Below are 226,665 nucleotides of genomic sequence, written 5' to 3'. Positions count from 1 at the left end.
GCGATGAAATCCGACGGTGACAGATCATCCCGGCCGCGCAGCCAGGCCTTGGCCTCGCGCGCGATATCGGCCTCGGCCGCGAACCAGACAAAACGGTCCGTGTCCCGCTCAGGGAAATCCGCCTGCATCAGCGCATCCAGCAGCAAACGCGATCGGGCGGCCGGCACTGCGCCGCGATAGAGCCAGCGCAAATCGACATCAGCGGCCGAGCGCAGCGGCAGACGGTCCGCCTCGCCCGTCACCTCGATCCGCACCACGGCGCGGGTCTCGGCCGGCAAGGTTTCCAGCATGCGGGCGATGGCGGGCAGTGCGGTCTCGTCCCCCGCCAGCAGCACCCAGCGGCTGGGCGGCAATTGGCCGCCGCCGGGGCCGGACATGCCGATGACGGCACCGGCCCTGCCGCTCCGCGCGAAATCCCCGCCTGGGGCTGGCCCGTGCGAGGGGTGCAGCAGCATGTCGATCTCCACCAGACCGGCGGCGGCATCGATATGGCGGATGGTATAGGCGCGGGCCTCCGGCGCCTCCCCGGGCCAGGTAACACGGCCGGTATCGTCGATCTTGGGCTGGGCCAGCGGTGCACTCCCGGGGAAATAAAGATGCACATGCAACCCGCCGGCGACGAAGGGTTGCAGATTGTCGCCGTTCAGCGTGAAGCGGCGCATATGCGGCGTGATGTCCGTGACCGCCACCACCGTCATTTCACGGTAGGCGCGGGTCAGGCGCGGGGGCGCCTCGCGCCACAGAAAACCCAGATCGCGGTTCTGCTGATTGTCGCGCAGATGTTCGGTCATCATCGCCTGCAGAGCGGCGATGGTGCCGTTGTCCGTGGCGCGGATGGAGAGGGAAACTTCTTCCAGCCGCTGCCGCAATTCGACGGCGGCATAGCCCAGGTCGATCCGCGCCCAGCCCTCCCCGCTATCGACCTCGGCATAGGACTGCGCGGTCGCGCAAAAGGCTGCCAGATAGGCCGCCGGGTCGGGCAGACGAACCGACCCGCTGGATCGGCAGGTCAATCTCTGGCTCATCGCGCGCTCCTCGGGTCACCCATGGCTCCCGCTTAACGCAATTCATAATCATTCGCAATTGATGATCGCGCAGCCGCGCATAGCCCAGCCACTCGCCGCCTTGCTTACTGGCAAGGTGGCGGCGTGCCGCCCGAACAGGTGGATTCCATGCCGCCCGGCAGCATGAAACGCCCATCCGTGGTGCGGCCGGGCACGCGCGGCGGCGGTGCCGGCTTGCGATAGGTCTTGTGCCAGGTTTTGTGGCTGGGCTTGTACGACGGGTGCCAGGTCTTGTGGGCAGGCGCGTGATAGCCCTTGCCATGGCCGGTACCCGGCGGATGCGGTGCGGCATGCCAGGTCTTTTTCGGCGCCACATAATGATGCGTGGTACTGTGATGCGGCGCGTAATGCTTGGTCGTCGTATGGCTGAAGGCACTGCCCGTCAGGCCGATGCTGATGGCACCGGCAACAGCCCAGATCCGGTAGAAAATCATCAGACTGACAGCCTCTCGATGCGCGCCCAGACGGGCCGCCCTTCGGTGACATCGCCGACAGAACCGGCGCTGCCGATGACGGCATCGCCCGGTGCCAGCCGCAAGTTCTGATCGTCCGCCACCAAACCTACCTCCTCGCCAGCATAGAGGAGGATCAGCCCCGCCTCAGCCTGTAGCCTGCGGCCACCGCGACCCGGCCAAATCCGCGCGACCCTGCGGTCCACCATTATGTTGAGGTCGCGCGTCGGCCCATCCAGCAGATCGCAGCCGATCGCGGCCTCGCCCGGAAACGCGATATCCTCTCCAGCCAGAAGCCGTCGAGGGGGCGCGTCATCAATCTTGAGTTCGATGCCCTGGCCGGCAATGACGGTGAGTAAACGATCGATGCCCGGAAAGCTGGAGAAAGGCCCGTTGCTGGCGATTTCGGCCAGGCTGAAGCGCCAATGCCACTCGGCCTCCGCACCGTCCGGAAAGCGCCCGCGCGCGATTTCCCAGGTAGTGCCGCCGCCATTGCGCCAGGGCATGGCCTGGAAATCAGCCCCGCGGATGACCTGCCAGCCGGTCAAGCCGCGATCTTCCGCAGCGTGGCCGCGAAGGCCGCCCGTGCCGCCTGTTCCTGCGGATGATAGCCCTCGCGCACCCGCCAGATGCCGCCGACCATGACATCGCGCACCGGCAGGCTCGCGCCGGTGAAGATGGCCGTATCCAGGATATCGTCCTCCTCGGCGTCCGGCTGGGACAGGCGGTTGCGATCCAGCACCGCCAGATCGGCACGGAAGCCTTCCGCGATGACGCCGACCGGCTGGCCGAGGGCGGCGGCCCCGCCCGTCAGCGCCGCGCGATACATGGCCCCGCCGATGGAGCCCGAAGCGTCTTCCGGCAGGGACATGCAGCGCCGCCCATGCGTCAGCCGCTGGCCATATTCCAGCAGTCGCAGCTCCTCCCAGGGGTTGAGCGTGACATTGCTGTCCGACCCGATGCCGTAGCGCCCGCCGACCGTCAGGAATTCCGGCAGCGGAAAGACGCCGTCGCCCAGATTGCCTTCGGTGATCGGGCAAAGCCCGGCCACCGCGCCGCTGGCCGCGATATCGGCCAGTTCATCATGCAGAACATGGGTGGCGTGGATGAGGCACCAGGAGGCGCCGACCGGCGCTTCCGCCATCAGCAGTTCCACCGGCCGCGCACCGGTGGCGGCGATGCAATCCTCCACCTCCCGCATCTGTTCGGCGACATGGATATGGATGGTGGTGTCCTCCGGCAGGGCGGAGGCGATATGGCGCAGCACATCGACCGAGACGGCGCGCAGCGAATGCGGCGCGATGCCGACGCGCAGATTGGCCGAATCGCGGCCATGCCAGCGCAGCGATTCGAGGATTTTCAGCAGCCGTTCTTCATCCGTCGCAAAGCGGCGCTGCGCCGTTTCCAAAGGCGCGCCGTCAAAACCGGCACGCATATACAAAACGGGCAGCATGGTCAGGCCGATGCCGGTATCGGCCGCCGCGCGCACCAGCCGCGCCGACATCTCGGCCGGATCGGCATAGGGAGTGCCGTCAGTGTCATTATGCAGGTAGTGGAATTCGCCGACCGTGGTGTAGCCGGACTTCAGCATCTCGATGAAGAGATAGTCCGCGATGGCCGAAAGGTCGTCCGGCCCGACGGTATGGGCGGCGCGATACATACGCTCCCGCCAGGTCCAGAAACTATCGGCCGGGTCGCGCCGCTTTTCGGCGAGGCCGGCCATGGCGCGCTGGAAGGCGTGGGAATGAACATTGGGCATGCCCGGCACCACTGGCCCCGCCAGACGCTCCATGCGGTCACCCTGCGGCTCGGCGTCCGGCGTGACGCGGCCGATGGTACCGTCTTCCAGAATGTCGATGCGGACATTCCGCGCCCAGCCGGAGGGCAGCAGAGCGGAGGGGGCAAGCAGGCAAGGCATGGTCGGGACTCTCCCTGGCGGGCATACGCCACCCCCTACCTAGAAGATTCGCAGGCGCCGCGCACGGGGGGACCGCCATCAAAACGCCCGCACGAGGCCCTGGTTAAGACGGTTTAATTTCTACCGCCCTCTGAGCGCCGGGATCAGGGCTCGCGGATGACCCAATGCTTGCGCACCGTCTCCAGCACTTCCCAGGCGCCGGTGAAGCCGGGCTCGACCACGAAAGCATCGCCAGGGCCGGCTTCGGTCACGGAGCCGTCGTCACCGGTCAGCACGCAGCGGCCGGAAATGATGTGGATATATTCCCATTCCGCGTAGGAAATGCGCCATTTGCCCGGCGTCGCTTCCCATTCGCCGGCATAGAGATGTTCGGCCGCATTCTCATACAGCGTGAAGCTGCGCTGCTGCGGCGCGCCGGAGATGACTTTTTCCGGTGCAATGGGTTCCCACGCCGCGTCGGTGATGGCGGGGAGTTTGGTAATCAGGCTCATAAATCTCAATCCAGGCTGTTGAAGCGGCCGGAGTGTGTTGGCGCTGCTTCTGCTTGGCAAGCATGGTCTATGGTTTTGTTGCCCCCGCGCCCATAGATCCAATGCGGGCGGTGGCGCTCGATGCAGTCCAGGGCCCTCTCCCGCAGACGGCGCAGAAACGGCAGGTCTTCCGCGAGCAGGATCAGGCCCAAGGGCAGCATCCAGAGGCCCAGCAACGGCAAGATACTGAAGATGCCGCCCAGGATCAGCAGCAGCCCCGCCGGAATGCGCGCCCAGCGCGCTTGCGGCGCCAGCAGCCAATGCGTGGCATCCCGGATACGCGCGGGTAGCCGGTTCAGCAGATGCGCCAGACGGTCCGCCCTATGCCCCGGCGGCGTCGCCGTTAGTTCCGCCACCTGCCTGCAATCCTGCGCCATCACCCTCGCTCCCTCTCTCCCAGGAAGATGGGCGCGCTTAAGGCTGAGCCAAGCCGACAGCGGCTTTCCGGCAGATTACAAAGCGGTTCGGGAAGCGAAGGTGTCATGCGCGGCTTGAAATGGCGGCCCTGTCCCCCGCTATAGTGTCGTGCTGAGGCCGAAAGCTGGGGACTGAGAGCATGGCGACGGGTTGGGCCCCGGATGGGGCAGTGCAGGATCAGATCGACGATACCGTGACGGATGCGGTGGCCCGCGCCCGCGCGCGGATGCCGAAAGGCGAGAGTTCTGCCTTCTGCGTCGAATGTGACGAGCCTATTCCCGAAGCGCGCCGTCAGGCCGTGCCGGGCGTGCGGCTTTGCGTGCCTTGCCAGTCCGACCTGGATCGTAAGCCTGTCCCCGGCGGCATGAACCGGCGCGCGAGCAAGGATAGTTTGCTGAAGTGAGGCGTCGTTCGGCCAAGGATGCTGTCGCCTATCCCCGCTCGAACCCGATCTTCAACCGGTAACCCAGCACGTCGGCGGCTTTGGCGAGCGTATCTAGTTGAACCTTGACGTTGGACGGATCAAGCAATCGGTCGACCTGTGAGCGACTGGTGTGCAGTCTGGAAGCCAAGGCGCTTTTGGTTACTTTGCTTTCCTTCATCAGCCGCTCGAATTCCCAGGCGATAACCCGCTTGGCTGCCACCCCCATAACGTCGTCCCGAATGCTTTCCTCCTCCAGAAAGTCGGTGAAGGAGGAGCCGATACCGGGCGCATGCAATTTTGTCGTCATGTCTGTTTCGTCTTTTTTATCGAAGCTTTCAGTGCATTCATTCGGCTCGTCGCGATATCCAACTCGGCCTTTGGCGTCGTTCACGATTTTTTCACGAAGGCATGGAGAAGGATCGCATTTCCATCCGCGACGCAGAAAAGAATGCGATATTCCCGATCGCCAGAGATCGTACTGCGGATCTCGTGCAAACCGCTTCCCATGGGGCGGCAGGTTGGCATTCCGATCGGCCAGCCCATTTCCATGGTCATCACATCCTGTCCGATAATCTTCTTATCGGCCTTGGAAAGAGCCCTGAGGCTATCTTTCACGGGCTCCGTCCCCCGTTCCGAGCGCCAAAACCTGACCTCGATGCGCTTAGGCAGCGGTCCAAGCACTTCACTTGAACCTTATACGGTACATACTGAAAGTCAACATGGGATCCACCCTTGCTCACGCCACGGGATTATATCAATTTATTTCGATATTGCACCATTTAGACGTGAATGCGCGGGCCGATCGTGTCCGGCCATAAGATCGATGAAGGCTTTTTGGTTCTTTTTTCCAAAAAAGAGCGCGCTTTCCTCTCCCGAAGACAGCGCGCTCTGATTGGCTCTTACACGGTTTGAAGACGCGCCCGCAAACGGGCGCGCCGCAAAGCATTACACGAAATAGGCGCGGTCGAGAAAGAGCTGCGAGGTCGCGGCAGAGCGCACGCCGGCGAGCTTCGTGCTGGTCGCCGTCAGGAAGTTGTAGAAATAGCCGAAGATCACCGGCGTTTCGTCCAGCAGCAGCGTCTCGATCTTGCCGGAAAGATCGCGCTGCATTTGCAGGTCAACCGCGCCCACAAACTGGCTGACCAGCCTGTCATAATCGGGGTTCTTGAAATGCGCGGCGTTCCAGGCGCCGTTGCTGAGCAGGGGGGCCGCAAGCAGCACGTTCGGCACACCGCGATGGGCGTAGTCGGTAATGCCCATCGGCACGTCCAGCCAGTCCGACTGGCCGAAGGTCGCGTTGCCGTAATAGGCGGTCTGGGTTTCGATCTTGAGGTTGATCTTGAGACCGATGGCCTTCGCCCAATCCTGAATCAGGACGGCATAGCCCGGAATTTCGATGAACTGCTCGGTGGTCAGCGTCACTTCCGTGCCGGGCTTGACGCCAGCCGCTTCCATCAACTGCTTTGCCTCGTTCAAATCCTGCTGACGCTGGGCGACGGAGGTATTGGTGGACGGGAAGACCGGCGCGAAGGGACTGTCATTGCCGATATCGCTTTTGCCGCGGAACAGGCCCTTCACCAGACCTGTGCGGTTCAGTGTCAGCGCCACGGCGCGGCGCACGCGCTTGTCCTTGAAGGGGTCCATGTCGCAGCGCATATGGACCTGGTTATGGGCGCTGGATTTGAGCGCGATGACGGAGACATTGGGGTTGTTCAGCAGCGCCTGGCCGCCTTGGACCGAGAATTGCGCGACGACATCAACGTCACCCGCCTGCATCGCCAGAATCTGGGCCTGCTGGTCGTCGTAGAATGTGAAGTCAACGCGATCCGGCAGGGCTTTCGGTCCCCAGTAATTGTCGCTGCGGACGAAGCCCGCGCCGACCTTGGGCGTATAGTGATCGAGCTTGAACGGACCCGTACCGTCAAACGTCTTCTCATAGCCGCCGGCGTAGCTCGCCGGCAGGATTATGGCATTGTAATTGTCGGACGACACGTAATAGGGAAAATTGCCGTTCGGCGCATCGAGGTGGAAAGCGACCGTATAATCGTCGACCTTATGCGTATTGCCCTTGGACAGCACGCCCTGGAAAACCGACAAAGCATTCGACGCGCCTTTGGGGTCGGCCAGACGATCCATGGTGGCGACAACGTCATCCGCCGTGAAGGTCTTGCCGCTATGGAAGGTCACGTTGCGGCGGAGCGTGAAGGTCCAGATCGTTGCATCCGCATTGGGCGTCCAGGCGGTGGCCAAAGCCGGGCGCAGCGTGAGGTCCGGCTCGTCCATTACCAGAAATTCGCCAGTCTGCTGCAGCAGCGTGGCACCCGCCGCATCAGCCGAGGTGATGGGGTCGATCGACCCGGCCGGCGTTGTCAGCGCCACGCGAATATCGCCGCCGGGCTTGGCATCGGCCGCGCGCGCGGCCGTCGCGCCCAGCATCGGCAGGCCGCCCAGAAGGGGCAGCATCCCCATGACACTCGCATGACGCAGGAACTGCCGGCGATCGATCCGCCGTGCGACATATTCGTCGATGATGTGATTCTCAATATCACTCGCCTGGCGACGGATGGCATCGGGGAACGGCGGTTTCGCCATAGATCGGGGTATCCTTGTCACAGGGGAAAGGCGTGGTCAGGTCGACAGAAGTGGTATTGTCAGGCAGCGCGGCCGTAAAAGCCGATCCGCTCTTCGTCGCTGAACATGACGTCCGGCTTTTCGTAATAGGAGAAGACGGCAATCATCCGATCGCGCGCGCCTTCCACCGGCGTCACGCGATGCGGCGTGTTCTTGCCACGAAACACATTCAGCGTGCCAGGAACCAATTGCTTCGACCGCAGCTCTGGGTCTTCGCCGTTCAACAGCCTGGCGACGCCCTCGTAATTCGGGTCCGTCTCTGTGCGGAGATTGGAGCGGTAGTGGAAATCGCCACCACCGGACGGCGCCTGTAACAGCAATGTCACCGTGAACTCCGAACGGTCGAAATGCCAGTTCAGAGCTTCACCATCGCGATAGGTCATGACATTCACGCGGGCCAGCGGGTCGCGCATTGTATGCAGAGCGGATTTGCCCATGGTCGCGGCCAGGAAGCGCAGCAGCGGCGGGTAGTTGTAAATTGCCATGACAATGCTGTGGGGGATCTGGTCGGCGCAGACGGTATGGCCGACGGTCTCGACCTCCCGCAACGCCGGATGATCGGCGGGGAGTTCAGGCACATTGGGCCTGAAATAGATATTATGCCGGCGGCGATGCTCGAAGGACTGCGTCCGGGCGATGGGCGCGATCTCTGCCGCGATGGTTTCCGCCACGCCCGGCAGCAATAGATTTTCTAGATCGAACATGCCTTCAGCCTCAAGCGCGGCCGTGGCGGTGGCGCAGAGCTCAGCCCATCCGGCGCTGCCCTCCCGATCCAGGGGATAGCGGTCGAGATCTAAATAATCGCGCATCATGCCCTCCATTCGTCGCGGTCATGGAGCCGCAAAAGGAACAAGGGTTCAACCGGGCAAATTATGCGCCTATGATTAGAAATTCTAAAGGTGACCGATGATGCAGCGCCTGCCGCCCCTGAATGCGATCAAGGCTTTTGAGGTCGCCGCCCGCGAAGGCAGCTTCGCGCTCGCCGCCGTCGAACTGGGCGTCTCTCCGGCCGCCGTCAGCCAGCAGATCCGCAATCTGGAAGCCTTCTTCGGCAAACAGCTTTTCGCCCGCACCGGCAATCGGGTGACGCTGACGGATGCGGGGCGCGCGATCTATCCGGAAACAACGCGCGCGCTGCGCGATCTGGCGGCCATGACGACGCGCCTGCTGGAAGGCGAGCAGCGTACGCGTCTTGTCGTCAGCGTGCCCTTCTCGCTCGCGGAGTTCTGGCTGGCACCGAAACTAGCCAGGCTGGTGCTCGACTTTCCGCATCTGGCAATGGATGTGCGGGTAGAGGACGATCCCGTCGACCTGCTGCGCCAGACCATCGACCTGCGCATCAGCTACGGCGACTACCACTACCCGGCGATGACGGCGATTCCGCTGATTCAAGACGAAGTTTTGCCGGTCTGCGCCCCTGCCTTCTGGCACCAGCATCGGCGGGACGCGTTCGGGATCGAGGATATTCAGGACAGCATGCTGATCCACACCAATTGGGGACCGAGCTTCGCCTCTCACCCGACCTGGGCGGATTGGTTCGCCAAAGCCGGCAGCGCGCGGCGGCCGGATGCGTCGCTCGGCCGCCGTGTCGGCCTGTCCAGCCTTGCCTTATCATCGGCCCGTCTGGGGCTTGGCGTGGCCCTGGGGCAAAGGGCGCTCGCCTGGGCGGATCTGGAGGACGGGCGGTTGATCGCCCTCTCCTCCACCACCCTCAGGCTCGGCCACCCTTATTGCGCCTTCACCACTGGCGCGGGACGGCCAAGGCCGGAAGTGCGCGCGCTGCTGGCTCTGCTCACCGCGCCGCCGTCCTGACATTTCGTGGAACGTCATAAAGTCAACGCGTCATCCCGGCCTTGAGCCGGGATCTTCTTGCTTTGGCAACAGCGAAGAAGACCCCCGTGACAAGCACGGGGGTGACGTTGTTTTAATGACAATCTGACTGTCGAGAGAGCGTCTCAGCCCAAAATACCCGGCAGGTTGAGGCCCTTCTCCTTCGCGCAGTCGATCGCGATGTCATAACCCGCGTCGGCATGGCGCATGACGCCCGTTGCCGGGTCATTCCACAGCACGCGCTCCAGCCGGCGGGCCGCGTCTTCCGTGCCGTCGGCGACGATGACCATGCCGGAATGCTGCGAAAAGCCCATGCCGACGCCGCCACCGTGATGCAGCGACACCCAGGTGGCGCCTGAGGCGGTGTTGAGCAGTGCGTTGAGCAAAGGCCAGTCGGAGACGGCATCGCTGCCGTCCTTCATGGCTTCCGTCTCGCGGTTCGGGCTCGCGACCGAGCCGGAATCGAGATGGTCACGCCCGATGACGACCGGCGCCTTCAGCTCGCCCTTCGCCACCATTTCGTTAAAGGCGAGGCCCAGGCGATGACGGTCGCCGAGGCCGACCCAGCAGATGCGCGCCGGCAGGCCCTGGAAGGCGATGCGCTCGCGCGCCATGTCCAGCCAGTTATGGAGATGCGCGTTGTCCGGCAGCAGCTCCTTCACCTTCTGGTCGGTCTTGTAGATATCTTCCGGGTCGCCGGACAGCGCGGCCCAGCGGAAGGGGCCGATGCCGCGGCAGAAGAGCGGGCGGATATAGGCCGGCACGAAACCGGGGAAGTCGAAAGCGTCGGCCACACCTTCATCCTTCGCGACCTGACGGATATTGTTGCCGTAGTCGAGAACGGGAATGCCCATCTTCCAGAAATCCAGCATGGCGCGCACGTGGACTGCCATGCTGGCGCGAGACGCGCGGATGACGGATTGCGGGTCACGCTCGCGCTTGTCTTCCCATTCCGCCACCGTCCAGCCGATGGGCAGATAGCCGTTGAGCGGATCATGCGCCGAGGTCTGGTCCGTCACCGCATCGGGCTTGACGCCGCGCTTGACGAGTTCCGCGAAAACTTCTGCCGCATTGCCGAGCAGGCCGACCGAGACCGGCTTGCCGTCAGCCTTGGCGCGGTCGAGAATTTCCAGCGCCTCGTCCAGGGTCTTGGCCTGCACATCCAGATAGCGGGTGCGCAGGCGCATATCGATGCGGCTCGCCTGGCATTCGACGGCGAGGCAGGAGAAGCCTGCCATGACGGCGGCCAGCGGTTGCGCGCCGCCCATGCCACCCAGGCCGCCAGTCAGAATCCAGCGGCCTTTGGCGTCACCGTTATAATGCTGGCGGGCGACTTCGACGAAAGTCTCATACGTGCCCTGAACGATGCCCTGAGTTCCGATATAGATCCAGGATCCGGCCGTCATCTGGCCGTACATCATCAGGCCCTTGCGGTCGAGCTCGTGGAAATGATCCCAGTTCGCCCAATGCGGCACGAGATTTGAATTGGCAATCAGAACGCGCGGCGCGTCCTTATGCGTCTGGAAGACGCCGACCGGCTTGCCGGACTGCACCAGCAGAGTCTGGTTCTCTTCCAGATCGCGCAGGGCGGCCACGATTCGGTCAAAACTCTCCCAGTCGCGCGCGGCGCGGCCGATGCCGCCATAGACGACCAGTTCCTCCGGGCGTTCGGCGACAGCCGCGTCCAGATTGTTCATCAGCATACGCAGCGGCGCTTCCGTCAGCCAGGACTTGGCGGAAAGTTCCGTGCCGTGCGGGGCGGCGATTTTGCGGGAATTGTCGAGGCGGGTCATGCGGCGATCTCCAGCGAAGGAAGCGTGTAACCGGCAGCGTTGATAACGGAACCCGAGCGGATCAGCGCGGTGGCTGCCTCCATATCGGGGGAGAAGTGGCGGTCTTCGTCCAGCATCGGCACGCTGCCGCGCAGCAGCTTGCGCACGGCCTCCAAAGGCGCGCTGGACATCATCGGCGCATGGAAGTCACAGCCCTGGGCGGCGGCCAGCAATTCGATGCCCAGCACATGGCCCAGATTGGCGGCCATGCCCATCAGGCGGCGCGCACCGTGGGCAGCCATGGAGACATGATCTTCCTGATTGGCCGAAGTCGGAATGCTGTCCACGCTGGCGGGATGCGCCATCTGCTTGTTCTCGGAGACCAGCGCGGCGGCGGTGACCTGCGGGATCATGAAGCCCGAATTGAGGCCGGGCTTGGGCGTCAGGAAGGCAGGCAGGCCGGACAAAGCCGGATCAATCAGCATGGCCAGACGCCGCTCGGCGATGGAGCCGATTTCGCACAGCGTCAGCGCGATCATATCGGCGGCGAAAGCCACCGGCTCGGCGTGGAAATTGCCACCCGACAGCACCTCGCCCTGTTCCGCGAAGACCAGCGGATTGTCGGAGACGCCATTGGCTTCGTTGCCCAAGGTCGTTGCCGCCTGGCGCAGCACCTCCAGCGCCGCGCCCATCACCTGCGGCTGGCAGCGCAGGCAATACGGATCCTGTACACGCTCATCACCTTCGACATGGGAGGCGCGGATGACGCTGCCGTCCATCAGGCCGCGCAAGGCGCTTGCTACGTCAATCTGGCCCTGATGGCGGCGCAGCACATGGATGCGCGGATCGAAAGGCGTGTCGGACCCCTTGGCGGCGTCGGTCGAGAGCGCGCCGGTCACCAGCGCGGATTGCAGCAGCAGCTCGGCCTCGAACAGCCCGGCCAGCGCGTAGGCCGTGGAAAACTGCGTGCCGTTGAGCAGCGCCAGACCTTCCTTGGGGCCGAGCGTAATCGGCGCCAGACCGGCTTTCGCCAAGGCCGCTACAGCCTCCATCCGCTCACCGCGATAGAAAATCTCGCCGACGCCGATCATGGTCGCCGTCATATGCGACAGCGGCGCGAGGTCGCCGGAGGCGCCGACCGAGCCCTGGCCCGGCACCACCGGCACCAGATCCTGCGCCAGCATGGCTTCCAGCAAAGCGGCCGTTTCCGGGCGGATGCCGGAGGCACCCTGCGCGAGGCTGGCAAGCTTCAGCGCCATCATCAGCCGCGCGACCGAGGCCGGCATCGGGTCGCCCACGCCGGCGGCATGGGACAGCACGATATTGCGCTGGAGCTTTTCGAGATCGGCATCGTCGATGCGGATGCTGGCCAGCTTACCGAAGCCGGTATTGATGCCGTAGATCGGCTCGCCCTTGGCGAGAATTTTCTGCACCGCCGCCGCACTGGCGGCAATTGGGCCGGCCGAGGCCGGGTCAAGCGACAGACCCAGCGTGCCGTTGCGATAGATGCGGCGCCAATCGGACAGCGGCACCGATCCAGGCTTTAAAACCAATGTCATTCGGTTACCCCTAGCGCAGCTGAAGAAGAATAAGTTGAGCCGACCGATACCCTCTTTTCGTCATGCGCGGGCTTGACCCGCGCATCCAGCGCGCAGCGTCGCGACGCCCGGACATAGACCCTCGGGTCAAGCCCGAGGGTGACGATCTGAACGGTAAAGCGCATCAACCTCTAAGAGCGATCATCGTATATGTCTATACATATAATTTTTTCCTTGAGGCACACCGCTCATCATCCCCTAGCCGGGCGCCCCTAGCCGGGCGCCCCTTCCCCGCGCTGGGCGAAACGGCTGGTGAAGCGATGGCGCGAGGCCGGATAGGTCAGCCGCACCTCCGTCACCAGTTCACCGCCCTGCCAGGTGCGCCGATCCAGCGTCAGGCAGGGAGCGCCGGTCGCGATATCCAGCCGCCGAGCCAGCGCCGGGTCGGCCCCCAACGCGCCGATGACATGCTCGGCCTCGGTCCAGGCGACATGCTGCAACAGCCAGGTACCGGGTGGCGCCTCGGCAAAGCTTTCGGCCGCCGCTTCCGGCACGGCGACCAGGGAAATGCGCCGCTCCTCCAGCGCCAGCGGTTCGCCACCCCGCTCATGCAGCGTGGTGATGGAGAGCATAGGCCCATCCGCCCCGGCCTCCACCGCCCGCGACAGGATCGTGAAGCGATAGGAGAGGCCCAGCCGATCCGATTCCTCGGCGATATCGGCGATTTCCATTACCGCGCGTTCGGCCGCAGGGGCCGCCACCACCGTGCCGGCCCGCCTGCGGCGCGTCACCAGCCCGGCGGCGGCCATGGCGGCTATCGCCTTGTTCACCGTCATGCGCGCGCAGCCATATTCGGCCATCAGCGCATGTTCGGCCGGGATCGGGTGGCCGGGCTTCCATTCGCCCGAGAGAATGCGCGTTTCGATATCGGCGCGGATGCGGTCGCTGAGGTTCAATCGAGCGCGCCCAGGCTTTCGGGCAGAACCTGCCCGCCGTCGATGACCAGCGTCTGGCCGGTGATATAGCCGGCCTCCTCGGTCGCGAAGAACAAGGCCGCATTGGCGATATCCTCGACCGAGCCCAGCCGTTTCAGCGGAATGGAGGCGGCCATCGACTGCATATAATCCTGGCCCATGGCGATCAGCCCTTCGGTCGCGATATTGCCCGGCAGCACGGCATTGATGGTGATGCCCTTGGCCGCCAGTTCGATGGCGGCGGTGCGGATGAAGCCCAATTGCCCCGCCTTGCTGGCGCCGTAATGGGACCAGCCGGGAAAGCCCGTGATGGGCCCGGTGATGGAGGATGTCACCACAATCCGCCCGCGCCCGGTTTTCGCCAAGGCCGGCATACAGGCTTTGACGGAGAGGAAAGTGCCGCGCAGGTTGATGCCCATGACCTCGTCGAAATCGGCCGCCGTCATGTCCTCCAGCTTGGCCGAGGGGAAGATGCCGGCATTGGCACAGAGGATATCGATGCCGCCGAAATGATCCTGCGCCGCCGCCGCGATGGCATGCGCCCCGGCCTCGGTCGCGATATCGGCGGCAATCGCCACCGCCCGGCCACCCGTGACGGCAATATCCTCGGCCACCAGGGTCGCCGCATGGCGATCCCGCGCCACCACGACGACGCGGCAGCCGGCTTCCGCAAAGCGCTTGGCGATGCCCCGGCCGATGCCCTTGCTGGCGCCGGTAACGACCGCGACCCGGTCGGCGAGTGATGTGAACATGCCTGCTTCCTATGGTGACGACAGAAACCGGTCCGCGAGCGCCAGCGCGCCCTCGGTATAGGCCGCGCCCATTTCCTGCGCGGTCGGCGTTTCCGCGTGGCTGGCGACCCAGGCCACCAGCAGCATCCGCCGCATCAACACAAGGGCCGGCAGGATGGCGATATCCTCGGCCGATAACGGCGCCACGCGCCGATACCCTTCCACCCAGCGCTCCGCGAGCTGCGGCACCACCGGCTCATGCTCGAAAAAGCTGACGGCGGCGGCGAAGTCATACATGAACCAGCCGAAGCCACAGTCATCGAAATCGATCACCCGCAGCCGGTCGCCTTCGACCAGAAGATTGGCGAGCCGCAGGTCACCATGAATAAGGCCGAAACGGTCCTCCCCCATGCCGTACTGGGCGAGCTTGAAGGAAATCGCGTATTGCGCCTGGGCCAGCAGGCGCAGCCCCGCCGCATCAAGCCCGAGCCCCGCCCGCCAGTCCCCCCAATAGCCGTCGCGGCCCAGAATGCTGTCCACCGTCCAGCTTTTGCGGTTGAAATCGGCCGGCTTTTGCCAGGTTCGCGCATGGGTATGCAGCCGCGCCGTGACCCTGCCCAGGTCCTGGAACCAGTCACCCAGATCCTCATGCGGTTCCGGCGACCGGCCGGGTACGAAGGCGAAGGCAGTGACCGCACGCTCGGTTCCGTCATGGTCCAGGCGATGCAGCAACTGGCCATCCACGCCCGCCACCGGCGCCGGCGTATCGACCACGCCATCGGCGCGCAGAGCCGCAATCCAGGCGAGTTCGCCCATGATTTCCTGCGGCCGGTGATAGGCCGGGCGATGCACGCGCAGCACCAGCCGCCGCGTCCCCTCCTCCGCCAGATAGGTCGCGTTTTCGGAAATATTGAGCAGAGACAGCGTCGCCGCAGGCGAGAAAGCCCATTCGTGTAGCTTTTGGCCGAGCGCGATATGCAAGCTCGCCAGGAATTGGTCATTATAGGTCATGGCGGCCCATCATCCGGGCAGCGGGATCATGACGTCAATGCGGGACCGGCGGAATATGGACGAGATTTCGGGTAGCGGAACCTTCTTTTCGGGCGGCCTCGGCTTCGCCTCCAAGGCCGAGGTGATGGAGAAAGCGGCCCGCTACTGGAACCCGGACAAAACGAAATTCTGGCAGGAGAGCGGCACCGATCTCGTCATCGGCAAGCGCCAGGGCTACGAACTATTCGACGTCTCCGGCAAGCGGCTGATCGACCTGCATTTGAACGGCGGCACCTATAATCTGGGCCATCGCAACACAGAACTGGTGACGGCGCTGCGGGACGCGCTGGATACGTTCGACATGGGCAACCATCATTTCCCGAGCCTGGCGCGCACCGCGCTGGCCGAAGCGCTAGCGGCGACCGCGCCCTTCCCCGGCTGCCGCACCATCTTCGGCTCGGGCGGTGGGGAGGCCATCGATATCGCGCTGAAATCCGCGCGCCATGCGACGGGACGCCGGAAGATCGTCTCCGTCATCAAGGCCTATCACGGCCATACGGGTCTGGCCGTCTGTACCGGCGACGGCCGCTTCTCGGAACGTTTCCTGTCGGACCGGCCGGATGAATTCGTGCAAGTGCCGTTCAACGATCTGGAGGCGATGGAGCAGGCCCTGGCGGCCGAGGACATCGCTTGCGTGATCATGGAAACCATTCCGGCGACCTATGGCTTTCCCATGCCGGCGACAGGCTATCTGCCCGGCGTGAAGGCTTTGTGCGAGCGCTACGGCGCGCTTTACATCGCGGACGAGGTGCAGACCGGGCTGATGCGCACCGGCACGCTTTGGGCCATCGAAGGCTATGGCGTGACGCCGGATATCATCGTCGCGGGCAAGGGCATCGGCGGCGGACTTTATCCGCTCGGCGTGGTCCTCGTCTCCCCGCGCGCCGGCCGCTGGCTGGAGGAGGACGGCTTCGCCCATATGTCAACGGGCGGCGGCGCGGAACTCGGCTGCGTGGTGGCGCTGAAGGCGCTGGAGATCACGCTCAGGCCGGAAAGCGTTGCCAACGGCGCGCGGGTGGCGACAAGGCTGCGCGCAGGGCTGGAGGAGATGCAGACCCGCCACAGCTTCCTCAACGAAATCCGCCAGAACGGTCTCGTCATCGGCCTCGGCTTTGATCACCCAACCGGAGCGCGCTTCGTCTCTCGCGCGCTGTATGAGCGCGGAGTCTGGGCGATCTTCTCGACGCTCGACCCGCGCATCCTGCAGTTCAAGCCGGGGCTGCTGATGGACGCGGCACTGACCGAGGAAACGCTCGGCATCGTTGACGCCGCATTGCAGGCGGTGAAGGCAGTGCCGGAACTGGTGCAGGTCGGTTAGCCGTGCTTTCTGTTTCGCTTACCGCGGTAGGTAGGTCCGCGCAACAAGTGCGCGGAAGACGGCTTATTGCGTCGCTGACTGGCGGTTTCGATCCCCGGTAGCATGGATGCCTGGCAGTGTCGCCCGCGGGCTTGTCCCGCGGGTCTACCCGATCGAATAGCACTCACACATTTTCATTGCAATTTCGTTCCTTAAATGTTAGTTATAATAACAATTGGGAGCGACACCGATGCAAACCCAGCGGAACGACGTCCCCTCCCATCTCACCCATCTCCGCGTGCCTTTCGTCTTCGTGCCGGACGGCGCGCCGATGCCGCAAGAGTGGCTGGCCGCCCATCCCGGCTGGGTGAAATTTCGCGCGACCTTCCGGCCGAAACCATGGTCGCGTCCCGCCGCATCTGCCAATCAGCCCGAGCAAGAAACTGTGCTTGTAACGGATGACGATCAGCGCCTACCCGCGCTGCAGACTGTGATGCGGCTGCACGCACCGCGTCTCCCGCGTGAGCCACCGAACTTGCCACCGCGCTTGGCACCATCGACCAATCCGCCCACGCCCTATCACAGCGCACGTCAACTAATTGCGCTTTATACGCATGATACGCGCGCACTTATTCGGTTATGGGCTGAGCTCAATCATGTGCCGATATCAAAACTGCGTAGACAAAAAATCAAAGATATTGGCTTTACTGAGCAAGCGAGTGAACGTCTCAAAACTGACAAGACAGGTTCTAACAGTGCGCTCATACCCACAGCCGATGACGGAACGCCCGGCAATAACAAAACGCAAAATCGTCAGATCGACGCAATCTGCAGTATGCTGCGCCTTACCAAAGATGAGCGCACCCAGCTTCACCTGGAAATCAGCGGCCAAAATTTGGGGTTCAAAGAAATTCTCCAAGAAGCGCGTGACATGTTTAATAAGTAGGGCAGCATGACGACTCACCCGCAGACAAATCTCACCACCGCCTTTCAGCCGCTCATCGGGCTTTGCGCCTGGAATGTGGCCAATGGCTGGGGCACGATGATCACGATGGAATTCGGCGACCCTTATCTAGCCGTCAGGGAACCGGTCACGCCATCGGAATCGGCTTCCGACAAGGTGAGACGGAATCTGTCGCGACGGCGGATCAGCGTTCTGGGGCAATGGCATTTCTGGATCGAACATGCCCATTGGACGCTGCGCACAAAGGACAAGACAGCAGGCAGCCAAACCTCCATGCAAAGCGAGATGAGGGATATCCTGTCCGACCTCGATGGCCAAAAACTTCTGGCTGTCGAGCCGATCTCTGCAGTAGGGCGATTTCGTCTTGCCTTCGACCTCGACGCTATCCTTGAAATCTGGCCCGCAACAGATATCGACGCGGATCAATGGTCGCTGCGTGAGAAAGGCGGCCCGTTTCTGATTGCAGCCATGGATGGCAGTCTAAGCTATATTGAAGCCCGCTAAGGCCAAGTTGCCGCTTGTACCACAATCAAGCAATCACAATGATGAGCAGTGAAGACGAGGATTACGAGAGCTTTATTGTTCTCGACGTCAAGGGCGACAAACTTGACCCGACCTCGCTTCTTGCTCTGATTCCCCTGACATGCAAACGACCCAGACGGAAAGGTGATCCGATGGGCCAATCCTTCGCTAAGACTGGATATTGCGGCTTTACTGTAGATGGCCGGGAGAGACTCAGGGACGGCACCGCGCATCTCCGACTTATTCTGGACGCGCTGGAGCCGAACATCGCCGCGATTCAAATAATTATGCAGGAACAATCCTTGGCATGGCAGGCGACCTTTTTTGAGGGCAATTACAAAGGCCATTCCTTTTCTGAGCTAAGCCCGGACCTGTTGCGGCGCGCAGCCAATATCGGGCTTCCTGTTGTGAAGAAGGAACCTGATACTGTGACCTTCGTCTGGGACTACGATCCGGCAAAACCCAGATCAGATTCCTAGCGATAGTCATCGATCAAGCCGCGATCGAAGCCCAGGTTACGCCAGAAAACCCTTGAGATCGGTCGGCCGCGTCCCATCTCCTATCGGTTGCGGAGCAAGGACACGCGGCTATGGCCAGGATCGCCCCTCGGCGGAAAAAGACCCATTCTGATCCGCCGGCCGCCGCCGGTCGGCCGATCTGGTCGGGCTCGCTGCGTCTGGCGCTTGTCACTGTCCAGGTGCAGCTTTTCTCGGCCATCAAGACCGGCGCGCGCCTGTCCTTCCATCAGATCGACCAGACATCCGGCAAGCGCATCCGCTATGAGAAGGTGGCGCCCGGCGTGGGCGTGGTGGATGCCAAGCGCATCGCCAAGGGCTACGAAATCTCCAAGGGCCATTACATTCTGCTGAGCGACGAGGAACTCGATTCCGTGAAGATCGAGGCCCGGCGCACCATCGACCTCGTGCAATTCGTCGATCATTGTGAGATTGACCCGATCTATTTCGACAAGCCCTATTACGTGCTGCCGGACGGCGATCTGGCCGCGGAAGGCTATACCGTTTTGCGTGACGCATTGCGCCGCAGCGGCAAAATGGGTCTCGGCCAATTCGTCATGCGCGGCCACGAATATATCGCGGCGCTGAAACCCTGCGGGGATGGGCTGATGCTGGAGACTTTGCGCTTCGCCGACGAGGTGCGTGCGGCGGCGCCATTGTTTGCCGATATCGGCGAGGACAAATCCGATCCGGAATTGCTGGATCTGGCGCAGGAACTCATCAAGCGCAAATCCGGCAAATTCAATATCGACACCTTCCATGACCACTATACCGAAAGCCTGCGCGACCTGATTGAAAGCAAGGCAAAGACCGGCAAGCCGATTGCGGTGGATGAGGCGGAGCCTGACAAGCAGTCCAGCAATGTCATCGACCTCGTCGGCGCCTTGAAGCGCAGCCTGGCCGAAAAGACGGCGGCGGCTGCCCCGGCCAATGACCCGGCGCCGAAAGCCCCCGCATCGAAAGCCAGGGCCAAGACGGCCGCCAAGCCGAAACCCGCGCGCCGCCGGGCCGGCTGATGGCCCGCGCCGCCGCCCCGGCGAAACCGAAAGCCTCGCTGGACGCCTATCATGCCAAGCGCCGCTTCGCGGAAACGCCCGAGCCGCAAGGCACCAAAACCAAGCGCCGCGCCAAACCGGGCCTCGGCCTCTTCGTCGTCCAGAAGCATGATGCGACGCGGCTGCATTACGATTTCCGGCTGGAGCTGGACGGCGTGCTGCTGAGTTGGGCTGTCACCCGTGGCCCCAGCCTCAACCCAGCCGACAAGCGGCTGGCCGTCCGCACGGAAGACCATCCGCTGGACTATGGCGATTTCGAAGGCATCATTCCCAAAGGCAATTACGGCGCCGGCACTGTCATGCTGTGGGACAAGGGCCAATGGGAGCCGATCGGCGATCCGCATGAGGAAATCGCCAAGGGCAAGATCGCCTTCAACCTCTATGGCGAGAAGATGCGCGGACGCTGGGCGCTGGTGCTGATGCGCAAGGCCAGTGAGAAGCGGGAGAATTGGCTGCTCATCAAGGAGCGTGACGCGGAGGCGACCGAAGACCGCGACCTGATCGGCGAAAAACCTGACAGCGTCGCCAGCGGCCGTGATCTGGACGGCATTGCCGCCGCCGGCGGCATCTGGCGCAGCGGCAAGACCGGCGGCCAGACACCCGCGAAAGCGCGTGCCGCCAAAGCCAGCAAGCGTCCTGGTTTCGAGGAACCGCAACTGGCCACCCTGGTGGATGACGTGCCGCAGGAGGGTGGCTGGGTCTTTGAAGTGAAGTTCGACGGCTACCGCACGGAGATTGCGGCAAGCGGCGCCGATGTCCGCGCCTATACGCGCTCCGGCCTGGATTGGACCGAGCGTTTTCCGGCCGTCATCGCGGCGGTGAAATCGCTCGACCTCGACGGCGTGCTGATGGACGGCGAGATCGTCGTCATGGCCCCCGACGGGCGCAGCAGCTTCGGCGCTTTGCAGAATGCCTTGCAGTCCGGCAAAGGCACGCTTGCCTATATGGCTTTCGATCTGTTGCAGGACGGCAAGACGGATTGGCGGGGCAAGCCGCTGACCGAGCGCAAGCAGCGGCTGAGAGACATCCTCGCGCCCGCCGCTCAGGACGGCATTCTGGTCTATAGCGATCATGTCGAAGGCCATGGCGACGACATGCTGGCCATGGCGCGGGACAAGAAGCTGGAAGGCATCATCGCCAAGCGTGCCGACCGCCCCTACCGGTCCGGCCGCACGGAATCCTGGCTGAAGATCAAGATCGGCCATGCGCAGGAATTCGTTGTTCTGGGCTACCGGCACTCCACGAAATCGCGCGCATTTTCTTCGCTTATTCTAGGCGTACGCGAGGGCAAAAGCCTGCGCTATGCGGGGCGCGTCGGTTCAGGCTTTTCCCAAGACGTATTGGCCGACCTCTCCGCGCGCTTCGCCAAAATCAAGGCAACAAAACCAACCGGGATCGACGTGCCGGATGAGATTCTGAAAGACACAAGCTGGGTCAAGCCGCTTCTTGTCGTCGATATCGCCTTCAACGGCTGGACGCGGGACAATCTTATCCGCCAGGGTCATTATGTCGGTTTGCGGGAAGACAAGCCAGCGGAGCAGGTTGTGCGCGAAGAGCCCAAAACCCCGAAGACGGCGACGACGGAAAGCCCCTTGGGCGTGCGCCTGACTCATCCGGATAAAGTGCTGTTTCCGGATTGCGGGGTCACGAAAGCCGATCTGGCAGACTATCTGGCACAGGTTGCGGACCACATGCTGCCTTTCGCGGCCGGCCGCCTCGTCAGCCTCGTGCGCCACCCGGACGGGATCGAGAAGGAAGGCTTCTTTCAGCGCCATCCCAGTCGCGGCATGGATGCGTCCTGGCAGCATAAGGCGGTCAAGACGACGCATGGGTCTGAGGAGTATCTTTATTTCACCGATCCCCGCGCGCTGGTCGCCGCCGCGCAGATCGGCGGCATCGAATTTCATATCTGGGGCAGCCGTCTCGACGATATCGAAAAGCCCGACCGCATTGTCTTCGATCTTGATCCTGACGAGGGACTGCCCTTTGCGCGCGTGAAGGATGCGGCCTTTTTCATGCGCGATGTGCTGGGCGCGCTGGGCCTGGACAGTCTCGCCATGCTCAGCGGCGGCAAGGGCATTCATGTCATCGTGCCGATCAAGCCCGAGCATGATTGGCCTGTCATCAAAGCCTTCGCCGGCGACCTGTCGAACCGGGTGGCGGCCGACAAGCCGGCGCTTTATGTCGCGACCATGGCCAAGGCCAAGCGGCACGATAAAATCTTCATCGACCATTTCAGGAACGAACGCGGATCAACCGCGATTGCCCCCTTCTCGCCCCGCGCCCGGGCCGGCGCACCTGTCGCCTGGCCAGTGGACTGGGACAAATTGGGGAAAGTCACATCCGCCAATGCCGTAACGCTGCGCAATGCCCTGGCGAAAATCGATGAAACTAAGGACTGGTGCCTGGCCGCGCAATCCGGCCAGCGCATCACCCGCGCGATGATCGACGCCGTCGGCGGCTGATCAGCTCGTCGGCAGATCGATATGCAATTCCGACGGCGGCACGCCCAGCAGGCGTTCGGCGCCCAACTGCTTCAGGTGACCATCCAACAGGCGTTCCCGCAGCACGTCGAAAAGCGGGTCTATGGCCACGGGCGCGATGACGGCCAGGCAGACATGATCAGGCTTGGCATGGGTCTCCAGCGCAACCGTGCCGCCCGCCGTCGCGGCCGCGTCCAGGATCGGCGGCAGGACGACCGCCAGATAAAGGCCGAGCGTGATGGCCTGATCGAGATTGATCATCATATGGGCCTCGCAGCGCGCGGTCTCCACATGATGATTGCGGCCGCCGGATACTTCCACGATCCCCGCCACCACTTCCCGGATCAGCGCATCGATGGAAACTTTTGTGAGTTCGCCCGAGCCATAGACGACACGATAGGCGGCGGCCATGGACTGAACATGCTCTTCCAGAAAGCGGATTTCGCCCCGCCGGTCCGGCGGCAGCATCCGCTTCTGCACATTCATCAAACTCACGATAATTTGCAGGTTGTTCTTCACGCGATGGTGAAGCTCTCGCACGAGCCCATCGCGTTCATCGGCGGTCGTCTGCCCCGGATGCCGCGAACTGCTCATATGCTTGAAAACTCCATCCAAAGTCGGACGCCTGATCCATAAGTATTAGCGTGTCATCGCTGAAAGTCAGGCTCATGTCCAACTTCGGCAAGACGGGATATCGGTATCAAAACCTGTTATGCCAGGGCCGATGCTGCGGTTGCGCATCACTTTCCAAAGCTTTGCTCTTTCTTGGCCTCTTGGCACTTGCCGCTTGATAGGGACACGCGAGAAGGATAGGGCTTTGATCGGTCCGCCCGCGCGAAGGCCTGCTGAGACCGAACCTGATTGCCGCCTCTTCTACGGATGAAGCCAATGCATAATACGAACCAGATTGCCGCCCATCTTCCCTATCTCCGCCGTTTCGCCCGTGCGCTCACCGGCAGCCAGGCGGCGGGCGATACCTATGCGGCGGCGGCGCTGGAAGCGGTTTCCGTCGAACCCGAAGCCCTGGCCAAGGGGCTCGATCTCAATGCCGCGCTGTACAAAGTCCTGCTGACCATCTGGGGGTCGGTTCCGGCCAATCGCCGCCATCACGCGCCGGTCCTCGCCGATGCAACGCCGGCCGAAGGCCATAGCGTGGAACAGCTGACGCCGCTGCCGCGCGTCTGTTTCCTGCTGCATACGATGGAAGGCTTCTCCTCCGACATCATCGCCAAGCTGGTGGACCGGCCGGTTGCCGAAGTCCGCCGCCTGATCGACGAAGCCGAGAAGGAAATCGCGGCCCAGCTGCATGCCGATGTGCTGATCATCGAGGATGAGGCTATCATTTCGATGGATCTGGAGGCGCTGGTCGAAGACCTCGGCCATCGCGTCGTCGGTGTCGCGCGCACCCGCACAGAAGCCATGACGATCGCGCGCCAGACCAAGCCTGGCCTGATCATGGCGGATATCCAGCTGGCCGACGGCAGTTCCGGCCTGGATGCGGTCAGCGACATCCTGGCCGGCACGGAAGTGCCCGTCGTCTTCATCACCGCCTATCCGCAGCGCCTGCTGACCGGCGACCGTCCGGAGCCGTCCTTCCTCATCACCAAGCCCTTCCAGCATGAGGTGGTGAAGGCCGTCATCAGCCAGGCACTGTTCTTCGACCAGCGCGCGCGCCTGGGCAGCAAGCCCGGCCCGGTTCTGGGCTCCGTTTCGGCCTGAACGAAAAAACCCGGACGCTTGAGCGTCCGGGTTTTTCCAAGCCGATCAATAGGCCGGCGCTTCGCGGCGCCGGCCTTCTTTACGTCAGCCCTTCAGGATGGTGCGGCCGGCATAGCGGGCGGAGGAGCCCAGCGCGCTTTCGATGCGGATGAGCTGGTTGTATTTCGCCACGCGGTCGGTACGCGCCAGAGACCCGGTCTTAATCTGGCCGGCATTGGTCGCAACCGCCAGATCGGCAATCGTGGAATCTTCCGTCTCACCCGAGCGATGGCTGATGATGCTGGTGAAGCCCGCGCGATGCGCGATCTCGACCGCTTCCAGCGTCTCGGTCAGGGTGCCGATCTGGTTCACCTTCACCAGGATGGAATTGCCGGTCTTCTCGGCGATGCCACGGCGGAGGCGGGACGGATTGGTGACGAACAGATCGTCGCCGACCAGCTGAACCTTGCCGCCAAGCTTTTCGGTCAGCAGCTTCCAGCCCGCCCAGTCATCCTCGGCCAGACCGTCTTCGATGGAGAAAATCGGGTATTTGGCGACGAGAGCGGCCAGGTAGTCGACCATGCCGGCGGAGTCGAACTTCTTGCCCTCGCCTTCCATGTTGTAGACGCCGTCCGCATAGAATTCGGTGGCAGCGGCATCGAGCGCGAAGACGACGTCTTCACCCGGACGGTACCCGGCCTTTTCGCAAGCCATGGTGACGAAATCGAGTGCCGCGTCGGCCGAGCCGATATTGGGCGCGAAACCGCCTTCGTCGCCGACATTGGTGTTGTGGCCGGCGTCGTGCAGCGCCTTCTTCAGCGTGTGGAAGATTTCCGCGCCGATCCGGACGGCGTCCGCGATGCTGGCGGCACCCACCGGCATGACCATGAATTCCTGGATGTCGATGGGGTTATCGGCATGCTGGCCGCCATTGATGATGTTCATCATCGGCACCGGCAGGGTGCGCGCATCGACGCCACCCAGGTAGCGGTACAGCGGCAGGTCGTAGTCGATGGCGGCGGCCTTGGCGACGGCGAGCGAGACCGCCAGCATGGCGTTGGCGCCCAGGCGGCTCTTGTTCGGCGTGCCGTCCAGATCGATCAGCAGGTTGTCGATCTTGACCTGCTCGCTGGCTTCCAGACCGCCCAGCGCTTCGAAGATCTCGCCTTCGACATTAGCGACCGCCTGGGTCACGCCCTTGCCGAGGAATTTGGACTTGTCGCCGTCGCGGAGTTCGACCGCTTCATGCGCGCCGGTGGAGGCGCCGGACGGCACGGCGGCGCGCCCCATGGCACCGGTTTCCAGGAAAACGTCGACTTCGACCGTCGGATTTCCGCGGCTGTCGAGGATTTGGCGCGCGACGATGTCGGCAATGGCGGACATGGTTTTCCCTTCCGGTTTTGACGTTCGGCCCGGCGTAGAACTGCCGTCCGGCAATGGCAAGGCCTTCGGAGCGTCACAAAGCCCTTAACACACAACTTTAGTGCAATTTTTTGCCGCTTACATGCGACGCGGCAGGTCAAGAGAAAGACCAGCCGCCACCGCGTGCAATCGGCGCATCCGTCTCAGCCGGTATAGCCCAATCTAGGGTGCGATTGAGATGCCTGATTCTTGCCCCTGCGACATCCCGGACGGGTTTTGCCTCAGCGCGCGTTACGAGCCCTTCCGCAATCACCGCATCGATCGCCGGCAAAATCGCCGCTGCCATCTCCTGCAAACCGCTCAAATTGCGCCGCAACACGCCGCGCGCGACCCGCCGCTCAGGGAAAAGCTGCGCGAGCAGCATCAGCCAATCCTCCGCCTCAACCTCATCCCAGGCATCCGTGCGGCCGATGCGCATCGCCATGCGGTGGTCGACATTGGGATAGGACGCGACGCTCACGACATCATAGAGCGGTGCCAGATCGAATCCGAAGCCATAATGACCACCAAATGTCATTCGACCGTAAGCAGCCTGGCCATGCTCGACCGCGAAATTTTTCAGATGCGCGTCGCTATTGCCGAGCAGCCAATTGGTATAGGCAGCTCGCAGCAAAACCGTCCGCGTGTCGACGGGTCCGCGCGTAAGCCCCGCGAAGCGACCGAAAAGACCGGCGAAGCCGCGCATCGCTGGCGGAACGCCGGCGGCCTCAGCCTCTTCCTCATATTTCAAATCCGGCGACAGGCCCAGAACCTGCGCTGCATCTTCCTGATGGCGGCGTGTCACCAGCCCGTTCTGCACAATACGGTCGTATCGCGCGACGGCCAGGACCGGCAATCCGCCTATCACATGCCGTTCGGCATGAACTGTCGGCAGGCCCAGCCGCCGTGCCACCGCAAGACAAAGCGCCTCATTGGCGACGATGCCGGGAAACGGCCCCTGCCTGGGCTCTACCTTCAAAATCCAGGTCGTCGGCGCACCGTTGCGCGGCAGAAGAAAGGCGCCTGTCGCGGGATCGCGCGCCAAAGCCAGTTTGCGCTGCACACCCGCCAGGCTGAAGCGCAGTCGCTCGGCAGGCACCCGTCCGGCAGCCGCCTCCGCCACTAAATCGGCCAGCCGATCCGTCGAAACCGGGTCGTAATCGGCCGGCAGCCGTCCAGGCCCCTTCACGGGTGGCGCGTCCCACGGCAGCACTGAAACGGCGCCAGGACATTCCCGGCCCAACCGCGCCAGCAGTCCGAACACATCGGCCAGATCCAGCCGAGCGGCCGAAGCTTCCTCGCGCCGCCTCTCACCTTCCGGCAGAAGGTTCTCGAAAAAGGCCCGTACCTTGGCGTCCCTATACGGTTCGCCGGTCAAGGGCAGCGCGGCTGACAGCGGCAAGGCCTGCCCCGATCTCAGATAATCGGCGTCATAGACGAATCCGACGCCGTAAGCGCCGCCGGCCTCGCGCAGCAAGGCACCGACGCGGCCGGCTGCGCCGTCGATCCAAACGGCCAGTTTTGGGCCGTCCGGCGGTCCGGCGTCGCTCATTCAGTTTTCCGGTCCAGGCCGAGCGCCTCGGGCAGATCCGCCATGGCACCGGCGGGTAATGCGAGAACGGTCACGCCCAGATCAGCCAGCAAGCGCAGCACGGTGCCGATGCCCACACCCTCGGCGCCATTTTCGAGGCCGACCAGCATCTGACGTGTCATGCCCAGGCGATCAGCCATTTCAGCCTGGGTTAGTGCGCGCAGCGCCCGTTCTGCCCGCAGGAGCGCGCCGAGTTCGACCGCCGATGTCAGCCGATGCGCCCGGCGCAGCACCGCAGGGTCTGGCGGAGGCAGCGGACGTCCCGGACCATCTCTGCGGGAGCGGGGTCTTGTCGTCATTTCGTGACAATATCACGTCTTATCAAGCTATGCCATATTTTGTCACGTATTGCGGACAAAATAGAGTCACTTAGTCCCGAATAAACGATCCCCGGCATCGCCCAGGCCCGGCCGGATATAGGCGTGTTCGTCCAGCTCGCGGTCGAGCGCGGCGGTGAAGATCGGCACATCCGGGTGCTGATCCAGCATCACCTGCACGCCCTCGGGTGCGGCGAGCAGAGAGACGAAGCGGATCTGGCTGGCGCCGGCCCGCTTGATGAGTTCCACCGCCACGGCGGCCGAATAGCCGGTCGCCAGCATCGGATCGACGGCGATGACCAGACGGTCCTCAATATCCTCGGGCAGTTTATTGAGATATTCCACCGGCCGCTTCGTCACCGGGTCGCGATAGAGGCCGATATGGCCGACGCGGGCGGAGGGCGCGAGATCGAGCAGACCGTCCAGCAGGCCATCGCCCGCCCGCAGCACGGAGACGAAGCACAGCTTCTTGCCGGCCAGCAGCGGCGCCATCATCGGCTCCAGCGGCGTCTCGATCGGCACCATTTGCAGCGGCAGGTCGCGCATCACCTCATAGCCCAGAAGCAGACTGGTCTCCTTCAGCAACTGGCGGAAGGCATTGGTGGATTTCTCGCGCCGGCGCATCAGCGTCAGCTTGTGCTGCACCAGGGGGTGATCGATGATCGTCAAATTCGGAAAAGCGGGCATCGCGCCGGGACTCACTTGTTTATCGGTCTGCAAACTGGCCTCCATGATGGCTGGCGGTGTCCCTGGCGGCAACGCCGGGCGTTATTGCCGGGGTGCGGCCTGATCCTGGTTCTGCGCGGGTGGCGCAGTCTGGCCCTGGGGCCGATGATTGAACAGATCGCGCAGAAATCCCGGCGCGATCATCGACAGCGCGTTGACATGCACCGCCGGGTCATTGATCGGCCCGACGATCTGGAATTTCGCCGCGAAGACGCCGCCCCCCTTCTCCGGGCTGAACAGCTTGCCGATGAGCGGTATATGGCCGAGCAGCGCATTGAAGAAATAGGCCGGCACGACCGTGCCTTGAATATCGAAATTATTGCCCGGCAGATTGACGGAGCCATCGGCCGTCAGGCCCAGGGAGGCGCTATAGGCCCGCGCCTCATGCAGATCGAGCCGCCGGCTGGCCAGCTGAAACGGCGCCACCATTTTGCTGAAGAACAGGCCCGGACCGTGCATGAGGTCAACGACGCCATAGAGCGTCATTGCTTGCAGAAGCTTGGCGACGGTCGGTGCGGCGCCCAGCGAGAACTTGTCCATTTCCGCCGTGCCGGTCAGCGGATGGCTGGGCTGGCTGTCGTCATAGGTGCCGGAAATGTCCAGCACGCCACCGGTCACGGCGTCATAGGCATTGGTGGCCCGCAGCAGGCCGCCGAAATCACCGCTCGTCAGCCGCACCTGACGGGTCTGGTTCGGCATCGGCACAATCGAGAGATGCGAGGCCGCGCCGGAGGGTGCGACGGTCAGCGACACATCGGCGCTGCGCACCACGACGCCATTATTGACCACCGTGCCGCGCACCGCGTCCAATTCGCGCGACTGACCGGCCGGCGTGGTGCCGAACAGGATGCGGTCCACCGCGACCGTCGCCCGCCAGGGCGGATGCGGCGCGAATTCCTGCGGTGAGGATATCTGCGACAGCGCGCTATTCGCCGGCTTCACGCTCGGCTCGGCCTTGCGGGCATGGCCGAAGACGGCCGAGAGATCCAACACGGGTCCGGCGATATCGACGACATAGGGGTCGGTCTTCGCCGCCGGCAGATCGAACCGTCCGTGCAGATCGGTGCGGCCGAGTTGCAGCTTATCGACCGTGACGCTGGCAAGCCGGCTGCCTGAAAAGCCGCTCTGCACCTGCAACGCCAGACCGGGGCCGGTCAGCGCAAGATTGTCGAGCGCGATGATGCGGCTGCCTTGCAACGCGACATGCGCGGTGGCCGTCGCCGTGCCGGCCCCGCCCGCCCAGGAAATCTGGCTGACGCTCAGCCGCTGCTCCGGCACCGTGACGGTGGCGTTGATATCGGTGCGCCCGCTGCGCTGGGCGGCCAGTTGCAGGCTCAAGGCTGCCTTACCCTTCAGGATTCCGCCTGTGGGAATCTGGGCCGCCGCCAACTGCGTCTCATCGGCCTGGGCATCGACCTTCAGACTGGCGATGACCTGGCTGGCCGGCCCGCCGTCAAAGTCCGTGGTCAGCGCCACCGTCGCCGGAATACCGGCCAGGGCCGCCTGACCGTTTAGGGACAGACCGGCCATGGTGGCGTCGATGGTGAGATTGCCGTCGGTCAGATTCCGGCCAAGCAACAGGTCGCCCAGGCCCAGATTCTGGATCACGTCATGCGTGCGCATGGTGATCTGATCGGTCGTCACATTATTGTCCAAGGGCAGGCTGAGCGTGAGGCTGCCCTGGAAAGTCCCACCGGTCACGGTCAGCGGCACCGGCAGACCCTTGAGCAGATGCAGGCGCGGCTGGCTGATGATGGACATGGCCGAGGCCACCGGCCCCGCCAGATTGAGGTTGATCGTGCCGATCTGGTCCGCCGCCGACAGGCCGGTGATGACCATGCTGCTATTGGTGACAGCCTGATCGCCCTGGGCCGCACTGGTGACGCCGATGCGAACGGCATCCATGCCCTGCAACGCGATTTCGCCATTGACCTTGGTCATCGGCGGCAGCGGCGGCAGCCATGTCACCGTCAGGCCGGTCGCCGGCAGCGCGCCGGAAACGCCGGTCAGCCCGATATCCGAGAAATCGGGCTTGCCCGTCAGCACGAACTGAAAATGCCCGTCATGAACCGACCCGTCCTTGACCTGGGCCTTGATCCAGTTGCGCGCCCCCTTCGCGAAAGCCGGCGGCCAATAGGACGGCAGATCGCCCGAGGCGACATGATCCAGCCCCAGGCCGATCGTCATCGTCAGGTTCTGATCGGTCCGCTTGCCCTGGCCGCTGAAGGCGATCGTCGGCGGCGGCTGGGCGCTGACCGCCGCCAGCGCGATTTTCGAGCTTGGATCGATGACGAGGCTAGTCTCGTCCCCCGTCAGCAGCAGGGAGAGCGCCGTGATCGGGATATCGCCGCCACCGAAGCGCAACTGGCCGCTGCCCGCCGTGACGGCGGTACGAAAGCTGGTGATGATCGCCTGGTCTGATGCGTCCACTTCGCTCTGGACCTGTACAGGCACGGACACAGCCGGCAAATCGGTCGGCATCTGAAGGGCCGCCATCATGCCGGCAGGGTCGTTCAATTCAGCGGCGGTCTGAACCGTCACCGCGCCCTGCGCCGTCTCGGCGAAATTCACCTGCAGACTGGGCCGTGCACCCGCCGTCTGCGGCGGCAAGGGTCCGGCGCGGGAGGCGAGAACCGCTGCCACCTGCCCGGTCAGCCCGCCGGCATCACCACGCGTCAGCGTCGCGTTGATAGCGGCGACCTGCAACGCGCGACCGGCGAGGCCGGCCTTGCCTTCCGCACCGGCCGCCGGTTGCAGGGTGACGCTGCCATGGGTCAGCGTCACCCGTCGCAATTCGGACAATTCGGCGGCCTTGACGGGCAGCATATGCCTGTCGCTTTGCGGCGGCTGGCGCAGCACGGCGATGATGTCGCGCAAGGTCTGCCGCAGATTGGGATCGCGCGCCGTTTCTTCCGTATTCTCGGCGATCTGCTGCGCCGGGGGCGCCCGCCGCAGCGAAATCTGCAATCCGTCCAGCGTTACCACACGCGGCGCGAAGACACCGTGCCAGGCCCAGCCCATCGACAGGTCAACGCCCAGATGATCGACGGCCAGGCTGCGGTCATTCGCCGTGTCGGCGATGCTGATATCGTCGCTGGTCACGCGCACCGGCTGATCCGGCCCATCCCGGAAGCCATTCCAGCTGACCGCCAGATGTCCGATCCCGGCATCGACCTGCGGCTCGGCGATCATCAGGATGCGCGTCAGGCGCGGCAGCGCCCAAGACAGATCGACCGGCCCCTGGGCCGCGCGCCAGGCGAGCCCCGCGCTGGCCAAGGCAACCACGAGGAATCCCCATTCGATGAGGATGATCCCGGCATCGAGCGGAATTTTCCACCACCAGCGGCGGGGGTGAAACCAGCGCCGCTGGTGCGGCTGGGGTGCCGGGTCTTGACCGTCGGCCGCGCTCATGCCCAGCCTCCGCCGCGATGACCCTTGATGTGCACTTCCACTGGCCGGTGCCGGCCGAGACGGCGGCCGCCGACCGTTTCGTCGACCGCATCCACGCTCTGCCCGGCACGGAGGCTGTGCCGCTGGCCATGCTGCGGGCGATCGGCGGCAATAGCGACTATCTGGCCGATCTCAGTTTGCGCGAACGCGAAACCTTGGCGACGGTCGCGACCGCAGGGCCGGAAGCCGCCATCGCCCATGCCTTTGACCGGCTGGGACAGATCCGCCCCAGCGCCACCACGGCCGCCATCGGCGCCGCGATGCGCGACGCCAAGCGTCAGGTGGCGCTGGCCGTGGCACTGGGCGATATCGGCGGTGCCTTGCCGCTGTCCCGCGTCACCGGCGCATTGTCGCGCCTGGCGGAGGAGACGCTGCAACTGGCCGTGCGCCACCTTCTGCGCCGCAATCATGCGCAGGGACGCATCAGCCTGCCGGACCCGGACGGCGACCCGGTCATCGGCTGCGGCCTGACCATTCTGGCTCTCGGCAAGCTGGGCGGCCGGGAGTTGAATTATTCGAGCGATATCGACCTCATCGTCTTCTACGATCCAGCAGCCATTGCTTCACCGAACGAGACTATAGGTGAGAGTTACACGCGCCTAGCCAGGGATCTGGTGAAGCTGATGGAAGCGCGCGATGTCGGCGGCTATGTCTTTCGCGTCGATCTGCGCCTGCGTCCCGATCCTTCGGCCATGCCGCTGGCGATTTCGGTGCCGACGGCGCTCGCCTATTACGAAACGATGGGCCGCAACTGGGAGCGCGCCGCCTTCATCAAGGCGCGGCCGGTGGCCGGCGATATCGCCCTGGGGCAGGCCTTCCTGGAGCATCTGCGGCCCTTCGTCTGGCGCCGCCACCTGGATTTCGCGGCCATTGCCGATATCCATGCCATGAAGCGGCTGATGGATGCGCATCGCGGCGGTCCTATTCCCGAAGGACCGGACAGCGTGCAGCGCCTGCTGTCCCATAATCTGAAAATCGGCCGTGGCGGCATTCGGGAAATCGAATTCCTGGCGCAGTCCCAGCAACTGGTTTGGGGCGGCCGGGAGCCGATGCTGCGCGTGGGCGCCACCCTGCCCGCTTTGCGGCTGTTGACGCGGCTGCGCCATGTCTCCAGCGACACGGCCGCCGTGCTGACCCGCGCCTATCGCTTTCTGCGCCAGGTCGAGCATCGCTTGCAGATGATCGCCGACCGCCAGACCCATAGCCTGCCCGGCACGATGGAAGGCATGGCGGCGCTGGCGACCTTCATGGGGGCCGCGTCGCCGCAATCCTTCGCCGACCGGCTGCTGGCGCATCTTCTGGAAGTGCAGGCGCTCTACGACAGCTTTTTTGAAATGGCCGAGGATGCGGAAAGCCTGGCCGTCGGGCATGACGGGTCCAAGGCCCCGGACCAGACCCTGGCGCGCCTGACCGAACTCGGCTTCGCCGATACGCCGCGCATTGTGGAAACGATCCGCCGCTGGCTGTCGGGCCGGCCCCGCGCGCTGCGCTCGGAACGCGCGCGCAGCCTGCTGGAACCCCTGCTGTCGCCCATCCTGCGGGCCATCGCCGCCCAGCCGCAGCCCGACCAGACCTTCGCGCGCTTCGATCATTTCGTCTCGGGCCTGCCGGCGGGCGTGCAGCTTTTCTCGCTCTTCAGCCGCAATCCGGCGCTGATCGACCGCATCGCCGTGCTGCTGGGCGCCGCCCCAGGCCTGGCCGATCATCTGGCCAATCACCCTGGTTCGCTGGAAGGCCTGCTGGGATCGGAGGAAGCGCGGTCGGACCCGTCGCGCGCCCTGCGCGCGCAATTGGTCGATGCTTCGACGCTGGAGGATCGCATCGCGGTCACACGGCATTTCGTGAGCGAGGAACATTTTCGCATCGGCGTCGCGACGCTGGAAGGCCGTATGGATGTGGATGCGGCCGGTATCGCCCGTACGGCGTTGGCGGACGCCGCACTCGGCACCATTCTGGACGCCGTGGTGGAACAGCAGATCGCCCGCTACGGCCAACTACGCGGTGGCGGCTGGGCCGTTTTGCTTCTGGGCAAGGGCGGCAGCCGGGAGATGATGCCAGGCTCCGACCTCGACCTCATGTTCATTTATGACCGGCAAGACGATGTGGAAGCCAGCGACGGGCCGAAAGCCCTGGCCCCCAGCCAATGGTTCGCGCGCCTGGTCACGGCCTTCACCGGCGCGCTGACGGCGCAGGGTGTCGAAGGCCCGATGTATAAGGTCGATATGCGCCTGCGTCCCTCCGGCAATCAGGGACCGGTCGCCGTCAGCCTCGCCGCTTTCCAGAAATATCATGCCGAACAGGCCTGGACCTGGGAACAGATGGCCCTGACCCGCGCCCGCGCCGCCACCGGCACGCCCGCCTTTCTGCCGGTCGTCGAAAAGGCTTTGCGAGAGGCGCTGCATCCCCGCCTGCCCGCCGAGGTTCTGCGTCATGACGCGCTCGACATGCGGCGCCGCATGCTGCGGGATTTGCCGCCCGCCGGCCCCTGGGACGTCAAGCTGATGCCCGGCGGCGCCATGGAGGTGGAATTCATCGCGCAGATCCTGCAGCTCATCCATGGGTCCGAGCATCCGGAGCTGCGCAATACGACGACGCGCATCGCGCTAGGCAATCTTCTCGCTGCCGGCTTTATTCCCCATGCCGAGGGGCAGGCGCTAATGACGGCCGACCATCTGTGGCGGACCATCCAGAGCATGCTGCGCCTGACGGTGGGCCTGACGCGGTCCCCCGATCTTCCCGAAGCCTCGGCCCGCATTCTGCTGGCCGCCACCCGCAATGCCACCATGGCCGACCTCCGCCACCGCATGGAGGAAACGGCGGCTCTGGTCCGCGCCGCCTTCATCCGCCATATCGGCGATCCGACCGAGACAGCCCCAAAATCCTGAGGGAAGACACCATGAACTTGAACGAAGGCGATAGCGCCCCCGATTTCACCATGCCGGCCACCGCCGGCCGCAAGGTCAGCCTGGCCGATTACGCCGGCAAGCCCTTTGTGCTGTATTTCTATCCCAAGGCGGATACGACCGGCTGCACCAAGGAAGCCTGCGCCTTCCAGGAAGCGCTGCCGCAGCTGGGCCATCTGGGCCTCGACGTCATCGGCGTGTCCCGCGATCCCATGAAGGCGCTGGAAAAGTTCGCCGAAAAATACAGCCTCACCTTCCCGCTCGCCTCCGACGCCGAAGGGGCCGTGACCGAGGCCTATGGCACCTGGGTCGAGAAATCGATGTATGGCCGCAAATATATGGGCATCGAGCGGTCCACGTTTCTGGTGGGGCCTGACGGCAAAATCGCCAAAATCTGGCGCAAGGTCTCGGTCACCGGCCACGCGGCGGATGTGCTGAAGGCCGCCCAGGCACTGGGCTGAAAACGACGTCCGGGAGGAAAGAAAAAATGATCATTGTGATGGGCGTCTTCGCGGTCGATTTCGTCTTCCAGACGCCGGACATTCCGGTCTGGACCAAGACGCAGATCGGCAGCGGCTTCAGCATCGGGCCGGGCGGCAAGGGCTCCAACCAGGCCATCGCGACCGCGCGCCTGGGTGCCCCGGTGGAATTCATCGCCAAGATCGGCACCGACCATTATGGCGCCATGGCGCGCGGCATCTATCAGACCGAGGGCGTCGGCACGCGCTTCTTGCAGCAAAGCGCTGACCTGCCGACCGGGTCGGCGGCCATCATCGTCCATGCCGAGACCCGCGAAAACGCCATCATCATCGTGCCAGGCGCGGCGGCGACGCTGACGACAGGCGAGATTGCGCAGGCCGCCGATGAGATCGGCAAGGCCGATGCCTTCATTACCCAGCTGGAAACGCCGCTGCCGCTGGTGACCCACGCGCTGACCATCGCGCGCCGCGCCGGGGTACGCACCATCCTCAACCCCGCGCCGGTGCCGGAAGGCCCGGTCTCCGACGAACTGTGGGACATCATCCGCCTGTCGGACATCCTGACGCCGAATGAAAAGGAAGCGTCCGAACTGACCGGCCTGCCCGTGACGAACGCGGCCGAGGCCGAGGCCGCCGCCGACGCGCTGATTGCGCGCGGGGCTGGCGCGGTGATTATCACGCTCGGCGAAAAGGGCGCTCTGCTGCGCCACAACGGTGAGACGGTGATGGTGCCGGCGGTGCGCGCGGGCGCGGTGGTCGATACGACCGGCGCTGGCGACAGTTTCAATGCCGGGATCGCGGTCGCTCTGTCCGAAGGCCTGGCGCTGCCCGAGGCGCTGCGCTTCGCCTGCGCCGTCGCGGGCTTGAAGGTGACGCGTGCCGGCGCGGGTGCGGGCATGCCGAAACGCGCCGAGGTGGATGCACTGCTGGCCCAGGGCTGACGGGCATTGGCTAAACCCACCGCCGTCACCCCCGCGCAGGCGGGGGTCTTCTAACTTGGCCTCTGTGAGAGGCGCAGAAGATGCCCGCTTTCGCGGGCGTGACGATGAAGGGTGTGCGCCAACCTAAACCGGTACCGCCTCAGAAAATCTCGCGAAAGACGAAGAACAGCACACCCGACAGCACAATCGCGACCGGGAGCGTCATAATCCAGGCCGAGGCCAGCTTCACCAGGGTGCTGCGCTGCAAGCCGGAGCCACTCGCGACCATGGTGCCGGCGACGCCGCTCGACAGGATATGCGTGGTGGAGACCGGCAGGCCCCAGACCTCGGCCATGGAAATCGTGGCGGCGGCGACGATTTCCGACGCCGCGCCCTGCGCATAGGTCAGATGGGTTTTGCCGATACGCTCCCCCACCGTCTGCACGATGCGCTTCCAGCCGACCATGGTGCCAAGACCGAGAGCGACGGCAACCGACACCTTAACCCAGGTCGGGATGAAGCGCGTGCCGCGTTCCAGCTCCGTCTTATAGGATTTCAGCGTCTTGGCCTCGTCGGCGGAGACCGAGCCGGGGTTCTTGGTCAGGGCCGTCACGGCCGCATCCGTCAGATACATGTCATTGCGGATATTGGCCGCTTCCGCCGCCGGCACATGCGAGAGGGCGCCGTAGCTGCGAACCTCATCCGAAATCTTATGGGTCAGCACGCTGAGCGCTGCGAAAGTTTCCGGGGCCGACAGCGTCTTTTGGTTGATCGCGTCATCCACCCGCTGGCGGGCTTCGGCGGCCTCGACCTTGGCGGCGTCCTTCGCGGCATGAGCATCGAAGACCGCGGCGGCATGGGTGCTGGCCGCAACGAAGGTCGGCGTATGGCTTTCCGGCACGGTGCGGTTGAGGGCGAAGGCTGTCGGCGCCACGCCGATCAGGATGAGCATGATCAGACCCATGCCCTTCTGGCCGTCATTGCCGCCATGGGCGAAGGAGACGCTGGTGCAGGTCAGGATCAGGATGCCGCGGATCCACCACGGCGGCGGGTTGCGGCCTTCCGGGGCCGTATAGAGCTTCTTGGAGCGGATCAGAACCTTCATCAGCAGGAGCAGCAGCGCCGCCAGCACGAAGCCGGCGACGGGGCTGAAGAGCAGGCCCTTCAGCACGCCGATGGCCGCGCCCCATTGCACGCCGGCCGTCGGGTGGCCGGCCGGGGCCATCAACTGATTGGCGATGCCGACGCCGATGACCGATCCGATCAGCGCATGCGACGAGGAATTGGGAATGCCGAACCACCATGTCAGCAGGTTCCAGCCGATCGCCGACAGCAGCAGCGCGAAGATCATCGCGAAGCCGGCGCCACTGCCGACATTGAGCACCAGATCGTTCGGCAGCAGAGCGACGATGGCATAGGCCACAGCACCGGTGGAGGTCAGCACACCCAGGAAATTGAAGAAACCCGACCAGACGACGGCAATCGTCGGCGGCAGGCTATGCGTGTAGATGACGGTCGCGACGGCATTGGCCGTATCATGGAAGCCGTTCACGAATTCAAAGCCGAGGGCGATGAGCAGCGCGATGCCCAGAAGCAGAAAAGCACCGATCGCCAGCGGCTGGGCGCCCGCGCTTTCCATATCCGCGACCAGCCCATAGACGGCGTAGCCGAGGCCGCAGACAAGCAGCAGGGCGAAAACCGGCACCGTCGCCCAATGGCCTTTGCCTTGGAGACTGGGACGGCCTGCATTCTGAGAAGAGGCTGTCATGTCCGACATGATACGATCCGCCACCGTTTTTATCGGCTTATCTGTCGTCGTCAGGCTGGTCGATGAAAGGTTTTGTTACACTGCCGTCGCTGGGCGGTGGATCGGCGCAAAAGACCGGGCGTCAGCGCGCCAGAAGCGCGCGCAATGCCTCAAGCTGGCCCAGCATCTCGGTCATCGCCTGGCGCAGCTTCACGACTTCCTCATCCTTCGCCGCCAGGGCGGACGGCAAGGCCGCAACGGAAGCCAAGGCATGGCCTGCCGGCTGGCTGGACCGGGGAATGAAGCGCAAGGGCAGGCTGGCGGCGACAGGCGCCACAGGCTCGCTCTCTTCAGCCGGCTGGCTGGACAGCAGCAGCGCCTCGCCGTCCGTTTCAGCCTCGCTATCCTGGTCATCGAGCAGCGGCGGCGGGATATCGTCCGCCAGACGGCCACCGCCTTCGCGCAGCAGGCGCTGCACGCCCTTGATGGTATAGCCCTGGGTATAAAGCAGATGCGCGATGCGACGCAGCAGCGCCACATCGTCCGGCCGGTAATAGCGGCGGCCACCGCCGCGCTTCAGCGGCTTCACCTGAGTGAATTTGGTTTCCCAGAAGCGCAGCACATGCTGTGGAATATGAAGATCGTCGGCCACTTCGCTGATTGTGCGAAAAGCCGTTGGCGCTTTTTTGGGTTTGGCGCGGGCGGCGTGATCGTCATCCTCGCGCGGGAGCGGAATGGCACTCACGAATCGGCACCATCATCCTCAACGACTTCGCCATTGACGGTGCCTTTCAGCACTTGGCTCGGCCGGAAGACGAGAACGCGGCGCGGCAGAATGGGAACTTCGACGCCGGTTTTGGGGTTGCGGCCGATGCGGCGACCTTTCTGGCGAACAGAAAAGGTTCCGAAGCCACTGATTTTAACGGATTCACCTGCCTCAAGTGCGGTGGATATCCGCTCCAGCACGGACTCCAGCAGGTCAGCCGATTCGTTACGCGACAGGCCAACCTGTGCGTAGATCGTCTCGGCCAGCTGTGCGCGCGTCACTGTGCTCATGCCGCAACGGTAGCATTGCCAGCCGCTCTGTCAACGAATCCTTCACCATCAAGGCTTTGGCGCGCGGATGTTTTATCCGTGGCGAAGAGATGGCGCGAAGGAGTTAAGCCTGAAGCTTAGATGCGGACGAGCGCCGATCCCCAAACCAGGCCGCCGCCAAGCGCTTCCATCAGCACCAGCTGACCACGCTTAATCCGGCCGTCGCCCATGGCTTCAGCCAGCGCCAGCGGGATGGAGGCGGCCGAGGTATTGGCATGACGGTCAACGGTGATGACCACCCGTTCCGGCGCCAGGCCGAGCTTGCGGCCCATGCCCTCGATAATTCGAATATTGGCCTGATGGGGTACCAGCCAATCGACCGCGCCACGGTCCAGATTGTTATGCGCCAAAGCTTCGTCCACGCTTTCCGACAGGCGCTGCACGGCATGGCGGAAGACCTCCCGCCCGTTCATGTGAAGCTTGCCCGGCAGCGGCTGGCCGGCACTGTCGGCGACACCGATGGCGCCATCGACATAGAGGATATCGCCGAGCGCCCCTTGGGCATGCAGATGGGTGGACAGGATGCCCTGCTCGCCTTCGCTGGCCTCGGCGCGCAGAAACACCGCGCCCGCGCCATCCCCGAACAGCACGCAGGTGCCACGGTCGGTATAGTCGAGGATGCGGGAGAAGACTTCCGCGCCGATGACCAGCGCGCCGCGCGCCCGGCCGGCGCGGATCATTTCATCGGCGATCGACAGCGCATAGACGAAGCCGGCGCAGGCGGCAGAAACGTCGAAGCCGAAGCCTTTCTGAATACCCAGCGCGGCCTGCACCCGCACAGCGACCGAGGGGAAAGCCTGGTCCGGCGTGCTGGTGCCGACGATGATGAGATCGACATCATCCGGGCTGGCCCCGGCGGCATCCAGCGCCTTGCGCGCGGCCGCAACGGCCATGGAGGTTGTGGTCTCGGCACCTTCCGCCCGGTAGCGCTGATGGATGCCGGTGCGGTCGCGGATCCAGGCGTCGGACGTATCGACGACGGCCGCCATCTCGTCATTGGTGACGACGCGGCCGGGCAGAAAGCCGCCGGCCCCTGCCAATACGGAACGGATAGGCGCTGTCACGTTTGTCTACTTCGCTTCGGCCAGAGGGGGCTCGCCGGTCAAAGCCAGGGCATCGGCATCCGGCTCGGCCAAGGCCGCCAGCTTTTCCTGCTCGGCGAGCTTGCGCAGCCCATCGGCAATGCCGGCGGTAAAACCGTGCTCGACCATGTTCATCGCGACATCGACGGCATGGGCGAAGCCCAGCGCATCTGTGCCGCCATGGGATTTCACGACGACGCCGTTGAGGCCGACCATGACGGCGCCATTGTAGCGCCGCGGGTCCAGCCATTCGCGCAGCCGGTCCAGGCCGGTGCGGGCGAACAGATAGGCGATCTTGGCGGAAAGGCTGCTGGTGAAGACCTGCCGCAGCAGGCCGCCCATGAGCTTGAGCGCGCCCTCGCCGGTCTTCAGCGCGACATTGCCGGTAAAGCCGTCGGTCACGATCACGTCCGTCGTGCCGGCGGCAATGTCATGGCCTTCAACGAAACCGTGGAAGCGTTCGCCGATATGGCTGCTGCGCAGCACGTCCGCCGCGCGGCGCAGGCGCTCGTCACCCTTCAGCTCCTCGGAGCCGACATTGAGCAGACCGATGCGGGGTTCGGGAATGCCGAGAACGGTGCGGGCGAACATCTCGCCCATGACCGCGAATTCGACGAGGTTGCGCGTATCGCAGACAACATTGGCGCCGAGATCGAGCATGACAACATCGCCCCGTGCCGATGGCACGGTGGCGGCCATGGCCGGGCGGTCGATACCCGGCAGGGTCTTGACGACGATCTTAGCGAGCGCCAGCAGCGCGCCGGTATTGCCGGCCGAGACGACGCCGCTTGCTTCCCCATTCGCCACCGCGTCGATCGCGAGGCGCATGGAACTGTCGCGCATGCGCAAAGCCACCGTGGGCTTCATATCCCCGGTGACTGATTCCGCCGCATGCCGGACAGTGCTTGCCGCCCGCGCACGCTTATACTTCGCGAGCAGCGGCGTCAGCCTGGCTTCGTCGCCGACCAGAAGAAACCGTCCGCCGGGATGGCGTTCGGCCGCAAGGTCAAGACCCGCGACCACCATCTCCGGCGCATCATCCCCGCCCATCGCATCAATCGCCAAGGCGAACTGCGCGGAGGCGAGCTTCGCCCCGACCGCTTCGGTTATGCCTTGAAAGGAAGACACGATGCGGCGCGGGCCCGGTTAGGCGCGGACCGTGCCTTTAAGCGCCTTGCCAGCGCCGACAACCTCACGGCCGTCATAATGACCGCAATGGCTGCAAACGTGGTGAGGGCGCTTCAGCTCGCCGCAATTGCCGCATTCGGCAAAGCTCGGGGCCGTCAGAGCCTGGTGGGCGCGACGCATCCCACGGCGGGACGGCGAGGTTTTTCTTTTGGGAACGGCCATCGCCGGAACCCCTTTCTCGTTAATAGACCATCGCCCGCTCGGACGAAGTCAAACTGACTTAGATTGGCGTGAGGCGGCGCAATTAGCAGAGACACCCCCCTGCGGCAAGCGCCGGCTGTGCATTACACGCACAACCCTTTCATGTCCTTGGCTCGCCGGCAGGCCCCGGGCCGCACGACTCGCGCCCCGCACCCGCCTTTTGAGCGTTAGTTGGGCGAGGTCAGTTTTTTCAGCGCCGCGAAGGCATTGCCCGAATCCTCGTCCAGCTCCTCGAAGACAATGCCGGGCTTGCGGGGGTAAGGCGAAAGCGACAGGGCGAATTCCTGCACCACTGCTTCCCCCAGATCCAGCGTGCCGTCGTCATACGCCACCTCGTCCGGTCCGTCTTCCAAAGCCAGTTCTTCGAGATTGTCCGGCATTTCCGGTTCTTCGGTGACGAATCGGATGGTGAAGGCGAAATCCGTCTCCTCGACGAAATCCTCCAGAGAGACGACGCAGGTGCGCGTGGCCCTGGCATGGATTTCACCGCTGGCCACGAATTCGTCGCGCGGCTTTCGGTTGAGGCGGATTGTCGCCTTCAGGGAGAGAAGATCGACGAGGCCGAGCCGCGCGGCGAGGGCCGCGCATTCCTCGGGCGTCGCCTCGATATTGCGGAGGGTCTCGTTCTGGCCGATCTGTGCGGCCAGGAGGGGCCTGGAAAATTCGGGCGTCATGGTCTGAAGGTCTTTATCCATCGGCTTCGCCCGCCAGCCTGTGGTCCCTAGTGACCCAGGCCCGGGAGTAACATCACGATAGTCCTTTCCGAGACGAGTTGACAGCAGATCAGGGGCATGACACCCACCCCGCTTGCGATGCGGGGTCTCTATGTCGTCTCCGTGGCGCTTCTGCCGCTGGCGTCCTGCCTGCCCCCGATGCCGAGCGGAGATGAGACGAAGGAATGAGCCGAGTGTCCGAAACTGCTTCGCCGCGTCGCCAGACGAGCTTTCGCCGCGCTGCCGCCATTGCCTGTCTGGTCATGGGCCTGCCGCTGGCGGGTTGCAGTTTCTTCCAGGCTCAGTCGACCACGCGCGGCGACCCGATCGACAATGACGCGCTGAAGCAGCTGACGCCCGGCACGACGACACAGGCCGATGCGACGGCGCTGCTTGGCTCGCCGACGACGCACGAGACCTTCAACGACAATGCCTGGGTCTATATCAGCCAGATCACCCGTCCGCGCGTCGGCCGCCTACCCGGCGTGCTGGAACAGCGCGTGGTGGTGCTGAACTTCGACCAGGGCGGCGTGCTGCGGAAGGTCAATGTCTATAACAAGGACGACAGCAAGAACGTCGGCATGGCGCCGGGCACGACGCCGACGCCGGGTGCCTCGGCCTCCATCCTGCAACAGCTTTTCGGCAATATCGGCCGTTTCAGCGGCGGCAGCGGCACAACCGGCGGGTCGAATGCCGGCGGCGGCGGCGTCAACGGTGGCGGCCCGAGCTTCTAAATAGCTCGCCTGTAACGAGTCTTTCTAGCCGTCATGCCCGCGAAAGCGGGCATGACGGTGTTTCAACCTCAAACCGCGCAGACCCTAAAAATGGCTCCAGCCGTGGCGGTCGATCGCCATCGGCTGGCCGCCTGCGTCGAGAACGCGCACGCGCTGGTCGCCCGTCACAAAACGCCCGATCCTGGTCAGCGGCACGCCAAGCGCCGCACAGGACTCGGCCAGCGCCGCACCGCGCCCAGGCGGCACGGCCAATAGCAGCTCGTAATCATCCCCGCCGCCCAGGCAGTCAGCGAACCACTCCGGCCCGGCCGCGCGCGCTGCCGGCGACAGCGGCACGGACGCCGCCTCGATCTCCGCGCCACATCCCGCCAGGCGGCAGATATGGCCAAGATCCTGAAGCAGCCCGTCCGAAACGTCGATGGCGGATGACACGACACCGGCCAGAGGCAGGCCGAGACGCGGGTTCGGCACGCAATAGCGCTGACGCAGATAGCCGGACGGGTCCACCAGCCTGCCGAGCGAGACAGCGAGGCCCAGCGCGCCGTCGCCGATCGTGCCCGTGACCCAGACCTCGTCACCAGCACGGGCACCACGACGGCGCACCGCCTGACCGGGCGCCACATGCCCGATGATGGTCAGCGACAGCGTCACCGGCCCCGGCGTGCTGGTGGTGTCACCCCCGAGCAGGGAGAGGCCGAATTCCGCCTGATCGCGGCCAAGCCCCGCCGCGAAACCGGCAAACCAGGAATCTGGCGTCTGGGAGGGTGCCGAGACCGTCAGCAGATAGCCCAGCGGCTCGGCCCCCATGGCGGCGAGGTCCGACAGGTTCACGCGCAGCAGCTTCTGCGCGACACCCTCCGCCGGATCGTCCGGCAGGTAATGCACGCCGGCGACCATCGTATCGGCCGCCATCACCAATTCGCGCCCGCGCGGCGGCGCCAGCACCGCCGCGTCATCTTCCAGATTGAGCGCGGCCGGCCCCGCAAGCGCACGGAAATGCCGGCCGATGAGGTCGAATTCGGGCGGCAGACCTTCCGCCGGCGGGGTCACAGGCGCGGTCCTTACGGCGTGGGTTGGTCCGCAGGCGCCGCAGCCGCGAATTCGCCCGGACGAGCCTCACGGCCCAGGGTATCCAGCAGGCCGTTCACAAGCTTGGGCTCGTCGCCATGGAAAAACCCGTGCGCGACGTCGAGATATTCATTGATGACGACCCGCACCGGCGGACCGTCCGTCATGGAGAGTTCGGCGGCTGCCGCACGCAGCAGGGCGCGCAGCACCGGGTCCAGACGTTCGAAGGGCCATTCCGCCGGCAGATGATCGGCAATGCGCTTGTCGATCTGGTCCTGCCCCTGCACGGCGGCACGCACGATGGCGTTGAACAGCGGCACATGCGCGTCCGTCACGCGGCCTTCCTCGAAACCATCGCTGCTTTCGGTCTTGCCAAGGCGATGGCGGGTGAACTGGTCGATGACGGTCTCGGCCGTTTCCTCGGCCTGCTCGCTCTGGAACAGCGCCTGCACGGCGGCGACGCGCGCGCCTGTGCGCGGGCGCCCCTGCTGCGCCGGACGCGGCCCCTGCGGTTTGCCGGCCATCAGATGCGGCCCAGATGATGGACGAGTGCCACCTGCTTCAGCATGGCAATGGCCGCTTCCGCGCCCTTGTTATGCTCGGCACCCGAACGGGCCTCGGCCTGTTCGATGGTGTCGACGGTCAGCAGCGCGGTACCCAGGCACAGCTTGTGATCGAGCGCGACGTTCAGGATGCCGTCCATGGCCGAGCGGCAGATGAAATCGTAATGGTCGGTTTCACCCTTCACGACGCAGCCGATGACGATGAAACCGTCGAACCGCTCGGCGGCGGCGGCCAGGCGCAGGGCCTGCGGCAGTTCATAGGCGCCGGCGATCTCGACCGTCTGATGCTCGGCTTCGATCTTGTCGAGCACGGCGCGCGCGCCCTCGGCCATGCCATCCACGACCTGCTTGTAATAGGGCGCGGTGATGATGAGGACGGAAGGCAGCGCGCCTTCCAGCTCGGGGATATCGCCCAGAACGGCGTCAGCGGTGCTCATGAGCGGGCGCCTTCGTCCGGCGTGGAAACATGCCCGTGTTCGTCGAAGGGCTGCTGGTCGACGATATTGAGGCCGAAGCCTTCCAGCGCAATCAGGCTGCGCGGGTGGTTAGTCAACAAAATCATATCCTTAACACCAAGGTCGATGAGGATCTGCGCGCCGATGCCGTATTGGCGGAGCACATGATCCTCGGCCCGCTCAGCGACGCTGAGACCGAGCTTGCGGGCGACGGCGCCCGGCTGATTGTCCCGCAGCAGAACGATGACGCCCCGCCCGGCTTCGGCAATGGCACGGCTGGACGCGGCCAGCGCGTGATGGCCCGGCCCCAGCAGATCCGTCACCGGGTCGATGCTGTGGACGCGTACCAGAGAGGCCCCCGGCGCGGTGAGGTCACCCTTCACCAGCGCCAGATGCTCGGTTCCGGTCAGGCGATCCTCGAAGACCTTCACCGCCCAGTCGCCGCCCTCCAGATCATTGCTCCAGGTCTCGTAGGAGCGATTGACCAGCTTTTCCGTGCGGCGGCGGTACTGGATGAGATCGGCGATGGTGCCGAGCTTGATATTATGGCGCTGCGCGAAAGCGACGAGTTCCGGCAGCCGCGCCATGGTACCGTCTTCGTTCATCACCTCACAGATGACGCCCGACGGATTGAGCCCGGCGAGGCGGGAAATATCGACCGCCGCTTCCGTATGGCCGGCGCGGACCAGGCTGCCGCCGTCGCGCGCCGATAGCGGAAAGATATGGCCCGGCGTCGCGATTTCCTCACGCGGGTTTTCGGAATTGATGGCGACCGCCACCGTGCGGGCGCGGTCGGCCGCCGAAATGCCGGTGGAAATGCCGTGCCGCGCCTCAATCGAGACCGTAAAGGCCGAGGCATGGCGCGACCGGTTATGGGCGCTCATCAATTGCAGGCCGAGCTGATGCACGCGGCGTTCGGTCATGGCGAGGCAGATCAGCCCGCGCGCATGGCGCGCCATGAAATTGATCGCCTCCGTCGTCGCGAACTGCGCCGGAATCACCAGATCGCCTTCGTTTTCACGGTCCTCGTCATCGACGAGAATGAAAATCCGCCCGGCGCGGGCTTCCTCGATGATCTCGGATGTCGGCGAGATATATTCGTGGAGGGACTGGGTCTTCATCATCGTCACAGGTCGCGCTCCGTTAGCCGCGCAACATAACGCGCCAGCATGTCGATCTCCAGATTGACAGCATCACCGACGGCGAGCGTTCCGAAGGTCGTCTCCTCGGCCGTGTGTGGGATGATGTTCACGCCGAACACATCACCGCGCACTTCGTTCACCGTCAAGGAGACACCGTTGACGGCAACGCTGCCCTTGGACGCGATGAAGCGCGACAGCGCGGCCGGCACCTGGAAACTCCAGCGGGTGGAACCGTTCTCGGTAGTGGCGGCGATCACCGCCCCCAGGCCATCGACATGGCCGGAGACGATATGGCCGCCCAGCTCGTCACCGAGTTTCAGCGCGCGTTCCAGGTTGATGCCCTGCCCCACCGCCCAGTCACCGAGCGTGGTTTTGGACAGGGTTTCGGCCGAGACCTCCACCGAAAAAGAAGCGCCGTCCATCTCGACCACCGTCAGGCAGCAGCCGGAACAGGCGATCGACGCGCCCAGGATGACGCCGGGCATGCCGGCCCATTCGGCCTTGTCCTGCGGCACGGCAATGCGCAGCCGCATATCCGCGCCGTCACCGATCGGCTGAATCTCGGCCACCGTGCCGACACCGGAAATGATACCTGTGAACATCTCTGCCTCTCAAACCCGCGCCGCCGTCGCCCGCGCCGCACTAACCCTTATCCGTTAGCCGGGTTCGGCGTCAGGCTCCAGCTTGTCCCCGAGCTGACCCAGAAACTGCTCGAAATCGCGGGCCTCGCGAAAGTCCCGATAAACGCTTGCGAAGCGGACATAGGCGACATCGTCCACTTCCTTCAACGTATCCATCACCAGCTCGCCGATCTGCTTGCTGGGCACGTCGCTCTCGCCGCTCGATTCGAGCTTGCGGACGATGCTGTTGACGATCCGCTCCACCCGCTCCTCCTGCACCGGCCGCTTGCGCAGCGCGATCCGGATGGAGCGGGAGAGCTTGTCGCGGTCGAATGGCACGCGGCGCTGGTCGGATTTGACCACCACCAGCTCGCGCAGCTGCACCCGTTCAATCGTCGTGAAGCGCTGGCTACAGGCGCCGCAGAAGCGACGCCGGCGGATCGCCGTCCCATCTTCGCTGGGACGACTGTCCTTCACCTGCGCATCGTCATGACCACAGAAGGGGCAGCGCATTCAGGCGCGCCCTTAGTTCGGATAGATCGGGAAGCGTGCGCAGAGGGCCTGAACCCGCTTGCCGACTTCCTGTTCGATCAGCGCATTGCCGCCTTCCTCGTTCGAACCGGCAAGGCCCGTCAGAACCTCGTCGATCATCTCGCCGACCTGGCGGAATTCCTCCACGCCGAAGCCGCGCGTGGTGGCCGCCGGAGTGCCGAGGCGGACGCCGGAGGTGATGGCCGGCTTCTCGGGGTCGAAGGGGATGGCGTTCTTGTTGGCCGTCATATGCGCGCGTTCCAGGCTGGCCTCGGCCAGCTTGCCGGTGACGCGCTTCGGCCGCAGATCGACCAGCAGCAGATGCGTGTCGGTGCCGCCGGTGACGATATCGAAACCGCGCTCCACCAGGGTCGCGGCCAGAACCTTCGCATTCTCGGCGACCTGCTTGGCATAGGTCTTGAACTCAGGGCGCAGCGCCTCGCCGAAGGCGACCGCCTTGGCGGCGATGACATGCATCAGCGGGCCACCCTGAAGGCCGGGGAACATCGCCGAATTGATCTTCTTGGCCAGATCGGCGTCGTTGGTCAGGATCATGCCGCCGCGCGGGCCGCGCAGCGTCTTATGCGTCGTCGTCGTCGCGATATGGGCATGCGGGAAGGGGCTGGGGTGCACGCCGGCCGCGACCAGACCGGCGAAATGCGCCATATCGACCATGAAGATGGCGCCCACTTCATCGGCCACCTTGCGGATACGCGCGAAATCGATGACGCGGGGATAGGCCGAGCCGCCAGCGATGATCAGCTTGGGCTTGTTGGCGCGCGCCTTCTCCTCCAGCTCCTCGTAATCCAGCAGGCCGTCTTCTTTACGGACGCCGTATTGCACGGCGTTGAACCACTTGCCCGACAGATTGGGTGCGGCACCGTGGCTGAGATGGCCGCCGGCAGCCAGGCTCATGCCCAGGAAGGTGTCGCCGGGCTGCAACAAAGCCAGCATGACGCCGCCATTGGCCTGCGCGCCGGAATGGGGCTGCACATTGGCGAATTCGCAGCCGAATAGCTGCTTGGCGCGGGAAATAGCCAGTTCTTCCGCGATATCAACGGCATAGCAGCCACCGTAGTAGCGGCGACCCGGATAGCCTTCGGCATATTTATTGGTCAGAACGCTGCCCTGAGCGTCCAGCACGGCGCGCGAGACGATATTCTCGCTCGCGATCAGCTCGATACCGTCCTGCTGCCGACCGAGTTCCTTTTTGATGGCGGCGGCGAGTTCCGGGTCGGTTTCCTCGACGGAGGCCGAGAAGAACCGGGCAAGGCTGGCGGCGGGCAACTGCTCGTTCATATGCAACGTTCCTGTTGGACGGGCCCGGCCGGGTGGAAAAGAACGGATCGGCCGGGCGCGCGTTGTAACACAAGCGCTATCGCCTGGTGAACCGCCGCCGTCCCAAAGCTGGGTTGCCTGTCATGATGAGTGCGGGAGTTCTATGGTGCGACCCGCCCCACCAGAGGTTCTTGCTCATGACCGACAGCCGCTTCCCTCAAACCCGTCTGCGCCGCAATCGCCACGATAGCTGGACGCGCCGGTTGGTTGCGGAAACCAAACTGTCCGTCGACGACCTGATCTGGCCGATTTTCCTGCGCGACGGCACGGGTGGCCCCACCGAGGTCAGCTCCATGCCCGGCGTGCAGCGCGTGACGCTGGACGGCTTGGCCGCCCATGTGGAACCCGCCGCCCGCCTCGGCATTCCCGCCATCGCGCTGTTTCCGGTGACGCCGGCCGAGCGCAAGGACGCCGAAGGCACCGAAGCCGGCAATCCGAACAACCTCATCTGTTCCGCCGCCCGCATCCTCAAGCGCGCATTCCCCGAAATCGGGCTGATCGGCGATGTGGCGCTCGACCCCTATACCGATCACGGCCATGACGGCGTCATCCGCGACGGCTATGTGGCGAACGACGAATCGGTCTCCGTGCTGGTGCGCCAGGCGCAGGTGCAGGCCGAGGCCGGGATCGACATCATCGCGCCGTCCGACATGATGGACGGGCGCATCGGCGCCATCCGCGAGACGCTGGATCAGGCCGGGCTGATCCATGCCCGCATCATGAGCTATGCCGCCAAATACGCGAGCGCCTTCTACGGCCCCTTCCGCGACGCGCTCGGCTCCTCCGGCACATTGAAGGGCGACAAGAAGACCTACCAGATGGACCCCGCCAATTCCGACGAGGCCTTGCGCGAAGTGGCGCTCGATATCGCCGAGGGCGCGGATATGATCATGGTCAAGCCGGGCATGCCCTATCTGGACATCATCCGCCGCGTGCATGAGCGGTTCGAGGTGCCAACCTTCGCCTATCAGGTCTCCGGCGAATACGCGATGATCATGGCGGCAGCCCGGAACGGCTGGCTGGATGAGGAACGGGCGATGATGGAAAGCCTGCTGGCCTTCAAGCGCGCCGGCTGCCGTGGCGTGCTGACCTATTTCGCCCCGGCGGCGGCCCGCCTACTGAGCGGGGCCTAGTAGTCCAAGAAATATATCAATCACAATATTATTCATAATTTTAGTTTCGATATTGTAATCTATTTCCTTGCGAGCAATCCCATGCCACAGTCCTCGGCATGTCCAAGAGCAGCCATCTCGCTGATGCACAAGGGCTTTTCGGTCCGCTTGCTGTAGAGGCGGACAAAAGTTCACCCGCTGCTTATGGCGCTGACGGGCATCGCGCGCGCATGCGCGACCGCCTGCTGCGTGCTGGCGCCGAAGCCCTCGCCGACTACGAATTGCTGGAAATGCTGCTGTTCCTGGCTCTGCCGCGCCGCGACACCAAACCGATCGCGCGTGCTCTGCTCACGCAGTTTCGCAGTTTCGCGGGTGCGATAGCGGCACCGCCACAGGAGCTGCGCGACATCGAAGGATTGGGGGAAGCCGGCATCGCGGCCCTCAAAACCGCTCAGGCTGCCGCCATCCGGCTGGTGCGGGCCGAAGTGATGGACCAGCCCATTCTGGCAACCTGGGATCGCATCATCGACTATCTGATGGCAATGCTGGCACGGGAACGCGTGGAACATTTCCGCGTGCTGTTCCTGGATACGAAAAACCGGTTGGTCGCGGATGAGCCGCAAAGCCGTGGCACGGTCAACCTCACCTCCGTCTATCCGCGCGAAGTCGTCCGCCGCGCGCTGGAGCTGAATGCCTCAGCCATTATTCTTGTCCACAACCATCCGAGCGGAAACCCGACGCCGTCGCGCCAGGATATCGAAATGACGCAGGCGGTACATAAGGCCGCCGCCGCACTGTCGATCGGATTGTACGACCATATCATCATCGGCAACGGGCAATGGGCAAGCTTGCGGAAACTTGAGCTTTTCTAACTTATCTCCCGCGCAGGCCAAGCCACCCACGAAAACGTGAGCCTGACGAAAGCGAAATTTTGACGATATTCGAGAGGAAGCCTCAAATAGGGCATGACTGCGGCAAAGCCATTCCGCGATAGAAAGAGCCAAGCTTCGAGCGTGACAGGTCGAGCTGCAAAGGCTAGGCGCCACCTGCAATGATATCTGCGCCTGAATTTGATGTGTCTTATTCAGGATTGGGATCCATTTTTCAGCGATGAGGCGGCTCGGCTTGACAGGGCAGACCCAGTTGCACAGTGCCGGTACCGGCCACCATGGTGCATTGGCCAGCCTGCATCGCGCGATGCTGTTGCTGGCAAGCCTGTTCACGCTGACGACGGTGCTGGTCGGCTACGGTCTGTTCGACAATCTGCAACTCCCCCGCAGCGACGGATCGTCGCATCCCGATCTTTTCGCCGCCACGGCGCTGGTTCTTCTCGGCGTCGGCGCGGCCCCCGGCCCCTCCGCCTCGCTCATCTGGCGGTGCATCGCGCTCTGCGCGGCAGGGCTCGCCGTCATGGCGACGCTCGGCCATTTCGCGGATCGTTTCTTTGCCTTCTCCCAGCTGGCCAGCGAGACCGCGACCCATGGCCGTACACCCGGGACCGATCCTGTGACCTCCGAGTTTGCGTCCCCGATCGGCATCGTTCTGCTGGCCGTCGGCGAAGGCCTGCTGCTGTGCCGCCTGCCGTCGGCCCGCACGACACTGGTCGCCGCGGCGCTGTGGAGCTGCCTGCCGCTCGTCGGCTTCGGTTTCGGCTTCGCAGGTTTCCGAACCGTCTCGAGCCTGCTGCTCAGTCTCGGCGGATTGTCCATCGCCGCCGCCGCCCTGGCCAGCACCGTGAACCGGAAATCTCCGGGGACCGGCAATGCGGCGCTGGCGGCACAAGCCGCGCGGCCCGAGGCCGGTTACGACCTGCTGACCGGCCTGCTGACCCGTGACCATTTCGACCGGCTTGTCGCCAGCCAGACGGCGGCCCCGTCGGCGGCCATGATGCTGATCGATATCGATCGCTTTCGCGCCGCCAACCATGTGCTCGGCAATAAGGCTGGCGACGATATCCTCATCGATATCGCCCGGCGGCTGACCAACCTGGCCGCCCCCCATCCGGTCGCGCGCACCGGCAGCGATGAATTCGCGATCTTCTGCCGCCCGATCGTCGAGGATGCGGCCCAGGCCCTGTCACAACGCATCGTCGCGGCCATGGCCCGCCCCTTCGCGCTGGCCGACGGACGGCATTTCTACCTCACCGCCAGCGTCGGCCTGGCCCATAGCGCCACCGAAGGCGTGGGTGACCTGCGCGATGCCGCCGACGAGGCCGTGTTCATCGCCAAGAACCAGGGCGGCAATCAGGCACTGTCATTTCTGCGCACCCAGCATGACGCGCGCATCGAGCGCATCGGGCTGGAGCAGGATCTTTATACCGCCTTCCGCAACGACGATGAGCTGTTCCTGGTCTATCAGCCGATCATCAGCCTGCGCGACCAGAGCGTCATCGCGATCGAGGCCTTGGCGCGCTGGCAGCATCCGACGGCCGGCCTGGTGCCGCCGGCCCGTTTCGTCGGCATCGCCGAAGCCGCCGGACTGTTTTCCGGTCTGGGCGCCAAGATCCGCGAACTGGCCGTGCAACAGGTCGCGGCCTGGCGGGACAGCGGCATTACCAACCTGCCCATCGTCAATCTCAATATCTCGCCCCTGGAACTGTCGCGTTCCGACGTGCCAGGCACGCTCAGCGCCCTGGTCGACCGCCACGGACTGCCGCGCAGCATCTTCTGCCTGGAGGTAACGGAAGGCACCTTCGCCGATGAAGATGCCTCGCGTTCGCTCCAGGCTGCGCGGGATGCCGGTTTCCTGGTGGCCATGGATGATTTCGGTGTCGGCTATTCCTCCCTCGCGCAATTGCCGAAACTGCCGCTGACCTCGCTTAAGCTGGATCGCGGCTTTCTCAACCTCGCCCGCGACAATGACGACGGCATCAGCCTCTTCGCGACCATCGTGCAATTGGCCCATGTGCTGAAGCTGCCTGTCGTCGCGGAAGGCGTCGAGACTTCGGCGGAACTGGCCGTCGCCGCCGATTGCGGCGTCGACTGCGTGCAGGGCTATTTCTTCTCCCGCCCGCTGTCGCCCGCCCAGATCGAACTGAGCCTGCGCCGTTCGGGCGAGGATGGCGGCCAGATCCGCCTTATCTCCCCGCCGCTTCTGCCCGACGAAGAGCGGTCGCAGACCATGGCGCGCAGTGACGGCCTCGCCGTGAGCTGCACCAGCTAAGGCAGCCGACGCCCAAGCTAATTGACGCTCTGCTATGCGCGCCACTAGGGTCTGACCGGAACCAAGCAATATCTGGGGAAAGTCCGATGTCCGCGCATGCCAAGGATCAGCACACGCTTTCGGTGACGGAACAGACCAGCCGCCGCCGCATCCTGGCCGCCGCCGGCCTGATCGGGGCGAGCGCCGCCGGATTGCCGCTTTTCGGGCGCGGCGCCTTTGCCGCCGGCAAACTCGTCGCCCTGGTCCATACCCAGGCCGCCGGCGACAACGGCCCGATCGACGATATGATCGCGCATCTGAAGGCGCTGGGAAAACAGGATCATTTCCCGATCCGCGCCATCTATGCCGCCGACCCTTCGACCTATCAATCCATCCTCTCGACGCTGGCGGGCGCAGGTGCCGCCGTGATCGTGACGACCTTCAATGAGATGGCAGACCCCATCAAGGCGGTCGCCCCCGGCTATCCCGGCACGACGTTCATTCAGCTCTATGCCGATCCCTTCAAGCCCGTCATCCCGAATGTGCGCACGGTCGAATACCAGGCGCATTACGGCATGTTCCTGGCCGGCATCTTCGGCGCCAGCATCAGCCAAAGCCACAAGCTGGGCTATATCGGCGGCATGAGCCTGCCGGGGCTGAATGCCGATCTGAACGCCATGAAGGCGGGCGCGGACTCGGTCTCCCATACCGTCACCGTGAAGGGGGCTTTCGCGGGCTCTTTCCAGGACCCCACCAAGGGACGGGAGATCGCGGGCCAGCTTTTCAGCAGCGGCGTCGATTTCATTCAGACCGATGGCGCGGCGACGGATGCCGGCGTCATCCGCGCGGCGGGCGAAGGCGGCAACCGCATCGTCAGCGCCGTTTTCCGCACGCAGTTCAAGCTGGGGCCGAAGACCGTCGCCTCTTCCGTGCTGGTCAATTTCGGCCAATCGCTGACCGATCAGGTCTCCGCCGCTGTGTCAGGCAAGTTCACGCCCGGCCATTACGTCAGCACATTGGCGGACGGCATCATCGACTTCGTGCCGTCGGACCTTTTCATGCAGAACGGCCCGCCGGCCTATGTTCATGCCGCCCAGGCCGCCTGGCCCAGCGTCAATGCCGCGAAGGCGGCGATCATCGCCGGGACGCTGAAAGTGCCCTTCAACACCCAGCTTTGAGCGTATGGCGTCAGCCCTCGCCTGCGACGGGCTGACCGTCCGCTTCGGCGCCTTCACGGCGCTCAGCGCGGTCAGCCTCAGCTTCCCACGCGCGCAGATTCACGCCGTCTGCGGCCAGAACGGCGCGGGCAAAACCACTTTCGCCCGCGCCTGCGCCGGGTTGCTGGCCCCCTCCGAAGGATCGATCCGCATCGGCGATGCGCTTTTGCGCGGCGGCCAGGTGAAGGACGCGCGCGCGGCGGGGGTGGAGCTTGTGCATCAAAGCTTCGCCCTGCCGCCCAGCTTCACCATTGCCGAAGCCATGGAATTCGGCCTGACAGGACAGCGCGGCGCAGTGTTTACCCGGCGGGGGTTGCAGGCGCGCTGGCAGCCGCATCTGGACGCGCTGGGCGTGGAGGCGAAACCCAGTACCCGCATCCGTGACCTGCCGGTCGAAACCCAGCAGGCCGTGGAAATCGCCCGCGCCTTGGCCGGCAATGCCCGCGTGCTGATCCTGGACGAGCCGACCGCCGTTCTGGCGCCATCGGCCGCCGCCGCGCTGTTTCAGCGCCTGACGCGGCTGCGGGACAGCGGCGTCACCATCCTGATCATCCTGCATAAGATCCGCGAGGTTCTGGCCGTCGCCGATACCGTCTCGGTCCTGCGCGGCGGCCGTCTCATCACCGGGCCGGATGCGGTCGCTGACCTGACTGCCGGCCGGATCGCGGCGGCGATCATCGGCCATAGTCCGGCTAAAGCCGGCGACGCGGCGACAGAGACGGCGGAAGATATCGGCGCACTGGTCGGCACGGACCTGCCGCATGGGCATCGCCATACGGTCAGCGCCCCGCATGCCATCGCGACGCTTGCGGGCATCACGACAAAACCGGCGGCGGATGGGCAAAGCCTGCAAGACATCAGCCTCACCATCGGTGCCGGAGAAATCCTCGGCATTGCCGGCGTGGAAGGCAACGGCCAGCGCCCGCTGGTCGAGGTGCTGGCCGGGCTCGTGCCGCTGACGGCCGGCAGCGTGACGCTGGACGGTACCGCTGTCACTGGCCTGCCGCTGGCCGCGCGCCGGAATCTTGGCCTGCGCATCATTCCCTTCGAGCGCAATACCGAAGGGTTGAGCCTGTCGAGCCCGCTGTGGGAGAATTTCGCGGCACGCGGATTGCTGGCAAAATCGGCGCTATCCTTGATCAATCCATCGGCATTGCGCCGTGCCGCCCATGCCGCCTTCCAGTCCTGGGATGTGCGCTTCACCAGCGTCGACAATCCGGCGCGGTCTCTGTCCGGCGGCAATGCGCAAAAGGTGATTCTCGCGCGGGAAATGGATGATGCCGCAAAGCTGATCATCCTGGCGCAGCCGACGCGCGGCCTGGACCTGGGGGCCACCGCCTTCGTCTGGCAGGCGATGCGCGACGCCCGTGACCGCGGCCTGGGGCTGATCTTGATTTCCTCGGACCTCGATGAGCTTTTCGATATCAGCGACCGGCTGGTCGTGCTGCAAGGCGGGCGCGTCGCCGGACAATTTGCCCCGCCCTATGACCTCGGCCGCGTCGGAGCTGCCATGGTGGGCGACCACTGATGCGCGCCCGCCTGCTCGCCGTCGGCTGGGCCATGGCCTTCATCGCCCTGGCCCTCATTCTTTGCGGCATCATCTTCCAGGCCTCCGGCTTTTCAGCGCCCGATATGTTCGCGTCCATCCTGGACGGCGCCTTTCTGTCGGACGGCGCATTACTGCATGACCTGCGCTGGGCCTGCCCGTTGTTTGTGTCAGCCACCGGCGTCATCGTCGCCTTCCGCTGCGGTTATTTCAATGTCGGCACGCAGGGGCAGTTCTATCTCGGCGGCATCGGTGCGGCCGTCGCAGTGGCGATGCTGCCCCATGCGCCCGCCGTGCTGGTGACCCTGGCCGCCATTCTGGCCGGCATGGCCTTCGGTGCGCTCTGGGCCTTCTGGCCGGGTTGGCTGCGCATCCGCTCCGGCACCGATGAGGTCATTACCACGCTGATGGGCAATTTCATCGCTGTGCTGCTGCTGGTCTGGCTGACCAGCGGCCCGCTGAAAGACCCCGCCGGCAGCGGCCAGGTGACATCCAGCCCGCCGATCCCGGCGGCCATCCGCATCAGCACCGATACCGGCGTTTCCGGTTGGATCATCGCACTAACGGTCTTGGTCGGTGTGGTGACATGGATATTGGTCAACCGCACCGCCTTCGGCGTGCTGGGCGGATTGGCCGGGCGCAATCCGGTGATGGTGACATGGCAAGGCGCACGCCTGTCGCGCCTCGGTCTCGGCGCCTTCCTGTTCAGCGGCGCGACGGCCGGCCTCGCAGGTGCGATGGAAGTCCTGGGACCGGACGGGCGGCTGGTCAGCGGCTTCTCTCCCGGCCATGGTTTCACGGCCGTGCTGATCGCCCTCGTCGCCAATCTGTCGGTCAGCGGCAGCGTCGTCGTTGCCTTGTTCTTCGGCGGTCTTGCCTCCGCCAGCCTGTATCTGCCGGTCATCGCCGGCCTGCCCTCGGCCGCCATCGATATGGTGAACGCCGCCATCGCGCTGTTCATCACCGCGCGCAGCTTGCCGGCCTGGCTGCGTCTGCCGAAGCGAAACCGCTCATGATAGACCTGATCGTCGCGGTGCTGCGCACCGGCACGCCCATGATCTATGTCGCCATGGCCGGCGTCCTGGCCCAGCGCGCCGGGGTGTGGAATCTGGGCCTGGAAGGGCTGATGATCACCGGTGCCTGCGCCAGTGTCGTGGTGACGGAACAGACGGGGTCGGTCGCGCTCGGCCTCGCCGGTGCCATTGCCTTTTCCGTCCTGCTGTCGGCGCTGCTGTGGCTGGTCATCGAAAAGCTGAAGGCCAATCCGATCATCGCCGGGCTGGGCCTGACGGGGCTCGGCCTGGGTGGCACGGATTTCGGCATTCAGGCCGTCTATGGCAGCGAAGGTGCGGTCACCGCGCCGGCCGGCATTCCGACGCTGGGCCCGGGTTTCGGTCCCTTCGGCGTGCTGGACCTGCTGGTTATCGCCATGCCCGTCATGGTTTTCGCCGTCTGGTTCCTCTGCCGCCGCACCCGTTTCGGCCTGCGCCTGACGGCGTCGGGCGAACATCCTTTCGCCGCCCGCAGCGTCGGCGCGGACCCGGCCCGCATGCGCCTGATCGCGCTGTTGCTCGGCGGCGTATTGGCGGGGCTGGGCGGGGCCGACCTGTCCCTCGGCGGGCTCGATATCTTCAGCACCGGCATGACGGCGGGGCGCGGCTTCATGGCCTTTTCCGCCGTCATCTTCGGTGCCGGCCATCCGGTCGGCGCGGCCTTCGCCGCCCTGTTCTTTGCCCTGGTCGAATTCCTCGGCATCAAGGCGCAGCTTGTCTTCGGCGAAAACGCCCCGCGCGATTTCGTGCTGATGCTGCCTTATATTGCGACCGTGCTGGGCATCTGGATCAGCGCGCGCCTGCGCGGCGGCGCGCTTCTCAGCGCGACCGAGATGCGCGATGGTTAGGCGGCTTTTGAGAGAGAAACACCGGCCATGACCCGACGCGTGATCTTCGACACCGATCCCGGCCAGGACGACGCCATTGCCATCCTGCTTGCCCTCGCCTCGCCCGAGGAGATCACGGTCGAAGCCATCGTCGCGGTCGGCGGCAATGTGCCGTTGAGCCTGACGTCCAAGAACGCACGGAAAATCTGCGAACTGGCCGGGCGCCCGGATGTGCCTGTCTATGCCGGCTGCGAAGGGCCGATGGCCGCCCGCCCGCTGGTGACGGCCGAGCATGTCCATGGCGCGACGGGCCTGAACGGGCCTGATTTGCCCGAACCCACCATGCCGCTGCAGGCGCAGCACGGCGTCGATTTCATCATCGACGCGCTGCGCTTGGAACCGCCGGGGGAGATCACGCTCTGCGTGCTGGGGCCGCTGACCAATATCGCCATGGCCATGATCAAGGCACCGGACATCAAGCCGCGCATCCGCGAGATTGTGCTGATGGGCGGCGCCTATTTCGAGGTCGGCAACATCACGCCGACTGCCGAGTTCAATATCTATGTCGATCCCGATGCCGCCGCCATCGTGCTGGGCAGCGGCGTGCCGGTGGTGATGCTGCCGCTGGACGTGACGCATCGCGTGCTGACGACGCCGGCGCGCCTGGCCGCCGTGCGCGCGGTGCCGACAAAAGCGGCTGCCGCCGCTGCCGCCATGCTCGACTTTTCCGAGAAATTCGACCTCGCCAAATACGGCTCGGACGGCGCGCCGCTGCATGACCCCTGCGTCACCGCCTATCTGATCAAGCCGGATTTGTTCAAAGGGCGGCACATCAATGTCGAGATCGAAACATCAAGCCCGCTCACCATCGGCATGACGGTCGCCGACTATTGGGGCGTCACCAAGCGGAAGCCTAACGCGCTCTATATGCGCGATGTCGACGCCCAGGGTTTCTATGACCTGCTGACGGAACGGCTGGCGCGGCTGCCGTAGAGCGTTTCAGAATTAGGTAGAGTCGTGTTTCACTATGTCGTGCCCGGCTTAGCCAGCCGCGCTTTATGCCGGGCACCCACCCGTTCGGGCGCCCGACTGGGTAGGCCCCCGGAACAAGTCCGGGGGCGACGACAAAGGGTATTTCTGCCCTAATCTTGAAACGCTCTGACGACCTCCCGCGCGGCAGCCGTCACCGCCCGCTGCGTGGACCCGGCATCTGCATGAAGGCCAGCCGGTCCTCTTCCAGCACCACTGCCGTCAGACGTCCGCCATAGACCGCGCCGGTATCGATGCCGATGCGATGCACCCGAACCTCGGGCAATTCCTTCGGCGTATGGCCGTGGACGACGACCGCCTCCAGCGGGCTCGGCCAGGACAGGAAGGGCTCGCGGATCCAGACCATGTCATGCGCATCCTGGGCCGCCAGCGGCACGCTGGGCCGCACCCCGGCATGGGCGAAGAAGTAGCCGCCGACGCGATGGAAAATCCGCTCCTCCTGCATCACCGCCATCTGCTCGGGCGGCACATAGGCCGCCCATTCCTCCGGCGGCGCCTTCAGCGGCACGCCCCAATCGGCGAGGCAGGTCTCCCCGCCATTGCGCCGCCAGAGGGCCGCGGCCTCCCCGCCCTGGGTCAGCGCGGCCAGACAGAGTTCCTCATGATTGCCGCGCAGATTGATGAAATCGCCGCCGATGGGTGACCCGCGCGCGACCCGCTCCAGCACCGTGGCGCTGTCCGGTCCGCGATCGATCAGGTCTCCCATATGGATCACGATCGCTTCCTCCACCGGCCGTGCCGCGACATCCTCGGCAATCTGCTCCAGCAGGCCGGCATGGGCCGCGACGCAGCCATGGACGTCACCGATGGCGTAGACGCGCTGCCCCGGCGGCAGCCGGCCGGGCGCCGAGTGGAAGGTGAGTGCCATATCAGACCCAGGCCAGCGAAAGGGTCAAAGACGAAACGCCGTCGATGGGAAAGCCGTGCATCAGCCGAACCTTACAAGGTTTATCGCCGGAAGGGCTCGACAGCCGCGCCCCGCACCGGCACAGGATGCGGAATGAACACGGTCAGCGTGCAAGCCCTCTGCAAGCGTTACGGCACAACGCTGGCCGTGGACAATATCAGCTTCGCGATCAAGCCCGGCCAGACGGTCGGCCTGCTGGGCGGCAATGGCGCCGGCAAGACCACGACCATTTCCATGCTGCTCGGTATTCTGGCGCCCTCGGCTGGATCCATCGAAATCCTGGGCCATGACATGGCGCGCGACCGCTTCGCGGCTCTCGCCCGGATGAATTTTTCCTCACCCTATATCGCCCTGCCCGGCCGCCTGTCAGTGCGCGAGAACCTGACCGTCTATGCACATCTGTATAACGTGCGCGACAGCCGGGGGCGCATCGCGGAACTGGCGACCGAGCTGGACCTGCACGACTTCATCGACCGGCCGGCAGCCAATCTCTCGGCCGGCCAGAAGACGCGCGTGGCGCTGGCCAAGTCCCTCATCAACCGGCCGGAAGTGCTGCTGCTCGACGAACCGACGGCGAGCCTGGACCCCGATACCGGCGACCTCGTGCGCAGTTGGCTGGAGCGCTACCGCGCCACGTCTGGCTGCTCCATGCTCATCGCCTCCCACAACATGGCCGAGGTCGAGCGGCTGTGCGACCACGTGCTGATGATGCGACAGGGCCGCATCGTCGATGAGGGCAGCCCGGACGCGCTGCTGTCCCGCTACGGCCGGGAATCGATGGAGGATGTGTTTCTCGACATCGCGCGGGGACGTGGCTTGGCCGCGCGGGAGGACGCATGATGCAGGCATCGCTGCGCCGGATCTGGGGGCTGGTCTATCGCCACCTGTGCCTCTATCGCCGGTCCTGGCCGCGGCTGGCGGAGCTCGCCTATTGGCCGGTTCTGCAAATGTGCATCTGGGGCTTCACCGCCAGCTTCATCTCGGGCCAGCAATTCACCCATGGCACGGCGGGCCATGGGCTGCTGCTCGTCGCCAGCACCATGCTGGGTGGCGTTCTGCTGTGGGAAGTGACCATCCGCAGCCAGATGGGTGTCGCGATCAGCTTTCTGGAGGAAATCTGGTCCCGCAATCTGGGCCATATCTTCATCAGCCCCCTGCGCCCGTGGGAATTGCTGGCCGGGCTGATTGTCGTCGCCTTTCTGCGCGTCATGGCGGGCGTTCTGCCGGCCATTCTGGTCGCCTATCTCCTTTATGCCTTCAATCTCTTCGCGCTCGGCCCGGTGCTGGTGCTGTTCTTCGCCAATCTGATGATCATGGGCTGGGCCTTCGCGCTTGCCGTGGTCTCGCTCATCCTGCGGCACGGTGCCGGGGCCGAGGCGCTGGCCTGGTCCTTGCTTTTCGGTCTGACGCCGCTGGCCGCCGTCTATTACCCGGTCTCTACCTTGCCCGTCTGGCTGCAACCGATCTCGGAAATCATCCCCGCGACCCATGTTTTTGAGGGGATGCGCGCCGTCCTACGCAACGGTCATGTCTCGTCCATCCACCTGCTGGCTGCCTTCGGTCTCAATGCCGTCTGGCTGCTTCTCGCCAGCCTTCTCTTTGCCAGCCAGTTCCGGGCCGCCCGCAGCCGCGGCGCCCTGATCACCATCGGCGAGTAAGCACCAGGAGTGTCTATGCTACCCCAATCCACCCGCTTCTGGCTGATCCGACACGCGCTGGTCGATTCCGAAGCCCGCAAGAGACTCTACGGCACCGAGGACGTGCCGATTTGTGAAAGCACCCTGCTGGCCCAGGCCGATGCCTATGCCGCCCTCGGCCGCCGCCTGCCGCAGCCGGCGCGCTGGCTGGTGACGCCGCTGAGCCGCACGCATCGGACGGCGCAGGCGATCTTTGCCGGCGGCTATCCGGCGCAGGACTGGACTGTGGACCCGGCTTTCATCGAGCAGTCCTTCGGCCAACTGCAGGGCATGCTCGGCACCGACCTGCCACAGCACCTGACCCTGCCGTCACACGACTTCTGGCCCATTTCCCATGCCGAGCGGCCGGACGGCGGCGAAAGCTTCGAAGAAGTGATCGGCCGCATCGGCGTCGGGCTGGAAGCGCTGACCCGCGCCCATAAGGGCGAGGATATCGTGATTGTCTGCCACGGTGGCGCCATTCGTGCGGCCATCGCCCATGCGCTGGGTCTGGGCGGGGAGACCGCGCTGCGCCTGTCCATCGGCAATATTTCGCTGACGCGACTCGAAAAGCGGGGGCAGGCTTGGCGCGTCATTTCTGCCAATGAAACGGTTGAGGGCGTGCCCGTCCTGTGACCGTCACGAATTTGCCTCATGCACCGGCGACAAGCGTGCATGCCGTGCCTGGCCTGAGACCAAAAAGAGGACCTGCGATCATGAAGCTTCGGACCACAGCCTTCGCGGCCTGCCTGATGGCCAGCATGCCCTTCCTGTCGGGCTGCGCCATTTCAGGCCAGGGACCGGCCGCCCAGCAGGACGTGGTCGACCGCTCCACCCTGGCGTTGCAGGAAATCCTGAACAGCACGCAATCGGCCAGCACGGTCGACACGCTGCGCAGCGCGCGGGCCGTGATGATCTGCCCGCAGACCTTCAAGGCCGGGTTCATCTTCGGCGGCTCGGGCGGCAATTGCGTGCTGATGGCCCGCGCCGCCGGCGGGTCATGGTCCGACCCCGCCTTCTACACCATCGGGTCGGGCAGTTTCGGCGCGCAGATCGGCATTCAGGATGCCGAAGTCCTGATCATGATCATGAACGACCGGGCGTTGGGCGCGGTGATGCGCAACCGGTTCAAGATGGGCGGTGACGCCTCGCTGGCTTTCGCGACCGTCGGCGCGGGCGTGGGCGGCGGCACGACGACGCATCTACGCGCCGATATCGTGACCTTCGCGCGCACGCGGGGTTTGTTCGCCGGCGTCTCGATCGAAGGATCAATCCTGTCGCCGGATACTTCGTCCAATCAGGCCTATTATGGCCAGCCCTATGCTCCGCCGCAGATCGTTGTGCAGATGATGGCGAACAACCCTGGCGCCAATCCGCTGCGCGCGACGCTGAGCCAATACGGCGGGTAAAGTCTGTCAGGCTTTGATTGAAAAACCAAAATCTAGCACCTGAGCCCGTCATCCGCGCAACGCGTGCGCGGATGACATCTTTAGGTAGTCCCTACTCCGCCGCGCCGCGCGCCAAAGCGCCGCGCCCGGGTGCCGTCAGAGCGCTGACGACGCAGACCCCGATGACATTCAGGATCAGCGCGAAAGTGCCGATATTGATGTCGCGCAGCACTTCCGGCCCATGCGGCCAAAGGGTCGCGACCGTTGTATTCGTCAGCGTGAAATAGATCACCGCCAGAACGCCGAGCGCGATGCCGGTGATCGCCCCTTCCTTCGTCACCGGATTGCGGGCCAGCAGGCTCATGATCATCGCCGGGAAAAGCTGCGTCACGAAGGCATAGCCCATCAGCAGCAGGGCCACGATGGTGGCGCTGCCGGCGATGGCGCAATAGGCGCCGACGAAAGCCACCACCGGCACCAGGATTTTCGCAAGGCGCACAACGCTTTCCTCCGACACGCGGCCGGGGCGGACCATGCCGACCAGATTGCGCGCCAACAGCGTCGCCGCCGTCAGCAGGATGAGCGAGCCCGGCACCAGCGCCGTCAGCACGCCGGTGCCGCCGATAACGCCGACGATCCAGGGCGGGAAGCTCGCGACCGAAATCTTGAGCAGCGCCATATTGGTGGCCGCCCCCTTCAGCCCCGGCACGACCAGAACGGCGGAAAAGCCCACGAAGAAGATGAACAGCAGCACCAGCTGGTAGATCGGCAGAACAATCGCATTCTTGCGGAAGACGTTCTCGTTCTTGGCCGTGAAACAGGCCGAGAAACTATGCGGCCACATGAAGAAGCCGAGTGCGGTCAGGATGACGGTGGAGAGGAACCAGGCGACGCTTTTGCCGGTCGGCGCGAAGGACAGGAAGCCGGGCTTGGCATGGTCCAGGGCCGCGAACATCGGCGTTATGCCGCCTTGGTAATGGAAGGGCAGATAGAGGCCGAGGGCGATGGCGACGATGATGATGAGCACATCCTTGACCGCCGAGGTCCAGGCCGAGCCGCGAATGCCCGAGACCACGACATAGAGGGAGACGACGACGGCGCCGATGATGACGGCCACGCTTTTCGGAATGGCGCCGTAGCTGGCCGTCTGCACGATCACCGCGAGGCCGGTGAATTGCAGCACCAGATAGGGGATCAGCGCCACGATGCCGACGACGGCGACCAGCACGCCCAGCGCCGGACTGTTATATTTGGCCGCGAAGAAATCCGGCTGCGAGATCAACCGCCTTTCGCGCGCGAAACGCCAGACCGGCGGCAGCACGAAATAGGCCAGGACATAGCCGATCGTGCCATAGGCCAGGATGTAATAGGCGGGCGCGCCCAGGCCATAGGCCCAGCCGGAGGCGCCGAGGAAGGTGAAGGTGGTATAGGTTTCACCGGCCAGCAGGATGAAGACGAAGACCGTGCCGAAGCCGCGGCTGCCGACGGTCCATTCCTCCAGCTTCATGGCATGGCCGCGCCGGGCGGCCAGCCCCAGGCCCAGCGCCAGCACGACGGAGAGAGCGATCAGGATCAGCGCGGCATTCATCGGCGCGGGTGCTCCGGATCGGTCGTCACGCGCGCGGGATCAAGCGCGTAGATGACCGCCATGGCGACCGAGACGAGCACGACCCAGATGACCATCCAACCCAGAAGGAAGGGCATGCCGAGGATGAAGGGGGTTGAACTGTTGTGAATGACCGGACCCAGTAACAGGCCCAGGATCGGCACAATGGCCAAGTATCCGATATGTTTCATCGGTACCCCCGCATGGTTGAGCAATTATCGGAAACTGTGAGGTCTGCCGCGCGCGGCGCAAGTCTTTTGTGCGGCGCGGCAGGCGGCAGGGCTAAAGCAGGTCGCGCAGCCGGTAATAGCTGGTGGCCAGTAGCAGCGCCGGCACCCGCAGCGCGCGGCCACCGGGGAAGCGCGCCTGGGGAATGCGGCTGAAGACATCGAACCGCCCCACCTGCCCGGCGGCGGCTTCCGCCAGCACGCGGCCGGCGAGCCCGGCCAGCGCCACGCCATGGCCCGAAAACCCTTGCGCCATCAGGATATTTGGCGCCAGCCGCCCGAAATGCGGGGCGCGATGACGGGTGATATCGACCAGCCCGCCCCAGGCGAATTCCGCCCGCGCGCCGACCAGTTGCGGAAAGACCGCCCTGGCCCGCGCCAGCATCGCCGCCCCCAGCCGAGGCGGCGGCACCGAGGAATAGGAGACGCGGCCGCCGAACAGCAGCCGGTTGTCGGCGGAGCGGCGGAAGTAATCGAGCACGAAATTGAGGTCGGCGACTGCTTCATTCTGCGGCAGCAGATCAGGCACATCGTCGCGCGGCTCGGTCGCCACGATATAGGTGCCGACCGGCATGACATAGCCCGCCACCTGCGGCCAGACGCGGCCGAGATAGGCGCCGCCGACGACCAGGACGGTCTTGGCCGACACCGTGCCGCGCGGCGTGCGCAGGCGCACGGTGCCGCCCTCCTCGATGGCCTTGACCGGCGTGCGCGTGAACAGGCGTGCCCCGGCCTGCTGCGCGGCCAGCCCCAGGCCCAGCGTATAATTCAGCGGATGCAGATGGGCGGCCATGGGCTCGGTCAGGATGGCGCGATAGCGGTCGCTGGCGATATGCGCCTGGATATCGGCGCCACGAACGAGCTTTGCCTCCGCCACGCCAAGCCTGGCCAGCGCCTCGGCCTCTTCCTCAAGCTCGGTGACATGCCGGGGCTTGATGGCCGCATAGAAATAGCCGGGCCGGTAATCGGCCGGGATGGCATGCGCGCGCACGCGCTGCTCCACCAACTTTGTGGCCTCCACCGACATATCCCAAAGCCGGCCGGCATCCTCTGTCCCCACCATGCGCGTCAGCTTGTGCTGGGCGATGGCATAGCCGGGCAGAACCTGCCCGCCATTGCGGCCCGAGGCGCCCCAGCCGATATCCTGCGCTTCCAGCAAAGCGGCGCCGATGCCGCGTTCGGCCAGCTCCAGCGCCGCCGAACAGCCGGTGATGCCGCCGCCGATAATGGCGACATCGACGGTGATATCGCCATCCAACGGGGATGTGCGGAGATCGACGGCGCGCGTCGCCTCGTAATAGCTGGGGGCCGGCGCTTCCCCCTTTTCCGCCGGCGCCAGACTCATACGTTCAGCAGAAGATGTTCACGTTCCCAGGAGCTGATGACCTGAAGATAGGTGTCGTATTCAAGCTTCTTCACCGCGACCAGAACCTCGATCATCTTGTCGCCAAGGATCTCGCGCAGCGGTTCGCAGGCTTCCATCATATCCAGCGCGTGGCTGAGTTCGCGCGGCAGCGCATAGGGCATGGAATAGGCCGAGCCTTCGAAAGGCGCGGTCGGCTCCAGTTCCTCGACCATGCCGAGATAGCCGCAGGCGAGCGTCGCGGCGAAAGCAAGATAGGGATTGGCATCCGCGCCCGGCACGCGGTTTTCGACGCGCATGGCGGAGGCCGAGCCGTAGGGCACGCGCAGGCCGCAGGTGCGGTTGTCGTATCCCCATTCCAGATTGATCGGCGCATTGGAAAAACGCGAGAGCCGGCGATAGGAATTCACGTTCGGCGCCAGAATGGGCATCACCGCCGGCGTGTATTTTTGCAGGCCCGCGAGATAGTTGCGGAACAGCTTGCTGGCCTTGCCGTCTTCACCCGCGAACAGATTCTGTTTCGTGACGGGATCGATAATGCTTTGATGCACATGCATCGCGCTGCCCGGCTCACGGCTCATCGGCTTGGCCATGAAGGTCGCGTAGATTTCATGCCGCAAGGCGACTTCGCGCACTGTGCGCTTGAACAGAAAGACCTGATCGGCCCGCGTCAGCGGTTCGCCGTGCAGGAAGTTAATCTCCACCTGCCCTGCGCCTTCCTCGTGAATCAAGGTATCCAGGTCAAGCTCCTGCGCTTCGCAGAAATCATACATTTCCTCGAAGAGCGGATCGAATTCGTTGACGGCATCGACGGAATAGGATTGCCGGCCCGTCTCCTGCCGGCCCGAGCGGCCGACGGGCGGCGCCAGCGGATAATCGGGGTCGGTATTGCGGCCGACGAGATAGAATTCCAGCTCGGGCGCCAGGATCGGCTCCCAGCCTTTGTCTTCATACAGTTTCAGGACGCGCTGAAGAACCTGGCGCGGCGCCATGGGCACCGGATCGCCGTTCTTGTAGTGGCAATCATGAATGATCTGCGCCGTCGGCTCGCGCGCCCAGGGCACAAGCCGCACCGTGCTGGCATCCGCACGCAGCGTGATGTCGATAATCGCCGGATCGGTGAGGCGGTCATCCTCGTCCGGCGGATATTCCCCCGTCACGGACTGAATGAAAATCGCTTCCGGCAGGCGCAGTGCGCCGCCATTGAGGAATTTCTGGGCCGGCGTGATCTTGCCGCGTGGAATGCCCGTGATATCGGGCACAAGACATTCCACTTCCGTGACATGATGTTCCGCAAACCATTCGCGCAGATCGGTCATGACTGTCTCCTATCTGAAAGCTCAATCGTCAGGCGCGCATTGAGGAAATAATTGGCGCGCCTACTGTCATTCTGGTCGGATCGAGCCGCCCCCTAGGGAGGGCCGGACACAGGACGGCAGAATAGACTGCGTTCAGCGAGAGACAGTGACTGGCTGTCGAGGCGAGACAAGGGAAAACTCCTGTTCCCCCCAAATCTCGCATAATCCCCCCCACCGCAGCAAGCGGGTCCTTGCGCAAAGCGTCACGGAGACAGGCTTTGCGAAGGCTTCCAGCGCCCGCAAGCCCGCCCTATCCTGCGCCGCATAGTGACAGGAGCACAGGCGATGACCGGCACGAACGACGACAGCCATATCCTCTCGGGCGATATCAAGGCGACCATCCTGGCCCAGGGCGCGGAGCTTGTCTCTCTGAAGGGCCCGGACGGGCATGAGTATATGTGGCAGGCAGGCCCCGCCTGGCCGCGCCATTCTCCGGTCCTGTTCCCCAATGTCGGCCGGCTGACGGACGACACCTATAGCCATGACGGGCAGAGCTACCGGCTAACGCAGCATGGTTTCGCCCGCGACCGCCGCTTCACCTGGGTGTCGCGCAGCGCCACCCATTGCACGCTGCGGCTGGTGGACGACGCCGAGAGCCGGGCCATCTATCCCTATGCCTTCCGCCTGGACCTGACCTATGAGCTGCGCGGCAGCGCGCTCACGCTGCGCTATACGCTGACCAATACCGGCGACGTCACCCTGCCGGCGGCCATTGGCGCGCATCCTGCCTTCGTCTGGCCGATCCTGCCGGGCGTCGCCAAGGAAGACCACGAGCTGCGCTTCTCTCGTGACGAAAAGGCCCCGATCCATGGTGTGAAGGGCGGGCTGCTGACGGACGCCGTCCACCCCTCCCCCGTCAACGACCGCGTTATTAAGCTCAATACCGACCTCTTCGCCGAGGACGCCCTGGTCTTCACCGATCTGGAAAGCCGCTCCGTCCGCTTCTCGGGCCGTGGCACGCCGGCGCTGGAAGTGTCCTGGGAAGGGTTCGAGCAGCTTGGCATCTGGACCAAGCCGGGCGGGTCGGGCGATTTCCTGTGCATCGAGCCCTGGCACGGCTATGCGAGCCCGGAAGGCTTTACCGGCGACCTGACGGAAAAGCCCGGCATGATGCTGCTGCCGCCCAGGACCGAGCGCGAGCTGCAATGGACGGTGCGCCTGATCGCCGACAAGACGGTGTGACTTTGCTGTCCTTGCAGTCGCCCGTGAGGGCGGCTGCGGTCAGTCTCCCCACATGTCATGCCCGCGCAAGCGGGCATCTTCTTCTGGTGCTTACGCCAGAGTCAGAAGATCCCCGCCTACGCGGGGATGACAATGCTCCAATCAAATACCTGAAAACTCTCAGTTGATTAATCAGAACTGCACGCCGCGCGTCAGCGCGCCGTCGACCACCAGATTGGTGCCGGTGATGAAGCTGGCCGCCGGACTGGCCAGAAACACCGCCGCGCGGGCGATTTCCTCCGGCCGGCCCATGCGGCCCGTGGGGTTCAGCGCCAAGGCCTCGCGGAACAAATCGGGCATCGTGTTTTCGATATTTTCCCAGACGCCACCTGGAAAATACGTATTGCCGGGAGAGACGCTATTGGCGCGGATAGTCTTGGGCGCCAGCTGAAACGCCAGACCTTGTGCGTAATGGATCAAGGCCGCCTTGAAGGCACCGTAAGGACCGGCCGCGAAATCAACCTCGCGGCCCGAGACGCTGGAAATCACCACGATCGATCCGGCGTCGGACTTCTCAAGCCAAGGCATGGCGGCATCGACGAGGCTGACCGTGCCCATGATATCGGTCTCGAACCCTGCCTTCCAGGCGGCGGCATCGCGGCTGACAGCGAGCGCGCTGACATTGGGCACCACGACATCGATACCGCCTAAGTGTTGGGCTGAGGCTTCGACCCAGGCCGTGACCGCCGCCGTATCCGAGACATCCAGCGCCTGGCCGAAATGCCCCTCGCCGAAGCTTGCCACCGCCTGCGCCACCTCGGCGGGATTGCGGGCACAAATGGAAACTTTGACGCCTTCCGCGACCAGAATCTCGGCGATGGCCCGGCCGATACCCTTGGTGCCACCCGTGATCAGTGCGGTTTTGCCTGCCAGACCCAGATCCATCGTTCAAACCCTCCGATTGCCGAAATAAGCTTCATGCCATGCAATCGGGCGGCCAGAGCAGCAGGCTTGCTGCTCAAGCCATCTCGGCCGCGGTCGGCGGCAGAGCCAAGGGTAGCGGGCGCTGACGGCGGCGGCTGCGGGCGCGCTCCTGCTCTACCAGCCGGTCCAGGCACGCGCGGACCTGCGCCGGGTCATAGCGGCGCTCCATCTGACGAATGGCGAAATGCACCCGCGCCATCTGTTGGTAATAGTCCATGAAGGCGAAGTTGAGCGCGCCACCGGTCGCGGCCCCGATCACAGGCACGATGCGGGTGAGGAATTTCTGGGTGAAGGAAATGCCCAGCAGCGTCGTCACCCGGCGCAGGAACCCGTCGATGGCCAGCCGGCTGAGCGCGGCGCGCGCCGCCCAATAGCCGGCCTGCCCGTCCGGCCCGTCCCGATGCTCGGTCAGCGCGAAAACTTCCAGGCAGGCGCGGCGGCCCTCGGGCGTCGTCGGGTCTTCGCCATAGCTGCGGGCGATGCCGGCGATGGAGCGCAGCATCAGGCCGGTGGTCAGCGGAATATCCACGATCATGCCGGGCGCGCCCATGAAGCCGGTCGCGGCTCCGCTGATGGTGCTGATCAGCTTGTGCCGGCGCCCGGCCGAGGTCGCGGCCAGTTCCTCGGCCAAAGCCACCGTGTCCATGCCACGGGTTGCCGCGTCATAGAGCCGGTCGAGGCTGAGTTCGACGATCTTGCGAGCGCTGAACGCGCTGTTATTGAGCAGGAAGCGCCCGGCCGCGTTCATCAGCCCTTCGGTCTGGTCGCCCACGAAACTGCCCAGGCGAAAGGCAAGCCCCTTTTCCGAGGCCAGAATGCGGGCGGCTTCGCGCATCCTGTCCAGATCCTCGGGCGCCAGACCGGCGCAGGCATTGCCCAGATCCTCGGTCTCGGCCTGGGCCATTCCTGGCGCATCGGACCAGACATCGCTCGCAATCGTCATGGCAGGCTCCTTCATTGCCCTTCATGTAGGACGAAAAACGGCAAAAGCGAGCCCTGCCGCACTCGCAATCCGCCAGGCGCGTGTCAGCGCAGATCGGCCCGCAATTCCCGCACGCCTCGGCCCAGGCGCTGACGCAGCAGGGTCCGCAAGGTCGCGCCATCGGCATAGCCGACCTCGGCCGCAATGGCTTCCACGTCCAATCCGCCGCCATGCAGCAGGGATTGCGCCTGTTCGACGCGCAGATCCTGGAAATAGGCCAGCGGCGGCTTGCCGAGAACAGAGGCGCAGCGCCGTTGCAGCGTGCGCGGCGTGGTGCCCAGCGCGGCGGCCGCGTCATCGAGGGAAAATCCGTCGCGCAGATGCGCCCGCGCCCATTGCTCGAATTTGAGAATGAGCGGGTCGGACTGCGCCAGATGGTTGGGGATGATATACGGCGCCTGGGCCGAGCGGATATCGGCCAGCAGATAGCGCGAAACGAGGCCGGCCAGTTCCGGGCTGGCCTGGCGGATCAGCCAGAGTGCCAGGTCGAGATGACCCATGGCCGACCCCGCCGTGACCCCCACGGCCGACGGCACAAGCATACGAGATTCATCGAGCTGGATGGCCGGATAGCGCTGCCGAAACAGCGGCGCCATCGACCAGGTTGTGGTCGCCTTCTGCCCGTCCAGCACCCCGGCCTCGGCGAGCAGGAAGGTGCCGATGCAGGAGGCCGCGATACTGGCCCCCTCTGCCAGCCAAGCCAGCAGCCGCGTTTGCGCTTCGCGCACATCCGCCCGGGCCAAAGCCGGGATGAGCGTCGCGGGCGTGACCGCCCGGAGCGCCGGAACGATGACCCAGTCCGGCCTTGTCCCCGGGGCAAGGGCTGCACCGGCACCGTCAACCCCTGCGCCGTGCGGACGCGCCGCCGCATGCCGACCACCGTAACGTCGAAACGTGGCGTGCCGCCCATGAAGCGGGCTGAGAGGGAATTGGCCGTGACGAAAGCATCCAGCGTGACCGCAAGCCCCGTATCGAACAGGCCTTCCAGCGCCAGGACTAGAATACGCATGGCGTAATCGCCTTCATTAATGTCGTTTACGACAATACCGCGCAGCCCAGCGCGGCGCTAGATCTGGCCGCGCCGGAACGCTGCCGCGGCGGCAGCGCCGGCCAAAGCAGGAGACCAGACATGAAAGTTTTCGCCATCGGCGTTCTGCCCCAGCCGCTGACAGATGCGCAGCGGGCCGAGATCATGCCGCAGGAAGTGCCGCATACGCTGAAACTCTATCTCGATGCCAAGATCGAGCAGTTCTGGTTCCGCCAGGACCAGCCCGGCCCGATTTTTCTGATGGATGTGGAGAGCATCGACCAGGCCAAAGCGACGGTCGGGCAGATGCCGATCGTGGCGGCGGGACTTGCCACCTATACCTTCATTCCGGTCGGGCCATTGGCGCCGCTCGGCATGCTGATCGCCGGCAAGTGAGGCATTGGGGCGCGCCCCGGCGCGCCTCAATCCGTTTCAGGACCATGAGGAGACTGGATATCGTGGACCATCCGCTGGATCGGCCGATCTGGAATGCCCTGACGGGCCGGCAGGCAGCTTTTGCGACCAAGGCCGGCGGCATTCTCCGCTATGGGCCGGCCTTCGCGCCCTTCGCGGCCAGCGCTGACGGCAGTGCGGACAGCCTGGCGCGCCTGATCGACCTGGTGCCGGACGGCGGGCATGTCACGCTTCAGCAAGCGCATGAGGTTGCCCCGCCGCCGGGCCTGAGCATCCTCCGCGCAATCCCGACCGTGCAGATGGTGGCGGACAGGATCAACGGCGGGCCGGCTGCGTTTCATTTCGATGTGCTGACACCGGAGGACGCGCCTGAGATGCTGGCCCTGGCGCAGCTGACCAAGCCCGGCCCCTTCGCCGAACGCACCCATGAACTGGGCCAGTTCCTGGGTGTGCGCCGCGGCGGCCGGCTGGTCGCCATGGCGGGCGAGCGCATGAAACCTGGGTCTTTCACGGAAATCAGCGGCGTTTGCACCCATCCCGATCATCGCGGCCAGGGCTATGCCGCCGGCCTGATGCGGGAAGTGGCGCTGGCGATTTTCGCGCGCGGCGAAACGCCCTTTCTGCATGCTTTTGCCACCAATACCGGTGCCATCGCGCTTTACGAAAAGCTGGGCTTCGTGACGCGCTGGCAGCCGGTGCTGATGGCCTTGGAGCGTTCGACGCCAGCGTCCCTCGGCGCCTAGCGCATTTCAGTTTTCTATTGAAACGACGTCATTCCCGCGAAAGCGGGCATGACGGCTGCGGAGGCGCTTCAATCCAAACCTGAAACGCTCTACCCGGCGCGGGCCAGAACCCAGCGGCTGATGACGTCGCAAGCAGAATTGAAATCCTCGATCCGCATATCCTCTCGCGGATTATGGCTGCCGAACTGGTTGCGCACGAACATCAGGCAGGCCGGGATGCCGGCCTGGGCAAAGGCCGCCGTGTCATGCCCACCCCCAGACAACATGCGGGTGAAGGGCACGCCCGCTTCTTCGGCGGCCCGGCCCAGTTCCGCCTGGATGGTCGCATCCATGGGGCTCGCCTGGCTGCCGGTCTCAACACCCAGTTCGAACCGTACGCCGCGCGTCTGTTCGATCTCGGCCACCAGACGCATCAGCGCGTCATGCAGCAGATCGACGCTTTCGCGGCTTTCGCTGCGCATATCGAGCTGGAAATAGGCCTCGCCGGGGATCAGCGTGAAGCCGGCCTCGGGCGCGGTCGCCAGCACGCAGAAGGTGCAGACCAGAACATGGCCCTGTTCTTCCAGCTTGGCCCATTCGGCATCGAGCCGGTAGGCGAGTTCGGCGGCGGCAATGCCCGCGTCCTTGCGCAGCCGGCGCGGGGTCGCGCCCGAATGATTGTATTCGCCGAAAATCCGGGCGTCGCGATAGCGGCGGGAACCGGGAATGCCCTTGACGATGCCGAGGGGAATCTCGGCCTCATCCAATTGCGGCCCCTGCTCGATATGCAGCTCGATGAAGCCGGCGACATTCTCCGGTGACAGCACGGCCTTCCCCGCGCGCACCGCATCCGGGTCAAACCCTTCCTCGGTCATATGATCGGCCAGCGTCCGCCCGTCATCCATCCGCGCCACGTCCAGCGCATCGGCCGGCAGGCGGCCGAGGGAGGCGCGGCTGCCAACATAGCTGACAGGGAACCAGCTGCCGGCCTCTTCCGAGCGAATGAGCATGACGGTGATGTCCCGCTTCGGCTGGAAACTGGCGCGCGCCAGCCCAGCGACGACCGAAAGACCGGCCAGAACGCCCGCCGCGCCATCGTAATTACCGCCCGTCCGCACGCTATCCAGATGGCTGCCGATGACGATCTGCGGCAGGTCGGGCTCCGATCCCTTCAGAACCAGATACATATTGCCGGCATGGTCGGTGCTGATGGCCAGACCCAAAGCCTCGGCCTCGGCGCGGACCAGGGCGTGCGCCGCCGTCTCCTTCGGGCCGTAGGCCTCGCGGGTAATGCCGACCCCGTCGAAGCTCATGTCATGCAGGGCCTGGAACAGCCGTGGCGCGATCTCGCGATCGGGCGGCAGGTTGGGACGAAACGGTGCGGATGCGGTGCTCATGGGAGAAACTTCTGCCTCGGGTCTTCCCCCGGCTCAAGGGCAGGGTCATCATGGCCGGGAACATTTGTGGAGCCCATGCGCATGTCATCCTCTGCCCGTCTCAACTCTCTGGCCGCCAGGGACGTCGCCAGCGTCTTCCATCCCTATACCGACCAGATCGCCCATGCCGAGAACGGCCCGGTGATCATCGCTCAGGGCAATGGCGTGCGCGTGCTGGACGATGCCGGCAAGTCCTATATCGACGTGGTGGCCGGCCTGTGGTGCGCGTCCCTCGGCTTCTCGAACGAGCGTCTGGTGGAAGCGGCGGCGAAGCAGATGCGGGCTTTGCCCTTCTACCACGCCTTCGCCTCCAAATCACATGAACCGATGATCGAGCTGTCGGAAATGCTGCTGGCGCGCGCGCCGGTGCCGATGAGCAAGGTGTTCTTCGCCAATTCCGGGTCCGAGGCGAATGACAGCGCCATCAAGATGATCTGGTACTACAACAACGCGCGCGGCCTGCATGAGAAGAAAAAGATCATCGGCCGTATCAAGGGCTATCACGGCATCACCCTGGCTTCGGCCTCGCTGACCGGCCTGCCCTATAACCACAAATCCTTCGACCTGCCGTTGCCCGGCTTCCTGCACACCATGACGCCGCATTTCTACCACGGCGCCCTGCCCGGCGAGAGCGAGGAAGAATTCGCCACCCGCTGCGCCGATGAGCTGGAAAAGCTGATCCTGGCCGAAGGACCGGAAACGGTTGCGGCCCTGTTTGCCGAACCCATCATGGGCGCGGGCGGCGTCATCATCCCGCCCGTCGGCTATTTCCCCAAGGTCAAGGCCGTGTTGGACAAGTACGACGTGCTGCTGGTGGCCGATGAGGTCATCTGCGGCTTCGGCCGCACCGGCCAATACTGGGGCAGCCAGACGATGGACGTGCAGCCCGATATTCTGACCTGCGCCAAGGCGCTTTCGGCCGCCTATCTGCCGATCAGCGCCGTGATGGTGAATGACCGCGTCTTCGGGCCGATTGCCGAGGAGACGCACAAGCTGGGCACCTTCGGCCATGGCTTCACCTATTCCGGCCATCCGGTGGCGGCCGCCGTCGCGGTGGAGACGCTGAAAATCTATGACGAGACGAATATCCTCGATCACATCGCGGAGGTCGGTCCCTATCTGCAATCCGAGCTGCGCCGCCGCTTTACCGACCATCCGCTGGTGGGCGAAGTGCGCGGCACCGGCCTGATCGCAGCACTTGAACTGGTGGAAAACAAGACGACCCATCAGAATTTCGACGCGGGCCGGAAAGTCGGCGCGCGCACGGCCAAGCATCTGGAAGGCTTCGGCATCATTGGCCGGCCGCTGCCGGGTGACGGCCTGGCCTTCAGCCCGCCTTTGATCATCACCAAGCCCGAACTCGACGAAGTGCTGGACGGCGTGGAAAAGGCGCTGGCCGCCATTACCGTCGACCTGCGGGCCGAGGGCTTCTCCGCCTCCGCCTGACCCTTTAGTCTGCTTCTCAAGCCCGGCGCCGTCTGGTGCCGGGCTTTTCTGCGTCTGTTAGCCAAAACATTTGAGGATAGACCTGTGGCGGAATACCGCTTGCTGGGCCGCACCGATTTGCGTGTGTCGGCCATTTGCCTGGGCACCATGACCTGGGGCCAACAGAATACCGAGTCCGAAGGCCATGCGCAGATGGATTATGCGCTGGATCGCGGCATCAATTTCTTCGACACCGCCGAACTCTACTCCATCCCGCCGAAGCGTGAGACGACGGGCTCCACCGAGCGCATTATCGGCACGTGGTTCGCATCGCGCGGCAACCGCGACAAGGTCATCCTGGCCTCCAAGGCGGCCGGACGCGGCAATACCAGCTGCCTGCGCCCGGGCGACGCCCCGGCGCGGCTGAATCGCGAGCATATCACGCTGGCCGTGGAAGCCTCGCTGAAGCGCCTGCAAACCGACTATATCGACCTCTATCAGCTGCATTGGCCGGATCGGCACATGCAGACCTTCGGTGCCGGCGGCAATACGTTCCAGAAACAGGACTGGTCGGACGAAGTGCCGGTCGAGGAAACGCTGGGCGTGTTGCAGGACATGGTGACGCAGGGCAAGATCCGCCATATCGGCCTGTCGAACGAGACCGCCTGGGGCACGATGAAATTCGTGACCGAAGCCGATGCCGGCAAGGGCCCGCGCGTCGCCTCCATCCAGAACGCCTATAACCTCGTCAACCGCACCTATGAGACCGGCCTTGCCGAAATCACCATGCGGGAACAGGTGAGCCTGCTGGCCTATTCGCCGCTCGGCCAGGGCTATCTGACGGGCAAGTATCAGAAGGGCGCGCGTCCAGCCGGCGCCCGCACGACGCTCTTCGAGCGCGGCCAGCGTTATGAGAAGCCGGGCGTGGAAGAGGCGATCGACGCCTATATGGCGCTCGCCGCCGAATTCGGCATGGATATCACGACGCTGGCGCTGGCCTTCGTGACGACGCGGCCTTTCGTGACGTCAAACATCATCGGCGCCACGACGATGGACCAGCTCAAGGTCGCGCTGGATTCCGAGGCTGTGACCATCACGCCGGAGCTGGAAGAGAAGATCAACGCTCTGTTCCAGATCTACGGCAGCCCGGCCCCCTGACGGGCCAGCGCTTTCCTCCCTGCGGCTTAGGTGCCGGGAGGAAAGCGCCCCTTTGGGCGAACTTGTAAGGCAAACGTCCAGAATGATAGTCCTGGACCATGGCTAACCGTCGGAGGATCACCATTTCCGTCCCGACCGCGCCAGAATTGGCGCGCAGTGAGAGCCAGGAAATGCCCGTGGTTCGCCGAAGGTAAGCTCAGATTGTCTGACATTAGTTCCTTTCCCATCGGCGGCGGCGCGATGGGTGCGATGATACGCTCTCACGACTGGGTCAGTTCACCTTTTGGCGAACCGCGCACATGGTCGCAATCGCTGCGGACGGCCGTTTCCCTGATGCTGGACAGCATCGGCCCGACCTGGCTGGCCTGGGGCCCTGACCTCACCCTTCTCTACAACGACAGCTACGCGCCCATGCTGGGTGGCAAACATCCGCAGGCTTTCGCAGCGCGGCTGACCGATGTCTGGGCGGAAATCTGGCCGGATGTCGGCCCTCTGGTGGACCAGGCCCTGGCCGGCAAGCCCATCATGACCCGTGATCTTCCGCTGCACGTCGATCGTGGCGCGGGAATCGAGCTGGCCTATTTTACCTTTTCCTACACCCCTTTGCGTGACGACCTGGGCATGGTGGCCGGCCTGTTCTGCTCGGTGCTGGAAACGACCGCCGGCGTGACAGCCGACCAGCGCCGCGACGTTGCTGCACATGCCCTGCAAAGCGCCAACCGGTCTCTGGAACGCGAGGTCGCCGGCCATGTGCGCGACCAAAGCCAGCTTTGGCATGTCAGCCAGGATCTGTTCTGTATCGCTGACCGAAAAGGCAAAGTTCTGAGCGTCAACCCGGCCTGGAGCAAGACACTGGGTTTCGGGGAAAGCGATCTTGTTGGACGCACGTTGGAGTGGCTTGAGCACCCCGACGATCGCGACCAGACGCGCAAGGCGCTACGACAGCTTCTGCGCGGCCGCGTCCCCCAGGCTTTCGAAAACCGCTATCGCAATTCTTCCGGCGATTATCGCATCTTTTCCTGGACGGGCATCCGAAGCGGCGAGCGTCTGTTCTGTTCCGCGCGAGACGTGACCGAGGAACGCGCACGCGAAGCGACGCTAAGTGACGCCCAGGATTTCGCGCGGCTTGCCTTGGCGGCTGTTGGCGGCGTCGGCGTCTGGACCTATGACGCAGCCAGTGACCAGTTTTCCTATGATGCCGCCATTGCCGAGGTCTATGGCCTGGATCCCGCGCGCGGGCCGGGCGGCATACCCCGGACGGAATTCCTGGCCAATGTTCATCCCGATGACCGCAAGGCGCTGGCGACGACGATGGCCGGAGGGCTCACGCGGGCGGGTGACCTCGAATTGGAATATCGGCTGTGCCATCCTGATGGTTCGGTGCGCTGGGTGCTGTCGCGCGGCCATACCTATCACGACGATCAGGGCCGGCCGATACGCCGCACCGGCGTGGGCGTGGAGACGACCAATCAACGCCAGATGGAAGAGGTTCTGCGCCAGTCGCAAAAATTGGAGGCGATTGGGCAACTGACCGGCGGCGTCGCGCATGACTTCAACAATCTGCTGACCGTCATCAAGACCTCGGTCGATCTGCTCAAGCGGCCCAATTTGCCCGAGGAGCGGCGCGGCCGTTACGTGGACGCCATTGCCGATACGGCGGATCGCGCCGCGCGCCTGACCAGCCAGTTGCTGGCCTTCGCACGCCGGCAGGCCCTCAAGCCCGAAGTGTTTTCTGCCAGCGACGGTGTGCAGGCGATATCGGACATGATGCGGACGCTGATCGGATCACGCGTCAGCTTCGTGACCGAACTGCCCGCGCATGGATGCTTCGTCAACGCGGACCCGACTCAGTTCGACACGGCCTTGGTGAACATCGCGGCAAACGCACGGGACGCGATGGACGGCGACGGCAAGATTACGCTGGCCGTGCAGGCGGTGGACGAAAAGCCCGCCATCCGCTCTCACGCGGCCGTCAGCGGCGCATTCGTCGCCATATCGCTGAGCGACACGGGCAGCGGCATAGAGGCCGACAAGCTCGAACGTATTTTCGAGCCTTTCTTCACGACGAAGGAGATTGGCAAAGGCACCGGGCTTGGCCTGTCGCAGGTCTTCGGCTTCGCCAAGCAATCCGGGGGCGAAGTGACCGTGACCAGCGAAGTGGGCGTCGGCACGACCTTCACGCTGTATCTGCCCAGGGTTGCGGCACCGACAGGAAAAACAAAGTCACTGACGCAATCGGATGGTCTTCCCAGCGATCACAATACCTGCGTGCTGCTGGTTGAAGACAACGCCGATGTCGGCGGCTTCGCGACACAGGCCCTGGTCGAAATCGGCTATCTGCCTATTCTTGCCGTCAATGCCGAAGAAGCCTTGATGGAGCTGTCAAAAAACTCCAAACGCTTTCACGTCGTCTTTTCCGATGTCGTGATGCCGGGCATGAGCGGCATCGAACTGGCGCAGGAAATTCGGCGCCTTTACCCCGATCTGCCGGTGGTTCTGACATCCGGCTATAGCCATGTCCTGGCGCAGCACGGCAGTCATGGATTTCCGCTGATCCACAAACCCTATTCAATCGATCATCTGTCCCGAACCCTGGCCGAAGCCGTCGGCGACTAGCGTCTGTCAGCTTTTGATTGAAACAGCGTCATACCCGCGAAAGCGGGTATCTTCTGCGGCGGACCTCAATGCGTCATCCCAGCCTTGCCGGCTGCGCCCTGAGCCGGGATATTCTTGCTGAGATGCCCCGAGGGAAGATCCCCGTGACAAGCACGGGGATGACGTTGCTTCCGTGAAAATCCTGCAAATTTAGCCGACGCCGAGCAGCTCGACGTCGAAGAGCAGCGTCGCATTCGGCGGGATGACGCCGCCGGCGCCGCGCGCGCCATAGCCGTGCTGCGGGGCCAGACGCAGGGTGCGACGACCGCCGACGCGCATGCTGGCCACACCCAGATCCCAGCCGGAAATGACCTGCTGCACGCCCAGCGTGAACTCGAAGGGCTGGCCACGGTCGCGCGAACTGTCGAACTTCTTGCCCTGGACGCCGTCATTATCCAGCCAGCCGGTGTAATGGACCGTGACCTTTTTGCCCTGCACCGGCTGCGCGCCCTCACCCACCACTTCATCGCGGTAGCTCAGGCCCGGATGCATGGTCATGAATTCGTCTGCCATCGTCGATACTCCGTTTTTGCGGTCGCGGCGGTGCCGGGCCGCTGGGTTAGATCCATCCCCCAGCCCTGCCAGACAATCGCGGGCGGCGGAAGATACGCCCGCGCGTGCGACAGGCGCAAAAAACGATCAGCCGCCCTCGTTCGCGACGATCTGGTTCTTGCCCGCGCGTTTCGCGACATAAAGCAGGCTGTCGGCCGCGCTCAATGCGGCCGCGACGGTGGACGGCGCCTTTGTGAAGGTCGTGACGCCCATGGAAAAGCTCACGCGGAAACTGTCATTCTTGACAGCGCGGTCCAGCACTTCCTTGATCCGCTCGGCGGCCGTGCGGGCCTCATTCAGACTTGCACCCAGAAGAACGACCAGGAATTCGTCGCCACCCAGGCGCCCGCTCGATTCCTCCCGCCTTGTGCGGCCGGAGAGAGATTGACCGATCAAGCGCAGCAGCTTGTCGCCGGCCTCGTGGCCGTAGCTGTCATTCACGCTTTTGAAGTGATCGACGTCGAAATAGACGATGCCGAAGGGCACGCCATGCCGTTCCAGCAGGGCGATGGCCTTTTCGATCTCCATCTCGATTCCGGCGCGATTGGCAATGCCGGTCAGGGGGTCGGTCAGCGCCATGGTGCGCACTTCGCTCATGCGCCGCCGCAATTCCAAAATCTCGACCGCGGTACTGGCAAGCGAGGCCAGTTTGAGAACGGCATCCTCGGAATGCACGCGCGGCCGCGTGTCGATGCCGCAGATGGCCCCCAGCGTCGACCCGTCCGGCGCGATCAAGGGCGCACCGACATAGTAGCGCACCCCGGGATCATTCACGACGAAGGGGTTTTCCGCGAAGCGGGTGTCCTGGGTCGCATCCGGAATCATCATCGGCATAGTCTGCTCAATTGTTCGTGAACAGAAAGTTTGTTCGTTCGGCAGCCTGTCCAGCTCCATGCCGGACAGGCCGACATGGTGGGTGAACCGGTCATCCACCAGCGTGACGGCCGCCATAGGCACGTCAAACGTCATGCGAACAAGATTGCACAGCGCATCTAGCCCATGATCGCGGCCGATTTCGGCCGGTTCATAGGTCTTCAACGTGGCAAGACGGCGCTCATCATGCGGGCGCATAGGGATGCTATCTCCGACCCAAGGCTAGAACTGCAACTTAACGAACTCAGCCGATAAGTCAGGCCTGCGACTTGCAGTCAAGCCTCGCGGCGGCAGGCCGGCATAACCGCCGGCAGACCGCCGTCAGATCGGCGCTGCCTATTCGGCCGCTTGGGCCTGTTCGGCGAAAAACCGGTTCTCCGGCCGTTTCAGCCCCAGATGGTCCCGCAGGGTGGTGCCTTCGTAGTCGCGGCGGAAAATGCCCCGGCGCTGCAATTCCGGCACCACCGTATCGACGAAATCGTTCAGCCCCTCGGGCACCGAATGGAACATGATATTGAAGCCGTCGCTGGCCTCCTGCTCCAGCCAGGCCTGCATCTGATCGGCGATTTCAACCGGTGTGCCGACCATCTGCAAGCCGCCGAAACCGCCGACGAATTGCGCCAGTTGCCGCACGGTCAGATTGTCGCGCCGCGCCATCTCCACCAGCGTCGCCCGCCCGCTCTGGCTCGCATTGGTTTCGGGAATCTCGGGCAAGGGCGCATCGAGATCGAATTTGGAGGCATCGACGCCGAGGCGCATGGACAGATTGGGCAGGCTGCTTTCCGGATGGACCAGGCTGTCGAGCAGCGCCAGCTTGGCGCGGGCTTCCTCCGTCGTGCGGCCGGCGACGACCAGCACGCCGGGCAGGATCTTCAGCCCGTCCGGGTCACGGCCGATGGCCTTCATGCGGCCTTTCACGTCCGCGTAGAAGCGCTTGCCGTCCTCGATGGTACGGGCGGAGCCGAAAATGACCTCGGCCGTCTCCGCCGCCAATTGCCGCCCGGCTTCCGAGGCCCCGGCCTGCACGATCACCGGCCAGCCCTGCACGGGACGTGCGATATTCAGCGGGCCGCGCACCGACAGATGCTCGCCCTTATGGCCCAGCACATGCATCTTGTCGGTATCGAAGAAGATGCCGCTCTCCTTGTCCCTGATCCAGGCGTCATCCGCCCAGCTGTCCCAAAGTCCGGTGACGACATCATAGAATTCCCGCGCACGGTCATAACGCGCGTCATGCTCCATCATGTCGTCGCGCCCGAAATTGAGCGCGGCATCGGGGTTGGAGGTGGTGACGATATTCCAGCCCGCGCGGCCATTGCTGATATGGTCGATGGAGGCGAAGCGCCGTGCGATATGGAAAGGCTCGTCAAAGGTGGTCGACGCCGTGGCGATCAGCCCGATCCGCTCCGTCACCATGGCCAGCGCCGAGAGCAAGGTCAGCGGTTCGAAGGATGTGACCGTTCCGCTACGTTTCAGCGCATCGATCGACATATTCAGCACGGCCAGATGGTCGGCCATGAAGAAGGCGTCGAAGCGTCCGCGCTCCAGCGTCTGGATGAACTCGACCAGATGCTTGAGGTTGAAATTGGCGTCCGCATAGGCGCTGGGATAGCGCCACCAGCCCGTGTGAATGCCGACCGGGCGCATGAAGGCGCCCAGGTGAAGCTGTTTCGTCATAATGGATCTCTCCGTAATTACGGAAAGTGTCGCGCCTGTTCCACCTCCCGCGCAAGCGGCCGGGACGGTATGATAGCTATCTAACTATCTCACGTCAGTGCTTGCGCCGCCGCGCCAACCTGCTACCCGGCGGCGGAGGCCGCCGCGAGACAGGCGAAGATGACGAGGTCCGAGACCTTCGCATCCATCGGCACCACCTGCACGGCATGGGCGAGGCCCGTGAGAACCGGGCCGATGACCCGCGCCTCCCCCAGACGCGCCACCATCTGAGTCGCAATCTGGGCAGCGTCCAGCCCCGGCATGACCAGGACATTGGCATTGTCGGTCAGGCGCGTGAAAGGATAGCCGGCCCGCAGCCGCGCATCGAGGGCGACTTCCGGCGTCATTTCCCCGTCGAACTCGAAGTCAGCGCCTTCCGCTTCCAGAATGCGCACGGCATCCGCCACCCGGCTGCCCGCCCCTGCCTGCGGCTGGCCGAAGGTGGAGGAGGCGCAGAAGGCAACACGCGGGCTTTGCCCCAGCGCCCGCATGCGATGCGCCGAAGCCCGCGCGATCATCGCCAGTTCCGCCGAGGAGGGTTTCATATTGATCAGCGTATCGGCCACCAGCAGCGTCTGGTGGGACGAGACGACCATGGAGAGGCCGAAGGGAATGCGGCCGGGTTTGGGGTCTATGGCCAACCGAATTGCTTCCAGAGCCTGAGCCGGCGCGCGGGTGAGGCCCGTCACCATGCCGTCGGCGTCGCCCATGGCGACGGCGCAAGCGGCGAAGACGTTGCGATCCTGATTGACGAGGCGCTGCACGTCGCGCAGCAGATAGCCGCGCCGCTGCAAGCGTCCATACAGAAATTCCGAATAGCGCTCGTTCTTCTTGTGATCGTCGAGCGCCGCCAGTCGCGCGTTGCGGATTTCGATACCGCCGTGCAGCGGCAGTTCCAGCCGCGCGAAGGCCGCGCGCACGCGATCCTCATTGCCGATCAGGATCGGCGTGCCGAAGCCTTCCTTGTGATATTGCGCGGCGGCGCGGACCATCGTTTCATTCTCGCCTTCGGCGAAGACGATGCGACGGGGCTGGTCGCGCACGCCTTCGGTGATGAGGTCGAGGATATTCACGGCCGTATCGAGACGGGCCGCCAGGGCGCGACGATAGAGCTTCACCTCCGGCAGTTTTCGCCGCGCGACGCCGCTTTCGACCGCCGCTTCCGCGACGGCCAGCGGAATGCGCGTGATCAGGCGCGGATCGAAGGCATTGGGAATGATGTAGTCGGGGCCGAAGCGAAGCTGGCGGGCGGCGGCGCGGTGCACCTCATCCGGCACATCCTCCCGCGCGAGTTCGGCCAGAGCCTGGGCGGCGGCGGCCTTCATCGCCTCATTGATGGTGCGCGCCCGAACATCCAGCGCGCCCCGGAAGATATAGGGAAATCCCAGAACATTATTGACCTGATTGGGATAATCCGAACGGCCCGTGGCGATGATGGCGTCCGGCGAGGCGGCGCGGGCTTCCTCGGGCGTGATCTCGGGGTCGGGATTGGCGAGTGCAAGGATGATCGGGCGCGGCGCCATGCCGCGCACCATGTCCTGCGTCAGCGCGCCTTTGGCGGACAAGCCAAGAAAGACATCAGCGCCTTTGACCGCCTCTTGCAGCGTGCGCAAGCCGGTCTCCACCGCATGGGCGGATTTCCATTGATTGAGGTCGGTGCGGCCACGATGGATGACGCCCTTGGTGTCGCAGGCCAGGATATTCTCCCGCCGCATGCCAAGCGTCAGAAGCAGGTCGATACAGGCGATGCCGGCGGCCCCTGCCCCGTTCACGACCAGCTTCACATCCGCCAGATCACGCTTCGTGAGGTAACAGGCGTTGATGAGCGCAGCGGCGGCCACGATGGCGGTGCCATGCTGATCGTCATGGAAAACGGGAATATCCATCAACTCGCGCAGGCGCGTTTCGATGACAAAGCATTCCGGCGCCTTGATATCTTCCAGGTTGATGCCGCCGAAGGACGGACCCAGAAGCCGCACGCAATTGATGAATTCCTCGACATCCTCGGTGAAGACTTCAAGGTCGATGCCGTCGACATCGGCAAAGCGCTTGAACAGCGCGACCTTGCCTTCCATCACCGGCTTGGAGGCCAGCGCGCCGATATTGCCCAGCCCCAGGACAGCGGTGCCGTTGGAGATGACGGCCACCATATTGCCGCGCGTGGTATAGCTATAGGCAAGTTCTGGGTCTTTTTCGATTTCCAGGCAGGGCGCGGCGACACCGGGCGAATAGGCGAGGCTGAGGTCGCGCGCCGTCGTCAGTGATTTGGAAATCCGGGTTTCCAGCTTGCCCGGCCGGCCGCTGGCATGGAGTTCGAGCGCCGCTTCCGCCAGAGAACTGAGGCGTGTGGCCGTCTTGTCCTGATCAGACATGGCATTCCCTATCCCGTTTCTTGGCAGCGCTTTTCGCGCCTTGACAGGAAGCCTAGCCCGCGCCCGTTCCACAAAGCCAGGGTTTTGGCGGCGGGGCTGGAACGCGGACGGGGCAGAGCCGTTAAGGCGACGGGGGACGCGCCATCACCGTTCCGTTGCGGAAAAAGGCGAGATGCTGCATCGGGCAGTCAATTCCCGCCTCATTGCCCAGGATGCGGCCGAGCGCGCCGTCGACCCTGGCCCGCAGCACGGTCGCCCCGATCCGCAAGGTGAGAAGATATTGCCCGCCGATGGTGATGAAGCGGCGTTCGATCCGCGCCGGCAGCGTGCCCGGCGTCCCGGGCAGCGCGACCCGAATGCGTTCCGGACGGATGCCGAGCCGGATATCCGCGCCCGCATCGGGCATGCTGATGGGCTCGGGCAGAATATCGAATTGCATTCCGGTCCCGACCACGCGACCGCTGATGAAGTTCATGCCGGGATTGCCCAGAAACCAGCCGCCGAATTCGCTGTCCGGCTTTTCGTACAGCGCGCGCGGCGGCGCGCATTGCGAAATGACACCCGCCTGCATCAGCGCGATCTGATCCGCGAGCGTCATCGCTTCCGTCTGGTCATGCGTCACATAGATGATCGTCTGCCGCAATTGCTGCCGGAACTGCTTGAAGGCGCGGATCAGTTCCAGCTTCGCATGAACTTCCACATTGGTCGTCGGTTCGTCGAACAGGATGACGTCGCAACGCCGCGCTATGGAGCGGCCGACCGCGACGCGCTGGCGCGTGCCGATATCGAGCTCCGCCATCCGGCCGCGCCGGAGCTTGCGCAGTTGCAGAACGTCCAGCACTTCTTCAACCCGGCGCTGCCTGTCGGCGGCCGATAGTCCGCGATCCCGCCCCAGCGGCAGGGCGATATTCTCCTCCACCGTCAGCGTGCGGTACATGACGGGATATTGAAACACCATCGCGACATTGCGCTGCCGTGGGGTCAGCGCCGTCACATCCCGCCCGCCGAACAGAATGCGCCCGCGCGACGGCGTTTCCAGCCCGGCGATCATGCGCATGAGCGTCGTCTTGCCGCAGCCGGAGGGACCAAGCAGGCAGGTGACGCTGCCTTCCGGAAAGGTTTCGCTGATATTATTGACGGCGGTCATGCCGCCGAAGCTGCGCGTCAGCCCGTCCAGGGTAATGTCAACCATGCTGGGCTTCCCCGATGCGGTGGCCGCTTTGCCGGTCGAAAATGGCGATACCCGCCTGATCGACCAGGAAAGGATAAGCGCTGCCAACATCCAGGTTTGCCACGCGGTCCGATTCCGGCACGCTGACGACAGCGACACCCTCGTATTCGGCATAGACCACGCATTCCGCGCCGAGGTTTTCCATCAGCGTCACGCGGCCCGGCAGGGCGCGCACGTCCTGCGGCGCATAGACAATATGCTCCGGCCGGATCGCCGCCGTCACGTCCCCATCGGGCGCGCCGGTTGCAAAACCGCCAAGCGGCGTCTGGCAGACCCCACGTGTCACCTCGCCCTGGATCAGATTGCAGCGCGGAAAACCGATCAGCGCAGCCGAACGCAGCATGGCGGGCTGATGATAGAGACGCTCCACCGGTCCCGCCTCGACCACGCCGCCTTGATCCATCACCACAAGCTGCTCCGCCATGGTCAGCGCTTCCAGGGAATCCGAGGTCGCATAGAGGAAGGTCGCGCCGAGCGTCGCGCGCATGTCCTTCAGATCCTCCATCAGACTCTCACGCAGCTTGAAATCGAGCCCGACCAGCGGGTCATCCAGAATGAAAATGCGCGCGTCCTTCAACGTGCCACGAGCAATCGCCGCGCGCTGCTTCTCACCGCCTGAAAGCTGGCTGGGCTTCTTTTGCAGCAAGGGCTTGATGCGCAGAATCTCGGCCGCCTGCCCGACCCGGCGGTCAATCTCCGCCGCCGCCACGCCCTGCTGCCGCAAGGGATAGGCAATATTGGCGTAGACGCTCATATGCGGAAAGAGCGCGAAGGATTGCGGCACATAACCGATGCGGCGGTCGGCGGCGCTATCCGCCGCGATATCCCGTCCGTCGATCAGGATACGGCCACGATCGGGCTGCTCCAGACCCACGAGCAGGCGGAACAAAACGGATTTGCCCGCAGCCGGCGGCCCGCAGAAAACGGTCAGGCTTTGATCCGCAATCTCCAAAGTCAGATCGCGGATGGCAGGACGGGCGCGATAGCTTTTCGCGACGGCCTCGAACAGAATAGCGCTCATTCACCTTGACCGAGTTGGGCGAGCGTGGGCACGAGCAGGATGCCGATGACGACGACAGCGGCGACAATGGCCAGCAGCAGAAGCGTCATCAGCAGCGCCCGCAATGGCCCCGCGCCGCGCGGCAAATTGCCGACCGCGATATTCAGCAGCGTCACGCCGATGACGAGCAGAAGGCCGAAATGATAGACCGGGAAAAACCAGGTCTGGAGCACCATCAGGAAGCCCAGACCCAGCAGGCATAGCAATGCCGCTTCGATCCTCGGCACAATCGGACGCCGCGCCATCACACCTCTCCGCGCACGGTGCCGAAGGTCATGCCCACCAGCAGATAGCGCTGAAAGACATAGACGATGACGATGGGCGGCAGAATATAGAGCGTGGTGACGCAGGACACGAAGGTCCAGTCGACGCCGCCGCCGGAATAAAGCCCGGTCGACAGCGCCGTCGGCACATTCGTCGTATGCGGGCCGCCGATGATGTAATCGAACAGAAATTCGTTCCAGACGAAGATGAAGTTGAAGATCAGCGCCGCGATGACGCCCGGCAGAACCTGCGGGAAGATCAGTTTGGCGATGATGCTGAGCCAGCTGGCGCCGTTCACCCGGCCCGTCTCGTCGAAACGCGGCGAGACGCCATCGATGAAGCCCTTCAATATCCAGACGGAAAAAGGGATGGAGAACATGGCGTAGAACAGGATCAGCGCCCAGTAACTGTCCTTCCAGCCGAAGCCGACATACATGAGATAGACGGGCAGGATGGCGGCCGAACCCGGCAGCATGCGGATGGACAGCAGCAGGAACATGAGGAAATTCGTGCCCGGCGGCTTGAAGCGCGAGAAGGAGAAGGCCGCGAGGAAGGCAACGGCCACCGCAATCAGCACGGAGGTTACGGACAGGACGATGCTGTTGATGAAGCTATGGACCATGCCGGGGTCGGACAGCACGCGCACGTAATTCGCGAGCGTCGGGCGAAAAATCCAGACCGGCGGCACGGCCAGAATCTGATTGGCCGTCTTGAAGCTGGACAGAATGATCCAGGCGACGGGCGCAAAAAAGACAAGCGCGATCAGCCAAAGCAGCAGGTGATACAGATGCCTCCGCCAGGTGGTCATGCGCCTTCCTCCGCGAGACTGGCCTGTTTCCGGTCCCGCGAATGCAGCACGAAAATGAAGGTGGCCGTGAAGGCAATTGAAATCAGCAGCAGGATCACTGCCAGAGCGGAAGACCAGCCCATGGTGAAATCCTCGAAGGCGCGGCGATAGAGCGTGATGGCGATCACTTCCGTGGTGGAGCCGGGACCGCCGAAGGTCATGTCGTAGATCAGGTCCATGGTTTTGAAGGCGTCGATCGTGCGCAGCAGAATGCCCAGCATGAGGATGAATTTGCCGTGGTAGAGAATGACCAGACGCAGCCGCTGCCACCAGGACAGCTGGTCAATCTCGGCTGCCTCCAACTCGGCCTTCGGCACGCTGGCGAGTGCGGCCAGCGTCATCAGCACCATGAAGGGCGTCCACATCCAGATATCGACCAGCAGCACGGCCCCGAAGGCGAGATGCGCGTCCCCCAGGAAATTAAGACTGGGCAGGCCAAGGCCACGAAAGATGCTGCCCAGAATGCCGAAGGTCGGGTCATAGATCAGCCGCCAGAAGGTGCCGGAGGCCACAGGCGTCAGCACCATGGGCGTGAACAGCAATGTCAGCGCCACGCGCCGTCCCGGCAGCTTCTGGCTGCCCCAGAACAGCAGTCCCAGCAGCAGGCCCAGAACAGTCTCGATGCCGACGGCCAGGATGACGAACAGAAAGGTTCGGCTCAGGCCCAGCCAGACCGCAGAATCATTTAGGATCGAGTCAAAATTATAGAAGCCGGCGAAAATCGGCGGGCGGCCGCTGGTCAGGGAAAATCGATAGAAACTCAACCCCAGCAGCCAGAGCGTGGGGATCGTATTCCAGATGATGAAAAAGATGAGAACCGGCACGAGCAGCAGGAAGGGCATCACCTCCCGCCGCCCCAGAAACTCCGTAAAACTCTGCCGCCGCCGTGGCGGCGACGATGCCTTGGACGCTAAGCGCATGCCGGTTCCCGCCTAATCAGAGCCGCATGCCGGTGCAGGCGCCGCTCGGCTGCTTCGTCGCGACCCCTTCATCGAACAGGATTTTCTGCTGACGGCAGGCGGCATAATCCAGCGCGTGCTGCGGGTCTTTGATTTGCCCCGTGGCGTAGGCCGTCATCGCCTCCTGCTGCGTGGACAGCATTTCGGCATAGGCCGGGTCATGCCAGAAGTCGCTGCTGTAGTTCAGCATGTATTTATAGGTGCGATACCAGGGGTGCATCGCATCGAAATCCGGCCGCGACAGCGTTGCCTTGTCACAAGGGTTGCCGCCGTGCTGCGCATAGCTCAGCGAGGTTTCCGGCTGGTACCACCATTCCATGAAGTCGATCGCGACCTGCATATGGTCAGGGTCGTTGAAGGCGTTGATCACCCAAGGCTGGCCGCCAATGATGTAGTTGCGGACAAGCTTGCCGCTTTTATCGGGGAAGCCCGGCGGCGGCACGACCATGACCTTGTCTTTCAGGGCGTCCGGGATCATGGCGGGGCCGACGGCGCACCACTGCATCGCCGAAAACACCTTCCCTTGCGCGAAAGCGTCGATCAATTCGCCGATACCGTAATTGATGGCGCTCGGCGGCTGGTATTTCAAAAGATCGACCCAGGACTTCAGGGCCTTCGCGTTGCTGCTGCTATTGAAAATGCCCTCGATCTGTCCGGTCGAAGGATCCCAGACATCGCCGCCGGTGCTGCGCATGACCGACATCGAGGGACAACTGATAAAGTCATATTCACGCGAATACTGACCGCCGAACCCGTTATAGCCTTTTTCCGGCCGGTTGAAGAAGGCGATGAGCTTGACGAAATCATCGAAGGAGAGCTGCTCGAAATCTTCCCAGGTCATGGGCAGCTTGCGGCCGTATTTCTGTTGGAAGGCCGCCGCCTCACCCGGCGCTTCCAAAAGATCCTTGCGGATATAGAGGCCCATCGTGTCGCCTTCCTGCGGAAAGCCCCAGCGCTTCTTAGTGCCATCGGGATAGATCTGATAGGCGGCCTCCACGACCGGCGCATACCATTCGACATCGAGCGCCGGATTCTTCTTGATCACCGGATCAAGCGGCAGAATCCATTTCGGCTGCGCCAGCGCGCCCAGCCATTGGCTGTCGGAAATGATGATATTGTATTCCTGGCTGCGCGTGGCGAGCGAGGTGGCCGCCTTCTGAAAAAGCTGGCTGAACGGCGCTTCGGCATAGGAAAAGGTCACGTCATAGCCGTATTTGTCCTTCGCCATTTTGGCGAAGTCCGGCGCCAGATCGACGCCCAGGCGGCTCGGCACCCAGCCGGCGATGCCGAGGATCGACATATGGATCGATTTACCGCGCAGCGGATTGTCCTGCGCGCGGGCGATATGGGGCATGGACAGCGCCGCCGTCGCGCCAAGCGCACTCGCCCCCTTCAACAGACCACGTCGATTGAGCGTGATGATCTCTTTGCGCACCGGTCTTCCCTTTTTGTTTTTCGGCGATCAGGTCGCCGTTTTTCTGCAAAGCCGTTTTATTTATTCTATGCGTTTTTTACTTATTTATTCGCACGCGACAGTCACGATTATCAAACGGCAGCCATTTCAGACACAGTTTCCGTTTCGCTACCAGCGTCGCGGAACGCTAACAAACATTCAAAACAGATGTCAAATAATTCTGGCAATCGTCTGGCGGACCCAATCTCGGCCAGCCAGACCCCTGCAAAATCCCAGGCAGCAGCCGGTCAGGTTTTTATTTGTGGCGCAGCAAGCGAGGGCATGCCCGGATGAATTTTGAGGATATTGGCATATTGCTGGATCAGCCCTTGCAGCAGATCGGGCATCCGCTGCCGCAGGCTGTCGATCAGCGCGCGGCGAAGGTCTCGCGTCGCCTGCATATAGGCTTGCCCGTCCGGAGACTGCAAAAACGCGATGGTCGCCCGGATATGCGCGTCGCTCAAATGCTCATAGTAAAAGGAACTGGTTTCGCTCTCGATCGACGTGACGAAGCGTTTGGAAAAATCCTGCGTCACCGCGTTCATCTGCTTGATCTGTGTCGCGGTCAGTTCAGGGTGCCTGTCTTTGAAACGTTGCATCAGGATGCTGGCATCGCGTGCATTGCGCATCGTGACCTCATCAAAATCACGATGCGTCAGGCGCAGCAAAGTCTGGATATCGTCGGATTTCTGATCCGCCCAGCCGGGCTTCGGCATGGCGCATAGAAGACCCAGCAGCGAAACGGCGATCAAACCCAGTCTGCGCATCAGCCAGCCCCCGTCTTTGCCGGGGGAGTTTCGCCGCAATCCGTGACAATGCCAGTGACGAAATGTGTCTGACTTTGAACAGTCTTACGCCTCTGACACCTTCACCCTGCTGCGTCAGCCGGCCTCCTCGAAATTCTTGATCGCCGCATCGGCCTCACCCTTCAGCCAATAGCCGCTGGCCTTCAGCCAGGCTTTGGGCAGGCCGCGTTCTTCCAGCAGATAAGTCCGGATGGCCCGCGCGACGCCGGCCTCGGCCGCGACCCAGACGAAAGTCTGCGGCGGCAGGTCGAGCCGCTTCACGGCCTCCAATAGCGGCGTGGCATCGGCCGCCGCCTCATGCGGCCGATAGACCCAGCGCGCGTCGAGCGTTGCGGCGGTCTCGAACGGCTGCTCCTCCGCCGTATCCGTGACCGCCACGATGCTGGTGACGGGCATGCCCGGCGTCAGCTCCTCAATCCGGCGGCCGATGGCGGGCAGCGCCGTCTCGTCACCGACCAGCACCCAGCCACGAATATCGCCACCGATGGCGGCAGAGCCGCGCGGACCGGCGACCGTCAGGCTATCGCCGACCTTTGCCGCCCGCGCCCAATCGGAGGCCGGGCCACCGTCATGATCGACGAAATCCAGTACCAGGGAGCGTCCGGACTGGCTGTAATGGCGCGGTGTATAGTCACGCCGCGCGGGCTCACCCTCTGCCTGCGGTAGGAAGACCTTGATGTGATCGTCCGGCGCGCCGCTGAAGAAATCTGCAAGGCTTTCGCCCGTCAGCGTCACGCGGATCATCTGCGGCGTTATCCGGGTGATGGCGGACACGGTCAGGTCACGGCGCTTAATCTCATGCCGCATCCGCTCGATGACGGGTTGGGGGGCGTGGCTGTCTTCGGTCAATACACGACATCCTTCTGTTACAGTCGCACGGAACCGGCAGCTGCTAGGGATGCAGTCGCACGGCCCCGGATGGCTTTCGCCACCTAGTCCGTGCGTTGATTGACGTTAACGCTTACGATGGCGGGGATAGAACCCGCCCTGATGTGGCGCCCATCTAAGCGTCATGCGCCGCCGGGATCAACGCCCGAGCCGCATGGCACCCATCCGACCTCGGTCAAAGACCGAGGTCGGTCAGGCCCGGATGATCGTCCGGCCGGCGGCCGAGCGGCCAATGGAACAGGCGGGCTTTCTCGGCAATCGGCAGGTCGTTGATGCTGGCAATGCGCAGCTGCATCAGTCCGCGCGCGTCGAATTCCCAATTCTCATTGCCGTAGGAGCGGAACCAGTTGCCGCTGTCGTCATGCCATTCATAGGCGAAGCGCACGGCGATGCGATTGCCGCTATAGGCCCAGACTTCCTTGATGAGCCGATAGTCCAGTTCTTTGTTCCATTTGCGGGTCAGGAAGGTTTCGATCTCGGCGCGGCCGGTGATGAACTCACCCCGATTGCGCCAGCGGCAGTCCGGCGTATAGGCCAATGCCACCCGCGCCGGGTCTCGGCTGTTCCAGGCATCCTCGGCTCCGCGCGCCTTGCGGGCGGCATCCTCCAAGGTCAGATACGGCGGCAGCGGCGGGCGTTCGGCGTCCATGATCTTGTCCTGTTCTCTGCATGTTATCTGAAGCGGCAAATAGCCGAGGCCACAAGTCCCAGACCGCACATGGCAGATTACACCCGCCCCCACAGGGCGTAAGCCAAATTAATCACAATGACCCGAAAGGATGTACTTCGAATTAATCATGCCGCCGATCAGATCGCCTCGAAAAAACGATTAACAAGAAAAGACGGAACGAAATCAGCCATTTATCACGACAAAGGCGCAATCACGGACAAGCAACGATCGAAAATGACTGCTTGAACATTAGGACGACGCCACCTAGCCTTTGCCGAACGCGCTTTCGTGATTCATGTAATTGATGCATCAATACTGAACGGTCTCCCCTGATTTCGATCTTTCTCAAAGATCATAATGATATTTTGAACCTTCTTCAGCATTGCGACATGACCGTAAAACGAACGAACCATTTCCTTTACCTGGATGGAATGCGCGGCGTGGCGGCAATTTTTGTCGCGGTCTTGCATGGATATCTTCTTCTGGATCCGACGCGGGCCATATTACCCAATGCGCATCTGGCGGTTGACTTCTTCTTTTGCCTCAGCGGATTTGTCATCGCCCATGCTTATGCAGACAAGCTTGATGCCGGAATGCCGGTGGCAAATTATCTTGGTAGACGAATCATTCGCCTGGCTCCTCTGCTCATTGCGGGTCTCGTGCTCGGCGCTCTTGTCTATATCGCCGGCAGCGTCGCTAAAGGCGGCCATCAACTGTCGATAGCGCTGATCATTTCCGTTCTATCGATCGAAATGGTTCCGGCCGGCCTGTTATTCGGCCTTCAGGCCTATCCGACCGACAATTCGGTTTGGTCCCTGTTTTTTGAGCTGGCGGCGAATATCGCTTTTGCGTTCGGAACGGTCAGGCGGCGTGTTATAAATGCCGGTACACTGGCTGTATTCGGACTGATTCTTGCCCTGACCGCATGGCATTTCCGGTCGATCGATGACCTCGGCTACCAATCCCCTTCTGCCTTTCTCGGCGGCTTCGCCCGTGTCGCCTTCCCCTTTCTGACAGGTGTCATGATCTGGCACTGGCGTCTTTACAAAGACCGCCATGCGATCTGGTCCTGGGCTGCTTTCCTGGCGCTGCCACTGCTGCTCGTCACGCCTTTCGGCAACTGGCAAACCGATCTTGTCGCCATCGTTCTGGTGATCCCGCTTATCGTCATTACCGGAACCGCCGCAGCCGGGCCGCGCATCGCGCCTGCGCTGAAACTGCTGGGGGAACTATCCTATCCCTTTTATCTCATCCATCAGCCGGTGATGAGAATATTCAAGAACCTGCATGCAGCCCGCTCGCTGATCCAACACCATCCAGGCTCCGCCGTGGCCATGGCGCTGGCCGTCTCGGCGATAGGCGCCATGATCCTGTCACGCCTTTACGATGGCCCCGTCCGTCGCTGGTTAACTGCGCTCATGCAGGATGAGCCCGTTGCAGGCAGTAGGCTGCTCACCATCACGTCGCCGGCAGAAGCTGCTGCGGCGGCGGAATAGAAAAGGCATCCGGCTGACGGCCATAGTCGCGCGGCGATACACCCATGATGCGCTTAAAAGCGGTGCTGAAGGCGCTTTCCGATGAATAGCCAAGTGACAGCGCAATAACGGACACCGAATCCTCGTTTTGCGCCAGCCGCTCCGCCGCCAGCAGCATCCGCCAGCGGGTCAGGTAATCCATCGGTGCGCTGCCCACCGTCTCCTTGAATTTCTGGGCGAAGCTGGACCGTGACATGCCGGCCTGCGCTGCCAGCGTGGCCAAGGTCCAGCGCTGGGCGGGCGCTTCGTGCATCGCGCTCATGGCGGCGCCGATCTGCGGGTCCGTCAGCGCGAAAAGCCAGCCGATACTGGTGGATCGGCTATCCTGCATATGCTGCCGCAAGGCCTGCACCAGAATCATATGCGCCAGATGTTCGATGATGAGGAAACCGCCGGGCTGCGGGTCTCGCAATTCCCGCATCATCCGCTCCACCGCCCAGCGCAGATCGCTCTGCCGGCCGCCGCGAATATGTACGATGGGCGGCAGAACGCGCAGCAACAGATGGCCGTGCTTGTCGGCCAGCGTAAAGCGGCTGGACACCAGGGACACAGGGGCCACGGCCTGCCCCGGCACAGGCTCGCCCTCGAAATGCGCGATACCGCCTTTGCCCGCGCGATGGCCCTGGCGCTTGAGCATCGCGACCGCATTGACGGGCGCGCGCGCCAGATCGGTGCAGAGGCGAAAATCCCGCCCGCTCGGCAGCAGAAAAGCGTCCCCCTCCTCCAGATAGACCGAGCCTCCGCCTGCGACCGCCAGAAAGCAGGCGCCGGTGACGACGGCGCCGCATTTGATGGTGCCGGCCTGATCCGGAAAGCCGAGCGACCAGGCGCCCGACGCCGTGGTGCCGGCCGAGAAGTAATTCTGCGGCCGCAGCAGGGACAGGACATCGGATAGCGGGTCCATTCGGTCTCCATCTGGACGATCGCGAAGATAATGCGGACGTCACAGCATAGATCGTATGCAGCGCCCAGGTCTATCCAGGCTGACGCAAACGATCAGGGAGCAAGATCATGCGCTATTTCGTCACGGGTGCCAGCGGCTTCGTGGGGTCCGCCGTCACGCAGGAACTGATCGGCGCCGGCCATCAAGTGCTGGGCATGGCACGCAGCGACGCGGGCGCGGCCAAGGTGGCCGCCATGGGCGCCGAAGTCTTTCGCGGCAGTCTGGACGATGCCGAGGGCATGGCGCAGGCCGCTGCCGGCACGGACGGCGTCGCCCACCTGGCCTTCAATCACGACTTTTCCAAATTTCTGGAGAATTGCGTGACCGACGGCCGCGTCGTCACCGCCATGGGCGCGGCGCTGGCCGGCAGCGGCAAGCCGCTGATCGTCACTTCCGGCATCGGCCTGTTTTCAGGCCTGCCGCTGATCACCGAGGCAACGGTGATCGGCGATGCGCCGCACCGCCATCCGCGTGCGGTGTCGGAAGAAGCGGTTACAACCTTCGCCCAGCAGGGTGTGCGGGCCATGGTGGTGCGCCTGGCGCCCTCGACCCATGACAAGGGTGACCACGGCTTCGTGCCGATGATCATCGGCATGGCGCGGGAAAAGGGTGTTTCCGCCTATATCGGCGCGGGCGACAATCTTTGGCCGGGCGTACATCGGCTGGACGCGGCGCGGCTGTATCGCCTGGCGCTGGAGAAAGGCACGGCCGGCGCGCGCTATCATGCGACGGATGAGCGCGGCGTTCCCTTCCGGGAGATCGCAACGTTGATCGGACGCAAGCTTGGCCTGCCGGTGGAAAGCCTGAGCGGCGAAGCCGTCGCCGCGCATTTCACCTGGTTCGCCCCCTTCGCGCAGATGGATATTCCGACCAGCAGCGCATGGACGCGCGAGACGCTAGGCTGGCAGCCGCGTGAGATCGGGTTGCTGGAGGATTTGGACAGGCATTATTTTGATTGAGTTGGACTCGCCTCCAGCCGTCATGCCCGCGAAAGCGGGCATCTTCTCCGCTTCGTGTCGGCACCTTGGCCAGGAAGATCCCCGCCTACGCGGGGATGACTAATCATAGCCTCATCGCCGCACCAGCCAGCCGCGCCTCATGCATCATATGCAGCGTGATCTTGCGCAGTTCCAGCCCGCTGAATTCGATATCAATTAGCAACACATCCGTCGTCACGGTCATCGATCGGCGACAGCCGAAGACGCGGCGAGACCGGCAGATTCGAGCCCTAAAGCATTGGTCATCCGAGACCTGCCAGGAAATCTGCGGAATTGGAGACCGAGCCAAAAACCCCGCCCTGCATCTTGATCATCTTGACGGCATGGTCATGATTGCCGCGATCCGTGGCCGCACAGCAATCTTCCAGCAGCAGGCATTCGAAGCCGCGATCATTGGCATCCCGCATCGTGGTATGGACGCAGACATCGGTGGTGATGCCGGTCAGAATCAGATTACGCACGCCGCGCACGCGCAGCAACAGTTCCAGATCGGTTGCGTAGAAACTGCCCTTGCCGGGCTTGTCGATGATCGGCTCGCCAGCGATGGGCGCGAGTTCGGGGATGATCTCCCAACCCGGTTCGCCGCGGATCAGGATACGGCCGCACGGCCCCGGGTCACCGATGCCGGCGCCGATCTGGCGGGACCGCCAGCGCTTATTGGCCGGCAGGTCCGACAGGTCCGACCGATGGCCTTCCCGCGTATGGATGATGTGATAGCCGCCTGCCCGCATGGCCGCCAGCACGGCCGCGATCGGCGCAATCGGCCGCTGCGTTTCGGCGATGTCATAGCCCATGCTGTCGACATAGCCGCCCTTGCCGCAGAAATCCGTCTGCATGTCGATGATGATGAGCGCGGTATCCGCCGGCGACATCGCACCATCATAGGGCCAGTTATACGGGTCAGCTTTGATCACGTTGAAACTCCTCCGGACACACCATTCTCCTCTGTAAAATAGAACCGAGAAACTTTCATTCACTTCGTCATGGAACCGCCGGGACAACAGCACGCGGGTCAGCCGCCCTCACGCCCGGCCTCTGGGTCGCTGCCCATGGTTGACCCAGTTCCGCTGCCCCGGGATTGCAACTGTCCAGCGGGCGCCCAAATCTGGCATTCTGCGACAACGCAACAAGACCAGGTGCCAAGCCATGCCCTCTGCCCTGATTTCCGGCGCCAGCGTCACCGGCCCAACCCTCGCCTTTTGGCTTGCCCGCGCCGGCTGGTCGGTGACGCTGGTTGAGAAGGCGCCGGGCATGCGCGCCGGCGGCCAGGCCATTGATATTCGCGGTCCGGCGCTGACCGTGATCGAGCGCATGGGCCTGCTGCCGGCTGTGATGGCACTGCGCACGCATCACAAGGGCATGACGGTGCTGGACAGGCAGGGCCAGGAAATCTCCCGCACCACGGAACGCACGGCCAGCGCCGGGCGGCTCGATTCCGGCGATGTCGAAATCTTTCGCGATGACCTGTCCCGGCTTCTGGTGGAAGCGAGCCAGGACAAGGTCGAATACCTCTATGGCGACAGTATCGAGGAGCTGGAGGATGACGATACCGCCGTCCTCGCCAGTTTTCGCCGCGCGGCCGACCGGCGCTTCGATATCGTTGTGGGGGCCGATGGCCTGCGGTCGAACGTGCGCTGGCTCGCCTTCGACAGCGACGGCCGCTGGCTGGCGCCGCTCGGCGTCGGCTTCGCCATCTACACGGTTCCCAATATCCTGGGCCTGACGGATTGGCAGCTGTCCTTCCGGGACGAGACTTCGGGCTATGTCATCTACCCGTCGCAGACGAATGAGGATCTGCGCGTCAATCTCGGCTTCGCCCTGATGCCGGACGAATTCCCGCGCGGCGACCCGGAAGCGCAGCGCGATATCATCCTGCGCCGCACCGCCCATCTGGGCGGCCCGATTCCGGCCCTGCTGGAGCATCTGCCGGAAGCGTCCGACCTCTGGTTCGGTCCGCTCGCCCAGGTCAAGATGCCGTCCTGGTCGAATGGGCGCGTGGCCCTGGTGGGGGATGCCGGCTATTGCCCCTCGCCCTTCACCGGCCAGGGTACCAGCCTTGCCATTATCGGCGCCTTTGTGTTGGCCAAGGAACTGGCGCGCACGCCCACCGACGCAGAGGCCGCCTTCCAGCGCTATGAGGCGCGGATGCGCCCCTTCGTGACGCTCAACCAGGATCTGCTGTCTTTGTCCCGCCAGGGGCCGGCGCCGGATGACGTCTTCGACCGCGCCAAGAACGGCATCGATCTCAGCGACTACTGGTCCGCACCGTAGCGCCTGCAATGCGCCATCCGCAACGGCGTCCCTGGTCATCATGCTTGACCGTAAAAGCCAAGCTGCGGATAAGGGCGCTAGCGGAAGAGCCCATCCCGAAAGGGGTGGCACCGAAGGAGCAACCGCCCCGGAAACTCTCAGGTAAATAGGACCGCTGCTGGTTTCGACTCTGAAAAGTGGGCTTCAGCCCACGCCGATGGTGTAAGCTTTCATTCCAGTGACTGGATGAAGCGATGCTCTCAGGCCAATGACAGAGGGGGCTCAGGCCGCAGTCGCGGCACGGAGCCTCTATGTCTGCACATCTCCCCCCGACCGCACGCCCATCGCGTGTCGCCGTCATCGGCGCCGGCGTCACCGGCATTACCACGGCCTATGCCCTTCTCGGCCAAGGCCATGCCGTGACCGTCTTCGACCGTCAGCCCTATGCCGCGATGGAGACGTCCTTCGCCAATGGCGGCCAGCTTTCGGCCTCCAATGCGGAGGTCTGGAACAGCTGGGCGACGGTCCTCAAGGGCATCAAATGGATGTTCACGCCGGGCGCGCCCTTGCTGCTCAACCCAGCCCCGTCCTGGCACAAACTTTCCTGGATGGCCGAATTCGTCGCCAATATTCCGCGCTATGAGGAGAATACGGTCGCGACCGTACGGCTGGCCATCGCAGCGCGCCGCCATCTCATCGCCATGGCGGAAGCCGAGGGCATCGACTTCAACTGCGAACAGCGCGGCATTCTCCATTTCTATGGATCGAAAGGCGAGTTCGAGGCAGCGGGCCGCGTCTCCGCCCTGCTGGCCCGGGGCGGGCTGGAACGCCGGGCGGTGACGCCGTCCGAAATCCGCGCCATCGAGCCGAGCCTGCACGGCGAAATCTATGGCGGCTGGTACACGCCATCGGACTTTACCGGCGATATCCACAAATTCACCTTCGGCCTGGCCGCCGCCTGCGCGCGCAAGGGCGCCAGCCTGCGTTTCGGCCGCGACGTGACGGCCGTGCGCGCCACCAGTGCCGGCATCGACGTGCAGTCCCGCGACGCGGAATCCGCAACGGAGTCTGCCCTGGATCATGACCTGTTCGACAAGATCGTCATCTGCGGCGGCGTGCGCTCGCGCGCCCTGGCAGCCCAATTGGGCGACCGCGTCAATATCTATCCGGTCAAAGGCTATTCCATCACCGTCGACCTGACCGATCCGGCGGATCAGGCGCGCGCCCCCTGGGTCAGCCTGCTGGACGACCGCGCCAAGATCGTCACCAGCCGCCTCGGGCATACGCGCTTCCGTGTCGCCGGGACGGCGGAGTTCAATGGCGAGAACAAGGATATCCGCGCGGCGCGCATTGACCCGCTGATTTTATGGTGCCGCACGCATTTCCCGGGCATGAGCACGCGCCAGGCGGTTCCCTGGGCAGGGCTGCGCCCGATGCGTCCGAACATGATGCCGCTGGTGGGGCCTGGGCGTGATCCGCGCGTTTTCTACAATACCGGCCACGGCCATCTCGGCTGGACCCTTTCGGCCGCGACGGCGCAGAGCGTGGCGGCGCTGATCGGCTGACCGTCCGCAGCCGTGCGGCCCCGCATGCCTTCTATCCCCTAGAATCGTTGACACAGATCAATTTAGTAGTACCGTAATTTCAGAAATTTCTGAAATTACGGCCCTCTATGACTGACCGTGCACATCTCTCCCCAATGTCATCCGCCCGCCCCTGGCGCTTGGCCACGCACGGAATAGAGATGCCTTGCAACCCAAGTTCGGTCATAAAACGAACGGGTCAGGAAACGATCTGCCTAGCCAATTCCGTTACGGAGCGTGAGTGATGTCGACGAGTGCATTGTCCGTATTCTTGTCGCGGCTGGACTTCGCATGGATCACCACCATGCATATCCTGTATCCGCCGCTGACCATCGGCCTGGCCGTTCTGCTATTCTTCGCCGAATGGCGCTGGGTCGCCACCAATGACGAGCATTGGTACCGGGTGGTGCGCTTCTTCGGCCGCCTCTTCATCGTGAATTTCGCGGCCGGCGTCGCGACCGGCATCACCATGGAAATGGCGTTCGGCATTCTCTACGGCCCCTTCTCCCAGGCCTCCGGCCCCTTCTTCGGCCAGGTTCTGGGCTACGAGACCATCACCGCCTTCATGTATGAGGCGGGCTTTATCGGCCTGATGGTTTTCGGCTGGGGCAAGATCAGCCGTGGCATGCATCTGTTTGCCACCGCCAATGTCGCGATTTCGTCCTGCCTCTCGGCCATGTGGATTCTGGACGCTAATTCCTGGATGCAGACGCCGACCGGCGTCGAGTTCAAGAACGGCATCTTCCAGGTGACGGACTGGTTCGCGGCCCTGTTGAACCCGGATGTCTGGCTCGGCTTCCCGCATATGCTGTTCGCGGCGATCGAACTGGCGCTGTGCTTCGTCATCGCAGTCGCGGCCTGGTTCGTGCTGACGCGCAAGCATGTCGACCTCTTCCAGCGGCCACTGAAATGGGCCGTGCTTGCCCTCGTCATCATCGCGCCCTTGCAGGTCTATCTGGGCGACGGGCTTGGCCTGGTGGTCGCCGATGACCAGCCGGCGGCGCTGGCCGCCATGGAAGGCCATTACAATACCTACAATCCGGACGGCTCGGTCGATACCAGCTGGCAGGTCGTGGGCTGGCCGAATGCGGCGGGTGACGGCATGGCCTGGTCGATCAGCATTCCGCATGTGCTGAGCCTGCTGGAGACCCATACCTGGAACGGCAAGGTGGAAGGGCTGAACAGCTTCCCGAAGGCCGACCAGCCCCCGGTCGTGATCCCCTTCTATGCCTTCCGCATCATGGCCGCCGCCGGCGGTGCCATCATGCTCTTCGCCTTCTGGGGCGCCTTCCTCATCCTGCGCGGCCGCTTCGCGGTGAACCGCATCTTTCAGAATCGCCTTTTCCTGTGGGCCGCGATCCTGGTCGGCTTCCTGCCCTATATCAGCATCTGGTGCGGCTGGTGGGTACGCGAAATCGGCCGTCAGCCCTGGGTTGTCTATGGCATGATGCGGACGGAACAGGGCGTCAGCCATATGGACCTGACCTCCGCCGTCCTTTGGCTGCTCGGCTATATCTATTTCGAACTGATCGTCTGGGGCAGCACCTGGTTCTTCTTCGCCAAGGTGATGCGCATGGGTCCGGATATGACCAGCCCCGTCACCCATGGCGGTGACCAGCATCTGGGTGAGTTGGAGCCGCGCCACGGCCGAAACGAAGCCCCCTCCTATGTCCGTCCGATCTGAGGCGACCGCTGACATGATCCACATTCACACGCATCATACGGGAGCCTGAACCATGGACGGGCTGAACCATATCCAATCCCTCGTCACCTTCGCCTGGTGGCTGGCACTCGACTTCAGCGTGCTGCTGTACATCCTGCTCGACGGCGCCGATCTCGGCGCCGGCGTCTTCTCCCTTTTCGTGCGCAGCCATCATGAGCGTGGCGCCATCATGTCGGCCATGGCCGGCACCTGGGACGCAAACGAAACCTGGCTGATTGTCGCGGGCGGCGTGCTCTTTGGCACCTTCCCCTTCGTCTACGGCTCGGCCTTCAGCTATCTGATGGTGCCGCTGGCCCTCGCCCTCTGGGGCATGATCACCCGCGCGCTGGCTTTGGAATTCCGCCATCTGGCGGATGAGCCCTGGAAGCGCTTTTCGGATATCTGCTTCGGCTTCTCCAGCCTAGCCGTCGCCTTCTTCGGCGGCATGGCGGTGGGCGCGGTGATGCAGGGCTTTCCGCTGACGAATACGCCGGGCGTGATCCCGACCTATGTCGGCGGTTCCTTCCGCTTCATCTCTGGCTTCAGCATCTGGACGGGCGTTGCCGCCGTCATCGCCGTGACGCTCGCCGGGACGCTGTTCATCCGCGCCCGTTTCGAACATGGCGAGCCGATCCGCGAACAGGCCGCGCACTGGACCAAAACCATCTTCTGGCTGGCGCTGGTCGCCGTCGCCATCACGGTCGTGGCCTCCGCCGCCATCTTCCCCTGGGCGTCCTCGAAATGGTTCGGCCGTAACTTCTGGATCTGGGGCATCGTGCTGCTGGTCGTGATCTTCACGGCCTATAAGATGCGGGTGGCCAGCCATCATGACCGCGATGTCGCGGCCATCCTGTGGTTCAACGCGGCGGTCGCCATCATGGCGGGTGCCATGATGTGGACCATCTATCCCTGGCTCGTACCCGGCACCTGGACCATCTATAGCGGCGCCAGCCCGGCGGTTTCGCTCTTTACCTTCACCCTCGCCATGGGCGGCTTCTTCCCGGTGATGCTGATGTACAACGCCTATCAGATCTGGGTCTTCCGGGCCCGCGTCTCGGCGCTGGCAGCTTATCACTGAGAACAGGACGCCTTCAGGCATCTGACGGCTTGATAAGATCATGACGACCCACAAGCCTCCCATGCCGCGCGCGGTCACTCGCACGCTGAATGGCTGGCTCAAGCGCCGGGCGAAAATCGCCCGGCGCCCCCTCAATACCGCTATCACCCTCGGCGCGCTCAGCGGCCTGCTTCTCATTCCGGAAGCCTGGCTGCTGGCCAAAGCCGTCACCGGGGTTATTTTCGCCCATCGCGGCCTGACCAGCGTCCTTCCGCTGCTTTGGCCGCTGGTGGGACTGTTCTTCCTGCGCGCACTGATGAGCCATGGCGGCACGATCAGCGCGGTTGCCGCCAGCGCCCGCGTGAAGCGCGACCTGCGGCAAACGCTGCACGCCAAAATCGCCCGCCTCGGCGCTGGCTTCATCGGCAGCGAGCGCAGCGGCGACCTCGCCAGCCTGCTGGTGGAAGGCGTCGATACGCTCGACAAATACTACGTTACCTATCTGCCGCAGATGATGATCGCGGCCTTCCTGCCCATCGCCCTGCTGGTCGCCGTTTTCCCGGCCGATTGGGTTTCCGGCATTATCCTGCTGGTCGGCGCGCCGCTGATCCCCATCTTCATGATCGTCATCGGCCGCGGCACCGAACGCCTGAACCAGACGCAGTGGCGCAAATTGGCGCTGATGAGCGCGCAGTTCTTCGATGTCGTCGAAGGGCTGACGACGCTGAAACTGTTCGGCGCCAGCCGCTACGAGGCCGAGATCATCGGCCGCATTTCCGACGAGTATCGCCAGAGCACCATGAGCGTGCTGCGCGTCGCCTTCCTGTCATCGCTGGTGCTGGAATTCTTCACGACCCTCGGCGTCGCCATGGTCGCCGTCTTCATCGGCTTCCGCCTCTATTACGGCCAGATGCATTTCCTGCCCGGCTTCTTCGTGCTGCTGCTGGCGCCGGAATTCTTCCGCCCGCTGCGCGCCATGGGCACGCAATATCATGCGCGCATGGATGCGATTGCGGCTTCCGAACGGATCGTGGCGCTGCTGGAAACGCCGGAGCCGGAAACGGCGCCCGGCACGGCAGCGGCACCTGCGATCTTCCGCACCATCCGCTTCGAGGATGTGCATTTCGCCTATCGCGCCGAGCAGCCGGCGCTTGCCGGTATCGACCTGACGCTGACGCGCGGTGAACGCGTGGCTCTGGTGGGGCCGAGCGGCTCGGGCAAGTCCACCCTCGCCCGGCTTCTTCTTGGACTGGCGCAGCCTGACGCCGGCCGCATTGCGCTGGACGGCACCGACTTGCGCGACATCGCCCCAGAAAACTGGTTCGCCCGTATGTCCTGGATGCCGCAGCGACCGACGCTGTTTGCCGGCACCATTGCCGACAATATCCGCCTGGGCGTGCCGGACGCGACCGAGGATGCGATCCTCCGCGCCTCGCGTGCCGCCGCCGCGCATGACTTCATCACCCGCCTGCCGGACGGCTATGACACCGTCATCGGCGAGCGCGGCCAGGGCCTGTCGGGCGGCGAAATCCGCCGCATCGCTTTGGCCCGCGCCCTGCTCAAGCCCGCCGATCTGCTGATCCTCGACGAGGCCGAGGCGAGCCTTGACCAGACGACCGCTGGCCTTATTCGCGATGCCATTGCGGCGCTGCCGCGTGAGACGACCGTGCTGCTGATTGCCCATCGGCTGGAGACGGCGGAAGCCGCCGACCGTGTTCTGGTAATGCGCGACGGCCGCATCGTCGAATCCGGCACGGCCGCGTTCCTCAAGGAACAGCAGAGCGATTATGCCGCGATGAGCGCGCTGTATCATGAGGGCGCGCTATGAAAGACCTGCGCCGTCTTCTGGGACTGCTGAGCACCAACTGGCATTGGCAGGCCTTGGGCATCCTGCTCGGCATTATCGTCGTGCTCACCAATGTCGGGCTGCTGGCGCTGTCCGGCTGGTTCATCGCGGCCATGGGTCTGGCCGGGCTCGGCCTGCTGCACCTGGAATATTTCCTGCCGGCCGCCGCCATCCGGGCGCTGGCCATCATCCGGACTGTCGGCCGCTATCTGGAACGGCTGACGACGCATGAGGCGACCTTCCGCCTGCTGTCAGACCTGCGTGTCTGGTTCTACCAGCATCTGGAACCCCTGGCCCCGGCGCGGTTGCAGATGCATCGCTCGGGCGATCTGCTCAGCCGTATTCGCGCCGATATCGACAGTCTGGACAATTTCTATCTGCGCGTGCTGGCACCGAGCATCGTGGCGCCCGTCTGCGCCCTGCTGATGGTTGTGTTCCTGGCCTATTTCAGCATGGGTGCGGCACTGGCCGATCTGCTCGGCCTGCTGATCGTGGGCCTGGCTCTGCCCGTCCTCGCCTTCCGCCTCGCGCGCCGCCCCGGCCAGGCGGCCGTCGCGCAGCGCGGTGCGCTACGCGCCGATATCGCCGACACCATCCGTGGCTTTGAGGAGTTGCGGGTCTTCGGCGCGCTGGACCGGCAGACTGCGCAGCATGAAGCGGGTTACGAGGCTTTGATCGGTCACGAGCGCCAGCAGGCGCGGGTGGAAGCGGCATCCGGCGGGCTCGGCCTGTTCGTCGTGCAAGCCACGATGCTGATGGCGCTGATCTGCGCCATTCCGCTGGCCACCGCCAAGCTGCTGTCCGGCCCGGATATCGCCATGGTCACGCTGTTCGTGCTGGCCAGTTTCGACGCCGTCAGCGGGTTGCCCAATGCCTATCGTGCGCTGGGCGAAACCTTGGCCGCCGCGCGACGTATTTTCGAAATCGTCGATACCGCGCCGGCCGTGCAGGAACCGGTGCGGGAAGCGCCACCGCCGGTCCGTTTCGACATCGCCTTCCGCGATGTCGGGCTGCGTTATGCGCCGCATGCGCCCTGGGCCCTGGATGGCGTCACCCTGGCGGTGCCGGCCGGCACCTCCGTCGGCATCGTCGGCCCGACCGGGTCCGGCAAGACCAGTCTTGCCAATCTGCTCCTCCGTTTCTGGGACTGGGAAAAGGGTGACGTGCAGATCGGCGGTATGCCGATCCGCCAGCTGAGCGGCGAAACGGTGCGCGGCTTTTGCGCCGTCATTGCGCAGCAGACGCATCTGTTCAACACCAGCATTCGTGAGAATCTGCACCTCGCCAAGCCGGATGCGACTGACGCCGAGATGCAGGCGGCCCTGCGCCAGGCCGGCATCTGGGACGAAGTGCAGGCCATGCCGGATGGGCTGGAGACGATGGTGGGCGAAGTCGGCACGCAGCTGTCCGGCGGCCAGGCGCGCCGCATCGCCATTGCCCGCGCCTTCCTGAAGGACGCCCCGATTCTTGTTCTCGATGAGCCGACGGAGGGCCTGGACGCCCTATCCGAACGGATCGTGCTTGATGCGCTGGCGGCGCTGATGCGCGGCCGCACGACGTTGTTGATTACGCACCGGTCTCAGGCCCTGCGCAATGTCGATCGCGTCCTGCGCATGGAGAACGGGCGGGTCTACGAAGGCTGACGGGCCGCGCCTCACTGACGTCGCAGAAACCCGAGCAGCGGCAGAAGCGGCAGGCCGAGGATGGAAAACCAATCCCCTTCGATGGCCTGGAACAGGCGGATGGCCGGTCCTTCCACCCGATAGGCACCGACGCTGTCCAGCAGCCGATCCCCTTCCGCCGCCAGCACGGATGCAAGCTCGGCTTCCGTGAAAGCATGAAGCGTCAGGCGCGGAGTTTCCACATGGCGCCACAGCACGACGCCGTCACGCCAACAGACAACAGCGGTCGGCAGTTCGTGCATCCGCCCGCGCAGATGACGGAGTTGATCGGCGGCGGCGGCCATATCCGCCGGCTTGTCGAACCAGACGCCGCCGCAATCCAACATCTGATCGGCGCCGATCACCACGCGGCCCGGAAAGCGCGCGCCGATGGCGGCGGCCTTGGCCTCAGCCAGTTTCAAAGCGGTCGCTGGCGCATCCAGCCCGCCCGCGCGGCAGATTTCCTTGATCGCAGCCTCATCAACGTCGGCGGAGTGCGCATCGAACGCGACACCAGCGGAGTCCAGCATCTGCCGGCGGGTTGCCGACTTGCTGGCCAGGATCGGAGGATGACCCATAGGACGCGTCTCAGCCTCTCATGATGAACCGGGCGGCGCGGCGCAGCCCTTGGCCGTATCGCCGCCGAACAGCCCGTCCAGCAGCAGGCCCACCTTATCCAGGACGGAAGCCTGAAGCGTGCCCTTGGCCGTGCGCCAGGGTCCATCCACGATAACCGGCACCGCAACCGAAGACCCCACGATGCGGGCCATGGGATGGAGCTTCAGCGCCATCGTCTCGGCCCCCATATTCACCTGCCCGTCCCCCGCCATCTGTAAATAGGTGCTGTCGAGCGCGATGGTTTTGAAATTGGCGATGCCCTTGGTGAAGCTGCCGTCCAGCGCGAAGCAGCGGATGGCCGTCTGCCCTTGGGCCGGCACGGTGATGTGCAGCGCATCCAGCGAGGCCTGAGCCAGAAGCTTGAGCGTCGCATTGCTGATGCTGCTGGCGCCCATGCGGGCGGAGAGCGACCCGGTCAAAGTGCCGGCCATGGCATGCAGGCTTTTGCCTTGCGCGGTCACCACCGTATTGAGTGCGAGATTGCCCGCCGCCGGCCCGGGCAGCCCCAGGCGCCCGGTCAGGAAAGCCAGCGGCAATGCCGGCGCGCTCAAGCGAAACTGCACCGCCGGTATGGCCGGGGTCGCATCGGCATTCAAAGTGACGGTGGCGAGCGCGGGTGACGCGCCCAGGCGCAGCGGATCGAGCGTCAGGCGGCCATCCTTCACGCGCAGGCCGAGGCTGAGATGATCCCAAGCCTGATGCAGGAAGGTCAGCCGGTCGACCTCGGCCCGCAGATCGATATCGGGGCCGCGCAGCAGCGGCCAAGGCAAGGCTGTGTCCGAAATCAGCGGGCCATTCGACGCGGCCGCCGCTGGCGCTGGCTTGGCCGCGCTATCCGATGTCAGGCCGAAAGCCTTGATCAGCGCGTCCACATCCAGTTGTTGCGCCTGCAACTGTGCCTGCGCGCGCACGGGCAGGCCGATACCGATCGTGGCACTGCCCGCCAGCGTGCCGGAACTGGTGGCGAGCGTCGCTTTGGTCAGGCCGATCTGCGTCAGCGCCGCCGGCAAGGCGATATTGCCGCTGAAGGTGATATTCGTGAGGTCCGGCACAGCCGGCGAGACGAGCGCGCGCAGCTTGGCCAAAGCGGGCATATGCAGGACGGTCGCGGCATCCAGCCCGGCGAAGCGCAGGCTTGTGAGCGCCAGTGTGCCGTCCAGTTTCAGATCGGCGCGGTTTTGCGCGAAAGCCTGGGCGGTCAGATGCAGCGCAAGGCGGTTGGCGGCATTCGGGTCGGCCGGCATGCCGAGATTGGCGGCGAGCGTGAAGGGTTCCGTCTGATATTGTCCGGCGGCCTTTACCTGCGCCGTGCCGCCGGCATGATCGACCGCCAGACTGACCGCGCCGAATTGCAGGCCGGGAATGACGCTGGTGAAATCGGCACTGCCGAAACGGACGCTGCTCTGGCCGATAATGGGCAGGTCGCCGCGCACCGGCCCATTGGTCACATGGGTGGAAAAAACGAGACCATGCAGCGCGGGCAGGCCCAGCGCCGGCAGCAAAGCGTTCAAGGCTTCCAGTTTCGGGGCCTGTCCCTGCACGGTCGCATCGAAGCTGCCGTCCAGGCTGGCCGTGCCGGCCGCCTTGGCCGTGGCGCCGAAAGCCGCGAAATCGAGCCGTGTTTTCCAGGGCGCGGAAACGCCGCCCGTGGGCGTGCCATGAACGGCGACCGTGAAGGGCGCGAAATCGGAATAGACCAGGGTGGAGGCGATGCTGACCGGGCCGCCGTCCTGACTGTGACTGTAGTCCAGCGCCTTCACGCCGACGACCGTCGTTTTAGCCGGCAGCCGGAAGGTGATCATGCCATTGACGATATGAACCGCGCGAATGCGCAGACTGAAACCGCCAGAGGATTTGACCGGAGGTGTGGCGGCCGCAGGCATATTGGACGCACCGGCCGGCTGTGCGGCCTTAAACAGCCAGTTCGGCTGATGATCCACTTCCTCGAACAGGATATTCGGCCCGGTCAGGCTGAGGTTCAGAATCTCCAGCCGGTGCCACAGCAAGGCAGGCAGAGATAGCTGCGCGCGGAACTGGTTGACCCGCACCATATAGGAGCGGGATCCGCCGGGCAGGTTGGCAAGCTGGACCTTCTCGGCCGTGATGACCGGCCAGAGAGACAGGCTGACGCTGAGCGGCCCATCCAGCGTCAGGGCGCGGCCGGTGGCCTTGAGCACAACCGCCTGGATCTCGGGCTTATAGTCGTTCGGATCGATCCGGCTGAGGAAAAAGGCCCCTGCCCCAATCGATCCCACAACCAAAACAGTAACGACGCCAATGAAGGCTCGACGGACAGACAAAACCCCAACCTTCTTTCGGCGCGATACGCTGCAATCTCTTTGGCCTGCCTTGGCCATAAGACGCAAGCGTTGCCGCTAGCTCATGATGCGATCTGCGAACCCGCCCTTATTCTCACGAAAGCGTGTGGTCCTGAATAAAACGGCAGGATCCCGAATCTGCTGCGGCTAGGCCCGTGCGGTGCGGGCTCTGGACCGGAGCCTGCCCATGTCAGCCACCACACTTGTCGCGAAGCCCAGCTACGATCTCGATGCGATCGAGTTTCAGCTTCAGACGTCGTGGGGAACCTCGCCCTTCTTCAAGGCCTGGCCGATTGGCACCACCGTCACCTATGCCATCGCGTCCAATGTGCCGGTGCAAAGCGACAGTGGCTGGGAGGCGATGACGGATGCGGAAGTCGCAGCCGCGCAGAAGGCTTTCGCGATCTGGGACGAGTTGATCGGCAATATCCAGCTTGTCGCCGTCACCGACCCATCCCAGGCGGATATCACCTTTTCCTATAGCGGTGACATGCCCGCATCCGAGTCCGGCGTGACAGGCGGAACGCTTGGACCGCAGGTCGATTCCCTCGGCAGCTATCCGGATTTTCCGATCACCCAAGCGACCGTGCTGATCAATGCGAATAGCAACACGAATGCCAGCAACGCGCTGACGCTCAGCAGTTTCGGCTTCACCACCTTTCTGCACGAAATCGGCCATGCGCTGGGCCTGTCCCATCCCGGCAATTACGACGCCACGGACAAGACGAAGCCGACTTATGCGGCGGACGCCGTTTATGCGCAGGACTCCCTGCAATATTCGATTATGTCCTATTTCGGGCCCGACTTCGCCGATGGATGGCATCTGGATACCAATGGCGGCCTGAACCCCTCGACGCCGATGCTGGATGACATCGCGACGATCCAGTCCAAATACGGCGTCAATTGGAATACGCGCGACACCGACACCACCTACGGCTTTCATTCCAATGCCGGCTGGGACTTCTTCAACTTCGATGACGACAAGCAACCTGTCTTCACCATCTGGGACGGTGGCGGCAATGATACGATCGACGCCTCGGGCTATGCCGGCAAGCAGACCATCGACCTCATGCCCGGCTCCTATTCCAGCCTGCTCGGCTATACAGACAATGTCGCCATCACCTATCAGGTCGCCAATATCGCGGACCCGACCGACACCAATCTGATCGAGAATGCCGATGGCGGCGACGGTGACGACACCATCACCGGCAATAGCGCGAATAATTTCCTGAACGGCAATGGCGGCAATGACACGCTGTATGGCGGCGCCGGACTCGACACGCTGAATGGCGGGTCCGGCGATGACGTGCTCGACGGCGGCGGCAGCGGCGAAGAGACGATCACGACGCCCAACGGCACCGTCTTCGGCACCGATACCCTGACGGGTGGCACCGGCAGCGACACCTTCGTCTATGCCAGCGGTTATCGCCTGACGACGATCACGGATTTCAACGTCAATACAGACTCGCTCGACCTCACCAAAACCGGTGTGCATGACTGGCAGACTCTGCTCAGCAAGGCGACGCAGGTCGGCAATGACACGGTCATCGAATTCGCCAAAGGCAGCCACGGCGTCAATGACGATCTGACCTTGCAGGGCGTCTCGCTCTCCGATTTCCAGAACATGGACCCTGGCGCCGTCAGCTTCTCGCCCGATACTACGCCGGTCTTTGGCGGCTTCGATATTCTGCCGAACCCAAGCAGCGATTTCACCACCGAATACGCCTATGTCGCAGCGCTGAATGGCGGCGGTTTCGCGGCGTTGCGCCTGTCCGTCGCAGAGGTCGGGTCGCAGGCGCTTTACGTCTTCCGCTACGATGCGCATGGCGTGCTGATCGACAGCATACAGGTCAATAACGAGCCCTGGGACGGCGGTTCCATGAGCATGATGCGGCTCGGCAGCGGCAATATCCTGGTCGTCTGGGATACGTCGACGCATGGCGCCGGCGGTGGCGCGGGCATTCGCGGTCGCATCCTGGACGCGAACGGCAACCCGATCGGCGATGATTTTCTGGTCAATACCGGGCACAGCTCGGGCAGCGGCCAGATCAACTGGCATGTATCGCTGTCATCCTCCTCCAGCGGCGGCGCGGTGCTGACCTGGGCGGCGAATACATCCGAAGCGGTGCCAGAAAGCCAGAAACTGCATGCCTTCCGCAACGGCGTCGATGCCAGCGGCAATGTTGCCGGCAATGACGAGGATCTGGGCGTCTTTGCAAGCTACGCCTTCAACAATGTCTTCGCGATTCCAGGTGTGCTTTCCTACTACATGACGTCGACCGGCAGCGGAAATCCCTACCCTGTCTGGCATGCCATGTATCAGCTCGGCGGGTCGGGCGTTCCGGTCCAGATCGACAATAACGACTTCATCCCCGATGAGAACGGCGCCGCATCCCCGCCCTTCAACGCTATCCAGCTCACCGACGGCCGCATCCTGTTTCAATATTCCAGCGGCTATACCTCGGGCTATTCGGAACGGGTCAATGCCGAGAAGATCGTCATCCTCGATCCTGCGACCGGCGGCTTCACCAAACCCGGCACGGGGGGCGACGATTTCCTGAAAGGTGGCAGCGGCAATGACCAGCTTTACGGGCTGGCCGGCAATGACACCTTGCAGGGCAATGGCGGCGGCGACCTGCTGGACGGCGGCGCAGGCACGGATACGGCCGATTATGCCCTGTCGCTGAAACCCGTCACCATCGACCTGGGTGTCACCGGCCCGCAGGCCGGTGATGGCGACGGCACTGGTGACACCCTCGTCTCCATCGAGAACCTGACCGGCAGCAACTATAACGACATCCTGCGCGGCGATGCGGGCGCCAATGTCATCAATGGCAGCTACGGCAATGACACGATCGAAGGCAATGGCGGCGCCGATACCCTGCTGGGCGGCGCCGGCAACGATCTCATCACCCTGCTTGCCAATACGACAGATGGCAGCATTCCCACGGCCCATGGCGGCGCCGGCAATGACACCCTGTACGTCGATGGCACGGGCGGCGTCATCTACGGCGATTCCGGCGATGACAGGCTTATCATCAGAGGGTCCGGCGATAGCGCCTATGGCGGTGACGGCAACGACACGCTGACGGTAACCGGCGGCGGCGACAATCTGCTGGACGGCGGCGACGGCGACGACGCGCTGACCGGCGGCTCCGGCAATGACACGCTTTATGGCGGCGCGGGCGATGATTTCTATGGCGCCTCGGGCGGCAATGACATCATCGATGACACATCCGGCACCGGCGACACGCTGATTTATCTTGGCGCCATCGACGCCTTCACAATCCGCTACAACCCCGCGACGGGCGGCTTCACGATCACCGATACCCGACCGGGCGCACCGGAAGGTAATACGACGGAGACCGGCATCGACCGCTTTGCCTTCGGCGGCGGCACGGTCATGAGTGCGGATCAACTCCGCGCCTATGTCGCCGCGCAGGGCGTCTCCGGCCAGGTTGAGGACGGCTATATCGCGGGCGCGACGGTCTTCGCCGATACCAATTTCGACGGCATCCCGGATGACGGCGAAGCCTCGGGCGTCAGCGACGCCACCGGCCATTTCACGGTGGGCGACGCCGGGGCCAATCTGTTCTCGACCGGCGGCACGGATACCCTGACGCGGCTGGCGCAGACCCTGCCGCTCGGCACGCCGGCCGGCGCGCGGATGATCACGCCGCTGACGACGCTGCTGTTTGGGATGAGCGGCGCGTCCTCCGCACCGCGCGTGCTGTCGGCCTTCGGCATCGGCGGCAGTTACGATCTTCTCAACAGCGACCCTATAGCAGGCGTGAAGGCCGGCAATGCCGATGCCGCCGCCGCCTTCGTGGCCGGCGTGAAAGTCATGAATACCTTGGCCGCCGGCACGGCCTTTCTGGGTGCGGTTTTCAGCACCGATGCCACAAGTTCGTTCTGGACCATGCTGAACCAGGGCCTGGCTCTGGTCTTCAACGACATGACGACCGTCAACCTCGCTGACCCGGCGGTGATCCATGCGGCGCTGACCTATGCCATCTATCTGCCGGTCGACGCGGACGCCGTGGACAAGGCCTCCGCCGCCATCGCGGCCTTGAATGCGGCAGCGGATGCCCGTGCGACCCTCACGGGCGATGCCCTGCTGATCGCGGAAAGTGCAGTTGCCCGCACGGCGCAGGCCGGCCTCACCCCGGCCTTGTTCGCAGCTGGCCCGGACGCGACCAAGCTTGCTACTTTGCTCACCCAATTCACCGGCACGGCGCTGGATCAGGCGATTGCCGCCAATGCGGCGCAGCTCGGCGATGTCGACAGCGCCCCCTGCTTCGCCGCCGGCACACGCATCATGACGTCCCGCGGCGAAATCGCGGTGGAGCACCTGCTGGCGGGCGACAAGGTTCTGACGATCGAAGGATGGTGGCAGCCCATCCGCTGGATCGGTCGCCGGCGCGTGGATTGCCGGCGGCATCCGCGTCCGGAGATCGTGCTGCCGGTGCGTGTGGCGGCGGAGGCCTTCGGCGCTGCCATGCCGGCGCGCGATCTGATTCTGTCGCCGGATCACGCGATCTATGCCGAGGGCGTGCTGATTCCCATCAAGCATCTTATCAACGGCACGACGATTGCCCAGGTCGCGACCGAGCGGGTGACCTATTATCATATCGAGCTGGACCAGCATGACGTGATTCTGGCCGAAGGCATGCCCGCCGAAACCTTTCTGGATACAGGCAATCGGCGGTCCTTCGCCAATGGCGGCACGGTCGTGCAACTGCACCCCGATTTCAGCCGCCCCGTCACGGATAGTCATCTGGTGCGCGACGCACTGGCCTATGCGCCGCTGGTGGTGGCCGGCGCGGACATAGAGCGCGTCAGGGCGAATCTTCTGCACGGCGCGGAGCGGCACGGCACGGACGAAGCGGCAACGCATTCGCGTGAGTCCAAGCCCCTATCATCCATTAGTATGATTATAGCTATGGCCCTGGCCCGGCGGCGCCATGCTAAGGTCGTTTCGGGAGAGAACGGGGCCAGCCGTGCCGAAACGACATCCGGAGTTCGAGCGTCTCGTACTGCCTCATCTCGACGCGGCCTATAATGTCGCCCGCTGGCTGGCCGGAGACCCCACGGCCGCCGATGACATCGTGCAGGAGGCCATGCTGAGGGCGCTCCGCTACCATCAGGGCTTGCGCGGCGATGCCAAGCCCTGGCTGCTGCGCATCGTCCGGAATGTCTTCTACGCGCGGTTGGACGCGCGCCGTCGCGCCGGGGAAGTGCCGCTGGACGGCATCGGCCTCGACCGGCTGCCAGGCGCGACCGGCACCCCTGAAACCGATCTGGACCAAAGCCAGCGCAGCCAGGCGCTTGACCGGGCCATTGCCGGCTTGCCCGAGGAATTGCGTGAATGCCTGGTTCTGCGAGAGCTTGAGGAGATGACCTATAAAGAGATCGCGGAGATCGTGGAGGTGCCGATCGGGACCGTGATGTCGCGGCTGTTCCGGGCGCGGCAGTTGATGACGGGAGCCGCTCTATGACCCGCGAATCCTGCGAAGGCATGGACCTGCTGATCCAGGCGGAACTGGACGGCGAACTGGGCGCGGCCGAGGCTGCCGCCCTTACCGTCCATCTGGCGGGTTGCGAAACCTGTCAGGCCCTGCGGCAATCGCTCGGCAGTCTGTCGGCGCGCCTGCGGGCGGACGCCCCGCGCTATGCCGCCCCGCCTCATCTGCGCCGCGCGGTGCTGGCCGACGTGGCGTCGCAGCCATCCTGGCGCGGGCGCGTGGCGACACGCTGGTCGAAACGGGACGCCGGCTGGTTCGGCGCGGGCGCGGCGCTCGCCGCCGGCTTGTCGCTGCTGGCCTGGCTGCCGCTGCACAGCCCTGATCAAAGCAACACGGATGCCTTCGTCTCTGCCCATATCCGCGCGCTACAGCCCGGACATCTGTTCGACGTCGCCTCGACAGACCGGCATACCGTCAAGCCGTGGTTTGACGGCAGGCTGGATTTCGCCCCGCCGGTCAGAGATCTGGCAGCCCAGGGCTATCCGCTGACGGGTGGCCGGCTGGACTATATCGCCGGGCGGGCGGTGGCGGCGCTCGTCTATCGGCGCGACAAGCACCTGATCGACCTTTTCGTCTGGCCCGGCAGCGGAGCCGCGTCATTCCACGTGGTTCAAGGCTACAATATATTCGCCTGGTCGCAGGGCGGCATGAATTTCCGGGCCGTCTCGGACCTGGAGGCCGGTCAGATGGACCGGTTCAAGCATCTGCTGACCGGCAAAACCTGATTTTCCGTCTGCCTAGGATGGCTTGCATTCCGAATCTTGTGTTCCAGACTTAAATTTTCCCGGAACAATGCTGCCCCACTTAAGGCCGCGCGGTTTGACGCATTTCCGTCATCCGCGCCGCCTGCCTGCGGTGGTAATCCAAAAATTCGGCAGACAGGCTAAGAAATTAAGAACGTCATTGCATCGAAAATACAATTTGGATCTTTTTCGGAACGTTATTAACACGCCATTCTGTATAAGTCTTATTAGAAAAGTACATAGTGTGATCAAATAGCGACACGCGCTGTTGTTGATTTATCAGCAGACAAAAATGCCACACATAGCTGTTGCAGCCGGGCCACTATCGTCATAGTTCAATGGCATCTCAGGTCAGCGATCATCCCCGGATGATTTCGATGACCATTCAACAATAGATTCCATTGGAACCAAACAATGCGACAGACTCTATTGGGCTGCACTGCCCTTCTCGCCGGCATCGTCGGATTTGCCAGCGTCAATGCCGCGATGGCGCAGTCCGACACCAGCCTCGCTCCCGGCCAGGTCAAAGTCCGCCTGAACGGCCGCGTGAACTGGTATGCGGGCGTCGAGTCCTCTTCGCTCGACAATACCGGCGGCACCAAGACCTCGACCGACAGCTTCTACGGCTATATGCGCCTTTATCCGGGCTTTGACGGCGTCGCCGCCAACGGCCTGCGTTACGGTGCGGCTGCCGAGATCCGTGAAAACAGCGGCTCGGGCGCCAGCAGCGAAACCCTGTATGTGCATCAGGCTTACGGCTATCTCGGCCTGCCGCAGCTCGGCCAGATCAGCTTCGGTGCCCAGAACGGCCCGAACGTCCTGTTCCAGACCGGCACGTTCGAAGGCTTCAACGATGGCGGCTGGAATGGCGATATCGAAGCCATGGTGCCGGAATCCGCGATCCCGGAATACGGCTGGGCCGATGGTAATTCCAACTACTCTGAGTCGACCGACAAGATCGTCTACCTCTCCCCGACGCTCGGTGGCTTCCAGTTTGCGGTCGGCTTCACGCCGAACAAGAACTCTCTGAACTACGCACCGGCTGTCACCTCCTCCCCCACCGCGATCAGCGGCGGCCAGCCCCGCAACCTGATCGATGTCGGCGGCCAGTACACCAACAACTTCGGTCCGGTCGGCATCCAGGCCGGCGTCGACTACAGCTATGCCGGTCAGGTCGCCTATACCGGTCCCGCCGAAACCAACAGCGTGAACAGCTACCACGATCTGAGCATCGTCCAGGGCGGCATCACGGCGACGTATGGCGGCTTCACCGTTGGCGGCAACTCGGAATACGGTAACTTCAACGTGGCCGACAGCTACGACATCGACCTGGCCCCCACGGGTGGCACCAAGGCCGTTGGCTGGCTGGTTGGCGCTCAGTATGCGACCGGCCCGATCGTGGTCGGCGCGAGCTTCTTCCGCCTCAACCAGACCGGTGACCTGCCGGGCGGTGTGGATGCCGGTTCCGGCGCGAGCATCACCGCAGACGGCCTCAGCAGCGGCCAGCAGCAGAACACCGGCGTCGCCGTCGGCGGCACCTATACGCTGGTCCCGGGCGTGAACCTGTTCGCCGACTATCTGTATGGCACGCGTGAACAGGGTGGCTACGACTTCTCGACCGGCAATGCCGGCACCGAGCACAACACGGCGCAGGCCCAGCTCTTCGGCTTCGGCACGCAGATTCAGTGGTAATTGGCTGACGCCAACACCACCGGTCAGATTGACTGACTAAGACGGGCCGCCAGGTGCAAACCTGGCGGCCCTTCTGCTTTTGTGCCTGTTATGTGAAGCAGGTTTTGCCTGCTCAGTGCTGGCGGCCTATCCTGCCCCGTACAGAACGGGGCAAGTCACATGGCCAAGGCAGTTGAGGGACAAATCCGGATCGGCATCGGCGGCTGGACCTTTGAGCCCTGGCGCGGCACCTTCTACCCTGAGAAATGGCCGCAGAAGCGCGAGCTGGAATATGCCGCAGGGCAACTGACCGCCATCGAGGTCAACGGCACCTATTACGGCTCGCAGAAGCCCGAAAGCTTCCGCAAATGGCATGACGAGACGCCGGAGGAGTTTGTCTTCTCCCTGAAAGCCTCGCGCTATTGCACCAACCGGCGGGTGCTGGCCGAAGCGGGCGAATCCATCGACCGTTTCCTCAATAGCGGCATCACGGAATTGCGGGACAAGCTGGGGCCGATCAACTGGCAGTTCATGGCGACGAAGGCCTTCGACCCAGTCGATTTCGAGGGCTTTCTGAAACTGCTGCCTAAGAGCGTGGACGGGCGCGCGCTGCGCCATGTGGTGGAAGTCCGGCACGAGAGTTTCCGCCATCCGGACTTCATCGCCATGCTGCGCGCCTATGGCGTGGCCGCCGTGGTGGCGGGCGATTCCGAATTCCCGCAGATTGCCGATGTGACGGCGGATTTCGTCTATGCGCGCATCATGGGCACCGAGGACGCGCACCCGCTCGGTTATGCCGACAAGGCTCTCGATCAATGGGCAAAACGGGCAAAGCAATGGGCCAGGGGCGAAATGCCGTCAGGCCTGCAAAGTGCCGCACCACTGAAAGCCGACGGCAAGCCGCGCGATGTCTATCTGTATGTCATCAGCGGCCATAAGGTGCGCAACCCGGCTGCGGCGAAAGCGCTGATCGAACGGGTTTAACAGCTCGTATCAAGCGGCCTGAAAGGCCACCTGCATCTGGCGCGCATCCCGCTTGGGCGGTGCGCCGAACATGCGGGCATATTCCCGGCTGAATTGGGACGGGCTTTCATAGCCCACCTGAAAGGCCGCCGCCTCGACATTGACGGCTTGCGCAATCATCAGGCGCCGCGCTTCCAGAAGTCGCAGCTGTTTCTGATATTGCAGGGGCGTCATCGACGTCAGCGCCTTGAACTGGCGATGAAAGGCCGACGGGCTCAATTGCGCGACGGCCGCGAGTTCCTCCATCCGCACGGGCTCGGCAAAGCGCTTGGCCAGGCTATGCATCGCCTTGATGACGCGCTGTGACGGACCCTGGGCCAGGCATATCCGCATGACCTCGCCGGCATGGGGACCGGTCAACAGCCAGTAGCAGATTTCGCGCATGATCAGCGGATAAAGCGTCAGCATGGCGTCCGGCTTATCCAGCAGGCGCACCAGACGCAGCGCGCAATCGGCCAGCGGCCCCAGGAAATTGGTAACGAAGACGCCCCGTCCGCTTTCGCCGGCCGACTGTGGGGGTGCCTCCATCGCTTCCGCGACGCTGCGCATGATGGCGGTGTCCAGCTCAAAGGCCAGAACCAGGCAAGGCTTGTCGGGGCTGGCTTCCGTCACCCGGCCGACGGACGGCGCCTCCACCCCCACCACCAGCGCTTCACCCGCGCGATAGACCAGGCGGTTGTCGCCGAACGTCGCCCATTTGGCACCCTGCGCCACGATGCAGATGGCCGGACGCGAAATCATATGCATCGGTGGCTTGGGATGGTCGGAGCGCAGAATGCCGATCTGCCCGCCCGCATGCGCGATCACGCTCTGGCCGGGATGACGGTCCGTATAGCGCAGCATGGCCTCGGCCAAATCGTCCAGCATGACAAGCCTTGGCCCTCATCCGATCCCTGCCTCTCTAGGGTCGAAAGCAGGATTAGGCAAGAATGAACGCAGTTCCGGCATTCACCGTAGCCGCATCCTGTCGCCATAGTCTCGTCAGGCCAAACAGCGAGAGGCACAAATGTCCCTGACCCATTCAGAAGAAATCACGATCAAAACCGCGATCGTCACCGGCGGCAGTCGCGGCATCGGCCGGGATACCGTGCTCAATCTGGCGCGGCGCGGCGTCCGCATCATTTTCACCTATCATACGAATCAGGCAGAGGCAGCGACGGTGGCGGCACTCGCCGCGACGACCGGTGCGCAGGCCCATGCCTTGCCGCTCGATATCGGCCAAACCGGCGGCTTCGACGCCTTTGCCGAGGCCGTGCGTAAAACCCTGGCCGGTTTCGGCACCGAGCGCTTCGACTATCTCGTCAATAATGCCGGCATTTCCTCCAATGTCAGCTTTATGGAGACGACGGAGGCCGAGCTGGACGCGCTCTATACCGCCCATTTCAAGGCGCCGTTCCTGCTGACGCAAAAGCTGCTGCCGCTGATGAGGGATGGCGGCCGCATCGTGAACATCTCCTCCGGTCTTGCCCGGTTCGCCGGGCGCAACCGGGCGGCATACGGGTCAATGAAGGCCGCCGTCGAGACGCTGACGCGCTATATGGCGCTGGAACTTGGGCCGCGCCGCATCACCGCCAATGTCGTGGCGCCCGGCGCCATCGCAACCGATTTCTCGGGCGGCATCGTCCGCGACAATCCCGAGGTCAATAAAATGGTCGCCGATCACACCGCGCTTGGGCGTGCCGGTCTGCCCGAGGATGTGGGGCCGGTGATCGCTAGTTTGCTTTCGGCGGATTTCGGCTGGGTCAATGCCCAGCGCATCGAAGTCGCGGGCGGCATGGTGATCTGACGTCTATCCCGGCTGAATGTGGCGGGCGCGGCCGGCCCCCAGACCCGCCGCCAGCATGGCCGCGCCCAGGCCGAGAAAGAGAACCGTGACGCCCGTCCAGCTATGCATCGAGGCATGGAGCAAGCCCGCCAGCAGCGGGCCGATGGAGGCCAGAATATAGCCGACCCCTTGCGCCATGCTGGACAGATGCCGCGTGACATGCGCGTCCGGCGACCGCAGCACGATCACCATCAGCGCCAGCGGGAACAGGCCGCCCTGGGCAACGCCGAGCAGGACCACCCATACCCAGACCGAGCCGAGCGGCGCGTAGAGGCAGCACAGCAGGCTGCCCACGCACAGCAGGCTGAGCACCGCGATGGCCGGGCGCTGATCGCGGCCCAGGCCGGCAAGCGGCGGCACGACGAGTGCCGCCACGGCCTGCCCGATGATGGACAGCGACAAGGCCAGACCGGCATCGACCGGGGACAGGCCGCGATCCCGCAGGATAGGCGACAGCCAGCCGAAGACGATATAGGCGAGCGCCGATTGCAGGCCCATGAACAGCGTCACCTGCCAGGCCAGCCGGTTGGTCCATAGGCCCAGGCGGCCCATCGGCCGCATCGCTCCGGCCTCGGCCGGCACGGCCAGTTGCGGCAGCCAGGCCAGGGCAGCGATCACCGCCGGCACGGCCCAAATCGCCAAAGCGAAAGCCCAGGAGCCCAGATGCTTTTCCAGCGGCACCGTCAGTCCGGCGGCGAGCGCCGCGCCCACCGACATGGTCATGGCATACAGCCCGGTAATGAAGGCGACCTTGTGGGGGAAATCGCGCTTGATCAGGCTGGGCAGCAGCACGTTGATGACGCCGATACCGCCGCAGGCCAGAATCTGGCCTGCGAAAAGCCCGGTTGACCCGCCAAAGCCCCGCAGCGCTGTGCCCAGCGCCAGCGCGACCAAGGCCGTGAGGATCGCGCGCTCCGTCCGAAGATGCCGGCTCAGCCGGGGGGCCGCCGGGCTGAACAGGCCGAAACAGAGCGAGGGCATCATGGTCAATAGGCTGGCGCCCGTGGCTGAAAGCCCTGCCCCATGCGCGGCATCCGGCAGAACCGGCCCCATGCTGGTCACCGGCGTGCGCAGATTGAAGGCAATCAGGATCAAGGCTGCCCCAAGCAAGAGGATGCTTCCCGGAACGGCAGCGCTGTGTTGGCCCAGCTTAGGTTCATGATTCATAAAGCTGGGGTAACATCCCTCGCCTGATCTGGGCAGGGGGCGATGCGATGGGCCAGCATGACGTTTCGGATCCGGTTTACAGCCGGCATGGATTTCAGGTCATCGCGCGATCGGACCTGCCACAGGATACCATCGCCCTCGCCCGCTTTCTCATCGGCAAGATCGTGGTGCGCGACTTGGGCGAAGGAAGGGTCAGCGGGCGGATCGTCGAAACCGAGGCGTATATTGTGGGGGACGCGGCGGGGCATGCCTATCGCGGCATGACGCCGCGCAACCAATCTCTGTTTCTCGAGCGCGGCCACGCCTATGTCTATCTCGCCTATGGCCTGTCCTGGATGCTGAATGTCTCGGGTGACGCGCCGGGTATCGGCGCCGGCGTGCTGATCCGCGCGCTGGAGCCACTGGACGGTGTTTCGCTCATGGCGCGCAATCGCGGCACGCCGCGCCTGCGTGATCTGGCGCGCGGACCGGGGCGGCTGGCCCAGGCGCTCGCGATCGACCGCCGGCTGGACGGGGGTCGATCTCTGCCAGGATGGGCCGCTCTGGCTCGCGTCCGATGGCGCTGAAACCGGCGAAATCGGGGAGAGCGTGCGGATCGGCATTACCAAGGACGCCCATCGGCTGCTGCGGTTTTATCTGCGCGGCAGCGTCTTTGTGAGTGGGCCGAAGACGCTGAACCTGTAGCGGCTGGGGGCTCGTCACAATCATGCCGGCTTTTCTGGTCCAGAACTCGATTGTGATATATATGACCATCTAGATAGTCAGGAGGGACGCATGGACGCCATCAATCTGGCTGACGCCAAAGCGCATCTCAGCGAATTGGTCGACCGCGTTGAAGCCGGAGATTCGATTGAAATTACGCGGCGCGGCAAGCCGGTCGCACGGCTGATTGCTGCGGCAAAACCGCGCCGCAAGGTCGATGCCGCCAGGTTGCAGTCCTTCACTGCGACAATGCCGCCGCAATCCCAGACAGCCGAGGCTCTGGTGCGGTCGATGCGGGATGATGATCGTTACTGATGCTTTATCTCGACACGTCGCTGATCATGGCTGCCCTTTCCAACGAGGTGATGACGCCGCAGGTGCAAGCCTGGCTTGGGCAGCAAGACCCCGAACAGCTGCTGATCAGCGATTGGACGATCACCGAAATGTCCTCTGCCTTCGCGATCAAGCTGCGGACCGGGCAGATCACTCTGGCCCAGCGCGCCGCTAGCCTCGCCTTGTTCCACAGTCTTGTCGTCGAAAGCTTTACTGTTTTGCCGGTGGCCGGCGGCCATTTCCGAACGGCGGCACGGTTTGTCGATCAGCACCTGCTTGGACTGCGCGCGGGCGACGCCCTGCATCTTGCGACGGCGTCTGAGCATGGCGCCACAGTGGTAACGTTGGACCAGAGACAGGCCGAAGCCGGCCTCGCGCTCGGCGTGCCGACACGGCTGCTGCGTGCTTAGCTGAAGTCATATCCTTGAAGACGACAACTCGTGCGGCTATATTACTGGATATAGACTGGAGTTGAATATGAGTGAGGCGCAGAAGCGAGCCATCCATAGTTACCGGGCAAGGCTGGGCGAACGGGGATTGGCACGATTCGAGGTCTTAGGACGTGAAGCGGACCGTGACCTTATCCGGTCACTGGCGCGCAGGCTGGCCGAAGATTCCGCCGATGCCTCACACCTGCGCAGCCTGGTCGCGCAAAGCATCGGTGAAGAGCCGCCGCAGAAAGGCGGTATCCTACGGGCGCTGATGGCCTCACCTCTCATTGGCTCCGAACTCGACCTCTCCCGTCCCCGTGACGGCGGGCGCAAGACCGACCTGTGACGCGCTATCTGCTCGATACCAATATCATCAGCAATTTCACTAGACCTTCTCCATCGGCCGCGCTGATCGCATGGATGGTGGAGCAGACGGACGATGATCTGTTTATTGCGTCCCTGACCATCGCCGAAATCCGACGCGGCGTGCTTGAAAAGCCGCATGGCAAGCGGCGTGATCAACTCGAAGCTTGGTTTAATGGCACGCATGGTCCGCAGGCGCTATTCGCCGGTCGCATTCTTGTCTTTGACGAAAGAGCGGGCTTGATTTGGGCACGACTGATGGCCGATGGAAAAGCCGCCGGCCGGCCGCGCAGCGGGTTCGATATGATGATTGCCGCCATTGCCGAGGTTCATGATTGCGTCGTGGTGACGGACAATGAAAAAGATTTCGATGGTATTGAAATCCTCAATCCCTTGCGGGCGTGACGCAGCATGACCCATGTCTTCACCTGGATGCCCTCCCCCATCGGCCAGTTGAAGCTGGTCGGCAGCGATCATGGGTTGGCGGCCGTGCTGTGGGAAGCGGACGGCCGCAGCTTTCGCCATCTGGCCCATATCCAGGAAGACGGGTCGCATCCGATACTTGTGGAAACCGCGATGCAACTCGCCGATTACTTTGCAGGATCGCGCAAAATCTTCACCGTGCCGCTCGATTTCGAGGGCACGGCGTTTCAGCGCGACGTCTGGCAGGCGCTGCTCACAATTCCCTATGGTGAGATCCGCAGCTACGGGCAGGTCGCCCGGCAGATCGGCCGGCCGAAAGCCGTGCGCGCCGTGGGCGCTGCCGCCGGCATGAACCCGATCGCCGTCATCGCGCCCTGCCATCGTGTCCTGGGCAGCAATGGCACGCTGACGGGCTTTGCCGGCGGTCTTGCCGCCAAGACCATCCTTCTCGGTATCGAGACAGCCGAGACGCAACTCAGCTTGGCACTATAGGCGATGATAGAGCAATTTTCTCTGTCGCTTGATGCGTCACTGCCGGTGGCCGGCCTCAGCTTTCGCGCCGATGCCATCAGCCCGGCAGAGGAAGCGCGGTTGATGGCAGAAATCGACCGGATCGACCTGCCGCAATTCGTCTTTCAGCAATGGACCGCGAAGCGCCGCACGAAGTCCTTCGGCTATCTCTATGATTTTCGTAATGCAGACTTCGGCCCGACCGAACCTATTCCGGATTTTCTGATGTCAGCTCGCGCCATCGCTGCCGATTTCGCCGGTGTGGCTGCGTTACTCCATCACCTTTCGCGGTCTGGCGGCGCCGAATACGAAAGGCTAAAGTCTGTCAGGTTTTGATTGAAACACCGTCATACCCGCGACAGCGGGTATCTTCTGGGTCAAGCACCGGGAGAAGGACAAGATGCCCGCTTTCGCGGGCATGACGGTTGAAGGTGATTCCAACTAAGGCTGACACACTCTAGAGCTTATTCCCACTCGATCGTGCCGGGCGGCTTGCTCGTGATGTCATAGGTCACGCGGTTGATGCCGCGTACCTCGTTGACGATACGACTGGCGACGCGGGTCAGGAAGGACACCTCGAAGGGGTAGACATCCGCCGTCATGCCGTCGGTGCTGGTCACGGCCCGCAGCGCGCAGGCGAGATCATAGGTGCGGCCGTCGCCCATCACGCCGACGCTGCGCACCGGCAGCAGCACGGCGAAAGCCTGCCAGATGGCGTCATACAGATTATTGTTGCGCAGTTCTTCCAGAAAGATTGTATCGGCCCGGCGCAGCAGCGCCAGCTTCTCCTTCGAGATCGCGCCCGGAATGCGGATGGCAAGCCCCGGCCCCGGGAAGGGGTGACGGCCGACCATGCTATGCGGCAGGCCAAGTTCCAGACCCAGCAAGCGCACTTCGTCCTTGAACAGCTCGCGCAGCGGCTCCACCAGCTTCATGCGCATCCGGTCCGGCAGGCCGCCGACATTATGATGCGACTTGATGGTGACGGACGGGCCGCCCGTGAAGCTGACGCTTTCGATGACGTCCGGATACAGCGTGCCCTGGGCCAGGAAGTCCGCGCCGCCGAGCTTGGCGGCCTCTTCCTCGAAGACGTCGATGAACAGCTTGCCGATCGTCTTTCTTTTCTTCTCCGGATCGTCGACACCTTCCAGCGCGCCCAGGAACATATCCGAGGCATCGCGATGGATGAGCTTGATATTGAAGCGGCCACGGAAAAGCTCCACGACCTGATCAGCCTCGTTCTCACGCAGCAGACCGTGATCGACGAAGATGCAGGTAAGCTGGTCACCGATCGCCTCATGGATCAGCGCGGCGGCGACGGCGCTGTCGACGCCGCCCGAAAGGCCGCAGATCACCCGGCCGGAACCGACCTGCTTGCGGATGGTGTCAATCTGCGTCTGGCGGAAGCTCGCCATGGTCCAGTCGCCCGTGCAGCCGGCGACGCCATGGGTGAAGTTGCGGATGATGGCGGCGCCATGCGGCGTATGGGCGACTTCCAGATGGAACTGCACGCCGTAGAAGCGGCGCTCGTCATCGGCGATGGCCGCGAAAGGGGAACCGTCGCTGGTGCCGACAGGGCGGAAGCCGGGCGGGATTTTCGTCACCCGGTCGCCATGGCTCATCCAGACCTGCTCGCGCGCGCCGATGGTCCAGGCGTCGTCGATCCCGTCGAACAGCGCGCAGCTATCCGTCACCTCGACATAGGCGCGGCCGAATTCGCGATGGTCATGGCCTTCCACCAGCCCGCCCAGTTGCGCGCACATGGCCTGCTGGCCGTAGCAGATGCCGAGCACCGGCACGCCCATTTCGAACACGATTTCCGGCACGCGGGGCGAGACCTCTTCGGTCACGCTGGCGGGGCCACCCGACAGGATGATGCCGCGCGGCGCGTAATCGGCGATTTTCTGCGGATCGGTGTTGAAGGGCCAGATTTCGGAATAGACGCCGCTTTCGCGCACGCGGCGGGCGATCAGCTGCGTGAACTGACTACCGAAATCGAGGATGAGGATACGGTCTGCGGTGATCTGTGCCATGTCGCGATATGAACCTGCCCGCGGCCCGAGGCAAGCGATTCGCGTGCAAACCTCCCCAGCAAGAACCTTCTTTTTCTGGAGAAAAAGAAGCAAAAAGACTTTCGAAATGATAAAAGTTTTTTGGTTCTTTTTTATAAAAAAGAACAGCTTAGCCTAGCCAAGCAGCCGCCCGATGGGGTTCCAGACGAAAGCCGTCTGCGGCTGCATCTCTCCACCCACGCGGACGGAGCCTTCTACCGTGCGCACCCCGCCCATTCGCTCATAGAACCAGCGGCTGGGATTCTGGCTCAGCACCCAGACAAAGACACTGGCGCAGCCTTCCGCCGCCAGATCGGCCGCCGCCGCCCGCATCAAGGCACGGCCGGCGCCCTGCTCGCGGAAATCATCCAGCACATACAGCGTCTCGACCTCGCCATCGGCGATGACGGTATGCGGATGCCGGCTGGCCGTGACGAAACCGATGACCGCGTGCCGGGTCGGATCATCGACATCGGGCACCGCGACATGGACGATGCGGCCGCTGCGGATCAGGCGGGAATAATAGAGTTCCTGCTGACCCTGGTTGAGATGGGTCAGCGTATGGTCCGGCAGCAGGCCGGGATAGGCGCTGCGCCAGGCCGCGACATGAACCGCCGCAATTCCGGCCGCATCCGTGACACGGGCGGGCCGGACCATGGTCATGCGCGTTCGAGCACGGCCGCGAAGAATCCGTCTGTGCCGTGGCTGGCCGGGGTCAGATGCACCATACCGTCGCGGGCCAGTTTCGCGGCCTCGGGCCGGGTCGGCGCCACCTGGGTGAAATCGGCATTCGCGGCCAGGAAGCGCTGCACCTGCTCCTCATTCTCGGCCGGCAGGATGGAGCAGGTGGCATAGACCAGCCGCCCGCCCTTGCGCAGGAAGCGCGAGGCTTCCTGTAGGATGACAGCCTGCTTGGCGACGAGTTCGGACAGATCCTGTTCCGTCAGCCGAGCCCGCGCATCGGGGTTGCGGCGCCAGGTGCCGGTCCCGGTGCACGGCGCATCGACCAGCACGCGGTCATAGGTTTCGCGTCGGCGCTTGGCCCATTTGCCGTCTCCATCGGTCAGCAGATGCTGCTCGACATTATGCACGCCCGCCCGGCGCAGGCGGCGCACGGCGCCGTCCAGGCGCGGCGCGGAGGTATCGGCGGCCAGGATATGGCCCTTGTTCTCCATCATCATGGCCATGGCGAGCGTCTTACCGCCGGCACCCGCGCAATAGTCCAACACGCGCATGCCCGGCTGCGGCTCGGCCATCAGCGCCACGATCTGGCTGCCTTCGTCCTGGATTTCGATCAGGCCGCTTTGGAAAGCCTCGCCGGTCACGACCGGACGCCGGCCTTCGACCCGCAGGCCCCAGGGGCTGAAACGGCCGGATTTGGCGGTGATGCCTTCCGCCGCCAGCGCGTCGATTGCCTGCTGGCGATTGCCCTTCAGCATATTCACGCGCAGGTCCAACGGCGCCGGCGCCAGCATGGCGGCGATTTCCCGGTCGGTCTCCGCGCCGAAACGCGCTTCCAGCAGCGGATAAATCCAGTCCGGCACTTCCAGCCTGACGGCCGGCGGCATGGCCGGATGCTCGATCGTATGATCCTTGAGGCGGCGCAGAATCTCCGCCTCATCGGCTTCCAGCGGCTGCGGCCCGTAGCGCCCGCCGGAGAACATGGCACAGACATCGCCATAGATCTGGCCGCCCAGAATGGCGGCGGCGGCCACCAGCATGCGCCCGCTGGGCTGACCCTGGGCGCGCTCGATCCACCAGGTCAGGCGGCGATGCTGGCGCAGAACGGACCACGCCTGTTCCGCGACAGCGCGACGATCACCGCCGCCGATATAGCGGCGGCTACGGAAGAAATCATTCGCCACCGCGTCAGCGGGTTTGCGAGGCGCGGCCGCTATCGCTTCCAAAAGCGCGATGGCGGCCTCAAAACGGGCATTGGGGGTCAAATCAGGCCGCCTATGAGAGAGAAGGACGTCGCGCCGAAGCTTAGTCGCGACGGTAGTTGGGCGCTTCGCGCGTGATCGTCACGTCATGGACATGGCTTTCACGCAGACCGGCATTGGTGACGCGGCGGAAACGGGCGCTGCGCTGCAATTCGGCGATATCCGGGCTGCCGGCATAGCCCATGCCGGCCCGCAGACCGCCCACCAGCTGATGCACCACAGCCGAGATCGGACCCTTATAGGCGACCTGGCCTTCGATGCCTTCCGGCACCAGCTTCAGCTGGTCCTTGATGTCCTGCTGGAAGTAGCGGTCGGCCGAGCCGCGCGCCATGGCGCCGATCGACCCCATGCCGCGATAGGCCTTGTAGCTGCGGCCCTGATACAGAAAGACCTCGCCCGGCGCTTCATCCGTGCCGGCCAGAAGGCTGCCGATCATGACCGCGCTGGCGCCGGCGGCAATGGCCTTCACCACATCGCCAGAGGTGCGGATGCCGCCGTCGGCAATCGCCGGCACGCCCAGCGCACGGCAGGCGGCTGCGGTTTCCAGCACGGCGCTGAATTGCGGTACGCCGACGCCGGCAACCACGCGAGTGGTGCAGATGCTGCCCGGCCCGATGCCGACCTTCACCGCATCCGCGCCGCTGTCGATCAGCGCTTCCGCGCCGTCCGGCGTCGCGACATTGCCAGCCACGACCTCGACCGAATTCGACAGGCTCTTGATGGTCTCGACCGAACCCAGCACGCCGCGCGAATGGCCGTGCGCGGTATCGACGACGATGACATCGACGCCGGCCGCGATCAGGGCGCGGGCGCGGGCCTCACCGTCGGCACCGACGCCGGTGGCGGCGGCCACGCGCAGGCGGCCGAGGCCGTCCTTATTCGCCAGCGGATAGGCTTCTGCCTTGTCCATGTCCTTGACGGTGATGAGACCGACGCAGCGATACTGCGCGTCCACCACCAGCAGCTTTTCGATGCGGTGCTTGTGCAGCAGACCGCGCGCCTCATCCGGCTTGGCGCCTTCGATCACCGTCACCAGACGGTCATGCGTCATCAGTTCGGAGACGCGCTGGTTCGGGTCGGTGGCGAAACGCACGTCGCGGTTGGTCAGGATGCCGACCAGCTTGCCGGTGCCCTGCTCCACCACCGGAATGCCGCTGATGCGGTTGGCGGCCATCAGCGTGCGGGCCTCGGCCAACGTGGCACCGGGATGGATGGTGACGGGATCGACGACCATGCCGGATTCGAAACGCTTGACGCGACGGACCTGGGCAGCCTGTTCCTCGATCGAGAGGTTTTTGTGGATGACGCCGATGCCGCCCAGCTGGGCCATGGCGATGGCCATGGCCGATTCTGTCACGGTGTCCATGGCGGCGGCGGCCACGGGAATATTCAGCGTGATATTGCGGGTGAAGCGCGTCGCGGTGCTGACGGTGCTGGGCAGAACCTGGGAATAGTTCGGGACGAGCAGCACGTCGTCGAAGGCTAGCGCCTCTTCGACCGGCGGCCGGCTGACGACCTGGCGGCGGATATCCAGCGCCTGTTCCATCGAATTGTCGGGGGTCAAATCATTGGATGCCATGGCCTGTGTCCCTGCGAAACCTTGGCGAGGCCACATACTCCGCCCTGTGATGCGGTGCAAGAAAAGGCGGCGCGACCCTGACTTGCTTGGTTCTTTTGTCAAGCAATTGACGCCGAGACTGTGAGCCCGGACCGGGCCGCCCCATATCGATGGGGATATGCGCCCTGTCAGGCAGGCGCGGATCGCCGCCTGAGCCGGAAGATGCGCCCGTCGATGACCAGCAGACCAAAAGCGATCAGCGCCATGCCGGCGAATTGCGCCGCGCCCAGGGTCTCACCCAGCAAAAGCCCATTCAACAGCACGCCGCTGACCGGCACCAGCAGGGTGACCAGCGAGCTGTTCACCGCGCCGCCCGCCGCCAGAATGCGAAAGAACAGGATATAGCCGAAAGTCGTGCAGAGCAGGGCAAGACCGAGCAGCGATGCCCAGGTGGTGGCGCCGGGCATAGGCAGCTGCCAGGGCCGGTCGACGATCAGGGCAATGGGCAGCATCAGCATGCTGCTGGCGGCCGTCTGGCCGAAAGCGCCCATCGCGGGGGCCAAGCCCATGCGGCGGAAGCGACGGCCGAAGACACCGGCCAGACCATAGGAGAAGGCCGCGCCCAGGCAGGCGATCATGGCCGGCATCGAGGGGCGGATAGGGCCGACCAGGCCGCCGCCGATGAGCGCGAAGACACCGGCGAAGCCGAGCAGGATGCCGCCCAGCTTTTGCGGCGTGATGCGCTCATCCGCCGTCAGCAGATGGGCCAGGATGATGGAGAAAATCGGCGTCGTGGCGTTGAGAATGGAAGCGAGCCCGCCACCGATTCGCGTCTCGCCCCAGAAGAGCAGCGTAAAGGGAATGAGATTGTTCAGCACGCCCATGCCGAAAAAGGCCAGCCACACCGCCCGCTCACGCGGAAAGCGGATACCGGACAGGGCCAGATAGGCGGCGAGTGCCAGGGCCGCCAGAGACACGCGCCCGAAGACGAAGGTCAGCGGCGGCAAGTCCCGCAGGCCGAGCTTGATGAACAGAAAAGACCCGCCCCAGATGACGGAGAGCAGAACCAGCAAGGCCCAGTCCCTGGCTGTCATGCCCGGTGCTTGTCGCATCACCCCTCCCCTCGCGTCAGACCATCGGCAGCATGACCCAGGCCGCGCGACGACGCTCGCCATATCCGGACATCATCGCTATGCGCCCGCCGCCTCACCGCGCATCATGCTGGGCGGACTGCCATGGAAGCGCCCCCAGGCGCGACGCAATTGCCGCGCGGAGGCAAAGCCGCTGTGCTCCGCGACCGCCTCCATATCGAGCCGCGAGCCGGTTAGCAGCTCGCGCGCCAGGGCAATCCGCATCCGGCTGACATAATCCGTCACGCTCATGCCGGCATGGTCATTGAACAGCCGGGACAGATTGCGCGGGCTGGCTGCCGCGATCTGCGCCAGACGCTCGACCGACCAATCCGCCGCAGGATTGGCGGCGACGGCATCCTGCGCCCTGTGGATGACGGGATGGATATGATTGCGCCCCTCCAGCCATGGCGAAAGCTGTGGGTCAGCCCCGCCACGGCGCAGATAGACGACCAGATAGCGGGCCACGGCCAGCGCCACCGCAGGACCGGCCATCTGCGCCACGACATGCAGCATCAGATCGATACCGGCGGTGATGCCCGCACTGGTCAGCCGGTCGCCGTCCTCGACATAAAGCCGGTTCTCCCGCACGCGGGCGGCCGGCGCGAGGCGGATAAGATCCGTCGTGCAAGCATGATGCGTGGTGCAGTCATACCCATCCAGAAGTCCGGCGCGGGCGGCAATAAGCGCCCCCGAACAGATGGACGCGAGCCGGATGCCCGGTCTGATAACGCGCTGCAACCAGTCGATGATGGCAGCTTCCTGCGGGCCGTCGCTGTCGCGATCAGGTAAGGTCGCGCCAAGCGGCTGATCCGCGCTGCCGGGGATGACGACCAGGGCGTCATCCGGAACGCGTTCCGGCAGCGCCTTGATACCGGACAGGCCGAGACCGATGGAACTGCCGGTCTCAGCCGAGGGCCCGACATAGGTGATGATGAAGCGCAGCCGGTCCTGCTCCAGATTGGCTTTGCGCAGAACCTCGATGGGGCCAGCGATATCCAGCAGCAGCACGCGCGGCGGCACGACCACGATGATGGCGACCTCGGCCGGATGCCGCGCTTGTGCCGTCATGCGGCGATGGCCTGTTCGGCGTCTGCCAGAGCCTCCGCGACCGTCGCGATACGCGCGAAGCGGCCGGCCAGAACCAGTTCCGTGCGCGCCCGAATCTCGGCCGCGCTCCACACCCGACCGGCAGCATCCGTCATGGCAAAGGTCAGCGTCGCTTCACCGACATAGTCCACGTCATAGCCGAGGTCGGAGGCATGGCGCGTCGTGGTCTCGCAGCATTGTTCGGTGCGGATGCCGGAGACGATGACCCGGCGGATGCCATGCGTGGTCAGCCAGACATCGAGGCCCGAGCCGACAAGGGCGCTGTGACGGCGCTTCCGGAAGACGGCCGCCGGCGTGATGGCCAGCGGGGCCAGCGGCGTGACCAGACCGGACGCCTCGGAGAAGATACCGCTCTCCTCGACATGAAATACCTGGATGACCGGAATACCGGCAGCCTTGGCGCCGTCGATCAAGGCCTGTTGCCGTTCGATGAAGGCTGACGCGGTCGCCTCGTCCCAATAGTCGCGGTGGCGGAAGGATTCCTGCACATCGATGACGAGAAGAGCGGTATCGGACATTGAAGCCTCCCTGAACCTTGGATCTGCCTATCATTTATTCTTAAGGCCAAAGGCGAAATACCGGATCCGGACGAAGAGCGGACAAATCACGCCATTGCATCACCGCCCCTGGTCGGTGGAGGATCAGGCATGATGATCGATGCGCGGGCCTTAACCGCATGGCCGGCTGCTCTGGCGATATCCGTTGCATCCGACTATCTCATGCCCGGCAGGACGATAAGGAAACCCGAGATGGCGAAAACTTCTCACTCGGGTGCGGCTGGCCCGGGCAGCGCTCATGCCCGCTTCGTCTCCGGCTCGATCATGCGGCATGTCTCAGTGATGGCGCTGACCGGCACCATCGGCATCGTCGCCGTCTTCGCGGTCGATCTGCTCAATTTCTTCTATCTGTCGCGCCTGGGTGACAAGGCCGTGGCCGCCGCCGTGGGCTTTGCCGGCGCCATCGGCTTCTTTCAGATTTCCATCGGCATCGGGCTGACGATCGGCATCGGCGCCGCCGTCTCCACCGCCATCGGCCGGGCGGACGGCATTGAAGGCAGTGCCGCGCCGCGCATCGCCGCCACCAGCCTGATCGCCATGGCCGTCATCACCCTCGCCCTCGGCCTGGTCACGGCGGTCTTCCGCAACCCGCTGCTCGACCTGCTGCATGCGACCGGGGAAACGAAGTCCCTCGCCGCGCTGTATCTGCTCATTACCTGCCCTGCCCTGCCCTTCATGATCATCGGCATGGGCGGCGGCGCGCTGCTGCGCTCGGCCGGTGCCGCAAGGCGCGCGATGAACGTCACGCTCTACGGCGCGGTGGCCGTGGCGGCGATGGACCCCGTCTTCATCTTCGTGCTGCATCTGGGGTTGGAAGGCGCGGCCATCAGCACCGTTCTGTCTCGCGCCTTCATGACTTTACTCGGCCTGTATTATATCCGCCGGCAGGGCCTGCTCGGCCGCCCCGATACGGCCCTGGCACGGGCCGATCTGACGCAGGTCGGGCGCGTGGCCGGCCCGGCCATTCTCACCAATCTGGCGACGCCGGTGGGCTCGGCCTATGTCACCCATACCATGGCGCATTTCGGCGTGGCCGCTGTGGCCGGACAGGCGGCGATCGACCGCATGATGCCGGTCGCCTTCGGCGTCATCTTCGCGCTGACCGGCGCGGTGGGGCCGATCATGGCGCAGAATCTCGGCGCCGGCCGGACTGACCGGGTGCGGGAGACGCTGCGCAGCAGCCTCATCTTCATGGCCATCGCGGTGGTCATTGCCTGGGCCGTACTGGCGGCCGCGCAGAACGGGCTGGCCATCGCCTTCTCCTCCAAGGGCGTGGCAGCCGATCTGCTGCATCTTTATTGCAGTTGGCTGGCGGGCAGCGCCATTTTCCTGGGCGCGCTGTTCGTCGGCAATGCCGCCTTCAACAATCTGGGCCGGCCCGGCTATGCGACGGTGCTGAACTGGGGCCGGGCGACGCTCGGCACCATTCCCTTCGTCCATGTCGGCGCACAATACGGGCCGCTGGGCGTGGCGGTGGGCCAGGCCGGCGGCTATGTATTGTTCGGCATCGCCGCCGTCATCCTCGCCTTCCGCGTCATCAACAGGCTGGACCGCGAGCATCCCGTCAAATTGCCCGAGCCGATCATCGCCGTGCCCGGCGGACGCAATGCGGTCAGCAATTTTGAGACGGATGGGACATAATAGCCGACCCGCCATCGATGCCTGGCAATGACCAGGCAAACATAAAGCCCGCACGGCGTCAGGCGCAGGCGCAGGCAAATGTGATTGAAGTATCTCGCCGTCGCGGTCCGGCTCATTCTGTAGCGGCGCCGACACGACGACAGTTTCGACTGGCTCAGACGCGATAAGGCGTAGCGCCACTGTCTCTTTCACGCTGCACGGGTTTGCGCTAGTGAGTACCGTATTCCAGCTCTGGTCAAGTGAGGGAGCAAGCGGCGCCTTATGATGTCTGACCATCGTCCCCCGGCGTCGCGCCCCCATGTGGAAGTGGCGATTATCGCCTGCGCCCGCTGGGAGACGCAGTATATCGCCGAATGGCTCTCCTATCACCGCCGCATCGGCTTCGACCGCGTCTATCTCTATGTCAATGACGATGACGCGGCGGCCATCGTGACGGCAGCCTTGCCGTTCCTGGAAGGCCCTGATCCCTTCCTGGTGCTGCTGTATTTCGGCCTTCAAGGCCAGCAGTTTCAAATGACCCGGCATTTCCTGCATCATCATATGGCAGAAACAGACTGGTTCATGTTTCTGGACATCGACGAATTTCTGCGCCTGCCCGACGGCAATATCAAAACCTATCTCGCTGGCATCCCTGAAGAATGGGACAGCATCTCCTTCAATTGGCAGCATTTCGGCAATAGCGGTTTCGCGCACCGGCCAGCGGGCAGCGTTTTGCTCAATTATGTCCGCCGGGAAAGCGAAATCGTCAGCGCAACCAAAACGCTGACGCGGTCGCGCCGCGTGACGCCCGAAGCCATCACGTCCTTGTGGTATATCTGGCACGACTGGGGCCATGTCCTGGGCGACAACCTACAGGCCTTTAACGTGCTTGGCGACCACCGCACCCTGTTCCACGACAATGCCAGCTACTATGAACGCGAGACGACGCAAACCGGCATTCGGCAATCCGGCGCCTATATCCATCATTACTCGATCAAGTCCGAAGGCGATTTCCGCCGGCGCGTGGAACGCGGCCTGGTCGGCGATTATGGTGGGCAGGTCATATGGGGCGCGATCGAGCGTGACGGCGGCGCACCGGGACATTTGCGCCGGCTGAATGCCGTTTATGACTCAAGCCTGCGGGACTTCTGGCTGAAGCATCTTCTACAGCACTATACTCAAATCGTGGTGCCCGCGCCGCCCGGACCCAATCTTCTTGTTGGGCAGAAGGCAACACAGAGTTCCACCTCCGCCTGGTCTCGTTCCGAATCCGCCGAGGAAGACGCGGCCGGCGCGGTGAACGGCAAACTGACCGGCTCCTTCCAGTTCCATACCGAGCTGGAGCATGCGCCCTGGTGGAAAGTAGACCTGACAACTGCCGCCCCCGTCGCCCAGGTCAGGCTTTTCAACCGCATCGACGACGCCGCCTGCGGCGGCCGCTTCCGGAATTTCGCGATCGACATCAACGATACCGCCGGTGCCTGGCACGAAATCTATCGCGACACCGCAGACCGTATCCTGGGCGGGGTCGATGGCCGGCCGATGATCCTGAACCTGCAACCGCCCATACTCTGCGCGGGCCTGCGCGTGCGGCTGCTGGGATCAGACTATCTCCATCTCGACCAGGTCGAAGCCTATGCGCCGATTGCGGCCGCCTAGAGCGCGAAGGGCGACCGGTCCAGCAGGTCCCGCAGCCGCATAATGTCGGCATTCATCGGCCGGTCATCCGCATAGGTCGGCACCATGGCGCGGATGGCACGGCGCAGTGCTGCCGTCGCCGGTGCCAGAGCAACGCCCGGCTGGCAGTCATAGGCCTGCGCCGCCGCCAGCAACTCGATCGCCAGCACATCACGCAGATTGTCGAGAATGGCGAGAAGCTTCAGCGCCGCCGGGGTGGAATGCGGCAGCATATCCTCCTGCAAGGCCGAGGTGATGCCGCCGTCAAGGCTTGCCGGCAGCGACAGGCGCCGGTTTTCCGCGACCAGGGCGACCGCCGTATATTGCGCGATCATATAGCCGGAAAAAACGCCGCCATCGGCCGCCAGAAAGGCCGGCAGGCCGCTCACCAGCGGGTTGACCAGCCGGTCCGTCCGCCGCTCGGACACGGCGGCGAGTGCCGCCGCCGCCGGGGCCAGGGCGTCCAGCGCCAAAGCCAGGCCCGTCGCGACGGCATGGGCTTCTGACCGCACCACCGGTGCTTCCGGCGTGCCGCCGACCGCCGGATTGTCCGTCACGCTTTCCAATTCCCGGATGACGACGGCTTCGGCCGCCACGAAGGCATCACGCGCCGCGCCATGCACATGCGGCACGGCGCGCAGGCTGAGCGGATCCTGCGTACGGCGGCCGAGGCTGGCCGCCAGCATCGGGCTATTCGCCAGCCAATGACGCATGGCCTGCCCGACATGCTGCAAGCCGTAGGACTTGCGCAGCGCCAGCGTCACCTCATCGAAAGTACCGGCCTGGACGCCGAGGTTTTCATAGGTCAGCGCGGCGGCGGCATCCGACCAGTCCAGCAAGCGCTGCATGCGGTCCAACGCGACGGCGGCCAGGCCCGTGGCACAGGGCGTGCCATTGACAAGGCTGAGCCCTTCCTTCGCTTCCAGCACCAGGGGCTTGCGGCCGATGCGCGCCATGGCCTCGGCACCGCTGATGCGGTCAGCCCCGATACGCGCGTCCCCCGCGCCGATCAGCACCAGGCCGATGGCCGCCGCATGGGTGAGATAGCCGACGGAGCCGCGCGACGGGATGACCGGCAGGATATCGGCATTGAGCAAGGCGATCAGCGCTTCCACCACGTCCAGCCGCACGCCGGATGCGCCATGCGCGAAATTCGCGATCTGGGCGGCCATGACGGCGCGCGTCTCGACCCGGCCCAAGGGGTCACCCAGACCGGCCGCATGGCTGAACAGGATATTGCGCGACAGGGCCTGTTGCTGCGGCCGGTCGATCAGCACATCGCAGAGGGCGCCGACGCCGGTATTGATGCCGTAGCCGCGAATACCCTGCTCGGACAAAGCCTCCACAATCCGCCTTGCATGGCGGATACGGGTGGCAGCGCTGTCGGACAGAACCAGCCGGACACCATGGGCGACAGCCGCGATATCGGCCGGTGTCAAAGGCCCGTCCAGCCGCACATCGCGGCGATGACGACCCCAAGTCTTATCTTCAGCGAGAATGACCAGCCTCCGCAGCTCAGGCGCAGGCGTCACAATCCGCCTCAACGTCTGATCGCATTCTCAAGAAGCCGGACCAGAGTTGCAAGCCGCAAACAGGCTTTTCCTTAGCTCGGCTGTCCCGCCTTATGCGCCAGAAGCGCCATCAGCCGCCGGTCCCGCCAGGCCTGGCGCTTGCCCTGCCGGTCCATCGGCAGCCGGTCGCGCTGCGCGTCATGCAGACGGCCGATGAGGTCCGGCGACCAGGACGGCGTTTTGCTGGCCGCCATCATCTCCCGGAACGGGCCGCCGTAACGGGCGCAGTAATCGGCAAGCCCGGCCGGAGCGTTGAGGTCTATCGTCTCGAAAGGCCCCATGAAAGACCAGCGCAGGCCCAGCCCTTCCCGCACCGTCGCGTCGATATCGGCCGGATCGGCATAACCTTCCTCGACCAGATACATCGCCTCGGTCAGCAGCGCCGCCTGCAACCGGTTGAGCAGGAAGCCGTCTATTTCCTTTTTCACGGTGGCCGGCACCATGCCGGCATCTTCCATCAGCACCCGCGTGCGCTGCACGACCGCCGGATCGGTCCAGGGTGCTGGTCCCAGTTCCACAATCGGGATCAGATAGGGCGGATTGACAGGGTGGGCGACAAGGCAACGCCCAGCGCCCGGCAGTCCTTCGCTGAACAGGCTGGCGCGGATGGTGCTGGTGGAACTGGCCAGAACCGTGTGCGCCGCCGCCACCGCATCCATGCGCGCGAAAAGCTCGCGCTTGCGCCCGACATCTTCAGGACCGTTTTCCTGCGCATGGACGGCGCCGTCCAGCGCCTGCTCCAGCGTCGCCGCGCCATGCAGCCGGCCGAGGATGGCACTTTCGCTCTCACCGCGCAGCAAGCCGGCCTCTGCCAGTTCCGGCAGGCGGGCGGCGATGAAATCCCGCGATGCCGGCACGGCCGACGCTTGCGGATCCCATAGCCAGACATCATGCCCACCGCGCGCAAAGACGATGGACCAGGCGCGGCCGATCAGCCCCGCGCCGATGATTGCGATTTTCGCCATAGCCAGCCTCCCGCTTCGCCGTTTGCCGGCGTTTATTCAGTCTTGCGCGATCTCCGCATGATCGCGATAGCGTTTCCAGTTGCGCACATAGGCTTGCGTGCCGTCGCGCATCCGCGCCGCCTGTTCAGGCGTCACCTCGCCCGTCACCTTGCCGGGAATGCCCTTCACGACGGCGTTGTCGGGAATGACCTTGCCCTCGCCGATAAAGGCCATGGCACCGATCAGGCAATTGCGGCCGATGCTGGCCCCGTTGAGGATGACGGCGCCAATGCCGATCAGCGAATTCTCGCCGATCGTGCAGCCATGCAGCATGGCCTGATGGCCGACCGTGACATGCGCGCCGATCTCCAGCGGAAAGCCCGGGTCGGTATGCAGCACGGCATTGTCCTGCACATTGCTGCCCTGGCCCAGGGTGATGCGCTCGTTATCGCCGCGCAGCACAGCGCCCCACCAGATGGAGGCGTCGCGATGCAGCGTCACGCGGCCGATGACGGTCGCATTCGGCGCAATCCAGTGCTGATCGTCTTCCGTCTCGACCTGGATGCCGTTCAGAACAACACGCATGATGCATCAACTCCGCAATTGCACCCCCTTCGCCTACAGGCTTTCGACATTGCCGCAGACGGAAATGGATTGGCCGGAAATGTTCCAGCCGGCCTGCGTGCAGAGAAAGATGACCGCCGATGCAACATCATCCGGCGTCACCATATGGCGCAGCGAAATGCGCTTGAGATATTCCGCCTCCATCGCCTCGTAGGAGACACCGGTCTGTTCGGCGCGGGCGCGAATGACACCTTCCATGCGCGGGCCTTTGACGATGCCGGGCAAAATGGCGTTGACGCGAATGCCGTCCGGTCCCAATTCCTTCGCCAGGCTCTGCGTAAAACCGACGATGGCCCATTTCGACGCTGAATAGGGCGTCCGATAGGCATAGCCGAAACGCCCGGCGGACGAGGACATATTGACGATGGCGCCCTCGCCCGCCGCGCGCAGATAAGGCACGGCGTAATGCGCGCAATAGAACTGGCCGTTGAGATTGATATCGATCGTGCTGCGCCAGGCGCTTGTCGCGATTTCATCCACCGTGCCGGTGGGGCCTGCGATGCCGGCATTGTTGACCAGCACATCCAAACCGCCGAGCGCCTCGGCCGCATCTTCCACCATGCGCTTGACCTGCGCCTCGTTCGATACATCGGCGATGGAGGTGGTGACGCCCAGCGTTGCCGCGCATTCCGCCAGCGCGCTCTCGTTGACGTCGCAGACATGCACTTTAGCGCCGTCGGCCACGAAAGCGTCGGCAATGGCGCGGCCGATGCCGCTGGCCCCCGCCGTGACCAGAACCTTCAGACCCGGCTTGACCTGCCGCTGTTGCATGATCGCTTCCCTCTCCGCCGCCGCGCCGTTGATCGGCGCTTGGCCTTTACCTTAGCGCAGGGAAGCGACAACGCCAGCTACCCCCGGAAGCCGGTCGCTATCACATAAAGCTCACTCGATTCCTTGCGGCTGGCCGGCGGCTTGGCATGTTTGACGCTTTCGAAGCGCTTCTTCATCGGGTCCAGCAGATGCTTGTCGGCGCCGCCCTGGAAGAGTTTGGCGACGAAAGTGCCGCCCACGGGCAGCAGTTCAAAAGCGAGTTCCAGCGCCATCTCGGCCAATGCCACGATGCGGATATGGTCGGTCGAGGCATGACCCGAGGTATTGGGCGCCATATCGGACAGAAACAGGTCGGGCTTGCCGCCCAGCAATTCGATGATCTTGGCATGGACCTCGGGGTCTGTCGCATCCGCCTGAATCAGATGCGCGCCGGGGATGGGCGGAATGTCCAGCAGGTCGATGCCGACGACATGGGACGCCCCACGGGCCAGCGCCACCTGCGTCCAGCCACCGGGGGCCGCACCCAGGTCCAGCACCCGCATGCCCTTCTTGATGATCTTGAAGCGGTCATCCAGCTCGATGAGCTTGAAGGCCGCGCGCGACCGCCAGCCCTGCTTCTGCGCCGCCGTCACATAGGGGTCGTTCAACTGCCGTTGCAGCCAGCGCTGAGACGCCACGCTGCGCCCCGCCGTCCGCTTCAGCGTGACCGTCAGGCCACGGCCCGCGCCCTTGCCGGGATCCGTGCTCGGACCCTTGCGCCCAGTAGGGGCCATAATTCTTTCTGCCTTTGTCAGCCGGCGGGCGAAGCGGCGATGGAAGTCTGCAAAACCCCGCCGCCGCAGCCGCGACGGCTGTCCTTGCGGCGCCCCCCGCGGATCTGCCGCAGAAGGATGCCTTCGCGCAAGCCACGATCGGCGACGCCAACCTCGGGCGTCGGCCAGACGGAACGGATGGCGGCGAAGATGGCGCAGCCCGGCAGAACCAGATCGGCCCGGTCTTCGCCGATGCAGGGATGGTTGGCGAGGCCGTTGCGCCCCATGGCGCGCAGGCTTTCCACTGCCTGATCGGCTTCCTCACCGGGCAGGATGATGCCGTCCACCAGCGGCCGGCGATAACGCGGCAATTTCAACGCGACACTGGCAACCGTGGTGATGGTGCCGCTGGTGCCGAGCAGGCGCACGCCGCCGTCGCGGTTGATCTCCCGCCCGATGCGATGGATGTCCTCGAACTCCCACAGCTTCTCCTCCACGGTCTCAACCATGGTGTTGAAACCGTCCTCGGTGAAGCAGGTATGCTCGGTGCAGGCGCGCAGCGTCATCACCCCGAAGGGCAGCGAGACATAGCTGATCAGCGTTGGCGCCCCGGCGTCGAGCCGCACCCAGGCGATTTCGGTGGAGCCGCCGCCGATGTCGAAGACCAGCGCGCGGCTGCCGGCATTGCGCAGCAGGGGCGAGCAGCTTTCCAACGTCAGCTCGGCTTCCTCGCGGCCCGAAATGATGCGGATATCCAAACCGGTCTGCTGGCGCACGCGGGCCAGAAAGTCCTGCCCATTCGTGGCGCGGCGGCAGGCTTCCGTCGCGACGGCGGTCAATCCGCTCAGCCGGTAGCGCGACAACCGGCCGGCGCAGGAGCGCAGCGCGTCCATCGCGCGGTCCATGGCGCATTCGGCCAATTGGCCGGTTTCGGCCAGACCTTCGCCCAGGCCCACGGACCGGCTGAAGCTTTCGATGACACGGAAGCCGTTGCTGCTCGGCACGCCCAGCATCAGACGGCAGTTATTGGTGCCCAAATCGAGGGCGCCAAAAATGGGTGCCCCGGACCGCCTTTCGGTGATCGGTGCATCGCCAGGCGCGCAGGGCGTGGAGATGCTGATGTCCATGAGCTAATAGTCGTCGCCTGACCAGAGGTTCTACAAGTGTCAAATGTTTAAGATAGGCTTGCAAGGGGGCAGCTATGCCTCACCATCCCCATCCGCCCGTATAAATGGGCGCAGGCCGCGCATTCTGTTCATCACCGCGACGCGGATCGGCGATGCGGTGATCAGCACCGGTATTCTGAAGCATCTGCTGCGCCAGAACCCGCGCGCCCTTTTCACCGTCGCCTGTGGACCTGTGGCCGCCGGGGTTTTTCAGGCCATGCCGCAGTTGGAGCGGCTGATCCTGATGCCCAAGCAGAAGATGGACGGGCATTGGTTCAAGCTCTGGGGGCAGACGCTCGGCACCCGCTGGGATCAGGTGATCGACCTGCGCGGCTCTGGCACCGCCTTTTTTCTTCTCGCCCGCCAGCGCCGCATTCTGAAGGGCGGCCGGCGCCCCGGCCTGCGGCTGGCGCAATTGGCGCAGAGCATGGACCTTTCGCCGCCGCCGCTGCCCATCGCCTGGTATAGCGAGGCTGATCGCGCCCGTGCCCGTGCTCTGCTGCCGGACGGCACGCCCTATATTGGCCTCGGCCCCACCGCCAATTGGTCCGGCAAGGTCTGGCCGCCGGCACAATTCGTCACCCTTTTCCACCGCCTGCGGGCAGAAGGGCTGACCGACGCACGGCCGGTGATCTTCGCCGGCCCCGGTCCCACGGAAGCGGCCCTGGCCAAGCCCGTTTTGGACGCGCTGCCGGATGCGATCGACCTGACGGGGCGGCTGACTTTGCCGGAAGCCGCCGCCTGCCTGGCGCGCACGGCGCTGTTTGTCGGCAATGATTCGGGGCTCATGCATCTGGCGGCGGCAGCCGGTGCGCCGACATTGGGGCTGTTCGGCCCCTCCCCGGTCGATGAATATGCGCCCTCCGGCCGCCGCACGGCGGCTGTGGTCGCACCCGGCCCGGCCGGAAAAGCACCGATGGACGCATTGACGGTCGAGGCGGCTTTGGCCGCCGCGATGGCTTTACTCAAGGATGAAGGGCGGATCGCCGCATGAAACCAATCTATGATCTCATCATCCGTGGCGGCACCGTCGTTCTGCCCTGGGGGCTGGAACAGGCGGATATCGGCGTCGCCTTGGGCCGTATCGTAACGCTCGCCCCCGGCGCGGATGCCGAAGCGGGCGAGGTGTTCGACGCCACCGGCCTGCATGTTCTGCCCGGCCTGATCGACGCCCATACCCATCTGCGCGACGATCCGGCGGTCGAGAATATCGCGTCCGGCACGCGCGCCGCCATCCTGGGCGGCCTGACGGCAGTCTTCGACATGCCGAACGGCAATCCTTCCATCACCACCAAAGAACGGCTGGCGGTCAAAAAGGAATACGCCGCCACCCGCAGCTGGTGCGATCTCGGCCTCTATGTCGGGGCGGCGCGCGACAATATTCCAAGCCTCGCCGAGCTGGAGCTGGAAGACGGCGTCTGCGCCATCAAGGTCTTCGCCGGGTCCAGCACGGGTGACCTGCTGATCGAATCCGACGAGCTGCTGGAGCAGGTGATGCGGAGCGGCCGGCGGCGGATTGCCTATCATTCGGAGGACGAATACCGCCTGCGCGAGCGCAAGCATCTGTTCCATGAGGGCATGCCTTACGTGAACCACATGGAATGGCGCGACGTGGAAGCGGCCTTTCTCGGCACCCGCCGGCTGATGGCGCTGGCCCGCAAGACCGGCCGCCCCGCTCATATCCTGCATGTCTCGACCGCCGAGGAACTGGATTACCTGGCCGATTACCGCGATATCGCGACGGTCGAGGTGCTGCTGAACCATCTCACGCAATGGGCGCCGGATGCCTACGAGAAGCTCGGCGCCTATGCGGTGATGAATCCGCCGATCCGCGACAAGCGGCATTGGGAAGCCGCCTGGGCCGCGGTGCGCGACGGCATGGTCGATGTCGTGGGGTCTGACCATGCGCCGCATTCCAAGGCCAATAAGGAAAAGCCCTGGCCGTCGACGGCCGCCGGCCTGACCGGCATTCAGACCATCGTGCCGCTGATGCTGGATCACGTCTCGGCCGGCCGCCTGTCGCTCATGCGGCTGGCGGACGTGATGTGCGCCGGCCCGGCGCGCGTTTACGGCGTCGTCGGCAAGGGCCGCATCGCGCGCGGCTATGACGCCGACTTCACCATCGTCGACATGAAGAAATCCCGCACCATCGAGCAGGACTGGATCGCCAGCCCCTGCGGCTGGTCGCCCTTCGTCGGCACCACGGTACAGGGCTGGCCGGTCGCCACCATCATCCGTGGCCGCACCGTCATGCGCGACGACGAAGTGCTGGGCGAGCCGGAAGGGCAGCTTGTGAGCTTCGCCGGCTGAGCAGGCGCCGGGCGCTTTCGACCTCAGGCCCGGTGACGCAAAGGGGGGCGCAGCCCAGCGCCTCCCTGACCCATACCGCATCCGGTCGCGCGTCATTGCCCCAGGCAGCATGCAGGCTGGTCACCGCGCCGTCGAAAGCGGCGCGGTCGTCGGTATCGAGATAGCTCTCGGCTGGCAGCCTTTCGGCCAGAATAACGGCATGACGCGGCAGTTCGACATGGAAATAGGTGACGGCCGGTCGCCGCTCCTGCCGGACGGTATCGCCGTTCAGCAAATGCTTGACGGGAATCAGCACGCCGCCATGAAACAGGGCATGGTCGGGCGACAGATAAAGGTCGCGTGCCGGCAGCCCTTGTCCAAAGGCATGGGCCTCGACGCGCACCGGCCAAACCGTCTCCGGCCGAGGGTGACGGGCGCAATCCACCCGGCGCTGGCCGATCCAGATCACGGGCATGGCGTCCCCATCGGCCGTCAGCACAGAATCGCCGGTCGCCAAGTCCTCCACCGCCCGCTCCCCGTCTGGCGTCATGATGCGCGTGCCGGCCACGAAACAGGCGACCGTCACGTCCGTGCCACCATTGCCGTCCGAAGCCAGCACGAAATCGCTCAAGCCGTCCGCCGTCTGCAGGGTCAGGCTGGTTGACTGGCTGCCGTCGCTGACCGTCAGCACGCCGTCCTGATAGGAAACGCTGCCGGCATCGCCAAAGCTGAGGCCCAGAATATCAAGCGTATCGCCGGGCGCGAAGCCGGTGATGGCATTGGCCGGCGTGGCGGCGATGTCGAATTGCAAGGTCGACTGCGCGCCTGCGGCGAAGGCAATGGTGCCGGTGCCTGCCGCGTCCGTGCCGCCCAGGTTGAGGATGGCGCCATCCAGCGTAATGCCGCCGGTAAAACTGTTGCCCGCCTGCAATTGCAGATAGCCGGCGCCTTCGATCAAAAGGCCGCCCGCGCCGGTGATCTGTTCCGCCTCGGTATTATAGGCGGTGCCGTTCAGCACGGCGGCATTATTGGCGAAGGCATCGACAACCAACTGATTATCGGCATTCAGCATCGAGCCTGACAGGTCGATGGTCGAAGTCAGGCGCGCGGCCGCGATGGAGACCGCAGCTTCACCAGACAGGCTGTCGGTATTGGGGAACCACGGGTCGCCCTCGTCGAAGCGGAACTGGATGGCCTGGCCAGCAGCATTGACCCCGAACCAGATCGTGCCGGTGCCAAGCCCACCCGGTTGCAGCGGCGGTGTCTGCGCCTGATAGGTACGGCTGTCGGCCACCGGCTCGGTGAAGTCGGAAAGATTGGTGAAATGCGCGACCGTGCTGGAATCGATGACCGGCACGGCGTAGACCGCGACAACATCCGGGCTCAGCCCGGTGCCGGCCCAATCATCCTCAGGCACGGCCACCGGATCGCCGATGACGATGGCGGTATGGCCGGTATCGGAGGTCGATTGCAGCGCCGGATCGGTCGCTGCATCAGGGGCCGAAGGGTCGGTATAGATGCCGAGGGAATAGGCGATGATGTCGCCGGCCTGAAGATCGGCGAAATTGCTGACGCCCGTGAAACCATCCGTGCCGTCCGCGACATTGCCAAAGAAATAGGACAGCACATCGGCACGCGCCCAGGGTTCGGCGGCCTCATTGATATCGACAGAGACGCTGCCATAGGCGGTGACGGTGCCGATATTGAAACGCGGATCTTCGCGCTCGGCCGCGACCACCGCCTGATGGATCGGCGCCACGCTGTCGAGCGCGTAATTCACCCAGGAGGAGCAGTCCGTGAAGACGTAGGGTTCGGCTGCCGTCAGGCTGACATCCGGCTGATCCGTCGCGCCATGGGGCACAGTTTCATAGGTATAGGCGGTGGTGCCGTCATTCTTGATCAGGCTCTGCACGGCCTCGGCGAAGGCTGCAAGCGATTGGCTCATGATGGTATTTCCCTGGGCGATTCTTGCGTCGCTCGTTTACCATACGAAACTTATTAGCAGAGAGGCGAGGCCTCTCTGCTAATAGCGGGCGGGTTTCATCACCCCACCGACCAAATAGCCGCGTCCACCGCCTCGCCCAGTATCTCCACGATGCGGTCTATCTCCGCGCCGGTTGCGATATAGGGCGGGGCGAGCAGAACATGGTCGCCCCGGCGGCCGTCGATGGTGCCGCCCATCGGGTAGCAGGCCATGCCGCGCGCGAAGGCTTCCGCCTTGATGCGCTCATGCAGCCGCAGCCCCGGATCGAAGGGCGTTTTCGTGTCACGATCCGCCACCAGTTCGATCGCCTGGAACAGGCCGCGCCCGCGCACATCGCCGATATGGGCATGATTGCCGAAGCGCGCCCGCAGCCGGTCATCCAGCCTGATCCCCATGGCGCGCACATTGGCCAGCAGATCATCATCCGCGATCACCTGCTGCACGGCGAGCGCCGCCGCGCAGGCCGTGGCATGGGCCAGATAGGTATGGCCATGGGCGAAGGCACCGCTACCCGCTTCCAATGCTGCGATGATGCGGCCCGAGATCAGAATGCCGCCGATGGGCTGGTAACCGCCACCCAGGCCCTTGGCGATCATCTGGATATCGGGCGCAACGCCTTCCTGCTCCCAGGCATGCAGCGTGCCGGTGCGGCCCATGCCGCACATCACCTCATCCAGCAGCAGTAGCGCACCATGACGGTCGCAGACCGCGCGCATCGCCTGGAAATAGCCGGCCGGTGCGGTGGCCGCGCCCAGCGTCGCGCCGACCACGGGTTCCGCGATGAAGGCCGCCACCCTGTCTGGCCCCACACGCTGAAACTCGGCCTCCAGCTCGGCCGCCAGACGCGCCACGTAATCGGCCTCGCTCTGCGCCGGTTCCTGGCCGCGATAGGCGAAAGCCGGGGAAACGTGGCTGAAGGCGTCGCTCAGCAGCGGCTGATACAAAGCCCGCCGCGCCATATTGCCGCCGGCCGACAAGGCCCCCAGCGTATTGCCGTGATAGCTCTGCCGGCGGGCGATGAAGCGGTGGCGCTGCGTCTGGCCGATTTCGACGAAATACTGCCGCGCCAGCTTGATCGCGGCCTCATTCGCTTCCGACCCGCCCGACACGAAATAGGCGTGGGTCAGGCCACCGGGCGCTGCGCCTACCAGCCTGTCCGCCAGCGCCTCGGCGGGCGCTGTCGTGAAGAAGCCGTTATAGGCGAAGGGCAAGGTCTCCACCTGCGCGCGGAGCGCCGCAATGACGCGCGGATGGCCGTGGCCCAGGCAGGAGACAGCGGCACCGCCGCTGGCATCGATAATCTCCCGCCCATCGGCCAGACGTACGATCAGCCCCTCGGCCGAGACCGCCTGCGGCGGGATATCGCGCAGGCCGCGATGCAGAAGATGGCTCATGGTTTAGACGACTGCCTTGATCGCGCTTTGCAGTTTCGGGGATTCGGGCGCGGTCTTGCTGGAAAACCATTCGGCCAGGCTGCCGTCCCGCTTCGTCAGGTATTTGTAGAAATTCCAGCGCGGCTTGCCGAGGAAACCGGCCTGGCCGCCCAGCCAGCGGAACAGCGGATGGGCGTCCGCCCCCTTCACATGCGCCTTTTCCATCATCGCGAAGGTGACGCCGTAATTGGCCTCGCAGAAAGCACCGATGGCTGTTGCGTCGCCCGGTTCCTGATTGCCGAAATCATTGCTCGGCACGCCGATAATCACTAATCCGCCGTCCTGGCCGCCCCATGCCGTCTGGAGCGCCTGAAGCCCGGCATATTGCGGCGTGAAGCCGCATTGGGAAGCGGTATTGACGATCAGCAGCGGCCGGCCGCGCAGTGCGCCCAGCGGAAAATCCTCGCCCCGCAGCGTCTTGAGGCTAAAATCATAGACGCTTTCGGCCATTCCGCCCGTCCTTACCGCTAGAGGTTTGCTCTCGCTCCGCGCCGCCGCTATGGTCCGGCCCCGTTTGCGGCCGGTGAGGAAAACCCTCGCGGGGCGCGGATTCAAGAGGTTTGCCGGAGGCGTAGCGTGGTCGATATTTTCGACGAAGTCGATGAGGATATCCGGGCGGAGCGGGTTGCGCGCTTCGCGCGCCGCTATGCGATCCTGCTCATCGGCGTCGTCGTGCTTGTGATTCTGGGTGTCGCTGGCTGGCAGGTCTGGTCCTGGCACCAGGGCCAACTGAACGCCCGCGCCGGTTCAGCCTATCTGGCCGTGATGGAACAGGCTGGTCAGCGTGGCTCTGCCGCCGACCGCGACCATCTGGCCCAGTCCTTCGGCGCGGTCGCGGATTCCTCTCCGCAAGGCTATGCGACCCTCGCCAAGCTCAACCAGGCGAGCCTACTGGCCGATTCGGGCCATCTGAAAGAGGCCGAGCCGATCTGGGACGGGCTGATCAATGACGGCAACCTCAATCCGGTGCTGCGCCAGGTCGCGACTCTCGGCTGGGCCTCGCATGAGATCGACACGGCCGAACCCTCGCTAATCCAAGCGCGGCTGGAAGGCCTCGCCGCCGATAGCAGCCCGTGGCGGCCGCTGGCCCTGCAATATCTGGCGCTGCTCAGCATCCGCACCGGCCACAAGGATCAGGCCATCAAGACGCTTCAGCAGGTCGCCGGCGATATTTCGACGCCTGCCGATATGCGCAATATGGCCAATGCCCTGGCGCAGGCGCTCGGCGCGCCGCCGCCCGCGCAGTGATAGCGGCGCTTTGACGGACAAACTGACATATCTGGGCGAAGGCGCCATGCTTTCGCCACGCTGCCCCTCTTGTAGTCAGCCTCGAAAAGATTGGCGTTCCTGAATGAGCCGCATGATTGCCCGACCCGACCGCCCCCTGTCTGCCACCGAGGCGGATCGCAAACTGCTGACACGCCGGCAGGCGCTTGGCCGGGCAGCCGCCTTCGGCCTGCCGCTGGCGCTGACCGCCTGCGGCTTCATCGGCGGCGACGAGACCCCGCCGCTGCCCGGCACGCGCATCAATGTCATGAGCTCGGCCTCTGCCCTGGTCGTCGACCCGACGCTGACCCAGCCCGTCACACTGCCGATGCCGGTTGCCGGCCTGCAATGGGCGCAGCAGGGCGGTAATCCGGCACATGATCCGGGCGTCAGCACCATCAGCGCCAAGATCAGTCAGCTGTGGTCCGCCGATATCGGCGAAGGCACCGCCTATCGCCATCGCATTCCCAATCCGCCCGTCGTCGCCAATGGCCTGGTCTTCAGCATGAGCGCCGACGGCCAGGTCAGCGCCTTCGACCTCAAGACCGGCGACAATCTGTGGCGCACCTATGTTCGGCCCAAGGGCTCGCGCAGCTTCGATGTCGGCGGCGGCGTCAGCTATGACAACGGCGCCGTCTATGCCGCGACCGGTTTCGGGGAGATCATCTGCTTCGACCCCAAAACCGGTGCCATCCGTTGGCGCAAGCCGCTCGGCTCGCCCGCGCGCACCGCGCCCACCATCGCCGGCGGTCGCATCTATGTCAGCCTGATCGACGCCTCGATCGTCGGCATCGACGTCAAGGACGGCAGCATCGTCTGGTCGCGCCAGGCCCGCAATGTGCAGACCGGCGTGCTGGGCCTGCCGGCGCCGGCCGTCAGCGGAAGCACCGTCGTGGCCGGCTTCAGCTCGGGCGATCTGCTGACGCTGAACAGCGACAGCGGCGAAGTTCTGTGGTCGGACAATCTGGGCGCCACGGGCAGCGGCCTGTCGCAGCTTTCCGCCATCGTCGGCATGCCGGTGATCGACCAGGGCCGCGTCTTCGCCGGCAGCCTGGGCGGCATCGTTCTGTCGATCGACCTGCCCACCGGCCGCCGCCTGTGGGAGCGTGACTTCGCGACCGACCAGACCATGTTCGTCGCCGGCAACTGGGTCTTTACGCTCTCGACCGACCAGCAGCTGGCGGCTTTGTCCACCACCACCGGTCAGGTGAAATGGGTGCATCAGATGCCGCCCTTCAAGAACATGAAGAAACTGCGCAACCCGATCTATTGGTGGGGCCCCGTCGTCGCCGGCGGCAACCTGTTCCTGGCCAGCAATGACAAGCGCCTTGCCGTGATCGATGCCGCGACCGGCAATCTGTCCGAGATGATCGACCTGCCCTCGCCTGCCGCCGCAGCCCCCATCGTGGCCGACGGCCGCGTGCTGGTGACGCTGAAGAGCGGCGACCTGATCGCCTTCGGCTAAAAGCGGCAGGGAGCCAAGGTTATCGACGTGCAAAGGACCGCCGGATGATCGTTTCGCGCGGCATTCACCTTGGGTGGCTGCTGCGCCGCAATGCTTTGGCGCTGGCCACGCTCGTCGCCTATGACGTCGCCATAACCTTTGCCTATGTCTGGCTGCATTGGCATTGGCTGGCGATTCCGATGCTGCCGCTGCCCTTGCTGGGCAGCGCCATCGCGCTGATCCTCACCATCCGCAACAATGCCGCCTATGCCCGCTGGTGGGAGGCGCGCACGCTGTGGGGCGCAATCCTCAACAATTCCCGCAATTTCGCCCGTGGGGTTCTGACGCAGATCGACGATGCGGCGCTGGGCCGTCGCCTGATCCGATGCCAGATCGCCTATGCCCTGGCGCTGCGCTGCCATCTGCTGCGGCAGTCGAGCGCAGAGGTGCTGGCGCAATATCTGCCGCCCGACCTGGCCGAGACCTGCGGCCGCGCCGCCAATGTGCCGATGGCGATCCAGATCGCCATGGGACGCGATCTGGCCGCTGCCCGCAGCGACGGAAAATTGGATACGGTGACCGTCGCCAATCTGGACCGCACGCTGGCTGCCGTGGTCGATGCCCAGGGCGGTTTGGAGCGGATCAAGAACACGCCCTTGCCGCGCCAATACAGCGCCTTGCCGCTGGTCTTCAGCGGCGCCTATTGCGTGGTGCTGCCGCTGGGACTGGTGAAGGCGCTGGCTCTGGCGACGCCGCTGGGCTCGGCCCTGATCGGCTTCATGTTCCTGATCCTGAACGAGGTCGGCGACGATCTGGAAGACCCGTTCAGCAACGACATGCATGACGTGCCGATGAAGGCCATAACCCGGACGCTGGAAATCGACCTTCTGCAGTCGATCGGCGTGACGGACGTGCCGCCGCCGATCACGCCGCAGAACGGCATTCTTCCCTGACCAGCCAGACTATATCGACAGTTTTCGTTGCGGACTCACCCCTAAACGTCATGCCCGCGAAAGCGGGCATCTTCTACGCCCTATTCCTGTGCCAGAGGGAGATGATTCCCGCTTTCGCGGGAATGACGTCGTTTCCGTGAAAACTGAACGATCCTAGCCGCGCTCGGCGGCACCGCGTTCCACAGCCGCCTTCAGCGCCGCGATATTTGCGGCGTAATGCGCGGGGCCGCCCTTGAAGGCGGAGGAGCCGGCGACGAAGACATTGGCGCCGGCCTTTGCCGCCAGCTCCGCCGTTTCGACCGTGACACCGCCATCGACCCCGATATCGATCGGGCGGTCACCGATCAGCGCGCGAATGCGGCGGATCTTTTCCAGCGTCAGCGGCAGGAAGGCCTGCCCGCCGAAGCCGGGGTTCACGGTCATGACCAGAACCTGATCGGCCGCGTCCAGGCTGTAGCGGATCGCCTCTTCCGAGGTGGACGGGTTGATGGCGATGCCGGCCTTAAGGCCGAGGCCGCGAATGGCCTGCAGCGTGCGGTTGAGATGCGGGCAGGTTTCGACATGCACGGAAATACGCTTGGACCCAGCCTTGGCATAGGTTTCCAGATAACGGTCCGGCGCTTCGATCATCAGATGCGTGTCGATCGGGCTTTTGCTGACCTTCCGCACCGCTTCGATGACGCCCGGCCCGAAGCTGATATTGGGCACGAACATGCCGTCCATCACGTCCAGATGCAGCCAATCGGCGCCGCCGGCGTCTATCGCCTGCGTCTCTTCGGCGAAATGCCCGAAATCGGCGGAAAGGATGGAGGGATTGATGATGAGAGGACGTGTCATGCCGCCAGCATATCGCCTTCGCGGCGGGCATGACAGGGGGGCTGGCCGCTTGTCCGCCTTTCGTCGCATTCTGCCTGCTCAAACGACGATAGGCTGACCGATGACTGCTCCCCTGTTCAACCGCGTGCTGCTGACCAATGACGACGGGATCGACGCGCCCGGCCTTGCCGTTTTGGCTCAGGTGGCGGCGCAGATCGCGCGGGAGGTCTGGGTGGTGGCCCCGGCCCATGACCAGAGCGGCACGTCGCATTCCATCAGCCTGCATGATCCGCTGCGGATTGCGCCGGCGGGCGAGCGGCGTTTCGCCGTTCCCGGCACCCCGGCGGATTGCGTCGCCATCGGCGTTAAGCACCTGATGGCCGGCCTCCCGCCGGACCTTATCCTGTCGGGCATCAATCGCGGCGCCAATATCGGCGTGGAGACGATGTTTTCCGGCACGGTCGGCGCGGCGATGACGGGAATGCTGCTGGGCATTCCCTCCATCGCGCTGAGCCAGGCCTTTGCGAACCGGAACGCCGTGCCGTGGGACACGTCGCGCAGCCTCGCGGCCGGCATCATCCGGCAGGTGGCCGGCCTTGATTGGGCCAAGGGCGCCTGCCTGAACATCAATTTTCCGGCCGTCGCGGTGGATCAGGCGCGGCCGCTGATGGTGACGCGCCAGGGGCGCGGTCGTCTGGACGGCGTCGAGGTGCTGACCCGGCAAGACCCACGCCAGGGCGACTACCACTGGCTGCAGCTGACCCGCACGGCCGAACCCGACGATACCGGAACAGAAACCGCAGCGCTGGCCGCCGGCCATGTCAGCGTGACGCCGCTACAGTTCGAGCGCACGCAGGACGCGATTTTTGCCGATCTGCGGCAAAAGATCGGCGCCCCTGTCGCCTGACCTCGGCGGATTTGGGAGCAAACTCCGTGGGATAGGGCCGCTGAGGCCAAACGCCTCAGGCACGGGAATTGCTTCACGAAAGGCTTGCACGCCGCAGCGGCCACAGGCAGCCTGCGGCGACTTTCTGTGTCGAATGGGTTTCAATATGCAGTCCAAGTCACGCCGGCCCGAGAGATTGTCCCTTGTCCACTGAAGCGAGCGTCAAACTCGCCATCCGCAATGTCACCCATAATTTCGGGACGTTCCGGGCACTGAGCGACGTGTCGCTCGACATCCGCGACGGCGAGTTCGTCTGCATCCTGGGTGCCTCGGGCTGCGGAAAAAGTACGCTGTTCAACGCCGTCTCAGGCCTGCTGAATGTCTCCGCCGGCCAGATCCTGCTCGACGGCCAATCGATCGCCGGCAAGCCCGGCCAGGTCGGCTATATGCTGCAAAAAGACCTGCTGCTGCCCTGGCGGACCGTTCTGGGCAATATCACGCTGGGCGCTTCCCTCACGCGCGGGGCCAGCAAGGCCGACCGCGAAAAGGCCGCCGAACTCGCCCGCCATTACGGCCTGGGCGATTTCCTGCGCCACTATCCGCGCGCGCTTTCGGGCGGCATGCGCCAGCGCGTGGCGCTGATGCGCACCATCGCGGCCGGACGCGAGCTGATGCTGCTGGACGAGCCCTTCGGCGCGCTGGACAGCCAGACCCGCATCGGCATGCAGCAATGGCTGCTGGATATCTGGCGCGAAATGAAGCGCACGGTGATGTTCGTGACCCATGACGTGGACGAGGCGATTTTCCTCGCCGACCGTGTCGTCGTCATGCTGCCCAAGCCCGGCCGCATCGGCTGGATAGTGGACATCCCCATTCCACGCCCACGCAGGATGGACTGCCTGACCTCTCCGGACTTCGTGGAAATCAAGCGCCAGGTCATGGAAATGCTTTACAGTCAGGCCACGCTGCATGGCGTGCCCGGCGGCCTGAAGGTGCCGGCATGAGCGAGACAACCTCCCCCTATCGCGAATACGCCCGCCATATCGGCCTGTGGATCATCGCAATCGCGCTTATCTTCGTCGCCTGGGAGCTGGTGCTCGTCGTTACCGGCCTGCCGGCCTATGTCATCCCCTCGCCGGCCAAGGCGATCGGCGTCATCTTCGACAATATTCCGCTCATGCAGCAGCTGACCTGGCAGACGCTGGGCGAGACATTCTGGGGCTATGTGGTGGGTGCGATCCTGGGCGTGGTCCTGGCCGTCATCATGTCGCAGGTGCCGATCATCCACCGGCTGCTATATCCGGCGCTCGTTACCTCCCAGGCCGTGCCGATCGTCGCCATTGCCGCGCCGCTCGTCATCATCTTCGGCTTCGGCCTGACGCCGAAACTGATCATCGTCGCCTGGATCGTCTTCTTTCCGGTCGTGGTGAACGTGCTGGACGGGCTCGGCAGCGTCGATCAGGACCAGGTCAATCTTGCCCGCCTGCTGGGCGGCACGCGGCTGCGCACCTTCATGATCGTGCGCCTGCCCGCCTGTATCGGACCGCTGTTCTCGGGTCTCAAGATCGGCGCCTGCTATGCCGTGACGGGCGCGGTCATCGGCGAATGGACCGCCTCCTCCCATATCGGCCTCGGCACCTACCTGCTGACGGCCAATGCGCAGATGAATACCGCCGGCGTCTATGGCGCCATGCTGCTGCTGACGGCCATCGGCATCGGGTCATTCCTGCTGGTCGTCATCGTCGAGCATTTCGCCACGCCCTGGCGCACCCGCATGACCGCCCCCGGCTATTTCGGCGGCAACGTCCCCACCTCAACATCCACACAGAAGGTCTGAGATGAAACCTCTCCGTTTCCTCACGCGGCTGCTCGCCTCCACCACGGCGGCCGGCGCGCTCATGCTGGGTCTGTCTGCTACGGCACATCAGGCCCAGGCCGCGGACCTGACGAAAGTGACCCTGGTCTATGACTGGGTGACGCCTGATTTCGAGCTGATCCCGACGGCCGTTGCCCAGGCCGAGGGCTTTTACAAGGATGCGGGTCTCGACGTTTCCACCGTCTTCCCGCCGAACAATTCCACGACCGTACGCATGCTGGGCTCAGGCACCGGCGATATCGGCTTCGACCCGGTGACCGACGTCGCCTTCGCCGCCGCTCAGGGCATTCCGCTGATCTCCATCGCCGTCTATTCGCAGTCCAACAATTGCGGCCTGTTCGGCCGCCCGGGCGAACCGGTTGATCTGTCTACGCTGAAGGGCAAGAAGATCGGCGTCTATACCGACAGCTGGACCAAGGCGATGATGCCCTACATCCTGAAGAAGGCGGGCATCGGCGAAAACGACGTGCAGCAGATCATCGCGACGGATGACGATATCCCGATGCTGCTGACGAAGAAGATCGACTACGCCACCAATTGCGCCAATTACGCACTGGCCGATGTGGTGCCCACCATCAAGCAGGAGCCGACCATGCTGCTCGGCCCGGCAGGCGGCATGCCGGATGTGCCGGTCTGGGACTTCACCGTCATGAAGGCCTGGGGCGAAGCGCACCCCGCCACCGTGAAAGCCTGGCTGGCGGCGACCCAGAAGGGCATGGAATGGGCCAGCGCGCATCCGGACGAAGCGGTGGCCGATTTGCTGAAGCTGTATCCGGCGTCCGGCGACAAGGCCTATAACGCGGTCGGCTGGAAGGCGACGATCCCTCTGCTGAAGGGCCCGAACGGCTATTTCGTGCAGACGGACGCGCAATGGGACGGCATCGCCCATGCGCTGGCGGACACCAAGCAGATCGACAAGGTTCTGCCGCCCAGCACCTACTACACCAACGACTATCTGAAATAAGCGACTGACCAGACCATGACGCCAAGCCGGATTATTATCGATTGCGACCCCGGCGTGGACGATGCCGTGGCTATTCTTCTCGCCTTCGCCGCCCCCGAGGCGGTGAAGGTCGAGGCCATCACGACCGTCATCGGCAATGTCATGCTGGACAAGACGACGGCGAATGCGCTGCGCGTGCGTGACCTCGCGGGGCGCGCCGATATCCCCGTCTATGCCGGCTGCCCGCGCCCGATCATGGCGCCGATCGAGCGCAAAAACTCAGTGCATGGCGGCGACGGGCTGGGCGATATCGACCTGCCGGCGCCTGTCACCGCCACCGAGAGCGAACATGCGGTGGACGCCATCATCCGCATCGTGCGCGACAATCCCGGCCAGATCACGCTCTGCCCGGTGGGGCCGATGACCAATATCGCCCTCGCGCTGATCAAGGCGCCCGACATCATTCCGCTGATCCCCGAGATCGTCTTCATGGGTGGCGCTGCCTTCTGCCCCGGCAATTCATCCCCCGCCGCCGAATTCAATTTCATGATCGACCCCCACGCCGCCCAGATCATGCTGACGGCCGGAATCCCTCTCACCATGTTCGGGCTGGACGTGACGGCGCAGGCGCTCATCACCAGGCCCTGGATGGATGCGGTGGAAGCCGCATCCGGCGCGGTCGGGCAGGCCGCCGTCGCCATGCTGCGCGCCTATGGCCATGGCGACCCTTGCCTGCACGACCCCTGCGTCATCGCGCATCTGATCGACCCGACGCTATTTGAGGGTGTCGATGCCTGGGTCGAGGTGGAGACCACAGCCCCCCTCGCCCGTGGGCAAAGCGTTGCGGCTGTCGCGCCGCGCCACCGGCCCGGGCATGAGCCCAATTGCCGCGTCATCACCGGCCTGGATGCACCGCGCCTGTTCACGCTGCTCGCGGAAAGGCTGATCAGCCTGGGATGATCAAGCCCGGCACGACGGACTTGCGATTGCCGCCGTGCCGCGCCAATCTTCATCCATGGATGGAATAATCACCCTTTCCAGCGTCCGCGAAGACCGCTTCTGGGCGGTTGTCGCCTCGGTCGGGCGTAATCGCCGCATCGCGGAGATATTTTCCAGCAAAGAAGCCGCATTGGCTGACCGCGCCTGGCGGGAATCGCAGCTCCGCGCTTATGCCGCCTTTCTGCGCTCCAGCCGCCAGCCGCCGCCCAATTATACGGTGGAGGCGATGAAGCGCGCGGACATCCCGAAATCCTGGCGTCCGTTACCAGCCTTGGGCTTCCTGCGCGGCCAGTTCATCTGACCGCGCAGGCTTGTCCCTTCAGATCAGCGGATCGTAATCGTCATCCATGTCCGTGACCCCGCCATTGGCGGGCGTCGGGCCGGATTCCGGGTTGCCCTCGCGCGCCGCGCGGCGCTGATGCGCCGGACGCGGCGGACGCTTGCGCTTCTTGCGGCCGCCGGACGGTGCAGCCTCTGACCCGGGCGCGGCCGTCGTCTGCTGAGGCGGGGCGGCAGGCGTCGCCGTTTTCGGCATGGGGCCGCCGAGATAGGGATCGTAATCCTCGTCCTCGACCACCGGGGGGCGGATGACGGCGCGCAGGATCGGCCGGGGTGCCGGCGCTGACGGCGGTGCCGGTTCAGCCTTCGCCTCAGGAGTCGGCTGAACCGCAACGGGTTCCGGCGCGGCCGGCTCAGGTGCGGCCGGCTCAGGCGCGGCCTGCTGAGGCGCGGCATCGGCAGCAGCCACAGGCATCGCCTCGGGCGCCTCTGCCGTCTCCGGCTCAGCCTTGAGATCGAAGGCCGCCTGGGTTTCAGCCTCGGCCTTCGGCTTGCGGCGACTGGTTTTGGGCTTGGCTTTTGCCGGTGCTTCGTCAAGCGGTGCTGCGTCAGGCGTTGCTTCCGCCGCCACTTCAGGCTCGGCTTCCGGTTCTGCGGCAACGGCTTCGACGGCAGCCGGCTCTGGCGCGGCGTCCGCGACTTTCTTGCTCCGACGCGGCTTGGCCGTCTTCACCGGCGGCTCTGCCGCCGCCTCAGGCTCATCGGCCAGAGCCAGCTCGGGTGCGGCCGGCTCAGGTGCGGCCGGCTCAGGTGTGACGGGCTCGACCACCGCGGACTTGGTCGCCTTGGCCTTCGCGGCTCGGCGCGGGCGCGGCGCCGGGACAGGCTCAGCGGGCTCGGGCTCGTCTGCCTCTATCGGCTCCGCAGCGTCCTCATCCATGTCGGCCATTTCATCCTCCTCGGCCAGATCCTCGATGACATCGTCATCGACCTGCACCGCCGCAGGCAGGGTGGCTGACGCGACAAAACGCGGCACGGCGACATTCGCGCCACGCCCTTCGACCAGCGCCTTCAGCAATGCGGTGAGTGTCGCGGCCAAATGCGCCGCTGCCACCGGAGACAGCCGGTGGTTGGACAGATAGGCGGCCAGGATTTTCTGAGCCGCCGCAGTCGCCGGAGGCGTGTGGGTCAGAGACGGAATCTCGGGAAAAGAAGGCAAGTGTCCTGGCTCCGCAAACAGAAGAAATCCTAACCGATCTTTTGGTCTAGTCGCGCGGCCAGGACTAGCCCTTTCCGTTCAAATCCGGCCAAAGTTTAATGCTACGCCGCCAGGCCAGACGGTAAGGCGCGAGACTATGACGCGGAACTCGCCCGACGCGACGCGAAATACCAGCGCCGGACTGACGCCGGTTTTATTCCTTTTTCAGAAATTCCTCGAGCCGGGCGGACTCGGCGTCGAGCGCCCGCGTGAAATCGCGGCTGCGCGGCGGCGGCTCGATCCATCCCTGTTCCATCTGCATCTGGCCATCGATCATGCGCACATTGACCCAGCCCAGCATGCGGTCGCGCCACAGAACGGGCAGCGCATAATAGCCGAACTGCCGCTTGGGTGGCGGCGTATAGGCTTCGAACCGATAGACCCAGCCCCAGAGATGCGCGAAACGGCGGCGGTCCCAGACCAGCGGGTCGAAGGGCGCCAGGAAGCGCACGCCCCGCGACGGCGACGGCACGTCCATCGCCATGCCCGCCGGCCAAAGATAGGTTTCGCGATCCAGACTTGTGCGTTCAACCTCACCAGCGGCCAGCAGCCGATCCAGCGTCTGGCCGACATCGTCCAGCCCCGGCGCGCCTCGCCGCAACAAAGCCAGCAGGCCGCCCAAAGCGGGGCGGGAGATGGGCGCGAAAATTCCGAGCAAAAGCAGCAATAACCGCCGGCGCCGTTCCTCGGCGGGCAAAGGCTCATGCGGCTTATGGGCGGTGCCATAGACGCGAATGCCATCCTGCCGCCGCACGACCCGCAACAGCCCGTGGTAATGGAGCTGATGCAGAACCTGCGTCGTCTCCTTGGAGAAGCCGCCCCAGGCATTCACCGCGCGGTCCCGGCCGAAGACGGTCTCCAGATCGCGCGGATGGGTTTCGCGCCGTTCCGTGACCAGGGCCAGCACCTCGGCCGCCAGGCCGCGCGGCCGGTAGTCGGCCGCCGGGTCTTCGGCATCGGGGCGAGGATGCAGAAGCTGCATCGTCTCTCGCGGCATGAAGCCATAGGCGTAGAAAAAATCCTCTTCCAGGCCGAGCCGGGTAAAGCGCCGCTCCAGATCGCCGGGGCGATAACCCGTCACGCGCTGGCGCAAAATCAGATCCTGCGCCCGCGCCGGCGCGCGGATGGGGTCGGCCTGGACGAAGCCCATGGCCTCCACCGCACCTCCCAGCGTGGTGAGCGGCCGGAAGGTCCGGCCGATGGCGATGGCGCGCAGCTTTTCCAGCGTATCGGTCATCGGTCAGCGCAGCCACAGACCGGCCTCGCGCCGCTATCCTCCGATGCCGTCATGCTGCCGCCCCTTCCGTCATCCGCGCATGCCGGCGCCGCATGGTCAGGCGGCGTCGACCTCGATCGCCGATAAATCCACAGACTGGAGAGAAAACCAAACCGCATCCTGGCTGCGCGCACTGGCCCGCAGGATGGGCTTGATGGCCGAGAGCAGATCGTCGATCGAGCGGAAGGGCGTCATCGTTTCCTCCCCATCCTCGGTCCGCATGACGAGGCCCATGCCGGGCTTGGACAGGCGGGCACCGACCGTCGAGCGCCGTTCCGGCATCGGCGTCGGTTCCGCCGCCGTCCGCTCGGGCCAGGCTGGCGGGCTGACCAAAGGCCGTGGGGCGGAGGGGACGATGACGAGCGCCGGGGCGAACGACTTGTCCGCGACCGGCTCCATCGCCGCCGGGACCGGGGCCGCCGAATCCACCGATGCCGGTTGCGCTTCCAGACTGAGCACAGGCTGGGCCGGAGCGGCCTCTGGCAATCCCGCCGCATCCTCCGTCACGCCAAAGCTGACAGTCTCGCCGCTTTCCGCCGGCGCACGCCGCAGCTTGGCGAGCAGGCTGTAGATATTGGCCGCCGTGCAGCCGAATTCCGTCGCGATTTCGCGCACGGCCCGACGTTCGACGTCGACCATGTGCAGAATCCGCGCGTGGTCCTCTTTCTTGATTCGCGCCATGCGAGCGTCCTTATGCGTTCCAGGGTCAAACAAGAACATAATGGGAACATGCGCAAGCGCGGACGCGCGGTCAAGCCCCGCGCGGTCCCGAAATCGTGATCTTTTTCAATCCACGCCGCAGGATCGCCGCCGAGTTGTGTCAATGCGGTGGCATTCCGTTACCCATCGTTTCAAACGGCCAACGGCTGCTTGACCAATCAGCCCACCGGCACGACCTAGAGGGCAAGTCAGATCGTCAGTTCTGACGGCAACCGAGACTACGGAGGATGATCATGAAACATTATCTGCGCATGGCGCTGATGCTGCTGGGCGTCGCGGGCGTTTCCGCCGGCACTATCGCGGCCGCGCATGCCGATTACTATTACAACCACAAGCATTACCATCACCGGGAGCTGGTGAAGGATCACGGGCATCCGCACGGCTATTACCGCTATTATTGATCAAACGATCGTTGAAAAGGCACCTTCGGGTGCCTTTTCAATTTCATCTTGATGTTAGGCAGCATTTCCCAAAACGAAATCGCTGCCATTCACCCCAAGGACCGTGCAGATAGACTCCACGACCAGACTATGATCGTCGCGCTGCGGCAGCCCTGAAACGGTGATGCAGCCGACCACGCCGGTGCCCTCGACCGTCACCGGAAAGGCGCCCCCATGGGCGGCGTAATCGGTGAGGGACAGGCCATATCGCTCTTCCAGCGAGGTATTCTTCACCTTCAGTTCCAGACCGACGGCGTAGCTGCTTTTGTGAAAGCGGCGGACGGTATTGATCTTGCGCCTGGCCCATTCGACATTGTCCGGTACCGCACCCGGCAAGGCCGCGAAGAACAGCTCGCGATGAAAAAGACGGATATCGATGACGATGGGCGCGGCCCGCGCGATCGCCCAGGCGCGCAACTGGCCGCCGATCGTCCAGGCGTCCTCTTCGTCAAACCGCGCGAAGACCAGCTGTTGTTCCTGTAGCGCTATACGCGACAGATCATCGTCCATGGTCATGACCGGCGTCCTTCAGATAACGGCGGGAAACCGCAAGCTGTTAGCCTCGCTTGCGGACTGGCTAAACTCTGCCAGCTCGATAGCGGCTGCCAAGCTCAATATATGGGGACAGGATCGGCTGGCTGGGGCGGGAGGATTCGAACCTCCGCATGGCGGAATCAAAATCCGCTGCCTTACCGCTTGGCTACGCCCCAAAACCTGAACCGCCGGACTGGCCGGCGCGGATGCTCATAGGGCGCGAAGGGGCGGCTCGTAAAGCCCTCCCCCCCAAACCCACCAACCGTCATGACGCATAGCGGATGCGGCGGCGGCGGCGTCATGCGGGCTCGGGAAAAGCCCGAAGCAGGTGGCGCCCGATCCGCTCATGCGAGCCAATTGCACGCCGGGCGCGGCCCGCAGCACCGCCAGCACGGCGCCGATGGCCGGCTGCACGGCAATCGCCGGGTCTTCCAGGTCATTGCCGTTGGCGGCCAAAGCATGGGCGAAATCGACGGGTGACGCGAAGCGCCCTGCCGGCACGGCGTCGGCCGGAGAAAAACCGGCCCCTGCCGCCGCCCGCGCGCGAAAAATCGCCGGCGTCGGGCAAGCCAGGCCCGGATTGGCCAACACCACGCCCAGCGGCGGCAGCGGCGGCACGGGGGATAGGATTTCCCCGATTCCCGCCATGCGCACGGCCTGACGGTTCAGGCAGACCGGGACATCCGCGCCGAGTTTCAGCGCCATGGCCTGCAAGACCGGTTCGGGCAGCGTAACCCGCCAGAAGGCAGACAGCAGCCGCAGCGCGGCAGCGGCGTCTGACGACCCGCCACCGATGCCCGAGGCAATCGGCAGGTTCTTTTCCAGGACCAAAGCGCCCCGCGCTGGGATTCCGGCCGTCTCCGCCAGCAGGCGCGCCGCACGCAGCACGAGGTTATCGGGCTCCGCCGCCAAGGGGCCGCCGAAAGGACCGGTAACGGTCAGCGACAGGTCATCCGCTGGGCTGACCGATAGCCGGTCACCGACACCCGCGAAGACCACCAGACTGTCGAGCAGATGATAGCCGTCCGGGCGCCGCCCGGTGACGCGCAGCGTCAGGTTCACCTTCGCCGGGGCGAAACCCAGGTCGGCGGACAAAGCGGACATGATGTACGCCGACTCAGTTGCTGGACGCGGCCGGCTGGGCCGCACCCGGCTGAGCCGCACCCGGCTGGGCCGCATCAGGCTGGGCCGCATCAGGCTGGGCCGCCGGCAGGCTTGCCGCCTTGATCTGCAGCTTGGCCAGAAGCTCCGTCGTCAGATCCGGCGCGGGATCCAGCTGCAAGGCCCGGCGCCACTGGAAGACCGCCTGCAAATGCTCGCCGGCCGCGGCATAGGCATCGCCCAGATGCGCGTTGACCGTCGAATCCTCGGGCATCAGCTTGACCGCCTGGGTCAAGGTCCGCACCGCCGCCTGGACCTGCCCTTGTTGCAGCAGCACATAGCCCAGGCTGTCGATGATGGCGCCGTCATTCGGCACCAGTTGCAGCGCCTGCTCGATCATGGCACGCGCCTTGGGCATATTCTCTTTCTTCACGGCCCAGCTATAGCCGAGATAGTTGAGGACATAGGGCTGGCCGGGGGAAATCTTCAGCGCCTGCTGCAAATCGGCCTGGGCACGCGGCCAGTCCTTGGCCTGATCGTAGCACTGGGCGCGGTCGTAATAGACCACCCAGGCGGCCGGGCTGTTCGGCGGCATCAGCGGCAGCGCCTTGGTGTAGAGCGCCGCCGCATCAGGGTATTTTGCGGCCTGGCGCAGCAGATCGGCCTGCGCCAATAGCGGCTCGGGACTTGCGGGATAGGCCTGTCCCAATTGCTGCAACAGGCTATGCGCCTGATCGGTCCGACCGAGGCGCGCCAGCAGCACGGCTTCGCGCAGCGCCGCCAGGGGATAAAGCGGGTCGGTCTTGGCAATCGCCTGCAAAGGCACCATCGCGACGGAGGCGTTGTCGCCCTTGTCCACCACCTCGGACAGCAGCAGGCGCGCCGAGGTCAGATCGGGGCGCAGCTGCAAACCCAATTGCAGCATCGTCATCACCGTCTGCTGGGCGGCGGGGCGATTGCGGGATTGCGGATCGTTGGCGATCTCATCCTCCAGCGCCGCGGCCAGATTGACATAGACCTCGGCCAGGCCCTGCACGGCATTGGCCACGGGCGGCGTCATCATCTGCTTTTTCAGCGCCGGCAGCGTCATCGCCATGGCGAGGTCCGGCGACATCGCGTCCAGCACCTGATCGGCGCTGGTGACATCCCCGGTGCGCGCGTCCCAGCTTGCCAGAAGCTCGGACAGGCGCAGATTGGTGACGTTCATACCACCTTGCACGATGCCGTAATTCTGGGCGGCGACGGCGACCATCTTGCCCTGGTCGGCGATTAGCGCGGTATGCAGCGCGAAGATGGTGCGCGCCTGGCTGATGCCCTGGCCCTGCAAGGCCGCCAGCGCCGCACGGGTATTGCCGCTGCCCTGCTGCGCCCATGCAACCAGCAATGGCTTCAGCACGCTGGTCAAAGGATCGGGCGTCGGCAGGCCCTGGTAGCGGTGCAGCGCGTCCTGCCAGCGGCCGGCCCGCGCGTCGGACCCAGCCAGCAGCAGCTGCGCCAGCGAATCCTTGGGCAGCGTCGCGGCAATGGTGCTGGCCGTGCCGGTATGGCCGGCCAGAAGCTCCAGCAGGAAGGTTTCGCCCGACAGGGCCGGGGACGCGGCGGGATCGGCGCTCAGCGCCTGCTGCATGGCATTGGCCGCGCGGGGAAAATCATAACGGCTGGCGGCATATTGCCCGACCAGGAAATTGCCATAGGCCCCAGCCTGGCCTGGCCCCATCTGGTCGGGGCCTGTCTGTGCCATCCCCGGCGGGGTTGTTGCCGCGCAGGCGGATAGAGCGGTCAAAGCAAGCAGCACGGAGCGGCCAAGCATCGGAGCATTTCTCATGGTCGCGGATGCTATCAGCCATGGCGCGGCTGCGCCATCCGGTGTGGCGGCATGCCCTGCCCCGGCTTGCTTGACAGTCGCGACAGCCTCAGGCGTCTTCGCATAGGTTAAATTAACATAAGGACCGCCGCACCGATGACCGATGGCGATCGCGGCGCCGCCTCGGCCGAAAGGGAGGCGCTCGCCCTTCTGGCCTTGCAGGTCGAGTGGGGCGCGGATGAAGGGCTGAGCGACGCGGGCATAGACCGTTTCGCGCTCTCGGCCCGCCCGGCCGCGCCTGCTTTGCCCTCGGCACCGCCGAAGGCACGCCCGCTGCCGGCCGAGCCTATGGCGCCCCGGACCGGCGCAAATCCGGCCCCCGCTGCTATCCCTGCGTCACGCGGCCTGCCGCGCCCGGCTGCCGCCCAGGCAGCAGCGCTCGCCGCCGCCGCGCAAACCCGCGATGCGCTGCGCGCGGCCATTGCCGGTTTCGACGGCTGCGCGCTGAAGGACACGGCGACCAATCTGGTCTTCGCGGACGGCAACCCCGAGGCCCGCATCATGCTGGTGGGCGAAGCGCCGGGCGCGGAGGAAGATCGCGCCGGCCTGCCATTCGTCGGCGCCTCCGGGCAATTGCTCGACCGCATGCTGGGCTCCATCGGCCTCGACCGCGGCCAGGTGCTGATCACGAATATCCTGCCCTGGCGGCCGCCCGGCAACCGCACGCCGACCGAGGGTGAGATCGCAACCTGCCTGCCCTTCGTGCTGCGTCACATCGCGCTGGTGGCGCCCGATTACCTGCTGCTGCTGGGAGCGACGGCGGTGCGCGCCATTACCGGCCATACCCAGGGTATCCGCCGCATTCGCGGGCGCTGGCAGAGCCTGACCGTTCCGGGAATGGATCGACCCATCCCAACATTGCCGACCTACCATCCTGCTTACTTACTTCGGACAGGTTTAGCCAAAAGAGAAGCCTGGTCTGACTTGCTGCAACTGCAAGAAAAACTGTCCCTTACAAAAAAGTCATAGAGCCAAAAGCGACGGCAACTAAGGCCTTTTCCGCCTGATCTAGTATGAATACAGACAGGTATCTTGTCAGCGAGGTTGCACTTCGCAGCGAAGGTGTTGTAGCCAGCTTCCCATGCGAGGGATCGGCAATTCGTTCTCCCGTCTTTTCAGCCCCAAAGCACTGCTTGCCGGGGCCGCGCTTCTTGCTGGAACGGCCGCACCCGGCCTGCATGCAGATGCTCAGGAAAAGGCCGGCTCTGAGACAAAGCTTAGCGACCAGACTGCCTACGCGGTGCCCCGTGCGGACCCGCAGGGCGGCAATGGTTTTGCGTTTCCACAACCCCTGAACCCCAGCGATGCGGTTCTAGTGCGGCAGATCTTTGCCCTCCAGGCGCAAGGCAAAATTGCCGACGCCCAGAAGGCGACGGCGCAGCTATCCAACCGCATTCTGCTCGGGCCGATTTTGGCTGACCGCTATATCGGTCCCTATGACAAGCCCAGCGTGCCGGAACTTCAGGACTGGCTGGCGCAATATGGCGACCAGCCCCAGGCCCCTGCCGTCGCCCATGTTCTGCAGCTGCGTTTGAAGACCGCCAAAAGCGGCAAAATGCCGCCGCTGACGACCCTGCCCTATCTGGCAGCGCCCAGCCCGTCCGAAGGGGCCGATCTCGATATCGGCCCGGCCGATACCGGTATCACGCGCCAGCCAGGGCTGGACGCGCGCGTGCTGGGCCTGGCGCAAGCGGGCCGTTTCGACGCGGCCGTGGCTGCTATCGCCGCCGCCAAGATCGACCAGCTTTATGGCGCCACCTTACGCGCCGAAGTCGCTCATATCGCCTTCGCCAATGGCAAAAACAGATTCGCGGCCAATCTCGCAAAAACCGCCATCGACGAAGCCCATGGGAAGCTTGGCCTGCCGTCCTTCGTCGCCGGTCTGGCTGCCTGGCGTGACGGCGGTGCCGGCGCGCTTGATTTCTTCACGGATGCGGCGGTGGCACCGCAGGCTGCGCCCAATCTTGTTGCCTGCGCTTCCTTCTGGGCGGCGCGCGCAGCGCTGAAGGCGCGGCAGAATATGGTTTATCTGAGCTGGATGCGGCGCGCCGCCGATAGCGGCGCCGGCTTCTACGCGACGCTCGCCCGGCGGATGCTGGGCCAGGATACGCCGGACGGGCTGGGCCAGCAGTTACTGGGCCTGGCCGATCTGGAAGCCGTTGCCGCCAAACCGGCCGGCGCGCGCGCCTTCGCCCTGTTGCAGGTCGGGCAAAGCACATTGGCGGAAGAGGAATTCCGCCATCTTTATCCAACCGTCGCCCATGACCCCGGCCTCAGCCGCGCCATCATGCTGATTTCCTGGAAAGCCGGTATGGCGACGCTGGCCAGCCAGATCGCGGCCCTGGATCCGACGCGCCCGCCGGGCAGCACCGTCGTCATTCCGCCATTGTCGTTGTTTCCTCAGCACGGCCTGCATATCGACCCGTCGCTGCTTTATGCACTGGTGCGCGTCGAATCCAATTTCGATCCGAGCGCCGTCTCCGGCGCCGGCGCGCGCGGGCTTTTGCAACTAATGCCGGCCACGGCGGCATTCATGAACAAATGGGGCGCAACCCAAATTCAACGCCGCTCCAATGGTCTTGCCGATCCCGCTTACAATCTCGAAATGGGTCAGAGGTATATCAACTATCTGGCATCGCAATCCCATATCGACGGCGACCTGATCCGCATTCTTGCGAGTTACAATGCAGGCCCTTCTGAAACTTCAACATGGAGCAACGCGCAGGCGGCCGAGCACGACCCGCTGCTCTATATCGAAATGATTCCGAATACGGAAACCCGGCAGTTTGTTTTCAGTGTGTTACGTTATTCCTGGGCTTATGCGGCGCAGTTGAATTTGCCCGTTCCCAGTCTGGATGCGCTGGCAGATGGCGATTTTCCGCACCTCACCAGCAATGGCGCGGCCGGCACCGCTATCGCCAGTTCCACAACAATCCATTAGAATCAGGGCATGGATCTTTCCCGCCCCTTTGTTCCGGTCAATATCGCGATCCTCACGATCTCCGACACGCGGAGCCTGGCGGAAGACCGTTCCGGTGACGCATTGGCTCATTGCATCGAAACGGCCGAGCATAAGCTCGTCGACCGTAAAATTGTTCGCGATGATGCGGATGCGATCGAAGCGCAGCTGCGCACATGGATTGCCGACGCGACCGTCGATGTTGTGATATCCACGGGCGGCACCGGCATCACCGGCCGCGACGTGACGCCGGAAGCCTTCATGCGCGTGCTGGACAAGGAAATCGTCGGTTTCGGCGAATTGTTCCGCATGCTCAGTTATGCCAAAATCGGCGCATCGACCATGCAGTCCCGCGCCATCGGCGGGGTTGCCGGCGGCACCTATCTTTTCGCCCTTCCTGGCAGCACTGGCGCCGTGAAAGACGGCTGGGACGGCATTTTGTCCACCCAGCTCGATATCCGCCAGCGCCCCTGCAATCTGGTGGAGCTGATGCCGCGTTTGAAAGAGCATCTGCCATCTTAGGCGCCATCCAAATTGGATGGGACGCTCCCCGAGCCCGTCATGGCCGGGCTTGACACGGCCATCCACCCGTCGTGGCGCCGCCACGGCTGGATCCCCGGGTCAAGCCCGGGGATGACGCAGCTTTGGGGCACCCCAAAGCTGATAGACAACAAAGACGATACCGGAGCCCGCTGCTGACATGGCGGAATGGGAAGAGCCGGGCATCGTGCTGGACGCGCGCGCCTATGGCGACGCCGATCTGATCGTCTCCACCTTCACCGCCGGGCAGGGTCTGCATAAGGGCCTGGTGCGCGGCGGCGCGTCCCGCCGGCAAGTGGCCTTGTGGCAAAGCGGCAATCTGGCGGCGCTGCGCTGGGTCGGCCGCCTGCCCGAGCAGCTGGGCCATCTGACCGGCGAAATGGTGCAGGCCATTGCACCGGGAGCGATGGACGACGCACTGTCCCTCGCCTTGCTGCGCGCGGCCTGTGCGACCGCCGCCGGCGCATTGCCCGAGCGCGAACCCCAGCCGGCCAGCTTTTCCGCGCTCCTCAATCTGCTGCCGCGCATTGCCGCCCAACTCGCCTCCCCCGCCGATCTGGTGCGATTCGAGCTCAGCCTGCTGACCGATCTGGGCTATGGGCTCGATCTGTCCTCCTGCGCCGTCACCGGTGCGACGCAGAATCTGGCCTTCGTCTCGCCCCGCACCGGCCGCGCCGTGACGACGGAAGCCGCCGGCGCCTGGGCGGGCAAGCTGCTGCCCTTGCCCGCATTCCTGCGTCCCGGCGCGAATATCGGCGGCGAGGACGCGGCCGAATGGCGCGATGCTTTGCGCCTGACCGGCCATTTTCTGGAGCGGGACGCCTTCGGCCATCATCATCAGCCGCTTCCCGAAGCCCGCCGTCACCTTTATCAGATGGTCGAGACGCTGGCGGCACGCGCGGACTGAACACAGCCCGCAGGCTGACAGCCCGACTGTGTTCCTGTATCGTTCGCGCCCGTGGGCAATTCTGGCCCCGCCGCCCGGAGACTTCCATGCCTGACGACTTCGCTGGCCATATCGAGAATACGCCGCTCGCCGACGCGCTGAGCGACCGCTACCTCGCCTATGCGCTGTCGACCATCATGTCCCGCAGCCTGCCGGATGTGCGTGACGGCCTGAAACCCGTCCATCGCCGGCTGATCTATGCCATGCACCAGCTCAAGCTGGACCCGACCTCGGGCTTCAAGAAATGCGCCCGCGTCGTCGGCGATGTCATGGGTAAATTCCACCCGCATGGCGATGCTTCGATCTATGAAGCCATGGTGCGCCTGGCGCAGGATTTCTCGGTCCGCTATCCGCTGATCGAAGGCCAGGGCAATTTCGGCAATATCGACGGCGATAACGCCGCCGCCATGCGATACACCGAAGCACGGCTGACGGAAGTGGCCCAGGCGCTGCTGGAAGGCATCGACCAGGATGCGGTCGATTTCCGCGCCACCTATGACGGTGAGGAGCAGGAACCCCTCGTCCTGCCCGGCAATTTCCCTAACCTGCTGGCCAATGGCGCGGCCGGCATCGCGGTCGGCATGGCGACCTCCATCCCGCCGCATAACGCGGCCGAGGTCTGCGCCGCCGCCATTCTTCTGGTACAGAGACCCGATGCCTCGACCGCCGACCTGCTAACCTTCATGCCGGGGCCGGATTTCCCCACGGGCGGCGAAATCGTCGAGGAAAAGGCGGCGCTGCTTCAGGCTTACGAGACCGGTCGCGGCGGCTTCCGCATTCGCGCCCGCTGGGCCGTGGAACAGGGCAAGCACGGCACCTGGACCATCGTCATCACCGAAATTCCCTATCAGGTGCAAAAGTCCCGGCTGATCGAGCAGATCGCGCAGCTGATGGAAGACAAGAAGCTGCCGCTGCTGGCCGATATCCGGGATGAAAGTGCCGAGACCGTGCGCATCGTGCTGGAGCCGAAAGTCCGCACGGTGGAACCCGCCATGCTGATGGAAAGCCTGTTCCGCACCTCGGCGCTGGAAAGCCGCTTTCCGCTGAACATGAACGTGCTGGACGGGACCCGCACGCCGCGCGTCATGTCGCTGCGCGACGTGTTGCGCGCCTGGCTGGACCACCGCCATGAAGTGCTGGTGCGCCGGTCGCAGCATCGCCTGGCGGCGATCGAGCGGCGCCTGGAAATCCTGGACGGCTATCTGGCGGTCTATCTCAATCTCGATGAGGTCATCCGCATTATCCGCGAGGAGGATGAGCCCAAGCCGAGTCTGATGAAGACCTTTGAGCTCACCGATCTTCAGGCGGAATCCATCCTCAATATGCGGCTGCGGTCACTGCGCCGGCTGGAGGAGATGGAAATCCGCAAGGAGCACAAGAACCTCACCAAAGAGGGCAAGGACCTGCGCACGCTGCTGGGCGACGAAAAGCTGCGCTGGAACCGCATCGTCTCCGAACTCGAAAAAATCCGCTCGACCTATGCGGGCGGTCCGCTCGGCGCGCGCCGTAGCCTGATCGGCACGGCGCCTGCCACCATCACCATCGATGACGCGGCCCTGGTGGAGCGCGAACAGATCACCGTCATCCTGTCGCAAAAGGGCTGGATCAGGGCCATGAAGGGCGCGGTCGCGCCGGATGCCGAGCTGCGCTTCAAGGAAGGCGACGAACTGCGGCTGATGCTGCCCTGCGATACGACCGACAAGCTATGCCTGCTGGCCACCAACGGCCGTGCCTATACGCTGCGTGCGAATGAAATTCCGCGCGGGCGGGGCGACGGCCAGCCCATCCGCCTGCTCGCCGAATTCGGCAATGAGGATGAGGTCGTGACCCTCTTCGCCCATAGCGCGGGGGCGAAATACCTGCTGGTCTCGACGCCAGGCCGGGGCTTCATCGTGGGCTCCGACGATCTTCTGTCGGAACGCAAGGCCGGCAAGCAGGTGCTGACCGTGAAGCCGGGCGAGGAACTGATGCTGGCCACACCGGTGAATGGCGGCGATCATCTCGCTATCGTCGGCGAAAACCGCAAGATGCTCGTCTTCCCGCTGGACCAGGTGCCGGAAATGACCAAGGGCCTGGGCGTGCAGCTACAGAAATACAAGGACGGCGGCGTTGCCGATGTCCGTATCTTCAAGCTGGCGGAGGGCCTGTCCTGGAAGTCGGGCGAGCGGACGCGGACGGAAACCAATCTGAAAGATTGGCTGGGCGGTCGCGCGCAGACCGGCCGCCAGCCGCCGGTCGGCTTCCCCAAAAACGGCCGCTTCGGCGCGTGAGCCTGAAGAGCCGTCATCCCCGCGCAAGCGGGGATCTTCTGGCTAAGCAACCACGGCTGGCAGGAGATGCCCGCTTTCGCGGGCATGACGTGGTGGGGCGATGACCGCCGCCCTGATGATCCAGGGCACGGGGTCGAGCGTGGGCAAGTCGATGCTCGTCGCCGGCTTCTGCCGCCTGCTGACGCGTCAGGGTCTGCGCGTGCGGCCCTTCAAACCACAGAACATGTCGAATAACGCCGCTGTCACGGCCGATGGCGGCGAAATCGGCCGTGCCCAGGCATTGCAGGCGCTGGCCTGCCGGGTGCCGCCATCGGTGCATATGAACCCGATCCTGCTCAAGCCGCAGAGCGAGGTCGGCTCGCAGATCATCGTGCAGGGCCGCGTCTGGGGCCAGGCCCGGGCGCGGGACTATCAGGCGCTGAAGCCGCAGCTTCTGCCATTCGTTTTGGACAGCTTCGCCAAACTGCGTGGCGAGGCCGATATCGTTCTGGTCGAAGGCGCCGGCAGCGCGTCCGAGGTCAATCTCCGCGCGCATGACATCGCCAATATGGGCTTCGCACGCGCGGCCAATGTGCCGGTCATCCTGGCAGGCGATATCGACCGTGGCGGCGTCATCGGCAGTCTTGTCGGCACGCACAGCGTTTTGGACAGCGAGGATCGCGCGCTCGTCCGGGGTTTCATCGTCAACCGTATGCGCGGCGACCCCAGCCTGTTCGATGACGGCATGCGCTTCATCGCGGAACGCACCGGTTGGCCCGCACTGGGCCTCGTGCCTTTTTTCAAGTCGGCGCATCGCCTGCCGGCGGAGGACGCCGCCGATCTTGGCAGCCGCGCCGCCCTCACGCCGCGTGGCGGCAAGCTGCGCATCGCCGTGCCGGTTCTGCCCGGCATCGCCAATTTCGACGATCTGGACCCGCTGGCCGCCGAACCCGAGGTCGATCTGCTGATGCTGCGCGACGGTGCGCCGCTGCCGGCCGATACCACGCTCGTCATCCTGCCCGGCTCCAAGACCACCATCAGCGATCTGGCCGCACTCCGCGCCTGCGGCTGGGACAGCGATATCATCGCCCATTACCGGCGCGGCGGCCATGTAATGGGTCTCTGCGGCGGCTATCAGATGCTGGGCCGGACCATCGCGGACCCGGACGGTATCGAAGGCCCGCCCGCGACCGTGCAGGGTCTCGGCCTGCTCGACGTCGAAACCGTGCTGGCAGGGCCGAAACAGCTGCGCGCCGTCAGCGGCGTCACGGCACGGGACAACATGCCGCTATCGGGCTACGAGATGCATATGGGGGTGACAACCGGCCCGGCTTTGGCGCGGCCTGTGGTGACCTTCGCCGATGGCCGCCGGGACGGTGCCACCTCAGATGACGAACGTTTGATCGGTACCTATGTGCATGGATTCTTTGCCGATGACCGTCAGCGCTCGGCATGGCTGACCCGTTTTGGCGCGGCACCGTCGGACCTCGACCATAGGTCGTCGGTTGAGGCGGTTTTGGATGCACTTGCAGACCATCTCGCTCTGCATTGCGACATTCCGAAGTTACAGGGCCTCGCTACATCCGGTGTCCGCCAGCCTTCGTAACATGATGGAAGGCTCAATCTAGCCTGCCCGGATTAGCGAAGGATTTCCCGGCCAATGGCCATACTTGCCCTCGACGCGCGCAGCCGGCTTGCGTCCCTCACCCGGACTGGCAATAGTCGCCCCCGGCAATACGCGCATTACGTGCGGCCTGTGCGGGAGTGGCACTTTCCGTTGTCCCAGACTAGCGACATAGCCGATCGCGGCGATGATGCCCTGACGGCACTTCTGCTCCGCTGCGCCACCGGCGACCGGACGGCCTTCCGCGCGCTTTATGACGCGCAATCTTCGCGCCTGCATGGCTTGGCCATGCGCATCACGCGCGACCCTGCGCTAGCGGCGGACGCCACCCATGACGCTTTCGTCCAGGTCTGGAACCAGGCCGTACGCTTCGACCCCGCGCGCGGCGCGGCCGGCGCTTGGCTGACAAGCATCGTCCGCTACCGCGCGCTCGACATCACCCGCCGCCGCGTGCGCGAAACGCCGGGCTACGAGCCACCGGAGCTGGAGGATGAAACCCCCAATGCCCTGGCGCAGCTTGTCACCAGCGACGAGGGTGCGGCCTTGCGCCGCTGCCTGGAAGAGCTGGAACCCGACCGGCGGTCCCTTCTCGTGCAGGCTTTCACGGATGGCCTGACGCATAACGATATTTCGGAAAAGACCGGCACACCGCTCGGCACGATCAAGTCCTGGATCAGGCGATCGCTGGCGAGCCTAAAGCGGTGCCTTGAGGCATGAGCGCGTTTCAGGACGACGACCGTAACCTGCTCGCCGCCGAATATGTGCTGGGCGTGCTGGATGGCGCCGAACGCGAGGCGGTTCAGCGCCGCGCCGACGAAGACAGCGTGCTGAGCGATGCCATCACGGAATGGGAAAATCGGCTGAGCCCGCTATCCGTGCTGGTGCCGGTGGCAGCCCCGCCGACCAATCTGTGGCCGCGCATCGCCGCCAGCTGCGGCATCTCGGCCATGGCCGCCGCCCCGGCGGAGGCACCGCGCGCGACCGTGCAAAGCCGCGCCAGCCTGCTGCGCCGGCTCAATTTCTGGCGGTCGACGACGGCGCTCGGCTTCGGCCTCGCCGCCGCTCTGGTCATTGTCGTCGTCATCCGCAATCCGGCGGTGCAGACACCTGCACCGGGCGTTCCGCTGGCCGCCGCCGTGCTGGCGCCGCCCAATGGTGGCGCGCCGACCTGGCTGGCCTCGATCGGGCCGGACAATGCGGTGCAGTTCAAGCCGTTGCAGCATATCGCTGTCGCATCCGGCAAGGATCTGGAACTTTGGGGCCTGCCGGACGGCGAGAAAGTGCCGAGGCCGCTTGGCCTGATTACGGCCGACGGCCGCAGCATCACCCTGCCCGCCACCGTCCGCGCGCCGATGGAGATCATGGTCAGCCTGGAGCAGAAGGGCGGATCGCCGACCAACCTGCCGCAGGGACCGGTTCTGTGGCTTGGCCATATGGCCGCACCGAGCCAGGGTTAGAAAACGTCGTCATCCCCGTGCTTGTCACGGGGATCTTCTTCGTAGTCGCCCAACTAAGAAGATCCCGGCTCAAGGCCGGGATGACGCATTGAACACATCAGGTTCTAGGGTCTGTCTGAGTTAAATCGAATCATCTCCAAATGCCGTCATGCCGCGGGCGGCGCGCCGCCTGGCGATGACAACGATTGGGGCTGCTTCCATCAAACCCTGACAGACTCTGACAAAATCTAACCATCCAAAGAAAAAGGCTGGCTCAGATTTCTGAGCCAGCCCCTCCAAGGGAAATCAGGATTTTCGTAGGCCGGCTTTAACGCCGCCGGCCGAGGCGCAGTCTTGAACCCGCTTACGCGCCGATATTGCGCAGCGGCTTGCCGGCCATCAGGTTGGATTCGATGCGCTCCAGCGTCACGCCCTTGGTCTCCGGCACGAAGAAGATCGTGAAGAAGATGAAGAGCAGGTTCAGCGCGGCATAGATCCCGAAGGTGATGCCCGAGCCGAAACCGTTGAGCATGGACAGGAAGGTGATGCCGACGATGAAGTTGGCGACCCAGTTGGTCAGCGTCGAGGCGGCGATGCCGAAATCGCGGCCCTTGGTCGGCTGAACTTCCGAGCACAGCACCCAGATCAGCGGACCCGCCGACATGGCGAAGCCGGTGATGAAGATCAGCAGCATGACGACGGCGAAGATCTGCGCCGGCAGCGTGGTCGTGCCTATATGCAGCATATAGCCCAGCACGCCCATGCCGATGAACATGACGACGAAGCCGGTCAGAAGCACCGGGCGACGGCCCCAGCGATCGACGAAACCGATGGCGATGAAGGTGGCCAGCACATTGACCAGACCGACAATCGCCGTGCCCCACAGCGCCATGTGGCCCTGGAAGCCGGCCGCCTGGAAGATGCGCGGCGCGTAATACATGACGACGTTCATGCCGGTGAACTGCTGAACCACCTGTAGCACGACGCCCAGGAAGACCGAGCGGCGGAAGTTGGAGTTCTCTCGGAACAGGGACCAGCCGGCCTGCGGGCGGCGGAGCTGCTCTTCGATTTCGTTATATTCGGCGTCGACGCGCTGCTTGTTGCCACGCAGCTGCGTCAGCACTTCGCGCGCCTCGCGGGTCTTGCCGCGCATCAGCAGCCAGCGCGGGCTGTTCGGCAGACGGATGACGCCGATCAGGAAGAGCGCGCCGGGAACCGCGACAATGCCCAGCATCCAGCGCCAGGCGCCGGAATAGCTGAACAGCGTATCCGAGATGAAGGCGGCCAGAATGCCGATGGTGATCATCAGCTGATAGGTCGAGATCATGGAGCCGCGCTTTTCCGGCGGGGCGATCTCGGAGATGTACAGCGGCGCCGTAAAGGTCGCGATGCCGATGGCGAGGCCGAGCACGACGCGGGCGATGATCAGGCTTTCGACCGACCAGGCGGCGGCGCAGAACAGCGAGCCGATAACGAAAAGGATCGCGCCCAGGATGAGCGAAATCTTGCGGCCGAGGCGGAAGGACAGCACGCCAGCGGCGAGCGCGCCGACGGCGGCGCCGAACATCATGCTGCTGACGATCCATTCCTTGGCATCATCACCGGCGCCGAAAGCCTTGCCGATGAAATCAAGCGCGCCGGAAATAACGCCGATATCGAGACCGAACATCAGCCCGGCCAAAGCGGCCATGCCGGCGGTGAAAAAACTATGATCCCCGGTGGCGATTTTCGTCGCCATCCCGGGGGATGCGGTTGCACTCATGATACGAATTCCCATCCCTTAAAGACGTGATTCTAGGCTCTAGTCCTCGAAAAGAAGGCTCCCAACCGACGCATGGACAATATACCTATGCAGTTAAGTGGGGTTGCGACGACAAATAGCCCCTAAAGCATTGCTGCAATTTAACTTTTGCCGCAGCGCACAAATTTGCTGCGTTGCGGCATAGACTAAATAATGATCTTTGCTGCATTGCAGCATGACTTTAAATCGCTGCTTTTCTTGCACAAATGTTATTGTGCGCAGCATAAATTGGTCAATTATTGGCGTTTGGCGCCGCGTGACTTGCTTCACGATCCAATTGCACCCGCATATGCGGCAGGGCCCCCGGATAATCAGACTGCAAAAAGGCGATCAGCTGTTCCCGCACCACACAGCGCAAGTCCCAGCATTGCGGAGCGTTGCGCGCGCTGACAAGCGCGCGCAATTCAATAACATGTTCCTTCGCGTCACTGACCTGAAGATTGACGACCCGGCCGTCGCACAGCGCGCTGCCAGCCGCGATTTCCGCTAATTTGTCGCGCACCGCCTGAACAGGCACCGAGTAATCCACATAGAGATAGACCGAGCCGATGAGCGCGGCTGATTCCCGCGTCCAGTTCTGAAACGGCTTTTCCAGAAAATAGGCGATCGGCAGAACCATGCGCCGCCAGTCCCACAGGCGCACGACGACATAGGTGCTGGTGATTTCCTCGATCCAGCCCCACTCCCCTTCGACGATCACCGCGTCTTCCAGGCGAATGGGCTGGGTAATGGCAATCTGCACGCCGGCGATGAGATTCGTCAGCAGCGGCCGCGCGGCCAGACCGACCACAAGGCTCGCCGCGCCGGCAGAGGCGAAAAGGCTGATCCCGTATTGCCGCACCTGATCGAAGGTCATCAGCGCGATGCCGACGGTAACGAGACCGATCAGGATGTCGCAGGCGCGTTTCAGGATGCGTATCTGCGTCAGATGCTTGCGCGCGAGCAGATTGTCGTCGGTATCGGTCTTGAAGCGGCCGAGATACAGCGACGCGAAGATTTCCAGCGCCCGGATGGAGGTCCAGCCCACCAGCAGCACGAAGCCGATGAGCAGGAAATGCGCGATGGTCAGCGTCGTCGCGGCGGAAAAGCTGAGGGAGGGCAGCGCCGCGCCGGTCAGGAACAGGACATAGGCGACCTGGCTTGGCCCGGTCGTATGTTCCACGAAGACTTCGAAAAAGGTGCGGACCTTGCGCGGCGCCCGGAAGCGCTTGAACAGTTTCAGCGTCACCCGGTGCAGCAGCAGGCCGAGCAGGCCCGCCAGCACAAGGATGATGGTGCTCCAGACATAGCCCGGTATCCAGGCGGGACCGATTGCGATGCTCTGATCGAAGACCTGCCGCAGAGTTTCCTCATGCGGGGCCAAGCTGGTCGCGCCGGATGTATTCGCCATCAAAGCTCCTCTGTCATGGCCTGAACCTGGCCATTGCCTGACCTCCCGACGGCAGAGATGGCAGGCTATGCGGAGCTGCTAATCCCTGTTGCGGCGGATTTCGGCCGCGCTCACGGCCACTTGATGCCAGGTCTGCTGCGCCAGGCGCTTGCGGGTCAGCCCGGCCTTTGGGTCGATCGGCGGATGCAGCACGATGGTCGCCCGCAGGCCGCGATGCCGCGCGATACGATTGAAATGGCTCGCCAGATCCATGTCGCCGAACCAGGCAAACAGAGACCGGTCCGCCCGCCGCACGGGCAGGAAGTCGAGCCGGTCATAGACGATGCTGAAAGGCTGCAACCGGTGGGGGATGTCGGATTCCGCGACCGCCAGGAAGGCCGAGCGGAAAGGCATGACGCGGGCGCCGTCCGACGTCGTGCCTTCCGGGAACAGCACCAGGCTGTCGCCGACCTGAAGCCGATTGCGAATATCGGCATTCTCCCGCGCCGCGCCCGCCATCTTGCGGCTGACATAGATGGTGCGGCCGAGGCGCGAGACGATGGAGATGACCGGCCATTTGCCGACCTCGCCCTTGGCGATGAAGCAGGCCGGCAGGCAGGCGCCCAGCACCGGAATATCGAGCCAGGAGGAATGATTGCCGATGAAGACGACCGGCAGGTCGCGCACCATCGGCGCACCGGTGACGCGCACCGTCATCCCCAGGCACCAGCAGCAGCCGCGCCAGTAGATCAGCGGCACCCAGACCTTGGGCCGTCCCGGCAGGAAGATCAGCACTGCCTGGGGCAGGCCGCAGATGATCGTCCAAAGCAGCACCGCCAGCACGCGCAGGAAGACGCGCGCGGCACCCGCCAGCCGTGGCAGATCAGGCCAGGCGCCGTCCAGCTCTACCCGGCGGCGCGTCGGCTCCTGCGGTTCGCCCATGACCCCGGCCGCGTCAGAGCCGCGCCTCGATGCGGTCCCAGATCGTCTCTTCGATCTTGATGCCGTCGAAGCGGGCGATTTCCTGTAGGCCGGTGGGCGAGGTCACGTTGATTTCGGTCAGATAGTCGCCAATGACGTCGATGCCGACGAAGATCAGGCCGTTGTCCTTGAGGTAAGGCCCGATCCGCGCGCAGATATCCTGCTCGCGCGCCGTCAGCGCCGATTTTTCGGGCCGGCCGCCGACATGCATATTGGATCGCGCGTCGCCCGCCGCCGGCACGCGATTGACGGCACCCGCCGCCACCCCGTCGACCAGGATGATGCGCTTGTCCCCCTGCCGCACCGCCGGCTCGTAGCGCTGGATCATCAGCGGCTCGGTCGTGCGGACGAAATGGCTGTCGAGGATGGAGCCGAAATTCTCGTCGTCCTCACGCACGCGGAAGACGCCGATACCGCCATTGCCGAACAGCGGCTTGATGATGATATCCTTGAATTCAGCGCGAAATTCCGCGATCGCCTGCCGGTCCCAGGTGATCAGCGTCGGCGGCATCAGATCGGGGAAATGCGTCACCAGCAGCTTTTCCGGCGCATTGCGCACGGCAGCCGGGTCATTCACCACCAGGGTCTTGGGGTGGATATGCTCCAGCATATGGGTGGCGGTGATATAGGCCATGTCGAAGGGCGGATCCTGACGCATCAGGATCACGTCCATGGTCGACAGATCGAGCTCTTCCGTCGGCCCGAAATTGTAGAAATTGCCGGCTTCGCGGCGCACCGCCACGCGATGCGCGCGGGCGGAAATGCGCGTGCCGCGCTGTGCCATGTGCCGCACTTCGTAATGCCATAGCTGATGGCCGCGACGCTCGGCTTCCAGCATCAGCGCGAAGGTGGAATCGGCATTGATATTGACGGTCTGCATCGGGTCCATCTGGACCGCGACCTTCAGCGCTTTCGACATAGGCACTCACCCCAGCATAGGAGCGCGCAGCATAGATTGCGGCTGGCCGCCCGCCTAGGGTGCGCGGCTTCACGGGCAATTCGCTTCCTTTGCCCCGGAAAACGGTCCACACTCACCGCCATAAAAAGACGTCGCTCGCTTTGCTGTCGATACCCGTCCGGCCCTGTGCGGCTGGTTTTGGAAGGACACGAGACATGAGCTGGCTTGGGGGAAACTGGTACGGCGTGGTCGCTTTTTTCGGCGTGCCCGCTGGCCTCGGCATCATCTGCTGGGTCGCCGTCCATCATATGCTCGGCTCGCGCGCCCGGCATGAACGCGCGCGCCAGCATGAGCGGCGCCTGCCGCAGACGCGCACGGCAAGACGCCCGTTCTAACCCATCACCCCTTGCCCCCTGCCGCGCGAAAGGCGATGCGCGCGGCCATCATGCGCGGGATCAGCCGCGCGCCAGCGACCATGATCCTATTGAGACGCCCGGCCACGACGACCGGCTGCCCCTTCAGCATGGCGGCAACGCCCATGCGCGCCACCGTCTCGGCCGACAGCGCCGTGCGCTTGGTCATGGCATCGGGCTCGAAACCCGCGACGGCGCCGAAACCGGTTTCCATGAAACCGGGGCAAAGCACGGTCACGCCCACTTTGGGCGCCAGTTCCACATGCATCGCCTCACCCAGAGACAGCACGAAGGCTTTCGACGCGGCATAGGCGCCGAGTAGTGGAACCGCCTGGAAGGCGGCGATGCTGGCGACGAGCATGATGTGGCCCGTCTCCACGGCGCTCATCCGCGCGCCGTAAACCTCCGTGAGTTCGGCGAGCGACAGAATATTGAGTTGCAGCATCGCCGTCAGCCGCGCGCCATCATGGTCAACGAAGCGTTCATTGAGACCGAAGCCGGCATTGGCGATCAGCATCGTGGGATGCAGTCCCTGCCCGTCCAGCCTGGCCACCAGCGCGGCCACGCTGCCCGGCAGGGAAAGATCAGCGACTTCCACCGCAACCGCGATGCCGTGCTGCGCGCGCAGTGTCGCGGCCAGCGCCTGCATCGGCGCTTCCGACCGGGCCGTCAGGATCAGGTCATAGCCCCGCCCAGCCAGATCTTCGGCCAGGGCGATGCCAAGCCCACTCGATGCGCCGGTGACCAGCGCCAGTTTCTGAGGATTCACGGCAAGCCCTCTCATTTATCGCTGGGTCAGAAAGGCGGCGTGACGGGCCGGTAGCGGCGCACGACGTCACCGCCGATATCGACGCCATCGGGGTCCAGCGTCAAAGCCGGCGCCCCTGCCTTCAAGTCGAGCCCGTCCAGCCGCGTCCAGCTCACGCTCGGCACGGTCGTCAGCTGGAAATAATAGGTTCGCGTCGAGAGATTGATCACCGAACGGTATTCGGTGTTGTAGGTGCCGAAATCCTTATAGGGCGCGCCGATGGGTACCGAGACATTGGCCATGATGGAAAACATGGCCGCCGTCGCGTCCCGCTCCGTCTTCGGTTCCGGCAGGAATTGCGAAAAGAAGGACGCGCGCTGGAAGCGGTCCACCGGATTCACGTTGCCCGGCAAAGGCGTGTTGCGGCTGGGATGGATGAAGGCCGGGTCGCTCTGCATCTGCTTCAGCAGCACAAGCTGCTGCGCATAAGGCGGGTCATTCGTCATAACCCGGTCCTCGGGGCTGTGATGGATGACCGCCTGTCCGCCGATATATTCGATGATCGCGGAATCGCCCGTGGCATCCTCGATCGCCAGATGCACGCTGGCCTTATGCCCCTCCGCTTCGATCATGACGGGCTGCACCGGGGCCAGCAGCGCCAACGCCTCCGCCACCGTCGCTGCGCAATCCAACGCATATTGCAGCCACAACCCAGCCTGAAGTCCCGGGCGGGTCACATCCCGCGCACCGAAATCCGTTTCGGTGAGATAAAGAAGATGTCCGGCGAGGCCTCGGGCGTTCACGCCATCCACCGCGCCAAGGTCATAGGCGGCGGCGATCAGGCTGCCGTAGCGGGCGCGCCAGCGCAGCGGGTTCTGCGGCACCACGACATGCGGGCCGAGCTTGCCGCCATCCCGTGCTAGGCCCGCAGGCAGGGCATAAAGCTTGGGCTCGGTGGATTCCGGCCAATCCATGGTGCGGCCAACGAGCACCTGCCGTCCGGGATTGTTCCACAGCACACGGGTGCAGGCTTCCGCCTGCATCGCGCCTAGAGGCAAGGCCGAGCCCAGCGCGACACTTCCCCCAAGTTGCAGCAATCGGCGGCGGTTGATCATCGCACAATCCTCCCGCCGCGATGCTAGCAGGGTTACCGCAACGTGGCGCCGGTCGCTTTGGTGACAGCGGCAATCACTTTCGCCGACGCTTCCTCGATCTCGGCATCCGTCAGGCTGCGGTCCTTCGGCTGAAAGACGACTTCCACACCGAGGGACTTGCGGCCCGGTTCCATCTTCTCGCCCTCATAGACGTCGAAGAGCGAAACGCCGGCAATAAGCTCGCGCACCGACCCGCGCGCTGCTTTCAGCACCGATTCCGCCGCGACGTCGCTGGCGGCCACGAAGGCAAAATCGCGCCGCACCGGCTGGAAGGCCGAAAGCTCGGGCGCTGCCTTCTTGCGGCGCTTCGGCTCAGGGATGGCGTCGAGGAAAATCTCGAAGGCAACCGCGTGCTGCGGCAGATCGAGCGCGCGGATCAGAGTGGGATGCAGCGCGCCGAAGCGGGCCAGCACCACTTTCGGCCCCTGGCGCACGACGCCCGAACGGCCGGGATGGTAATAGCCGGGCGCATCGGTGGTCACGCTCAGCGCTTCCAGCGGCAGGCCCAGCGCGGTCAATGCCGCCCAGACATCGGCCTTGGCATCAAGCGCCGTGACGCCCCGCGCCGGTTCCAGCCAGTTGCGCGGCGTCTCCCCCAGACGCATGCCGGCAGCGACCACCTGCTGGCCGCCACGCACGCCGTCATGGAAGGCCGGCCCGACTTCGAAGAGGCCATGATCGCCAAAGCCCCGCGCGGCATTGCGCTGAGCCGCGAGTGCGAGGGTGATCAGGGGCGTCGCGCGCAGCTGATCGAGGTCGGAGGCGATCGGGTTGACGAGGCGCAGGCTTTCCGGCGCGTCACCGAAAAGTTCTGCGACCTTGTGATCGGCGAAGCTGAAGGTGACGGCCTCGCTCAGCCCACGACTTGCGAGCAGACGCTTGACGGTCAGCGCGCGGCCCTGACGCGGCGTTAAGGTCGCGCCCGGCACCGCGCTCAGCGGCGGCAGGGACACGGGCTCCACCCGGTCGATGCCCCAGATGCGCAGCACTTCCTCCAGCAGGTCGACCTCGGGCTCAATGACCGCGACACCGGCCGAGACACGCTCCAGCACGTCCGGCGTCAGAACGCGTGCGGGTTCCAGCGCGCCCTTCCCGGCGATGTCGTTGCGCCAGGACGGCACATGAACGGTGATGCTGTCCTCGTCGCTGGAGGCCAGACCGAAGCCGAGGCGGCGCAGAATGCCCTCAGCCTCGTCGCGGGCGATATCGGCGCCGGCGAAGTTTTGCAGGCGGTCGAAACGCAGCTTTGCCGTGCGGCGCCAATCAGGCTCGGCCCCGGCCGAGACGGTCTCGGAAGCTTCGCCGCCGCACAGCGCGATGACCATCTGGGTTGCGGCCTCAAGCGCCGCAGGCATCAGCGCGGCGTCGATCCCGCGCTCGAAGCGCGCGCGGGCGTCGGATGCCACCTGATGGCGACGACCCGACAGGGCAATGGCGACCGGATCGAACCAGGCGCATTCGATGAAGACATCCGTCGTCGTTTCGGTGCAGCCCGTCTCCTCGCCACCGACGATGCCGGCCAGCGAGACGACGCTTTCGGCATCGGCGATCACGCAGTCATCGGGCGTGACGGTGACCTCCTTGCCGTTCAGCGCCAGGAAGCTTTCGCCATGACCGCTGCGGATGGTGAGTGTGTCGCCGCGCAGCTTTGCCACGTCAAAGACATGCAGCGGGCGGCCAAGGTCGATGGTGAAGAAATTGGTGATATCGACCAGGACGCTGATCGGCCGCAGGCCGATGGCGCGCAGCCTATCCTGTAGCCAGGCCGGGCTCGGCCCGTTCTTCACACCGCGCACGGTGCGGCCCAGCACCCAGCGGCAGGCCTCGGTGCCTTCGATCTTCCAGTTGACGGCACTGGAACCCTTGGACGGCACCGCTTCCGGTTCCCAGGTCTTCAGCACGCCGATGCCGGCAGCCGCCAAGTCACGGGCCACGCCGCGCACGGACAGCGCATCGCCCCGGTTCGGCGTGACGGCGATTTCGATCACCGGCTCGTCCAGCCCCTTATAGTCCACGAAACGCGCGCCGACGGGGGCATCTTCCGGCAATTCGATGATGCCGTCATGATCTTCGCCCAGGCCCAGTTCGCGGGCCGAGCACAGCATGCCGTTGGAGGCGACGCCGCGAATTTCGCCGGCCTTCAGCACCATGCCGTTGGCCGGGATTGTGGCGCCCACGGGTGCGAAGACAACCTTCAGCCCGGTGCGCGCATTGGGCGCGCCGCAGACGACGGACACCGGCCCCTCGCCCGCATCCACGGTGCAGGCGCGCAGCCGATCCGCATTCGGGTGCTGCACCGCCTCGATGATGTAGCCGATGCGGAAGGGAGCTAGTGCGGCACCCGGGTTTTCGATGCCTTCAAGCTCCAACCCGATGCCGGTCAGCTTGTCGGTAATGGTTTCCAGCGAGGCATCGGTATCCAGATGCTCGCGCAGCCAGGAGAGAGTGAATTTCATAACTTAGCGCTCCCCGGCCTGATGTTCGGAATATGTGTCATGCGCGGGCGGGGCCGCCCACGGCTTGACCCGCGCATCTACCCGGTGGGGTGCCCAAACGCCGTCCTGGCGCCCGTGCGGGTAGATCCCCGGCATCAAGCCCGGGATGACGATATGATTGGAGAGGGTGCTGATCATGAGCTTACACGCCCTCGTGCAGGGTGGCCGGCTGAAAAGGTGAAGCGCCGTAATGCTTCAGCCAGCGGATATCGCTTTCGTAGAACAGGCGCAGATCGGAAATGCCGTGTTTCAGCATCGTCACGCGCTCGATGCCCATGCCGAAGGCAAAGCCCTGCCATTCGCGCGGGTCGATGCCGCAATTGGCCAGCACCTTCGGATGCACCATGCCGCTGCCCAGGATCTCCAGCCAGTCGCCGCCACCGCCGATTTCACCGGTACGGCGGTTCCAGCCGATATCGACTTCCATCGACGGCTCGGTGAAGGGGAAGTAGCTGGACCGGAAGCGGATCGGCAGATGGGCGATGCCGAAGAAGCTGCGCAGGAAATCGGTCAGGCAGCCTTTGAGATGGGCCAGCGTGATGCCACGATCCAGCACGATGCCCTCGCATTGATGAAACATCGGGCTATGCGTCGCGTCATGGTCGGCGCGATAGGTGCGGCCCGGCACGATGAGGCGCAGCGGCGGCGGCTCGGACAGCATGGAAATGATCTGCACCGAACTGGTATGCGTGCGCATGACCAGCGGGTAGCCCTCATGGTCGCCCGGCAGGTAGAAGGTATCCATGTCGCTGCGCGCGGAATGATGCGCCGGGATGTTCAGCGCACCGAAATTGTACCAGTCGGCCTCGACTTCCGGCCCTTCCGCGACCGTGAAGCCCATACTGCCGAAGATGGCCGTCATCTCTTCCATGGTACGGCTGATGGGATGGATGCTGCCCCGCACCTCAGGCGCCGGCGGCAGGGTCACGTCCATGCGTTCAGCCGCCAGACGCGCTTCCAGGGCCGCCGCGTCGATGACGCTCTGCCGGGCGGAGAGCACGCCTTCCAGACCGTCACGCAAAGCGTTAACGGCCGCACCGCGCGCCTTCCGCTCCTCCGGCGCCACCTGGCCGAGCGACCGCAGCAGGCCGGTGATCCGCCCCTGCTTGCCCATAAAGGCGACACGCACCGCATCGAGCGCGCGGGGGTCTGCGGCCTGGGCAATGGCTGCCTCGGCTTCCGCCTGCAGGGCGAGGAGATCGTCGGACATCTGAAAGGCTCCGGAAAAAAGAAAAGGGCTGCCGTTTGCTGCGGCAGCCCTCTCAATCAAGTCACCTGTTCACGGGCGCCCTCAGGCGCCGCGCAATCAAGCTGCCGCGGCGGGCGCGGCGTCGAGGACGGCCTTAACCTGCGACACGATGGCCGCAAAGCTTTCAGCGTCGTCGAAAGCGATGGCCGAGAGAACCTTGCGGTCCAGCTCGATATTCGCCTGCTTCAGGCCGAAGATGAACTGGCTGTAGGTCATGCCCTGTTCACGGACGGCGGCGTTGATACGCTGGATCCAAAGCGCGCGGAATTCGCGCTTCTTGTTCCGGCGATCGCGGTAAGCGTACTGAAGAGACTTCTCCAGGCGCTCGAGCGCGATGCGGTAGTTGGTGGAGGAACGGCCAACGAAGCCCTTGGACTGGTCCAGAACCTTCTTGTGCCGGGCGTGGGTGGTTACGCCGCGTTTAACACGTGCCATTGATCAGATCCTCTCTCTCACGCCAGCCCGTAGGGGGCCCACTGCTTCACCGTCTTGCCGTCCATTTCGGTCAGCGTCTGGGAGCCGCGGTTGGTACGCTTCATTTTCTGAGAGCGGTTGATCAGGCCATGGCGCTTGTTGCCGGGGCCAGCCAAAACCTTGCCGGTCGCGGTGATCTTGAACCGCTTCTTGACCGACGACTTGGTCTTCATCTTGGGCATTTTGGTCTCCTTCAGATTGCCCTGGCCGAGGGATCCGCGATCTGCGGGCTCGATCAGGCGTCGCGGCCGGGCATGCCCATTCCAGGCCCGGACCACAGACGAACGAGGGGCGGCGTATAGCGAACCCCTGGCCTCCTCGCAAGCGCGGGGATTGTGGCGGCAGGATTGCGCCGTGGGTGGCGGCTAGGTCGCGTCACCAGACAAAATCGCCGCGATGTCTCGACGTCCATGGATAACGCGCATAACCCAAGCGTCTGAGCCCTGGACCATATAGATAATGAGATAGTCGCCGGACACGAGGCTTCGACGCCCTTGACCGAATGCCTGATCTCTAACCCGGCCGATGCCGGGAAAGCGCGCCAGGGCCAGAAAACTGCGGGCTAAGGCGTCCAGCGCATCGTCAGCCACCTGCGGACTGCCGCTTTCGGTTAGGACGTGAATCCAGATATCATCCAAATCCCGATCAGCATCAGCGGATCGGAAACAGGCCATCAGCCCTGTCGCGCGGCCTTCTCGGCAAGCCGCTCACGCCCACGACGCTTCACGGAGTCGACCAACTCGCGCATAGACTCTTCCTTGACAGGCCTTGCATCGCCCGCCGCCATCGATGCCTCTATACGGTCGAGATCGACACGGAAGGCCGCAAGCTCACGCTCGCGACGTTCCCACAGCGTCAGCGCCTCCCGCACCACATCCTCTGGGCGCTGAAAGCGCCCAACAGCCACGGCATCGGCGACAAGGCGCTCTTGATCGAGGGTCAAAATAACGTCCATGCCTTATCCTATCACGAAGTCATCGGTCCTTGAACGGCCATTGCGCCGGAATTTATACCGTCGCCCGCGCCAAGACCTCTTCCACCATATCAGGATGCCGCGCGATCACGCGCAGATAGGCGATCGCAAAATCCGGCGGCATGACACGCGCCTGCTCCCAATCGCGCAGGGTGCCCACGGGCATCTTGAACCGCGCTGCGAATTCCGGCTGAGACAGGCCCAGCTTCGTCCGCGTCACCCGGATCATTCGGGCGCGGTACGCTTGCTCCAAGGCTTCGGCCGTCACGTCGAAATCTTCCGAATCACCCGGATCGGCCGGTATCACGATACGATCTTTGTTCTGCACCGTTGCTTCTCCGCACGGAAATTACGCACAGAGCCATATACGGGATCGCCGTATGCGATTGCATAAGGGTTTTCGATAGCCGGAGCGCTCCTATTGGATCGGAATCGCCCAATTTACCGTCATGCCCGGCCTTGTGCCGGGCATCCAGGCCTTTGGGCGCCCCTACGCATGGATTCCCGGCACAAGGCCGGGAATGACGATATTTTCTTGCAACTCCAGCCTTTGGGCTGAAAGGCTTTCCTATAAGAACCTGATCCATATCAGCTTGCGGCGAACCCAAACCCCTCATCCGCCCAGCCCGTCATGCCGCCCAGCATCAGCTTCACCGGCCGGCCGAGCCGCGCCAGCCGCCGACCGGCCCGGTCGGCGCCATTGCAATGCGGCCCGGCGCAATAGACCACAAACAACGTGCCTTCGGGCCATTCCGCCATCCGCGCCTCTGTCATCTGTCCATGCGGCAGGTTGGCCGCCCCCGGCAGATGCGCCTTGGCGAAAGCGGCCGGCCCCCGCACGTCCAGCAGGACGAAGCCGGGCGCGCCGCCGCTCATGGCCGCGTTCACGTCGGCGCAATCGGTTTCCAGCGACAGCCGCCGGGCGAAATGGGCTTCAGCCTCGGCCGAGGCAGCAAAGGCGATATCGGTCACAGCATTCATGATGAGGGCTCCTTTCTCTCTCCCGCACAGATTGCCGCTGGCGGATAAAGGCCGTGAGTGGCAGAATTGCCTATGACCATCGATATCATGCCAAGCCCGCTTGCCGTCGTGCTGGCCTATGACGGGCTTTGCACCTTCGAATTCGGCTGCGCGGTGGAGGTCTTCGGCCTGCCCCGGCCGGAATATGGCGATGCCTGGTATCGCTTTGCGGTGGCGGGGATCGAACCCGGCCCATTGCGCGCCACCGGCGGCCTATCCGTCACGGTCGATGGCGGGCTCGATCTGCTGACCCAGGCTGGCACCATCATCATTCCCGGCTGGCGCGGCGTGGACGAGCCGGTGCCGCCGGCCCTGTGCGACGCTTTGGTCGCCGCCCATGCGCGCGGCGCGCGATTGCTGTCGCTCTGTTCCGGTGCCTTCGTCCTTGCGGCCACCGGCCTGCTGGACGGCAGTCGGGCGACCACCCATTGGCGCTATGCCGCAGCCTTGCAGACCCGACATCCGTCGATCCGCTTCCTGCCCGACGTGCTTTATGTCGATGAGGGAAATCTGCTCACGGCCGCCGGCAGCGCCGCCGGGCTGGATCTTTGCCTACATCTGGTGCGACGGGACTGGGGACCGGCCAAAGCCAATCAGGTGGCCAAGCGCCTGGTGCTTCCCGCCCATCGCCAGGGTGGCCAGGCGCAATATGTCGAGACGCCGCTGGCGCCCGAACGCCACAGCGGCACCCGCATCGCGCCCTTGCTCGATCTTGTGCAAAACCGGCTGGATGAGGACTGGCCGGCGTCGCGCATGGCATCCGAGGCCGCGCTCAGCCTGCGGTCCCTGCATCGGCATTTCATCGAGACAACGGGCCAAAGCCCCGGCGCCTGGCTGCTGGCGGCGCGGCTGACCCGCGCGCGCGACCTGCTGGAGACGACGCGCCTGCCGGTGGAGGCGGTCGCCGTCGCCAGCGGCATCGGGTCGGCGGCGGTGCTGCGGCATCATTTCAACCGCAGCCTGGGCACAAGCCCTTCCGCCTACCGCACGCGCTTTGCGGCGGCAGCCGATTGAGCCGCTGATCGCGGCAATCAGAACACCTGCTTCGTCGGCCGGATGACGATCTCATTGATATCGACATCATCGGGCTGTTCGATCGCGAAGGCGATGGCCCGCGCGACCGAGGCCGCCGGAATGGCCTGCTTGTAGAATTCCAGCACCGTGTCCTGCGCCGTGCCGGAGGTGCTGTGCTTGAGGTCGCTGTCCACCGCGCCCGGTTCGATGGAGGTGACGCGGATTGTCTCGCCCACTTCCTGCCGCAGCCCTTCCGAAATCGCGCTGACCGCGAATTTCGTGCCGGAATAGACCGTGCCGCCCGGCGCGAAGACCTTGATGCCGGCGACCGAACTCAGATTGATGATATGGCCGCTGTCCTGGGCGATGAAGCGCGGCAGCACCGCCGCGATACCATACAGCGTGCCTTTCAGATTGACGTCGATCATCGCGTCCCATTCATCGGTATTCACTTCCGACATCGGGCGGATGGGCATCAACCCAGCATTATTGATCAGCACATCGATCTTGCCGAAATCGGCGACGACGGCCGCGACGACGCTCTCCACCTGTTTCTTGTCAGTGACGTCCAGCGCATAGGCGCGTGCCATGCCGCCCGCCGTGGTGATTTCCGACACGACGCCATCCAGCTTGTCTTTTCTGCGCGCCGCCACCGCGACTTGCGCCCCGCGTGATGCCAGTAGGCGCGCGACCTCGGCGCCGATGCCCGTGCTGCCGCCCGTGATCAGGACGACCTTGCCCTTAATACCCTGGCTCATGATCATACTTCTTCCATTGTGTCAGCATGTTCTTCTGAATAGACGGGATAATCCGTGAAACCTTTTTCCGCACCGCCGTAGAGCGTTGCCTGTTCAATCGCGTTCAGCGGCCAGCCGTTTGCAATTCTCTGCGGCAAATCCGGATTGGCGATGAAAGGCCGGCCGAAGGCGATGAGGTCGGCAAGGCCGGCTTCCACCGCGCGCGCGGCACGCTCCGCCGTGTAGAGACCGGCATAGATGATCCGGCCGCTGAAGGCCTGCCGCACCGCGGCGCGAAATGTCTCAGGCAAATCCGGCGCGTTCGGCCAATCGGCCTCGGCGATGGACAGATAGGCGATGCCCGCGTCCTGCAGCACCTTGATCGCCTCGATATAGGTCTGGTGCGGGTCTTCCTCCACCAATCCGATATAGACGCGATCCTGATCCGTGCTGGTGAAAAGCGGTGTGAAGCGCACACCGAGACGATCCGCGCCGATGGTCGCGCTGACCGCCCGCACGATCTCGCGCAGGAAGCGCAGGCGGTTTTGCAGCGATCCACCATAATCATCATCGCGATGATTGGCATGGGCGGAGATGAACTGGTTGACCAGATAACCGTTCGCGGCATGGATCTCGACGCCGTCGAACCCGGCCGCGATCGCATTCCGCGCGGCCTGGGCATAGAGTTCCACGAGTTCACCGATCTCAGGCAGGGTCAGCGCGCGCGGCAGGCTGGGCTCCACCAGCCTGCCGGTGCCGGGGCCGGTTTCGACGAAGGCTTTCACCTTCTGCGCCTGGATGGCGGAGGGTGCGATGGGGGCCGCACCATTCGGCTGCAAATCTGTGTGGGATACGCGGCCGACATGCCAAAGCTGGGCAAAGATGACACCGCCTTCGGCATGGACCGCGCGCGTCACCTGGCGCCATCCGGCGATCTGCGCCGGGCTGTGGATGCCCGGCGTCCAGGCATAGCCCTGGCCGCGCGGTTCGATCTGCGCGCCTTCTGTCACCATGAAGCCGGCGCCGGCCCGCTGCGCGTAATACTGTGCCATGAGCGCGGTCGGGACATTGCCGGGTTGCCCTGCCCGCTGCCGCGTCAGCGGCGGCAGGACGATGCGGTTTTTTAAACTCAGCGAGCCGAGCTTGGTCGGCTCGAAAAGAGCGCCATATTCCATAGCTGCTAGTCTTTCTCGATAAAGTCTGTGGCAGGCGATTGGCGTTACAGCCCGCCGAGGCTCAGATATTTGATGTTGAGATAGTCTTCGACGCCGTGGGTCGAGCCCTCGCGGCCGATGCCGCTATCCTTGACGCCACCGAAGGGCGCTTCCGGCGTGGTGATGACACCGGCATTGATGCCGATCATGCCGCTTTGGATGGCGCGGGCAACGCGGAAGGTGCGTGCCAGATCCTTCGTGAAGAAATAGGCGGCGAGGCCGAATTCCGTGGCATTGGCCGCGTCCACCCCTTCCTGCTCCGTCGTGAAGCGGAACAGGGCCGCAACCGGGCCGAAGGTTTCCTCATGCGCGATGAGCATATCGGGCGTTGCATCGGCAATGACCGTCGGCTCGTAGAATGTGGCACCCAGCGCATGGCGCTTGCCGCCCAGCAGCACGCGGCCACCCTTGGCCTTGGCATCCTGCACATGGGCTTCGACCTTGGCGACGGCGGCCTGATTGATCAGCGGGCCTTGCTCGACACCCGCATCGAAACCATTGCCGACCTTCATCTGCCGCACGCGCTCCGTCAGGCGCGCGGCGAAGGCGTCATAGATGCCGTCCTGCACATAGAAGCGATTGGTGCAGACGCAAGTCTGCCCGGTATTGCGGAACTTGCCGGCAATGGCGTTCTCGACCGCCAGTTCCAGGTCGGCGTCATCGAAGATGATGGTCGGCGCGTTACCGCCCAGTTCCATCGACAGTTTCTTCATCGTATCGGCGGATTGCTTGTAGAGCAGCTTGCCGACGCGGGTGGAGCCGGTGAAGGTGATCTTGCGCACAAGCGGGTTTTGGGTGAGCTCACCGCCAACCGCCGCACCGTCGCCGGTCACGACATTGACGACCCCGGCGGGCACACCGGCCATCCCGGCCAGAACCCCGTAGAGCAGACCGCAATAGGGCGTGAATTCCGACGGCTTGATGACGATCGTGCAACCGGCGGCGAGCGCCGGCGCAATCTTGCGCGACAGCATGGAAAAGGGAAAATTCCAGGGCGAGATGGCGCCGACGACGCCAACAGGCTCGCGCGTCACCAGAATCTGCCGGTCCTTCCAGGGAGAGGGGATGATCTCGCCATTGATGCGCCGGGCTTCTTCCGCGAACCATTGGATATAGTCTGCGCCGAGCTTCATCTCGTTGCGCGCTTCGGCGAGCGGCTTGCCCTGTTCCAGCGTCAGCATGCTGGCGAGGATGTCGAGATTGTCGCGGACGATCTGCGCCATGCGGCCCAGAAGCCCAGCGCGTTCGCCTGCCGTCGTCATCGACCAGGCGGTGAAGGCCGCCTGCGCGGCGTCGATCGCGCGCTTCGTCTCGGTGCGGCCGACCCAGGGAATGGTGCCGATCTGCGTTTCGGTTGCCGGGTCATCCACCCCGTAGGTGCGGCCGTCATCGGCCGCGACCCAGGCGCCACCGATATAATTCTCTTCCCGCAGCCAGCCGGCCGCTTTAATATCGTCGCGCGTGTAGACCGTCATGATCGTCTCCTGTTCGAGCTGCGTGCGGAAAGCTGGGGAGGCGCAAAAGCGCCTCCCTCCTCGATCAGTCTCAGCCAGCCTTGTCGTTCACGGCCTTGATCAGAACCTGGGCTGCCTGGGCCGAGGAGCCCGGGTTCTGCCCGGTGATCAGCAACCCGTCGGTGACGACATAGGATGCCCAGTCATCGCCCTTGGAATAGATGCCGCTTTCGGCCTTCAGCATGTCTTCGACCAGGAAGGGCACGACCTGGGTGAGACCCACGGCTTCTTCCTCGGTATTGGCGAAGCCGGTGACCTTTTTGCCCGCAACCAGCGGCTCGCCGTCCGGCGTTTTGACGTGGCGCAGAACGCCCGGCGCGTGACAGACGAGGGCGACAGGCTTGCCGGCACCGATGAAGGACTGGATGAGGTCGATGGAATTGCGGTCCTCGGCCAGATCCCAGAGCGGGCCATGGCCGCCCGGATAAAAGACGGTGTCGAAATCGGCCTGGGTCACGCTGTCCAGGCGAAGGGTGCTGGCCAGTTGCGCGGTGGCGGCGGCATCGGCCTCGAAGCGGCGGGTCAGGTCAGTCTGGAACGACGGCTCATTGCTCTTGGGGTCGAGCGGCGGCTGGCCGCCCAGCGGCGAAGCCAGCACGATCTCGGCGCCCGCTTCCTTGAAGGCGTAATAGGGGGCGGCGAGCTCTTCCAGCCAGAAGCCGGTCTTGCGGCCGGTATTGCCCAGCTCGTCATGCGAGGTCAGCACCATCAAAATTTTCATCTGTCTTCTCCGTTCCGTCTATTGTTCAGTTTTGAATTAGACCGGTCGTCTATTACTTACTCAAACCAAAACCGGCCCGCCCTAGGCTGACAGGTTCAGCAGTTTGCGGGTTGTCGCCAAGGCGCCGTCGAAAGGCGCGGTCGTGCGGGTGATCTTCACCATCACGCTCGCTCCCAGCCAAAGCTCATACAGGCTTTGCGCCAGATCATTGGGGTCATCCGTCACCGACAAAGACCCTTCCGCCACGCCCATTTCAATCGCCTTCCCCAGCCGGCTTATGATGCCGGCGGTTCCGCGTTTCAGGGACAGGCGCATCGCTTCCGACAGGTCGGCCACCTCCGCCCCCAGCTTCACGGCAAGGCATTTGCCCTGGCAGTCGAAAAAGGACTGCGTTTCCTGCCATTGCCGCCAGTAATTCATCAGCCGCTGCGCCATGGTCAGGCCCGGCTCAGCCAGCGTCTTGTCGATCTCGGCTAGGTAATCCTCGAAGTAACGCTCAAGCAGCGCTTCTCCGAAAGCATCTTTCGACGCGAAGTAATGGTAGAAAGACCCTTTCGGCACGCTGGCCGCCGTCAGAACCTCGTTCAAACCAACGGCCGAGAACCCTTTCCCCGCCATGATACGCTGGCCGGTTTCGAGGATGTTGTCCCGGACATCCGAGGTTTCATGTGCGGCTGAACTGCTCATGGCATTCTGAGTAGCCCTGATTAGACCGGTCGTCTAGGGGCAATTTGCATTGCCCGCGATTTTTTGACCCCGGAGGCCGGAAGCCTCCGGGGTCAGCCCTGCCCTCACCCCGGCAGACGCTGCCAAGTCTGGGTGCGGCCCAGCATGGGCAGGCCGATATAGCCACGCAGAACCAGAGTTTGCCCTTCCGGCCCAAGATGCATGCGGCAGTGATACACATGCCCATCCTGCGGGTTCAGGATGGTGCCGCCGTCCCATTGCGCACCATTCGGATGCATATCGCGCAGCACTTCCAACCCCATGACCGGCTTGTTCTCGGCCCAGCCGTCGCAATCATGGCACAGCACCGTCTGCATCTTGGGATCCGCGATGCTGGTCACGCGGCCGAACAGCAGGCCGTCGCGCTGATAGATCACCATCGTGCCGCTGGGCTTGTTGGTCTTATCGTCGATCGTCTGCCAATTCCCGACCGGGGAGGACCGGTCGGAGGCGCGCGCCACCCCGCTGCCCAATCCCGCCGTCACCGCAAAAGCCATTCCGGCCATCAGCCAAGCCCGCCGCCGCATCCATTCCTCCATCACAGGCAACCCAGAGCCTCCGGCAATTGCTCTTCCGATGCCGGGCGGCGGCACCTATAACCCGTCTATGCTTGTCCCTTTCATGAAGATGCATGGAGCGGGGAACGATTTCGTCATTCTCGACGGACGGACCCGGGCTCTGGACCTGACAGCTCCGCGCATCCGCCATCTGGCGGATCGGCGGCTTGGCATCGGCTGCGACCAGCTCATCAGCCTGGAACCGGGTAGCCGTGGCGCGGATGTCTTCATGCGCATCCATAATCCGGACGGCAGCGAGGCCGGGGCCTGCGGCAATGCGACGCGCTGCGTGGCGCAACTGGTCGGGCGGGAGCTGGGCCGCGATCGCATCACCATCCGCACCATTTCCGGCGATCTGCCTTCCGTGCTGAATGCGGACGACTCCATCACCGTCGATCTCGGCGCGCCGCGCCTGGACTGGGATCAGGTGCCGCTTGGGGCTGAGATGGACACGCTGCATCTGCCCTTGGCCGAAGGTGTGGCCCGCGACCCCGCTGCGTGCTCCATGGGCAATCCGCACGCGACATTCTTCGTGGACAGCGTGGCGGCCACACCCATCACCAGCCTCGGCCCACGTTTCGAAACCGATGCGCTCTTCCCCGACCGCGCCAATATCGGTTTTGCAGAGATTCTGTCCCCCGAGCGTATCAGACTGCGGGTATGGGAACGTGGCGCGGGGCTCACGCTCGCCTGCGGGTCCGGCGCCTGCGCCACCCTTGTCAATGCCGCGCGCCGGGGGCTGACAGGCCGCCGGGCCGAGATGATCCTCGACGGTGGCAAGCTCATCATCGAATGGCGCGAAAGCAACGGCCATGTGCTGATGACCGGCCCGGCCGAGACCAGTTTTACCGGCAGCATCACCCTGCCGCCGGACGCTGCGCTGGAGATCGCAGCGTGACGGTCGATGTGCTGAGCTTCGGTTGCCGGCTGAACACCTATGAGGGCGAGGTCATGCGCGGCCATGCGCGCGAGGCCGGGCTGTCCGACACCATCATCGTCAATACCTGCGCCGTCACATCGGAAGCCGAACGGCAGGCGCGGCAGGCCATTCGCCGTCTGGCGCGCGAGCGGCCCGATGCCAAGATCGTCGTTACCGGCTGCGCGGCGCAGATCGCGCCCGAAACCTGGGGGACACTCCCCGGCGTTTCCCGCGTGCTGGGCAATGCCGAGAAGCTGGACGCCGCCCATTGGCAGGCCGATTCCCCCTCCGCCGTCTCGGACATCATGCAGGCGAAGGAAACGGCGGCGCATCTGGTAACGGAATTCGCCGGCCGCGCGCGCGCCTTCGTGCAGGTGCAGCAGGGCTGCGATCATCGCTGCACCTTCTGCATCATTCCCTTCGGCCGTGGTCCCAGCCGCAGCGTACCCTTGGGCGCCATCCTGGACCAGTGCCGCAGCCTGATCGGAAACGGCTATCAGGAAATCGTGCTGACCGGCGTCGATATCACCAGCTATGGGCATGACCTGCCGGGCCAGCCGCCGCTGGGCCAGATGGTGCGCCGCCTGCTGGCGCTGCTGCCGGAACTGCCGCGCCTGCGGCTGTCCTCCCTCGACCCCTGCGAAATCGACGAAGACCTGTGGAAGCTGATCGCGGATGAGCCGCGCCTGCTGCCGCATCTGCATCTGTCGATCCAGGCGGGGTCGGATATCATCCTCAAGCGCATGAAGCGCCGCCATCTGCGCGCCGACGTTCTGGCCGTGACGCAGCGCGCCCGGAGCCTGCGCCCCGGCATTGCGTTTGGGGCCGATCTCATCGCCGGCTTCCCGACCGAGACCGATGAAAGCTTCGCGGAAACCCTGGCGCTGGTCGAGGAAGCCGACCTCACCATGCTGCATGTCTTCCCCTATTCTGAACGCAGTGGCACGCCGGCGGCGCGGATGCCGTCTGTCCCCAGAGCGGTGCGGAAGGAACGCGCCGCACGGCTGCGGGCGGCGGGCGCTGCGGCCGAGGCGCGCTTCGACGCGCTGCATATTGGGCAGACCGTCCGCGTGCTGGCGGAAACCGAAACGCGCGGCCATTCCGAGCATTTTCGCCCCGTGCGTCTAAGCCTGGACGCCGTACCCGGGCAGATCGTCACCGTGACCGTGACCGGCAGCGATGCCGACGGGCTTCTGGCCGCGTGAGCGGTCATCTCTCTCAGTCTATGAGCATCTGACATGGCGCTTTCCGGATTTTTCTCCCGGCTGAAGGAGGGGCTGTCACGCTCCACCCAGAAGCTGTCCAGCGGCATCACCGCCGTCTTCACCAAGCGCAAGCTAGATGACGAGGCGCTGGAGGAGCTGGAGGAGCTGCTGATCGCGGCCGATCTTGGCCCCAAAGCAGCCGCAAAGGTCATCGCCAGCTTCCGCCGCACCCGCTTCGGCAAGGAAGTGACGGATGAGGAAATCAAATCGGCCCTGGCCGAGGAAATCACTAAGATTCTCGACCCCGTCGCCCGCCCGTTAGTGATCGACCCGGCCCATGCGCCGCATGTCGTGCTCATGGTCGGCGTCAACGGCACCGGCAAGACCACGACCATCGGCAAGCTGTCGCAATTCTATCGCGACCAGGGGCTGCGCCCCATGCTGGTGGCAGGCGATACCTTCCGTGCCGCCGCCGTCGAGCAATTGCAGATCTGGGGCGAGCGCACGGGCGCGCCGGTCGTGACCGGCAAGCAGGATGGCGACGCCGCCGGCCTCGCTTATGGCGCGCTGGAACGCGCCAAGCAGGAGGGGATCGACGTTCTGCTGGTCGATACCGCCGGGCGCCTGCACAACAAATCCGCGCTGATGGATGAACTGGCAAAGATCATTCGCGTCATCCGCAAGCTCGATCCCTCAGCGCCGCATTCCATCGTGCTCACGCTGGACGCGACGACGGGCCAGAATGCCATCAATCAGGTTCAGGTGTTTCGCGACCTCGTGCAGGTCGATGGTCTGGTCGTGACCAAGCTGGACGGCTCGGCGCGCGGCGGCATCGTCGTTGCTCTGGCCGAGGAATTCGGCCTGCCGGTTCATGCGGTAGGCGTGGGGGAAAAGGTCGGCGACCTGCGGCCGTTCGTCGCCAGCGAATTTGCCGGCGGCCTTGTCGGCACGGTTGCGGAAGCCGTCTGAGATGGAACCCGAATACGACCCGACGCTGCGCGAGACCTATCGCGTCTGGGGCCGGGAACAGGTGCGTTATTCCGACACGGACGCGCAAGGCCATGTCAACAACGTCTCCTACGCCGCCTATCTGGAAACGGGCCGCACGACCCTGGCCCAGGCCTGCGGATTGCCGATCGGGCTGCATAACGGCAAGCATACCGTGCTCGCCCGCGTCGAGATCGACTACCGCGCCGAGGTGCATTGGCCGGCAAGCCTCGATCTCGGGTCGGCCGTGGTGAAGATCGGCCGCAGTTCGGTCACCGTCATCCAGGCGATTTTCCATGGTGACCGCTGTGTCGCCATGGGTCGGGAAGTAATGGTGATGGTCGAAACCGCGACCGGCCAGTCCACCCTCATCCCGGATGACGTCCGGGAGAAGCTGCTGACCATCGCCGGCGTCGCGGGGCTGGCGAAAAGCTGAAGCTTTAAACCGACAGGATCGCTATACTGTCTGGCAGGAGGCGATCATGGACAATCTCATTGATGTGCTGATCCCGGTCGATGCCGAAACGGCAGAGGCTTTGGCAAGCGCTGAAGAGCGGCTGGAAATTGGCCGGTATGTCAGTGAACTGATGCGGCGGCGGCGAGCTCAATCCAGGGTGATGCGCGCGATTGCAGACCTCAAGCAGGAAGCCCATGCCAATGGGCTAACGGATGACGACGTCGACGAGGAACTGAAAGCATGGCGCGCTGAACGCCACGCATGATCGTTGTGGTAGACACATCGGTCATCATTTCTGCGGCGCTCAAGCGCGACAGTCCTCCGGACCTTGCCCTTGAGGCGGCTCTCAGCCCTCACAACCAGATGATCATCTCCCGAGAGGTAAGAGACGAGTATAGGGAGGTGTTATTTCGTCCGAAGTTCGATCGTTTTGCGCCTGTGGCGCGACGGGCTCAGCTTTTGGACACACTCGTCGACGCCGCAATTCTGATATCCGTCACCATCGATATCCACGAATGCGCGGACCCCAAGGACGACAAATATCTCGCCCTTGCCCATGCGGGGCGTGCCGACGTCATCGTCTCCAGTGACGATCACCTGCTGCGGCTGCATCCCTGGCGCGGGATCGCGATCCTCAATCCCAAAAATTTCATCGCGCGGGCAGCCATAACGCCCGGCTGACGACCCTGCCCTTCGCTGGTCGAACCTTCCTAAACCGCCCAGGAGCCCGTAAAACGCGGGCATGAGCGTGATCCAGAAGCCTGACCCTGTCCCAGCACCCTCAGCCAACGGCCCGGTGCCTTTTCTCGATCTGAAGGCCCAGCAAGCCCGTATCGGGCCCGAGATGCGCCGACGCATCGACACCGTTCTGGCCCATTGCCAGTTCGTTATGGGCCCCGAAGTCGCCGAACTGGAAGCCGAGCTCGCCCGCCGCGCTGGTGCGGCCCATTGTATTGCCGTCAGTTCCGGCACCGACGCCCTGCTGATCGCCATGATGGCCGAGGATATCGGCCCCGGCGACGCCGTGTTTCTGCCCGCCTTCACTTATACGGCGACCGCCGAAGTGCCTTTGCTGCTCCGTGCCACGCCGGTCTTCGTCGATATCGACCCGCGCACCTTCCAGATGGATCTGGCCGATCTTGAACGCCGCATCGCCGCCGTGCGGCAGGCCGGCAAGCTCAGGCCCCGCGCCGTCGTCGGCGTCGATCTGTTCGGCCAGCCGGCGGACTGGGACGGGCTCGCCAAAATTGCCGAGACGCACGGGCTTCTCACCATCGACGATTGCGCCCAGGCTTTCGGCGCCAGCCTGCATGGCAACCCGCTGGGCAGCCAGGCCGATTGCACCGCCATCAGTTTCTTCCCCTCCAAATCGCTCGGCGGCTATGGCGACGGCGGCGCGCTGTTCACGCAATCGGATGAACGCGCGGCACTCTATCGCTCCCTGCGTACCCATGGCGAAGGCAAGCAGCGTTATGACGTGCAGCGCATCGGCATCAACGGCCGGCTCGACACGCTACAGGCGGCTGTCGTGCTCGCCAAGCTGACGGTTTTCGACGCTGAACTGGCGCGGCGCGAGGCAATCGCACGCACTTACGACCAGCGCCTGGGCAATCTGCTGACCGTGCCGGCGCGCGTCGCCGACAGCACCTCTGCCTGGGCAGTCTATTCCGTGCTGCTGCCGGATAGCGCAACACGCACCGCCGTGCAGGAGGCCTGCAAGGCCGAGGGCGTCTCCACCGCCGTCTATTACCCGAAGCCGCTGCACCATCAGCCGGCCTATGCGGAACACCATGAAGGCGGTGCTCTGCCCGTCTCCGAGGATATCGCGACCCGCATCATGGCCCTGCCGATCCATCCCGATCTGACGGACGCGCAACTGGACCATGTCTGCAACACCATCACCCGGGCGCTCGCCCAGGCGATTTCGGCTTAAGGCCCCAAACCTCATGGCGCCACCCGCCTTCTCCCGAGAGACATCCGGCTCCCGGCGCGAACTCTTCCCCGAGATCGCGCCCTATGGATCCGGCTATATGTCGGTCGGCGACGGGCATTCGGTCTATTGGGAGCAGACGGGCAATCCGGCGGGTCAGGCGGCTTTGTTTCTGCACGGCGGTCCCGGCGCGGGGGCAGGCTCCGTCCACCGCCGCTTTTTCGATCCGCGCATCTGGCGCGTGGTGCTGTTTGACCAGCGCGGCGCCGGACGGTCCCGCCCACTTGGCCGCGTGGAGGCGAACAGCACGCCGGATCTGATCGCGGATATCGAGATGCTGCGCCGGCATCTGGGCATCGAGCGCTGGCTGCTGTTCGGCGGATCCTGGGGTTCCACTTTGGCACTGGCCTATGCCCAGGCCCATCCCGACCGCGTCAGCGCCTGTGTGCTGCGCGGCATTTTTCTGGGTCGCGAGAGCGAGGTCGACTGGTTCCTGCATGGCATCCGGCATGTCTTCCCCGAGGCGCACGCGCAATTCACCGGCCTGCTGCCGGAAGAGGAGCGCGGCGACCTGCTGAACGCCTATCGCCGCCGCCTGAACGATCCGGACCCGCGCGTGCATGGGCCGGCGGCCCGCGCCTGGTCGGTCTATGAAGGTTCGTGCAGCACCCTGCTGCCGCATCCCGAACTGGTCTCCAGCTTTTCGCGTGACCGCGCGGCGCTGGGCCTCGCGCGGATCGAGGCGCATTACTTCGCCCATCGCCTGTTTCTGCCGCCCGAGGGGCTGCTGGGCCATATGGACCGCATCCGGCATATTCCGGCTGAGATCGTGCAGGGCCGCTACGACATGGTCTGCCCGCCGGTCAGCGCACTGGACCTTCTGGCGCAATGGCCGGCGGCACGGCTGACCATGGTGCCCGATGCCGGGCATTCGGCGCTGGAACCGGGGACGCGCGCGGCGCTTCTGGCAGCGCTGGAGCGGTTTGCCACGGCTTAGTCTCCGGCCTTCAACAGGGCGCCGCGCGGCGGCTCATACGCACGAATCGGCGGCAGATTGCCCTCAAACTTTTCGACATTCACAGCCGTTAACTGCCCGGTACAACCCTGAGCGAGATTGGATGTGCCGACATCGAGTGTCAGCACATTGGGGTTACCATGGACGCATAAAGGCTTCTCGTCCTCCGGATCCTGCGGGTCATACCAAGCGCCGGTCGCCAACTGAATGACGCCAGGGCTTACCCCATCGCTGAGCCTTGCCGCCGCCAGACAGGCGCCGCGTTGATTGAACAATTTTATGATGTCGCCATCCGCAATGCCCTTCGCGGCCGCATCGGCCGGATGGAGCGTGGCGACTTCGCGGCCGCGATGCTTGGAACTCTGGCTGAAGGCGCCGAAATCCAACTGGCTATGCAGCCGCGTCGCCGGCTGGTTTGCGACAAGATAGAAGGGCGCGGCCCGATCCGGCGCAGACCGCTTGTCCATCCAGGCAGGATGCGGCGGACAATCCGCCTCGCCGAACCCCGCGATCGTCTCCGAGTATATTTCGATCCTGCCGCTTGGCGTCTTCAACGGATGCGTGTCGGGGTCGTCGCGGAAGGCGCGCAGATAGCCGCCGTCATCGGGTTTTTGCGGGACGACCAGCTTCCCCTGCTCCCAGAATTCGGCGAAGCCGGGCGCGGGCAGGTTCTGCGCTTCGAGCGCGCTGCGAGTTCGCTCATAAAGATGCGCGAGCCAGGCCCGGCTGTCCCGCCCTTCAGTAAAGCGCTCCCCCACATCCAGGGCCGCCGCTAGACCCGCGAAGATGGTGTAGTCGTCACGCGCCTCGCCATAAGGCTCGGCCAGCCGGTGCATGGCCACCATAACCGGATCGTTGCTGCTATAGCCGATATCCTCCCGTTCCAGAGACATGGTGGCGGGCAGCACGATATCGGCGTGGCGGGCCGTCGCGGTCCAGGCCTGTTCATGCACGACCAGCGTATCGACGCGGGCGAAAGCCTGCCGCAGCCGGTTGAGATCCTGGTGGTGATGAAAGGGATTGCCGCCGGCCCAATAGACCAGCCGGATATCGGGATAGCGCCGCGTCTCGCCATTATACCGGTAGCGCTCGCCGGGATTGAGCAGCATATCCGCGATCCGCGCGACGGGAATGAAATCCTCGACGCCATTCTGCCCCTGGCCCAAGGTGGGGCCCGGCACGGCGTTATTGCGTCGCCCGTAATAGCCGATGGCACCCATGGCATAGCCGAAGCCGCCGCCGGGCAGACCGTATTGCCCCAGCACCGCCGCCAGCACGGCGCCCATCCAGACCGGCTGTTCGCCATGTTCGGACCGCTGCAGGGAATGCGCGACCGTCACCAGCACACGCTTTCCTGCCAATTGACTGGCGATCGCTGCGATCTGTGCCGCCGGCACGCCGCTAATCGCTTCCGCCCAGGCCGCCGTTTTGGGCTGGCCGTCGGTCACGCCCAGCACATAGGCCTCGAACTTTTCCCAGCCCACGCAATAGCGTTCGAGAAAGCCGATATCGTGCTTGTTGTCTTTGACCAGACAATAGACCAGCGCGAGCATCAGCGCCGTATCCGTGCCCGGCACCAGATTGATCCATTCCGCCTCGGCCTCCGCCGGCATATCGGGGCGCAAGGGGCCGAAGAGCAGAAATCGGCAGCCGCGTGCGCGCGCGGCGGCAATTGCACCGCGCTCGACATGCTGGCTGATACCGCCACCGGCCACGGCGGAATTTTTCAGGGCCAGGCCGCCGAAAGCAAGCACGACCTCGGTTTCCTCCGCCACCTGCTGCCAGGTGACGTTATGCATGGTCAGGCCGCTGTAATCGCCGAGCACATGCGGCACGATGACGGCCGAAGCGCCGGCGCTGTAGCTATTGACCGAGCGGACATAGCCGCCCATGGCGATATTGAGAAAGCGATGGATCTGGCTTTGCGCATGGTGAAAGCGCCCGGCGCTGGCCCAGCCGTAGGATCCGCCGAAAACGGCGCCCGGCCCGTGCCCATCGCGGACGCGCCGCAATTCCCCCGCCAGCAGATCCGTGACCACATCCCAGGAGACCGGCACGAAAGCCTCCCGCCCCCGTCGCGCATCCGGCCCGGCCCCGCGTTCCAGCCAGCCTTGGCGGATCATCGGTTGGGCAATGCGCGCGGGATGGTTCAGGGCATTGGTGAAATTGCCGAGCATCGGGCTGGGGTCGGGATCGTCGGCATAGGGACGCACGTCCAGCCGGTCACCGTTACGCCGGGCCGAGAATATGCCCCAGTGCGAGCTATGCAGCTTGAAGGTGCTCTGCTCAGACTGGCCGCCATCCATACCCGCATCCTTTCCGTCGCACACTGAGCGGCGAGGGAGCGGCCCGTCTGCGGCACCGGCCATCGATCAGCGAAACATCACCTTTACGGGCAGAACGCTAATTTATGAAGCAATTTACGCGCTGCATGGGTGGAGACGCCGACAGATGATGATAGACTAGGCAGAAAGGAGACCAGCGCCATGGACAGTCCGATTTTTCAAATCCCCGAAGCGCCTTCCGCGCATATCGAAGAGACCGAGGAGCAGGTGCGCCAGGATCTGGCCTGCGCCTATCGGTTGATCGCCCATCTGGGCATGACCGACACGGTCTATACCCATCTGTCCGTGCGCGTGCCGGGTCCGGGCAATTTCTTTCTGGTGAATCCCTACGGCCTAATGTTCGACGAGATCACCGCCAGTTCCCTGGTCAAGGTCGATGCCGACGGCCTGCCCGCGCAGGCGACCAGCTTTCCGGTCAATCCCGCCGGCTTCGTCATCCACTCCGCCATTCATATGAAGCGCCATGACGCCCATTGCGTCATGCATACCCATACCCTGGCGGGCATGACGGTGGCCGCCCAGCAGGGCGGTCTGCTGCCGCTGAACCAGATCAGCATGGAATTCATCGATGAAGTGGCCCTTCATGAATATGAAGGCGTGGCCGATGACGACAATCTCAGCGAGCGCGAGCGTCTGGTGCGCGACCTGGGCGACAAGCCCTGCCTGCTGCTGCGCAATCACGGCCTGCTGACGGTCGGCCGCACCATCGCGGAAGCCTTCTACTTCATGTATTATTTCGAGCAGGCCTGCCGCATTCAGGTGGCCGCGCAATCGACCGGCGCGCCGCTGGCCATTCCCTCGGCGGAAACGCAGCAGCGCACCAAGAAGCAGTTCAACCGTGGCCCGGATCACGGCTGGCTGGTCTGGCAGGCTTTCCAGCGCAAGATGGACCGCGAACAGCCCGACTACCGGAGCTGAGCGAGAAACAGGGTCAAAGCGTCATCCCGGGCTTGACCCGGGATCTTCTTGCTTGGCCGCCTCGGAAGAAGATACCCGCCTGCGCGCGGATGACATTGTTTCAATGAAATTCTGACAGGCTCCCAGGCCAGCCAAGCCCGCTTAAATCTTGACTGTCGGTCCCGTCATCAGATCGGGACCGACCAGGGATTTGACGGCGGCGACGGCCTGCGGCGTGCTCCAGTCCGTCGCGCCCAGAAGCTTGGCGCGCGGGTGGCCGTTGCGGTCGAAGATGACGGTCAGCGGAATGCCCGGCACGTGCCAGGATTGCAGGATCGCCCCGCCGGGATCGAGCAGGACAGGCAGGCTGTTGATGCCGTGGCTGTCATAGAAGCTGCGCACCGGCGCGGCGCCGCCGGCATCGGATGAGACCGGCAGAACCACGATATCCTCATGGGCCAGAATGCCGGCCAGACGGTCCAGCGTCGGCAATTCCGCGACGCAGGGGCCGCACCATGTGGCCCAGAGGTTGAGTACCACGCCCTTGCCACGGTAATGAGCGAGCGTCAGCGTCTGGTTCTCCGGTGTGAAGAACTGGATCGTCGGCAGGGTCGCGTCAGGCGGCAGGCGGGTGAGCGCATCCAGGCTGCCGAGGGATTGCGCCTCCGCCCGGCGGCCCATCATACCGGCGGCCAAAACCGCCCCCGTGATCAGCGCGTGGCGGCGCGAAACCTTGTTGCTCATTAGGATAGCTCCTTGACCGATACCAGCCAGCCGCATTCGGCCACCGCATCCCAGCCGGGCGAGACAAGCCCCTCCGGCGCCAATGCGCAATGGGGTGGCCGCTTCGCTGCCGGCCCGGCGCAGATCATGAGCGATATCAACGCCTCCATCGGCTTCGACAAACGCATGTGGCAGCAGGACATCCGTGGCTCGCGCGCCCATGCCGCGATGCTGGTGCAGGCCGGCGTGCTGACGCCCGAGGATGAGCAGTCCATTGCCGCCGGGCTGACCAAGATCGCGGCCGAGATCGAAGCCGGGGACTTCCCCTTCGATATCGCGCTGGAAGATATCCATATGAATATTGAGGCGCGGCTGACGGACCGCATCGGCGATGCCGGCCGCCGGCTGCATACCGGCCGCAGCCGCAATGACCAGGTTGCGACCGATTTCAAGCTCTGGGTGCGGGATGCGATCGACGGGCTTCATGCCCAGATGACCGGCGTGATGCGCGCTATGGTGCTGCGCGCGGCCGAACACGCGGCAGACCCCATGCCGGGCTTCACCCATCTGCAGACGGCGCAGCCGGTGACCTTCGGCCATCACCTGATGGCCTATGTCGAGATGCTGGCGCGCGACCGTGGCCGTCTGGCCGATTGCCGGAAGCGCCTGAACGAGAGCCCGCTGGGCGCGGCGGCGCTCGCCGGCACCTCCTTCCCCATCGACCGTCATGCGACGGCCACCGCTTTGGGCTTCGACCGGCCGACCGCCAATTCCCTCGATTCGGTCTCCGACCGCGATTTCGCGCTGGAATTCCTCTCCACCGCCGCGATCTGCGCCATGCACCTGTCGCGTCTGGCGGAGGAGATCGTGATCTGGTGCAGCGGCCCCTTCCGCTTCATCCGCCTGTCGGACGCCTTCACCACCGGCAGTTCCATCATGCCGCAGAAGCGCAATCCGGATGCGGCCGAACTGGTGCGCGCCAAAACGGGGCGCATTACCGGGTCCATGGTCGCCCTGCTGAGCGTGATGAAGGGCCTGCCGCTGGCCTATTGCAAGGACATGCAGGAGGACAAGGAGCCGGTCTTCGAGGCGGCCGACGCGCTCGCTTTGTCCCTCGCGGCGACCGAAGGCATGGTGCGCGACCTGATGCCGGAACTGTCCCGCATGGCCGCCGCCGCCGGCCAGAGCTTCGCGACCGCGACGGATCTGGCTGACTGGCTGGTGCGAACCCTGAAACTGCCCTTCCGTCAGGCGCATCACGTCACCGGCCGGCTGGTGGCGCTGGCCGAGAGCCGGGATATCGACCTCGGCGAACTCGACCTTGCCGCCATGCAATCGGTGGAGCCCGGCATCACCGAAGATGTCTATAACGTGCTGACCGTCGCGGCCTCGGTCGCGTCCCGCACCAGCCATGGTGGCACAGCCCCGGCCAATGTCGCGCGTGAAGCCGCGCGCTGGCAGGGCATTCTGGACCAGGAAGACGCCGCATGATCCGCTTTCTGATACTCGCCGGCGTGCTGATCGGTCTGGCCGCCTGCGGCAAGGTCGGGCCGAATGCGCCGCCCGGACCGGATTCGGCCGTCATCTACCCGCGCCTGCCCTATCCGGCGCAGTAGGATGGCCGATTTTTCCGGCCCCCTGCCGGGTGCCGAGCCTGATGCCGCCGCGCTGATCGCCGCGCGGCCGCATCTGACTATGAACGCCGACCACGGGCTGATGCTGGAAGGCGTGCCGCTCGCCGTCATCGCGGCCGAACTCGGCTCGCCCTGCTGGGTCTATGGCGCCGAGACCATACGCACCCGCCTGGCCGCCTTGCGCGCGGCTTTGGCCAAGGCCGGCCTGGGCGCGACGGACTTTCATTACGCCGTGAAGGCGAATGACCATCTGGCCATCCTCGCCATCATGGCGGCTGCCGGTGCGGGCGCCGATGTGGTGTCGGGCGGCGAATTGGCCCGCGCGCGCCATGCCGGCATTCCGGCCAGCCACATCGTCTATTCCGGCGTCGGCAAATCTTTTCGCGACCTTCAGCTCGCCGTTGGCGAGGGGATTGGGCAGGTCAATGTCGAAAGCCGCGAGGAACTCGCCATGCTCTCGGCCGTGGCCGAAGCTGCCGGCCGACGGGTCGATCTCGTGCTGCGCGTCAACCCGGATGTGGACGCCAAGACCCATGCCAAGATCACCACGGGTCTGGCCGAGAACAAATTCGGCATCGCCTGGGCCGAGGTGGAAAGCGTCTATGCCTATGCCGGCAGCCTGCCCGGTCTGAATCCGGTCGGGCTCGCCATGCATATCGGCAGCCAGATCGTCTCGGTGGAACCTTTCGATACCGCTTTCGCCCGCATGGCGGAGATGATCGGCCGTCTGCGGGCGGCGGGCCATACGGTCACGCGGCTCGATTGCGGCGGCGGCATCGGCATTTCCTACGAGGACGGCAGCGGCATCGCGCTCGACGACTATGCGGGCGTCATGGCCAAGCATCTTGGCAGCCTCGGGCTGAAGCTGATGATGGAGCCGGGCCGCTGGCTGGTGGGGCCGGCCGGGTTGCTGCTCTCTTCCGTCATCATCGCCAAGAAGACCGGCAACCGCGCCTTCCTGGTGCTGGACGCGGCGATGAACGACCTCGTGCGGCCGGCCATGTATGACGCCTGGCACGGGATCGTGCCGGTCGCGGCGGCCGATTTCGGAACGCCGGACATGCCGGTCGATGTCGTGGGGCCGGTCTGCGAGACGGGCGATACTTTCGCCAAAGACCGGCTGCTGCCCGCGCTCGGACCCGATGCGCTGGTCGCGATCCTGGATGCCGGCGCCTATGGCGCGGTCATGAGCTCCACCTATAACGCCCGCCCCTTGGCGGCGGCGGCGCTGGTGGACGGCGACCGCTGGACGACCGTCACGCCAAGACAGCAGGTGACGGAACTCTGGTCGCGTGAGACAGTGCCGGCATGGCTGACCGAAACGGCAGGCGAGACAGGCTGAACCGCGCGACCCATCTGCCGCGACGGCTGACCCGCTGGGCGCGGGCAGCCCGCGCTGTTCTGGTTTTCGAGGCGGTCTGGCCGGTGATCTGGCCGCCGCTCGGCCTTCTGGCCGTCTATCTTTGCGCGGCGCTGCTGGGCCTGCCGCAGCGGTTGGGCGTGGCTGCCAATTCCCTTCTGCTGGCGGTGGATGGTCTGGCGGCCTTGGTCGCGCTGGGCATCGGTATCGCCCGCATCCGCTGGCCGGATAACGCCGCCGCGCAAGCCCGGCTGACGCGCGCCTCCGGCCTCAAGCATGATCCGATCGCGGCATTGCTGGACAGTCCGGCCCAGACGGACGCGGACAGCTATCTGCTGTGGCGGGCGCATCGGGCGCGGGTTCTGGCCTCCACGCGCCGGCTGCGAGTCGGCCTGCCCTGGCCCTGGCGAACGACACCGGGCCGCCTTGCCTTTCGCGGCGGCATCATCGTCGCGACCGTGCTGTGCCTTTGGCTGTCCGGCCCGATGGCCGGGCCGCGCCTGACCGCCGCCCTTACCTTCAATCCCACGCTGCTGCTGGGCGCACCAGCCGCGCCGCCTTCCGTCACCGCCTGGGTGACGCCGCCACCCTATACCGGCCGCCCTCCGGTTCTGCTGCCGGCGCATGATGCGACGCTGACAGTGCCGAAAGGGTCTCGCCTGACCGTCACCGTGTCAGGCGTCACGCGCGCCCCCAAGCTGGACGGTCTGGCTGCGACCTTCCATCCCCTGGACAGCGATAGTTTCCAGATGGACGGGACTCTGGACCAGAGCGGGCTGTTCGTGCTGCGCGGGCGCGGCGACACCCTCGCCCGCTGGCAGATCATGATCCAGCCGGATGCGCCGCCCATCATCGCCTTCGCCGGCCTGCCGGGCCCGGATAGCAGCGACGGCTACAGTCTGCGCCTGCCCTGGCGGGCGGTGGACGATTACGGCGTCGTCTCGGCTCATATGACGGCGCATTTGACCAGTCACCCGAATACGCCCGCTTTGTCCGTGACGCTCGCCATGCCGGACGGCGCCGCGACCAAGGTGGGCGGCATCCAGGTGACGGACCTTTCCGCCAATCCTTGGGCCGGGCTTCCGGTCGCCATGCAATTGGATGCCGAGGATGCGGCCGGGCAGATCGGCCGTTCACCCGTGGAGACCGTCACGCTGCCGGAGCGCACCTTCATGGACGCCTATGCGCGGCGCGTGATTGCGATTCGGAAATCTTTGGTCCAGCTGCCCGATCTGCACGATCGCAATCAGCGCGTGGCGATTGTGCAGGAAATTCTGGAAACCGCCGCCGAGGCCAGCGCCGCCGGAAAATCCGCCAGTGCCACTTTGCCCTTGTTCGGCACCGGCTGGCAGTTGCTGCGCGCGCGACAAGCAGCGGTTCCCGGCGACATCATCGATGCGCTGTGGCAGGTGGCGCTGCATTTCGAACAGGGCGACGCTGCGGATACCGCGCAGTCTCTGGCGCAGGCGGAGGCCGCTTTGCAAAAAGCGTTGCAAGGCAATGGCGCGTCATCCGCCGAACTGACGAAGCTGATGCAGCAGATGCAATCCGCCATTTTACAACACCTGTCGACGCTGATGCAGATGGCGCAGCGCCAGGGCGGGCAGGTTCAGGCCGGCAGCGCCGGCAAGCCCTTCGATCTCGGCCAGCTTGCGCGCCAGTTGCAGGCGATGCAGCAGGCCGCCAAATCCGGCGACGTCAATGCCATGCGGCAGGCCATGGCGCAGTTGCAGCAGAGCCTGCAGCAATTGGCGCAGGCGCGTATCGCGCAGCCGGACCCGAAGCAGATGGCGGCGCGCGCCCAGGCCGAGAAAGACCTGGGTGCCTTGCAGCAGATGATGAAGGCCCAGGCGCAGCTGCTTGACCGCTCCACCAGCCGCGCGCAGTCAGGTAGCAGCGACCCGGCGGCCGAGCAGAAGGATGCGGCGGCGCAGGCGGCCTTGCAGCGCGCGGCGAAAGCCATGGCCGGGCGCGTCGGCCCCGGCATGACGGCGGCCGGACAATCCATGGGCCAAGCCGCGCAGCAACTGGGCCAAGGCCAGGATGCGCCGGCCGGGCAAGCCCAGAGCCAGGCATTGCAGGCTTTGCAGACGGCGGCCAATGCGCTGGGCCGGCAGCTCTCCTCCCAGCCCGGCCAAAGCGGCGGCTTCCAAATGGGCAGCGGCAATGCCCCCGGCCAGGGCGGCGACATGCCGCTGGACGGTTTCAACAGCGGCAATGGCATGACCGATCCACTCGGCCGTCCGCTGGCGAATGGCCAGGGTGCCAGTTTCGGAGCGGATGTGCATCTGCCGGAAGGACTGCAGCAGGCACGCCTGCGCGCTATCCTACAGGAACTTCGCAGCAAAGCCGGCGACCGCAGCCTGTCGCCCGCCGCGCTCGACTATATCGAGCGCTTGCTACAGCCGTTTTAACAAAAACTCAATAAAGCCTTTACTATAAAAACTTTTTGGTTTTCTTGCGCACCGTGAAAAACGGGTCGGTTTCACCTGGCCGCATCGGGCTCATGATTGACTCATATTGGTCAGATAACTATTTTTTGATCGCAATATGAACGGCATGGCGACGACAGGACTCTGTGGCCTGGGCGCCGTTGCGAGGAAGGGGTCTGGCTATGACGACGTCGAGTGGTGTGAATCTTGACCTTAGCCTGACACAGGCGTTTCTGGACGAAGGCGTCTTGAAAAGTGTTGGCGGCACGTCCGGGCAGGACGTTTACGCCTATGCCGTCCTGTTCGAAAACCCCACCGCAGCCAACCCGACAGGTTTCGTATCTGAGACCACTCTGGTGAGTGACGGCGAGATCGGCAGCGGCGCAAGCGCCGGCGCAGACGGTAGCCTCGCGGCCGATATCGCGCTTGTCAGCAACGGAGACACGCTGGACGGCGGCAAGCTCTATCTTGTCTTCGAAAGCGGTTCGACCGTGGTTACCGATGGCACGACCACGCTGGATCAGGCACTGCAAAACCAGGCCTTCATCAACAGCACGAATGCATCGACCTACGATTTTTCCTATGACAGTATCGAGATGACGCTGGACGGCACCTCGACCGATGCCGCCAACCTCACCTCCGTCAATGGCTTCTCCCTGCCGATGTCGCTGGCGGTCGATGGGACGACAAATTCGGTCAGCTACAAGGTGCCGGCAACGACGCTCGCCAGCACGATCGTCACCAATGCCAATGCCGGCAGCACCGATGTCAAACAGACCTTCACGACCGGCGGCCTGAGTGGTGCGCTCCGGTCCGTGACGTCGCCGACCGATGTCAATTTGCCCGGAACAGCGGCCTCCACGACGCAGCCCTATCCGCAGAACGGTTGGGATACCTATGTCACGGCACTGGAATCGATCGCGCCCTCCATCACCATCACCGGTCAGTTCCTGGGCGCACCCGACGCGTCCGGCGTGTGGCACAATGCCGGCTATTATGCCTATGTCCTGAAATATATTGACGGTGATTTCTGGCTTACGCCGGAGGTCAGCGACGGTGGTACGAGCCCGAGCCAGATCCAGGGCTCCATCCTGCTCACACCCTACGATATCGAAGAGAATATCTTTTCTCAGGTTGGCTCGGTCACGATTTACTCTGGAACCAGCACCGACGACACCGTGCTGGCGACCGTCAATGTCGGCGACAATACGCAATGGGGTGCCATTCTCGCCCAGTTCCTGACGGGTTTCACCGCCGGTTATTACGGGCAGGATGGTGTATCGCCGAACACGCAGCTCACGGGCAGCGCCGGCCTGATCAGCCTGGACAGCAATAATAACTGGGATCCAAACTACGCATTTCGCAACGAGACGGACACGGTCGTCAGTTCCGGCACAGGCTATAGCTTCGATCCTTATGCCGAAGCCTTTTACGAGGATTCGAATTCCTACGGCTCGCCCTATTCAGATGCTCTGATGAGCCAATACGCGGCGGGTGGTCCGCTGCTGACCGTGCCCGATAACGGCACGACCGCTACGACGCTTGACCTCACCGTTTACGGCGAAAACGAGCAGCCGACGGGTTATACGACGCCGACGATCTACGATTATATCGCGCCGTCCAACAGCGGCTATGCTGTTCCGGAAAGCAATAATTCCGGCGCCAATCTGACCTTCAGTTTCTACTCTGCCGTCGGCGCCAATGCCGGCGTTTCGCTCGACCCCAGCAGTGCGATCGAAATTCGCTTTCTGGCCTCGGACACCAACGACACGCCGGTCTGGAATACGGTCACAATCGACGGATCCGGCAGCTACACGGTCAATGGTCACACGTTCACCGATATCGGACTATGGCATGACTGGACTGTCATCGATAACGCCGGCACCTGGACTATTGAGCCCATTCTCGACGGAAACAACCAACCGATTGACACGAATACCGGCGCGCTTGTCGTTACTCTGCCGACAGCGGATTCCGGCGTCTCCTGGTATCAGGTCGTCGTGGGCGCCAATACCAGCGACCCCAAGACCTACAATCTCTATACCACCACGGCCACGGTAACGGCCGGTGCCATCCTCAATGGCGCCACCGTTGCCAACGGAACGACGGTATCCGGTGTCTTCGTCAATCCCGCTTATTCCGGCCAGACCTCAGCCCAGGCGGTGGATGGACTGGCAACTGTCTCAGGCCCGGTTTACACGACTTCGTCGGAATATGCCTCGACCCTGACGGTCAATTTCGCGACCGGCAGCACGGTGTCCTACAATCCCGATGTGGTCGTGACCAATACCGGATCCTTGTCCAATCTCTCTGCCAGCGGTGGTTACTCGCCCGTCCTGCCCTCCGCGCCGGTAGTCGTGACCAACAATAGCGGCACGCTGTCGGCGCTACCGGGTGCCGTCATCAGTCCCGGCACCTATTCGACGACACCGACCGTGGCCAGCACGGTCACGGCCGAGAACGGCGCGCTGCAACTCGGCTGGGCCGGCTATGATACCGATGACGTCACGGTGCAGGAAACCATCAACGTTCTCGTTAAAGGCACCATTACCACCGAAACCATCACCGGCTACGGCTGGACCGGGTCGGCGGCAGTGGAGGAAAACTTGCCCGCCACGGGCACGCTGATCAGCTACGGCAGCATCACCAATCTCGGCACCTATACGGACAAGACCAATGCCTATGATGATGCGGTCATCATCGTGCACAACGCCTCCATGAGCCAAGACGTGACCATTGCCACCACGTCCGACGATGACGGCAATTGGTTGACCCCGCTCTACGACTTCGGCGCGGGTACCTATACGTTGACGATGTACGATGGAATCGACAACAACGGCACTTACGAGCAGGTGACCGGAGCCAGCGATGAACTCGTTCTTACGGTGCAGGCCGGTGGCAACGGGGTTGCTGACAATAGTGTGGTCATCGCCCCCTGCTTCGCCGCCGGCACGCATCTGGCGACACCGGCCGGCACGGTCGCGGTCGAGAGCCTGACGATCGGCGATAGCGTGCTGACCGCCGATGGGCGGGCGGAAACCGTGCAGTGGATCGGTCATCGCAGCGTGGACTGCGCCCGTCACCCACAGCCGGAAGCCGTCTGGCCGGTGCGGGTCGCGGCCGGCGCCTTCGGTCCTGGCCTGCCTTTGCGCGACCTGTACCTGTCCCCGGATCACGCGATTTTCGCGGAAGGCGTGCTGATCCCGGTGAAGCACCTCATCAATGGCAGCAGCATCACGCAGGAGCCGGTCGCGGCCGTCACCTATTTCCATGTCGAGTTGACCCGTCATGAAGTGGTGCTGGCGGAAGGCCTGCCGGTGGAAAGCTATCTGGATACCGGCGACCGTGCGTCCTTCGCCAATGCCGGCGGTGCGGTGGCCCTGCATCCGGCCTGGGGCTCAGAAAAGCGCGACGTCACTCTCTTCCTGGAAGCGGCCGGCTACGCGCCGCTGCATGTGACCGGGCCGGTGGTGGCGCGTCTGCGGGACCGTCTGGCAGGCGCGCGTAACATCGCGGCCTGATCATCACTCCCTGGCCGGCGTCTTTTCGTCAAACGCCTTGCGCGCTTGTTCGATCGCCGGCCAGTTCTCCCTGATCCAGCTGGAAAAGACGTCCAGCGGCGGCAGCATGCCGCGACCCAAATCGCTCAGCTCATATTCGACGCGCGGCGGCACTTCCGGGAAGTAATGCCGCGTGACGAGGCCATTGCGCTCCAGATGGCGCAGCGTCAGCGTCAGCATGCGTTGCGAAATCCCGTGAATGCCGTTCTTGATTTGCGAAAAGCGCAGACGGTTTCCCGGTGCCAGCGCCATCAGCGAAATGACGAGAATGGTCCATTTGTCGCCCAGATGGGTCAGCACGTCATGCGGCGCGCAAGGCACCAGTTCGATGCCGCGCTCGGTCACCACATGCGGCCATTCGCTGATCGGGCGATCCATCATTCCCGCCAAAGGTTCTCTCCTTGTAACCGGCGCACAGATCTGTGCCGTCTTGTGCGCAATGCCTAGCAGTATAGATCGGTAACCATCAATGGTTACTGATAGGAACTTTCGGATGGCGACGGATAGGACGGTGCTGGTTTTCGGTGCGACCGGGCAGCAGGGTGGTGCGGTGGCCCAGGCCCTGCGCGCAGCCGGCTGGTTGGTGCGGGCTCTGGTGCGCGACACAACCAGCGACAAGGCCGAAGCGCTGCGCGACCAAGGCGTTATGCTGGTGCAGGGCGATATGGACGATACGGCGGCCATGATGGCCGCGATGGCGGGCGTTTATGGCGTGTTCAGCGTGCAGCCCAGTTCCGGCCAAGGTGCGGCCCACGGCGTGACGGACGCGGATGAAATCCGCTGGGGCAAAACGATTGCCGATAGCGCTATGGCCAACGGCGTGCGGCATCTGGTCTATACCTCGGTCAATGCGGCGGGTGCCGAAAAGACCGGCATGGGGCATTTCGATAGCAAGGCCGAGATCGAGGCCTATATCCGCAGCCTGCCTTTGCGCCATACCATCATCCGGCCCAGCGGTTTCATGGAAATCCTGATGCTGCCGGGCATGGGTTTGAATCAGGGACAGTTCCATTTCCTGATGCGGCCGGATCAGCCGATTCAATGCATCGCCGTCGCGGATATCGGCCGCATCGTCGCCGGCATTTTTGCCGATCCCGAGACATATGCGGGCCAAACCCTGGAGATTGCCGGCGACACGGTGACGGGGACAGAGATTGCGGCCAAGCTCAGCCATGCCGCCGGGCGCCCTATCACCTATCACCGCTTTGCGGACAGTCTGCTGGAGCAGAATGCTTTTCTGGCGCGTCTGGCCGCGCTGGTGGATGACGGCCGGCTGGCCGGGAACGCTGATATCGCAGCCTTGCGGCGGGACTTTCCCGGCATGCTGACGATGGATGCCTGGCTGGCGGCCGACGGCAAGCCGCTGTTGCAGGCGGCGCTGGCGGCCGAGGGCGGGGCAGTCGCCCTGCGCTGAGGTTGCTGGCCTGCGCGGAGGCTGGCAGGCTGCCCGCTCAAGACCCGCCGGAGGGGATATGCCGATCCAAGAAGAACTCGCCGCCATTGTGGGCGATGCCCATGTGCTGACGGCGGCGGACAGCCTCTCCCGCTACGAGACCGACTGGAAAGGCTGGTGGACCGGCCGTGCGCTGGCCGTGGTGCGGCCGGCCGATACGGCGGAAGTCGCCGCCGTCATGCGGCTGTGCCATGAGCGCGGGCAGCCTGTCGTGCCCATGGGCGGCAATACCGGTCTGGTCGAAGCGGCCCCACCCAGCCAGGCGGGCGATGAGATCGTGCTCAGCCTGGAACGGCTGAACCGCATCCGCAGCCTGGATGCTGTCGGCTTCACCATGGTGGTGGAGGCTGGCTGCATTCTGCAAAGCGTCAGCGATGCCGCGCTGGAGGCCGATTGCTTCTTCCCGCTGTCGCTGGGCGCGCGCGGCAGCTGCCAGATCGGCGGCAATGTCTCCACCAATGCCGGCGGCGTCAATGTCCTGCGCTGGGGCATGATGCGCGACCTGGTATTGGGTCTGGAAGTGGTGCTGCCGGATGGCCGTATCTGGGACGGTCTCGGCCTGCTGCGCAAGGACAATACCGGCTACGACCTGAAGCAGCTGTTCATCGGCGCGGAAGGCACGCTCGGCATCGTTACCGCCGCCTCGCTGAAACTGTTTCCGCGCCCGACGCAATTGGAAACCGCCTTTCTGGGCCTGCCCTCGGCGGAAGCCGCGCTGACGCTGTTCGGCCGCGCACGGCGTGACCTCTGCGATCTACTCGGCGCCTATGAGCTGATCACGCGGGGCGCCATGGACCTGACCATCGGCACCTTCCCCGAAAACCGCGATCCGCTATCAACCCCGGCCGAATGCTACGTGCTGCTGCAAACCTCCGTCAGCGGCGGGCTGGATTTGCGGCCGCGCCTGGAAAGCTTTCTGGAACGCGCGATGGAGGATGGGCTGGTGCTGGATGGGGCGCTCGCCGAAAGCGAAGGCCAGCGCGCGGCCTTTTGGCGCATTCGCGAAGATCTGGTCGATGCGCAATATCGCGTCGCACCTGTGCATCTGCGCACCGATGTCTCAGTCCCGCAGGTCAAGCTCGCGGATTTCATCGCGGCGGCGGATGCCGAAATGGCCAAGCATTTCCCGGATTTGCGGCCCATCACCTACGGCCATGTCGGCGACGGCAATGTGCATTACAACGTGCTGCCGCAACCGCATCTGACCGAGCCCGTCACCGCGCATCGCTATGAGGAATGCGAGACGATGCTGTTCGATCTCACCGCCCGCTTCCAGGGGTCCATCAGCGCGGAACATGGCATCGGCCGCACCAAGCGCCACGCCTTTCTGGATATTACGCCGGAGATCGAACTCTCGCTTATGCGCGGGCTGAAGCAGTTGCTGGACCCGAAGGGTCTGCTGTCGCCGGGCCGCGTGCTGTAAGGGGCAGGCCGCTGCACAGAAAAATCGTCGCCCACGGCTTCATGCTGCGGGCCTACCCGTTGCGGCGCTCAAACGCCGTCCCGTCATGATAGCGGATAGGCCCCCGGAACAAGTCCGGGGGCAACGCCTTATGTTTCGGCACGCCGCTGTCATATAGCCTTTTCAAAATCGCTGAGTGTATCAAATAGTTTTTCCTCTTTTTAAAAAACACCTCTAGGGTCGTGCGGCTTTCAAAAAGGAGCCGCGCCTTGGACGAAGCCGTCACCATTCAGCTCGACCTGCCAGCCGAAGCTTTGGCCGAGGAACAGAAAGCCGCAGGGGCGCAGTATCAGCTTGGCGACACCACGCCGCTTGCGCCTGACCCGGATGCCGTCGAGGCCCATTTCATCGACCCGATTTCGATCATCGTGGTCGTCAGCGTCGTGTATCTCGCCAATCGCATTCTCACGCATTTCCTGGTGAAGGACGGCAAGGGCACGCTGGTGGATGCGCGCACCAATCCCCCCACCGTTTCGCGTCTGGCCGATGTGCCGGAGGGCTATATCCTTCTCATCAAGCCGGACGGCAGCACACAGGCGATCGACGCCGGCAAGATCGAGGACGACGCCCTGGCCGATATTTTGAAACCGATCCTGTCCCCCAGCAAAGCATGAGCGCCGGCAGCGGCTTCGACTGGTTCACCGGCCTTGCCACCCTGAACGCCCCCTGCCCGCCGGCGCTGCGGCATGCCGACGGTCTGCAACGATTCTTTCTAGCGCCCAATCACGCGGATTTCGGTGCGGCCGTGCCGCGCATTCTGATGCATGAATGCCTGCACATTTTTCAACTCGCCGGGTCAGCCTGGCTACAACGCATGGTGGCGGAGGAATGGCAGCGCGTGCTGGCCTTCGAGGCCGATGGCAAAGCGCCGCCGCTGGGCCCGCTGCGCACGGCCTGGGGCCAGCGCGCCGGCGACATGCCTTATAGCGTGCGGGATATTGTCGAATGCCTGGCTCGGTTCTGGGACATTCATATCCGTGACCCCAGAACCATACTCGATGAAAACGACACCGCGCCCGGCCCGTATGATTACCTGGCCTATGAATATGCGCTGCGCGCCGGCGCCAAGCTGGACAGCTATCCGAAACCCTATCTGCATATTCAGATCGCCGCGCTGCATTCCCCCGCTATCGCCAAGCTCGGCGCCGCATCACCGCAACACAACGAGAAGCGCGCATCCTGGGCAACGCAACTGCTGTTTCCGCTCGTCGGGTTTCTGGCGCTGAATACGACCGATCCGGTGCGCGCTTTCATTACCGGCATGGACGACATTCTGGGCGATCCTGATGGGCTGATCATCCCGACCGCCGCGACAGCGGACGGCATCGACCATATCGAACTGACCTGGCTGAACGCCTGGCCGCAATTGACGCCAAGGCTCGCGGCCGCGCTCGCCAAAGCAGGCTTGCCGCTTGACGCCCATCCGATGGGTCTGGCGGACCAGCCGGGCTGGTCCGATCATCCAGTCTGGCGCTTCAGCAAGGGACGCGCGCAGGCACTGGCCCGCTATCTGGATGCCATCGCGCTGGCCCCGCCGCCACCTGACGCACCTGCCTGGAAGCTGACGCTTGCGGACAAAATCGCTGAGACAATGAAGAAAAATCGCTTTGCCGTTCACGCCTTTCCCGGCCTGCCGGTGTTCCGTGCGGCCCTGGGCTTCGCCTTCGCGCCACCGCTGCTGCGTCTATCGGACGCGACCTTGCCGGCCAGCGGCAACAGCTTTGCCAGCCTGCCCTGGCCCCTGGATGACCAGACGCTGACGGCGACCGTGACCGACACAGCGCGCCGCCACCGGGCGCTGCGGGATGCCGATGTCGCGGCCCGCTACGGATTGCCCGCGACCGCTTTCACCCGAAGCTGAGCGGCGACCACACAATACTATTGCGCAACGGCCCCCGACACAGCGTAACCTCTCAGACATCTGATCCGTAAAGGCTGCTGGCACGCCTTCGGGCCTGGCTGAACAAACGAGGATCGCATGCCGGAACCGAATACCCATTCTCCACGCTCCCCCATCGGGTCGCTCATCCTGATCGGTGCCGTGGTGGCTGCCGGCGCGGCTGCCTTTGCCTATACGGCGGGCTGGCTGTCGCCCAACCGGCTGACGCCGGTGAAAGTGGTAGACGCGCTGGCGCCGCCGGGCGGGCCCGCACTGGGCCATCGGCGCAATCATGCCAAGGGCATCTGCTTCACCGGTGAATTCCAGGCCAATGGCAGCGGCACCGCCATTTCCTCCGCCGCCGTTTTCGCGACCGGCACCTACCCTGTCATCGGCCGCTTCAATCTGGCGACCCCGATGGCGGATGCGGCGGACGGCAGCGTGCGCGTGCGGGGCTTGGGGCTACAGATTGCCGGCCCCGGCGGGCAGGTCTGGCGCACGGCGATGATCACCGCGCCCATCTTCGCGGTATCGACCCCGCAGGGCTTCTACGCCCTGTTGCAGGCGTCAGGGTCTAAAGACCCGAATGCGATGAAGGCCTTCATCGGCGGCCATCCGGAATTCCTCACCTTCGTTCACTGGGCAACGACCGCGCCCTGGACCGACAGCTATGCGGAAGACCGCTTCAACAGCCTGGATAGTTTCATCTTCACCAATGCGGCCGGGCAGAGCAGCGCGGTGCGCTGGTCCTTCATCCCCGCCGCCCCGCCGGTCTCCATCACCCCGGCCGATCTTGCGAAGCGCGGCCCGGACTATCTGGAAACCGAGATCGCGGATCGGGTCGCCAAGGCGCCGCAAACCTGGACTTTGGCGGTGACGGTCGCCAATCCCGGTGACCCGACATCGGACCCGACCAAGGCCTGGCCGGCAGATCGCCGCGTGGTGACGGTGGGCCAACTGGTGGTGCAGAAGGTGGAGCCGGAGGCGGACGGCCCTTGCCGCGACCTCAATTTCGACCCGACCGTGCTGCCGGCCGGCATGGCGACGTCGGACGATCCTTTCCCGGCGGCGCGCTCGGCCGCCTATGCCGTGTCCTATGACCGCCGCACGTCGGAAGCCGCCGATTATCCGCACAGCACGACAGGAGCGAAGCCATGAGCGCCGCCCGCACCCGCTTCACCGCGCCGCAGCGCCTGCTGCATTGGCTGATGGCCCTCTGCATTCTGGCTATGCTGTTCATCGGCGTCGGCATGGTCTCCACCATCACCCCCGCCTATCTGACGCTGGTGCAGATCCATAAGCCGCTCGGCATCGCGATTCTGATCCTGGTGGTGATTCGCGTGGCGCTGCGCCTGCGCTATGGCGCGCCGGCTTTGCCCGCCGACCTGCCCGAGCCGATGAAGCTCGCCGCCCATCTCTCGCATCTCGCCTTCTACGCGCTGATGATCGTCATGCCGCTGCTGGGCTGGGCGATGCTCTCCGCCGCATCCTATCCCGTCGTGCTCTTCGCGGGCTTTGATCTGCCCTCGATCCTGCCGCTGAATGACAGGCTGCATGCGCTGCTATGGGACGCGCATCACTACCTGGCTTTCGTCTTTTTCGCGCTGATTTTGCTGCATCTGGCCGCCGCCCTGTTTCATGCCCTGGTGCGGCATGATGGCGTCTTCGCCACCATGGCACCGGGTTTTCTCAGCAAGGCAAAGCGCGGCTAATCTGGTAGATTCGTCATCCCCGCCTGCGCGGGGATGACGTTACAATGAAACCCCGACCGTCTTACCCGACCAGCGCCTTCACCCAGGCCGACACCTCATCGCCGCTGCTTAAGCCCGGCTGAATCAGCCCGTCGATCATGAAGGTGGGGGAGACATGGATGCCGTTCTGGCGGGCATATTTGCAATGCCATTTAATTTCGCGGTCCAGGTCCGGGATCGCGAAGGCATCGATAAAGCTCAGCCCGCTATAGCGCTCGATACGCGCGATGATGTCATTGGGTGTCGCATCCAGATTGGGCCCAACGGCATGATTCTCGAACTCGAACTCCATGCGATGATCGCCGACGGCTTTCATCACGGCTTTGGCGGAATCCTTGCCGCCGGGCAGCGTGGAGGCCGCCAGAATGCAGCGGGTAATGACGCCCGAAAACATATGCCAGGGCTGGGACTGCAAGCGGATTTTGACGGTGATATTCGCGGCGCCCGCCTGCTCCAGCAAGGCATCCAGCTTGTTGAAGGCCTTCACCGAAAATGGGCAGGTGGGTTCAAGGAAAACCTCGAAAACGCGCGGGCCTTGACCCCAGGCAAGCGGATCGGCGCGCCACTCTGTGCGTGTCATCATTCCATCCTTCGTCAACACGCAGCCGAGTATCACCCAACCCGGACGGCAGGTCCAATCGGCTGCGTGCCGGGCCGCGTTTCCGGCAGGACGAACAGGATGATCAAAAGGCCGAGAAGACCCGGCATGGCCAGCGCCAGAAAGGCCCAGTCCAGCCCGGCCTTATCGGCGATCCAGCCGGCGGCTGCCGTGCTGAAGGTGGCCCCCAGACTGCCGGCCAGGCCGAAGGCACCGATGGCGAGATTGAGATAGCCGGTGCGCTGCGTCAGGTCCGCCGCGATCAGCGGAATCATCACGCCCATGATGGCCGCGGCCAGACCGTCCAACAATTCGATGGCAATCAGTGGTATCGCGTCCGGCGCTGTCGTCAGCAGCAGCGCGCGCATGGGGAGTGCGGCGAAGGCGATCATCAGCAGCGGGCGGCGGCCGAAGCGTTCGGCAGCCCTGCCCAGGCGTGGCGCAAACAGCACCACGACGGCTTGCAGGGCGATGATGCAGCCGGTGGTGGCGGTCGCGATCTCGCCGGTATCGTGATGGGCGGCGAGATGGTTCAGAGCCAGCGGCAGCATCGCGGCATTGCCGAGCGTGAACAGCGTCACGCAGACCGCGAAAGTATGCATATGCAGCTCGAAAAACACCTGCCACAGCCGGCCTTGCCGGTGCTTTGGGTGCAGCATGGCGGGATGCGGCGCGACAGCCTTGGGCGCGGCGGGTTCCGGGTGGACCAGCAGCAGGCTCGCAATTGCCGGCACCGTCATCAGGGCGGCCAGCAGAAACACGGCACGCACCGAAAGGTGATAGGCGACGACGCCCAGAACGGCGGCGGTCAGCGCATTGCCGAGCGATGCATAGCGCGCATTATTGCCGACATGCTCGCCGAAGGCATTCTGGCCGCCGAGATTAAGCGTTATGGCGGCAATGGCCGGGGCCAGCACGGCAGTCGCAAAGCCATGCAGCACCAGCACGCTGAAGACCGGCACGACACCGGGCCAGACGGCCAGCAGCAGCGCGCCCAGACCCAGAATGGCGAGACTGACCGCGCAGAGGAAGCGCCGCTGGCGCACCTGATCGACCAGCAAGCCGCCCGGCAATTGGCTGGCCGTGCTGGCGATGGCCCCGACACTTAAGGCCAGACCCACCTGCCCCTGGCTCCAGCCCGATTGTGTCAGAAAAACCGGCAGGAAGGGCCCGTAGCCCGTCTGCGTCGCGGCTGAAAAGAAATTGAAGATTCTGAGGCCGGTCCAGTTGGACCCTTTGGGGGCGGCATCCGTCACGCGGTCGTCTCCGGGAAGCGGTCTTGCGCGCGCCGCCATCCCCTAGCCCTTTACAGAAGGATTTTGTCGCTGTCTTGAGGATGAGGCAGCGCAGGAGGGTCGCGATGGCGGAAGGCATGGAAAATTGGTGGCATCATGCCCCTGTTTTTGATCCGCGTGACTTCGGGGCAAAGGGTGACGGCATCGCGCTGGACAGCCCGGCCATCAACCGCGCCATCCAAAAGGCCATGGATGCCGGCGGCGGCACGGTGCGCCTCTCGGCCGGCACTTACCGGTCTTTCTCCATCCGTCTGGCAAGCCGCATTCGCCTGCATCTGGAACAGGGCGCCGTTCTGCTGGCCGCCGACCCGCCCCCTGAACCCACGCCGACCGGCGGCTATGACCTGCCGGAAGCCAATCTGGCCGCGCAATTTCCCTATCAGGATTTCGGCCATAGCTATTGCCGCAATTCCCTTCTGTCCGGCCTTGGCCTGACCGATGTCGTGATCGACGGGCCTGGGCTGATCTGGGGCGCGGGCCTCGTCAACGGCGATTACGAGCCCGGCCATCTGCCGGCCATGCAGCCGGGCGTCGGCAACAAGGCCATTGCTCTGTTCGACTGCGCGCGGGTGACAATCCGCGACATCAACATTTTGGAAGCGGGCCATGTCGCGATCCTCGCGGCCGGCTGCACGGATATGGTGGTGGAGCGCCTGCGGATCGACACCAATCGCGACGGAGTCAATCTGGATTGCTGCCGCAATGTGCGGGTCGAAGCCTGCCGCATCAATTCACCGAATGACGACGGCATCTGCCTCAAAAGCAGCTACGTGCTCGGCCGGCTAGCCATGACGGAAGACATTCTGATCCGCGGCAATTGGGTCAGCGGGCGCTACCAGATCGGCAGCACGCTGGACGGCAGTTACCGGCTCATCGACGAAGGGCCAGAGAAACTGTGCAATGTCACGCATCGCACCGGGCGCATCAAATTCGGCACCGAATCCAATGGCGGCTTCCGCCGCGTGCGCATCCTCGACAATCATTTGCAAGGCAGCCGGGGGCTGGCGTTGGAAACGGTGGATGGCGCGCTGTTGGAGGACGTCACCATTCGCGGATTGACGATGCGCGACCTGCGCCATGCGCCGATCTATATCCGCCTCGGCGCGCGGCTGCGCGGACCGGCAGGGACGCGCCCAGGCATCCTGCGCGGCATCACCATTGAAGACCTGGACGCGCAGCAAAGCTTCTCCGCCATGCCCATCATCATCGCCGGCATTCCGGGCCATCGGATCGAAGATGTGGTGATGCGCCATATCCATCTGCACCAGCCCGGCGGGCAAAGCGCGCGGATCGCGCGCCGCCGCGTGCCGGAAGCCGTCGCGTCCTACCCGGACCCGGAGTGTTTCGGGGTTGATCTGCCGGCCGCCGGGCTTTTCGCCCGGCATGTGAAGGGCCTCACGCTGCATCGCTTCACGGTGAATTGCGCCAAACCGGACAAGCGTCCGCTGACCTGGCTTCAGGATGTGATTGGCGGCAGCATCCAGACGCGCCATCTGCATAACCTGCCAGCTGCCCTGCTTGTCCATGCCGAGGCGGCGGTGCGGATCGGGGTCAGGCAAGACGGCGGAAGACCGTTCATGCTGACACAGGCCCCGCGCTACCTGCCTGTTTCGCCGGAGGATGCCCATGGCTGAGCTATCACATGTCGACCGGCTTATGGGCTATGGCCAGACCGGCTGGCACAGGGGCCAACTCCTCGGCTTTTCCGGGGTGGAGCGCGCGGTGCCGGCCGATCATGAAGGGGCCATCATCCTGCGGACGATGACGGAGCCCGCCGGCCTCGCCGTCGTCTTCCCCGGCGAGGCGCGGCTGATCTTCGCGGCCAAGCCCGCCCATGCCGTCGTCAGCAATGATTTTTTCATTGCCGATGGGAATGTGATCGGCGTGCTGCCCGACCCCTATCATCTTCTGATCGAAGGGGCGGTGCATATTGACGGCGTGAGTGCGGATTTACGTGTTGTGGCTGAGGATGGGCGCACGCTGATCGGCACGGCGGCGCATTTCGATGCCAGCCTGCTGCAATCCGATCTGCATGGCCATCTCGCCAAACGCGCCGCGTGGATCGAGCAACAGCCGCTGCTGGCCGGAGCCGAAGGGCCTCGGAAAGAGATCGTGTTTCGAGCGCTGGCGGTGATGAAGGGGCAGGTCTCCGGCCCCGAGGCCGCGCTGACCCAGGCCTGGACGACGCCGGACCGTTTTCCCCACAAGGATATGTGGCTGTGGGATTCGGTCTTCCACGCCATAGGTTGGCGGCATCTGGACCTGCCGCTGGCGCGGCAGATGATCGAAGCGGTGTTTGACGGGCAGCGGCCGGACGGTTTCGTGCCGCATCAGATGTCGCCCACGCGCCGGCCGTCCAGCTACACCCAGCCGCCGATTCTGGCGCTGGGCGTGAAGCTGGTGAACGACATGGCGCCCGATCCCGACTGGGTGGCGGGTCTTTACCCAAAGCTCGCCGCCGCCGTCGAATGGGACTTGAACAATCGCGACCATGACGGCGACGGGCTGTTGGAATGGTTCATCGAGGGTGACCCGACATCGCGCAGCGGCGAAAGCGGCATGGATAATTCCCCGCGCTTCGACTTCAACTATCCGACCGCCCTCGCCGTCACCGATTTCAATGCCTATATCGCGCATGAATGCGAAATTCTGGCCGGCTTCGCGCAGGATATCGGGCGCGCGGCGGATGCCATGCTGTGGGGCGGCCGCCACTCATCCCTTTGCCATCGCATCAATAACAGCCTGTGGTCGGACGCCTATGCCTTCTATTGCGACTATGACAGCAATGCCGGTGAACGATCCCCCGTTCTGGCCAGTGCGGGCTTTCTGCCGCTGCTCTGCGGCGCGCCCAGCCTGGATCAGGCCAAACGGCTTTTGCAGCATTTGCACAATCCCGAAACCTTCGGCACGGCCTTCCCCGTGCCATCGGTCGCAGCCTCAGACCTCGGCCACTATTCCAAGGACATGTGGCGCGGGCCGACTTGGGTCAATATCAACTGGCTGATCGCGCGCGGGCTGGAACGCTATGCGCCCTATGACAGGGCCTTCGGCGACGCGGCAGCCGCTATTGACCGGGCAACGATTGCGGAAATCGAACGTTGCGCCGCGCGCTACGGCACCTTCTTCGAATATTACGATGACCGGCGCGAGGTTGACCCACCGCAGCTGATGCGCAAAGGGGAATGCAATCCGGACAATCCCTTCCGCCAGGTCATTCATGACTATGGCTGGACGACGACGCTGTATCTGGACCTCATCGCACGTAGCGGCTGAGATGACCTGTCAGCTCAGAACTTCCTTAACCCTGTTGATCAGCCCGGCGACGGTAAAGGGCTTGGTTAATATCGACATGCCTGGGGCCAGAGCGTCGCTCGTCAATTTGGTATTCTGGGCATAGCCGGTGATGAACAGCACTTTCAGGCTCTGTCGCGTCTCCCGCGCCTGATCGGCAAGCTGGCGTCCATTGACGCGGGGAAGACCGACATCGGTCAGAAGCAGGTCGATATGAATGCGGGAATCCAGCATCCTGAGACCTTCCTGGCCGTCGGAGGCCTGAAGGATCCGATAGCCCGCCTCGGACAAGACCTCGACGGTGAGGTTTCTGATCACGGCATCGTCTTCGACGATCAGGATGGTTTCACCCTTGTCGGTCTGGGCAATGTCCTGTGACAAGGCAACCGCATTTTCAGCCGAGAGAATCTCCCCCGAATGACGCGGCAGATAAATCCTGATCGTCGTGCCGCGACCTTCCTCGGACTCGATTTTGAGATAGCCCTGGCTTTGCCGCGCGAAGCCATAGACCATGGACAGGCCCAGCCCCGTTCCCTGGCCGATCGGTTTGGTCGTGAAAAAGGGTTCAAAGGCCCTGGACAGCACATCCGCCGACATGCCGGTTCCCGTGTCGGTCACGCAAACGGCGACATATTGCCCGGTCACCGCGCCGATGCCGGCGGCGATGGCCGCTTCATTCAAATCGGCGTTGCGCGTCTCGATCAGCAGATTGCCGCCGTCCGGCATGGCATCGCGGGCATTGATCGACAGATTGAGGATTGCGTTCTCAAGCTGATTGGGGTCGCAGAGCGTCGTCCAAAGATCGGCATCGGCGGCCACATCCAGGGAATGGGTCGGCCCGATGGTCTGCCGGATCAAATCCGTCATCGACGCGACGAGATGTTTCGCGTCGACCGGCTTCGGGTCGAGCGGCTGGCGGCGCGAAAAGGCCAGCAAACGATGCGTGAGGGCGGCGGCCCGCTGCGCGGAGATCATAGCCGCCTGGGTGTAACGCTCCAGCTTGTCCGTGCGGCCCTGTTCTATGCGGGACTGGATGATATCGAGGGAGGTGACGATGCCGGTCAGCATATTGTTGAAGTCATGCGCGATGCCGCCGGTCAATTGACCGACCGCTTCCATCTTCTGGCTTTGGCGCAGGCTCTGCTCAGCGGCTTCCCGTTCGGCAATTGCCGTCGCGACCCTTTTTTCCAGGGTTGCGTTCAGCGTTTCCAACTCTGTCGCTTTCTGATCCAGTTCCGCGAGAAGGGCGACGACGCCTTTATTGGTGCGGTCCAGCTCGTCATTCAGACGCATCATCTCGTCCTGCTGCGTTTTGACATCTTCCAGACTGCGCAGCAGTTCCTGATTTTGAGCGCGGACTTCGACAAGCGGGTCACCCGCGACTTCCGTTGCCAGACGGCGTGCCAGATCAACCAGTGCCGAAGCCGGAACGGGCTCCTGCCCTTTCGGCAGTATCTTGTCCAGCGTGACCCGCGTGCCCTTCTCAGAGGAACTGTCGATATCGACACGGTCCATCAGCCGGCGGGCGCCGATGATGCCAAGCCCCATGCCAGTCTGGCTCTGGTAACGGCCCTCGAGAACGTCATCGAGATTGGCGATGCCGGGTCCCTTGTCGGCAATCCTGATCAGCAGGTGTTGCGGCAGGCTAGCCCCGCTCAGGGCGAATTCCGCGCGGCCACTCCGCGCATAGGTCACCGCGTTGCGAGCGATTTCCGACGCCGCAGTCGCGATCCTTGTCTGGTCCAGCATGCCGAAGCCGAGCAGCTCGGCGATGCGGCGCGCCCGCTGCCGCACGGCGACCACATCGGCCTCGTGTTCCATCGCCAGCGTGATGATGGACCAGGCACCGGCACTCATGCTGCCTCTCCCCTTGTCACCACCACCGTCACGTCGTCGCGGCCACGGGTGAAGTCCCGATACAGAACGCCCGCGATCAATGTCGGGTGACGGAAGGCGAGCCCCGGATAAGCGCGCAGGTTCCAGTTGGTTGCCAGACCGTCCGAACACAGAATGATGAGCGGCTCGCCGGCAAACTGATAGATGAATTCCTGCACGCGTTTCGCGACATGGCCGACGGTACCGTTATGCGACACCATCTGCCGCACCGACCCATCCTGATTGACGATGACGCCGGCGACATTGCCGATACCCGCGAAGGTGACCTGATGACGTTCGATATCGACATCAGCGACGGAAATCGCCGCCCCGCGTGTCGGTCGCAGGGCCAGATGCATCTTTTGCAAAATCTGTCCGGGTGCCGACGCTTTTTCGTCCTGAAACACGCGCAGCGCCGCCTGCGACGCATCGGCCGCGTAGGTGCCGTGGCCCAGGCCATCGGCCACTA

Annotated in this window: 210 protein-coding genes, 1 tRNA gene, 1 pseudogene and 2 riboswitches (2 of these 214 only partly in view); of the genes and pseudogenes, 98 read left to right on the top strand and 114 right to left on the bottom strand. The window is 64.3% G+C overall.

The window, feature by feature from the left end; translation table 11 throughout:
- The 6 genes from ASILVAE211_RS04550 to ASILVAE211_RS04525 all read right to left on the bottom strand — a co-directional run.
- Nucleotides 1-1,025, bottom strand: partial view of a siderophore-interacting protein gene (locus ASILVAE211_RS04550; RefSeq protein WP_227320078.1) — the 5' portion only. The gene continues 22 nt to the left of window position 1, outside the view; the window shows 1,025 of its 1,047 coding nt (coding positions 1-1,025); its start codon is at nt 1,023-1,025; its stop codon lies beyond the left edge, outside the window.
- Between the two features lie 104 nt (nt 1,026-1,129).
- Nucleotides 1,130-1,498 carry a hypothetical protein gene (locus ASILVAE211_RS04545; protein ID WP_227320077.1) on the bottom strand — a complete coding sequence of 123 codons (369 nt, stop codon included), beginning with the start codon at nt 1,496-1,498 and terminating at the stop codon, nt 1,130-1,132.
- Complete coding sequence (locus tag ASILVAE211_RS04540; protein WP_227320076.1) at nt 1,498-2,064, bottom strand: HutD/Ves family protein; 567 nt, start codon at nt 2,062-2,064, stop codon at nt 1,498-1,500. The genes ASILVAE211_RS04545 and ASILVAE211_RS04540 overlap by 1 nt, the downstream gene beginning before the upstream one ends.
- Entirely contained in the window at nt 2,061-3,434 is a 1,374-nt protein-coding gene (locus ASILVAE211_RS04535; RefSeq protein ID WP_227320075.1) for a formimidoylglutamate deiminase, read from the bottom strand. The genes ASILVAE211_RS04540 and ASILVAE211_RS04535 overlap by 4 nt, the downstream gene beginning before the upstream one ends.
- A gap of 143 nt (nt 3,435-3,577) precedes the next feature.
- Nucleotides 3,578-3,925 carry a cupin domain-containing protein gene (locus ASILVAE211_RS04530; protein ID WP_227320074.1) on the bottom strand — a complete coding sequence of 116 codons (348 nt, stop codon included), beginning with the start codon at nt 3,923-3,925 and terminating at the stop codon, nt 3,578-3,580.
- Nucleotides 3,926-3,930: 5 nt separating this feature from the next.
- The gene (locus ASILVAE211_RS04525) at nt 3,931-4,341 is read right to left on the bottom strand and encodes a hypothetical protein (RefSeq protein ID WP_227320073.1); all 411 of its coding nucleotides are present in this window, start codon (nt 4,339-4,341) and stop codon (nt 3,931-3,933) included.
- Between the two features lie 179 nt (nt 4,342-4,520).
- On the opposite strand from ASILVAE211_RS04525, the gene ASILVAE211_RS04520 reads away from it, so the two are divergent.
- On the top strand, nt 4,521-4,784 hold the full coding sequence (locus tag ASILVAE211_RS04520; protein WP_227320072.1) for a DksA/TraR family C4-type zinc finger protein: 264 nt from the start codon (nt 4,521-4,523) through the stop codon (nt 4,782-4,784).
- A gap of 28 nt (nt 4,785-4,812) precedes the next feature.
- Here the strand turns inward: ASILVAE211_RS04520 and ASILVAE211_RS04515 are convergent, their stop codons facing one another.
- The 4 genes from ASILVAE211_RS04515 to ASILVAE211_RS04500 form a co-directional block, all read right to left on the bottom strand.
- Nucleotides 4,813-5,196, bottom strand: coding sequence for a helix-turn-helix domain-containing protein (locus ASILVAE211_RS04515; RefSeq protein ID WP_227320071.1), 384 nt, complete (start codon nt 5,194-5,196; stop codon nt 4,813-4,815).
- On the bottom strand, nt 5,193-5,420 hold the full coding sequence (locus ASILVAE211_RS04510) for a type II toxin-antitoxin system RelE/ParE family toxin (RefSeq protein WP_227320070.1): 228 nt from the start codon (nt 5,418-5,420) through the stop codon (nt 5,193-5,195). Before ASILVAE211_RS04510 ends, ASILVAE211_RS04515 begins: the two co-directional genes overlap by 4 nt.
- Before the next feature lie 330 nt (nt 5,421-5,750).
- The gene (locus tag ASILVAE211_RS04505; RefSeq protein ID WP_227320069.1) at nt 5,751-7,397 is read right to left on the bottom strand and encodes an ABC transporter substrate-binding protein; all 1,647 of its coding nucleotides are present in this window, start codon (nt 7,395-7,397) and stop codon (nt 5,751-5,753) included.
- A gap of 59 nt (nt 7,398-7,456) precedes the next feature.
- Nucleotides 7,457-8,245: a HalD/BesD family halogenase gene (locus ASILVAE211_RS04500; protein ID WP_227320068.1), complete on the bottom strand. Its 789-nt coding sequence runs from the start codon at nt 8,243-8,245 to the stop codon at nt 7,457-7,459.
- Between the two features lie 97 nt (nt 8,246-8,342).
- Here ASILVAE211_RS04500 and ASILVAE211_RS04495 point away from each other — a divergent pair, with 97 nt between their 5' ends.
- On the top strand, nt 8,343-9,248 hold the full coding sequence (locus ASILVAE211_RS04495; protein WP_227320067.1) for a LysR substrate-binding domain-containing protein: 906 nt from the start codon (nt 8,343-8,345) through the stop codon (nt 9,246-9,248).
- A 143-nt stretch (nt 9,249-9,391) separates the two neighbouring features.
- Here the strand turns inward: ASILVAE211_RS04495 and hutU are convergent, their stop codons facing one another.
- From hutU to ASILVAE211_RS04470, 5 genes are all read right to left on the bottom strand, one after another.
- On the bottom strand, nt 9,392-11,059 hold the full coding sequence (gene hutU, locus ASILVAE211_RS04490; protein WP_227320066.1) for a urocanate hydratase: 1,668 nt from the start codon (nt 11,057-11,059) through the stop codon (nt 9,392-9,394).
- Entirely contained in the window at nt 11,056-12,597 is a 1,542-nt protein-coding gene (gene hutH, locus ASILVAE211_RS04485; RefSeq protein WP_456304482.1) for a histidine ammonia-lyase, read from the bottom strand. Before hutH ends, hutU begins: the two co-directional genes overlap by 4 nt.
- A gap of 251 nt (nt 12,598-12,848) precedes the next feature.
- Nucleotides 12,849-13,532, bottom strand: coding sequence for a UTRA domain-containing protein (locus ASILVAE211_RS04480; protein ID WP_227320065.1), 684 nt, complete (start codon nt 13,530-13,532; stop codon nt 12,849-12,851).
- Nucleotides 13,529-14,302, bottom strand: a complete 774-nt coding sequence (gene fabG / locus ASILVAE211_RS04475) for a 3-oxoacyl-ACP reductase FabG (protein ID WP_227320064.1) — start codon at nt 14,300-14,302, stop codon at nt 13,529-13,531. The genes ASILVAE211_RS04480 and fabG overlap by 4 nt, the downstream gene beginning before the upstream one ends.
- Nucleotides 14,303-14,311: 9 nt before the next feature.
- Nucleotides 14,312-15,292: a phosphotransferase enzyme family protein gene (locus tag ASILVAE211_RS04470; protein WP_227320063.1), complete on the bottom strand. Its 981-nt coding sequence runs from the start codon at nt 15,290-15,292 to the stop codon at nt 14,312-14,314.
- A gap of 55 nt (nt 15,293-15,347) precedes the next feature.
- Between ASILVAE211_RS04470 and ASILVAE211_RS04465 the strand changes: the two genes are divergently transcribed.
- The 6 genes from ASILVAE211_RS04465 to ligD all read left to right on the top strand — a co-directional run bounded on the left by ASILVAE211_RS04465 (nt 15,348) and on the right by ligD (nt 22,149).
- Nucleotides 15,348-16,649: a class-III pyridoxal-phosphate-dependent aminotransferase gene (locus ASILVAE211_RS04465; RefSeq protein ID WP_227320062.1), complete on the top strand. Its 1,302-nt coding sequence runs from the start codon at nt 15,348-15,350 to the stop codon at nt 16,647-16,649.
- 229 nt (nt 16,650-16,878) lie between these two features.
- Nucleotides 16,879-17,574, top strand: coding sequence for a hypothetical protein (locus ASILVAE211_RS04460; protein WP_227320061.1), 696 nt, complete (start codon nt 16,879-16,881; stop codon nt 17,572-17,574).
- A 96-nt stretch (nt 17,575-17,670) separates the two neighbouring features.
- Nucleotides 17,671-18,096 (top strand): hypothetical protein, encoded by a 426-nt coding sequence (locus tag ASILVAE211_RS04455; RefSeq protein WP_227320060.1) that lies wholly within the window; start codon nt 17,671-17,673, stop codon nt 18,094-18,096.
- A gap of 41 nt (nt 18,097-18,137) precedes the next feature.
- Nucleotides 18,138-18,593: a DUF4279 domain-containing protein gene (locus ASILVAE211_RS04450; protein WP_227320059.1), complete on the top strand. Its 456-nt coding sequence runs from the start codon at nt 18,138-18,140 to the stop codon at nt 18,591-18,593.
- Nucleotides 18,594-18,703: 110 nt separating this feature from the next.
- On the top strand, nt 18,704-19,645 hold the full coding sequence (gene ku, locus ASILVAE211_RS04445; RefSeq protein ID WP_227320058.1) for a non-homologous end joining protein Ku: 942 nt from the start codon (nt 18,704-18,706) through the stop codon (nt 19,643-19,645).
- On the top strand, nt 19,645-22,149 hold the full coding sequence (gene ligD, locus ASILVAE211_RS04440; RefSeq protein ID WP_227320057.1) for a DNA ligase D: 2,505 nt from the start codon (nt 19,645-19,647) through the stop codon (nt 22,147-22,149). The genes ku and ligD overlap by 1 nt, the downstream gene beginning before the upstream one ends.
- On the opposite strand, the gene ASILVAE211_RS04435 is transcribed toward ligD, so the two are convergent.
- A complete protein-coding gene (locus tag ASILVAE211_RS04435; protein WP_227320056.1) occupies nt 22,150-22,761 on the bottom strand; it encodes a histidine kinase dimerization/phosphoacceptor domain -containing protein in 612 nt (203 codons plus the stop codon).
- Between the two features lie 294 nt (nt 22,762-23,055).
- On the opposite strand from ASILVAE211_RS04435, the gene ASILVAE211_RS04430 reads away from it, so the two are divergent.
- Nucleotides 23,056-23,886: a response regulator gene (locus ASILVAE211_RS04430; protein WP_227320055.1), complete on the top strand. Its 831-nt coding sequence runs from the start codon at nt 23,056-23,058 to the stop codon at nt 23,884-23,886.
- An 84-nt stretch (nt 23,887-23,970) separates the two neighbouring features.
- Here ASILVAE211_RS04430 and eno read toward each other — a convergent pair whose 3' ends face one another.
- From eno to ASILVAE211_RS04405, 5 genes are all read right to left on the bottom strand, one after another.
- On the bottom strand, nt 23,971-25,248 hold the full coding sequence (gene eno, locus ASILVAE211_RS04425; RefSeq protein WP_227320054.1) for a phosphopyruvate hydratase: 1,278 nt from the start codon (nt 25,246-25,248) through the stop codon (nt 23,971-23,973).
- A gap of 136 nt (nt 25,249-25,384) precedes the next feature.
- Nucleotides 25,385-26,818, bottom strand: coding sequence for a HipA domain-containing protein (locus tag ASILVAE211_RS04420; protein WP_227320053.1), 1,434 nt, complete (start codon nt 26,816-26,818; stop codon nt 25,385-25,387).
- Entirely contained in the window at nt 26,815-27,156 is a 342-nt protein-coding gene (locus tag ASILVAE211_RS04415) for a helix-turn-helix domain-containing protein (RefSeq protein ID WP_227320052.1), read from the bottom strand. Before ASILVAE211_RS04415 ends, ASILVAE211_RS04420 begins: the two co-directional genes overlap by 4 nt.
- Nucleotides 27,157-27,222: 66 nt before the next feature.
- Nucleotides 27,223-27,861 (bottom strand): uracil phosphoribosyltransferase, encoded by a 639-nt coding sequence (gene upp, locus ASILVAE211_RS04410; RefSeq protein ID WP_227320051.1) that lies wholly within the window; start codon nt 27,859-27,861, stop codon nt 27,223-27,225.
- An 81-nt stretch (nt 27,862-27,942) separates the two neighbouring features.
- Nucleotides 27,943-31,311 carry a DUF3971 domain-containing protein gene (locus ASILVAE211_RS04405; protein ID WP_227320050.1) on the bottom strand — a complete coding sequence of 1,123 codons (3,369 nt, stop codon included), beginning with the start codon at nt 31,309-31,311 and terminating at the stop codon, nt 27,943-27,945.
- 17 nt (nt 31,312-31,328) lie between these two features.
- Here ASILVAE211_RS04405 and ASILVAE211_RS04400 point away from each other — a divergent pair, with 17 nt between their 5' ends.
- The 3 genes from ASILVAE211_RS04400 to ASILVAE211_RS04390 are packed head-to-tail and all read left to right on the top strand — an operon-like array spanning nt 31,329 to nt 35,673.
- Complete coding sequence (locus tag ASILVAE211_RS04400) at nt 31,329-34,235, top strand: bifunctional [glutamine synthetase] adenylyltransferase/[glutamine synthetase]-adenylyl-L-tyrosine phosphorylase (RefSeq protein WP_227320049.1); 2,907 nt, start codon at nt 31,329-31,331, stop codon at nt 34,233-34,235.
- Between the two features lie 11 nt (nt 34,236-34,246).
- Nucleotides 34,247-34,714, top strand: a complete 468-nt coding sequence (gene bcp / locus ASILVAE211_RS04395) for a thioredoxin-dependent thiol peroxidase (RefSeq protein ID WP_227320048.1) — start codon at nt 34,247-34,249, stop codon at nt 34,712-34,714.
- Between the two features lie 26 nt (nt 34,715-34,740).
- Nucleotides 34,741-35,673, top strand: a complete 933-nt coding sequence (locus ASILVAE211_RS04390; RefSeq protein WP_227320047.1) for a ribokinase — start codon at nt 34,741-34,743, stop codon at nt 35,671-35,673.
- Between the two features lie 139 nt (nt 35,674-35,812).
- On the opposite strand, the gene ASILVAE211_RS04385 is transcribed toward ASILVAE211_RS04390, so the two are convergent.
- The 7 genes and pseudogenes from ASILVAE211_RS04385 to ASILVAE211_RS04355 all read right to left on the bottom strand — a co-directional run bounded on the left by ASILVAE211_RS04385 (nt 35,813) and on the right by ASILVAE211_RS04355 (nt 41,660).
- On the bottom strand, nt 35,813-37,429 hold the full coding sequence (locus tag ASILVAE211_RS04385; protein WP_227320046.1) for an inorganic phosphate transporter: 1,617 nt from the start codon (nt 37,427-37,429) through the stop codon (nt 35,813-35,815).
- A 420-nt stretch (nt 37,430-37,849) separates the two neighbouring features.
- Nucleotides 37,850-38,084, bottom strand: a pseudogene (locus tag ASILVAE211_RS26645) (MerR family transcriptional regulator); the annotation flags it as partial.
- Nucleotides 38,085-38,140: 56 nt separating this feature from the next.
- On the bottom strand, nt 38,141-38,455 hold the full coding sequence (locus ASILVAE211_RS04375; RefSeq protein WP_227320044.1) for an integration host factor subunit alpha: 315 nt from the start codon (nt 38,453-38,455) through the stop codon (nt 38,141-38,143).
- Between the two features lie 116 nt (nt 38,456-38,571).
- Nucleotides 38,572-39,558 carry a beta-ketoacyl-ACP synthase III gene (locus tag ASILVAE211_RS04370; RefSeq protein WP_319799532.1) on the bottom strand — a complete coding sequence of 329 codons (987 nt, stop codon included), beginning with the start codon at nt 39,556-39,558 and terminating at the stop codon, nt 38,572-38,574.
- A 6-nt stretch (nt 39,559-39,564) separates the two neighbouring features.
- A complete protein-coding gene (gene plsX, locus ASILVAE211_RS04365; protein WP_406566012.1) occupies nt 39,565-40,626 on the bottom strand; it encodes a phosphate acyltransferase PlsX in 1,062 nt (353 codons plus the stop codon).
- 96 nt (nt 40,627-40,722) lie between these two features.
- Complete coding sequence (rpmF, locus tag ASILVAE211_RS04360) at nt 40,723-40,926, bottom strand: 50S ribosomal protein L32 (protein ID WP_227320042.1); 204 nt, start codon at nt 40,924-40,926, stop codon at nt 40,723-40,725.
- A gap of 206 nt (nt 40,927-41,132) precedes the next feature.
- A complete protein-coding gene (locus tag ASILVAE211_RS04355; RefSeq protein WP_227320041.1) occupies nt 41,133-41,660 on the bottom strand; it encodes a YceD family protein in 528 nt (175 codons plus the stop codon).
- A gap of 212 nt (nt 41,661-41,872) precedes the next feature.
- Here ASILVAE211_RS04355 and ASILVAE211_RS04350 point away from each other — a divergent pair, with 212 nt between their 5' ends.
- The gene (locus ASILVAE211_RS04350; RefSeq protein ID WP_227320040.1) at nt 41,873-42,412 is read left to right on the top strand and encodes an outer membrane protein assembly factor BamE; all 540 of its coding nucleotides are present in this window, start codon (nt 41,873-41,875) and stop codon (nt 42,410-42,412) included.
- Nucleotides 42,413-42,496: 84 nt separating this feature from the next.
- Here ASILVAE211_RS04350 and thiL read toward each other — a convergent pair whose 3' ends face one another.
- From thiL to glyA, 7 genes are read right to left on the bottom strand one after another with little or no spacing between them, the layout of a single operon-like run.
- Nucleotides 42,497-43,462, bottom strand: coding sequence for a thiamine-phosphate kinase (gene thiL / locus ASILVAE211_RS04345; protein ID WP_227320039.1), 966 nt, complete (start codon nt 43,460-43,462; stop codon nt 42,497-42,499).
- An 11-nt stretch (nt 43,463-43,473) separates the two neighbouring features.
- Nucleotides 43,474-44,004, bottom strand: coding sequence for a transcription antitermination factor NusB (nusB, locus tag ASILVAE211_RS04340; protein WP_227320038.1), 531 nt, complete (start codon nt 44,002-44,004; stop codon nt 43,474-43,476).
- Entirely contained in the window at nt 44,004-44,480 is a 477-nt protein-coding gene (gene ribH, locus ASILVAE211_RS04335; protein WP_227320037.1) for a 6,7-dimethyl-8-ribityllumazine synthase, read from the bottom strand. Before ribH ends, nusB begins: the two co-directional genes overlap by 1 nt.
- Nucleotides 44,477-45,622 (bottom strand): 3,4-dihydroxy-2-butanone-4-phosphate synthase, encoded by a 1,146-nt coding sequence (ribB, locus tag ASILVAE211_RS04330; protein WP_406566011.1) that lies wholly within the window; start codon nt 45,620-45,622, stop codon nt 44,477-44,479. Before ribB ends, ribH begins: the two co-directional genes overlap by 4 nt.
- Nucleotides 45,623-45,624: 2 nt before the next feature.
- Complete coding sequence (locus tag ASILVAE211_RS04325; protein ID WP_227320036.1) at nt 45,625-46,242, bottom strand: riboflavin synthase; 618 nt, start codon at nt 46,240-46,242, stop codon at nt 45,625-45,627.
- 54 nt (nt 46,243-46,296) lie between these two features.
- Complete coding sequence (gene nrdR / locus ASILVAE211_RS04320) at nt 46,297-46,773, bottom strand: transcriptional regulator NrdR (RefSeq protein ID WP_227320035.1); 477 nt, start codon at nt 46,771-46,773, stop codon at nt 46,297-46,299.
- 12 nt (nt 46,774-46,785) lie between these two features.
- Nucleotides 46,786-48,090 (bottom strand): serine hydroxymethyltransferase, encoded by a 1,305-nt coding sequence (gene glyA / locus ASILVAE211_RS04315; protein ID WP_227320034.1) that lies wholly within the window; start codon nt 48,088-48,090, stop codon nt 46,786-46,788.
- Nucleotides 48,091-48,266: 176 nt separating this feature from the next.
- Between glyA and hemB the strand changes: the two genes are divergently transcribed.
- The 8 genes from hemB to ASILVAE211_RS04275 all read left to right on the top strand — a co-directional run bounded on the left by hemB (nt 48,267) and on the right by ASILVAE211_RS04275 (nt 58,017).
- The gene (gene hemB / locus ASILVAE211_RS04310; protein ID WP_227320033.1) at nt 48,267-49,262 is read left to right on the top strand and encodes a porphobilinogen synthase; all 996 of its coding nucleotides are present in this window, start codon (nt 48,267-48,269) and stop codon (nt 49,260-49,262) included.
- Nucleotides 49,263-49,360: 98 nt separating this feature from the next.
- Nucleotides 49,361-50,113, top strand: coding sequence for a RadC family protein (radC, locus tag ASILVAE211_RS04305; RefSeq protein ID WP_227320032.1), 753 nt, complete (start codon nt 49,361-49,363; stop codon nt 50,111-50,113).
- A gap of 253 nt (nt 50,114-50,366) precedes the next feature.
- Entirely contained in the window at nt 50,367-52,403 is a 2,037-nt protein-coding gene (locus ASILVAE211_RS04300; protein ID WP_227320031.1) for a putative bifunctional diguanylate cyclase/phosphodiesterase, read from the top strand.
- Between the two features lie 86 nt (nt 52,404-52,489).
- Nucleotides 52,490-53,560, top strand: a complete 1,071-nt coding sequence (locus ASILVAE211_RS04295; RefSeq protein ID WP_227320030.1) for a BMP family ABC transporter substrate-binding protein — start codon at nt 52,490-52,492, stop codon at nt 53,558-53,560.
- Between the two features lie 4 nt (nt 53,561-53,564).
- Nucleotides 53,565-55,127, top strand: a complete 1,563-nt coding sequence (locus ASILVAE211_RS04290; RefSeq protein ID WP_227320029.1) for an ABC transporter ATP-binding protein — start codon at nt 53,565-53,567, stop codon at nt 55,125-55,127.
- A complete protein-coding gene (locus ASILVAE211_RS04285; protein WP_227320028.1) occupies nt 55,127-56,161 on the top strand; it encodes an ABC transporter permease in 1,035 nt (344 codons plus the stop codon). Before ASILVAE211_RS04290 ends, ASILVAE211_RS04285 begins: the two co-directional genes overlap by 1 nt.
- Complete coding sequence (locus tag ASILVAE211_RS04280) at nt 56,158-57,045, top strand: ABC transporter permease (protein ID WP_227320027.1); 888 nt, start codon at nt 56,158-56,160, stop codon at nt 57,043-57,045. Before ASILVAE211_RS04285 ends, ASILVAE211_RS04280 begins: the two co-directional genes overlap by 4 nt.
- A gap of 27 nt (nt 57,046-57,072) precedes the next feature.
- Nucleotides 57,073-58,017, top strand: coding sequence for a nucleoside hydrolase (locus ASILVAE211_RS04275; RefSeq protein WP_227320026.1), 945 nt, complete (start codon nt 57,073-57,075; stop codon nt 58,015-58,017).
- Between the two features lie 190 nt (nt 58,018-58,207).
- Here ASILVAE211_RS04275 and ASILVAE211_RS04270 read toward each other — a convergent pair whose 3' ends face one another.
- Nucleotides 58,208-58,942 carry a metallophosphoesterase gene (locus ASILVAE211_RS04270; RefSeq protein ID WP_227320025.1) on the bottom strand — a complete coding sequence of 245 codons (735 nt, stop codon included), beginning with the start codon at nt 58,940-58,942 and terminating at the stop codon, nt 58,208-58,210.
- Nucleotides 58,943-59,074: 132 nt separating this feature from the next.
- Here ASILVAE211_RS04270 and ASILVAE211_RS04265 point away from each other — a divergent pair, with 132 nt between their 5' ends.
- The 4 genes from ASILVAE211_RS04265 (at nt 59,075) to ASILVAE211_RS04250 (ending at nt 62,066) form a co-directional block, all read left to right on the top strand.
- Entirely contained in the window at nt 59,075-59,821 is a 747-nt protein-coding gene (locus tag ASILVAE211_RS04265; protein WP_227320024.1) for an ABC transporter ATP-binding protein, read from the top strand.
- Entirely contained in the window at nt 59,818-60,639 is an 822-nt protein-coding gene (locus ASILVAE211_RS04260; protein WP_319799531.1) for an ABC transporter permease, read from the top strand. The genes ASILVAE211_RS04265 and ASILVAE211_RS04260 overlap by 4 nt, the downstream gene beginning before the upstream one ends.
- Nucleotides 60,640-60,654: 15 nt before the next feature.
- Complete coding sequence (locus tag ASILVAE211_RS04255) at nt 60,655-61,293, top strand: histidine phosphatase family protein (RefSeq protein WP_227320023.1); 639 nt, start codon at nt 60,655-60,657, stop codon at nt 61,291-61,293.
- 80 nt (nt 61,294-61,373) lie between these two features.
- Nucleotides 61,374-62,066 (top strand): lipid-binding SYLF domain-containing protein, encoded by a 693-nt coding sequence (locus ASILVAE211_RS04250; protein ID WP_227320022.1) that lies wholly within the window; start codon nt 61,374-61,376, stop codon nt 62,064-62,066.
- 91 nt (nt 62,067-62,157) lie between these two features.
- Here the strand turns inward: ASILVAE211_RS04250 and ASILVAE211_RS04245 are convergent, their stop codons facing one another.
- From ASILVAE211_RS04245 to ASILVAE211_RS04230, 4 genes are all read right to left on the bottom strand, one after another.
- Nucleotides 62,158-63,633: a sodium:solute symporter family protein gene (locus tag ASILVAE211_RS04245; protein ID WP_227320021.1), complete on the bottom strand. Its 1,476-nt coding sequence runs from the start codon at nt 63,631-63,633 to the stop codon at nt 62,158-62,160.
- A complete protein-coding gene (locus ASILVAE211_RS04240; RefSeq protein WP_227320020.1) occupies nt 63,630-63,842 on the bottom strand; it encodes a DUF3311 domain-containing protein in 213 nt (70 codons plus the stop codon). Before ASILVAE211_RS04240 ends, ASILVAE211_RS04245 begins: the two co-directional genes overlap by 4 nt.
- Nucleotides 63,843-63,933: 91 nt before the next feature.
- A complete protein-coding gene (locus ASILVAE211_RS04235; protein WP_227320019.1) occupies nt 63,934-65,223 on the bottom strand; it encodes an NAD(P)/FAD-dependent oxidoreductase in 1,290 nt (429 codons plus the stop codon).
- Nucleotides 65,220-66,560 (bottom strand): glutamine synthetase family protein, encoded by a 1,341-nt coding sequence (locus ASILVAE211_RS04230; RefSeq protein WP_227320018.1) that lies wholly within the window; start codon nt 66,558-66,560, stop codon nt 65,220-65,222. The genes ASILVAE211_RS04235 and ASILVAE211_RS04230 overlap by 4 nt, the downstream gene beginning before the upstream one ends.
- A 324-nt stretch (nt 66,561-66,884) precedes the next feature.
- Here ASILVAE211_RS04230 and ASILVAE211_RS04225 point away from each other — a divergent pair, with 324 nt between their 5' ends.
- On the top strand, nt 66,885-67,781 hold the full coding sequence (locus ASILVAE211_RS04225; protein WP_227320017.1) for an aldose 1-epimerase family protein: 897 nt from the start codon (nt 66,885-66,887) through the stop codon (nt 67,779-67,781).
- A 171-nt stretch (nt 67,782-67,952) separates the two neighbouring features.
- Here ASILVAE211_RS04225 and ASILVAE211_RS04220 read toward each other — a convergent pair whose 3' ends face one another.
- From ASILVAE211_RS04220 to ASILVAE211_RS04210, 3 genes are all read right to left on the bottom strand, one after another.
- Complete coding sequence (locus tag ASILVAE211_RS04220) at nt 67,953-68,705, bottom strand: SDR family NAD(P)-dependent oxidoreductase (RefSeq protein WP_227320016.1); 753 nt, start codon at nt 68,703-68,705, stop codon at nt 67,953-67,955.
- 73 nt (nt 68,706-68,778) lie between these two features.
- Nucleotides 68,779-69,687 carry an EcsC family protein gene (locus ASILVAE211_RS04215; protein WP_227320015.1) on the bottom strand — a complete coding sequence of 303 codons (909 nt, stop codon included), beginning with the start codon at nt 69,685-69,687 and terminating at the stop codon, nt 68,779-68,781.
- An 83-nt stretch (nt 69,688-69,770) separates the two neighbouring features.
- Nucleotides 69,771-70,454, bottom strand: coding sequence for a GlxA family transcriptional regulator (locus ASILVAE211_RS04210; RefSeq protein ID WP_227320014.1), 684 nt, complete (start codon nt 70,452-70,454; stop codon nt 69,771-69,773).
- 401 nt (nt 70,455-70,855) lie between these two features.
- On the opposite strand from ASILVAE211_RS04210, the gene ASILVAE211_RS04205 reads away from it, so the two are divergent.
- Entirely contained in the window at nt 70,856-71,149 is a 294-nt protein-coding gene (locus tag ASILVAE211_RS04205; RefSeq protein ID WP_227320013.1) for a hypothetical protein, read from the top strand.
- Between the two features lie 62 nt (nt 71,150-71,211).
- A complete protein-coding gene (locus tag ASILVAE211_RS04200; protein WP_227320012.1) occupies nt 71,212-71,910 on the top strand; it encodes a GNAT family N-acetyltransferase in 699 nt (232 codons plus the stop codon).
- Between the two features lie 89 nt (nt 71,911-71,999).
- Here the strand turns inward: ASILVAE211_RS04200 and ASILVAE211_RS04195 are convergent, their stop codons facing one another.
- Entirely contained in the window at nt 72,000-73,286 is a 1,287-nt protein-coding gene (locus ASILVAE211_RS04195) for a hydantoinase/carbamoylase family amidase (RefSeq protein WP_227320011.1), read from the bottom strand.
- Nucleotides 73,287-73,367: 81 nt separating this feature from the next.
- On the opposite strand from ASILVAE211_RS04195, the gene ASILVAE211_RS04190 reads away from it, so the two are divergent.
- From ASILVAE211_RS04190 to ASILVAE211_RS04180, 3 genes are all read left to right on the top strand, one after another.
- Nucleotides 73,368-74,771, top strand: a complete 1,404-nt coding sequence (locus tag ASILVAE211_RS04190; protein ID WP_227320010.1) for an aspartate aminotransferase family protein — start codon at nt 73,368-73,370, stop codon at nt 74,769-74,771.
- 84 nt (nt 74,772-74,855) lie between these two features.
- A complete protein-coding gene (locus ASILVAE211_RS04185; RefSeq protein WP_319799530.1) occupies nt 74,856-75,908 on the top strand; it encodes an aldo/keto reductase in 1,053 nt (350 codons plus the stop codon).
- 201 nt (nt 75,909-76,109) lie between these two features.
- A complete protein-coding gene (locus ASILVAE211_RS04180; RefSeq protein ID WP_227320009.1) occupies nt 76,110-78,524 on the top strand; it encodes a hybrid sensor histidine kinase/response regulator in 2,415 nt (804 codons plus the stop codon).
- 189 nt (nt 78,525-78,713) lie between these two features.
- On the opposite strand, the gene ASILVAE211_RS04175 is transcribed toward ASILVAE211_RS04180, so the two are convergent.
- From ASILVAE211_RS04175 to ASILVAE211_RS04115, 13 genes are all read right to left on the bottom strand, one after another.
- The gene (locus ASILVAE211_RS04175; protein ID WP_227320008.1) at nt 78,714-79,076 is read right to left on the bottom strand and encodes an FKBP-type peptidyl-prolyl cis-trans isomerase; all 363 of its coding nucleotides are present in this window, start codon (nt 79,074-79,076) and stop codon (nt 78,714-78,716) included.
- A 126-nt stretch (nt 79,077-79,202) separates the two neighbouring features.
- Nucleotides 79,203-80,186, bottom strand: a complete 984-nt coding sequence (locus tag ASILVAE211_RS04170) for a sensor domain-containing diguanylate cyclase (protein WP_227320007.1) — start codon at nt 80,184-80,186, stop codon at nt 79,203-79,205.
- Nucleotides 80,187-80,324: 138 nt separating this feature from the next.
- Complete coding sequence (locus tag ASILVAE211_RS04165) at nt 80,325-81,665, bottom strand: LLM class flavin-dependent oxidoreductase (RefSeq protein WP_227320006.1); 1,341 nt, start codon at nt 81,663-81,665, stop codon at nt 80,325-80,327.
- Between the two features lie 122 nt (nt 81,666-81,787).
- Entirely contained in the window at nt 81,788-84,076 is a 2,289-nt protein-coding gene (locus ASILVAE211_RS04160; RefSeq protein ID WP_227320005.1) for an NADP-dependent malic enzyme, read from the bottom strand.
- Nucleotides 84,077-84,197: 121 nt separating this feature from the next.
- Nucleotides 84,198-85,268 (bottom strand): ABC transporter ATP-binding protein, encoded by a 1,071-nt coding sequence (locus ASILVAE211_RS04155; protein ID WP_227320004.1) that lies wholly within the window; start codon nt 85,266-85,268, stop codon nt 84,198-84,200.
- Complete coding sequence (locus ASILVAE211_RS04150) at nt 85,261-86,328, bottom strand: ABC transporter ATP-binding protein (RefSeq protein ID WP_227320003.1); 1,068 nt, start codon at nt 86,326-86,328, stop codon at nt 85,261-85,263. Before ASILVAE211_RS04150 ends, ASILVAE211_RS04155 begins: the two co-directional genes overlap by 8 nt.
- A complete protein-coding gene (locus tag ASILVAE211_RS04145; RefSeq protein ID WP_227320002.1) occupies nt 86,325-86,612 on the bottom strand; it encodes a hypothetical protein in 288 nt (95 codons plus the stop codon). The genes ASILVAE211_RS04150 and ASILVAE211_RS04145 overlap by 4 nt, the downstream gene beginning before the upstream one ends.
- The gene (locus ASILVAE211_RS04140; protein WP_227320001.1) at nt 86,612-87,439 is read right to left on the bottom strand and encodes a carbohydrate ABC transporter permease; all 828 of its coding nucleotides are present in this window, start codon (nt 87,437-87,439) and stop codon (nt 86,612-86,614) included. Before ASILVAE211_RS04140 ends, ASILVAE211_RS04145 begins: the two co-directional genes overlap by 1 nt.
- Nucleotides 87,436-88,398 (bottom strand): carbohydrate ABC transporter permease, encoded by a 963-nt coding sequence (locus ASILVAE211_RS04135; RefSeq protein WP_227320000.1) that lies wholly within the window; start codon nt 88,396-88,398, stop codon nt 87,436-87,438. Before ASILVAE211_RS04135 ends, ASILVAE211_RS04140 begins: the two co-directional genes overlap by 4 nt.
- Before the next feature lie 16 nt (nt 88,399-88,414).
- Entirely contained in the window at nt 88,415-89,872 is a 1,458-nt protein-coding gene (locus tag ASILVAE211_RS04130; protein ID WP_227319999.1) for a substrate-binding domain-containing protein, read from the bottom strand.
- Between the two features lie 266 nt (nt 89,873-90,138).
- Complete coding sequence (locus ASILVAE211_RS04125) at nt 90,139-90,657, bottom strand: DUF2059 domain-containing protein (RefSeq protein WP_227319998.1); 519 nt, start codon at nt 90,655-90,657, stop codon at nt 90,139-90,141.
- A 114-nt stretch (nt 90,658-90,771) separates the two neighbouring features.
- Complete coding sequence (locus tag ASILVAE211_RS04120; protein ID WP_227320132.1) at nt 90,772-91,503, bottom strand: siderophore-interacting protein; 732 nt, start codon at nt 91,501-91,503, stop codon at nt 90,772-90,774.
- A gap of 256 nt (nt 91,504-91,759) precedes the next feature.
- Entirely contained in the window at nt 91,760-92,233 is a 474-nt protein-coding gene (locus ASILVAE211_RS04115) for a nuclear transport factor 2 family protein (RefSeq protein ID WP_227319997.1), read from the bottom strand.
- A 410-nt stretch (nt 92,234-92,643) separates the two neighbouring features.
- On the opposite strand from ASILVAE211_RS04115, the gene ASILVAE211_RS04110 reads away from it, so the two are divergent.
- Complete coding sequence (locus ASILVAE211_RS04110) at nt 92,644-93,750, top strand: acyltransferase family protein (RefSeq protein WP_227319996.1); 1,107 nt, start codon at nt 92,644-92,646, stop codon at nt 93,748-93,750.
- Here the strand turns inward: ASILVAE211_RS04110 and ASILVAE211_RS04105 are convergent.
- Entirely contained in the window at nt 93,713-94,693 is a 981-nt protein-coding gene (locus tag ASILVAE211_RS04105) for an AraC family transcriptional regulator (protein ID WP_227319995.1), read from the bottom strand. The two genes, ASILVAE211_RS04110 and ASILVAE211_RS04105, sit on opposite strands and share 38 nt — an antisense overlap.
- Nucleotides 94,694-94,800: 107 nt before the next feature.
- Here ASILVAE211_RS04105 and ASILVAE211_RS04100 point away from each other — a divergent pair, with 107 nt between their 5' ends.
- Complete coding sequence (locus ASILVAE211_RS04100) at nt 94,801-95,691, top strand: SDR family oxidoreductase (RefSeq protein ID WP_227319994.1); 891 nt, start codon at nt 94,801-94,803, stop codon at nt 95,689-95,691.
- 281 nt (nt 95,692-95,972) lie between these two features.
- Here the strand turns inward: ASILVAE211_RS04100 and biuH are convergent, their stop codons facing one another.
- Nucleotides 95,973-96,644 (bottom strand): biuret amidohydrolase, encoded by a 672-nt coding sequence (gene biuH / locus ASILVAE211_RS04095; RefSeq protein ID WP_227319993.1) that lies wholly within the window; start codon nt 96,642-96,644, stop codon nt 95,973-95,975.
- A 232-nt stretch (nt 96,645-96,876) separates the two neighbouring features.
- Between biuH and ASILVAE211_RS04090 the strand changes: the two genes are divergently transcribed.
- From ASILVAE211_RS04090 to cydC, 6 genes are all read left to right on the top strand, one after another.
- Entirely contained in the window at nt 96,877-98,001 is a 1,125-nt protein-coding gene (locus ASILVAE211_RS04090; protein ID WP_227319992.1) for an FAD-dependent monooxygenase, read from the top strand.
- A 71-nt stretch (nt 98,002-98,072) separates the two neighbouring features.
- Nucleotides 98,073-98,165, top strand: a riboswitch (glycine riboswitch).
- A 3-nt stretch (nt 98,166-98,168) separates the two neighbouring features.
- Nucleotides 98,169-98,257: riboswitch (glycine riboswitch) on the top strand.
- Nucleotides 98,258-98,291: 34 nt separating this feature from the next.
- Complete coding sequence (locus ASILVAE211_RS04085) at nt 98,292-99,545, top strand: D-amino acid dehydrogenase (RefSeq protein ID WP_227319991.1); 1,254 nt, start codon at nt 98,292-98,294, stop codon at nt 99,543-99,545.
- Nucleotides 99,546-99,807: 262 nt separating this feature from the next.
- A complete protein-coding gene (locus ASILVAE211_RS04080) occupies nt 99,808-101,247 on the top strand; it encodes a cytochrome ubiquinol oxidase subunit I (RefSeq protein WP_227319990.1) in 1,440 nt (479 codons plus the stop codon).
- A 52-nt stretch (nt 101,248-101,299) separates the two neighbouring features.
- The gene (locus tag ASILVAE211_RS04075; RefSeq protein WP_227319989.1) at nt 101,300-102,343 is read left to right on the top strand and encodes a cytochrome d ubiquinol oxidase subunit II; all 1,044 of its coding nucleotides are present in this window, start codon (nt 101,300-101,302) and stop codon (nt 102,341-102,343) included.
- 40 nt (nt 102,344-102,383) lie between these two features.
- Nucleotides 102,384-104,150, top strand: a complete 1,767-nt coding sequence (gene cydD / locus ASILVAE211_RS04070; protein ID WP_227319988.1) for a thiol reductant ABC exporter subunit CydD — start codon at nt 102,384-102,386, stop codon at nt 104,148-104,150.
- On the top strand, nt 104,147-105,811 hold the full coding sequence (gene cydC / locus ASILVAE211_RS04065) for a thiol reductant ABC exporter subunit CydC (RefSeq protein WP_227319987.1): 1,665 nt from the start codon (nt 104,147-104,149) through the stop codon (nt 105,809-105,811). The genes cydD and cydC overlap by 4 nt, the downstream gene beginning before the upstream one ends.
- An 11-nt stretch (nt 105,812-105,822) precedes the next feature.
- Here the strand turns inward: cydC and ASILVAE211_RS04060 are convergent, their stop codons facing one another.
- Nucleotides 105,823-106,407 (bottom strand): Maf family protein, encoded by a 585-nt coding sequence (locus ASILVAE211_RS04060; RefSeq protein WP_227319986.1) that lies wholly within the window; start codon nt 106,405-106,407, stop codon nt 105,823-105,825.
- 18 nt (nt 106,408-106,425) lie between these two features.
- The gene (locus ASILVAE211_RS04055; RefSeq protein WP_227319985.1) at nt 106,426-108,747 is read right to left on the bottom strand and encodes an AsmA family protein; all 2,322 of its coding nucleotides are present in this window, start codon (nt 108,745-108,747) and stop codon (nt 106,426-106,428) included.
- A 205-nt stretch (nt 108,748-108,952) separates the two neighbouring features.
- Here ASILVAE211_RS04055 and ASILVAE211_RS04050 point away from each other — a divergent pair, with 205 nt between their 5' ends.
- The 5 genes from ASILVAE211_RS04050 (at nt 108,953) to ASILVAE211_RS04030 (ending at nt 117,688) form a co-directional block, all read left to right on the top strand.
- A complete protein-coding gene (locus ASILVAE211_RS04050) occupies nt 108,953-113,827 on the top strand; it encodes a Hint domain-containing protein (protein WP_227319984.1) in 4,875 nt (1,624 codons plus the stop codon).
- The gene (locus tag ASILVAE211_RS04045) at nt 113,766-114,263 is read left to right on the top strand and encodes a sigma-70 family RNA polymerase sigma factor (protein ID WP_227319983.1); all 498 of its coding nucleotides are present in this window, start codon (nt 113,766-113,768) and stop codon (nt 114,261-114,263) included. Before ASILVAE211_RS04050 ends, ASILVAE211_RS04045 begins: the two co-directional genes overlap by 62 nt.
- Entirely contained in the window at nt 114,260-115,015 is a 756-nt protein-coding gene (locus ASILVAE211_RS04040) for an anti-sigma factor family protein (protein ID WP_227319982.1), read from the top strand. Before ASILVAE211_RS04045 ends, ASILVAE211_RS04040 begins: the two co-directional genes overlap by 4 nt.
- A 432-nt stretch (nt 115,016-115,447) precedes the next feature.
- Entirely contained in the window at nt 115,448-116,725 is a 1,278-nt protein-coding gene (locus ASILVAE211_RS04035; protein ID WP_227319981.1) for a porin, read from the top strand.
- Between the two features lie 159 nt (nt 116,726-116,884).
- Nucleotides 116,885-117,688 carry a DUF72 domain-containing protein gene (locus tag ASILVAE211_RS04030; RefSeq protein WP_227319980.1) on the top strand — a complete coding sequence of 268 codons (804 nt, stop codon included), beginning with the start codon at nt 116,885-116,887 and terminating at the stop codon, nt 117,686-117,688.
- A gap of 9 nt (nt 117,689-117,697) precedes the next feature.
- Here the strand turns inward: ASILVAE211_RS04030 and ASILVAE211_RS04025 are convergent, their stop codons facing one another.
- Nucleotides 117,698-118,594 (bottom strand): AraC family transcriptional regulator, encoded by an 897-nt coding sequence (locus ASILVAE211_RS04025; RefSeq protein WP_227319979.1) that lies wholly within the window; start codon nt 118,592-118,594, stop codon nt 117,698-117,700.
- 139 nt (nt 118,595-118,733) lie between these two features.
- Here ASILVAE211_RS04025 and ASILVAE211_RS04020 point away from each other — a divergent pair, with 139 nt between their 5' ends.
- A complete protein-coding gene (locus tag ASILVAE211_RS04020; RefSeq protein WP_227319978.1) occupies nt 118,734-119,513 on the top strand; it encodes an SDR family NAD(P)-dependent oxidoreductase in 780 nt (259 codons plus the stop codon).
- Between the two features lie 3 nt (nt 119,514-119,516).
- Here the strand turns inward: ASILVAE211_RS04020 and ASILVAE211_RS04015 are convergent, their stop codons facing one another.
- Nucleotides 119,517-120,662, bottom strand: a complete 1,146-nt coding sequence (locus ASILVAE211_RS04015) for a CynX/NimT family MFS transporter (RefSeq protein ID WP_227319977.1) — start codon at nt 120,660-120,662, stop codon at nt 119,517-119,519.
- 104 nt (nt 120,663-120,766) lie between these two features.
- On the opposite strand from ASILVAE211_RS04015, the gene ASILVAE211_RS04010 reads away from it, so the two are divergent.
- The 7 genes from ASILVAE211_RS04010 (at nt 120,767) to ASILVAE211_RS03980 (ending at nt 123,817) form a co-directional block, all read left to right on the top strand.
- Nucleotides 120,767-121,285, top strand: a complete 519-nt coding sequence (locus ASILVAE211_RS04010) for a DNA-3-methyladenine glycosylase (protein ID WP_264478646.1) — start codon at nt 120,767-120,769, stop codon at nt 121,283-121,285.
- A gap of 208 nt (nt 121,286-121,493) precedes the next feature.
- Nucleotides 121,494-121,736 carry a type II toxin-antitoxin system Phd/YefM family antitoxin gene (locus ASILVAE211_RS04005; protein ID WP_227319976.1) on the top strand — a complete coding sequence of 81 codons (243 nt, stop codon included), beginning with the start codon at nt 121,494-121,496 and terminating at the stop codon, nt 121,734-121,736.
- Entirely contained in the window at nt 121,736-122,164 is a 429-nt protein-coding gene (locus ASILVAE211_RS04000) for a type II toxin-antitoxin system VapC family toxin (RefSeq protein WP_456304481.1), read from the top strand. Before ASILVAE211_RS04005 ends, ASILVAE211_RS04000 begins: the two co-directional genes overlap by 1 nt.
- A gap of 67 nt (nt 122,165-122,231) precedes the next feature.
- Nucleotides 122,232-122,531, top strand: coding sequence for a hypothetical protein (locus tag ASILVAE211_RS03995; RefSeq protein WP_227319975.1), 300 nt, complete (start codon nt 122,232-122,234; stop codon nt 122,529-122,531).
- A complete protein-coding gene (locus ASILVAE211_RS03990; RefSeq protein ID WP_227319974.1) occupies nt 122,528-122,953 on the top strand; it encodes a PIN domain-containing protein in 426 nt (141 codons plus the stop codon). Before ASILVAE211_RS03995 ends, ASILVAE211_RS03990 begins: the two co-directional genes overlap by 4 nt.
- 6 nt (nt 122,954-122,959) lie before the next feature.
- Nucleotides 122,960-123,463, top strand: a complete 504-nt coding sequence (locus tag ASILVAE211_RS03985; RefSeq protein WP_227319973.1) for a methylated-DNA--[protein]-cysteine S-methyltransferase — start codon at nt 122,960-122,962, stop codon at nt 123,461-123,463.
- Between the two features lie 102 nt (nt 123,464-123,565).
- Nucleotides 123,566-123,817, top strand: coding sequence for a hypothetical protein (locus ASILVAE211_RS03980; protein ID WP_227319972.1), 252 nt, complete (start codon nt 123,566-123,568; stop codon nt 123,815-123,817).
- 128 nt (nt 123,818-123,945) lie between these two features.
- On the opposite strand, the gene guaA is transcribed toward ASILVAE211_RS03980, so the two are convergent.
- The 7 genes from guaA to ASILVAE211_RS03945 all read right to left on the bottom strand — a co-directional run bounded on the left by guaA (nt 123,946) and on the right by ASILVAE211_RS03945 (nt 131,791).
- Nucleotides 123,946-125,514, bottom strand: coding sequence for a glutamine-hydrolyzing GMP synthase (guaA, locus tag ASILVAE211_RS03975; RefSeq protein WP_227319971.1), 1,569 nt, complete (start codon nt 125,512-125,514; stop codon nt 123,946-123,948).
- Nucleotides 125,515-125,667: 153 nt separating this feature from the next.
- Complete coding sequence (locus tag ASILVAE211_RS03970) at nt 125,668-126,195, bottom strand: GNAT family N-acetyltransferase (protein ID WP_227319970.1); 528 nt, start codon at nt 126,193-126,195, stop codon at nt 125,668-125,670.
- Nucleotides 126,192-127,478, bottom strand: a complete 1,287-nt coding sequence (locus tag ASILVAE211_RS03965; RefSeq protein WP_227319969.1) for an RsmB/NOP family class I SAM-dependent RNA methyltransferase — start codon at nt 127,476-127,478, stop codon at nt 126,192-126,194. Before ASILVAE211_RS03965 ends, ASILVAE211_RS03970 begins: the two co-directional genes overlap by 4 nt.
- Nucleotides 127,479-127,518: 40 nt before the next feature.
- Nucleotides 127,519-129,021 (bottom strand): IMP dehydrogenase, encoded by a 1,503-nt coding sequence (gene guaB / locus ASILVAE211_RS03960; RefSeq protein ID WP_227320130.1) that lies wholly within the window; start codon nt 129,019-129,021, stop codon nt 127,519-127,521.
- A gap of 200 nt (nt 129,022-129,221) precedes the next feature.
- Nucleotides 129,222-130,145 (bottom strand): DMT family transporter, encoded by a 924-nt coding sequence (locus tag ASILVAE211_RS03955; protein WP_227319968.1) that lies wholly within the window; start codon nt 130,143-130,145, stop codon nt 129,222-129,224.
- Nucleotides 130,146-130,223: 78 nt separating this feature from the next.
- Nucleotides 130,224-131,234: a GlxA family transcriptional regulator gene (locus tag ASILVAE211_RS03950; RefSeq protein WP_227319967.1), complete on the bottom strand. Its 1,011-nt coding sequence runs from the start codon at nt 131,232-131,234 to the stop codon at nt 130,224-130,226.
- Complete coding sequence (locus ASILVAE211_RS03945) at nt 131,231-131,791, bottom strand: isochorismatase family protein (RefSeq protein ID WP_227319966.1); 561 nt, start codon at nt 131,789-131,791, stop codon at nt 131,231-131,233. The genes ASILVAE211_RS03950 and ASILVAE211_RS03945 overlap by 4 nt, the downstream gene beginning before the upstream one ends.
- 231 nt (nt 131,792-132,022) lie before the next feature.
- On the opposite strand from ASILVAE211_RS03945, the gene ASILVAE211_RS03940 reads away from it, so the two are divergent.
- Both ASILVAE211_RS03940 and ASILVAE211_RS03935 read left to right on the top strand, forming a co-directional pair.
- Nucleotides 132,023-133,471 carry an MATE family efflux transporter gene (locus ASILVAE211_RS03940; protein ID WP_227319965.1) on the top strand — a complete coding sequence of 483 codons (1,449 nt, stop codon included), beginning with the start codon at nt 132,023-132,025 and terminating at the stop codon, nt 133,469-133,471.
- 264 nt (nt 133,472-133,735) lie between these two features.
- Nucleotides 133,736-135,109: a glycosyltransferase family 2 protein gene (locus ASILVAE211_RS03935; protein WP_227319964.1), complete on the top strand. Its 1,374-nt coding sequence runs from the start codon at nt 133,736-133,738 to the stop codon at nt 135,107-135,109.
- Here the strand turns inward: ASILVAE211_RS03935 and ASILVAE211_RS03930 are convergent.
- The 6 genes from ASILVAE211_RS03930 to ASILVAE211_RS03905 form a co-directional block, all read right to left on the bottom strand.
- The gene (locus ASILVAE211_RS03930) at nt 135,106-136,659 is read right to left on the bottom strand and encodes an HAL/PAL/TAL family ammonia-lyase (protein ID WP_227319963.1); all 1,554 of its coding nucleotides are present in this window, start codon (nt 136,657-136,659) and stop codon (nt 135,106-135,108) included. The two genes, ASILVAE211_RS03935 and ASILVAE211_RS03930, sit on opposite strands and share 4 nt — an antisense overlap.
- 71 nt (nt 136,660-136,730) lie before the next feature.
- Entirely contained in the window at nt 136,731-137,663 is a 933-nt protein-coding gene (locus ASILVAE211_RS03925) for a 3-hydroxyacyl-CoA dehydrogenase (protein WP_227319962.1), read from the bottom strand.
- Between the two features lie 36 nt (nt 137,664-137,699).
- Complete coding sequence (locus tag ASILVAE211_RS03920) at nt 137,700-138,227, bottom strand: gamma carbonic anhydrase family protein (RefSeq protein WP_227319961.1); 528 nt, start codon at nt 138,225-138,227, stop codon at nt 137,700-137,702.
- A gap of 33 nt (nt 138,228-138,260) precedes the next feature.
- On the bottom strand, nt 138,261-139,037 hold the full coding sequence (locus ASILVAE211_RS03915; protein WP_227319960.1) for an SDR family oxidoreductase: 777 nt from the start codon (nt 139,035-139,037) through the stop codon (nt 138,261-138,263).
- A gap of 77 nt (nt 139,038-139,114) precedes the next feature.
- Nucleotides 139,115-139,810, bottom strand: coding sequence for an RlmE family RNA methyltransferase (locus tag ASILVAE211_RS03910; protein WP_227319959.1), 696 nt, complete (start codon nt 139,808-139,810; stop codon nt 139,115-139,117).
- A gap of 17 nt (nt 139,811-139,827) precedes the next feature.
- Nucleotides 139,828-140,916 carry a Ppx/GppA phosphatase family protein gene (locus ASILVAE211_RS03905; RefSeq protein ID WP_227319958.1) on the bottom strand — a complete coding sequence of 363 codons (1,089 nt, stop codon included), beginning with the start codon at nt 140,914-140,916 and terminating at the stop codon, nt 139,828-139,830.
- Between the two features lie 43 nt (nt 140,917-140,959).
- Between ASILVAE211_RS03905 and ASILVAE211_RS03900 the strand changes: the two genes are divergently transcribed.
- On the top strand, nt 140,960-141,949 hold the full coding sequence (locus ASILVAE211_RS03900; RefSeq protein ID WP_227319957.1) for a glycosyltransferase family 9 protein: 990 nt from the start codon (nt 140,960-140,962) through the stop codon (nt 141,947-141,949).
- Nucleotides 141,946-143,265: a dihydroorotase gene (locus ASILVAE211_RS03895; protein ID WP_227319956.1), complete on the top strand. Its 1,320-nt coding sequence runs from the start codon at nt 141,946-141,948 to the stop codon at nt 143,263-143,265. Before ASILVAE211_RS03900 ends, ASILVAE211_RS03895 begins: the two co-directional genes overlap by 4 nt.
- Here ASILVAE211_RS03895 and ASILVAE211_RS03890 read toward each other — a convergent pair.
- The 3 genes from ASILVAE211_RS03890 to ASILVAE211_RS03880 form a co-directional block, all read right to left on the bottom strand.
- Entirely contained in the window at nt 143,204-145,189 is a 1,986-nt protein-coding gene (locus tag ASILVAE211_RS03890; protein WP_227319955.1) for a Hint domain-containing protein, read from the bottom strand. The genes ASILVAE211_RS03895 and ASILVAE211_RS03890 overlap by 62 nt on opposite strands.
- Nucleotides 145,190-145,287: 98 nt before the next feature.
- Entirely contained in the window at nt 145,288-146,622 is a 1,335-nt protein-coding gene (locus tag ASILVAE211_RS03885) for an aspartate aminotransferase family protein (RefSeq protein WP_227319954.1), read from the bottom strand.
- Between the two features lie 3 nt (nt 146,623-146,625).
- Nucleotides 146,626-147,111 carry a glutathione peroxidase gene (locus ASILVAE211_RS03880; protein WP_227319953.1) on the bottom strand — a complete coding sequence of 162 codons (486 nt, stop codon included), beginning with the start codon at nt 147,109-147,111 and terminating at the stop codon, nt 146,626-146,628.
- 126 nt (nt 147,112-147,237) lie between these two features.
- Between ASILVAE211_RS03880 and ASILVAE211_RS03875 the strand changes: the two genes are divergently transcribed.
- The 3 genes from ASILVAE211_RS03875 (at nt 147,238) to ASILVAE211_RS03865 (ending at nt 150,324) form a co-directional block, all read left to right on the top strand.
- Nucleotides 147,238-147,909: a DUF2659 family protein gene (locus tag ASILVAE211_RS03875; RefSeq protein WP_227319952.1), complete on the top strand. Its 672-nt coding sequence runs from the start codon at nt 147,238-147,240 to the stop codon at nt 147,907-147,909.
- 103 nt (nt 147,910-148,012) lie between these two features.
- Entirely contained in the window at nt 148,013-149,392 is a 1,380-nt protein-coding gene (locus tag ASILVAE211_RS03870) for an outer membrane protein assembly factor BamB family protein (RefSeq protein WP_227319951.1), read from the top strand.
- 44 nt (nt 149,393-149,436) lie between these two features.
- The gene (locus ASILVAE211_RS03865) at nt 149,437-150,324 is read left to right on the top strand and encodes a bestrophin family protein (RefSeq protein ID WP_227319950.1); all 888 of its coding nucleotides are present in this window, start codon (nt 149,437-149,439) and stop codon (nt 150,322-150,324) included.
- A 153-nt stretch (nt 150,325-150,477) separates the two neighbouring features.
- Here the strand turns inward: ASILVAE211_RS03865 and rpe are convergent, their stop codons facing one another.
- The gene (rpe, locus tag ASILVAE211_RS03860) at nt 150,478-151,161 is read right to left on the bottom strand and encodes a ribulose-phosphate 3-epimerase (protein WP_227319949.1); all 684 of its coding nucleotides are present in this window, start codon (nt 151,159-151,161) and stop codon (nt 150,478-150,480) included.
- Between the two features lie 100 nt (nt 151,162-151,261).
- Here rpe and surE point away from each other — a divergent pair, with 100 nt between their 5' ends.
- The 6 genes from surE to ASILVAE211_RS03830 all read left to right on the top strand — a co-directional run bounded on the left by surE (nt 151,262) and on the right by ASILVAE211_RS03830 (nt 156,145).
- Nucleotides 151,262-152,047 carry a 5'/3'-nucleotidase SurE gene (gene surE, locus ASILVAE211_RS03855; RefSeq protein ID WP_227319948.1) on the top strand — a complete coding sequence of 262 codons (786 nt, stop codon included), beginning with the start codon at nt 151,262-151,264 and terminating at the stop codon, nt 152,045-152,047.
- A 182-nt stretch (nt 152,048-152,229) separates the two neighbouring features.
- Nucleotides 152,230-153,030: an ABC transporter ATP-binding protein gene (locus tag ASILVAE211_RS03850; protein WP_227319947.1), complete on the top strand. Its 801-nt coding sequence runs from the start codon at nt 152,230-152,232 to the stop codon at nt 153,028-153,030.
- On the top strand, nt 153,027-153,863 hold the full coding sequence (locus ASILVAE211_RS03845; protein WP_227319946.1) for an ABC transporter permease: 837 nt from the start codon (nt 153,027-153,029) through the stop codon (nt 153,861-153,863). Before ASILVAE211_RS03850 ends, ASILVAE211_RS03845 begins: the two co-directional genes overlap by 4 nt.
- Before the next feature lies 1 nt (nt 153,864).
- Nucleotides 153,865-154,866, top strand: a complete 1,002-nt coding sequence (locus ASILVAE211_RS03840; RefSeq protein WP_227319945.1) for an ABC transporter substrate-binding protein — start codon at nt 153,865-153,867, stop codon at nt 154,864-154,866.
- A gap of 15 nt (nt 154,867-154,881) precedes the next feature.
- Nucleotides 154,882-155,805, top strand: coding sequence for a nucleoside hydrolase (locus tag ASILVAE211_RS03835; protein WP_227319944.1), 924 nt, complete (start codon nt 154,882-154,884; stop codon nt 155,803-155,805).
- Between the two features lie 34 nt (nt 155,806-155,839).
- Nucleotides 155,840-156,145, top strand: a complete 306-nt coding sequence (locus ASILVAE211_RS03830) for a hypothetical protein (RefSeq protein ID WP_319799529.1) — start codon at nt 155,840-155,842, stop codon at nt 156,143-156,145.
- An 18-nt stretch (nt 156,146-156,163) separates the two neighbouring features.
- Here the strand turns inward: ASILVAE211_RS03830 and ASILVAE211_RS03825 are convergent, their stop codons facing one another.
- The 3 genes from ASILVAE211_RS03825 to ASILVAE211_RS03815 all read right to left on the bottom strand — a co-directional run bounded on the left by ASILVAE211_RS03825 (nt 156,164) and on the right by ASILVAE211_RS03815 (nt 159,338).
- Nucleotides 156,164-157,342, bottom strand: a complete 1,179-nt coding sequence (locus ASILVAE211_RS03825) for a hypothetical protein (protein ID WP_227319943.1) — start codon at nt 157,340-157,342, stop codon at nt 156,164-156,166.
- Nucleotides 157,343-157,535: 193 nt separating this feature from the next.
- Complete coding sequence (locus ASILVAE211_RS03820; protein ID WP_227319942.1) at nt 157,536-158,618, bottom strand: DNA glycosylase AlkZ-like family protein; 1,083 nt, start codon at nt 158,616-158,618, stop codon at nt 157,536-157,538.
- Between the two features lie 96 nt (nt 158,619-158,714).
- A complete protein-coding gene (locus tag ASILVAE211_RS03815; RefSeq protein WP_227319941.1) occupies nt 158,715-159,338 on the bottom strand; it encodes a hypothetical protein in 624 nt (207 codons plus the stop codon).
- 272 nt (nt 159,339-159,610) lie between these two features.
- On the opposite strand from ASILVAE211_RS03815, the gene ASILVAE211_RS03810 reads away from it, so the two are divergent.
- Nucleotides 159,611-159,778: a hypothetical protein gene (locus ASILVAE211_RS03810; protein ID WP_227319940.1), complete on the top strand. Its 168-nt coding sequence runs from the start codon at nt 159,611-159,613 to the stop codon at nt 159,776-159,778.
- Nucleotides 159,779-159,832: 54 nt separating this feature from the next.
- On the opposite strand, the gene ASILVAE211_RS03805 is transcribed toward ASILVAE211_RS03810, so the two are convergent.
- The 4 genes from ASILVAE211_RS03805 to ASILVAE211_RS03790 form a co-directional block, all read right to left on the bottom strand.
- Complete coding sequence (locus ASILVAE211_RS03805) at nt 159,833-160,333, bottom strand: heme-degrading domain-containing protein (protein ID WP_227319939.1); 501 nt, start codon at nt 160,331-160,333, stop codon at nt 159,833-159,835.
- A gap of 119 nt (nt 160,334-160,452) precedes the next feature.
- A tRNA-Gln gene (locus ASILVAE211_RS03800) sits at nt 160,453-160,527 on the bottom strand.
- Between the two features lie 34 nt (nt 160,528-160,561).
- Nucleotides 160,562-161,455 carry a 4-(cytidine 5'-diphospho)-2-C-methyl-D-erythritol kinase gene (locus tag ASILVAE211_RS03795; RefSeq protein WP_227319938.1) on the bottom strand — a complete coding sequence of 298 codons (894 nt, stop codon included), beginning with the start codon at nt 161,453-161,455 and terminating at the stop codon, nt 160,562-160,564.
- 13 nt (nt 161,456-161,468) lie between these two features.
- On the bottom strand, nt 161,469-163,262 hold the full coding sequence (locus ASILVAE211_RS03790) for a tetratricopeptide repeat protein (RefSeq protein WP_227319937.1): 1,794 nt from the start codon (nt 163,260-163,262) through the stop codon (nt 161,469-161,471).
- A gap of 150 nt (nt 163,263-163,412) precedes the next feature.
- Between ASILVAE211_RS03790 and ASILVAE211_RS03785 the strand changes: the two genes are divergently transcribed.
- The 8 genes from ASILVAE211_RS03785 (at nt 163,413) to ASILVAE211_RS03750 (ending at nt 173,091) form a co-directional block, all read left to right on the top strand.
- Complete coding sequence (locus tag ASILVAE211_RS03785; RefSeq protein WP_227319936.1) at nt 163,413-164,285, top strand: uracil-DNA glycosylase; 873 nt, start codon at nt 163,413-163,415, stop codon at nt 164,283-164,285.
- A 271-nt stretch (nt 164,286-164,556) separates the two neighbouring features.
- Entirely contained in the window at nt 164,557-166,257 is a 1,701-nt protein-coding gene (locus ASILVAE211_RS26285) for a lytic transglycosylase domain-containing protein (protein ID WP_227319935.1), read from the top strand.
- Nucleotides 166,258-166,266: 9 nt separating this feature from the next.
- Nucleotides 166,267-166,797 carry a molybdenum cofactor biosynthesis protein B gene (moaB, locus tag ASILVAE211_RS03775; protein ID WP_227319934.1) on the top strand — a complete coding sequence of 177 codons (531 nt, stop codon included), beginning with the start codon at nt 166,267-166,269 and terminating at the stop codon, nt 166,795-166,797.
- A 178-nt stretch (nt 166,798-166,975) separates the two neighbouring features.
- Complete coding sequence (gene recO, locus ASILVAE211_RS03770) at nt 166,976-167,722, top strand: DNA repair protein RecO (protein ID WP_227319933.1); 747 nt, start codon at nt 166,976-166,978, stop codon at nt 167,720-167,722.
- An 86-nt stretch (nt 167,723-167,808) separates the two neighbouring features.
- On the top strand, nt 167,809-170,031 hold the full coding sequence (gene parC, locus ASILVAE211_RS03765; RefSeq protein ID WP_227319932.1) for a DNA topoisomerase IV subunit A: 2,223 nt from the start codon (nt 167,809-167,811) through the stop codon (nt 170,029-170,031).
- 100 nt (nt 170,032-170,131) lie between these two features.
- Complete coding sequence (locus ASILVAE211_RS03760; RefSeq protein ID WP_227319931.1) at nt 170,132-171,616, top strand: cobyric acid synthase; 1,485 nt, start codon at nt 170,132-170,134, stop codon at nt 171,614-171,616.
- Nucleotides 171,617-171,670: 54 nt separating this feature from the next.
- On the top strand, nt 171,671-172,351 hold the full coding sequence (locus ASILVAE211_RS03755) for a sigma-70 family RNA polymerase sigma factor (protein ID WP_227319930.1): 681 nt from the start codon (nt 171,671-171,673) through the stop codon (nt 172,349-172,351).
- Entirely contained in the window at nt 172,348-173,091 is a 744-nt protein-coding gene (locus tag ASILVAE211_RS03750) for an anti-sigma factor (protein WP_227319929.1), read from the top strand. Before ASILVAE211_RS03755 ends, ASILVAE211_RS03750 begins: the two co-directional genes overlap by 4 nt.
- Before the next feature lie 343 nt (nt 173,092-173,434).
- On the opposite strand, the gene ASILVAE211_RS03745 is transcribed toward ASILVAE211_RS03750, so the two are convergent.
- The 4 genes from ASILVAE211_RS03745 to gshB form a co-directional block, all read right to left on the bottom strand.
- A complete protein-coding gene (locus ASILVAE211_RS03745) occupies nt 173,435-174,808 on the bottom strand; it encodes a sugar porter family MFS transporter (RefSeq protein ID WP_227320128.1) in 1,374 nt (457 codons plus the stop codon).
- A gap of 295 nt (nt 174,809-175,103) precedes the next feature.
- Nucleotides 175,104-176,261 (bottom strand): mechanosensitive ion channel family protein, encoded by a 1,158-nt coding sequence (locus tag ASILVAE211_RS03740; protein WP_227319928.1) that lies wholly within the window; start codon nt 176,259-176,261, stop codon nt 175,104-175,106.
- Between the two features lie 78 nt (nt 176,262-176,339).
- Nucleotides 176,340-177,182, bottom strand: coding sequence for a lysophospholipid acyltransferase family protein (locus tag ASILVAE211_RS03735; protein WP_227319927.1), 843 nt, complete (start codon nt 177,180-177,182; stop codon nt 176,340-176,342).
- 13 nt (nt 177,183-177,195) lie between these two features.
- The gene (gene gshB / locus ASILVAE211_RS03730) at nt 177,196-178,140 is read right to left on the bottom strand and encodes a glutathione synthase (RefSeq protein WP_227319926.1); all 945 of its coding nucleotides are present in this window, start codon (nt 178,138-178,140) and stop codon (nt 177,196-177,198) included.
- Nucleotides 178,141-178,334: 194 nt separating this feature from the next.
- On the opposite strand from gshB, the gene ASILVAE211_RS03725 reads away from it, so the two are divergent.
- A complete protein-coding gene (locus ASILVAE211_RS03725; protein ID WP_227319925.1) occupies nt 178,335-178,514 on the top strand; it encodes a hypothetical protein in 180 nt (59 codons plus the stop codon).
- A 4-nt stretch (nt 178,515-178,518) separates the two neighbouring features.
- On the opposite strand, the gene ASILVAE211_RS03720 is transcribed toward ASILVAE211_RS03725, so the two are convergent.
- The 10 genes from ASILVAE211_RS03720 to ASILVAE211_RS03675 form a co-directional block, all read right to left on the bottom strand.
- On the bottom strand, nt 178,519-179,301 hold the full coding sequence (locus ASILVAE211_RS03720; protein WP_227319924.1) for an SDR family NAD(P)-dependent oxidoreductase: 783 nt from the start codon (nt 179,299-179,301) through the stop codon (nt 178,519-178,521).
- A gap of 26 nt (nt 179,302-179,327) precedes the next feature.
- Complete coding sequence (locus tag ASILVAE211_RS03715; RefSeq protein WP_227319923.1) at nt 179,328-180,395, bottom strand: linear amide C-N hydrolase; 1,068 nt, start codon at nt 180,393-180,395, stop codon at nt 179,328-179,330.
- A 32-nt stretch (nt 180,396-180,427) separates the two neighbouring features.
- Complete coding sequence (pheT, locus tag ASILVAE211_RS03710) at nt 180,428-182,890, bottom strand: phenylalanine--tRNA ligase subunit beta (RefSeq protein ID WP_227319922.1); 2,463 nt, start codon at nt 182,888-182,890, stop codon at nt 180,428-180,430.
- Nucleotides 182,891-183,071: 181 nt separating this feature from the next.
- Nucleotides 183,072-184,139, bottom strand: a complete 1,068-nt coding sequence (pheS, locus tag ASILVAE211_RS03705; protein ID WP_227319921.1) for a phenylalanine--tRNA ligase subunit alpha — start codon at nt 184,137-184,139, stop codon at nt 183,072-183,074.
- A gap of 96 nt (nt 184,140-184,235) precedes the next feature.
- A complete protein-coding gene (gene rplT, locus ASILVAE211_RS03700; protein WP_227319920.1) occupies nt 184,236-184,613 on the bottom strand; it encodes a 50S ribosomal protein L20 in 378 nt (125 codons plus the stop codon).
- Between the two features lie 17 nt (nt 184,614-184,630).
- Complete coding sequence (gene rpmI, locus ASILVAE211_RS03695; protein WP_114729229.1) at nt 184,631-184,834, bottom strand: 50S ribosomal protein L35; 204 nt, start codon at nt 184,832-184,834, stop codon at nt 184,631-184,633.
- A gap of 183 nt (nt 184,835-185,017) precedes the next feature.
- The gene (locus tag ASILVAE211_RS03690; RefSeq protein WP_227319919.1) at nt 185,018-185,326 is read right to left on the bottom strand and encodes a type II toxin-antitoxin system RelE/ParE family toxin; all 309 of its coding nucleotides are present in this window, start codon (nt 185,324-185,326) and stop codon (nt 185,018-185,020) included.
- Nucleotides 185,326-185,607, bottom strand: coding sequence for a ribbon-helix-helix domain-containing protein (locus ASILVAE211_RS03685; protein ID WP_227319918.1), 282 nt, complete (start codon nt 185,605-185,607; stop codon nt 185,326-185,328). Before ASILVAE211_RS03685 ends, ASILVAE211_RS03690 begins: the two co-directional genes overlap by 1 nt.
- A 52-nt stretch (nt 185,608-185,659) precedes the next feature.
- A complete protein-coding gene (locus tag ASILVAE211_RS03680) occupies nt 185,660-185,953 on the bottom strand; it encodes a helix-turn-helix domain-containing protein (RefSeq protein WP_227319917.1) in 294 nt (97 codons plus the stop codon).
- Nucleotides 185,954-186,213: 260 nt separating this feature from the next.
- Nucleotides 186,214-186,606: a rhodanese-like domain-containing protein gene (locus ASILVAE211_RS03675; RefSeq protein WP_227319916.1), complete on the bottom strand. Its 393-nt coding sequence runs from the start codon at nt 186,604-186,606 to the stop codon at nt 186,214-186,216.
- 72 nt (nt 186,607-186,678) lie between these two features.
- Between ASILVAE211_RS03675 and ftrA the strand changes: the two genes are divergently transcribed.
- On the top strand, nt 186,679-187,659 hold the full coding sequence (ftrA, locus tag ASILVAE211_RS03670; protein ID WP_227319915.1) for a transcriptional regulator FtrA: 981 nt from the start codon (nt 186,679-186,681) through the stop codon (nt 187,657-187,659).
- A gap of 17 nt (nt 187,660-187,676) precedes the next feature.
- On the opposite strand, the gene ASILVAE211_RS03665 is transcribed toward ftrA, so the two are convergent.
- The 6 genes from ASILVAE211_RS03665 to ASILVAE211_RS03640 form a co-directional block, all read right to left on the bottom strand.
- Entirely contained in the window at nt 187,677-188,417 is a 741-nt protein-coding gene (locus ASILVAE211_RS03665) for an SDR family oxidoreductase (protein ID WP_227319914.1), read from the bottom strand.
- A gap of 2 nt (nt 188,418-188,419) precedes the next feature.
- Nucleotides 188,420-189,571, bottom strand: coding sequence for an alkene reductase (locus tag ASILVAE211_RS03660; protein WP_227319913.1), 1,152 nt, complete (start codon nt 189,569-189,571; stop codon nt 188,420-188,422).
- A 44-nt stretch (nt 189,572-189,615) separates the two neighbouring features.
- Nucleotides 189,616-191,085 (bottom strand): NAD-dependent succinate-semialdehyde dehydrogenase, encoded by a 1,470-nt coding sequence (locus ASILVAE211_RS03655; RefSeq protein ID WP_227319912.1) that lies wholly within the window; start codon nt 191,083-191,085, stop codon nt 189,616-189,618.
- 70 nt (nt 191,086-191,155) lie between these two features.
- Complete coding sequence (locus ASILVAE211_RS03650; protein ID WP_227319911.1) at nt 191,156-191,845, bottom strand: type 1 glutamine amidotransferase domain-containing protein; 690 nt, start codon at nt 191,843-191,845, stop codon at nt 191,156-191,158.
- An 81-nt stretch (nt 191,846-191,926) separates the two neighbouring features.
- Entirely contained in the window at nt 191,927-192,532 is a 606-nt protein-coding gene (locus ASILVAE211_RS03645; RefSeq protein WP_227319910.1) for a TetR/AcrR family transcriptional regulator, read from the bottom strand.
- 104 nt (nt 192,533-192,636) lie between these two features.
- On the bottom strand, nt 192,637-193,098 hold the full coding sequence (locus tag ASILVAE211_RS03640; protein ID WP_227319909.1) for a DUF2147 domain-containing protein: 462 nt from the start codon (nt 193,096-193,098) through the stop codon (nt 192,637-192,639).
- Nucleotides 193,099-193,177: 79 nt separating this feature from the next.
- On the opposite strand from ASILVAE211_RS03640, the gene dapF reads away from it, so the two are divergent.
- From dapF to pip, 8 genes are all read left to right on the top strand, one after another.
- A complete protein-coding gene (gene dapF, locus ASILVAE211_RS03635; protein ID WP_227320127.1) occupies nt 193,178-194,026 on the top strand; it encodes a diaminopimelate epimerase in 849 nt (282 codons plus the stop codon).
- Nucleotides 194,023-195,252: a tRNA (N(6)-L-threonylcarbamoyladenosine(37)-C(2))-methylthiotransferase MtaB gene (gene mtaB / locus ASILVAE211_RS03630; protein WP_227319908.1), complete on the top strand. Its 1,230-nt coding sequence runs from the start codon at nt 194,023-194,025 to the stop codon at nt 195,250-195,252. Before dapF ends, mtaB begins: the two co-directional genes overlap by 4 nt.
- Nucleotides 195,253-195,285: 33 nt before the next feature.
- On the top strand, nt 195,286-196,221 hold the full coding sequence (gene ftsY, locus ASILVAE211_RS03625) for a signal recognition particle-docking protein FtsY (RefSeq protein ID WP_227319907.1): 936 nt from the start codon (nt 195,286-195,288) through the stop codon (nt 196,219-196,221).
- A gap of 1 nt (nt 196,222) precedes the next feature.
- On the top strand, nt 196,223-196,675 hold the full coding sequence (locus ASILVAE211_RS03620; RefSeq protein WP_227319906.1) for an acyl-CoA thioesterase: 453 nt from the start codon (nt 196,223-196,225) through the stop codon (nt 196,673-196,675).
- A 46-nt stretch (nt 196,676-196,721) separates the two neighbouring features.
- Nucleotides 196,722-196,961, top strand: a complete 240-nt coding sequence (locus ASILVAE211_RS03615) for a hypothetical protein (RefSeq protein WP_227319905.1) — start codon at nt 196,722-196,724, stop codon at nt 196,959-196,961.
- Nucleotides 196,958-197,377, top strand: coding sequence for a putative toxin-antitoxin system toxin component, PIN family (locus ASILVAE211_RS03610; RefSeq protein ID WP_227319904.1), 420 nt, complete (start codon nt 196,958-196,960; stop codon nt 197,375-197,377). The genes ASILVAE211_RS03615 and ASILVAE211_RS03610 overlap by 4 nt, the downstream gene beginning before the upstream one ends.
- A gap of 61 nt (nt 197,378-197,438) precedes the next feature.
- Entirely contained in the window at nt 197,439-198,629 is a 1,191-nt protein-coding gene (locus ASILVAE211_RS03605) for a DegT/DnrJ/EryC1/StrS family aminotransferase (RefSeq protein ID WP_319799528.1), read from the top strand.
- A 13-nt stretch (nt 198,630-198,642) separates the two neighbouring features.
- Nucleotides 198,643-199,623, top strand: coding sequence for a prolyl aminopeptidase (gene pip, locus ASILVAE211_RS03600; protein WP_227319903.1), 981 nt, complete (start codon nt 198,643-198,645; stop codon nt 199,621-199,623).
- On the opposite strand, the gene ASILVAE211_RS03595 is transcribed toward pip, so the two are convergent.
- Nucleotides 199,620-201,947 (bottom strand): molybdopterin-dependent oxidoreductase, encoded by a 2,328-nt coding sequence (locus tag ASILVAE211_RS03595; RefSeq protein ID WP_227319902.1) that lies wholly within the window; start codon nt 201,945-201,947, stop codon nt 199,620-199,622. The genes pip and ASILVAE211_RS03595 overlap by 4 nt on opposite strands.
- 180 nt (nt 201,948-202,127) lie before the next feature.
- Here ASILVAE211_RS03595 and ASILVAE211_RS03590 point away from each other — a divergent pair, with 180 nt between their 5' ends.
- Nucleotides 202,128-202,904: a class II aldolase/adducin family protein gene (locus tag ASILVAE211_RS03590; protein ID WP_227319901.1), complete on the top strand. Its 777-nt coding sequence runs from the start codon at nt 202,128-202,130 to the stop codon at nt 202,902-202,904.
- Between the two features lie 141 nt (nt 202,905-203,045).
- Here ASILVAE211_RS03590 and ASILVAE211_RS03585 read toward each other — a convergent pair whose 3' ends face one another.
- The gene (locus ASILVAE211_RS03585; protein ID WP_227319900.1) at nt 203,046-203,627 is read right to left on the bottom strand and encodes a TlpA disulfide reductase family protein; all 582 of its coding nucleotides are present in this window, start codon (nt 203,625-203,627) and stop codon (nt 203,046-203,048) included.
- A 12-nt stretch (nt 203,628-203,639) separates the two neighbouring features.
- Here ASILVAE211_RS03585 and argH point away from each other — a divergent pair, with 12 nt between their 5' ends.
- From argH to ASILVAE211_RS03565, 5 genes are all read left to right on the top strand, one after another.
- The gene (argH, locus tag ASILVAE211_RS03580) at nt 203,640-205,097 is read left to right on the top strand and encodes an argininosuccinate lyase (protein WP_227319899.1); all 1,458 of its coding nucleotides are present in this window, start codon (nt 203,640-203,642) and stop codon (nt 205,095-205,097) included.
- Nucleotides 205,094-205,222, top strand: coding sequence for a hypothetical protein (locus tag ASILVAE211_RS25935; protein ID WP_264478644.1), 129 nt, complete (start codon nt 205,094-205,096; stop codon nt 205,220-205,222). Before argH ends, ASILVAE211_RS25935 begins: the two co-directional genes overlap by 4 nt.
- A 1-nt stretch (nt 205,223) precedes the next feature.
- A complete protein-coding gene (lysA, locus tag ASILVAE211_RS03575; protein WP_227319898.1) occupies nt 205,224-206,582 on the top strand; it encodes a diaminopimelate decarboxylase in 1,359 nt (452 codons plus the stop codon).
- Nucleotides 206,549-209,014: a DUF4175 domain-containing protein gene (locus ASILVAE211_RS03570; protein WP_227319897.1), complete on the top strand. Its 2,466-nt coding sequence runs from the start codon at nt 206,549-206,551 to the stop codon at nt 209,012-209,014. The genes lysA and ASILVAE211_RS03570 overlap by 34 nt, the downstream gene beginning before the upstream one ends.
- A gap of 200 nt (nt 209,015-209,214) precedes the next feature.
- Nucleotides 209,215-212,553, top strand: coding sequence for a Hint domain-containing protein (locus ASILVAE211_RS03565; RefSeq protein ID WP_227319896.1), 3,339 nt, complete (start codon nt 209,215-209,217; stop codon nt 212,551-212,553).
- A gap of 3 nt (nt 212,554-212,556) precedes the next feature.
- Here the strand turns inward: ASILVAE211_RS03565 and ASILVAE211_RS03560 are convergent, their stop codons facing one another.
- Nucleotides 212,557-212,973, bottom strand: coding sequence for a winged helix-turn-helix transcriptional regulator (locus ASILVAE211_RS03560; protein ID WP_227320125.1), 417 nt, complete (start codon nt 212,971-212,973; stop codon nt 212,557-212,559).
- A gap of 112 nt (nt 212,974-213,085) precedes the next feature.
- Here ASILVAE211_RS03560 and ASILVAE211_RS03555 point away from each other — a divergent pair, with 112 nt between their 5' ends.
- The 6 genes from ASILVAE211_RS03555 to ASILVAE211_RS03530 all read left to right on the top strand — a co-directional run bounded on the left by ASILVAE211_RS03555 (nt 213,086) and on the right by ASILVAE211_RS03530 (nt 219,098).
- Nucleotides 213,086-214,006: an NmrA/HSCARG family protein gene (locus ASILVAE211_RS03555; protein ID WP_227319895.1), complete on the top strand. Its 921-nt coding sequence runs from the start codon at nt 213,086-213,088 to the stop codon at nt 214,004-214,006.
- Between the two features lie 58 nt (nt 214,007-214,064).
- Nucleotides 214,065-215,468, top strand: coding sequence for an FAD-binding oxidoreductase (locus ASILVAE211_RS03550; RefSeq protein WP_227319894.1), 1,404 nt, complete (start codon nt 214,065-214,067; stop codon nt 215,466-215,468).
- Nucleotides 215,469-215,716: 248 nt separating this feature from the next.
- Complete coding sequence (locus ASILVAE211_RS03545) at nt 215,717-216,121, top strand: hypothetical protein (RefSeq protein WP_227319893.1); 405 nt, start codon at nt 215,717-215,719, stop codon at nt 216,119-216,121.
- On the top strand, nt 216,118-217,368 hold the full coding sequence (locus tag ASILVAE211_RS03540; protein WP_227319892.1) for a hypothetical protein: 1,251 nt from the start codon (nt 216,118-216,120) through the stop codon (nt 217,366-217,368). The genes ASILVAE211_RS03545 and ASILVAE211_RS03540 overlap by 4 nt, the downstream gene beginning before the upstream one ends.
- 117 nt (nt 217,369-217,485) lie before the next feature.
- Nucleotides 217,486-218,544: a catalase family peroxidase gene (locus tag ASILVAE211_RS03535; protein WP_227319891.1), complete on the top strand. Its 1,059-nt coding sequence runs from the start codon at nt 217,486-217,488 to the stop codon at nt 218,542-218,544.
- Nucleotides 218,541-219,098: a cytochrome b gene (locus tag ASILVAE211_RS03530; RefSeq protein WP_227319890.1), complete on the top strand. Its 558-nt coding sequence runs from the start codon at nt 218,541-218,543 to the stop codon at nt 219,096-219,098. The genes ASILVAE211_RS03535 and ASILVAE211_RS03530 overlap by 4 nt, the downstream gene beginning before the upstream one ends.
- A 61-nt stretch (nt 219,099-219,159) precedes the next feature.
- Here the strand turns inward: ASILVAE211_RS03530 and ASILVAE211_RS03525 are convergent, their stop codons facing one another.
- The gene (locus ASILVAE211_RS03525; RefSeq protein ID WP_227319889.1) at nt 219,160-219,717 is read right to left on the bottom strand and encodes a DsbA family protein; all 558 of its coding nucleotides are present in this window, start codon (nt 219,715-219,717) and stop codon (nt 219,160-219,162) included.
- A gap of 32 nt (nt 219,718-219,749) precedes the next feature.
- Nucleotides 219,750-220,991 (bottom strand): MFS transporter, encoded by a 1,242-nt coding sequence (locus ASILVAE211_RS03520; RefSeq protein WP_227319888.1) that lies wholly within the window; start codon nt 220,989-220,991, stop codon nt 219,750-219,752.
- A 104-nt stretch (nt 220,992-221,095) separates the two neighbouring features.
- On the opposite strand from ASILVAE211_RS03520, the gene ASILVAE211_RS03515 reads away from it, so the two are divergent.
- On the top strand, nt 221,096-222,664 hold the full coding sequence (locus ASILVAE211_RS03515) for a rhamnogalacturonidase (protein ID WP_227319887.1): 1,569 nt from the start codon (nt 221,096-221,098) through the stop codon (nt 222,662-222,664).
- Complete coding sequence (locus ASILVAE211_RS03510) at nt 222,657-224,303, top strand: amylo-alpha-1,6-glucosidase (RefSeq protein ID WP_227319886.1); 1,647 nt, start codon at nt 222,657-222,659, stop codon at nt 224,301-224,303. The genes ASILVAE211_RS03515 and ASILVAE211_RS03510 overlap by 8 nt, the downstream gene beginning before the upstream one ends.
- 9 nt (nt 224,304-224,312) lie before the next feature.
- On the opposite strand, the gene ASILVAE211_RS03505 is transcribed toward ASILVAE211_RS03510, so the two are convergent.
- Nucleotides 224,313-226,178 (bottom strand): ATP-binding protein, encoded by a 1,866-nt coding sequence (locus ASILVAE211_RS03505; protein WP_227319885.1) that lies wholly within the window; start codon nt 226,176-226,178, stop codon nt 224,313-224,315.
- Nucleotides 226,175-226,665, bottom strand: the 3' end of a protein-coding gene (locus tag ASILVAE211_RS03500; protein ID WP_227319884.1) for an ATP-binding SpoIIE family protein phosphatase. Its footprint extends 514 nt past the window's final position; only the last 491 of its 1,005 coding nucleotides appear in the window; the start codon falls outside the window, past its right edge — the gene reads right to left on this strand; the stop codon is at nt 226,175-226,177. The genes ASILVAE211_RS03505 and ASILVAE211_RS03500 overlap by 4 nt, the downstream gene beginning before the upstream one ends.

Origin of the sequence: Acidisoma silvae, from assembly GCF_020618775.1 — a bacterium.
GTDB classification, from domain to species: Bacteria; Pseudomonadota; Alphaproteobacteria; order Acetobacterales; family Acetobacteraceae; genus Acidisoma; species Acidisoma silvae.
The sequence above is the reverse complement of the archived record's forward strand: the minus strand, read 5'-3'. Positions and strand labels throughout refer to the sequence as shown.

What these genes read in the sequence shown, in the direction of transcription:
- ASILVAE211_RS03940 (WP_227319965.1), top strand. Translation starts at nt 132,023, where the DNA reads ATGGCGAAAACTTCTCACTCGGGTGCGGCTGGCCCGGGCAGCGCTCAT.
- ASILVAE211_RS04245 (WP_227320021.1), bottom strand. Translation starts at nt 63,633, where the DNA reads ATGAATGCCGCGCTGATCCTGATCGCTCTCTCCGTCGTGCTGGCGCTG.
- ASILVAE211_RS03715 (WP_227319923.1), bottom strand. Translation starts at nt 180,395, where the DNA reads ATGATCAACCGCCGCCGATTGCTGCAACTTGGGGGAAGTGTCGCGCTG.
- ASILVAE211_RS04500 (WP_227320068.1), bottom strand. Translation starts at nt 8,245, where the DNA reads ATGCGCGATTATTTAGATCTCGACCGCTATCCCCTGGATCGGGAGGGC.
- ASILVAE211_RS04160 (WP_227320005.1), bottom strand. Translation starts at nt 84,076, where the DNA reads ATGTCTGATCAGGACAAGACGGCCACACGCCTCAGTTCTCTGGCGGAA.
- ASILVAE211_RS03640 (WP_227319909.1), bottom strand. Translation starts at nt 193,098, where the DNA reads ATGCGGCGGCGGGCTTGGCTGATGGCCGGAATGGCTTTTGCGGTGACG.
- ASILVAE211_RS04285 (WP_227320028.1), top strand. Translation starts at nt 55,127, where the DNA reads ATGCGCGCCCGCCTGCTCGCCGTCGGCTGGGCCATGGCCTTCATCGCC.
- ASILVAE211_RS04150 (WP_227320003.1), bottom strand. Translation starts at nt 86,328, where the DNA reads ATGAGCGCTATTCTGTTCGAGGCCGTCGCGAAAAGCTATCGCGCCCGT.
- ASILVAE211_RS04100 (WP_227319994.1), top strand. Translation starts at nt 94,801, where the DNA reads ATGCGCTATTTCGTCACGGGTGCCAGCGGCTTCGTGGGGTCCGCCGTC.
- ASILVAE211_RS03570 (WP_227319897.1), top strand. Translation starts at nt 206,549, where the DNA reads ATGGCTGACCGAAACGGCAGGCGAGACAGGCTGAACCGCGCGACCCAT.
- ASILVAE211_RS03585 (WP_227319900.1), bottom strand. Translation starts at nt 203,627, where the DNA reads ATGAGCAACAAGGTTTCGCGCCGCCACGCGCTGATCACGGGGGCGGTT.
- lysA (WP_227319898.1), top strand. Translation starts at nt 205,224, where the DNA reads ATGGCCGATTTTTCCGGCCCCCTGCCGGGTGCCGAGCCTGATGCCGCC.
- ASILVAE211_RS04250 (WP_227320022.1), top strand. Translation starts at nt 61,374, where the DNA reads ATGAAGCTTCGGACCACAGCCTTCGCGGCCTGCCTGATGGCCAGCATG.
- ASILVAE211_RS04165 (WP_227320006.1), bottom strand. Translation starts at nt 81,665, where the DNA reads ATGACGAAACAGCTTCACCTGGGCGCCTTCATGCGCCCGGTCGGCATT.
- rpe (WP_227319949.1), bottom strand. Translation starts at nt 151,161, where the DNA reads ATGACACGTCCTCTCATCATCAATCCCTCCATCCTTTCCGCCGATTTC.
- ASILVAE211_RS03665 (WP_227319914.1), bottom strand. Translation starts at nt 188,417, where the DNA reads ATGAGCCAGGGTATTAAGGGCAAGGTCGTCCTGATCACGGGCGGCAGC.
- pheS (WP_227319921.1), bottom strand. Translation starts at nt 184,139, where the DNA reads ATGTCCGACGATCTCCTCGCCCTGCAGGCGGAAGCCGAGGCAGCCATT.
- ASILVAE211_RS03890 (WP_227319955.1), bottom strand. Translation starts at nt 145,189, where the DNA reads ATGAGCCAATCGCTTGCAGCCTTCGCCGAGGCCGTGCAGAGCCTGATC.
- ASILVAE211_RS03590 (WP_227319901.1), top strand. Translation starts at nt 202,128, where the DNA reads ATGGACAGTCCGATTTTTCAAATCCCCGAAGCGCCTTCCGCGCATATC.
- ASILVAE211_RS03835 (WP_227319944.1), top strand. Translation starts at nt 154,882, where the DNA reads ATGACGCCAAGCCGGATTATTATCGATTGCGACCCCGGCGTGGACGAT.
- ASILVAE211_RS03675 (WP_227319916.1), bottom strand. Translation starts at nt 186,606, where the DNA reads ATGAATGCTGTGACCGATATCGCCTTTGCTGCCTCGGCCGAGGCTGAA.
- ASILVAE211_RS04460 (WP_227320061.1), top strand. Translation starts at nt 16,879, where the DNA reads ATGCAAACCCAGCGGAACGACGTCCCCTCCCATCTCACCCATCTCCGC.
- ASILVAE211_RS03525 (WP_227319889.1), bottom strand. Translation starts at nt 219,717, where the DNA reads ATGACACGCACAGAGTGGCGCGCCGATCCGCTTGCCTGGGGTCAAGGC.
- ASILVAE211_RS04505 (WP_227320069.1), bottom strand. Translation starts at nt 7,397, where the DNA reads ATGGCGAAACCGCCGTTCCCCGATGCCATCCGTCGCCAGGCGAGTGAT.
- ASILVAE211_RS04025 (WP_227319979.1), bottom strand. Translation starts at nt 118,594, where the DNA reads ATGCTGGACGATTTGGCCGAGGCCATGCTGCGCTATACGGACCGTCAT.
- ASILVAE211_RS03925 (WP_227319962.1), bottom strand. Translation starts at nt 137,663, where the DNA reads ATGGCGAAAATCGCAATCATCGGCGCGGGGCTGATCGGCCGCGCCTGG.
- ASILVAE211_RS04005 (WP_227319976.1), top strand. Translation starts at nt 121,494, where the DNA reads ATGGACGCCATCAATCTGGCTGACGCCAAAGCGCATCTCAGCGAATTG.
- parC (WP_227319932.1), top strand. Translation starts at nt 167,809, where the DNA reads ATGCCTGACGACTTCGCTGGCCATATCGAGAATACGCCGCTCGCCGAC.
- ku (WP_227320058.1), top strand. Translation starts at nt 18,704, where the DNA reads ATGGCCAGGATCGCCCCTCGGCGGAAAAAGACCCATTCTGATCCGCCG.
- guaB (WP_227320130.1), bottom strand. Translation starts at nt 129,021, where the DNA reads ATGGAACAGGCGCTGGATATCCGCCGCCAGGTCGTCAGCCGGCCGCCG.
- ASILVAE211_RS04295 (WP_227320030.1), top strand. Translation starts at nt 52,490, where the DNA reads ATGTCCGCGCATGCCAAGGATCAGCACACGCTTTCGGTGACGGAACAG.
- ASILVAE211_RS04010 (WP_264478646.1), top strand. Translation starts at nt 120,767, where the DNA reads ATGGGCCAGCATGACGTTTCGGATCCGGTTTACAGCCGGCATGGATTT.
- ASILVAE211_RS04120 (WP_227320132.1), bottom strand. Translation starts at nt 91,503, where the DNA reads ATGCGGCATGAGATTAAGCGCCGTGACCTGACCGTGTCCGCCATCACC.
- ASILVAE211_RS04215 (WP_227320015.1), bottom strand. Translation starts at nt 69,687, where the DNA reads ATGACGATTGCGAGCGATGTCTGGTCCGATGCGCCAGGAATGGCCCAG.
- ASILVAE211_RS03745 (WP_227320128.1), bottom strand. Translation starts at nt 174,808, where the DNA reads ATGGCGACGAAAATCGCCACCGGGGATCATAGTTTTTTCACCGCCGGC.
- ASILVAE211_RS04450 (WP_227320059.1), top strand. Translation starts at nt 18,138, where the DNA reads ATGAGCAGTGAAGACGAGGATTACGAGAGCTTTATTGTTCTCGACGTC.
- ASILVAE211_RS04035 (WP_227319981.1), top strand. Translation starts at nt 115,448, where the DNA reads ATGCGACAGACTCTATTGGGCTGCACTGCCCTTCTCGCCGGCATCGTC.
- ASILVAE211_RS04255 (WP_227320023.1), top strand. Translation starts at nt 60,655, where the DNA reads ATGCTACCCCAATCCACCCGCTTCTGGCTGATCCGACACGCGCTGGTC.
- ASILVAE211_RS03610 (WP_227319904.1), top strand. Translation starts at nt 196,958, where the DNA reads ATGATCGTTGTGGTAGACACATCGGTCATCATTTCTGCGGCGCTCAAG.
- ASILVAE211_RS04260 (WP_319799531.1), top strand. Translation starts at nt 59,818, where the DNA reads ATGATGCAGGCATCGCTGCGCCGGATCTGGGGGCTGGTCTATCGCCAC.
- ASILVAE211_RS04000 (WP_456304481.1), top strand. Translation starts at nt 121,736, where the DNA reads ATGCTTTATCTCGACACGTCGCTGATCATGGCTGCCCTTTCCAACGAG.
- ASILVAE211_RS04435 (WP_227320056.1), bottom strand. Translation starts at nt 22,761, where the DNA reads ATGAGCAGTTCGCGGCATCCGGGGCAGACGACCGCCGATGAACGCGAT.
- ASILVAE211_RS03980 (WP_227319972.1), top strand. Translation starts at nt 123,566, where the DNA reads ATGGCAGAAATCGACCGGATCGACCTGCCGCAATTCGTCTTTCAGCAA.
- ASILVAE211_RS03845 (WP_227319946.1), top strand. Translation starts at nt 153,027, where the DNA reads ATGAGCGAGACAACCTCCCCCTATCGCGAATACGCCCGCCATATCGGC.
- ASILVAE211_RS03760 (WP_227319931.1), top strand. Translation starts at nt 170,132, where the DNA reads ATGACCGCCGCCCTGATGATCCAGGGCACGGGGTCGAGCGTGGGCAAG.
- ASILVAE211_RS03870 (WP_227319951.1), top strand. Translation starts at nt 148,013, where the DNA reads ATGAGCCGCATGATTGCCCGACCCGACCGCCCCCTGTCTGCCACCGAG.
- ASILVAE211_RS04140 (WP_227320001.1), bottom strand. Translation starts at nt 87,439, where the DNA reads ATGACCACCTGGCGGAGGCATCTGTATCACCTGCTGCTTTGGCTGATC.
- ASILVAE211_RS04080 (WP_227319990.1), top strand. Translation starts at nt 99,808, where the DNA reads ATGTCGACGAGTGCATTGTCCGTATTCTTGTCGCGGCTGGACTTCGCA.
- ASILVAE211_RS04405 (WP_227320050.1), bottom strand. Translation starts at nt 31,311, where the DNA reads ATGAGCGCGGCCGACGGTCAAGACCCGGCACCCCAGCCGCACCAGCGG.
- ASILVAE211_RS03685 (WP_227319918.1), bottom strand. Translation starts at nt 185,607, where the DNA reads ATGGACGTTATTTTGACCCTCGATCAAGAGCGCCTTGTCGCCGATGCC.
- ASILVAE211_RS04195 (WP_227320011.1), bottom strand. Translation starts at nt 73,286, where the DNA reads ATGAGCACCGCATCCGCACCGTTTCGTCCCAACCTGCCGCCCGATCGC.
- ASILVAE211_RS03945 (WP_227319966.1), bottom strand. Translation starts at nt 131,791, where the DNA reads ATGTCCGATACCGCTCTTCTCGTCATCGATGTGCAGGAATCCTTCCGC.
- ASILVAE211_RS04105 (WP_227319995.1), bottom strand. Translation starts at nt 94,693, where the DNA reads ATGGACCCGCTATCCGATGTCCTGTCCCTGCTGCGGCCGCAGAATTAC.
- ASILVAE211_RS03595 (WP_227319902.1), bottom strand. Translation starts at nt 201,947, where the DNA reads ATGGATGGCGGCCAGTCTGAGCAGAGCACCTTCAAGCTGCATAGCTCG.
- glyA (WP_227320034.1), bottom strand. Translation starts at nt 48,090, where the DNA reads ATGAACGAGCAGTTGCCCGCCGCCAGCCTTGCCCGGTTCTTCTCGGCC.
- ASILVAE211_RS03560 (WP_227320125.1), bottom strand. Translation starts at nt 212,973, where the DNA reads ATGATGGATCGCCCGATCAGCGAATGGCCGCATGTGGTGACCGAGCGC.
- ASILVAE211_RS04520 (WP_227320072.1), top strand. Translation starts at nt 4,521, where the DNA reads ATGGCGACGGGTTGGGCCCCGGATGGGGCAGTGCAGGATCAGATCGAC.
- ASILVAE211_RS04265 (WP_227320024.1), top strand. Translation starts at nt 59,075, where the DNA reads ATGAACACGGTCAGCGTGCAAGCCCTCTGCAAGCGTTACGGCACAACG.
- ftsY (WP_227319907.1), top strand. Translation starts at nt 195,286, where the DNA reads ATGGCGCTTTCCGGATTTTTCTCCCGGCTGAAGGAGGGGCTGTCACGC.
- ASILVAE211_RS03725 (WP_227319925.1), top strand. Translation starts at nt 178,335, where the DNA reads ATGAGCTGGCTTGGGGGAAACTGGTACGGCGTGGTCGCTTTTTTCGGC.
- ASILVAE211_RS04420 (WP_227320053.1), bottom strand. Translation starts at nt 26,818, where the DNA reads ATGAGCGACGCCGGACCGCCGGACGGCCCAAAACTGGCCGTTTGGATC.
- ASILVAE211_RS03510 (WP_227319886.1), top strand. Translation starts at nt 222,657, where the DNA reads ATGGCTGAGCTATCACATGTCGACCGGCTTATGGGCTATGGCCAGACC.
- ASILVAE211_RS03865 (WP_227319950.1), top strand. Translation starts at nt 149,437, where the DNA reads ATGATCGTTTCGCGCGGCATTCACCTTGGGTGGCTGCTGCGCCGCAAT.
- ASILVAE211_RS04020 (WP_227319978.1), top strand. Translation starts at nt 118,734, where the DNA reads ATGTCCCTGACCCATTCAGAAGAAATCACGATCAAAACCGCGATCGTC.
- rplT (WP_227319920.1), bottom strand. Translation starts at nt 184,613, where the DNA reads ATGGCACGTGTTAAACGCGGCGTAACCACCCACGCCCGGCACAAGAAG.
- fabG (WP_227320064.1), bottom strand. Translation starts at nt 14,302, where the DNA reads ATGTTCACATCACTCGCCGACCGGGTCGCGGTCGTTACCGGCGCCAGC.
- ASILVAE211_RS03515 (WP_227319887.1), top strand. Translation starts at nt 221,096, where the DNA reads ATGGCGGAAGGCATGGAAAATTGGTGGCATCATGCCCCTGTTTTTGAT.
- ASILVAE211_RS04280 (WP_227320027.1), top strand. Translation starts at nt 56,158, where the DNA reads ATGATAGACCTGATCGTCGCGGTGCTGCGCACCGGCACGCCCATGATC.
- ASILVAE211_RS03605 (WP_319799528.1), top strand. Translation starts at nt 197,439, where the DNA reads ATGAGCGTGATCCAGAAGCCTGACCCTGTCCCAGCACCCTCAGCCAAC.
- ASILVAE211_RS03880 (WP_227319953.1), bottom strand. Translation starts at nt 147,111, where the DNA reads ATGGCCGAAAGCGTCTATGATTTTAGCCTCAAGACGCTGCGGGGCGAG.
- cydD (WP_227319988.1), top strand. Translation starts at nt 102,384, where the DNA reads ATGACGACCCACAAGCCTCCCATGCCGCGCGCGGTCACTCGCACGCTG.
- ASILVAE211_RS03815 (WP_227319941.1), bottom strand. Translation starts at nt 159,338, where the DNA reads ATGGCGCGAATCAAGAAAGAGGACCACGCGCGGATTCTGCACATGGTC.
- ASILVAE211_RS03565 (WP_227319896.1), top strand. Translation starts at nt 209,215, where the DNA reads ATGACGACGTCGAGTGGTGTGAATCTTGACCTTAGCCTGACACAGGCG.
- ASILVAE211_RS03735 (WP_227319927.1), bottom strand. Translation starts at nt 177,182, where the DNA reads ATGGGCGAACCGCAGGAGCCGACGCGCCGCCGGGTAGAGCTGGACGGC.
- ASILVAE211_RS03785 (WP_227319936.1), top strand. Translation starts at nt 163,413, where the DNA reads ATGACCGATGGCGATCGCGGCGCCGCCTCGGCCGAAAGGGAGGCGCTC.
- ASILVAE211_RS03915 (WP_227319960.1), bottom strand. Translation starts at nt 139,037, where the DNA reads ATGCAACAGCGGCAGGTCAAGCCGGGTCTGAAGGTTCTGGTCACGGCG.
- ASILVAE211_RS03530 (WP_227319890.1), top strand. Translation starts at nt 218,541, where the DNA reads ATGAGCGCCGCCCGCACCCGCTTCACCGCGCCGCAGCGCCTGCTGCAT.
- gshB (WP_227319926.1), bottom strand. Translation starts at nt 178,140, where the DNA reads ATGTCGAAAGCGCTGAAGGTCGCGGTCCAGATGGACCCGATGCAGACC.
- ASILVAE211_RS03535 (WP_227319891.1), top strand. Translation starts at nt 217,486, where the DNA reads ATGCCGGAACCGAATACCCATTCTCCACGCTCCCCCATCGGGTCGCTC.
- hemB (WP_227320033.1), top strand. Translation starts at nt 48,267, where the DNA reads ATGACCGACAGCCGCTTCCCTCAAACCCGTCTGCGCCGCAATCGCCAC.
- hutH (WP_456304482.1), bottom strand. Translation starts at nt 12,597, where the DNA reads ATGACATTGGTTTTAAAGCCTGGATCGGTGCCGCTGTCCGATTGGCGC.
- ASILVAE211_RS03550 (WP_227319894.1), top strand. Translation starts at nt 214,065, where the DNA reads ATGCCGATCCAAGAAGAACTCGCCGCCATTGTGGGCGATGCCCATGTG.
- ASILVAE211_RS04170 (WP_227320007.1), bottom strand. Translation starts at nt 80,186, where the DNA reads ATGCGCCCGCATGATGAGCGCCGTCTTGCCACGTTGAAGACCTATGAA.
- guaA (WP_227319971.1), bottom strand. Translation starts at nt 125,514, where the DNA reads ATGGCACAGATCACCGCAGACCGTATCCTCATCCTCGATTTCGGTAGT.
- ASILVAE211_RS03505 (WP_227319885.1), bottom strand. Translation starts at nt 226,178, where the DNA reads ATGAGTGCCGGTGCCTGGTCCATCATCACGCTGGCGATGGAACACGAG.
- ASILVAE211_RS03750 (WP_227319929.1), top strand. Translation starts at nt 172,348, where the DNA reads ATGAGCGCGTTTCAGGACGACGACCGTAACCTGCTCGCCGCCGAATAT.
- ASILVAE211_RS04085 (WP_227319991.1), top strand. Translation starts at nt 98,292, where the DNA reads ATGTCTGCACATCTCCCCCCGACCGCACGCCCATCGCGTGTCGCCGTC.
- ASILVAE211_RS03805 (WP_227319939.1), bottom strand. Translation starts at nt 160,333, where the DNA reads ATGACCATGGACGATGATCTGTCGCGTATAGCGCTACAGGAACAACAG.
- ASILVAE211_RS03645 (WP_227319910.1), bottom strand. Translation starts at nt 192,532, where the DNA reads ATGAGCAGTTCAGCCGCACATGAAACCTCGGATGTCCGGGACAACATC.
- surE (WP_227319948.1), top strand. Translation starts at nt 151,262, where the DNA reads ATGACTGCTCCCCTGTTCAACCGCGTGCTGCTGACCAATGACGACGGG.
- ASILVAE211_RS04145 (WP_227320002.1), bottom strand. Translation starts at nt 86,612, where the DNA reads ATGGCGCGGCGTCCGATTGTGCCGAGGATCGAAGCGGCATTGCTATGC.
- ribB (WP_406566011.1), bottom strand. Translation starts at nt 45,622, where the DNA reads ATGATGAAGACCCAGTCCCTCCACGAATATATCTCGCCGACATCCGAG.
- ligD (WP_227320057.1), top strand. Translation starts at nt 19,645, where the DNA reads ATGGCCCGCGCCGCCGCCCCGGCGAAACCGAAAGCCTCGCTGGACGCC.
- ASILVAE211_RS04110 (WP_227319996.1), top strand. Translation starts at nt 92,644, where the DNA reads ATGACCGTAAAACGAACGAACCATTTCCTTTACCTGGATGGAATGCGC.
- eno (WP_227320054.1), bottom strand. Translation starts at nt 25,248, where the DNA reads ATGTCCGCCATTGCCGACATCGTCGCGCGCCAAATCCTCGACAGCCGC.
- rpmI (WP_114729229.1), bottom strand. Translation starts at nt 184,834, where the DNA reads ATGCCCAAGATGAAGACCAAGTCGTCGGTCAAGAAGCGGTTCAAGATC.
- ASILVAE211_RS04495 (WP_227320067.1), top strand. Translation starts at nt 8,343, where the DNA reads ATGATGCAGCGCCTGCCGCCCCTGAATGCGATCAAGGCTTTTGAGGTC.
- ASILVAE211_RS04225 (WP_227320017.1), top strand. Translation starts at nt 66,885, where the DNA reads ATGACCGGCACGAACGACGACAGCCATATCCTCTCGGGCGATATCAAG.
- ASILVAE211_RS04050 (WP_227319984.1), top strand. Translation starts at nt 108,953, where the DNA reads ATGTCAGCCACCACACTTGTCGCGAAGCCCAGCTACGATCTCGATGCG.
- ASILVAE211_RS04455 (WP_227320060.1), top strand. Translation starts at nt 17,671, where the DNA reads ATGATCACGATGGAATTCGGCGACCCTTATCTAGCCGTCAGGGAACCG.
- rpmF (WP_227320042.1), bottom strand. Translation starts at nt 40,926, where the DNA reads ATGGCCGTTCCCAAAAGAAAAACCTCGCCGTCCCGCCGTGGGATGCGT.
- ASILVAE211_RS03910 (WP_227319959.1), bottom strand. Translation starts at nt 139,810, where the DNA reads ATGGCCCCTACTGGGCGCAAGGGTCCGAGCACGGATCCCGGCAAGGGC.
- ASILVAE211_RS03985 (WP_227319973.1), top strand. Translation starts at nt 122,960, where the DNA reads ATGACCCATGTCTTCACCTGGATGCCCTCCCCCATCGGCCAGTTGAAG.
- cydC (WP_227319987.1), top strand. Translation starts at nt 104,147, where the DNA reads ATGAAAGACCTGCGCCGTCTTCTGGGACTGCTGAGCACCAACTGGCAT.
- ASILVAE211_RS04175 (WP_227320008.1), bottom strand. Translation starts at nt 79,076, where the DNA reads ATGGCAGACGAATTCATGACCATGCATCCGGGCCTGAGCTACCGCGAT.
- ASILVAE211_RS03650 (WP_227319911.1), bottom strand. Translation starts at nt 191,845, where the DNA reads ATGAAAATTTTGATGGTGCTGACCTCGCATGACGAGCTGGGCAATACC.
- ASILVAE211_RS03655 (WP_227319912.1), bottom strand. Translation starts at nt 191,085, where the DNA reads ATGACGGTCTACACGCGCGACGATATTAAAGCGGCCGGCTGGCTGCGG.
- ASILVAE211_RS03970 (WP_227319970.1), bottom strand. Translation starts at nt 126,195, where the DNA reads ATGACCATGGTCCGGCCCGCCCGTGTCACGGATGCGGCCGGAATTGCG.
- ASILVAE211_RS04470 (WP_227320063.1), bottom strand. Translation starts at nt 15,292, where the DNA reads ATGACCTATAATGACCAATTCCTGGCGAGCTTGCATATCGCGCTCGGC.
- ASILVAE211_RS04545 (WP_227320077.1), bottom strand. Translation starts at nt 1,498, where the DNA reads ATGATTTTCTACCGGATCTGGGCTGTTGCCGGTGCCATCAGCATCGGC.
- ASILVAE211_RS04240 (WP_227320020.1), bottom strand. Translation starts at nt 63,842, where the DNA reads ATGAAACATATCGGATACTTGGCCATTGTGCCGATCCTGGGCCTGTTA.
- ASILVAE211_RS03950 (WP_227319967.1), bottom strand. Translation starts at nt 131,234, where the DNA reads ATGACGGCACAAGCGCGGCATCCGGCCGAGGTCGCCATCATCGTGGTC.
- ASILVAE211_RS03885 (WP_227319954.1), bottom strand. Translation starts at nt 146,622, where the DNA reads ATGAGCCATCTTCTGCATCGCGGCCTGCGCGATATCCCGCCGCAGGCG.
- ASILVAE211_RS03895 (WP_227319956.1), top strand. Translation starts at nt 141,946, where the DNA reads ATGAAACCAATCTATGATCTCATCATCCGTGGCGGCACCGTCGTTCTG.
- ASILVAE211_RS04275 (WP_227320026.1), top strand. Translation starts at nt 57,073, where the DNA reads ATGACCCGACGCGTGATCTTCGACACCGATCCCGGCCAGGACGACGCC.
- ASILVAE211_RS03620 (WP_227319906.1), top strand. Translation starts at nt 196,223, where the DNA reads ATGGAACCCGAATACGACCCGACGCTGCGCGAGACCTATCGCGTCTGG.
- ASILVAE211_RS04125 (WP_227319998.1), bottom strand. Translation starts at nt 90,657, where the DNA reads ATGCGCAGACTGGGTTTGATCGCCGTTTCGCTGCTGGGTCTTCTATGC.
- hutU (WP_227320066.1), bottom strand. Translation starts at nt 11,059, where the DNA reads ATGACCCGCCTCGACAATTCCCGCAAAATCGCCGCCCCGCACGGCACG.
- radC (WP_227320032.1), top strand. Translation starts at nt 49,361, where the DNA reads ATGTCCAAGAGCAGCCATCTCGCTGATGCACAAGGGCTTTTCGGTCCG.
- pheT (WP_227319922.1), bottom strand. Translation starts at nt 182,890, where the DNA reads ATGAAATTCACTCTCTCCTGGCTGCGCGAGCATCTGGATACCGATGCC.
- ASILVAE211_RS03920 (WP_227319961.1), bottom strand. Translation starts at nt 138,227, where the DNA reads ATGCGTGTTGTTCTGAACGGCATCCAGGTCGAGACGGAAGACGATCAG.
- plsX (WP_406566012.1), bottom strand. Translation starts at nt 40,626, where the DNA reads ATGGGCGGGGATGATGCGCCGGAGATGGTGGTCGCGGGTCTTGACCTT.
- ASILVAE211_RS04385 (WP_227320046.1), bottom strand. Translation starts at nt 37,429, where the DNA reads ATGTCGGACATGACAGCCTCTTCTCAGAATGCAGGCCGTCCCAGTCTC.
- ASILVAE211_RS04530 (WP_227320074.1), bottom strand. Translation starts at nt 3,925, where the DNA reads ATGAGCCTGATTACCAAACTCCCCGCCATCACCGACGCGGCGTGGGAA.
- ASILVAE211_RS04040 (WP_227319982.1), top strand. Translation starts at nt 114,260, where the DNA reads ATGACCCGCGAATCCTGCGAAGGCATGGACCTGCTGATCCAGGCGGAA.
- ftrA (WP_227319915.1), top strand. Translation starts at nt 186,679, where the DNA reads ATGACCATCGATATCATGCCAAGCCCGCTTGCCGTCGTGCTGGCCTAT.
- moaB (WP_227319934.1), top strand. Translation starts at nt 166,267, where the DNA reads ATGGATCTTTCCCGCCCCTTTGTTCCGGTCAATATCGCGATCCTCACG.
- ASILVAE211_RS03840 (WP_227319945.1), top strand. Translation starts at nt 153,865, where the DNA reads ATGAAACCTCTCCGTTTCCTCACGCGGCTGCTCGCCTCCACCACGGCG.
- nusB (WP_227320038.1), bottom strand. Translation starts at nt 44,004, where the DNA reads ATGGCCGGCAAACCGCAGGGGCCGCGTCCGGCGCAGCAGGGGCGCCCG.
- ASILVAE211_RS03615 (WP_227319905.1), top strand. Translation starts at nt 196,722, where the DNA reads ATGGACAATCTCATTGATGTGCTGATCCCGGTCGATGCCGAAACGGCA.
- ASILVAE211_RS04235 (WP_227320019.1), bottom strand. Translation starts at nt 65,223, where the DNA reads ATGAGTCTGGCGCCGGCGGAAAAGGGGGAAGCGCCGGCCCCCAGCTAT.
- ASILVAE211_RS03995 (WP_227319975.1), top strand. Translation starts at nt 122,232, where the DNA reads ATGAGTGAGGCGCAGAAGCGAGCCATCCATAGTTACCGGGCAAGGCTG.
- nrdR (WP_227320035.1), bottom strand. Translation starts at nt 46,773, where the DNA reads ATGCGCTGCCCCTTCTGTGGTCATGACGATGCGCAGGTGAAGGACAGT.
- ASILVAE211_RS04270 (WP_227320025.1), bottom strand. Translation starts at nt 58,942, where the DNA reads ATGGCACTCACCTTCCACTCGGCGCCCGGCCGGCTGCCGCCGGGGCAG.
- ASILVAE211_RS04115 (WP_227319997.1), bottom strand. Translation starts at nt 92,233, where the DNA reads ATGGACGCCGAACGCCCGCCGCTGCCGCCGTATCTGACCTTGGAGGAT.
- ASILVAE211_RS04135 (WP_227320000.1), bottom strand. Translation starts at nt 88,398, where the DNA reads ATGCGCTTAGCGTCCAAGGCATCGTCGCCGCCACGGCGGCGGCAGAGT.
- ASILVAE211_RS03740 (WP_227319928.1), bottom strand. Translation starts at nt 176,261, where the DNA reads ATGGCGAATACATCCGGCGCGACCAGCTTGGCCCCGCATGAGGAAACT.
- ASILVAE211_RS04355 (WP_227320041.1), bottom strand. Translation starts at nt 41,660, where the DNA reads ATGGATAAAGACCTTCAGACCATGACGCCCGAATTTTCCAGGCCCCTC.
- ASILVAE211_RS03540 (WP_227319892.1), top strand. Translation starts at nt 216,118, where the DNA reads ATGAGCGCCGGCAGCGGCTTCGACTGGTTCACCGGCCTTGCCACCCTG.
- ASILVAE211_RS04090 (WP_227319992.1), top strand. Translation starts at nt 96,877, where the DNA reads ATGCCCTCTGCCCTGATTTCCGGCGCCAGCGTCACCGGCCCAACCCTC.
- bcp (WP_227320048.1), top strand. Translation starts at nt 34,247, where the DNA reads ATGAACTTGAACGAAGGCGATAGCGCCCCCGATTTCACCATGCCGGCC.
- ASILVAE211_RS03795 (WP_227319938.1), bottom strand. Translation starts at nt 161,455, where the DNA reads ATGTCCGCTTTGTCCGCCGACCTGGGTTTCGCCCCGGCGAAGGTGAAC.
- pip (WP_227319903.1), top strand. Translation starts at nt 198,643, where the DNA reads ATGGCGCCACCCGCCTTCTCCCGAGAGACATCCGGCTCCCGGCGCGAA.
- ribH (WP_227320037.1), bottom strand. Translation starts at nt 44,480, where the DNA reads ATGAGCACCGCTGACGCCGTTCTGGGCGATATCCCCGAGCTGGAAGGC.
- ASILVAE211_RS03935 (WP_227319964.1), top strand. Translation starts at nt 133,736, where the DNA reads ATGTCTGACCATCGTCCCCCGGCGTCGCGCCCCCATGTGGAAGTGGCG.
- ASILVAE211_RS04375 (WP_227320044.1), bottom strand. Translation starts at nt 38,455, where the DNA reads ATGAGCACAGTGACGCGCGCACAGCTGGCCGAGACGATCTACGCACAG.
- ASILVAE211_RS04535 (WP_227320075.1), bottom strand. Translation starts at nt 3,434, where the DNA reads ATGCCTTGCCTGCTTGCCCCCTCCGCTCTGCTGCCCTCCGGCTGGGCG.
- ASILVAE211_RS04430 (WP_227320055.1), top strand. Translation starts at nt 23,056, where the DNA reads ATGCATAATACGAACCAGATTGCCGCCCATCTTCCCTATCTCCGCCGT.
- ASILVAE211_RS04030 (WP_227319980.1), top strand. Translation starts at nt 116,885, where the DNA reads ATGGCCAAGGCAGTTGAGGGACAAATCCGGATCGGCATCGGCGGCTGG.
- ASILVAE211_RS04525 (WP_227320073.1), bottom strand. Translation starts at nt 4,341, where the DNA reads ATGGCGCAGGATTGCAGGCAGGTGGCGGAACTAACGGCGACGCCGCCG.
- ASILVAE211_RS03900 (WP_227319957.1), top strand. Translation starts at nt 140,960, where the DNA reads ATGTTTAAGATAGGCTTGCAAGGGGGCAGCTATGCCTCACCATCCCCA.
- upp (WP_227320051.1), bottom strand. Translation starts at nt 27,861, where the DNA reads ATGCCCGCTTTTCCGAATTTGACGATCATCGATCACCCCCTGGTGCAG.
- ASILVAE211_RS04325 (WP_227320036.1), bottom strand. Translation starts at nt 46,242, where the DNA reads ATGTTCACAGGTATCATTTCCGGTGTCGGCACGGTGGCCGAGATTCAG.
- ASILVAE211_RS04190 (WP_227320010.1), top strand. Translation starts at nt 73,368, where the DNA reads ATGTCATCCTCTGCCCGTCTCAACTCTCTGGCCGCCAGGGACGTCGCC.
- ASILVAE211_RS04290 (WP_227320029.1), top strand. Translation starts at nt 53,565, where the DNA reads ATGGCGTCAGCCCTCGCCTGCGACGGGCTGACCGTCCGCTTCGGCGCC.
- ASILVAE211_RS03690 (WP_227319919.1), bottom strand. Translation starts at nt 185,326, where the DNA reads ATGGCCTGTTTCCGATCCGCTGATGCTGATCGGGATTTGGATGATATC.
- ASILVAE211_RS04390 (WP_227320047.1), top strand. Translation starts at nt 34,741, where the DNA reads ATGATCATTGTGATGGGCGTCTTCGCGGTCGATTTCGTCTTCCAGACG.
- ASILVAE211_RS04205 (WP_227320013.1), top strand. Translation starts at nt 70,856, where the DNA reads ATGAAAGTTTTCGCCATCGGCGTTCTGCCCCAGCCGCTGACAGATGCG.
- ASILVAE211_RS04400 (WP_227320049.1), top strand. Translation starts at nt 31,329, where the DNA reads ATGACCCTTGATGTGCACTTCCACTGGCCGGTGCCGGCCGAGACGGCG.
- ASILVAE211_RS04220 (WP_227320016.1), bottom strand. Translation starts at nt 68,705, where the DNA reads ATGGATCTGGGTCTGGCAGGCAAAACCGCACTGATCACGGGTGGCACC.
- ASILVAE211_RS03905 (WP_227319958.1), bottom strand. Translation starts at nt 140,916, where the DNA reads ATGGACATCAGCATCTCCACGCCCTGCGCGCCTGGCGATGCACCGATC.
- ASILVAE211_RS04075 (WP_227319989.1), top strand. Translation starts at nt 101,300, where the DNA reads ATGGACGGGCTGAACCATATCCAATCCCTCGTCACCTTCGCCTGGTGG.
- dapF (WP_227320127.1), top strand. Translation starts at nt 193,178, where the DNA reads ATGCTTGTCCCTTTCATGAAGATGCATGGAGCGGGGAACGATTTCGTC.
- ASILVAE211_RS04415 (WP_227320052.1), bottom strand. Translation starts at nt 27,156, where the DNA reads ATGACGACAAGACCCCGCTCCCGCAGAGATGGTCCGGGACGTCCGCTG.
- ASILVAE211_RS04155 (WP_227320004.1), bottom strand. Translation starts at nt 85,268, where the DNA reads ATGGTTGACATTACCCTGGACGGGCTGACGCGCAGCTTCGGCGGCATG.
- ASILVAE211_RS03755 (WP_227319930.1), top strand. Translation starts at nt 171,671, where the DNA reads ATGGCCATACTTGCCCTCGACGCGCGCAGCCGGCTTGCGTCCCTCACC.
- ASILVAE211_RS03820 (WP_227319942.1), bottom strand. Translation starts at nt 158,618, where the DNA reads ATGACCGATACGCTGGAAAAGCTGCGCGCCATCGCCATCGGCCGGACC.
- ASILVAE211_RS04060 (WP_227319986.1), bottom strand. Translation starts at nt 106,407, where the DNA reads ATGGGTCATCCTCCGATCCTGGCCAGCAAGTCGGCAACCCGCCGGCAG.
- recO (WP_227319933.1), top strand. Translation starts at nt 166,976, where the DNA reads ATGGCGGAATGGGAAGAGCCGGGCATCGTGCTGGACGCGCGCGCCTAT.
- ASILVAE211_RS03555 (WP_227319895.1), top strand. Translation starts at nt 213,086, where the DNA reads ATGGCGACGGATAGGACGGTGCTGGTTTTCGGTGCGACCGGGCAGCAG.
- ASILVAE211_RS03810 (WP_227319940.1), top strand. Translation starts at nt 159,611, where the DNA reads ATGAAACATTATCTGCGCATGGCGCTGATGCTGCTGGGCGTCGCGGGC.
- ASILVAE211_RS03660 (WP_227319913.1), bottom strand. Translation starts at nt 189,571, where the DNA reads ATGGAATATGGCGCTCTTTTCGAGCCGACCAAGCTCGGCTCGCTGAGT.
- ASILVAE211_RS04465 (WP_227320062.1), top strand. Translation starts at nt 15,348, where the DNA reads ATGGACGAGATTTCGGGTAGCGGAACCTTCTTTTCGGGCGGCCTCGGC.
- ASILVAE211_RS03955 (WP_227319968.1), bottom strand. Translation starts at nt 130,145, where the DNA reads ATGCGACAAGCACCGGGCATGACAGCCAGGGACTGGGCCTTGCTGGTT.
- ASILVAE211_RS25935 (WP_264478644.1), top strand. Translation starts at nt 205,094, where the DNA reads ATGATCCGCTTTCTGATACTCGCCGGCGTGCTGATCGGTCTGGCCGCC.
- ASILVAE211_RS04230 (WP_227320018.1), bottom strand. Translation starts at nt 66,560, where the DNA reads ATGACCGATCTGCGCGAATGGTTTGCGGAACATCATGTCACGGAAGTG.
- ASILVAE211_RS03790 (WP_227319937.1), bottom strand. Translation starts at nt 163,262, where the DNA reads ATGCTTGGCCGCTCCGTGCTGCTTGCTTTGACCGCTCTATCCGCCTGC.